Genomic DNA, 222,679 nt, shown 5'->3' on the forward strand with positions numbered 1-222,679 from the left:
TCGACGCGGTGCTAGTGGAGTTCGACGAGGAGACCGGCGTCGGCACGGTCACGATGAATCGGCCGGACGCGCTCAACGCCCTGAACGGACAGCTCCGGGAAGACATCATCGCCGGCCTGCGGCGCCTCGAGGCCGAAAACGAGGACGCCGACGGCGTCGCCCTGCGAGCGGTCGTCCTCGAGGGCGCCGGCGAGAAGGCCTTCTGTGCCGGCGCGGACGTCGGCGGCTTCTCCGAGGAGTCGGCCGGCGCGAGTTCCGAGCGCGGCCACTACGAGTTCATCCGGAACTTCCCGGCGCCGGTGATCGCGAAGATCGACGGCTACTGTCTCGGCGGCGGCCTCGAGACCGCGCTCGCCTGCGACTTCCGGCTGGCCAGCGAGTCCAGTACGCTCGGCTTCCCCGAGGTCAACCTCGGGCTCCTCCCCGGCGCCGGCGGCGTCCAGTACGTGACGAAGCTGGCCGGCCCCGCGGTCGCGAAGGAACTGGCCATGACCGGCGAGTACATCTCGGCCGAACGCGCCGCCGATGAGGGCATCATCAACCACGTCTACGGCGACGAGGAGTTCGAGGACGAGGTCGACGCCTTCGTCACCGACCTCGCCGGCCAGGCGCCGCTGGCCGTCCAGGCGATCAAGGACTCCGCTCACATGGCCGTGCAGTCGGGACTCGAGGAGGGGGTGCGCTACGACAATCGCCTCTTCCGGGAACTGCTCGAGACCGAAGATCACGCGGAGGGCGCGGCCGCGTTCGACGAGGACCGCGAACCCGAGTTCGACGGAACGTAGCTACTCGAGACGCCCGTTTTACTCCGCGCTCAGCGCGGGGAACGGCGTGCAGTGGCGGTGGCGCGCGCTGAGTCCCCGGCCCGGAGCGATACGACTCCACCGTTCCGTCAGTCCCACTCCTCACCGATACCGCGCAGCGAGAACGGTCCGACGGGGAGGTTGTACCCCTCCTCGAGCGCTTTGTCGACCTGCGCTTCGGTCGCGATGCCCTCGTCGACGATCTCCTGGGCCTCCTCGCGCATCGCGGCGTGACAGCGGTTGGCGATGAAGCCGTAGGAGCCGGGGTCGTCGTCGATGGTGACGCTGGTCTTGCCGAGTTCGTCGACGAGCTCCTCCGCTCGCTCGACGACCGCCTCGTCGGTCTCGGGGGCCTGAACGATCTCGACCATCGACATGATCGGTACCGGGTTGAAGAAGTGCGTGACGGCGACGCGGGAGGGGTCCGAGACGGCGTTGGCGATCGACGTCACCGAGAATCCGCTCGTGTTCGAGTACAGCGGCTGGTCGTCGGTGACCTCGTCCAGGTCGCGGAAGACCTGGCCCTTGATCGCGAGGTCCTCGGTGACGGCCTCGATGACGAACTCGGTGCCGACAGTCGCCTCGTCGAGGTCCGTCGTGAACGTCAGCCGCTCTAAGACCGACTCCATTTCGTCCTCGGAGAGATAGCCGCCCTCGACGGCGTCCTCGAGGCCGTAGTTGCCCGATACGACGCGTTCGCGGGCCTCCGTAGCCAGTTCCTCGTCGATCTCGCGAACGCGGACCTCGTAGCCGTTGCGGGCCAGTACCTGTGCGATGCCGGCGCCCATGATACCGCCGCCGACGACGGCCGCCGTTTTGTGTTCCATGATATCATAACCCACACAACCTTCGATAATAGTTTCGATCGGTTCAGTCGGTCGTGGTTAGGTTGTCGCACTGTACCAGACGGCAGAGGCTTGGAGCCACGATTCGGCTGTTGACGGTTTTGCGTGGCTAAAACAATTTGAGAACGAATAGGTTCGTCGAATTATATTACGAAAAACATGTTCAACAGCGTTCCGGTTTCCATGTTTTTCGTCTCGAAATCGGAGCCCAGATCGACGGAGTGCAGTCTGGAGATGGTTTGCTCCACCGGTGAGGAACACGGCAGCAGCAAGATCACGTTTCGCCGTGAGTTCCTGTAGGAATCGCTCTGTCAACGCGGTCGCAGTCGTTGAATACAGCCGTGTATGGAGTGTTTTGTTCGCTTGCGGATCAACCGCAGTGTCCAGCCAAGAGCGGTGTTCGTCACGTTGAATCACCGTCTCGTCGAGCGCGACGTGATTCGGGTTCTCGTCGGCTGCCGGCTGTCGATCGCACTCGTGAACCCGATCGTGGACTGCCTTGCGACTGTGTTTGGTACCGAACCTCTCTAGTTCTCGAACTGTATTCGAAAGTGAGAAAGAAGCGAGAGATGCGAGAGGAGAGCGAGATGGAGTCGAATATCAGGCTCCATCAGCTGACGCGGTGTCCGTTCTCGCTCCACGAAACTCGAATCAATCCAGTCGATACACCCACCGAGTCGGTCGGTTTTTGGCATCGAGCACCGCGAAATCGCACCGCCTCACTTTTCACGCGTACCGAAACAGCGCCGTTCAGTCCGCTTTCACGGTCGACGTCGTGACGTCCGGGTTCCGAAGGAGCGGCAGCGAGACGATCAGCAGGCAGCTACAGACCAGCGCCGCACAGAGGACGTAGGTCAGCTGATAGCCGAACCAGCTGTCGACGGCGGGGAGCGCGATCAGCGGGCCGAGACTGAGGCCGACGTCGCCCAACACCTGATAGACGCCGCCCATCCGTCCGACCTCGTCGCCGGGCGTGAGGTCCCCCAGAATCGCGAGCATCGCGGGGGCGGCCGCGCCCATGCCGGCGCCGATCAACACCAGCGCGCCGAACAGCGACTCGATCGTCGGCACGTACGCGATCAGGAGGAAACCCGCCCCCATCGACAGGAACGCGGGCACCGTCAGCAGCGTCCGGTCGCTGACCATATCGGAGATCCAGCCGGTCACGACCGTCGTCCCGCCCATCGTGAGCACGCCGACGCCCATCACGACGCCGCTGATGCCCGCGGCCTCGAGGACGGCGAGCTCGAGGCCGTGGAAGTCCGCGAAGCGGGCGAGCGTCGAGAGGATGATCCCGCCCCAGAGGAAGCGGACGGTGAAGTTCCCGAACCCGATCAGCAACACGGTCGGCTGTCCGCGCAGCAGGGCCGGCACCTCGCCGAGCTTCGCCGATCTCGTGTCGGCACCGGCGTGGACGTCGGGGAGGACGAACGTCGCGACCGTGCCGGCGATCAGAGCGAGGATCCCGGCCGTGAAGAAGGCGATCTCCATCGAGGCGACGTCGGTCAGCAGGCCGCCGAGGATGAGGCCGGTCGGGAAGCCGAGCGACTGGCCGCCGCGCATGTAGCCGACCCAGCGGCCGCGGTTCTCCGAGGTCGTCACGTACGTGATCGTCGCGAACGCGCCGATGAAGACGAACGCGCTGCCCACCCCCCAGAACGTCCGCGCGAGGACGAAGACGACGCCCGGGAGCGACACCTCGCCGAACCCGGGAACCGTCCCGAGGATCATCGGCGGCGTCCGGAGGCCCGCGATGTAGCCGAACGGCGCGAGCGCCTGCGTGAAGAGCCCGAGGATCATCGGCGTTCGCGCGCCGACGCGGTCGATGATCGTTCCGGCCGGCGTGTTCATGAACAGCCGCGCGATGCGGTTGGCCGAGAGGATCACGCTCAGCATCACCGTGCTGATCACGAGCCGCTCGTCGAGCAGCGGCAGCGTCGGGAAGGCGACGCCGGTGGCCACGCCGCCGAAGAAGATCCCGGCGATGACCGCGAGGGCGACGGTCCTGATCTCGCCGGTCGAGTACGTGTCGTCCGCCGTCGCGTCGTCGGTCATCGAAGTCGGTGTGTGATTTCGGTCATGCCGTGTTCAACGTTGTGATCGGTCGCTGTGCGGGGGTTCGCCCGGGATCAGATCGTCCCGTCCGTCCTCCCGAACTGCCGTTCGGGCGCCGAGTCGCTCGACTCCGGGTCCGTCCGGCTGAGGCTATCGAGTCATCCGCTCGCGTATGCCTCCCGGAACTCCTCGCGGAGGACGGTCTTCCGCACCTTGCCGCTGCCCGTCTTGGGGAGTTCCTCGCGGATCTCGACGTACCGCGGGTGTTTGTACGGCGCGAGTTCCCCGAGGACGTACGCCTCGATCTCGTCCTCGTCGAGGTCCGCGCCGTCGCCCGTGACGACGGCGGCCGCGACCGTCTCGCCCCGTCGGTCGTCGGGAACGCCGAAGACCGCCGCCTCGAGCACGCCCGGGTGATCGTACAGCGTTTTCTCGATCTCTCGGGGATAGACGTTGTATCCCCCCGTCAGGATCATCTCCTTCTCGCGGCCCTTGACGTAGTAGTAGTTGTCCTCGTCGCGGGAGCCGATGTCGCCGGTCCGGAAGAAGCCGTCGTCCGTAAAGACCTCCTCGTTCGCCTCGGGGTTCTTATAGTATCCGTTCATCACCTGCGGGCCGTCGACGAGGATCTCGCCCTCTTCGCCGACGTCGACCGCCTCGCCGTTCCCGTCGACGATCTTCGAGCGCGTGTGGCCGAGCGGTTGCCCGATGCTGCCGGCGCGGATCCCGAGCGTCGACCGGCGGAGCGTGTGCGTCGTCGCGGTCGTCTCCGTGAGGCCGTACCCCTCCGAGAGCGGCGCGTCGAACGTCTCCTCGAACTCCCGTTGCACGGGCTCGGGGAGTTTATCACCGCCCTGTCCCGCTTTCTGGAGCGATTCGAGGTCGTACGCCTCGGGATCGTACGCCTCGAGCAGGTCGTTGAACATCGTCGCGACCCCGACGAACGACGGGACGTCGTATTCGTCGAGCAACTCGAGGACGCGCTCGGGGTCCCACTGATCGGGCCGCACGAGGTGGAGCGTCCGGCCGGCACACAGCGCGGCCATCATCTGGAGCAGCCCCGTGATGTGGTACATCGGGAGGATGATCAGCGCGTCGCCCTGAACGGGGCTGGCGCTGTACCCCGAGACGCTGGTGGCGATCTGGACGCGGAAGTTCCGATGGGTCAGCAGGACGCCCTTCGGTTCGCCGGTCGTCCCCGAGGTGTACGGCTGGAGCAGGACGTCGTCGTCCGACCGATCGACGATCTCGACCGAACGACCGTCGGCGGTCGTCGCGGCACCGCCGTCGCCGGTCGTCGCCCCACTGTCGTCCCCGGCGACGACGCCCACGGGTTCGTCGCCGAGGTCAGCGAGCGAGTCGCACTCGCCGTCGACGTCGCCGGCCGGCGCAGTCGTGAGGATCTCGGCCTCGAGGTCCGCGACGGCGTCGACGACGTGGTCGGCGGGGTCGCCGGCGACGACGATCGCCGCCGCGTCGGCGTGGTCGACCTGATACTCGATCTCGCGGCGCCGATAGGCCGGGTTCAGCGGGCTGGCGACGATCCCGGCCCGACAGCAGGCCCAGATCACCGCACAGAAGTCGATGCCGTTGGGCACGTAGACGCAGGCCCGGTCGCCGGTCTCGAGGCCGGCGGCGCGAAACCCGGCCGCGTAGCGGTCGATCAGCGCCTCCAGTTCGCGGTACGTCACGGTCTCGCCGTCGTGTTCGATCGCCGTCTCGTCGGGGGACTCGGAGAGCGTCCGCTCGAGGAGAGTGGCGACGTTGCCGTCGTACGGCGGCGACAGCAGCGACTCCGCCGGGACGAGCTCGCGGTCCATATGGGGCGTACTTTGACGATCTCCCTGAAAAATATATGGGTACTGGTAACACGGGACGGATTCAGACGGCGCTACTCCAGTGAGGAATACGCTTATAGAACTCGTCGCGAAACTCTCGTGGCAATGACGCGAACCCGGATCGGGCCGACGCCCCGGTCGTGGCCGGCGGATCGACGCGGACGAAACGGACGGCGACGCTCCGACGCACGAGGTGGTCGGCGTGCCGACTAAGTCGATGGACGAACTCGAGGCGATGGTCGGCGACTCGACGGTCACCGCCGAGGAGTTCCGGATCGAACGCGGGAAAGTCGAGGAGTTCGCGCGGGCGATCACGGAGACGGATCCGCTGTTCCGCGACGCGGACGTCGCGCGCGAACGCGGGTACGAGGACGTCCCCGCGCCGCTGACGTACGCCCGCGTCAGTCGGTTCCCGCGGTACCGCCCCGAGGACCTCGAGGGGTACGGCTTCGATCTGGGCTTCCGGCCCGAGTACGTCCTCCACGGCGAGCAGCGCTACGAGTACGAGCGCCCGCTGACGGTCGGCGACGTCCTGACGGGAGAGACAACGCTGGTCGACGTCTACCAGCGCGACGGCGGCCGCGCCGGGACGATGACCTTCGCCGTCTACGAGACCGAGTACCGCGACGAGAGCGGCGACCTCGCGCTCACCGACCGCGCGACCGCCATCGAGACCTCCGGCGCGGTCGACAACGACGCGGACGACGGCGACACGGAAGACGAGAGCGACGCTGCGACCGACGATTCGACAACGGCGGCCGCCAACGGCGGACAGGTCCCCGCCGCCGAGTCGGTCGATACCGTCCGATCGATCGCCGACCTCGAGGTCGGCGACGCGGGTCCGACGGTCGTCGTCGAGGACGTAGAGCGCAAGCACTTCGTGAAGTACGCCGGCGCGAGCGGCGACTTCAACCCGATCCACTACGACGAGCCATACGCCCGCGCGGCGGGCAACGAGAGCGTCTTCGGACAGGGGATGTTCACCGCCGGCGTCGCCTCCCGGGTCGTCACCGACTGGTTCCCGCTCGAGGCGGTCGACTCCTTCGGCGTCCGCTTCCAGTCGCAGGTCTTCCCCGACGACACCATCGTCGCGACCGGCGAGGTCGTCGACCGACAGGCCGACGAGGGCGCCGTCGAGGTCGACCTCGAGGCGACCAACCAGCACGGCGAGACGCTGCTGACGGGGTCGGCGACGGCGACGTTGGACGACGACTGACGGCGTCTCGACTCACTTCGTTTGCTATCGATCACTGCATGGCGAGACGGCCGCTTGCGGTGGCGCGCGCTGGCGACGACCCCGAGTACGACGAGGGGGCGTCGATGACACTGCGCGAGGGATGAGCGAGCGACCAGCGGAAGCGAGCGAATCGGCTGGGGAGGGTGTGGCCCTCACCGTTGCCACGATAGCAGAGAGCTGTCTCTGTCGTCGATCTTATCAAGAGAGAATTACCGTCGATCCGCTTCGAGAACCCTCGGGAACCCTCGAGAAGGGACGAGATGAGCCGACTTACGCCGGGACGAACACGGGTAGCGCGGCCTCGTCCGAGACCTGCCAGAACCGGACCTCGAGCGAGTCCCCGATCTCGATCGCATCCGGCGCACAGTCGACGAGCGCGAGCAGTCGCGGCCCCTCCGCCAGATCGACCGCGGCGACGACGTACGGCGTTCGGTCCCCGAATCCGGGCTCACCCGGCACGTGACACACCGTATACGTATACACTGTCCCACGCCCCTCGCTCGGCTCGAACGGCGGATCCACGGCGTCACAGCCGGTGCAAACGGCCCGCGGATACAACTGCGCGGTCCCGCACTCCTCGCAGTGCTGATACAGCAGGTCGCCCTCGAGCGTTGCCGCCCAGAACTCCGTATTCGCCCCGGAAGGGACCGGAACCGGCCCCGCCCACTCCTCGCGGCGATCTTCCACCGTCGCGCTCGAGGCCGACTCGTCCGCGTTCCCAGTCATGCGTCCTCCCTCCGTAAGACGACGGTGCTACTCGAGGACAGCACGCCGCCGGTTCCGTGCGCCACCGCGACTTCGGCCCCGCCCACCTGTCGATCACCGGTGTAATCGCCGCGCAACTGCCGCGTCGCCTCGATCAACACGAACACGCCGAAGTGGCCGGGGTGGCAGTACGAGAGGCCGCCGCCCTGCGTGTTCATCGGCAGTTCGCCGCCGGGTGCGGTCGTCCCGCCTGTAACGAACTCACCGCCCTCACCTTTCTCGCAGAAGCCCAGATCCTCGAGCGTCACCAGCGCGGTGTAGGTGAAGGAGTCGTAGAGCTGAGCGATGTCGACGTCGTCGTGGGAGATTCCGGCCTCGTCGAACGCCTTCGGGCCGGTCACTGCCGCCCCGGTCGTGGTCATGTCGGGCATCTCGCTGATGTCCTGTCGGTGGGTGCTCGTCGAGGCGACCCCCGCGACTGCGATCTCCGGCACACCTAGCTCCCTTGCCTTCTCCTCCGAAACCAGCACGACCGCGCCGCCGCCGTCCGAGACCAGACAGCAGTCCAGCAGATTAAACGGCTCCGCGATCCGCCGGGACTCGAGGACGTCCGCGACCGTGATCGGATCACGCTGTGCGGCTTTGGGGTTCATCGACGCCCACTCGCGGGTCGAGACGGCGATCTCGGCGAGTTGTTCCTCGGTCGTCCCGTACTCGTGCATGTGCCGACGCGCGGCCATCGCGTAGGCGCCGGGCGGGCGGAAGAGCCCGGTCGGCCGCACGAAGCCGTCCGTGGGATGGGTCACCTCGAGCGACCGGTCCCGTCCCGGGCCGGTCTTGCGCGTCGAGCCGTAGGCGATCACGACGACGTCGGCCCGGCCGCGGGCCATCGCGTCGCCGACGTGGCCGCAGAAGTTCTCGAACGACGAGCCGCCGATCTCGGTCCCCTCGAGCAGCGACGGCTCCTCGAGGTCGAGATACTCCGCGAGTACCAGCGCGGGCATGTAGTCGTCCCCGCCGGCGACCGCGACGCCGTCGACGTCCGCGAGGGTCAACTCGGCGTCCTCGAGGGCGCGGACGGTCGCGATCCCGGCGTTGTCGAGCCAGTTGCGATCGGGCGTCGCTCCGAGGTCGCTCTCGGCGACGCCGGCGACGATCGGCTCAGCCACGGCGCTCCCTCCGTCGGATTCGTCCGTCCATACCCCTCGTTTTTCCGACCCCTTTCAAATAGGTTGCGGCAGTTTACCACGGTGGGTAGTCGCATGCACCACTCAGTCGGTGAGGACCGGGTCGGAGCACGGAATCCGGACGGATCGGAAGCGAAGACTGTCGCGTCCTCGTATGGGAAGGGGTCGAAGTGGAGCGCGGGAAGGGATCGAAGTGGAGCGCGGGAAGGGGTCGAAGTGGACGTCCTCGCCGTCGCCCTCGAGGGTCCCGAGAGGCCGACAACGACGAGGATGAACGGGCGCAGCGACCGGTGACTGGTCCGTGTCACCAACACCCACAGCTATTTACGTTCAGACCGGAATATCGGTGTATATGAGCGGCGATACGACCCGACGGAATTCGCAGAGCGGCGGTCTCGAGAACATCCGCGAGGCGTCGGACGCGGTGGAGAAGTCCACGGCTGCGGTGACCGTAGAGAAGATCTGGGAGCGGTGGCGGACCGCCAGCGCCATCGTCGTGCTGGCGGTCACTAGCGTCCTGCTGTATCAGATCGACGGCTACCTGTCGATCGACTCGCAAGTGTTCGGCGGGATCACCATTTTCATGCTGATCTACTTCCTCGCGACGCTCCGTTCGGACGTCTCGATGGAGTGACCGCGGCCGCCACCCCCGGTGTCGATTGATGGCAGGTATTTTGTGCGCGCTGACGAATGCATCCGCTATGAACAGCGGGGCGATGGAATCGTGATCGACTGGAAGTTAGACGGGTTCCTGCCCACGGAGCGGCAACCGGCACCGGTACTGGAGTCCGCGGACGACCGCGACGTGTTGCTCGCCCGCGGCGCCGCGGCGGCGATCGACCTGTTCGTCTGCTACGTCCTGATCGAGTTCCCGCTGATCTACGTGCTGGGGTTCGCGTTCAGCGAGCCCTACGAGGAACTGGGCGGCTACGCCGTCGTCCTCTCGCTGCTCGCGCTGTTGCCGATTTACGCCACCTACTCCTTTATCCTCGAGTGGCGTTACGGCCGGACGCCGGGGAAGGTCAACCGCGACCTGCTGGTCGTCATGGCGGACGGTCGGCCGTGTACGTACCGCGCCAGCGCCGTGCGGAACCTCCTCCTGTACGTCGATCTCCTCGGCGTACCGCCGCTCGTGATCGGCGCCGTATCGGCCCTCCTGACCGACGGACGTCGCCTCGGCGACCACGCGGCCGAGACGGTCGTCGTTCGCTCGACGGCGCCGACGGATCGCGACGCGGCGGTCTCGGCCGACGCGGACACGAGCGCGGCCGCTCGAGCGAGCGAGAACGGAGAGAACTGACCGCCACGGTCGAGGCGCGGGCTCAGGCGATTCGGACGCCCGAGTCGGCGTCGAACAACTGGATGTATTCGTCCTCGAAGACGAGTCCGTACTCCTTGCCCTCGCCCTCGAAGTCGGGATCGGTGACGACGACGATCTCGCCGAACTCCGTCTCGAAGAAGCTGTGAGTCGCATCGCCCAGCGGCTCGTCCAGCAGGTGCGTCGCCGGGATGCCCATCGCGGGATCCTCGCTGACCGTGATGTGCTGCGGGCGAAGGCCCACGTGGACGTCCTCGCCGGCCCATCCCTCGAGCCCGTCGCGGGCGAGGTCGTACTCGTAGCCGCCGACCGCGAGTTCGGCGGTCCCGTTGACGGCCCTGACGTTCCCGTCGAAGAACTGGGTCGACGGCTGGCCGATGAACTGACTGACGAACTGCGAGGCCGGTTCGTCGTACACCTCCTTCGGCGGGGCGACCTGCGCGAGTTCACCGTCGTTGATGACCGCGACGCGATCGGACATGGTCATCGCCTCCTCCTGGTCGTGGGTGACGTACAGCGTCGGACAGCCGATCTCGTCGGTCACCTTCTCGACGACCGGCCGCAGCTCGGCCTTGAGCTTGGCGTCCAGATCCGACATCGGCTCGTCGAACAGGAAGATCTCCGGGTCGCGCACGAGCGATCGACCCAGCGCGACGCGCTGTTGCTGTCCGCCGGAGAGGTCCGCGGGCATCTTCTTCAGTTGGTCCGTGATCTGGAGCAGCTCCGCGGCCTCCTCGACGCGGGCTATGCGCTCTTCCCGCGAGAAGCCGGCGATCTTGAGGCCGTAGGCCATGTTCTCTGCGACGCTCATGTGCGGGTACAGCGCGATGTCCTGGAAGAGCAACGCGATGTTGCGTTCCTGGACCGGCTTGTTCGTCACGTCGCGGTCGCCGAACTTGATCGTCCCGCTGGTCGGCTTGTTCAGCCCCGCGACACAGCGCAGCGTCGTGGTCTTGCCACAGCCTGACGGCCCCACCAGCGTCACGAACTCGCCGTCCTCGATGGTGAGGTCGACGTCGTCGACCGCGACGATTCTGTTGCCCGATTCCTCGTACACTTTCGTCAGATTCCGGATCTCGATGTCTGGCATATGTTGGTATGACTCGTGGTGTCAATTATAGATTCGGGGCGCTCTCAGAGGGCCCTGACCTGGAATCCCTTCAGCAGGTAGCTCTGCATGAAGTAGGCGAACAGCAGCGGTGGCAGCGTCATGGCCAGCGAGATCGCCATCAGGTAGGCGTCCGGCAGGAACTGCGCCTGTCCCATCGCCCGGAGGATGCCGGGGGCGAACGTCGTGGTATCGGTCTGGGGCAGGAGGATCTGCGCGAACGTGAAGTCGTTCCACGCGAGCGCGAAGGCGAACAGGGCCGCGGCGATGATCGCCGGTCGACACTGGGGGACGACGACGTCGCGAAAGCCCCGCCAGCGCGAGGCGCCGTCGACCCAGGCCGCCTCCTCGTGGGCCTCCGGGATCGTCATGATGTACTTCCACATCAGCCACACCGCGAAGGGCATCGAGACGGCCGACAGCGCGATGATGAGCCCGACTCTGGTGCCGAGCAACCCGATGGACCGCCAGATCTGGTAGAGCGGGATGCCGATGACGATGGGACTGAAGAGGTAGCCGATCAGGAGGATCCGCGCGAAGTTCTCCTTCTGCGGGAACTCGAGTCGCGCGAGGCCGTAGCCGGCGAGCAGCGAGACGATGACGACCGTGACGATGGTCCCGATGGCCACCACGACCGTGTTGAACATGTAGGTGTACATCTCCGGCTCCGTGATGACCGTGAAGTTATCCAGCGTGAATATGTCGGGCGTGGGGAAGACGGTGATGCTGTTCTCGACGGTCTCGTACTCGGTGAAGGCGAGCTGGGTCATCCAGTAGATCGGCCAGGCGCCGACGAGTACGATAATCGCGGTACTGATGAGTTTCAGTGCCTCGAAGAACTCGGTCTCACGGTCGTACGAGAGGCCGAAGATGCCTCCCGGTGGTTCTTTCTGACTCATGTCGTCGTCTCCACCTCCTCGCTGGGATTGAAGAGCTTGAAGTAGACGATCGCCGACGCCAGCAGGAACAGGAACATGACGACGGCGATCGCGTTCGCGAGTCCGTACTCCTGACCCGTGTAGACGGTCTTGTAGGCCAACACGGGGAGCGTGGTCGTGGCGTTACCGGGGCCGCCCTGCGTGAGCTGCCAGATGATGTCGAACTTGTTGAACATGAAGATCGACCGGAGCAGGACGACGACCAGGACGATCCCCATGAGGCGGGGCAGGGTGATGTCGCGGAACATCTGCCACCGGTTCGCGCCGCAGATCTTCGCCGCCTCGTAGAACCGGTCGGGAATCGCACGCAGCTGCGCGAGCGTGAAGATGGTGACGAAGACGGCGAACTTCCAGCTCCCGATGAGGATCAGCAGCCGCATGGCCCAGTCGCGCGAGCCCAGTGGGGCCGTCTGGCTGGCCCACAGGTCGAACCACTCGGCGCCCATCATCTGGAACACGCCGCCGGGCGGATCGAACACTCGCAGCGCCACCAGCGAGACGATGATCGTCGGGATCAGGTAGGCCGTGAAGACCACCGCGGTGAGGAGCTTCTGACCGCGGGTGATGCGGTTGAGCACCAGCGCCATCCAGAGCCCGACGACGAGCTGGATGAGCGTGCTGCCGACCATGTAGACGATCCCCCGCCACAGCGAGCCCCAGAACGTGGCGATGTTCATGACCTCGCGGTAGTTCTCGAGGCCGACCCACTCCCACTCGGGGTTGAGCGTGTGGATGTCGTGTAACGATGCCCAGAACGCGAACGCGATCGGAAACACCGCGATGAGAACGTACAGTACGATGACGGGGAGAACGGTAGCGACTCCGGCAACGGTCTCCCGCTCGACGGGTAAATCGTCCCACGGGATATACGGCCCGCGGGGTCGTATCGATTCTCCGGTTTCACTGGCCATATCTAGGAATCCTCTTCACCCATGCATGTTAATCTCACGGTCGTCCGTAAACGGTTCGTTCCACGCCGAACGCGGGAGATGTGGGATCGATCTCGTCGCGGTCGATCAGCCGAACGTCTCCTGGGCCTCCTGGAACGCCTGCTCGAGTTGCCCGAGACCCCACTCGTAGGCCTCCTGGACGCTCATCGAGTCGGTGACGACGTTGTTGACCATCTCGCCGTAGAACCACTGGCGTTGCATGTACAGCGACTCGGGCGAGGAGATGTTGGCCTCGTCGACGCTGCCGTAGTGGTTGCCCCAGATCTCGTCCTGACAGTACTGGAGCTTCTCGAGCAGATGGGGGTGGGCCTCGAAGATGCCCTGGCTCTGGAACGCGTCGGACTCGATCACGTCGGAGTAGGTCGGCAGGAACCGGCCCGGATCCGCCTCGTAGAACCGCACGGTCCGCTCCATGCTGTCGGCGTAGAGCCACTCGAACCACTGCTTGACGTCCTCCGGTCTGTCGCCGTTCGAGAAGACGTGGTAGCCGTCCGGCGCCGGTGCGGACAGCCAGTTCTCGTCCTCGTCGATCTCTCCCCAGGTCGGGTACGCTCGGATCTGGGTGGCCTCGGCCAGCCCGCGGAGGGCGTCGCTGTCCTGGGCCTCGGCCGTGAGCGCAGTGACGCCGACCGGCCAGGCGTTGAGGTGATAGCACTGCGCGTACTGGCCCTGAATCCACTGGCTGAGCGACTCCGCCCAGCCGATGCTGGTCGGGTCGGGCGAGTACTGGGAGAGCTCCTTCATATACTGCAACACCGTCGTCACCTCTTCCTCGGGGAAGTGTACTTCGAGTTCCTCGCGCGCGTCAGGGTCCGTCCAGCGGAGGCCGATGCCGGAGACGCCCGCGCTCGCCAGGAGTACCAGGAACTCGTCCTGGCTCTTGCCGGTCGGCATCCCGGCCAGTCCGTACCCGCGGGCGTCCACGTCGTCCGCCTCGTCGATGGCTTGGGCGTTGTCGAGGACGTCCTGGAAGGTCTCCGGTTCCTCCAGCCCGAGCTGTTCGTAGATGTCCGCCCGATACTGGAAGTTCGAGACGTACAGGCCGTGGGGAATCTGGTAGAGTTCGTCGCCCTCACCGAGGAACGCGTTCGTGTTGATCTCCCCGTTGACCTCCTCGATCGACGAGACGACGTCGTTGACGGTCTCGAGCTGACCGGTTTCCCAGATGTCGGCTACCTGGTCGAACGTCGATGTGTTGGCGTCCGGCGGATTACCCGACTGGATTAACTGGGCGAGTCGACCCTCCTGAGTGCCGGACATCCCCCCTTCCTCGATGTTCATCGGGATGTCAGTCTCGTCCTCGAACTCCGACTCGAGCTCTCCCCAGAGCTGTTCCCACTGACTGTTGTAGTAGTCCGTGATGAAGTGAACGTCACCGTCGCCGCCACCGCCACCCAGACAGCCCGCCACGGCAGCCGCCATTCCGACACCGGTTCCCGTCAGTACCTGACGTCTATTGAAGTTGCTTTCCGACATCTGTGATCAATCCACACACGTACAGTGTTAACAGGAACCGGCATATAAAACTTCATTATTTATTCTGGAGGTCGCGCTGCTATTTTTGACTGCTGTTACGGGGTGTTATTATATAGCAGGTCGGCTGCCAGCCGAAATCCGCAGCGGGACGCAGCGAAGGGACGGCGTCGTATCGGGCGCTCGGTCCCGTATTCACTGCGGTCCGACGGTCTCGGAGACCCAGCCGGTGGCCCCGTCGGGCTTCGGGCCGTCCTTCTCGGGGATCTGGCGGTTCCCGTCACCGTCGCGTGCCCGGACGATTACCTCGTGCGTTCCCGACGCTCCGTACTCGTGGCGCCACTGTCGCCAGACGTCCTCGCCGGGGAGGGGATCGGACAGTTCGGCGTCGTCCCACGTGTCGCCGCCGTCGGTCGAGACCTCGACGGCCTCGATCCCTCTGGTGCCGGCGTAGGCGTGGCCGGCCACCTCGACGCGGCCGCCGCCCAGGCGGTTGACCTGCCAGAGCTTGGCGACCGTCTCGACCGGACCGGTGCCGTGCCAGCCGCGGTGTTCCCAGTAGCCCATCGTGTCCTCGTCGCGGACCTCGATCTCGGTCAGCCACTTCACGTTGATCTCGCCCCAGTGACCCGGGACGAGCGCGCGCACCGGCGCGCCGTGTGCCCGCGGCAGCGGGCGCCCGTTCATTCGGTAGGCCAACAACCCCGGCCAGAGCGCGTCGATCGGGAACTCGTTGTAATAGCCGTCCGCCCCGTGCAGGACGACGCGGTCGCCGCGAGGGTTCGCCTCCTCGAGGAGTCGCTCGACGGGAACGCCGCCCCAGAGGGCGGTGTCCATCTGCCGGCCGTTCAACTGATCGCCGACGCAGCGCAGCGTGACGAACCGATCCTCCGTCTCCATGGCCTCGATGTCCGAGACGTCGTACTCCGCTTCCTCCTCGACGGCGCCCGTGATCGAGAGCGACCACGCCCCGCGGTCGACGTCGGGGTTCACGTTGGCGATGTCGACCTCGTAGAAGTCCGTGCTGACCAGTGGCTCGAGCCCCTCGACGGCGAGGGACTGCTCTTTCGCCCGCGTGAGCAGCTCGCGGACCTCGGGACGGGCGTCCTCGGGGATTTCGAGAGCCGGCGGAAATGACTCCTCGCCGGTCCCGCGGACGAAGAGTCCGACCGCACTCAGGCCGATCGCCGACCCGACGGCCCCGAGGACGCGCCGCCGCCCCAGCGATCCGAGGGGGCCGTCCGCGCCGGCGCCGAGTAGACCCGTCCCGGCCGTCACCAGCAGGACGAGTCCGGCCCCGGCGGCGGTGCCGGCGCTCGAGACCGGCGACCGCGTCAGCCCGAACGCGAGCGCGCCCGGCAGGACCGTCCCGGCGATCACGCCGCCGACAGCCCTGGTGCTTCGGCGGGCCAGCGCGTCGGGGACGGGCTCGCGTCCCCGGAGGAGCAACACGCCGGGCAGCGCCGACAGCCCGAAGAGGAGACACGTCAGCGCGATGGCCGTCAGGAAGGCCACCTGGTGGCCGAGCGTCCCTAACTGCGTGATCGCGACGGTCACGAGCGCCTCGGGGCTGGCCGCGATGACGACGCGGTCCACCGGCGTCGCGACGAAGGCCGGCCGCCGACCGACTGACAGGTACGACCCGCCTACGGCGGCGAGCCCCGCGGCGAGCGCCACGGCCACCACGGGAAGCCACGTGCGCACCCGAGCGATCGACCCCCAAGTGCGTGACATTATCTATCAATATGGGGCGGGCGGACATGAAAGCTTCGCGGCCGTGGCCGGCTTCCGGAACGCCGTTCGGCCGCGCTGAGCGGACCGTCGACGGTCGACCGCCGCCGTGCCCGGTCTGCGCGCGTTCTCCGTTCCCGTCCGAGGAGCGGAGAGCCGACGGAACCGAGCGACCGGTTCGCCGTCGATCCCTGAGCGGGAGTACCGACACGTACTATTTTGTCCTCGTCGGCGCAATGATCGGGACGAGCATGCTGCCTCGCACACACTGTCGTCCACCGAGAGTCACCGCGCGCGTACGACGCACACCCGATCGCGAGGACCGCAGCCGATGACCGTCGTCGTAACGCCGTATCTCTTCGGGAGCGGCAGTCCGCGACTCGTCGACGAGATCCGCGACCGTCGGCCCGAGATCGACCTCGAACACGTCACCGACGAGGACGCGCTGCTCGAGGCGGTCGTGGACGCCGAGGTCGTCGTGACCGGACGGCTCCCCGACGACGTGTTGAACGCGGCCGACGACCTGCGGTGGGTTCAGGCGCTTAGCGCGGGCACGGACACGTACGATCACGACGCGCTCGCCGCCCGCGACGTCGCGCTGACGACGGTTTCGGGCATCCACGCGCGGCCGATCGGCCAGCAGGTGATGGGATATCTGCTCCATTTCGAACGCCGCTTCGATCGCGCGATCGCTCAGCAGCGCCGGCGGGAGTGGGAGCGCTACACGGGTGGCGAACTCGGCGATCGAACGATCGGCATCGTCGGGGTCGGGGCGATCGGCTCGCAGGTCGCCGACTACTGCACCGCCTTCGACGCGCGGGTCGTCGGCACGAAACGCGATCCGACCGACGCGCCCGCGGCGCTGGACGCCGTCTACGGGCCGAACGAGCTCGAGTCCGTTCTCGCCGACAGCGACTACCTCGTCCTCGCCTGCCCGCTGACCGACGAGACCCGCGGACTGATCGACGCCGAGGCGCTGGCGACGCTTGACGACGACGCGGTGCTCGTCAACGTCGCCCGCGGCGAGGTCGTCGACGAGCCGGCGCTCGTGGACGCGCTCGAGGGCGACGAACTCGGCGGCGCCGCCCTCGACGTCTTCGAGGCGGAACCGCTGCCCGAGGAGTCCCAGCTGTGGGACCGCGACGACGTGCTCGTGACGCCCCACATGGCGGGATCGACGCCCCACTACTGGGAGCGGTGTGCCGATGTCTTCCTGCGGAACTACGACCGGTTCCGAAGCGGGAAGGACCTCGAGAACAGGGTCGTCTGAGCGCTCGCGTGCCGCGTCCCGTCGGTCCGCCGCTCGATCACGGCCCGACCTTCCTGACCGAGTAGTGGCGGACGCCGTCGCGGTCCTCGTACTGGACCCGTTCTCGCCGCTCCAGCGTACCGAGCGCGCCGAGTGTGTCGAGTACCTGCGCCGGATATCGAATCTCGCCGGTGCGGTTTCGCGTGACCTCGATCGGCGTCGCCGGGCCGACCGTCACGACGGCCTCGAGCGTCTCCGCGGTCAGCGACTCGAGCTCGCTGCGCGTGCGCTCGACGACCCGCTCGGCGTCCGTAAAGACGGGGCCGTGGCCCGGGAAGACCCGGTCGAACGATCTGCCCTCGAGCCGGTCCATCGCCTCGTGGAACGCGTCGACGGCATCGTAGGCCCCGTGATCGATCCCCACGTGAATCGCCCCCGGGCGGAACGGCTCGATGAGCGCGTCCCCGCTGAAGAGGACGCGCCGGCCGTCGATCGTCGCCGCGAGGCTCGCGTGGTGGATCTGGTGACCGGGCGTGTGGATGGGCTCGAACTCGAGTCCCGCGACCGTCATCGGGTCGTCGAACGCGAACCCGACGGCCTCGTCCGGATCGAGCAGGCGCCGGTTTCGGTGCAGCGAATCCCGGGCGCGTTCGGCCTCGCGCTCGATCGCTTCGCCCTTGTAGCCCACTGACCGGCCGATCTCGTGAACGCCGGCGGCGAGTTCGTCGGCGTCGCGCTCGAGTCGCTCGAGCGCCGGCGCGGGCGCGTAGACGGTCGCACCGGCGTCGCGGAGCAGCGGCACCTGACCGATGTGATCGCTGTGGGGATGGGTGACGACGACCGCTTCGACGTCCGCGAGTTCGTGGCCCTGCTCGGTCAGCGCCTCGCGGATCGTCTCCGCGGCCCTGTCGTCTGGATCGCCGGTGTCGACGAGTATCGGTGCCGGCGTCTCGACGAGATACGCAGCGGCGTGTTTCGGCGGCCATTCGATGTCGAAATCGAGTCGCGTGATCGGCATCGAGACCGGCCCCGATGCGCGATCCGTCGGCGTACTCATCGCTCAGATGAGTTCGCGGGCGATCGTTCGTTTCTGTATCTCGTCGGTCCCCTCGAAGATGCGGAAGACGCGGGCCGAGCGGTAGTTGCGCTCGATCGGGAGGTCCTTCATGAAGCCGGCGCCGCCGTGGACCTGCATCGCGATGTCGGCGGCCTCGTTGGCGAGTTCGGCACCGCGAAGCTTCGCCATCGACTCCTCCTTGCGGGCACGCTCGCCGTTGTCCATCTTCCAGGCCGCGTAGCGGTAGAGCTGGCGGACCTGTTCGATGTCTGTCGCGAGTTCGGCCAGCTGGAAGGAGACGCCCTGTCGGTGGCCGATCGGCTCGTCGAAGGTCTCTCGGTTCCGGGCGTAGTCGACTGACATGTCCAGCAGGAACTGGGCGGTGCCGACCGACCCCGCGGCGATGTTGATCCGGCCGCCGCCGATCCAGCTCATTGCCGACTGGAACCCCTGATCGACCTCGCCCAGCACCTGATCCTCCGAGACTCGGCAGTCATCGAAGTGGAGTTCGGCGTGCGTGCCGGGGGTCATTCCCATCGCGCGGTGGATCGTGCCGACCTCGAATCCGGGGTTGTCGGCGTCGACGAGGAAGCAGGTGATCCCCTCGAGGTCGCCGTCGTCGCCGCTCGTCCGGGCGAACACCATCGCGAAGTCCGCGTACGGCCCGTTCGTGATGTACACCTTCTGGCCGTTGATGAGCCACTCGTCGCCGTCCTTCTCGGCTCGAGTGTCCATGTAGTGGGCGTCGCTGCCGTGTCCGGGCTCGGTCAGCGCGAAGCAGGTCGTGATCTCACCGTCCATCAGCGGCTCGAGGTACTCCTCGCGTTGGTCCTCGTCGCACTCGAGCAGGATCGGCGTCGGCCCGCCGGCCCCGCCGAAGACGGCGCTGTGGAATCCCGGCGGCCGGTTCGACATGTGCTCGCCGACGATCGCCCGCGTGAGGATGTCGACGTCGCCGCCGCCGACCTCCTCGGGCATCGTCATCCCGTAGAAGCCCGCCTCGGCCGATTTCTTCCGGATCCGTTCGACGACGTTCCGGTATTCGGGGACCTGTCGGTGGTTCTCGTCGACGATGTGCTTCTCGTAGTCGGCGCCGAGGAACTGATCGTACTCGTTCTCGAGCGGGGCGACCTCCCGTTCGATGAAGCCGTCGAGTGCCTTCTTGATCTGCACCGCTTCGGACGGTTCGCTGAAGTCCATAGGGCATATGACAGAACGTGCCCCATAAGTGTTACCGTGACCCACAGTTCGGCCGGCCGACTCGCCGGTCGCCGCGACCGAACCGGCGGAACCGCTGTTCAGTAGGGTGGAACAATTATATGACTCCGTCCGATGAAGATGATGTATGGCAACAACGAACGCGGAAGGTGGGAACAGGGTGCAGGCAGTCGTCAAGACTCTCGACATCCTCGAGGCGCTGTGGCAGGCCGAGGGGGCCGGAGTGACCGAACTGACCGAGCGGACGGGGTTGGCCAAGAGTACGGTTCACGCGCACCTGACGACGCTGCGCTCGAAGGGGTACGTCGTCCAGGACGGGGACGAATACCGGCTGAGCCTCCGGTTTCTCTCCTTCGGCGAGCACGTCAAACACGCCGAGCCGCTGTACCACGCCGCGGAAACGCCCATGGCGGACCTGGCGGATCGGACCGGCGAGCGGGTGCTCTGTTCGACCGAGCAGAACGGGCTCGGAATCATCATCGGTGCCCACGACGGCGAGCGCTCCGTCTCCTCGAACATCGACGTCGGAACCCCCACGTTCCTCCACTGCTCGGCGATCGGCAAGGCGATGCTCGCCCACTTCGACGACGAGAAGGTCGAGCGGATCGTCGACGACTGGGGGCTGCCCGCGTTCTCCGACGAGACCATCACGGAATACGAGACTCTGGTGGCGGAACTCGAGGAGATCCGCGAGGAGGGAGTCGCCTACAACCGAGGCGAGTACCTGTCCGGGATCAGCGCCATCGGCGCGCCGATTCTCGGCGACGACGACACCGTCTACGGCGCTATCTGTGTCGTCGGGCCACAACACCGACTCGAGAGCGAGTGGGACCACGAGGAGCTACGCGATCAACTGCTCTCCGCGGCGAACACGATCGAGGTCAACCTTCTCTTCTCGGACTGACCGGGGTCGATCGCACGGGACGTTCACCAGTCCTGAACGAGCGCATCATCCGGGAGATCGCGTCCTCCCCGACGAATGAGGGGACGAACGAGGATAGCGACGAATTCCGCCGTTCAGTCGAACGGAACGCGACCCGTGATTACAACCATATGTCTGTAATGGCGAGCGGATCGGTTCGCCGGACGGTCGTAGAATCTATCGGAACACGTGTGTCGGTCGCGGCGACACTGTCGTCTTCGATGCGACGACAGTTCCTCGAGCGAGACCTTTCGATCAGCGATCGCTACGGACGGGCGTATAACTATCGGATAATTGGGTAGAGTAGATATACATACGTAAACAGATCATTCAGTTTGTATCCATGTGGCATTTTGGTCGTAATCGAATAGCGCTGGTTGGTCGTCTATTCGGACCACATATGTCCTGATACTGCAGAATATCGATTTCTACCTCACTCATCAATCATTTCGCCCCCTCCCGAAGTATATTCATCAACAATCGGTTAGCTTTTCGAGAAGATATCGAATATAGATACATATATATTTGATTTAGTGCGATATCAGATGGCTAAGCTCGGGAAATCCAATTTAATCCTCAATGTGACTGTCGAGACGTTGCGATAACCTATCTCATTTCTATATTAGTAATCGATCAGTGAGTTATCCGGGTGGACGAACCGGTTTCGGCACTGAGAGTCGCTTCCCGATGAGTCGTACCACTGTGACGGTCATCGGACGTGATAGCCCGCGAACAATGCCGGCACGTCGATTAATGTCGGTCTCTCCCCAACGAATGGGACAGGATGGGGGTTGTAACGACGCTCCGGCGACTCGTGGGCGACGAGGGAGAGCTATACGAGTGCCGGAACTGCGGCGAGAAGTTCGATCGCGAGCTCGAGACGTGCTCGACCTGTGGCTCGACGGAGATCGCTCACTACGAGTTCTGAACGCGGCGTACCGCGGATCGTCGAACCGTCCGGCCGGATCGCGTCGTCGCGTGTCCGGCGACGAACGCATCCGTCTCGAGCCCCTCGGTCCGGTATGACCGATTCGAACGCGACCCGGACGGCGTCGACGATCGAGTCCCTCGAGCGCGACGTCGGAACGGTGCCACCGAGCGAGACGGAGACGGCGACGTTCGGCATGGGTTGTTTCTGGGGTCCCGACGCGCGGTTCGGCGCGCTGGACGGCGTCGTCCGAACGCGCGTCGGCTACGCCGGCGGAACGATGCCGGAGCCCAGCTACTACGCGCTCGGCGACCACACCGAGGTCGTCCAGCTCGAGTACGATCCGAACGAACTGTCGTACGACGACCTGCTCGAGACCTCCTGGTCGAACCACGACTGGGCGTCGACGGCGCCGAAGCGGCAGTATCGGAGCGTCGTCCTCGCGCACGACGAGGAGCAGTACGAGGCCGCCGTCCGCCAACGGACCGCGCTCGAGGACCGAGCCGGACGGTCGGCCGCGACCGAGGTCGAACGGCTCGACGAGTTCACTCGAGCCGAGGCGTCCCACCAGAAGTACGAACTCCGCTCGACGCCGGTCGTCGGCGACGAACTCGAGGCGCTGTACGGCGACGCGTTCGTCGACTCGACGGTCGTCGCCCGACTGAACGGGTTCGCCGCCGGGCACGGCGACCCGGCCCAGCGGGACGAACTGCTGGCGGCGCTGGAGCTCCCGCCGACGGTGCGGACGGAGCTCAGACGCCGGTTCTGATCGGGCGGGAGTCGGCTTCGGGACCGCGGACGGGGTTCTCGAGCCGACGGTCAATCGTCCTTATTTGTAGCTCGGGGACGAACGTCCGGGTATGACCGGCGACGACCGATACAAGGTGTTCGGGGTCTACCTGTCGGCGCCAGTGACCGACGCGCTCGAGGAGTATCTGTACGACGAAGCGGGCGTCCTCGACGTCGAGGGGTACTTCGACGACACCGCGGATTCGGTTCCCGTCGGCGACCCGGGCGCCGACGCGACCGACGAACTCGTCGCGGACGTGGTTGACTCCTTCCCCGCGCTCTACGACCGAGCGGACTTCGCGGCCGCGGAACGGATCGATCCCGACGAGTTCAGACTCGTCCACCTCGCCGCCGAGCCGGCTCGAGTCACCGACGTTCGCGAACGGTTCCGGGCCGCCGCCACCATCCAGGACGCCGACCTGCGGACGGTCCAGACGGCGACGCTCGCCGTCTATCTCGAGTCGAATCCGACCGAGCACGCTGACGGCGACCGAGTCCGTTGATGGCGCTGAGCGCACTGGCGGTGACCGTGTCCGCTGACGACGGCCGACGACGATAGTCCGTCTCGAGCGCGCTGCGTCGGACGGTCGCAGCGGCGGCGCGCTCCGTTGGAGATCCTCCGCGGCGTCGGCTACGCGTCCGGGTTCCGGCGCTCGACCATTCCCAGTCCGATCCAGGAGATGACGACCTCGTCGTTCTGGTTAATCCCCTCGAGGCGGCTGTCGACGTAGCCGCGTTTCGGATCGCTCTCGGAGACGCGTTTGTCGACAATCTCCGTCCGGACCGACAGCGTATCGCCGGGCCTGACGGGTCGGTACCAGCGGAGCTCGTCCACGCCGCGAGCGCCCATGCTGGCCTGGTCCTGGAGCGAGCCCTCAACGAGCAGTCGCATGCAGATCGACGCGGTGTGCCACCCCGAGGCGACGAGTTCGCCGAACGCGGACTCCGCGGCCGCCTCCTCGTCCGTGTGAAACGGTTGCGGGTCGTACTGCTCGGCGAACTCGAGGATCTCCTCCTTCGTGACGGTATACTCGCCGCACTCTCGAGTGTCACCGATCTCGATGTCCTCGTAGTACTGCATATTGCTGTCAGTGCGGTGTGCGAACAAGAGCCTATGGGAAGGGGAACCGCTCCCGGACGCCGGGTGATGCCGTCAGGCCCGTTGTAGCTCGTGAATGGTCACCCAGTGGTCGGAATACTCGGCCTCGTGGTCGCTGGCGTGACGGTTGGCGTCGGGCCAGTCGGTGCACTCGCGCTCGAGATCGCAGCTGTCACACTGGAGCCGGTATGCCATACGGTTACATCCCACGAGAATCGTCTTAAGCGTTCGTCACGATTTCGCATCCCGGATTGATTGGCTCTCTACCGCTAAGAATTCTCATAGATCGATTTCTCTCCAAAGAGTAGCAGGAAGCATCAGCCGAATATTCACTGCGGTCATATTGCAGTCTCCTCGCTCTGGCAAGATCCCGATTCAACTTCTCTTCTATTCAATGACCCGTGCCAAGAAATTGTTTAAAGAGAGAGGTGACGAGTACCGCGAGGATGACAAAGCGATACATTTGGGATATGGAGCGGAACTCGCTCGACAGTCGGAACGTCAAAACGATTTCCAATCCTACGGGTACCTCACCAACTATTTTGAATACAAAATAAGCGAAGACGAACTGAAGCCGACGAATATCTCTGAAATTACTCTCACGGCACTATTGGTTGCTCTCATCTAGTTCTTCATCGAGGTTGGCGGAAGAAGTCAGTCGGTCATTGACAGTGCTCATATTGCAATCTAATCGCACTCACGGGATTCAGTTATTCCTCTGGATAAAGCCAGATGAGAAAATCAAGGATTGCTACTATAGATGCCGCAGTAGTTAGACCCGTTATTACAGAAGTGAACAGCGCAACTATCGTAGTGATAAGAAGAAGTCCAATTCCGGCAGCCAACGCTTTTTTCTTTGATTTTCCTTGGAGAGACTTAAAGAAAGACGAATATTCTACTTCGGATCTATTTTCTGCTTTTTGTCGGTCTCTTATATTCCGTGTTCTTGCGCTATCATAGCCTGCAGCAAAAGCGAGAGTATAATAGAAAAGCAACATTAGCCAAGCCAGCGGCCCTAGCTTTGTTTGAGAAAAATTGAGGATCCAAACAGCTATAACCCCGGCAATTTGGATCAATAGTAGGCAACTAGCGAGAGTGCCGATTACAATACGGCGATTAGTTCTCCAAAACTCTCGTATACTCTCTACTGGAGCTAACATTCGGGTGGCAGAGTACGCTATTGCTGTTACTGAAGCAAAATTGAGGGCTCCAAGGAAAAGCATCGCATAGAGAGGAACCATCCCTAAACTCACTCCTACTACTCCAGCAACTACCAATAGATGAGCCAGTAGAGCGAATAGCATCGCTGCGATAAACCATCCGAGAAACTCTGAACGGTAACGGAGACTCTTAGCCCATTGAACCGGGCTGATTTTGTACATCATCTGAACGTCTAATTCCTGATAGATAAATCCAACTCTGTCATCCACGTTGTGACTCCAGTGATCCTATATTGGCAATACTTATCAGCCATATTCGAGAAACTTGGAGTTATGCTGAACCGACTATCTCGACGATCACTCTTAATGCTCGCTGGTGGGATCAGTCTCGCGGGTTGTCTAACTGGGAACGACGATAATGGGGAGGGGACCGATCCGGATGCAGGTGAGTCCGTAGAGCCCGAGGACGGATCGGATACACAAGATGATGGGGCCAACGACAGTGCCGGTTTTAACGAGTACGATTTCGAGGTCGATGTTCCTGAGGAACGGCATGAAGAGGCACTTGAGAACCTTCTCGAAGGTATCGAGATGCTAAACGATTCTGAGGAGGGTGACGAACTATACATTGATGGTGAGATCATCAGCTATACTGACGATGGGAATGCAGCCGAAATGGTGGTTGAGTACCCCGATGGCTACTCTGACCCGGATGACGATGAGGATCTCAACGAGACAGCGTACGCTGCTGGTGAGTTCATGGGTGAACGAATCGTAATTAGCGTACTTCTCGGCAGATACGCGTACAACGCGGACTCCCGTCCCGAGACATTCGAGGTCCTCTACATGGAGGATGGCGCTGACGAACCATTCGAGACCTCAACCTCTACAGCAGAGGAAGCCGCCGAGTTCTACGAAGAGGACGCCGACAGCGCAGACACTTGATCACGTCTTCGTAGACGAGAGTAACCGACAGGTCTGCGAGCATCTAAACCCGTTCCGCTTAAACAGACTATCTACCTTCATGGCGAGAATCCTGACCCTCAACCGAAAATTTCGTAGAGCAAGTTACCAAATACGCATACTCACGTACCGATCAATGTTCTAACCCGACCGGATTACTGCATTGAGTCGGTTGTTCTTTCCGACCCTCAATGCAGTAGATCACTCTGGTAGTTCCTCATAGAGATCGAGTTGGAGCTTGCATAGGCTCACGCTGCCGATTGTGAGTTCCCCTCGGTTCTTTGATAGACTGGTGAGATAGTTTGTGGTAGTGGTGGCTCCCATTGACGTTATCCCCGCCCTCAATGCCGCAAAATCTTCGGACAGATCTCATGGATTCATTGTGAATTAGTGAGATCTATCTGTGATATCTAATCGAAATATATGTATTCAAAACGCCCTATAATGTATCTATGAGTGAAAATGGGGCGTCTTCCCTACCGCCAGTACCACACGAGGACACCAAGATCTGGCGCTATCTTGACTTCACACAGTTGTTATCTATAGTTGAACGCAGTTCATTATGGTTTAGCAGAGCAGATACTTTTAATGATCCACTGGAGGGTTCATATTCTCGTGTCAATGTCGATAATCGAAGGAATGTTTACGAAAACACTGAAATTCCTGAAGAACGCATCGATGAGTTGGTTGAAGACCAATCGGTATCAGCTAAGCTCCACAGAAACTCGTCATACATAAATTGTTGGCACATCAATGATAGAGAATCGATGGCAATGTGGGAATTGTACTCTTTGGAAGGACAAGGTATCGCAATACAATCGCGAATTGACCGTATGAAGAAGGCACTCAGATCTGAGGGTGGAAAAATCAACCGCGAAGATACTCCTGTCGAAGAAGATCTTCCACGAGAGAAAATATTCACTATTGGAGCAGTTCGATACATCGATTACGATGAACATTGGATTCCAGAAGGTAACATGTATTCTCCACTTTTTCATAAGCGCCTGAGCTACCAACATGAAAAGGAATTTAGAATTGCTACATCACGGTTTTTCGAACTACTGGAACAGGCAGAAGGTGGTGTCAATACTATAGATGAGGTTAATCTTCCTGTAGGAATGTATATGGAGGTTGATGTTGAGGAGCTAATTGAGAATATTCACGTTTCACCTACAGCACCTGATTGGTTCCTTGAATTAATAGAGGATGTTTTATCTAAATATAGTATCGATACAGAATGTGTGACACGATCATCGTTGGTTGAAGACCCTGTATTTTAGATATTTATAAGGTGGTCCTCCCGCTGTTCCATCTATTCCTCTTTAGTCGCATGGTCATAGTGCTTATCCAGCACATCCATAGTCATGTCTACACGATCCGCCGTCACGTCTCGAGGTTGACCAGCATTGAGTGCTTCCGTCACGTACCCACGACGGAGTGCATGTGGACCGACTGAACCCGGGCATTTGCTTGCTGTGTTGGAAGGGGTCGCTTCACACCCCCGATGCTTCGATCCATTGGACAATTTGTGCATCCACCTACCGGTAGATTCGTGCCAAACGGGTGTGGTGAAAACCTGGGTCTCAGTCAGAAATCTCGCTGTGCCAAGTTACCAATAAACGCTCAAGTATGCGCGGTAAATGTTCTATCCGGGCGTTTCACAGCATTGAGTCGGTTGTTCTACCACCTGCCTCAATGCTGTAGATTACTCGAAGTTCCGTGTTGAGTTTGAAACAATGCCTCTGGGAATCCAGCATTAGTCATAGATACGTAGCTAATTCGGAAAGGAGGGAAATTTTGCTTATTCACCGCATTATAGCATTCCCGCAACTACTTGTTAAGTAAGGGAACGCCGTACTGCGATTCCACACAGAATTGGGAAGCGACTCAGTGAATTGCTGGTGGGATGCAAGACGAATACGCCGCTCTCTGGTGGTTTACTACTTCATGCGACGGAAGGAGTGTGATGGGTTGGGGCAGATTTGAACTGCCGACTTCCTCCGTGTGAAGGAGGTATCATAACCGGACTAGATCACCAACCCGCAGAGGGTTGTATCAGTGGGTCCAACTTAAGACTTCCTTTCACTGGCCGCCGTCGGACTCGTCCGCTGCGGGACTCGAGAGCGTCGCTCGAGCGCTCCCGGCCGCCTCACGGGCCTGTGCTTCGGCTTTCCGCTCGAGGTCCAGTAACTCCTCGCGGACCGCCTCGAGGGGCGTCGGTTCCGGCTCCGGCTCGGGATCTCGGCCGACGGCCGCGCGGAGCCGCGTCGCGGAGGGCTCGAGCGTCTCGCCGAGTCCGAGTTTCGCGTGTTCGGCCGCGCGGGAGAGGTAGTACCGGCTGTCGTGGAAGTGCTTGTTCATGTGATTCACTCCCATAGAGATGCCGGCAGTCGATATAGCCCTTTCGCAGGGGACAGAATTCGAACGGTCCCGCACGAGTCCGTCCGCGATCGGTTAGCATACGGCCCCAGACGCCCAGTAGCACTGCATGAACGAGTTACAGCCGGTCGCACTCGAGCGCGAGGGGGCGACCGCCGATCTGGTCGTCGCGAACGGACGGGTGTACGCCTCGAACCGGCGAGCGTTCCTCGAGCGGGACGTCGCCGTCGTCGGCGACCGAATCGCCGCGCTCCCGGCGGACGCCGCGTCCGTCATCGGTCCCGACACGACGGTCGTCGACGCGTCCGACCGCGTCGTCCTCCCGGGGCTGGTCGACGCCCACACCCACGCGGACATCCAGGTGACGCCCGAGCGCGCCGCGCCGTCGATGCTCGCCGGCGGCACCACGTCGATCGTCACCGAGACCTCCGGGCTCGGGCTGCTGTTCGGCGCCCGAGGCGTCGAGACCACCCTCGAGCGAACCGCCGAGTTGCCCGTGACGACCTACCTCACCCTGCCGCCCCAGTGGTTCGTCGACACCTTCGAACCCGCGCGGGGCGACGACGCGGACCTCGAGGCGTTCGTCGACCTGCTCGCGCGCGAGCGCGTGGTCGGCGTCGGCGAGATCGACTGGATCCACGTCGTCGACCGCGAGTCGCCGGTCGAACGGCTCTACGAGCGCGCTCGCGAGACCGGCGCGACGATCGTCGGCCACGGGGCGGGCTGTCGGGGCGAGTCGCTCCGGGCGTTCGCGACCGTCGTAGACAACGACCACGAGGCGATCGACGCCGACGGGATCCGCGAGCGGGCCGAACACGGAATCCACGTCGTCGGGCGCTGCGGGTCGAACCGCGACGATATCGACGCGCTCGCCGAGGCCGTCCCCGACGTCGATCGCGGAAGCGTCTCGCTGTCGACCGACGGCGTCTGGCCCGCCGACCTCGTCGACGGGGTCGGGATGGCCGACGTGGTCCGCCGCGCGATCGAGGCCGGCGTCCCCGAACGGGACGCGATCGACGCCGCGACGCGCAACCCCGCCGAACACTTCGGCCTCGAGGGGCGGGGCGTCGTCGCGCCCGGCGCGTTCGCGGACCTGCTCGTCGTCGACGACCTCGAGTCGATGGCCATCGAGACCGTGGTCGCCGACGGCGAGGTCGTCGTCACCGACGGCTCGCCCGACGTCGAGCCGCGGACCGACCCCTACCCCGACTCCGTCACCGACACGATTTCGATCGACTGCGACGCGGACCGCTTCACCGCGCCGCTCGAGGCCGCACCGGACGGCGTCGTCCGCGCGATGGAAGTCGGCCAGGGGCTCGTTACGACCGAGACGACCGCCGAACCCGCGGTTCTCGAGTCCGACGAGCGCGACGGAACCGCGGCGACCGACGCCCGATTCGGTCCCGATCCGGACGCCGACGTCCTCACGGCGACGCTGATCGACCGCGATCCGGCGACCGACGACCGCGCCTTCACCGGGTTTCTCACCGGGTACGGCCTCGAGACGGGCGCCGTCGCGACGAGCGCGGTCTGGGAGACGCCCGGGCTGGCGACCGTCGCCGCGGACACCGCCGACGCCGTCGTCGCCGCCGAACGCGTCGCGGAACTGGGCGGCGGGTTCGCCGTCGCTCGAGGCGGTGAGGTCGTCGCCGACCTCCCGGCGCCGGTCGGGGCGACGGCGGCCGACGCGCCGGTCGAGGACGTCGTCGCCGACCTCGAGGCGCTCGAAACCGCACTCTCGGCGTGCGGCGTCGATATCGAGGACCCGCTGCTCACCGTCCAGACGCTGACCTTCGTCGGCGTGCCGACGCTGAAACTCACCGCGTCGGGCTACGCCGACGTCCTCGGGCGGTCGCTGATCGGCCTCGAGCCGACGGCGGACTCGAACGCGTAGACGCCGGAATCGAAGCCGTAGCCGGCGGAACCGAACGCCGAGAATCAGTACTGCGGCTCCTCCTCCGGTTCGCCGTCGCGGGCGTTGACGACGCGACCGAAGGTGAACAGGCCGTCCGAGAGCCGATTGAGGTACTGAACGGCCTGTTCGTTGATCTCCTCCTCGTTGGCCAGCGCGACAGCTCGGCGCTCGGCGCGACGACAGACGGTCCGGGCGTGGTGGAGTTGCGCCCCGCGTTCGCTGCCGGTCGGGAGGATGAACGACCGCAGGGGCTCGAGCTCCTCGTCGTACTCGTCGATCCAGTCCTCGACGGTCTCGATGTGGTCGGCGCGGATCGCGGGGTCGTCTTCGTCGGGATCCGGGTTCGCGAAGTCGGCCTGGACGACGTGGAGGTGGTTCTGGATCTCCCGGAGCCGGTCGTCGACGTCGTCGTGGCCCGTCGGGCGGATCGTCCCGACGAGGGCGTTGAGCTCGTCGACGGTACCGTAGGCTTCGATGCGCGGACTGGCCTTCGAGACGCGGCTCATGTCCCGGAGGTCCGTCTGCCCGTCGTCGCCGCGACCTGTGTAGATCGACATGTCCGAGTGAACGGACGAGACGCACTTAATCCCTGCCGGCCGTCGTTCGAGCCCTCGAGCGGACGCTCCGGTGCCGACGCGCCGAACGCGTTCGGACGCCGCGCGTCGCGTTCCGTAACCAGTACGTTTTACACCCGCGACGCCCAATCGCCGCGCATGGCCATGGAACTCGATCACGAGTGCCCGAACTGCGGCACCGAACGGACCTTCTACCGCGCGGCGAGCACGACGCTGCACCTCGGCGAAAAGGTCAAGTGGCACTGTCCGGACTGTGACTACGGCTTCGTGCAGATCGGCGACGACGGCACCGCCGTCGACTCGAGCGCGTAACTAACGGTTCGACGCGACATTTCGATCGCTACGTTTCGTTTTTCGCCCGTCGTCGACTCGAGCGAGCAGCGACCGCCCTCGGAACTCGATCATCTCGACTCAACGACCCGCGAGCTCAACAGCGACCGAACGCACCGCGGCGATCACTCGTCGTCGGACTCGAGGGCCTGCCACGAGAGCCGCGGGGACCGCGCCGCGCTGGTCTGGTCGATCCGGCGCGCGGTGGTCCGTTCCGGCGCGTCCGCGAGCGTCTCGTCGTCCTCTCCGGCGACGGCGTTGAAGGCGGCCGCGAGTCGATCCAGCGTCTCCATGCCCTCGACCTCGGTGGGTTCGGTCATCAGCGCCTCGGGGACGATCTCGGGCCACTTGGTCGTCGGCGGGTGGACGCCGTAGTCGAGCATCCGCTTGGCGACGTCGGCGGCGTCCTGGTCGCCCGCGCTGGCGACGAACTCGTGGTGGAACGGCTCGTAGGGCACGTCGTACTCGATCTGACTCGCGAGGTAGTTCGCGTTCAACACCGCCGTCGCGCTGGCGTCGGCGAGCCCCTCGTCGCCGAGCCGCGCGATGTAGGCGAAGGCCTTGACGAGAACGAGCCAGTTGCCCTGGTAGCCGTGGACCTTGCCGATGGTGTGTTCGGGGTCGAACAGCTCGTAACCCAGTTCGCTCTCACTCTCCCCGTTCTCTCGCACTCGAGGCGCCGGCAGGAACGGCGCTAACTCGTCGACGACGCCGACCGGGCCCGCGCCCGGACCGCCGCCGCCGTGGGGCGTCGCGAACGTCTTGTGGACGTTGTAGTGCATCACGTCGAAGCCCATGTCGCCCGGTCGGGCCCGACCGAGTAGGGCGTTCAGGTTCGCCCCGTCGTAGTAGAGCAGGCCGCCCACGTCGTGGACCATCTCGGCGATCTCCTCGATGTCGCGCTCGAAGAGGCCGAGCGTGTTCGGGTTGGTCAGCATCAGGGCCGCGGTGTTCTCGGAGAGGGCCGCCTCGAGCGCCTCGAGGTCGACCCGACCGCCGTCGTCGCTGGGCAAGGAGACGACGTCGTAGCCGCCCAGCGCCGCGCTGGCGAAGTTGGTCCCGTGGGCGCTCTCGGGGACGATGACCTCGTCGCGGTCCCCCTCGCCGTTGTGCTCGTGGTAGGCCGCGGCGACGCGGATGCCGACGAACTCGCCGGCCGCGCCGGCGGGGGGCTGCAGCGTCACCGCGTCCATGCCCCCGATCCGGCCCAGATAGTCCTGGAGGCGATACATGAGCTCGAGGGTCCCCTGGGTCGATCGTTCCGACCGGTCGGGATGGACGGCCGCCGCCGGGAGCGCGGCCACGTCCTCGGTGAACTTCGGGTTGTACTTCATCGTACACGAGCCCAGCGGGTAGGGGCCGCTGTCGATCCCGTAGATCATCTGGGAGAGGCGCGTGTAGTGGCGCGCCAGTTCGGGTTCGGAGAGCTCCGGGAGTTCGAGCGAGTCCCGGGTCAGGTCGTCGGGCAGGGGCGAGCCGCCGTCCGCGGACCCGTCATCTCCGTCATCGCCGCCGTCCCCGTCGCTCCCGCCGATCTCGACGCGCGTCAGGTCCTTCTCCGAGAGCAGGGGCTCGTACTGCCCGTTCTCGACGTAGCGGGCCTGATCGTAGCGGACCTGTTCGGCTCGCGGATCGATGTCGCTTTCGTCTCGATCGCTCATCGAACCACCTCCTCGAAGGCCGCGACGAACGGATCGATCCGCTCGTCGGGGACGCCGGCGACGCAGACCTGCAGTTCGTGGTCGCCGACGACGTGGACCGCGAAGCCGCGCTTCTCGAGGTCGCCCGCGATCGCCGGCGCGGGCTGGTCGACGCGGACGACGAACTCGCGGAGGTGGTGTCGGTCGTGGACCGGCGCCTTGACGCTGACGATGTCGTCGAGGCGCTCCGCGAGGTCGTCGGCGCGGGTGACGCCCCGCTCCGCGAGGTCGACCATCCCGTTCGGGCCCAGATACGCGGCGTGCATCGCGGTTCGCAGCGCGACCCAGGCCTGATTGGTACAGATGTTGCTCGTGGCCCGTTCTCGGCGGATGTGCTGTTCGCGGGTCTGCAGCGTGAGCGTGTAGGCTCGTCGGTCGGTCGCGTCCTCGCTGGCGCCGACCAGTCGACCCGGAACCTGTCGGAGATAGTCTTCCGTCGTGGCGAACAGCCCGAGGCCCATCCCGTAGCTCGTCGGCAGCCCCAGCACGCTCGCGTCACCGACGACGACGTCGGCGCCGACGTCCGCCGGCCGCTGGAGCACGGAGAGCGCGATCGGGTCCGAGCCGAGGACGAACAGGGCGTCGTTCTCTGCCGCGAGCGCGCCGATCGACTCGAGACCCTCCTCGATCGTCCCGCGAACGGTCGGGTTCTCGGCGTAGACCATGACGGTCTCCTCGTCGACCAGCCCCTCGAGCGCCCCGACGTCGGCGTTGGCGTCGTCGGTCGGGTACGCCTCGACCGCGAGGTCGGTGCCGGCGACGTAGTTCTCGAGCGTCGAGCGCCGTCCCTCGAGCAGGAGGTCGGGGACGAGCACGCGGTGCCCGCTGGTATCGCGGACGCGTTCTGCCAGCGTGGCGGCCTCGCCCAGCGCCGTCGCGGCGTCGTACATCGAGCAGTTGGCGATCTCCAGGCCCGTCAGTTCGACCAGCAGCGACTGGTACTCGAACAGCGCCTGCAGGAACCCCTGGGACACCTCGGGCTGGTACTGCGTGTAGGAGGTGAGAAACTCCGAGCGGTCCGCGAGGTGGTCGACCAGCGACGGCACGTAGTAGCCGTAGTGGCCCCGCCCGAGCAGCTCGGTCAGGTCGTCGTTGCGACCCAATATCGAGCGCACCAGTCGTCGGGTTTCCCGTTCCGTTCGCGCGTCGATGTCGAAACGCCCCTCGAACTGGACGTCCGACGGGATGTCGAAGAGATCCTCGACCGTCTCCGCGCCGACCGCCTCGAGCATCGCCGAGCGGTCCTCCTCCGTGTGGGGAGCGTACGGGCTCCCCGTGGCGTGTGATCCGTGCATGGCTAAGCGTGATCTCGATCGATCGAGTCGATCCGTCTCCCCCCGCGTCGACAGCGGCGTTCGATACGAGGCACGATACTGGCCTCTAACGGGTACGGGGGTAATGAACGCACTCGTTTCGGAGCGACTGGCCATCGAATCGCGGCCGTTCGATCGCGACAGTCACACAGTTGACATACCCTGCAGTCGCCACACGGACCACTATACGGGTACGAAGTGTCGGAGGGTGGCATGGCCGACAGCGACGATATCGACGAGGACGGCCCGCTCAACCGGGAGGATCAGGAGATCGGCGCGACGGCCGCCACCGATTCCGACTCCCTGCTCGGCGTCCTCCCGCACTTCTATCGGGGCGAGGTGAGCCAGGCAAACAGCGCACAGGACCGGATCGACCGGACGACCGACTGGGCGATCACGCTGCTCGCCGCCGTGCTCTCGCTCGTCTTCTCGAGTCGGAACATGCCGGCGTTCCTGCTCCTGGTCGGGATCTTCGTCCTGTCGATCTTCCTGTTCTTCGAGGTGCGTCGGTACCGGTTCTACGACCACTGGCGCGCTCGCGTCCGCTTCGTCCAGGAGAACGTGTTCGCGAACGCCTTAGAGCCGACCGGGGTCGAACACCCGGCCTGGCGCGAGGAGTTGAGCGACGACCTCCGGAATCCGACTTTCAAGGTCTCGACTCGAGAGGCGCTTTCCCGGCGGATACGACGCGTTTACGGGTTGCTCTTCGCAGTGGCCGGCGTCGGCTGGGCGTTCAAGGTCACGCTGTTCACACCGGAACAGCAGTGGACCGAGGCCGCCGAACTGCCGGGGATCCCCGGTACGGCCGTGGCGGTACTGCTCGCCGTCTTCTTCGCGTGCGTAATCGCGGTCGCCCTGTGGCCGGGAGGACGGCAGGCGAAAGGCGAGATCCACGGCGTCGAGCCGGGCGACTGGAAGAACGACTGAGGGGCCGCCGATCAGGCGTCCGAATCGTCACCGGCATCGGAATCGACGCCATCGTCGCGCTCCGCGTCGGCGTTCGACGCCGTTCGGTCGGCTGCCTCCGTGTCGGTAGCGCCGGACTGCTCGAGCGACGCGTCGGTCGCGGTCTCGGCTCCGGTCCCCGTCCCGTCGGCGCGCTCTCGAGCGAAGATATCGAGCACGACCTTCGCACCGCCGAGGACGACGGGGCCGATGAACAGCCCCACGGCGCCGAAGGTGATGAGGCCGCCGAAGATACCGACGACGATGATCGCGGAGTTGATCGCGCCGGTTCGGCCGATGAGGGCGGGTCGGAGATAGGTGTCCGAGACGGTGACGAAGAAGCCGTAGACCGCGAGCGCTGCGGCGGCGACGGGACGACCGACGGCGACCAGGTAGATCGAGACCGGAAGCCAGACGCCGAACGCCCCGACCAGCGGGAGGAGCGTCAGCACGAACGTGAGGACGGTGAGCAACACGACGGCGGGGATACCCAGCACTGCGAGTCCGACCCCGAGCATCACCGCCTGAATGGCCGCGACGAGGACGTTGCTGATGACCGACGCCTGCATGAGTTGATCGAGTTCGGTGAATAGCTCCCGCTGGATCTCGTCGTCGATCGGGACGACGCGATAGAGCCAGTCGATCAGGCGATCCCCGTCCCGCAACAGCGCGAAGCAGACGAACAGCGTAATCGTCAACCCGATCAGGATCCCCGGCAGCCCGCCGACGATATCGAGCGCACTGTTCGCGAGGCCGCGGAGACCGGTCGAAATCGCGTCCTGATAGGATTCGTACAGGCTGGTCAGATCAACCGGATATCCCCGGTCGGCCAGCGCTCCTTCGATCATCGCGAGGTCGATATCTCCCTCGCGAATGGCCTCTACCAGCAGCGTCGACTGCCGGAGCGCGACGCTGATGATGTAGAGGAGCGGGATGACGATGACTAGCAGCGCGACGATGACGCTGACGAACGCGGCGATCATCGGCCGGACGCGCTCCTCGAGGCGTTTCTGGAGCGGAAGCAGGATGTACGCGAGAACGACCCCGAAGAGGACGTACTGCACGTACGGCAGGACGATGACGAGTCCGAGAACGACGGCGATCAGCGCGAGCAGGGCGAGCACGGGTTGCTCGACGACCCACGCCGGCGGCTCTGGGCGCTCTGGCATATTTCCGATTGCAACGTCCCGACAGATTAGTCCACTGAACCGTGTCCCGGTGGACAAAACGGGTCGCTCGAGCGCTCGGGTTCGGACTCGAGGCGAGCGCTCGCTCGCACAACTGCTCGCTCGCAGAAATCTACGCTACAAAGATCGCTACTCGACGTACCGGTACTTCCGCTCGCCCATACGACCCCAGCCGTCGAAGACGAACTCCGACTCGGGGGTCGTGAACTCCTCGACGTCGACGTCCATGTCGTGGTTGTGGACGTCGTGCACCTCCTCGTAGTCGTCCCAACTCATGTCGTACCGATCCTCGAGTTGGTCGTCGACGTTCAGCGCCTCGATCTCCGCCTCCCAGCCGTCCTGAACGACTTCGGAGTGGATTTCGGCCTGCGCGCCGCTGCCGTACGAGCCGACGAGCAGCGCCTCGTCGGTCATGTCGCGACCGTTCTCGAGCGCGTGTTTGAGGGCGCTGACGCGGGCGACGTGGACGGAGCCGGTGTACCAGTTGCCGACCTCGCGGGAGATCGACAGCGTCGGATCGATCGTCTCCGCGTACCACTCCTGGTAGGCCTCGGTCTCCTTGAGCAGGTCCATGTACTCCCGCAGCGCGTCGCGGTAGTCGTCATCGGTATCGAACGCTTCGGGGCGGGGCTGGCGACCGATCTCGTCGGCCAGATCCTCCTCGAGGCTCGTATCGCGGATGACGTGGCGGTAGGCCAGCAGCGCGGCCTTCCGGACCATGCCCGGGAACGGCGTGTGGAACGGCGCGTAGGCGAAGTCCTCGGAGTGGACGTCGCCCGCGACGCTCTCGTAGTCCTCGAGGGCCTCGCGCATGCGAGCGAGATACACCTGCACGGAGCGTTTGCCGTCGACGGAGGGGAACTGCTGGTTCGGCTTGAGGAAGTCGGTCTCGTCGGCCGAGCCGTAGCCCTGCTCCGCCGAGAGCTCGACGAGGCTCGGGTCCTCGCTGATGAGCATCGCGACGGCGCCGGCGCCCTGCGTCGCCTCGCCGGCGTCGCCGCGGGCGTACAGCGCCGTGTCGGTCGCGATGACCAGCGCCGATCGGCCGCGGTTGCGGCCCGCGCGGATCCAGTTGTAGGCGTCGTCCAGACTCTGGGTGCCCGCGATACAGGCGAACTTCCGCTCGCCCTTGTTGGCGTGGTGGAAGTCGCCCTCGAAGACCTGCTCGAGACAGCCGGCGACGTACGTCGAAACCGGCTTCGAGTTGTCGAAGGCGCTCTCGGTGGCGACGTCGATTCGACCGATGTCGTCGGGCTCTAAGCCCTTGCGCTCCATCAGCCGGTGGGCGGCGTTGGCGCCCATCGTGACGATGTCCTCGTAGCTGTCGGGGAAGGAACTGGCGTTCAGCCCGAGCCCTTTCGTGTACTTCTCGGGGTCTTCGCCCTTCTCGGGGGCGAACGTGCCGGGGAGGTCGAGTTTGAGATTCCCGGTCCAGATTTCGATGGCGTCGATACCGACTGCAGTCATGTCTCGTCAATGGGGATGACGATACATGATATTGTCGTTCGACGTTTCGACGTCCGACGAACACCAGTAATCGGCGCGGGAACGGACGGCTGAAACCGATTCGTGGGACGGCCGGACGCGATTCGATCAGCCGGCGACCTGTCTCCGTGTCGCGATTTGGCTGTTCCCCTCGACGTCGGAGACGGTCAGTTCGAGCGTGTATTCCCGGCCGTTTCCGAGGTCGGAGAACTCCTCGTTTTTGGCACTCGCGGTCCCGCCGCCGACGGCGGTCGTGCGCTCGTCGACGGTCGTCCCGTCTCGGGAGAGTGCCACGGTGACCGCGTCCAGTTCCGCAGCGCCCGAAGAGACGCTCCACCCGTATCTGATACCGACGTTGTTGCCGGGCCGCTGCTCGGACGTGAACGAGTCGACGGTCGGTCCGGCGACGCTCTCGACCGTCACCCCCACGGTGGCGTCGCTATCGGCGCTCGCGACGACCGCTGCGTACTCCCCGGCGTCGCCGTCGGTCGTCGCCCACTCGAGGGTCACCCGCGTGGACTCGCCCGCCCCGAGCGAGACGGCGGTCGCGTCCCGCCGCTGGCCGCCGATATCGAGCGCGATATCCCGCGTTCCCGCGTCGCTGCCGGTGTTCTCGACCGTGGCCGTCACCGAGAGCGTCTCGCCTTCGGATACCGGCGAGTTCGTCCACTCGGTCGCGACGGCAAAGAACGGCCCCGAGGCTCCCGCGAACGTGATATCGATCGGGACGCGGTCACCGTTGCCGCCGCTCGAGGCGAACGCGGTCACCTCCCCTTCGGACCGCGCCTCGAGGTTCGTTCGGTGGACGCCGTCCCGGGTCGAACCGCTGCCGGGATCGACCCGGCCGGTGTCGCGGTCGCTGACCGCGTACTCGACGGTCGCGTCGTCGATCGACGGGTCGGTCTCGACGACCATCGTGGCCGTGTCACCCGCCCCCGCCGCGTCGAACGTACAGCGGTCCGCCGTACACGACACGCGGTCGTTTTCGGCGTCGATTCGATTCAGGTCCCACTCGACGTCGTACGCGCCGCTTCCGCCGCCCGTCGTCTCGCTCTCGGTCCGGGTCTTCTCGACGTCGTACGCCGCGGTACGCGCGCCGCCGTCACCGATCCCGACGCGAGCGACCTGCAGGTCGTACTCCGCTTCGGCCAGTTCGATCGTGAGCGAGCCGCGCGCCGCGTCGGTCGCGTTGTATCCGGTCACCCGCGCGCCAGACTCGCCGTCGTCGAACGTCGCTCCGATCGTGTCGTTCCACGCCGTCGGTGCCGCGGTCGGGATCGTGACGGTGACACTGTCACTCCCGTTCTCGGGTTCGATCGGCACCGCGTCCGAGGGACCGCTGAGCGCGGTCGGATCGATCGTCACCGCGCCGCTGCCCGACCGCGAGAGCTCGCCCTCGAGCGCGACGAGCCTGATCGTCCCGTCGGAGAGCAGCGGCTGGGCGGTCAGCGAGACCTGCGCGTCGCCGAAATCGTTGAACGCGAAGCCGTGTTCGATCCGCGTCGTCGGCGCCGACCCGTACTCCCCGTAGTCGGGCGTGTAGGCGAGGGTCGTCGTCTCGTGATCGCCGGTCAGGTTCGCGGGATCACCGTCGTATTCCGATGCGTCCCCGGAGAACCGGGCGTCGATACTGATAGTCGCCGTCCCCGTCGTCTCGAGGCGCCCCGGTGGCGCCGGCGGGTTCGCCGCGACCGCGCGGGACGGGTACTGAGTGCCGAGCGTGACGGCCGTCGACTCCGTCCCGCCGTCGGTTCCGACGTTCCGGATCGCGTTCCGGAGTTCCTGAAGCTCGTCGTGGACCGCCTGGTTGTGGGCGAACTCCACTCGTTCGTTCTCCGCGGGGACCGCGTTGAGCTGGTAGAGCGCCAGCGCGGCGAAGACGATCGCGAGTAGCAACACGGCCCCGATCTGGACGGTGACCGCGCGCTCGTCTCCCCGAAATTCCATAGCCGTGAATGCGCCCAGTAGCGTAAACGTGTACTGGCCGTCGGGCTGCAGGGGTAGTCTCGAGAACTGTCCGGCGCGGTCTCGAGGCCGAAGCCCGCCGTCGGTTTCGGGGCGACAACGGCTTCCCGCGGCGCCGGTTCGCTGCAGCGGGACGACTGAAAGCTGTGGCTTACTATGTGGCGCGTCGGGATACGTCACCGCGCATGCGACGTGTCGAAGAGCGGTTCCGGAGCCATCTGGTCGAAGACGAATCGGTGCGGGCACTCGCGTCGGGACGGCTCCTCGGGGACGCCGTTCGCGGTCGGGCGACGATCGGCGCGACCGACCGTCGACTCCTCTGCGTCTCGGCGACCGGCGAGTTCGTCGACGTCAGGTACGACTACGTCTGCTCGATTCGGAGCCGGGAGCGAACGCGCGTCGAGTACCGAGCCGCGGACGGTTCGAACCGACCGACGGCCCTCCTGGGCGGGCTCGCCGCGCTCGTCCTGCTCGTCGGTGGGATCGTCGTCGCGACCGCGATCAGTGCGGTTCAGGGCCTCGCCGCGGCGGCGCTCGCCGCCGTGACCGTCGCTCTCGCGGCGGCCGTACAGTTCCTGCGAACGCGACCGGGCATCGGTCGCGCGGTCGATCAGCTCGCCGTGGGCGCGGGCGTCCTCGCGCTGCTCGTCCCCCTCGGAATCGCCCTTCTCGCGACCACCGTTTCGCTGCCACTCTACGGGATCGCGACGCTCGGCGGGCTCGCGCTCGTCGGCTACGCCGCCCATCGCGCGGAATTCGACGGACTGGGTATCGACGGCCGCCGCGAGTCGGTGCTCACCGTCACGACGGTCGACGGCGACACCGTCAGTATCGCCATCGACGCCGACTCGACGTTCGGCCGCGACCTCGAGACGTGCGTCCATCGGACCGATTCCGCGCCCGTCGAGCGGCCGTTCGCTCGGCCCCCGGCCGATCGACCGCGAGAGGGCGACGGGTCGGCGACTGTCGGGAGTACGTGACCGTTACGGCGGCGACTCGACCCTCACGAGGGGAGTCTGGCGAGACACTCGCGACAGTACCGCGCCGTCGACGCGTTCGGGTTCCCACACGCCGGACACCGATTGCTCGAGTCCGGTTCCGACTCGAGGCCGATTCCGCTCGCGAGCACGGTCAGTACGTCGTCCTCCATCTCGTGGCCCTGTTCCCGCATCCACCGATCGATGACGGCGTCGTCGCGGAGCTTCTCGAGGCCCCGCAGCAGTCCGAGAAAGAGTAGCGTGGGGGCGATCATGACGAAGGCGGCGACGGCCAACCGGCCGACGAGCTCGAGCGTGCCGGGATCGTTCATACCGGACCGTACCGCGCCAGCGGCAAAACGCCTGCCCCCCTCCCACCATCCGCGGCCCGTCCGGTCGCGTCCGCGTTCCGGCACTCGTCGGCGGTCTCTCCGCGAACGAGCGGACGAGAGCGAACGCCGTCGCTATCGAAGCGGTACGAAACCCGCGAGATCGGGCGCCGATCAGTCCGAGATGAACTTGTTGTCCCGCCAGTTGACGCCGCCCTCGCCCGAGTTGTGGTCTCGAGGCCCTTCGACGACCTCGATGTTGGCCGGTCGCGGCTCGCCCTCGACGATGCGGGTCGCCTCGAGTTCGCCGTCGCGCTCCGAAATCGCCGTCAGCGTCCCCTTCTCGGCGGCTTCGGCGATGCCACAGAGGACCAGGAACATCTGGTACTGCAACAGCGAGTTCTGGAGGACGGTCTCGCGATCGCCCTTGAACGCCGCGAACTCCACGAGTTCGGATTCGATCTCCTCTTCTTCCTCTTCGTCCCAGCGGAAGGCGTTGCGCCGCTCGTCGGGGTCTTCCTCGTAGACCCGGTTCTCCGTGACGCTGGCCTTGAGCTGGGCGGTCGGCGTGTACTTGCTGACCGATTCGTCCTCGGCGACGGCCTTGAGAATGAGCGTGTTGTTGCGCCGCGTTATCTCCACGTCGGTGATACCGTCCGGGTACTCTGCCTCCTCGATGTGTTCCCGAAGGTCTTCGAGGGGTAGTTCAAGCGTCGAATGCAGCCGATAAACGTGTCTGGATTCCTCTGTTGACATGGTGGGATGATCTGCGGCGACAGTCGCTGAGTTCCTAGTACGAGCGCGTGACTTATATGACCTGCTATTAGATACGTGGCCGATGCGTTCGGATTAATTCATCGGCTCGTCGTAGTGATTATTCGGCGTTGAGCGTCTCGGCCAGCTCGTCGCGCTCCTCGAGTTCCTCGAGGACGTCCGAGCCGCCGACGAACTCGCCGTCGACGAACGTCTGCGGGATCGTCTCCCAGCCGCTCTCGCGCTCGAGGGCGGTGCGGAACTCGTCGAGCGAGTCGAGGACGTCGACGGTCTCGAACTCGTCGCGGTGGTGGTCGATGAGCCCGAGGGCCTTCCGGGAGTAGCCACACTGGGGCATCAGTTCGGTTCCCTTCATGAAGAGGACGACTTCGTTGTTTTCGATGGCGTCTTCGACTTGCTCGTCGACCTCCTCCTGATCGAGACCCTGGTTCGGTGGGAATTCCATACGCGTCATAAGGTAACGAAAGGGGATAGGCCTTGCGTCCGCGGTACCGACGGTCCCTCGGGACGGCGCTCCTATCGCGGGTCCAGCCTGACGATCCGATCGTCGTTCGCCCGCGGAAACGGCCCGTCAGCGCGACCGTCGCGGTTCGAGGTGAGCAGGTACAGCGAGCCGTCGGGTCCGGGCTCGACGTGTCGAAGGCGGCCCCACTCGCCCGCGAACAGTCGGTGGACCGTCGCCGTGAACCGGTCGTCGAGCCAGTCGGCGTCGTACCGGACGCCGGAGTCGCCCTCGCGCGTGTCGGCCGCTCCGCCGTCGTCCGCACTCCCGTCCGACTCGTCCGGAGGAGTGAGCCCGACGACGTACAGCGCGCTCGAGGCGAGCCCGCAGACGAGGACGGCGTTCGCCCACGGTCCGATCGCGTCGTCGTCGTAGAACGCCAGTCCGGACGGCGCCCACGTCGTCCCGGGGCCGGTGTTGACGACCGGCGGCGTCGCCGCCTCGTAGTCGTCGTAATTCTCGTACTCGGAGTCGTCGGGTCCGCCGCGGACGATATCCCAGCCGTAGTTGCCGCCCGGCCGGAGGACCGAGAGCTCGTCCCGCGCGCCCGGTCCGTGTTCGGCGAGTATCGGCGTTCCCCGCGGCGTGAAGTCCAGTCCCTGCGGATTGCGGTGGCCGAGCGCGTACGTCCGCCGGTCGCCGTCGTCGCCCCAGTCCGGGTTCTCGGGGTGTGGCTCCCCCTCGGGCGTCACCCGCAGGACGGCGCCCGCGCGGGAGCCGGGGTCCTGCGTCAGCGCCGGTTCCCGTGCGTCACCTGTTAGCACCCAGAGGGCGTCGTCGGGGCCGAACGCGATCCGCCCGCCGTTGTGAATCGACGCCCCCGGTATTCCCTCGAGGACCGTCTCGAGGTCGCCGCTCTCGATGTCGTAGCGGACGACCCTGTTCGAAACGACCCCGTCGTCGGCCGTGTAGTAGACGAACAGGTCGGGAGTGTCGGGGAAGTCGGAATGGACCGCGACGCCGAGGGTCCCGCCCTCGCCGGGCGACGCGCGATCGGGGAGGGATCCGCTCTCGAGAATCGTCTCGCCGTCGGCGGGCCCCAGGCCCGAGTCGTCGGCCAGCGCGCCCGCATCGAACCGGCGGACGCCGCCGTCGCGTTCGGTGACGAAGGCGTCGCCGTCGGCGAACGTGAGGTCCCACGGGATCGCGAGGTCGGAGACGACCGTCGTCGCCTCGACGTCGTCCTCGCTCGGGACGGCGTCGGCCGGCCGCCAGTCGGGTACCGACCAGTCCTCGTCGGGGGCGTCCGCTGGCGTCGCGAGTTCGGGCGCGTCGGAGCCCGATTCCGTGAAACAGCCCGCGAGTACGGCGATCGAGGATCCGGTCGCTGCCAGCAGGCGTCGACGCGTCGGAGCGTCCATACGGGGACCGACGGGCGCGAGCGGTGAGAACCCTCGGGTCGGGAACGGACGGCTACCGATCCTCGACGACCGTCACTCGTCGCCGTTCGGCAGTCGCGCCGTCGAGAACCAGAACTCCGCGTAGGCCTGAATGGCGTCCATGAACGCCTCCGGCTCGACCGCTTTCCGGAGACAGGCGTTCGCGTGCTTTCGATACGAGTCCAGAACGTCGGTGTCGTCCTGCGACCCGGTGAGGACGGTGACGGGAATGTGCTTGCGCTCGGGATCGTCCTTCAGCTCCGTCAGCACCTGTTCGCCGCTCGTTCGCGGGAGGTTCCAGTCGAGAATTATCAGGTCCGGCCTCGGCGCGCTCGCGTGGTCGCCGCGCTGATAGAGGAAGTCGAGCGCCTCTTCGCCGTCGGAAACGGCGTGGAGCTCGCTGTCGGCGGTGGCATCGTGGAACGCCTCTTCGACGAGGCGGACGTCGCCCGGGTTATCCTCGACCAACAAGACGTCTATCGCTCCCCTCGAGCGACCTGATGCATCGCTCATCACTCCCGTTTCGAGATGACTACGCATGAAAGCACTGCCTGAGCCGTCGACGGCGAGTCGGGGCGGTACCCCGCCGTACGCGGCTCGTGACGGTTAGTCCGCGGCCGGCGGCGCCGTCAGGACGTCGAGCTTTTCGGCCGCGTAGCCGAAGACATCCCGGTAGCCGTTCGGCGACATCAGGACGGGATAGAACGGCTCGTCGGCGACCTGGGTGTCCCCGTCGGCGGCCGCGAACGGATCGCCGGCCTCGACTTCCGTGAAGTTCTCGACGAAGACCTCGTAGGTGTCGGCGTCCCGCTTGCGGATGACGTCGGTGAGCCGATAGACCGGCAGATCGCTGCGGATCGTATCGCCGGGTACCGCGTCGACGGCCGTGAGGAACGCGCGGGTCAGTCGGTCCGCGTTCTCGGCGGCCGTCTCCGACCCCTGCAGGCCGCACTCGACTTCGATCGTATCGATCTCGGAGAACAGCCGTCCCTCCGCGAAGTTACTCGTCTCGACCATCGCCGTCACCGGAAGCTGGGGAACGATTTCCGTCGCGGTCTCGCTGACGCCGTTGACGATCGCGAAGGGCTCGCCGTGGCTCTGGGTCGAGTGCATCGAGAACGTCAGACAGCCGTCGAGCTCCTCGACGAGCCGATGGGCGAGTCGTCCTTCGTGCGTCTTCGCGTCCGGATCTCCGGGGAACGCGCGGTTCAAGTCCTCGTCGACGAACCGGACCCGTCGCTCGAGGGCCTCCTCGTTGGCGACGATGAGTTTGACCGGCCGTTCGACGGTCGGGCGTTCGTCGAGCAACCGTTCGACGGCGCGAACGCCACAGGGTTCGTCCCCGTGAACGCCCGCGACGACTGCGATTTCCGGCGTTCCCGACCCGAGCTGTGCAACTCTCATTACCGTATCATTGGGCTCAGTAGCCAAAGGCGATTCGGTCTCTCACGAACGAGACCATTCAGTCCCGCGAATGTGCGGGTGGATACCACGCCCCCGTCCCGCGATACGAGGGACGTCGGGTCGCCCGACCGGGTCGAACTGTCACTCCTCGAGTGACTCGGCGTACTCGAAGTCGGCCGGTCCGGCGGTCGGTCGCTCGCCGTCGACGGGGACTCGCCAGTCGTCGACGCGGCTCGGCTCCTCGAGGGCGTTCGTCAGCACGGTCCGGACCTCGAGGACGTCGACGCCGTAGTAGTCCGAGGGGACGTCCCGCAGGTACTGCAGCGCGGTTCGGAAGAGCGAACGCATCCCGTCGTCGTTGTCGAAGTCGACTCGCTTGTACGCGCCGGCCGCGACCTGTACCATCCCGTGGCAGAACGCGCTCTCGGTGCTCCCGCGGCCGTAATTGTACCACTCGAGCTCGAAGCAATCGTGGCTCTCGTGGTAGGCGCCGGCGTTGAAGAGCCGGACGCCGTGGACCGTCGCCCGCCGCAGCGTCGCGTGCTCCCAGCGCCCCGGCTCGGGGTGCCAGCCCGTCGGCGTCTCGAGCCCCGGTGGCGGCTCGACGGTCGGGTCACTGGTGTGCTCGTCCATGGCCCGAGTTGGACCGCCGGACGGGTAATTCCGTCGCCAGTGCCGATACTGTCACCGGAGAGTCATCCGAGTACTTATTCCGGTCCGGTCCTCCATCGTCGACTAGATGAACCATCCCCTCTGGCGATGCCGGCACTGCGGGGAACGCCTCTACGAGCACATCGAGGGGGACTACCAGTGCCTGAACTGCGACCGGCGATACGATCCCGACGAACTCGAGGCGGACGACGCCTGATCGCTGGTCGCTCCGACCTCGTCGATCGCCCGCCGGCCGTTGACGACTCGGTTCGGCCGTATGGGGTAAGCGGCCTGTAGCTGCGGGCCCAACGGTATAGGTCGCGAGGACCTACCGACGAGATATGGAGACGCGATGGGCGACCGTCGACGGTGTCCACCTGCAACTGCCCGCGGACTGCACCGCCACCGAGCTTCGAGACCAGCTCCGCAAGCCGGACGACGCGGTACTGATCGCGGTCACGGGCGACCTGGTGTCGATCGTTCACGACGAAGAGCAGCCCCTCTCGGCGATGGTCGCCGGCTGTGCCGACACCTACTACTTCAGGCGCTCCGACGAACCGGACCGGAACGACGTTCTGGCGGCTTCGGAGATCGACGACGCCCTCGAGGAACCGACGTCGGACGAGACGACCTTCCAGCGGCCCGGAATCGATCACTGACGCTCGGATTTCGGGGCCGACGTCCGTCGGGGACGTTCGCGAACCCGTCGCTAATCGGCGGAAAACGAGCGAGTTGGCTTTCTCGGCTCTCGTCGCGACCGGGAGCACCGACTCGAGCGCCGGAACCGAACGGTCGTCAGCTATCCTCGGCGGGCTCGAGTTCGAACTGTTCGTTCTCCGAGACGGCGTTGAGGACGATGCTCGTGTTGGACTGATTGATGTCGGGATCGGTGATCAACTGCTTGATCTGGTCGTTCATGTCGTCGGTGTCTTTGAACTTGCCGATGGCGATGACGTCGTAGTTGCCGGTGACCTCGTAAACCGAGATCATCTGCCGGTGGTCTTTGAGGGACTCGGTGATCTTCGGCAGCGCGCTGCCTTCGGCCTTCAGTTGCATCACCGCGGTCACGTCGTAGCCGAGGGCGTCGTAGTCGACGATCGGCGTGTACCCCTGAATGACGTCCTCCTCCTCTAAGTCCGAGAGGTGGTTCGAGACGGTCGTCACGGAGACGTCGAGTTCCTCCGCGAGGCTGCGGAGACTCGCGCGTCCGTCGCCGAGCAGTTCGTTTACCAGATCCGTATCCAGGTGTTCGTAGGTCATTTGTATACTATGAAGGATTCCGTATATATGGTATTTACGAATATCCAGTTATCTCCCTCCCCGTCGTAGCTTCGGATAGTAAACTGCGATCAATCTCTATTTCGGCAGCTGAGTGAGGGGAAATCAATCGATTCGCGTTCGCTCGTTCGCGGTCGGTCGCCGTTCCCTCGAGAAACCTGCCTCCGGGTATCGACGACCGAGAGCCGACCGCCGTTCCACGGCACGGCCGTTCGATTCGTTCCACCGAAACCGAACGCGGGTCCGGAACTCCGCCGTCTCGCCCGATCAGCGGACCGTCATCTCACCCGGCCGATCGCACCGATGCGGTCGTATCGCGAGGGGTCGAGAGAAGACCTTATACCGCGCCCGAGAATATGTGCGTTGAATGACTACCTCTCCTCGAGCGGATTCCGACTCGGACGATCGTCCCTGTATCCGTCAACAGGAGGCCGTCGCGGAGTTCGGACAGCGAGCGCTCGAGACCGACGATCTCGACGAGCTGCTGCACGCCGGCGCCGTCGTCGTCGCCGAGACGCTGGACACCGAGTGCGCGAGCGTCCTCGAGTTGCTTCCGGGCGGCGACGAGCTCCGCGTTCGACACGGCGTCGGGTGGCGCGACGAGCTGGTCGGGACCGCGACGGTCCCGGCCGACTCGAGTTCGTACGCGGGGGCCGCGCTTCGATCCGAGCGACCGGTCGTCGCCGACGATCTCGACGCCGACGAGCGGGTCTCCGGCTCCGACCGACTGCGCGAACGGGGGGTCAAGAGCGGACTCAGCGTCAGCATCGGTCCCGACGAGCGGCCGTGGGGAGTCCTGCGAACGCACGCGACCGAGCGGCGGGACTTTCTCGACTGTGACGCGTCCTTCCTCCGAAGCATCGCCACCGTACTCGCGTCCGCGATCGAGAACGCGCAGACGGAGCGACGGTTCGAAGCGATCTTCGAAGACCCGAACATCCTGGTCGGGCTGCTCGAGCCGGACGGGACGGTCCTCGACATCAACGGGACGGCCATGGAGTACATCGACGCCGACCTCGAGGACGTGACCGGCGAGCCGTTCTGGGAGACGCCGTGGTGGGGGCGGGGAGACGACGCCCGATCGGACGTCGAGGAGTGGACGAACCGGGCAGCGAACGGCGAGTACGTCGAGTTCGAGACCGATCTCACCCGACCGAACGGCGATCGGTACACCTTGAGCGGCGTCTTCAGACCCGTCACGGACGACGACGGCGACGTCGTGTCGATCATCGTCTCCGACCGCGACGTCACCGAACGCAAAGCGCGAGAGCGGTACCTCGAGGACGCGAAAGCGCAACTCGAGGCCGCGACCGACGCCGGGGCGGTCGGGACGTGGGAGTGGCACGTCCCCGAGGACGAGTTCGTCGCCGGCGCCTCCTTCGCCCGAACGTTCGGCATCGATCCGGAAGAGGCGCGAGACGGCGTTCCGCTCGAGTTGCTGCTGTCGTCGATCCACGACGACGACCGCGACCGCGTCGAACGGCAGATCGAGACGGCCGTCGAGACCTGCGGGGAGTACGAGGCGGAGTACCGCGTCCGAAACGCCGACGACGAGCTCCGGTGGGTGGTCGCCCGCGGTCACGTCGAGACCGACGACGACGGGAATCCCGAGACGTTCCCCGGAGCGCTGACGGATATCACGGAGCGAAAGCGAGCGGAACTCGAGGCCGAGAAGCAGCGCAAGCAACTCGAGACGCTGTTCCAGGTCCTGCCCGTCGGTGCCGTCGTCGCGGACGCCGACGGCGCGCTGCTCAAGGCCAACGACACCGCCAGGGAGATCTGGGGCGGCGACGTCTTCGACGCGTCGTGCGTCGACGAGTACGGGAAGTACGACGCGGTCTGGGCGGACTCGGGTGAGCCGGTCGGCCCCGAAGACTGGACGATGGCACAGGTGCTCGACGGCGAGGCGGTGACGGAACCGAACGTCTACGAGATCGACGCGTTCGACGGGGAACGACGGGTCATCATGGAACACGGTATGCCCGTCACGAACGAGTCCGGCGAGGTGAGTCGCGCGGTCGTGACGCTGACCGACATCACGGAACGCCGGGAGTTCCAGCGCAAACTCGAGGAGACGGTCGAGAAACTCGAGGAATCGAACGAGCGACTCGAACAGTTCGCGTACGCGGCCAGCCACGACCTCCAGGAGCCCCTGCGGATGGTCACGAGCTACCTCCGACTGCTCGAGAACCGGTACGGCGACGCCATCGAGGGGGACGGACAGGAGTTCCTCGACTACGCCGTCGACGGGGCCGAGCGGATGAGCGAGATGATCGACGGCCTGCTGGCGTACTCCCGGGTCGAAACGCGGGGCGATCCGCTCGAACCGGTCGATCTCGAGGCCGTCGTCGGCGACGTGATCGACGATCTACAGCTCCAGATCGACGAGACCGACGCGGCGATCGAGCGCGACGACCTCCCCACCGTCGAGGGCGACGCCAGCCAGTTGCGACAGGTGTTCCAGAACCTGTTGGATAACGCGCTCACGTACCACGGTGAGGACCCGCCTCGCGTCTCCATCGACGCGGAACGGCGGGATCGGTGGTGGGAGATCACGGTCAGCGACGAGGGGATCGGCATCGACCCCGACGATCACGAGCGGGTGTTCACCGTCTTCGATCGGCTGCACGGCCAGGAGGAGTACGAGGGGACGGGCATCGGGCTGGCGCTCTGCCAGCGGATCGTCGAACGCCACGGCGGCGAGATCTGGATCGACTCCGAGTCCGGCGCGGGGACGACGTTCTCGTTTACGCTGCCCGCGACCGAGTGACGCCGGCCGGCCCGGATCCGTGACCGACTGGGAGCGGCCGCGCAGTGCGTATATGAATTCTGAACACGTTCACGGACGCGGTGATAGCGAGCGAGACGCAACGGCCCGTATGACCATCCTTCTCGCCGGAACGGTCCTGTTGCTCTGCCTCCTCCCGTCGCTCGTCTTCCTCGGGTTCTGGTACGGGCTGGGTCGCATGCACCGGAGTTCGCTGCTCGCTCGCACGAGCGCTCGCGCGGGAGAGACCGACCCGACGGTCACGTGGAACGATATCGTCGACGCGTACACGGACCCCCGACAGAGCCTCTTTTCGGCGTCAGTCGAGTCGCAGTCGTCGATTCGTGACGGCCGGTGTCAGACGTGTGCGACGGGGAACGACTCGGTCGCCTCGTTCTGCCACGATTGCCTCCGAAAACTCGAGTGAGACGGGTCGCTCGCGGTTCGCGATCCACGCTCGGCGATTCGGGCGGGGAACCCCGCTCTCGCCGGTGACAGCGCCGACCACGGTCCCGTTTCGGACCGACTACGAGCCGATCAGTAGGTCGTCGCCGTCCTCGTCCGGTTCGGCCCGCTCGACCTCGGTCCGCTCGATCGCCTCCCTGACCTCGTCCTGCGTCGCCTCCTCGAGTTCGTTCCCCATTGTACGCGTCACGTTCGCACAGAGAGCCCTAAAATGGTGTGAACGATTTTCTCAACGAGATACTACCGCGAACGGTCGAGCCGATTCGGGAGACGAGAGTGGGTAGGGCGGAGTACTCCGGTTTGAGATTCGAACTCCGCGATGAGCCTACTCGAGAGACCAAAGATCGCCCGCTGGCTGCGACTGCTCTCCGTCAAATCCAGAGCCCAGTTTCGACTCGCGAATTAGTTCGTCGAGACGTGCTCCGTCTAGGATTTGAACCACGCGAAACGCTCGCTACGCTCGCGTTTCTCTAATTCAAATCCCAGAGCGTGTGCTTCCTTCTTCGTCACTTCGTTCCTCAGAAGAGTGCTCCGTCTGGGATTTGAACCCAGGTCATCGGCTCGAAAGGCCGAAATGATTGGCCGGACTACACCAACGGAGCGTTCACTGCGTTCTCGCTCCGAGCCTCGACGGACTTCGTCCATCTCACCAACGGAGCGTGCGTCGAACGCAATAGGTCGTTGCCGAGGCCTAGTAAAAAACGTTCCGTTCCGCGGCCGGAGTGGCACGCCCTCACTCGGTCGGATCCCTGTCATTTGGGGCCTCATTTTCCCTAGCCGATGGATCTCGAGTATCGCCCCCTCAACCTCTCACACCTTCGAATAGCGCATCGATCTGCGAGTGCCGCCGACTTCTCAATCCTTTTGACCCCGCAACACAACCACTCGCATATGAAATACGTTCGATTCCGCGATCCGGCCGGTGCCGTTCGCCGCGGCGAGTACGAGGACGGCTACGTCCACTTCGGGAACGAGAGCTACGCCCTCGAGGACGACGCGATCGACGTCCTCCCGCCCTGCGAGCCGTCGAAGATCGTCTGCATCGGACGCAACTACGCCGACCACGCCGACGAGATGGGCTCCGACGTCCCGGACCGCCCGCTCCTCTTCCTGAAACCGCCGAACGCGGTCGCGGGCCACGGCGACACCGTCACCGCGCCCGCCGGCAAGGAGCGCATCGACTACGAGGCCGAGCTCGGCGTCGTCATCGGCGAGCAGTGTCGCCACGTCCCCGTCTCCGACGCGATGGACGTCGTCGAGGGCTTCACCTGCCTCGACGACGTCTCGAACCGGGAGGACCAGAACCAGGAACAGAACTGGATCCGCGGGAAGGCCTTCGACGGCGCCGCGCCGATGGGACCGGTGCTGGCGACGCCGGACGAGGTACCAGCGGACGCCACCGTCGCGTCCCGCGTCAACGGCGAGCTCAAGCAGGAGGGCTCCCGCGAGCAGCTCATCTTCCCCATCCCGGAACTGATCGCCGAGATCACGTCCTACATGACCCTCGAGCCGGGCGACGTCATCGCGACCGGGACGCCCGAGGGCGTCGGTCCCCTCGAGGACGGCGACGAGGTCGAGATCGAGGTCGAGGGCGTCGGGACGCTCGAACACAGCATTCGGCGACCCTGAGGCCGCGTCGGGCACAGCCGAACCTTTTTCGAGTCGCTCGCGCGTAGCGGCGGCCATGACCGTTCGATTCGGCGCGGTGACCGTCGACTGGCTCGGCCTCGCGACGATCCGCCTCGAGGGCCGGACCGGCGCCGTCGTCTACGTCGATCCGGGCCCGGAGGAGTACGACGCGCTCGAGGGCGAGCCGCGGGACGGCGATCTGATACTGGTCTCTCACGACCACCACTACGATCCCGACTCGATCCGACGGGTGGCCAGGGAGGACGCCCTCGTGCTGGTCCACGAATCGATCGACGCCGCCGAGATCGACCGCGTCGACGAGGGGCCCGCGGACCTGCCCTACGACGTCGAGCGCGTCCGGGACGACGAGTCCTTCGTCCTCGGACCGCTGGACCTGTTCACGACGCCCGCCTACAACGACCCCGCGGGGCCACACGTCGACGAGAGCGGTTCGCCGTACCACCTCGAGGGGCAGGGCTGCGGCTTCGGAATCACGATCGACGGCGTCACCGCCTTCTGGCCCGGCGACACCGACGCGCTCCCCGTCCACGAGGGGCTGGATATCGATCTGTTCCTCCCGCCGATCGGCGGCACGTTCACGATGGACCGCCGCGAGGCCGCGGCGCTGGCCGAGCGGCTCGAGCCGGATCTCGTCCTCCCGGTCCACTACGGCGCGTTCGAGGCGATCGAGACCGACGCGGACGCGTTCGTCGTCGACGTCGCGAACCGCGGCGTGCCGGTCGTCCTCGACGACTCGGAGTCGCAGTAACCCGCTACTGCCACCGCCCTCCCGCAGCCGCTCACTGGTCGACTATCGTGACGTACTGCCGCACTGACCGCTCCAAAGCGTTAGTGTCACCGCCACCAACCGCTCTCGTATGGGCGGCTCTCGTCGGTCAAATCGGGACGGAACCGCGTCGCGGTACTGCTCGCAGTGCGGTACCGGGCTCGAGCGAACGATGAACTACTGTCCGAGCTGCGGCGCCGCGATCGATCGATCGACCGCCGAACCGCGGCGTCGGACCGCCGCGGACGAGGCCCGCGGCGGCCGCGGCGGGCGGCGGACCGAATCGGCGACGGGGACGACCGACCGCGACCTCCTCGAGTATCGAATCGCGCGGGCCTCTCGAGAGGGGTGGGAACTCGAGCACGACTTCGGCGACCACGCCGTCATGGTGCGGCGGACGTTCGGGAGCGTGAACGAGCACCTGGCGGTCGCGCTGGTCACCGTCTGGTTCACGATGGGGATCGGCAACGCCCTCTGGGGCGCCTACCGGTACGTCGGCGACGCCGAGCGGACGATCCTGCGAGCCGATCGCGTCGAGGGGAGCGAGGCCGAGCGGACTCGAGGCGATACCGCGGTCGGCTCGCCGCTCCGCTGGCGGGCGATCGCCGGCGCCTGCTGGCTCGCGGCCGCGGTCGTCGCGCTGATCGCCCTCGAAGTCGCGGCCGCGGCGGCGAGCCTCGTGTTGTTCGCGCTCGCTGCTCTCTTCGCGACGCTGGGTGCGAGCGCCCTGCCGTCGGTTCGTCGCCGCCTCGAAGGGCGGCACTCGGTGACGGCGAACGGTCGGATCCGCTCGGTGGACGAGCGGACGGTCGTGGCCCCCGACCGCCCGTGCGCCGCCTGCGCGGACCCCGTCGGTCGCGGCGTCGAGCGAACCTATCGAAAGGAATTCTGTGCTCTCGGCGTGCCGCTGACGGTCTCGGAGGGGCGCAACTACTACTGTCGGGGGTGTACGAACGCCGAAACGCCCGGTCACGGCGAGCGGAACGCGACCGAGTCGGCCGCTCGCGCGGAGACGGACCGCGATCCGGAACCGGAGCACGCCTGAGAGCGCCGCCATCAGCGTGCAGTCGCCACTGCTTGTGTGAAATCCACTGCTGGGAGCCAGCACGAACGAGATTGACCCGAGTCGGCGGTTCGAGGCGCCTAGAGGACGCCCATATCGCCGAGGCGTTCGGGGAGATAGGTGTCCGTCACGAAGTCGAGCCCGTGGGACGCCAGCGACTGCTGTTCGGACTTCTTCTCGATGTCGAGTTGCAACTCGATCTGTTCCTCCCAGTAGTCGGTCTGGAACCGCGGGTCCTCGAGTTCGCTCTCTAAGGCGTTGATGTCCGAATCCGAGAGCGGGTCGGTCGGCAGTTCGTACTCGACGATGTCGGCGGGCTGGATACCGATGAACTTGGCCTCGGGCGTCGCGAGGTACTCGGAGAGGTGGGCCGACTTGATCGAACCGTAGGCGACGGAGCCGTAGATGCGGTACGACCACGGGTCGCCGTCGGTGAAGACCGTGACCGGCAGGTCGAGTTCGTCGTGGAGCCGCTTGGTGATCCGTCGGGTCGCACGGGCGGGCTGGCCCTTCAGGTGGACGATCAGCGCGTTGTACTCCTCGTCGAAGCCGTTCTCGACGAGGCGGTCGCGCATCCCGCCGGTCTCCACCGCGAGGATGAAGTCGGCGTCGCAATCGAGGAAGTCGATCGTGTCGGGGTTGTTCGGGATCTGGTAGCCACCTTCGCCGACGTCCTCTTGGCAGTGGATCTCGCGTTCGCCGCGGCGGGTCTGCTCGCGGAGGTGCAGCGGCCCCATGATCGTCGCGCCCGATTCCTCGGGGCGCATGTGGAAGTCCTCGCGGGTGACTCCCGAGACGATCTCTAGGTCCTCGACCATGCTGTTGGACTCGTCCTGACTGGTGAACTGGGCCTCCTCGTTGTCCCAGCTCTCCGAGAGGTAGTAGAGTTCACGCAGGGTCGACGAGCGGTCCTCCTCGAGCTGGTCGGCGAGGAACTCGATGGTGTAGACGGCCTTGAGGAGCTTCCGGGCGCCGCTGACGGAGTTGGCCGACCGGGTCGACTCGCGGTCGCCGTAGACCCAGACCTCCTCCTCCTCGTCGTACTCGATGTTGTTCTTCGTCCGCGTCGGCACGGACATGTGGGGGATCTCGCCCAGTTCGAACTGGTCGTAGAACTGCGCGGCGAGATCGATCAACTGCTCTCTGGCCTGCTCCTGATCGTTGTCTGCGCTCATTGTTTCACCGTGAGTTTCTCGGTTTCAACGCCCTTTACGTCCAGATCGTACTCCGCGCCGTCGTCGACCTCGTACTCGAGGGTGGCCTCGTCGTCGCTCGAGACGTCCGGCTCCCACTTGACGAACCACTCGCCGTCCATCTCGACGACGGTCGCGTCGTCGGGGAGGCTCGTCGGCTCGGCGGTGACGATGTCGGTGATCTCCAGCGACTCGTTCGTGTTGGAGTTGTTCTCGACGGTGACCGAGACGGCCTGTCCGTCGCCGTTCGCCTCGACGCTGCGCTCGACGAGCACGTTGTTCATGATGCGCGCGATGGCGTCGTCGATGTCGGGCTCGTCGCGGCCGGCGACCTCGGCGACCTTCTCGGCCATCTCCGGGAGGATCGTCCCGAGGACGTTCTGCTTCTTCCGGCGCTGTTGCATCGAGCGGCGCTTGTTGAGGTAGCTCTTGAGTTCGCGCGCCGCTTCCCGAATAGCGAGTTCGATCTCGTCTTCGATCTCGGGGACGTTCGCGACGGCGTCCTTCGACTCGCTGGTGAAGGGGACGTTCGTCGACGCGACGTGGATCATGATCACGGCCGGCCCCTTCGGCAGGCCGGAGCCGCCGGGCTGGTCGAGCCCGTAGTTGCGCCAGCCGATCGACTTGACGACGTCGGTCGTCGCACACGCGCCGCGCTGGTAGACCAGCGGGACGCGGTTGGCGAATCGCATGACGTTGACGCTCCCCTCGCTCTCGAGATCGCCGCCGTAGGCGATGCCGGCCTCGACGATGAACGGATCGCCGCCGTGGACCTCGGCGTCGCGGGTCGCGGAGGCGTAGAAGTCGGCGTCGAACTCCTTTTCGAGGCCGGCGCTGATCAGGTCCTCGGAGATCGGCGAGAGACACCGCGTCGGCGGCGCCATGATGTCGGTCGCGCGCATCCCGTCGACGAGGTCGCTGGCGGCGTCCCGGTCGCCGGCGAGCTCGCGGACCAGCGGCGGGTCGTCGGGGACGGTCGCCATCACGTCCCAGACGGCGTCCGTGACGTTCTCGCGGGCGGTCTCGCCGAAGGAGACGTCGTCGTATTCCTCGGTGAGGTCCGCCGCGCGGTCGACGTGTGCCCGGAGCCGCTTGCGGGTGAGCCGGTGGCGGACGTTCCCGTCGTCTCCCTCGCCGGCCTTGAGTTCGTCGTCGAACTTCGCCGCGAGCCGTTCGGCGAAGGCGTGGATCACCTCGTCGTCCTTGCGGGTGCTCGTCGCCTCGTCGGCGAGGTCGTAGCAGTCGGCGACGAGCCGCGACTCGACGGGGTCGTCGCTCTCGCTCGCCGCGTCCGCGTCGTCGGCGTCCGCTCGAGCGTCGATCAACGCGAGCCAGACGGCCTCGACGGCGTTCTCCCGGACGGTGTCGCCGAACGTCGTGCCGTGCTCGGCCTCGACCTCGTCGGCGGCCTCGTCGACGACCGCGAGCAGTTCGTGGTGGGCGATCCGGCCCGCGTCGTCGACGCCCGCGGCGATGGCGTCGGCGAAGGCGGCCGTGGCGTCGGCGCCCTTGTTCGCGGTCGCGTCCGAAACCGCCGCGTGGAGATCGACGTCTTCGTGGCTCGCCGGCGGCCGCCAGCGCATCTCGCGGCCGTAGTGGCGGTCGCGGAACTCGTCGATGATCGAGTCGGCGGTCTTCTTCCCGACGCGGGTGAACTCCTCCTGGAGGAAGCCGGAGACGGTCTGGGAGTCCGTCGCCGTCAGCATCTTCATGACGGTCCCGAGTTCGACGCCGTGGGGATGGGGGCGGATCTCCTCGGTCTCCTCTGGCAGTTGGTCGGTCGCGCGCTCGAACTTGAAGTGTTCCTGCGGTTCGCGGAGCTCGAGGCGCGCGTGGGGGTTGACGACCGCCGTGTGCTTGATGTAGTCGTGGAGCTGCTGGCGGGCGCGCATGTTCGCCTCCATCTCGAGTTCGATGCGCGTCCCGTGGGGGCGGTCCCAGGAGGTGGTCTCCTCGACGCTGATCTCGGGCTCGTTGCTGTCGGTGTCGACGATGAGTTCGAAGTACTCGGCCTCCTCCGAGCCCTGGGTGCGGCTGGTGATCTTGGCGGGTTTCCCGCTGGTCAGCTGCGAGTAGAGGACGGCGGCGGAGATCCCGATCCCCTGCTGTCCGCGGGACTGTTCGCGGGCGTGGAACCGAGAGCCGTAGAGCAGTTTCCCGAAGACCTTCGGCAGCGATTCCTTCGTGATCCCGGGCCCGTTGTCCTCGACGATCAGCCGGTAGTAGTCGCCGGCCTCCTCGATTTCGACGTAGATATCCGGGAGAATACCCGACTCTTCGGCGGCGTCTAAGGCGTTGTCGACGGCCTCCTTGACGGCCGTGACGAGGCCTCGAGCACCGCTGTCGAAGCCGAGCATGTGCTTGTTCTTCTCGAAGAACTCGGCGATGGAGATCGCTTGCTGGTTCTCGGCCAGCTCCTCGGCGATCCCCGCCTCGTCACCGAGTGTCGACTGAAACGACGTCATTGTCCCCTCTTACTAACGGCGGGGCTAAAAGGTGTGCGCTACCGGAGCGAAAGTGAACGCGGTCGACAGGTACCTCGCCGGACCGCCGATCTCGGGCGTCCGGAGCGCGGTTGACGGATTGCTATTTCCACAGCCAGCGTGGCGACCGGGACGAGGTTTCGCAGAAAATACTGCTAAATAAGCAGAATTAGGGGATAAGCGTTGCAAAAAGAACAAAGTAGTGGGAATCATCTGCGGACGTGAGAGATGGATCTCGACGCCACGAACAAGGCGGTACTGTATCTCCTGCAACAAGACGCACGTCGGATCACGACCCAGGAAATGGCCGACCGAATCGGCGTTTCGGCCAGCACGGTTCGAAACCGCATCGAACAACTGGAATCGGAGGGAATCATCCGAGGCTACCATCCCGACGTCGATTACGACAAGGCGGGACTCCAGTTACACGTCCTCTTTATCTGTTCGGCACCGAATCCGGAACGCGAACGACTCGCCCGCGAGGCCCGCGAGGTCAGCGGCGTCGTCACGATACAGGAGGTACTCAACGGCACGGACAACGTCCAGATCGAGGCCGTCGGAACCGACACCGACGACATCGCTCGGGTGAGCGACGAACTCAGCGAACTCGGGTTCGACGTCGTCAACTCGAAGATACTGAAGAGCTTCCACAAACAGCCGTTCGACCACTTCGGCCAGCACCTGGTCGACGAGAGCGAGAGCGAGACCGATGAGTGATCGGTTCGGAACGGTCGAGTTCGACGCGGAGACCCGGCGGTATCGAGCGCGATACGACTTCGAGACGACCGCACCGAGCGTCGCCGTCGCCGATGTCCTCGAGACCGTTTTCGACGGTGAGCGCGGTCGAGAGCCGCTCTACGACGTGATCGATCCCGAAGCCATCGACCGCCTCCTCGAGGGCGGTGCCGAACGCGATCGGCACGGTCCGCGATCAGTGTCGTTTCGGTACCGGGGCGCGCTGGTGACCGTCGTCAGCGACGGTTCGATCGCGGTCGGCCTGGACGACGAAATCGATCGGTAAACGCCTCGGGCAGGACGGTTATCGCCTTGCTCGGGCGGGACGGTGGCCGCTACTCCTCGTCCTCGACGGGTGGCCACTCCCACGCGTCGGCTTCGACCACGCCGAGCAGGTGACGCCGGCGGTCGGTCAACTTCGCGAGGGCCTCGGCGAACTCCTGGTCCGAGCCGGTCGGAATGTCGTCCTCGCGGAGGCGATCGAGATCCGGCGAGCGCGGGACCGCCGGTTCCGCATCGATGAACGACGCGTCGAGCGTCTCGAGGTAGCTCGAAACGCTCGAGCGCGCGCTTTCGACGATGGCAGGGTCGGGGCTGTGCTCGTCGTCGACGGTGTACCGAAAGAGGGTGAGCGACTCGTCGAGGATGGCAACGGCCACGGCCGACGCCTGTTCGCTCTGTTCGCTGTGGTAGTAGTGCAGGATCGGGTAGGACTTGTGTTGCTCGGCGAGTTTGCTCAGATCGGAATCCAGCGACTCGAGGGTCAACTCGTGGCCGTCGAAGTTCTCGCCGTTCCAGCCGGCGCGGACGAACGCCTCGCTCCGGTTGCCGAGTCCCGTGACGGTGCTGGCGAAGGAGCGCTTATCGGCGACGGCCCCGAGGACGGAGAGGATGTAGGAGACGCCGAGCGTGACGAAGGCCATTCCGGACGCGGTCGTGAACGAGCTGGCGATCTCCCAGACGTCGCCGCCGTAGGTGGGGGAGTAATCGCCGTTGCCGTCGGTGAACATCGTGTACGCGACGTAATAGAACCGGCCCGCCCAGTCGGCGGTGCCGCCGGTGCGGGTGTTAACCAGTGCGAGGGGGTGGCTGGCGAAGACGAACGTCCAGCCGACCCAGATGAGCCCGATCCACATCGAGAGCGTCAGGGTGAGGATGAGGGGGCCGGCGAGGCTGAGCGCCTTGTTTCGGTCTCCGGTCAGGACTCGGAGGCCGCGCCAGACGCCGGTCGTGAGCCGTCCGGAGAGGGGCCCCGAGCCGCCGTCGACCCAGAGCGTCGTCCAGAGGATGTCGACGAAGCCGGCGAGCAACAGCGCGATGCCGACGACGAGATACAGCGGTTGCATCACCTCCATCTATCGGAAGGACACCCGTCAACGATGGCCCGGTCACTGACGCGGGTTTTTCAGTGACGCGTTCGAACGGTCCCGATTTCCCACCCTGACCGCCCCGCGGTAACGCATTGCCGTCTCGATATCGTCTCGATGCCGTCTCGATGGCATCTCTCTCGAGGGCGGAGTGAACTATTCGTCGTCCTCGAGAGCGCTTCGGACGGACCACGCCGGAGCCCGCTCGACGCGTTCGGTGGCCGGATCGGTCACCCCGTAATACGACGGGCCGAACGGCGAAGGCTTATGGATTGGAGTCTATAGTAGAATATATGGGATCTTCAAATTCGACGGGCGTCTCGGGGGACGACGTCCGGCGAGTTTTTTCGCACTCCGAGCGGTCGTCAGCCCCTCTCACGACCGGCGAGGTCGCCGAGCGATTGGACTGCGCTCCACGCTCCGCGCGACAGGGACTCGAGGACCTCGTCGATCGGGGCGAACTCCGCGTCAAGCGGATCGACGAGTCGACCCGGATCTGGTGGCCGGTCGAGATGACGAACGGAGTGGAACTCGACCGGAAGTCAGAACAGGAGGAGTTCGCGGCCTTCGTTAGCGCCGTTCGGGATTACGCCATCTTCATGCTCGACCCCGAGGGCACCGTCGACAGCTGGAACGAAGGGGCCGAACGGATCAAGGGCTACGCGGAGGACGAAATCGTCGGCCAGCACTTCTCTACCTTCTACACCGACGCTGACATCGCCGACGGCGTGCCCGAGACGAACCTCGAGACCGCGGCGGCGGAGGGACGGGTCGAGGACGAGGGGTGGCGCGTCCGCTCGGACGGCACGGAGTTCTGGGCGAACGTCGTCATCACCGCCATTCGAGACGACGACGGCCAGCTGCAGGGCTTCACGAAGGTCACCCGCGACATGACCGAACGCCGCGAGTACGAACAGCAACTCCGCCGGGAACGGGACCTCACCGAGCGGATCCTCGAGACCGTGCCGATCTCCATCGGCGTGGTGACCGGGGACGAGGATCTCACCCGCGCGAACCGACGGATGTTAGAGCGGTTCGAGATCGAAGACTCGGCCCTCGAGGCGTACGGCCTCGAGTCGTGGGACCTCTACGACGCCGCCGGAGAGCCGATCCCGGCGGACGAGGAGCCGTGGGCCCGCGCTCGCGAGCGCGGCGAGCCGGTGTACGACGCCCAGCGACAGGTCGACGTGCCGGGGATCGGCCGTCGCTGGCTCTCGCTCAACGCCGCCCCGCTCGACGACCGAGACGACGACGACCGGATCGTCGTCGCGATCGACGACATCACCGACCAGAAGGAGCGCGAACGGCTGCTCCGCCGGGAGTACAACCAGACCGAAAAGCTGTTGCGGACGGCCCCGATCGCGATCGCCGTCCAGAACGCCGCGGGCGAGACGATACTGACCAACCGGCGCGCACAGAAATCGCTTGGCCTCTCCGATCAGGAGTTCATCGGCGAATCCGACGACGACGCCGAGTGGGCGATCTACGACTCGGACGGCAACCGGCTTCCCACGGACGAGATGCCGGCCGCGCGGGTCTTAGAGACCGGCACGCCGGTGTTCAACGAGGAACTCGTCGTCGATCCCCCCGACGGCGACCGGCTCCTGTTCCGCGTGAACGCGACGCCGCTGCACGGACCCGACGGGGAGATCGAACGCGTCGTCACGGCCGCCGAGGACATCACCGAGCTGAAACGCCGCGAGCGACAGCTCGAGGATCGAAAGAGCGAGCTCGAGACCGAACTGAGCGAGATTCTCGGTCGGATCTCCGACGCGTTCTACGCGCTCGACGACGAGTGGCGCTTCACCCACCTCAACGAGCAGGCCGCCGAGATCCTCCGCCAGTCCAGGGAGGAGGTGCTCGGGCGAAAGGTCTGGGAGACGTTCTCCGACGAAACCGAGGGGATCTACCGGGACCAGTTCCAGCAGGCGATGGAGACCCAAGAGCCCGTCAACTTCGAAGTGTACGCCGAGGATCTGGACACCTGGCTCGAGTACAACGTCTACCCCTCCGAGTCGGGGCTGTCGATCTACTTCCACGACATCACCGAGCGCAAGGAGTACCAGCGCAAACTCGAGGCCTCGAACGAGCGCTTAGAGCAGTTCGCCTACGCGGCCAGCCACGACCTCCAGGAGCCCCTGCGGATGGTCTCGAGCTACCTGCAACTGCTCGAGAGCCGGTACGGCGACGAACTCGACGACGACGGCGAGGAGTTCATCGAGTTCGCCGTCGACGGCGCCGACCGCATGCGCAAGATGATCGAAGGGCTGCTCGAGTACTCCCGGGTCGACACGCAGGGCGAGCCGCTCGAGCCGGTCGAACTGGACGACGTCGTCGGGGCCGTGCGCGAGGACCTGCAGATGAAGATCGAGGAGACGGACGCGGAGATCGTCGTCGTCGACTCGTTGCCCCGCGTTCGCGGCGACGAGAGCCAGCTCCAGCAGATCTTCCAGAACCTACTGTCGAACGCGCTCGAGTACAGCGGTGACGAGCCGCCGCGGGTGCGGATCGACGCCGAGCGGGCGCACTCCGAGTGGATCGTCTCGGTCGAGGACGAGGGGATCGGCATCGATCCCGACGATCAGGACCGCGTCTTCGAGGTGTTCGAGCGCCTGCACAGCCGCGAGGAGTACGACGGCACCGGGATCGGGCTGGCGCTCTGTCAGCGCATCGTCGAGCGCCACGAGGGGACGATCTGGGTCGACTCCGAGCCCGGCGAGGGGACGACGTTCTCGTTCACGCTGCCCGCGGTCGACGACCGATAGACGACCGCGTCGCAGGTGGCGCTACCCGCTTTCGTTGCCGTCGCTCTCGTTACCAGCGCTCTCGTTACCGCCGCTCTCGTTGCCGCCACTTTCATTTCCGGCACTCTCGTTGCCACCGCCTCCGCCACCGCCGCTCTCGATCTGGATGTCGCCCCGCATCGTGCTCTGATGGGGTTGACAGACGTACTGCGCCATCTCGCTGGTCGCCTCGAACTCGAGGGACTGCGTCGCACCTTCTTCCCCCATGAGTTCGGTCGAGTAATCGTCCACGACTTCGTCGTTCTCGTTACGGATTTCGATGTTGTGCTCCGCACCGTCGAGGTTCTCCCACGTGACGGTGTACTGTTCGCCCTCGAAGAGGATGAGCGTCGGATTGTCTTCCCCCTCGATCGGCGAGGGCGCCTGCCCCTGCCAGCCGCTCGTCTCACCGCCGAGTTCGATCTCGCTGACGCCTTCCCACTGACTTGCGTCGCCACCACCACCACCACCGCCGTTCCCTCCACCACCGTTACCGTCGCCGCCACCACCACCGCCGCATCCCGCGAGGGTCGTTGCGACGGCCGCAGCACCCGCGATCTTCATCGTCCGTCGTCGCGAAATCATCGCCGAATCGGTTGCTCCTTGTTCTCCCATTGCACGTTACGCTCCGGGAATGTCACGAAAGAACGTTTGGGTGCGATTCGTAAACGACCTTCAGGGTTTGAAATCGTTTCGTTCACCGCCGAAACAACGATCAGACGACCGAACGGAGCGGCGCGAGTCCGTCGGAGTCGGTACCGATCGACGGCGCCGTGCGAGCCGCGAGAAGCGGCGGGCTACCGACCGCCTTCGACGACTTCGGTCAACACGTTCGCGATCTCTCGATTGGTCTCGGGGCTGTAGTGGCCGCCTTCGCCGCGCTCGACGTACAGCGACTCGACACCGTCGTCGGGGTCGAGATGGCGGGCCATATCGACCGTCTCGAGGGCGTCGTACTTCTCGCCGAGCCGGTCCACGAGGTCGCCGTAGATCGGACCGTGTTCGGACTCGTACTTCGCGTATCGGAGCTGCTGGACCATCACGAAGACGGGCTGGAAGTCTTGCTCGTCGGCGTAGTCGACGAACTCCTCGATCAGCGCGTCGAAGAGGTACTCGTGGGTCTCGAACAGCCGCTCGTGGTAGCGCACCCGGGGCTGTTCCATCCGGAGAACCGACTCGGTCTGGGCGGCGTCGAAGTCGACGCCCGGAATCGAGCGGCCGGCCCGGCGCTCGAGTTCCTTACAGCCGGTAATCGCGGCGTACCGGAGATACTCCGGCTTGTCGAGGAAGTCGGTCGTGTAGGGGACCGACGCGAAGTGGGGCTTGAACCAGTGATCGTAGTGGAAGTCGTACTCCCGGAGGAAGTCGGCCTTCGACTCCAAGTCGAGCAGGTCCTCCTTCTCGTCGACGGGGCTGTCGATCCGCTCGAGTTCGCCGTTCTCGAGGACGTACCGGGGCTTGACCGCGAGGATGTTCCCGAACTCCTGGTAGTGTTTCCAGACGCTCAGGATCCGGGCGATCGAGGAGGCGGTGACGACCACGAAGACGTAGTCGGTCTCCTCCTCGGGGTACTGGCGCTTCATGCGCATCAGCGCCTGATCGAGCCCGTAGTTGCCGCCGCCGTAGTTGGCGACGTGCGTGTCGAGCTCCTGGGCCATGTAGTGCTGGAAGGTCTCGTCGTTGTTGACCTCCCGGCAGAAACAGTAGGAGTCGCCGTAGGTCGAGACGGTGACGTCGGACGTCGCGTTCCCATCGGAACGCTCTTCATCGGCGGCTGTCGCCGCCCCGTCCTCGTCGCGGTCCTTCGCGGGACAGACGCGGCTCCCGTACTCGTCGGTCGAGTAGGTGACCACCGTCCGGAGCTCCTCCCCGGGGAGGTGGTCGCCGGTGTCCTTCTGTTTCTCCTGGTTCGGCTGGGGCACCCAGCCCAGTTCGGGGTCGAAACTGCTGAACTTGCCGAGGAGTTCCCGGTCGATCTCCGGGAACTCCTCGGTCGCCACCGCGGGGATCCGCTTGAGCGACACGTACGACACTATCTCGAGGGCGATCGCGAGCGCGATGAGTACGAACACGACGAACGGAAGCATTCGACTAGGACTATCAGCACTGGCAGTAAGTCAGTTGCGGTGTAATCGCCCGTTTCGACGGTCGAGGGCGCCGGTAAGCAGCTAATTCGCTCCGAAAAGAAGCAGCTCTCGAGCGCGATCGACGACCCCCGCCGGGGTCGCGGATGCTCGGACCGCAGTCGCCCATGTCTCTCCACCGGTGCTACGGGACCCGACTCGAAGAGGCTGTGCCCCATCAATGCAAGGTATCGACGCGATCGCGACGGATCGCCCCGCAGCCGTCGACTCGAGTCGCGCGGCGCTCGAGTGCCGGCCTAATCGCGACGCGGATCGTCACCGGGACCGCAGTTACCGAACGACCGTCACGGGAACCGGCGAGTGTCGCACGACGACCTCCGCGACGCTCCCGAGCAGGAACCGTTTGACACCCGAGCGGCCGTGACTTCCCATGACGATGTGGTCGACGGCCTCGGTCTCGGCGAACTCGACGATCTCCTGAGTGGGGGTGCCGAGTCGCGTCCGGGTCTCGATCGGGACGTCGCGCTCGGCGGCGAGCCGTTCCGGGGTCTCGAGGCGCTCCTCGACGTCGCCGAAGACGGTCTCGACCGTCTCCGCGACCTCGTCCTCGTCGCCGGACGCGGTGTTGGGAATCGCCGGCACCGACGAGGTGTCGACGACGGTCAGGGCGACGAACTCGCCGTTCGGAAACAGGTCGATGGCGTACTCGAGGGCCTCGCGGGCGCGCTCGGAGTCGTCGAAGGGAACCAGAATGCGCGACATGAGATCGGTAAGTACGGTATCGCGCTCCGACGCCTTGAGTCCTGCACCGTCGCGGTCGATCGGACGTGAACGGTCGTCGATCGTCGTCGGTCTCGTGGCGGCGGCGCCCTCCGCCGGCCAATCGGGCCGCTCACAGCGCGAGGTACGGGCCGACGCCGAGGAGCACGACGCCCAGCGCGACCTTCAGCTTCTCGGGGTCGATCATGTGGGCGACCTTCCAGCCCGTGACGACCCCGAGCAGGAGCGGCGTCCCGATAACGACCGCCAACGGGAGGAGCACGTTCCCCTGGAGGGCGTAGCCCGCGGCCGCGAAGGTCGCGATGAAGATCGACTGGACCTGCGCGACGGCGACGGCCAGCAGCATGGGGACGCCGACCAGTACCAGCGCCGGCACCGCGAGCACCGGGCCGCCGATTCCCAGCAGGCCGCTGCAGATCCCCAGTGCGAACCCGAGCCCGGCCAGCGCGAGTTGGCCCTGCCGCTCGAGCGGCTCGAGATCGTAGAGGGCAGTGAACCCGCGGCGCTCCCTGTAGAGGATGACCCCGCCGACGCTCATCGAGACGCCGCCGAGCAGGACGCCGAACACCGAGCGCGGGACGAAGGCGTTGACGGCGGCGCCGACGAGGGCCCCGAGGATACTCGAGGCGCTCAGAACGACGGCGATGGCGCGACTCTCGCCGGTCTTCATCTCGCCGGAGTGGAGGTAGGCGGCGCTGCCGACGAGGCCGGTGACGACGAACGTCGCGTGGGCGGTGCCGGCGACCTGGCTCGAGGCCAGCGGCGTCAGCGAGTAGAGCGCGATCGTGACGAAGATGCCGCCCGGGCCGATGGTCGTGATGCCGATCCCCGAGAAGAAGGCGATCGACACGAGCAACAAGACCAGCGAGAGGTCGAAGGGGAGTCCGAGCATCGCGGGGCGTTATCGGGCCGATTAGCTCGGGGATTGTGACTCTTCCGATTGACCGTTCAGTGTCGCTACCGGTGAGATATCGGAAATTCGGATGAGAAATCGAGAGCCGAGTTTCGACGCGACGCGACGAACCGAACGCGGGCCGTCGGCGTCCGACCTCGGGGTCTCGAGTCCGTACCCGGATCTCGTAGCGGATCCCGCGGGGCTACTCAGAGGATCCCGATGATCGTCTCGTAGAGCGACTGGATCGTCGTGGCGCTGCCGATCAGCAGGACGAGCCCCGCGGCGACGAACGCGGCGTTTTCGTACCAGTCGACGTCGTAGAACCGGTTGACGGCGCCGATGAGCGCGAAGACGGTCACCGGCAGACCGATCGCGCCGTTGACCGCGGGCATGATGATAGCCATCTCGACGGGCCCGAAGCCGGTGTAGACCAGCAGCGGGAGGGCCGTGGCGGCCGAGACGGTGATCAGACCGATGACCGTGCGTCGGAACCGGAAGTCGCCGAACACCGTGTGGCGGCCGAGCGATTGCGGGATCATGAATCCGGCGCCGAACAGCGTCCCGGTCGCGGAGGTGATGCTCGCGAGGAAGACGGCGATCATGAACACGAGGAGCGCGCCCTGCCCGAGGATGTCCGCCAGCGGCTGTCCGGGCCCGGTCAGCGTCATCTCGCCCTCCGCGAGCGTCACCGCGGAGACGATCATCACGAAGCTCCCGATGAGCAGCGTCGTCGCGATCCCGGCGGCGTTGTCCCGGCGGTACTTCCAGACGTCGGTCCACTCCTTGGTCGGCTGGATGCTCGACTGGATGAAGAAGTTCGGCCAGTAGACGGTCGTCCCGAGCAGGGCGATGACCGTCGTGAGGTAGCCGATATCGCTGTTCAGCGCGGGCTGGAGCCCGGCGGCGACCGACTGCCACGGCACGTCCAGGCCAGCCAGCAGGAGGCCGTACGAGCCGAAGACCGCGAAGACGGCGGCCGCGATCGCCGCCTCGATGCGGTCGTAGACCTTCAGCTGGACGATGGCGATCCCCGCGCCGCCGGCGAGGACGATGCCGACGATGACGTTGTCGAGCCCCGGCAGGAGCCAGGCCAGCGCCGCGCCCGCGACGGCGTAGTTCGAGACGGCCCACAGCGCCGACATCAGCGAGATCGAGATCACGAGCACTCGTCCGCCGATCGGGACCGCGTCGACGATGTAGTCCGCCAGCGGTTCGTCGGCCACGGCGAGGCGGGCGCTCATGTCGTGGAGCGCGATGTCGATGAGGAAGGCCAGCGGGAGCACCCACAGCAGGGAGAACGCGAAGTTGGCCCCGGCGTCAGCGAGGATGTACACCGATCCGGCACCGAAGACGTTCGCGGCGAACAGCACGCCCAGCCCGTACCTGTAGAGGGCGCCGTGGATCGTCTCGCCGCCGGGAACGACGTCGACGATCGTGGACGTCGAGGAGGGCGCCGACTTCTCACTCATTCGCGATCACCTCCGCGGTCCCGGTCACCGTCGCGTCGGGCCGGCGTGACAGGGAACGAGTACTCGTACGCGATGCCGTCGTCGTTCGAACGGATGCACGTTTCATGTGTCAGTGAGCGGGAAACGCATCTATCGGCTCCCGTCAGCAACCGAGCGCGGTCGCATGCGCCAATCCGAGACTCCCCAGTGGCGCGTCGCGTGCCTCGCTTCACTCCGTTCTGGGGATATCCAGCAAGGAGAGTCGCTGCCCGGCAGGTGAAGGCGCCATATGAAACCGATCCGGTACGAATCGATCGGGCGGTCACGGGAGCGATCCCGAACGAGCGTCCGCCGGCATCGCCGGTACGATGATCTCGAGTGCCCGATAAACCACTCACGGCGATACCAATCGTCACCCTCGCGACTCGAGCGGACCAAAAACGTCTTCCCGCCACCGCAGCTACGAACGTGTAACCGAATCAATGTGTAGTGAGTCGACGGACCTCGAGGACGGGCGGGAGACCGGTGGGAGCGACGGCGCCGGAACCGACGTCTCTGGAACGGCCGCCGACCTCGAGAGAGGTGGGGCGAACGACGCCGCGAGGTCCGAGTCGGCGGCGCCGGCGCTCGCGGTCGAGGGGCTCTCGAAGACCTTCGGGAGCGGCGACGAGGTCGTCACGGCCGTCGAGGACGTCTCCTTCACGGTCGAGTCCGGCGAGGTGATCGGGCTGCTCGGTCCCAACGGCGCCGGCAAGACGACCACGATCAAGTCGATTCTGGGACTGCTCCTCCCGGACGAGGGGGCGGTTCGGATCCACGGCATCGACGTCTACGACCGTCCCAAGGCGGCCTACGACCACGTCGACGCTATGCTCGAGGGGGCGCGCAACGACTACTGGCGGCTCACCGTCCGGGAGAACCTGCGGTACTTCGCGGCGATTCGGGGCCGAAACCCGGACGCCCTCGCGGACCGCCACGACGAACTGCTGGAGCGACTCGACCTCGCCGAGAAGGCCGACACCGCCGTCCGCGACCTCTCGCGCGGGATGAAACAGAAGGTGTCGCTCGCGAGCGTCCTCGCGGGGGACGTCTCCGTGGCCTTCCTCGACGAACCGACGCTGGGGCTCGACGTCGAGAGTTCGCTGACGCTCCGGCGCGAACTCGTCCGGCTCGCCGACGAGCGCGGCCTGACGCTGGTGGTCTCGAGCCACGACATGGACGTCATCGAGGCCGTCTGCGACCGCGTGATCATCATGAACGAGGGCCGGGTCGTCGTCGACGACACCGTCGAGAACCTGCTGGCGGCCTTCGAAACCCAGGGCTACCGAGTCACCGTTCGCGGCGCCGACGGGTCGGTCCTCGCCGCTCTCCGCGAGCGGTTCGACGTGAGCGACGTCGAGCGCCTCGAGGACCGCACGCGGTTCGCGGTGGCGGCCGACTCCGAGGCGTTCTACCGGCTGACCGACGCGCTGGAGGACCACGGGCTCGAGGTCGTCGCGGTCGATACCGTCCAGCCCGACCTCGAGGACGCGTTCGTCGAACTGACCGGCGGAGGCGGGACGGAAGCGGGGAGCACCGATCGGGCTTCGAATCACGGAGCCGGGGCAGATCTCGGGGGTGAGACGCGGTGAGCGTCGATGCTCGGTCCGGACGGACGGGTGGCTACTATCACCTGCTGCGGGCCGTGATCGTCCGCGATCTGCTGATCTGGATCCGGTACCCCGTCAACGCCGGCATGCGACTGTTCATCAACCTGCTGTTCTTCGGGATGGTGCTGTACGGCGGCACCCTGCTGGCGGGTCAGGCGATCACGGACTCCCTCGAGGGGCTGATCGTCGGCTACTTCCTGTGGACGCTGTCGACCGGCGCGTACTCGGGAATCGTCGGCGACATCCAGTCCGAAGCCGGCTGGGGGACCCTCGAGCGCCACTTCGTCACGCCCTTCGGCTTCGGGCCGGTGGTGCTCGCCAAGGCGGTGGCGATCGTCTTCCGAACGTTTCTCACGTCCGCGGTCGTCCTCGCGGCGATGCTGCTGGCGACCGGGACGCGACTCGACCTCCACCTGCTGACCGTCGTCCCCGTGGCGACGCTGGCGATCGCCTCCGCGCTCGGACTCGGGCTCGCCATGGGCGGACTGAGCGTCCTGTACAAGCGGATCTCCAGCGTCGTCAACCTCCTCGGGTTCGCGTTCGTCGGGCTGATCACGGCGCCCGTCTTCGACGTCCCGTGGCTGGCGGCGCTGCCGCTGGTCCAAGGGAGCGCGCTGCTCCAGCTGGCGATGCGAGGCGGGGTTCGGCTCTGGGAGTTCGATCCCGCGGCGCTCGCCGTCCTCGTCGCGACGGCCGTCGGCTATCTGGCGATCGGATACGTCGTGTTCGGGTTGGCGACGAGGCGCGCTCGACGGCTGGGCGTGCTCGGGGACTACTGACTGCCGTCCGCGCCCCAGTCTCGCGCCGGTCGGCTTCGGCGAATATCTCCGGTTCGCTCGCCGAATCGGCGACGGAAACGCGACTCTCCGAGTTATTCCCCGTATCGGGCCGCAAGGAACCAGAGACAATTGCCACCTACAAGCCGTGTGTCAAGAATTCTTATATATGGGGGTCCCTTACCCGAGGTGAAGGTCTCCCACGACCAGAGAACCAATGCAAGGGCAATCCCAACAGCAGGCGTACGACCGCGGGATCACGATCTTCTCCCCGGACGGACGCCTCTACCAAGTCGAGTACGCTCGCGAGGCCGTCAAACGCGGCACCGCGAGCGTCGGTATTCGCACGCCGGACGGCGTCGTGCTCGCAGCAGACCGCCAGGTCAGTTCGTCGCTCATGGAGCCCTCGAGCGTCGAAAAGATCCACAAGGCCGACGACCACGTCGGTATCGCGAGCGCCGGTCACGTGGCCGACGCGCGCCAGCTCGTCGACCTCGCTCGCCGACGCGCACAGGGCGAACAGCTCCGGTACGGCCAGACGATCGGCGTCGAGACGCTGACGCGGGCCGTCACCGACCACATTCAGGAGTACACCCAGACCGGCGGCGCGCGCCCGTTCGGCGTCGCCTTGCTCGTCGGCGGTATCGACGACGGCGAGCCGCGCCTGTTCGAGACCGACCCCTCGGGGACGGACTACGAGTGGCAGGCGGCCGCGATCGGTAGCAACCGCAACGAGATCCAGGAGTTCCTCGAGGAGAACTACCGCCCGGACGCCGACCTCGACGCGGGCATCGAGCTCGCGCTCCGCGCGCTCGGGTCGGCCGACGACGACCCGGTCAGCGCCGAGAACGTCGACCTCGCGACGATCGATACGGAAGACGAGACGTTCCAGACGGTCTCCCAGGAGCGACTCGAGTCGATCGTCGCCGAGATCGACCAGCCGGAGGAGGAGAGCGATGAATAACTGGACCCAGGGATCGACCCCGCAGGGGGACGACCCGTCGCCGTACGAGCCCGAGCTCGGGTCGCTCCCCGACGATAGCCGGGGAGACGAGCGCGGCGATACCGTCAACAAGACCGGGACGACGACCATCGGCATCGCGACCGACGAGGGCGTCGTGATCGCGACGGACATGCGCGCCAGCCTCGGCGGGCGGTTCGTCTCGAACAAGAACGTCCAGAAGGTCGAGCAGATTCACCCGACCGCCGCGTTAACGCTCGTCGGCTCGGTCGGCGGCGCCCAGTCGTTCATCCGAACGCTGCGCTCCGAGGTCAACCTCTACGGGTCCCGACGCGGCGAGCCGATGCCCATCGAGGCGCTGGCGACGCTGGCGGGCAACTTCGCCCGCGGCGGCCCGTTCCGAGCGATCAACCCCATCCTCGGCGGCGTCGATAGCGAGGGCAGCCACGTCTACAGCATCGACCCCGCCGGCGGCGTCATGGAGGACGACTACACCGTCACCGGCTCCGGGATGCAACTCGCCTACGGCCTCCTCGAACAGGAGTACGAGGAGGGCCTCTCGCTCGAGGAGGCACAGTCGGTCGCGGCCCGTGCGATCAAGAGCGCCGTCGAGCGCGACACCGGCTCCGGCAACGGCGTCTTCCTCGCCGAAGTCACGGACGAGGGCGTCGACATTCAGGGCCACGACGACTTCGACGCGGTCATCTAGGCGTCCGCGTTCCGTTCTCATCGCGGTTTCCCTCGTCGCCGCGCCGTTCCCCTCACACCGTTTTGGCTCGCGCGCGAGCGCGTACACGTGACTTTTATTAGGAACGGGCGGCTATCCGAAAGCAGGTTTTACATGTCCCAGGAAAGCGAGTACGGCGCAGGCCAAATCCAGGTCCTCGAAGGCCTGGAGGCCGTGCGGAAACGGCCGGCGATGTACATCGGCTCTACTGATTCTCGAGGACTTCACCACCTGGTCTACGAGGTGGTGGACAACTCGATCGACGAGGCACTGGCCGGTCACTGCGACGACATCACCGTCGCCATCAACGACGACGGATCGGTGAGCGTCGCCGACGACGGCCGCGGGATCCCCGTCGACACACACGACGAGTACGATCGCCCCGCTCTCGAGGTGATTCTCACGGTCCTCCACGCCGGCGGCAAGTTCGACAACAAGTCCTACCAGGTCTCCGGCGGACTCCACGGCGTCGGCGTCTCGGTCGTCAACGCCCTCTCCGAGCGCCTCGAGGCCGAGGTGAAACGCGACGGCGGCGTCTTCCGCCACGCCTTCGAGGCGGGCGAACCCGTCGGCGACATGGAGCGCGTCCGCGACATGGAGCCCGACGAGGAGACCGGCACGCAGATCCGGTTCTGGCCCGACACGGGCATCTTCGAGGGCGACGAGTTCTCCTTCTCGACGCTCTCGAACCGCCTCCGGGAACTCGCCTTCCTCAACTCCGGCGTGCGCATCACGCTGAGCGACGAGCGCGAGGAGCTCCACGACGAGGACGCGCCGATCGAGGAGACCTACGAGTACGAGGGCGGCATCCGCGAGTTCGTCGAGTACTTAAACGAGACGCGCTCGGCGATGCACGACGACGTCATCTACTTCGAGGCCGAAGAGCAGAACATCCAGGTCGAGGTCGCGATGCAGGCCACCGAGGAACTGCAGGGCTCGATCCACGCCTTCGCGAACAACATCAACACCCGCGAGGGCGGCACCCACCTCACCGGCTTTAAGACCGCGTTGACCCGGACGGTCAACGACTACGCGAAGGACAACAACATGCTCGGCGACCTCGAGGACAACCTCAAGGGTGAGGACATCCGCGAGGGCCTGACCGCCGTCATCTCGGTCAAACACCCCGACCCGCAGTTCGAGGGGCAGACGAAGACGAAACTCGGTAACTCGGAAGTGCGGGGCATCGTCGAGAGTTCGATGCACGAGGGGCTGGGCACCTACTTCGAGGAACACCCCGACACCGCCCAGGCCATCGTCACGAAGGCCGTCGAGGCCGCGAAGGCCCGCAAGGCCGCCCAGAAGGCCGAAGAGCTGACTCGGCGGAAGTCCGCCCTCGAGTCGACGTCGCTGCCCGGGAAACTGGCAGACTGCCAGACCAAGGACCCCGACGAGGCCGAACTGTTCATCGCGGAGGGCGACTCCGCCGGCGGCAGCGCGAAACAGGCACGGAATCCGGACTTCCAGGCGATCCTCCCCATCAAGGGGAAGATTCTGAACGTCGAGAAACACCGTCTCGACCGCATCCTCGAGAACGACGAGATCCGGAACATGATCACCGCCATCGGCGCGGGGATCGGCGACGAGTTCGACGTCGAGGACGTCCGCTACAAGAAGATCATCATGGCGACCGACGCCGACGTCGACGGCGCCCACATCCGGACGCTGCTATTGACGTTCTTCTACCGCCACATGCGTCCGCTGCTCGAGGGCGGCTACGTCTACGCGACCCAGCCACCACTCTACCGGATTCGCTACCGCGGTGAGACCTACGACGCGATGACCGAGCAGGAACGCGACGAGATCGTCGAGGAGAAATGCGACGGGAACCCGTCGCAGGTCCAGCGGTTCAAGGGACTGGGGGAGATGAACCCACAACAGCTCTGGGACACGACGATGGACCCCGACAACCGCATCCTCAAACAGATCACCATCGAGGACGCCGCGGCGGCGGACAAGATGTTCTCCGTCCTGATGGGCGACGCCGTCGAACCCCGAAAGCAGTTCATCAAGGACAACGCGCCGGAGGCCGAATGGATCGATATCTAACGAAATTTTGCTCTGCGGGCGCGACGTAGCCGCGCCCTCGGCAAAATTTCGATCAAAAGCACTCCTCCCTCCCCTGCGGGTCGGTCGTCGGCCCGCTCGCGAGTTCGCTGCGCGAACTCGCTCACGGATGCAGTGCTTGACACCAACCTCACGCAATCAACGCACCCCACGAAACCCAATGACACATGAGCTCAGACGTACCCGATCCGACTGACGTACAGGCACGAGCGGTAGAGAACGTCCGCATCGAGGACGAGATGGAGCAGTCGTATATCGACTACGCGATGTCCGTCATCGCGGGTCGCGCGCTCCCCCGCGTCGAGGACGGCCTGAAGCCCGTCCACCGGCGCATCCTCTACGCGATGCACGAAATGGGCGTCTCCTCGGGGAGCAGCCACCGCAAGTCCTCCTCGATCGTCGGGGAGACGATGGGTGACTACCACCCCCACGGCGACAGCGCGATCTACGACACCCTGGTCCGGATGGCCCAGGACTTCTCGATGCGTTACCCGCTGGTCGACGGTCAGGGGAACTTCGGTTCGATGGACGGCGACCCGGCCGCCGCCCAGCGATACACCGAGGCGCGCATGTCCTCGATCTCCGAGGAACTCCTCGAGGACATCGACAAGGACACCGTCGACTTCTCCGCGAACTACGACGACCGCCTGCGCGAGCCCGACGTGCTCCCGGCGGCGTTCCCGAACCTGCTGGTCAACGGCTCCTCGGGAATCGCGGTCGGGATGTCGACGAACATCCCGCCGCACAACCTGGGGGAGATCGTCGACGCCACGATCGAACTGATCGACGACCCTGACGCGACGGTCGAGGACCTGATGGAGCACGTCAAGGGCCCCGACTTCCCCACGGGGGCGAACATCGTCGGCCGCGACGCCATCTACTCGGCCTACAAGACCGGCCGCGGGCGCCTCCGCGTGCGCGCCGAGTTCGAGGTCGAGGAGTGGAAGAACGGCCGCGAACGGATCGTCGTCACGGAACTCCCCTTCCAGGCCAACAAGGCCCGCCTCGTCGAGCGCATCGCCGAGGACGTCAACGAGGGCGAGATCGAGGGCATCTCGGACCTGCGCGACGAGTCCGACCGCGACGGCGTCCGCGTCGTCATCGAACTCAAGCGCGGCGCCAACACGGAAGTCGTCAAGAACCGCCTGCTCGAGAACCACTTAGAGCGGACCTTCGGCGTCATCAACCTCGCGCTGGTCGACGGCCAGCCCCGCGTGCTCTCGCTGAAGGAGACCTTAGAAGAGTACGTCGCCCATCGCCGCGAGGTCGTGCGCCGGCGCAGCGAGTACGACCTCGAGGAGGCCGAGGACCGCGCACACATCCTCGAGGGGCGGCTGACCGCCGTCGAGAACGCCGACGACGTCGTCGAACTGATCCGCAACAGCGAGACCCGGTCGGACGCGAAGGAGAACCTGCAGGACGCCTACGACTTCTCCCAGGATCAGGCCGACCACATCGTCCGGATGCAGCTGGGCAGCCTCACCTCGATGGAGACCGCCGAGATCGAGGAGGAGTACGAGGAGGTCCAGGCCGAGATCGAACGGCTGAACGCGATCCTCGAGAGCGAGGAAGAGCTGCTCTCGGTCATCAAGGACGAACTCCGCGAGATCAAGGACGAGTACGGCGACGACCGCCGCACCTCGATCGTCGAGGATCAGGGGACGGTCACCCACGAGGACCTCATCCCCGAGGAGGAGGTCTTCGTCGTCATGACCGAAGACGACTACGTCAAGCGGATGCCCATCGACCAGTTCGACCCCCAGGGTCGGGGCGGCAAGGGCATCATCGGCGCGGACGTCAAGGAGGGCGACCGCGTCTCGACGGTGTTCCGCGCGAACACCCACGACTACCTGCTGTGCTTTACCAACCAGGGGAAGGTCTACCAGCTCAAGACCTACGAGATCCCCGAGATGGGCCGGACGGCCCGCGGCAAGTCGGCGGTCAACATCCTCGATCTCGACGCCGGCGAGGACATCACGGCCATCGTCGACACCGACGCCTTCGGCGACGGCGAGTTCGTGACGATGGCCACCCGACACGGCTACGTCAAGCGAACCGGCGGCGAGGAGTTCGACAACATCCGCTCGACGGGGATCATCGCGGCCGATCTCGAGGAAGGCGACGAGCTCGTCGACGTCGAGGTCACCGACGGCTCGCAGGACCTGGTCATCGCCACCGAGGGCGGCATGACGATCCGCTTCGACGAGGACGAGGTCCGCGCGATGGGCCGCAACGCCCGGGGCGTCAACGGGATCAAACTCCAGGACGACGACGCGGTCGCGGGACTGGTCGCGACCGACGAGGACGACGGCCAGGCGCTGCTGACCGTCACCCGGAACGGGTACGGCAAGCGGACTCGGCTCTCCGAGTACCGCACGCAGTCGCGATACGGAAAGGGACTGATCGACATCAAGACGGGCGACCGAAACGGCCCCGTGACGGCCGTCAAGGCCGTCGACGACGACGATCAACTGGTGATGATGAGCGAGGCCGGACAGATCGTCCGGACGCGCGTCGACGAGATCTCGACGGTCGGGCGCAACACCATGGGCGTGATCGTCATGGACGTCGAGGACGGCGACGCGGTCGCCAGCGTCGACGACATCCCGGCGGCCGCGGCGGCCGATGCCGACGACGACGCTGCTACGGACGCCGACGAGAGCTGATCTCCGCGACGATCGGCCCGGGTGTCGGGCCGGTCGAGCGGGCTAGCGGAGTTCGCTGTTTTTCCCGATCGAGCGGCCATCTGAATCGGATCTCGAGTCGATGAGCCGAGACTCGAGTCAGCGCGTCGGCTCGAGGCGGCTCGAAGCGGCTCGAGACGGCTCGAAGCGAGTGGGTGCGCGACAGAATATCACGCGAGCGAGCGGTCGCTGGGAACCGCAGAGAGCGGAGAAATATCGAGAGCGATCGGCGGCCGCCGTCAGTGGGACGGCTCTTCGGCGGGGGCGACCATGTCTTCGATCCGCAGGATGAGGATGTTGTTCGTGTCGTCCTTGCCGTCGACGCGGCCCTCGATGAGGAGCTTCGACAGCGGGGTCGGGCCGACGGTGACGGCGTCGTCCTCGTGGATCTCGCCCATCGATCCCTGCATGTGGATCTCGGCGCGGCAGAGTTCGGGGTGGTGGACGCTCGAGAGGTCGATCTCCTCGACGATGACGTCCTCGATGGGTTCGCCCTCGTGTTCGATCGGAACCGAGGCGGGATCGTCCATCTGCTGGATCTCGAGGGCCTCGTAGGCTGAGGCGGTCGGTTTGTACCCGCCTTTCGGGCCGGGTACGCCCTCTACGAGCTGGAGGGCTTTGAGACTCTGCATCTGATTGCGGATCGTTCCGGGGTTACGGTCGACCTGTTCGGCGATGTCCTCGCCTTTGATGGCGGCTTCGGACTCCTTGTGCAGATTCGTCAATGCACGGAGGATTTTCTTCTGGCTGGGGGTGAGTTCGATGGATGACATACTGAATCGTTCGTAATTGATTTCCTTAAACCCGACGGGTGAGCCGGGAGTAACGCGGTGATTCCGTCGTTAGAACGCGCCCTAGTAAGGTGTTTTGTTTCGGTGATCGACGGCTGGCACGCAACTGCATACCAGTACCGATTCGGGCCGCGACGAGTCGACCCTCGTTCGGGAGGGCGACGAGACGTCTCGACGAGCAGCCGGGCGAGAGCGCCGACGGCGACGCTCCGGTCACGGATCGCCGTCACCGTCGTCGGACACTCGACGCTTCATCGAGAGCGGATTAGAACGAGTCTAAACGAACCGCGGGGGCGGTTCGGTGGACGAGCAGACACGACAGCGAACTACTGTTCGATTTCCCGCGGTTCGGAGACGCGAACGTGATGGGCGACGGACTCGGGCAGCGAGACGTCGGTATCGTGGTCGCTCGAGCGGGCGGTGATCATCCCGAAGGGGGCGACCTCGACGATCTCGAGTTCGACGCCGGGTCTGACACCGTGCTCGGCGAGATAGGAGAGGACCTCGGCGTCGCGGTCGGCGACCTCCTCGACGACCACGACGTCGCCCGCCGAGAACGACGTGACGGACTCGCCCTCGGGCCGTTCGGGCGGCTCGAGGTCGGCGCCGGGAATCGGCGCGCCGTGGGGGTCGACCGCCGGCTCGCCGAGGACGTCCGCGACGCGGGCCTCGAAGTCCTCGCTGATGTGGTGTTCGAGCCGGTCGGCCTCCTCGTGGACCTCCGCCCAGTCGTAGTCGAGGTGTTCGGTGAGGTAGGCCTCGAGCAGCCGGTGGTGGCGGACGACCTCGAGGGCGACGGTCTCACCTTCGTCGGTCAGCGTGACGCCGCGGTACTTCTCGCGGTCGACGAGCCCGCGCTCCTCGAGCTTGTCGAGCATGCTGGTGACGGTCGGCGACGTGACGTCCAGCTCGTCGGCGATGGCCGACGTCTTGATCCGCTCGTCGGTCTCGCGCTGGAGCTGGTAGATCGTCTTGAGGTAATCCTCCATCACGTCGCTCAGCATCATCGTAGTCGGATTTAGACGGGTCTAACCCTAAACCTGTCGCCGTCTCGATCGCCACCGTCAAACCGCCGCGGATCGAACTCGAACTATGAGTACGACCGTCAGGATCATCGGCGCACCGATGGACTACGGGGCGGACCGTCGCGGCGTCGACATGGGACCGTCGGCTATCAGATACGCCGAAGTGGCCGATCGCCTCGCGGACGCCGACGTCACGGCCGTCGACGACGGCGATCTCTCGATTCCGCGAGCCGAGGAGCGCGATCCGAACACCGACGAGCCGATCGAGGGGACGGCGAAGTTCCTCCGAGAGGTCGAGGATGTCAGTACGCGGCTGGAAGAGCGGGTCGCGGACGCGCTGGCCGACGGCGAGTTTCCGCTCGTGCTGGGCGGAGACCACTCGGTCGCGATCGGCTCGATGCGCGGCTCGGCCCGCGAGGCGGACCTCGGCGCGATCTGGTTCGACGCCCACGCGGACCTCAACACGCCCGCGACGTCGCCCAGCGGCAACGTCCACGGGATGCCGCTTGCCGCGACGCTGGGACGAGGCGCCTTCGGCGACCTCTCGTGGGCCCACGCGCCCCGCGTCCGCGAGGCGTCCATCGCCTACGTCGGCCTGCGGAGCATCGACGAGCGCGAGCGCGAACTCGTTCGAAACAGCGAGATGACGGCGTTCACGATGGCCGACATCGACGAGCGCGGGATGACCGCCGTCGTCGAGGACGCGCTCGACGTCGCGACCGACGGCACCGACGGCGTCCACGTCAGCCTCGACCTCGACTGGGTCGATCCCAAGACGGCCCCCGGCGTCGGGACGCCGGTCCGCGGCGGCGTCACGTATCGGGAGGCCCACGCCGCGCTCGAGACCGTCTCGGAACGCAACGCGGCCGAGGGGATCCTCCGCTCGATGGACGTCGTCGAGGTCAACCCGATTCTCGACGAGGGCAACGAGACGGCGACCATCGCGGCCGAACTCACCGCGAGCGCGTTCGGGAACCGAATCCTCTAGCGGACAGTTGTCGACGCGGAGATAGTATCCGGCGACTACACGTTGCGTGAGAATACCTACCACGTGCGTGAACGTTCCAACACCTTTGTATCGGAGGGTTTCGGAATAGGAGATATGACTGAGAACGTCGTCGTACTCGGAGCCGGTTACGCCGGTGCCGGTGCGATCAACAAGCTCCAGTCGGAGCTCGGGGGCAACGCACGGCTGACCTGGATCGCTGACGTCGACTATCACCTGGTTCTTCACGAGTCCCACCGCGTCATTCGGGACCCGGACGTCCGTTCGGACATCACCTTCCCGGTCACCCAGATCGCCGACCCGTCGACCCGGTTCATCCAGGACGAGGTCGTCGGCCTCGACGTCGACGACCAGGTCGTCGAACTCGCCGACAGCGAGGACGTCGAGTACGACTACGTCCTCGTCGGACTGGGCAGCCAGACCGCCTACTACGGCATCCCCGGCCTCGAGGAGCACTCGCTGACGCTGAAGAGCCTCGACGACGCTCTCGACATTCACGACGCCGTCAAGGCGGCCAGCCAGGAGGCGACCCGCGGCGAGCCCGCACAGGTCGTCATCGGCGGCGCCGGGCTCTCGGGCATCCAGACCGCCGGCGAGATCGCGGAGTTCCGCGACAACCACCGCGCCCCCATCGAGATCCACCTCGTCGAAGCGCTCGAGGAGATCTTCCCCGGCAACGATCCGGAAATCCAGCAGGCGCTGCGCGACCTCCTCGAGGAGGCCGGCGTCCAGATCCACACGGACGACCCGATCACCGAGGCCACCGAGGACCACATCGAGTTCGACGAGGGCGAGCCCTTAGACCACGACGTCCTCGTCTGGACCGGCGGCATCACCGGCCGCGACGCGATGGACGACGCCGACCTCGAGAAGGAGCACAACCGCCTCAACACCGAGGCCAACTTCCAGACCTCCGACGAGCGCGTCTTCGCCATCGGCGACTCGGCGATCATCAACCAGGGCGACCAGCCCGCGCCGCCGACGGCCCAGGCCGCCTGGCAGGCCGCGGAGGTCGCCGGCGAGAACATCTCCCGGGCCATCGAGAACCGCCCGCTGCGGACCTGGGAGCACGAGGACAAGGGGACCGTCATCTCCGTCGGCGACAAGGCCGTCGCCCACGAGGTCAAGCCGGCCCTCGGAATCTCGCTGCCCGTCGACACGTTCGGCGGCGTTCCCGCGAAGAACCTGAAGAAGATGATCGCCGCCCGCTGGATCGCGGACATCACCTCCTGGAACGAGGCCCGCAAGTCCTGGTCGTCGCTGTAAGCGACGCGGTCAGCGTTTCGAGTACGATCTCGACCCCTGCTTTTTCCGCCGGTCGTCGCAGTTTCCTCGCGGCTGCGAGCGACCGGCGTCTCCCGATGTGACTCGCAGCCCGTTCGTCGATCAGCCGTCGGTCCCGTCGGCGGATCCGAGCCCGACGTCACCGGAGTCGGTCTCGTCGTCCCCCGTTTCGCTATCGTCGGCTCCGGAGTCGGCATCCGCAGCCGTCTCGGCGCTCGCGTCGTCCGCGGCACTCGAGCCGACCGGTTCGGCCGGAACGCCGGCCACGGTCGTTCCCGGTGGCACGTCTCGGGTGACGAGCGAGTTGGCGGCCACCCGCGCGTTCGCGCCGATCTCGACGCCCGGGAGGACGATCGCGCCGGCGCCGATCATCGCGCGTTCGCCGATGACGACCTCGCCCGTGCGGTACTCGTCCTGGAGGAACTCGTGGCAGAGGATCGTCGCGTCGTAGCCGACGATCGCCTCGCGCTCGACGGTGATCAACTCCGGCCAGAAGACGTCCGGCGTGGCCTCGAGCCCCCAGGAGACGCCGGGGCCGACGGTGGCGCCGAGCCGGCGCAACAGCCACCGCTTCAGGCGGAGGCTCGGCGAGATCCGGATCAGCCAGACGGCGACGTAGGCGATCGCGACCCGGAGCGGGTCGCGCGCGCGTGTCCAGTCGGCGAGCGAGTTGCCCGGCCCCACGGTCGGATGGTGCCGGATGCGGTCGTGGCGCGAGTCCGTCTCGTCGGTCACTGTCCGCGACTATGCGGCATCACTACATGAAACCGATCGACTCGGGACGGCCGCCCCTCCGAACCTCGACCGTTCCGTGGACGGACGATAACGGAACGTCTCGTTCGTAGTCAAGTCGTGACGAGTCGCGACCGGTACGCTTCCGGGACCGTTCGGTTCGGAAGAACAACTGTCCGTTCCCTAACTGGTGAGGCACAATGATTGTTCTGAGTCGTTTCGTTGGAACACTCGTTATGCCGCCCCAGCCTGAGTCACTCGAGCGGGAGACCGTTCACTCACTGCTCGCCGATCGCGTTCGCGAGTACCTGCTGTATCACCTCTCGACCGTCGACCGCACGACGGTTCCCGACGCCGCCGAACGGCTCGCGGTCTGGAGCCGGGAGGCGTCCGAGTTCACCGCGCGCGGACGGGACGGCGTCGCCCTCCAGCTAGTTCACAATCACCTCCCGCGACTCGCCGAGTACGACGTCGTCGTGTACGACCGCTCGAGCGACGTGGTGGTCACCGGACCGAACTTCGCGGACCTCGAACCGTACGTCGAACCGATCGAACCGCCGCGCGTCTAGGTCGGGCGGCGTCAGTCAGTCGTCTCGGCGGCGGCTTCGTCGGCGGTGAGACGGGCGTGTTCGACCGTCCGGTCGTCCGTCGGCCCGACGCGGCGTCGGAACGCGTCCCCTGAGAGCGCACAGCGGTAGGCGGGCTTGTACATCATGTTCTCGCCACCGGCGCGGACGGCCCAGTCGGTCGCGACCTCCTCGCGGAGGTAGTACTGCGACCGTTCGTTGCCCGGTTTGGTGTAGTAGTCGCTGAGTCGGATCGGGTGCCGATCGAACAGACCGCCGGGCTCGCGGCCGTCGATCAGGACGACCGGTTTCTCGAGGTAGAGCTCGCCGTCTCGGGCGCGTTTCGCGTGGGCGTTGTCCGGGTGCGCTGCCAGGATCGCCTCGCGGTCGGCCCGCGACTGGGCGGGGTCGACGACGTCGACCCGGTCGACGGTGAAATAACCGATCAGGTAGCGGTGGGCGCGGTCGCCGTCGGGGCGTCGCAGGCCAGTGTAAAACCCGACGACGTCGCCTGGCTCGAGGGCCCGGAGGCGGTCGACGTAGCCGCTGGTGCGGTGTTCGCCGTAGGTCAGCGCCGCGAAGTTGGGGTCGCGGTGGAGGGGCCACGACTCGAGGGCGTCGCCGGCGACGGTCCGGTCGGCGTCGCCGATCGGCTGGGGGGCGATCCGGGTCGTGAGGTCCGCGGCGGTGCCGTCGGTCGCGCGCAGGTCCCACGAGCCGAGCGTTTCGGTCTCGTCGGTCTCGGGGGTCTTCTCCGGGATCGGGACGTACTCGAAGCGCCCGTCGTCGTACAGGGGGGCGAGCGCGCCCAGGTTCGTGGTATCGGCACCGACGCCGGCGAGGACGACCGTCATCGTGCGAGGGTGTGCGTCGGACGACCCTAACGGCACCGGTTGCCGCGCCGAACGCGCCGGGAACCCTCGAGGCGGGCCCGTCGTCCCGCCGGTCGATCGCGCGGTCGCTACCGGGTCGACGACCGCGAGGCGTAGAACAGCGGGAGCGACGGGACGAGAAAGAGCGCGCCCGTCACGGCGATGGCGATCCAGACCGTCGACAGCCAGGCGCCGGGGACCAGTCCGGCGACGTCGAGGACCCAGCGGACGCTGTCGCAGCCGACGAGCGGCACCGTCGCGACGTAACAGCGCAGGCCCCAGCCGACGACGCGGTAGAGCGCGGTCTTCGTGACCCGGGGCGGACGGACGTCCTCGAGGTCGACCATCAGCGCACCACCGTCCGATCGAGGACCGCGGCGGCGTCGTCCGCGAGGTGGGTGCGAGCGACGAGTCGGAGTTCGACGTCCCGCGTCGCGTCCGGGTCGACGTCCTCGCGGACCGTGACCGAGTCGCCGGTCGCCTCGCGTCGCTGGGTCAGTTCGGCGGTCGCCCGGGGCGGCGTCGTCCCCTCGAGGTCCCCGACGAGAACGGTGCCGAGCGCGGCCGAGCAGCCGACCGCGGCCCCGACGATCACGAGCACGCCCGGCATCGGACTGCGAGCGCGACCGTCGGGGGAGTCGAGCGGGACGGCCGTGGCAGCCGTCGCTAGTCCCCACTGATCGGGCGGGCTCGAATCTATTCGCCGATCGAACGGCTCGAGCGTCGGGCGACGGGGTCGACGGTCGCGGGGTCGGAGGGGTAGCTCGAGGTCCCAGCGGACGATACTCTCGGAACGTTTCAATTCCTGTTACAGAGTTATCATAACCGGCAGAATTATTATCGAGTCGATCGTTGGATTAATCGATCCCGGAGCCGATATCCTGGACCGCGACCGGGATCGACTCGAGTGGAGCGCCCCTCCATCGAACCCTGGTCAGATCGTGTCGACGGGTGCTTCACCCGTTTTCGACTGCGGCGTCGGGTCACAGGAGTTCGAAAGTGGTCCGTTGAGGTCGTCGGATGACTCGAGTACCGTCCTCTCGAACTGTTCGGAGTCAGCGATACAGTAACACTGCAATGTGGTGGCTCCAATAGCGATGACGGAACAGACGACACACTGACTCCTTCCGCGACCGATAGTGGCACCGTGAGATAGCGGCGACGCCGAGGCGCACACTCTCAGCGAAGCCGCCTCGTCCTGGAGTTCTCTGTCTCAAACGACGCGTCGGTCACCGCACTCGAGTTCAGTAGCCGCGTGCAGTGATCGACCAAAATGGTTAGGGCCGAAGGTGAATACGTGGCCCGGTGTATCGAGAAATTGGGTGAATACAATGGAAGACCCCGAACGGGTCGTCGCCGTTTGCGACCGTTGCGGATCAGTGTACGCCGCCAAGGTCCTGCTCTCGGGCCAAATCCGTCCGATCGGAACGCAAAACTGCTCCTGCGGGAACGAAACCTTCCAAAAACTCCAGTAAGAGGGATCGCCGCGACGCAGCCTGATCGACGTTCGTCTCCGCGACCGATCCAGACTTCGTAGCCTCAGCCACACCGATCTCTACGTAAACACCCACCCAATAGAGGGAGCCCGCTAATCGATGTGGGACGGCTCTCTTCTAGTAGAGCCATGAGAGTACGATGCCCGGAGTGCGAGACGATGCTGGACGAACCGACTGCGACGACCGCCGTGGACACCACAGTCTACGCGGACGTGGCCTGCGTCGAGTGCGAGACGAAGTGGTCCCAGCAACTGTAACGGATCCCAGTTCACCCAGCGGTACCACTTTCAGTGCGACTCGCAGCGCTCGAGGACAGTTGTACCATCGTCTCTATCAGCCAGTGCAAAACTTGGGTGGAGTCAGCCGTCTTGATCGAACCTCCCGAAAACGCGTTCGCGACGAGGATATTCGGTTCTCGAAATGAGTCCTCAGTGAACTCGCACTCGAGCCACCCGTAATCGCGCATATAATCAATTACACGACAGGTTCGGGAGCACGTTCTCGAGCAACCCACGACCAAATCCGGCTACGAGGTATTCCCAGTACAGAGGTGTTTGCTGACGATCCCACATCACGACGGGAGGCGTAGTAACTGCGCGTCGATACCGATCGACGATCGACCACGCGTCATCATGGTTGTCCATCATCGAAGGTGCGCGCGAGATTTGCTTCGGTTACGAGCGGCACATCAGACACAGATGAGCGATAATATCGGATAGCCATAATAGTTATTGCTCATGATTGAATCATCCGAATACAGATGTTTCAGGCGTTTCAAGCACTCACTGGAAGGTTTCTACGGGCCACTGATTATCAGGTTTGAAAGCGTTTCGAGGTTCCTATATGACATTTTGATGTTCACAATCCCCTACCTATATGTAGTGATGACTGTCTGGTGTAATTCAGCATCCGAAAGGCGGCGACGGAAGGAGTGCGTCGGGACGGTGTCTGGTAGCCCAATCCCCGGACGCGCATTTCGGTGGTTTCGTACCACTGGAATAAGCCTTCCTACCGTTTACGGGTGCGGATAAAACATGGACCTCAGCAAATACCGAAATAGGCTGGTCGGAAGTGAAGAGGAACGGGCCGTGAGCCCGGTCATCGGGGTTATCCTGATGGTTGCAATTACCGTCATTCTCGCAGCAGTCATCGCGGCGTTCGTGCTCGACATGGGCGACGATCTCGGAAGTGAGGCACAGGCCGGTGCGCAGATGAGCTTCGACGAGGATGATGGCGTAATGTCGATCGAACTGACCTCCGAAGGGAACGCGGACGAGTATGAACTTCGGGGTGACTACCACTATAATGACAGCAGTTCAGTGCCTAGTACCGATTACATCGAACTAGATGGTGCCGGTGATACAGTGACCCTAGAATGTAGCAGTTCTAGTGGTTATCAGCTCAATGGCTCCAGTACTGACTCTGGCACTGTGACGTTTGTTGCCTCCAACGACGGTGGCGATAGCTGGACCAACGTTGGTAGCCAGGACTGGGACTGCAACCCGTAATCGCGGGTAATTTCGGCTGCGATTGTTTTCAATTCTTTTGACTGTATTAGTAGTGCTTGGAATCACAGCAGTTGATAGAGGAAGTGTATTTTCACAGTCACTAGAGTCGGAACTCGTAGACGGTCAGAAGACCGTTCCGGGTGCGTAAATGTGGCCGGTATGGACTTACTGGCCACTAGGCTCAATCCTCCCAGCGGCCGTATTACCCGACTCGAGATGATCGATAGCTGGTACGGAAAATAATCAATCTACCAGCAGTGATTCTCCACACTCGTCCGATACCGAAGTCCGATCACCGACGTGTTCGCGATTGAACTCGCCACGAGCATCGTCGATATTCTCCTTCGATTCAAGCAGGTGCTGAACCGCCGCGTCGATCACGACCGACATCGGCGGCTCGTCGCGCTGATCACAGCAATCAGTTCACTGGCGCGCTTGAGTTGGTGTTCGCGTTCGTCAGTGAGTTTCAAACTGGTTCGTCGAGTCATGATTTAAACTGGTGTATGCACAGGGGAATTCTAGGTGTCTTGTGTCGAATAGAGCGAGATGTGCGAAATTATAGAAGATTATTTGCGTAGGTAACCGCTCGTCGGTATTAATCGGCGATCGCGCAAGCATCGTCATGGTGCCGCCGTCGTAGGTGCGCGAGAGCGTGCTCGGAAATGAGTGATGTAGCAGGCATACCCAGCCGATAGTATCGAGTGGCCAAAATAGTTATTGCCAAGTTCTGAACCGGTCGATATCGGCCGCAATGGACGATCCAAGAGAGCATTGAAAGTCTTCTATGGTTTGCTGCTTATCAGATGTGAAACCGTCTCAAGACGGTTACCTAACAAATGAACATTCACTATCACATACCTATATATGATGTCGATTCACTGGTTGTGACAGCATCCGAAAGACGGTGACGGAAGGAATGCGCCGGGATGATGGCTGGTAGCCCAATCCCCACTACGCAGGTCGGTGGTTCCATGCCACTGGCAATAAGCCTTCTCACCGTCCACAGGTGCGTGATACACATGGATTTGAGCAAATACCGAAACAAGCTGATTGGAAGCGAAGAGGAACGAGCCGTGAGCCCGGTCATTGGCGTTATTCTGATGGTCGCCATCACAGTCATTCTTGCAGCCGTGATCGCAGCATTCGTGCTGGATATGGGCGACGACCTCGGTAGCGAAGCACAGGCCGGTGCGCAGATGAGCTTCGACGAGGGCGACGGGAAGATGTCGATCGAACTGACCTCCGAAGGCAACGCAGACGAGTACGAGCTTCGTGGTGACTACTACTGGGACGACAGTACTAGCAACGCCTCAGTGAGCAAAAGTGAATATATCTCACTCAACGGTGCAGGTGATACCGTAACGCTAGAGTGCGGAAACTACAACGAGTACAGCAGCAAAAACTACACTCTGACTAATTCCTCAAGTGATTCAGGTACTGTGACCTTCGTCGCTTCGAATGACGGTGGCGACACGTGGACTAACGTTGGTAGCCAGGATTGGGACTGCAACCCGTAACGACGTTTCTCCACACAGCCGGTTTCAATTCTTTTGATGTATTATTGCAAGTGAATCTATGGATGAGTGACTCTTGGGAGGTTACTATTGATAGACAACTACTCAATAAAACCCAGTCCAGTTGCGAGACCGTTCACGGGTGCGTGATGGGGCCGTGATGGATGAGACATCATGTTCTGCCAATACATCTGCGCACAACCCCACAGATTGGCCTCGAGGACCCGATTCCACGGTGCTGGCTCACGGCTCGATCCCCTCGACTAACTCGAGGGTCCATTGGCCGTCGCCGACGTGGCGGACATGGAGGTAGTTCTCGCCGTCGACAACGCCGTGTTCGTCGAGCAGCCCCTCGAGGCGAAGATCGTCTTTCGGGAAGGTGATGCCGGCGGAGTTCTGGTCTCGCTATCAGAGTTTGTTCAGCGCCATGAGACGGGCGGCAATCCGCCTTGGTATGAAGTTTGGTGATCCTTGGTTTTCCTGACCCTTTCGTCGGGGCGGGTTATCCGGATGGCCGTATGGTACTCAGCCTCCCGCAGAACATGGTTCCCAATACGGTCCGTCGGGAGAACGAAATTGACCTCACAGACAGCATCCTCGCGCCGCTGTTCGTCCTGGTGTCGATCTCGGTCGGCGCCGTCGGGACGCTGCAGTTCTCGACGCCGCTGAACGTCTCGCTGGCCGACGCGCTCTAGGCGTCCAACGGGACGGCGGTAACGTATGCGTTCATCCTGAGCATGGGTATCCTGCTCGTCGCGTAGCTCACGAACGAGTCGACGCTCGAGGACTGGACCGACGTCGAGACCGTCGTGGTCTTGCTCGCTGTCACCCTCCACGTCCTGAGCAGTCTCGCGTGAGTTTGCGGACGACCGTCGACAGCATGACGCCGTACCGTTCGAAGCCGGCCCGGCTCATCGTTCACCTCGCTCAGTAGCCGTATCTACTGTGCAGTTCTCGTTATTCATCCAGACTCTATCCGCTTCCAGATACCCTACACAATTCATCATATTATCATAATAGGGACGAAAATCACAAATAGCGTTAATAGGAGAGTTGCCGGGAACACTAATAGGGGGAGAAGATGGGGGAAGATGACCGAAAACGAGAATATTGTCCAGAATGTGGTGAGCGGCGGGAGGTTCACGAAACGGTTCCTTGGCAACCCAATATCTGCGCTGTTTGCGGCGCAGATATATCTGATTGAATACGTTATCGGTCCTTGGACGTCCAAACCCATGGTCAGTCCTGCACTCGGGGTAGCGATGGGCACTATCACGGAGATCACCGTAGACTCGGCAGAACTGATCCGGGACGTGTTCTCCGCAGTGCTCGCACGCTGACTCGCTGCTGACTGCTGGCCACGGAGCGACCGTCACGCCGATCACCTCCGGGCGGTCTATCGGCTACGTGGTACTATACTGAACTCAAGAGTTGGACTTTCGGCCGGCTCGAGGACATGAGCGGCTACGAGTTGAACACTTGGAGAGTTCGAAGTGGGACCACGGTCGCAGCGGAGCTGCTCCCTGCTCCCATTTTCCCTCCTCACGCCACAGCGGTCGCTTCGCTCCCTCGTTCGTTGCGTCGCGAAAAGTGGCACAACCGAGGTACCATAACGTGGCACCTCGTCGTCCCACGTCTTCTCCTCGCTCACAACAGTCGCTCCGCTCCCTTGTTCGCGACGTCGAAGAAGTGGGACCGCCGAGAATTGAACAGATGCAAGACGATCCAGCTCGCTCCCGTTGGTCGCTCGCTGGCTGCGACTTGCGTGCTCAATTCTCGGCTTTTCCAGAGTTCTGCCGCTCACGAATTTGCTCGCGGCAGAATATGGGACCGCCGAGAATTGAACTCGGGTCCTACGGACCCCATCCGCAGAGGATACCACTACCCCACGGTCCCGCATGTAGACCGATGCCCGTCTGCCGTTTAAGGGTGTCGTTTCGATCCGAGTGCGTCACTGAGTTACGTGCTTCCGCGAGTCGCGTCAGACCAGCACGCGCTCGAGGTCGACCGTCACGTCGCGACTCGCGTCGTCGACGAACTCGCCGAGACACACCGCGGCCCCGTTGGGCGTGTAGCAGGCCACCAGCTCGCCGTCGCGCGCGTCGTCGTCGGTCTCGAGCACGCCGGGATCGTACACCGGTGCGCCGTTGGCGACCTCTCGGGCCGCGCTCTCGGCGATCACGACGCCGGGGATCCCCTCGAGGATCCGTTCGGCGGGGTCGACCACGTCGAACAGCGGCTCGGGGTCGTCGTCCTCGCGCCAGTACGCCAGCGCGTCGAGGAAGTCGTGGGCCGAGTAGAGGTCCCGGTCGTCGAACGGCGAGGTCGCCGTCCGGCGCAGGTGGCCCATGTGGCCGCCGGTGCCGAGCGCCAGCCCCAGATCGTGACAGAGCTTCCGGACGTAGGTCCCGCTCTCACACCGGATGCGTACCAGGAGCCGGCGCTCGTCGACCTCGAGGACGTCGAGATCGTAAATTTCGCGCACGCGCAGGCGTCGCGCCACCGCGCTCTTGCGCGGGGGCTTCTGGTAGATCGGCCCCTCGAACTCGGCGACGACCGACTCGGCGTCGGCCGGTACCGGCGCGTGACACTCGAGGACGGCGACGTACTCTTTCGAGCCCTCGAGGAAGACCTGGGCCAGCCGGGTCGCCTCGCCGAGCATCACCGGGAGACAGCCGGTGACCTTGGGATCGAGCGTCCCGGCGTGGGCCGCCTGCTCGATCGTCGCGTCGGGGGCGCGGTCGGCCAGCGTCTCGTCGACCGCGTCGCGCAACCAGCCGCTGACCTGGTGCGAGGAGGGCCCCGGCGGCTTGTCGAGGTTGACGACGCCGAACGTGAGCAGTTCCGCGGGCGTGCGGTCCTCGGGCGGACCGCGGAGGCGAGAGCGATCGGCCATCGATCAGAACTCGTCGTCGATCTCGACGTAGGCCTGTCCCTCGTCGGCGGCGGCCTCGTACACCTCGACGGCGGTGACGAGCATGTCCAGGACGGCGTCGGGCCCCCAGCGGCCCGTGTTCACCGAGAGATCGTAGATCGTCAGATCGCGGATGTCGATCCCGTAGTACTCCTGGTAGCGTTTGGCCTCGCTGGCCTCCCGCGCTTTCGTCTCCTCGGTCGCCCGCGCGGGGTCCTTCTCCTCGCGTTCGGCGATCCGCTCGCCGCGGACTCGAGGCGGGGCGTCCAGCCAGAACCGGAAATCGGCCTGCTCGCCGGCCAGCCAGCCCGCCAGCCGGGACTCGAGGACCAGATCGTCGCGTTCGACGGCGATCTCGTAGAGCCGACGGTCGAGGTCGCGGTCGATCTGGTCGTTCTCCTCGGCGAGCTTGTTGAACTCGAGGGGCGTGTAGCCGCGTTCCTCGGCGAGTTCGCGGAAGATGTCGCCGCCGCTGACGTGTTCGAGGTCGAATCGGTCGGCGAGCAACTCCGCCGTCGTGCTCTTGCCGCTTCCCGGTGGACCGGAGACGGTCAGTAACATATTCCATCTGCGCGGGGCCGGGTAAAATGGGTTTTGACTCGCGCGAGACGGTGTGATCGCGTGACGACGATGGCGGATCTCCACCGTCGCTTTTCGGCGATCGGTCCGACGGTGTGGCCGATCGAGCGGTACGGGGCGACTGACTCGCTCGAGGCGCGCTCCGCGAAGAGCGATTGCGCGAAACGTGGGAACAAATTGAAGTGTAGTGGGCGTATTTTGTACGAACGGAACTGTCAGAAAACAACGGCGCTATCACTGGACCCAACGAGATGCAGGACACGACAATGGCTGAGAGAGCAGATATCGACTCGGTGAGAACAGTGTACGAGACGGTCCACGAGAAGCTCGTCTCGGCGGGCCGGACGCACGATCAGTGGGGCCTCCGCCACGGCTTCTACGAGGCGGACGTCTCCGAGGAAGCGGCCGCGACGAAACGAATGCGCGACGCGATGCTCGACCGCGTCGAACTCGACGCGGAGGACCACGTCCTCGATATCGGCTGTGGCTTCGGAACGAGTTCGATCTGGCTCGCCGACACGGTCGGTGCGACCGTTACCGGGACGAACATCGTCAGGGATCAACTGACGATCGCACGAGAACTCGCCGACCGGCGCGACGTGTCGGACGCGGTCGAGTTCCTCGAGGACGATTTTCACCGGTTGTCGATCGACGAGTCGGCGGTGGACGTCGTCTGGGCCTGCGAAGCGCTCTGTTACGCCCACCGGATCGAACGCGTACTCGCGGAACTCGACCGCGTCCTGACCGACGGCGGCCGACTGGTCGTCGCTGACCTGTTTCGCGTCACCGAGCGCGGACGGACCTGCGAACACGTCGCCGAGTTCGAAAACTGCTGGAAGAGCACGATCGCTCACCGGGACGACATCGTGGAACTGCTCACCGACCGCGGATTCGAGACGACCGTGACCGACGTCACGCCTCACGTTCGGCTGACCATCGAACGCCGATACCGGTACGGGCTCTCGCTGCGGCCGCTGCAACGGTTTCGCTACAATCTTGGACGGTGTGATGAGACGGACGTCGAATACGCTCGCGGCCTGATCGCCGAACACCGCGCCGTCGACCGCGGCACGTTGCGGTACTTCCTGATCACCGCCGAGCGACGGTAGCCCGTCCGAATGCGACCGATACGTTTCGCCTCCCGGAACCGACCGTCCACCATATAGGTGACAAATACGTAATTATTGGTGGGAATGTCGCTTGTATTACGTGTAGGCGATGTCGTAGGCTGGCCGAATTGCTCCGAAGGGAATCGGAACGGAGCCGAGTTCGGATCTCGTCACCCAAAGCAGTCAAAGAACAAGTATATTATACTGTATTTCTTATTTATATTCTTTAGAAAGCTTTAATAATAACTTCGAATATGTGGGTAGATATATGAGTTCGAGAACTCATACCGAACCGACCGCTGAGATCACGAATCGATTGACCGACCGAACGCCGACAGTACTTCGCCTGTACGATCCAGAGGACGACGACTGTCCCGAGCCGGAAACGCTCGGCTGGATGGAGGGAACGATCACCGTCTTCTGGGCGACGGCGGAGTCCGGACTCGTCGACAAATACGAGCGCGCACTGGAAACCGGCGATAAAGCGGCGGCAGCCGACATCAGGGATCGCGTGTTCGAATCCGCGACCGCCGACGCGGACTGCGAGACGGCGGAAACCGTCGAACTGACCTACGACGGCGAGTCGCTCGAGCGGATCGGCGTCTCGAGCGAGGAGGAAACGGGTGGGGCGGTCATTCGGTACGATGGCGGCGACCTCGACGAAGAGCGCTTCCGTATCCGAGACTCGAGCGACACGCTCAGCGAGGAGTACGAGTTCGGCGTGATTCTCGCGCCCCCGCTGCTGAGCGAGGCCGAGAGGGATGCCTCCGAGAACGTTCCCCTCGATGTCGACGCCTCGTCGATGCCCACGGATCCGGGGGCTCACGTGGCGACGCTCGCGCCGGCGGCACTGGTCATCGTCTCCGTCGACGACCGGTGTGAAGCGACGACCGATATCGCCCACCAGGTGTCCGACTGGGAGCCCGAGACGGACGACGGCTGCAAGCCGTCCGTCGACGAACTCGTCGCAGAGTGCGAAGCACAGATCGAGAAGCTGTCGTGACGCAGTGTCGCGGCGGCGAGGCGTACCGCGGGGGGACTCCCCTTTTCGGAAATGACGACCACGAACGAAGACGACTCAGTTAGCAGATGAATGGATATCAACTATCAGTAGTCGCAGTACTCGCGTTGTGGACGGTAGCGACGGTAATAAACGGGTTCGAGGGCGGAAAGAAGTGGCTCAGTCAGTATCTCGGCATCGGTTCCCGTCTCGTCCCACAGTGGAGCTTCTTCGCCCCCGAGCCGGGCCAACACGACTTCCACCTCTTCTACCGGGACCGGTACGTCGACGGGTCCGTCAGCTCCTGGAACGAGATCTCGGATGTGACCACGGCGCGCAGTCCGACTGACTGGATCTGGAATCCCTATTACTACCGGGCGAAGATCGTGTTCGACGTCACTCAGCCGCTGGTCGTGAGTCTCAACGATCGAACGCCCGACAAAATCGTCACCGTCGACGACGAGGAGGTCTCGGCGAAGGAAATCGAACAGGTCGAACTCGGTGAACTACAGCTCAGCCACCGGTATCTGACCCTCCTCGACTACGTCTCCTCGCGGGATCGATCCGACCTCAGCACCGAACGTCAGTTCATGATCATGCGACACTCCCGCACGACGGAGTACGAGACGCTGTTCGTCTCACACTTTCACGAACTCCCATAATGATCGACGCTGCCCCCGACATCGACCTCGTTTTGCAGGTGATGATCTTCATCACCGGCGCTCACACGGTCCTGAACTCGCTCGAACACATCGCCACGAGAGACCGGTTCGAAGAGGACGGGATCCTGAACTGGAACGTCTCGAAGCTGTACGTCCGGACGGCGAACCCGCTGGCACCGCTTTTCGAGCCGATACTTCGATACCCACGGTTTCGACTGCTATTGTTCGCTCGACTGCTGAGCGGGCTGGCACTCGCCTCGGCGGTCGCGCTGGCCGTCGCAGGGCGGGACGCGCTGCTGTGGACGATCGCACCGTGGCTGCTCCTGTTCGTCTTCTTCACCACGGTCTGTAGTTGCTTCCGCCATCAGGCCGGATTGAGTGGTGACGATCACATGTCGCTGGTCGTTACCGCGGGGCTGTTCGTCGCGACGGCGTTTCCCGACGGGAGTTTCGCCCAACTCGCCGCCGTGGTCTTTATCGCCGTTCAGGTGACGCTCTCGTACTTCATCGCGGGCGTCCACAAACTGTTCTCCACGACGTGGCGCGACGGCTCGGCGCTGGAAGGGGTCATGTCGACCAAGACGTGGGGCCACTCCGGGTTACACGCCCTTTTCCAGCGATATCCGCGGGTAAACCTGCTGGCGGCGTGGACCGTCATCGGTTTCGAAGTGCTGTTCCCCCTCTGGATCCTCACGTCGCCGGACGTGACAGTGCTCTTCCTGGCCGCCGCGTTCGCGTTCCACGTCGGGAACGCGGTCTTCATGGGTCTGAACGGCTTCCTCGTGATGTTTCCGGCAGCCTACCCCGCCGTCTACTATATCAGCAACGGGATCGATTCGCTGCTCGTCTAACGACCGATCGAACGATGTGGACCGTTAGGCCCGACTGCAGCGACCCTGTCGAAGTTCGTTTCATATCCACGAGGCCTTTCGAGCGGTTCCGCTGCGGTCCGTTCGGTCTCGGCCTAGAGAGACTCTGCGAGAGGAATTGGTCGAGAGAACGTTGATAGCGTCGCAAGGCGCCTCGAGCCACCGGAGAGAACGCGGCGATCGGCCGCTCAGGCCGACGAGGGGCTCATATCGATGTTCAGCGCCTTCCGCAGCAACTGGGAGAAGCTCATCGAGCAGAGGAAGTACCAGATGATCCAGGCCGACATCGGCCCGACCGCTTGCGAACTCCACTCCGTCATCCCGATCAACGGCATGATGACGGTCGCTTCTGCCTCAGCGAGGCCGACGCCGTGGACTTTCCAGTACATCCAAAGGAACAGCGGGATGGTCAGCAGCATGATCCAGACCATCGGTCGGATCTGCTCTTTGAACATCCCGAGGTTCTCGGCCATGGCCTCCATCTGCTCCTCGCGGACCTCCTCGAGTTCGTCCTCGAGGCGCTCGATCTCGGCCTCGCTGGCGCCGCGCTCCTCGGCCTCCTGCTTTCGCTCGCGGACGTCCTTCTGTTTCTCCTGCATGGCCTGCATGCGTTCCTGGTACTTGCCCATGACTTCGGGGTTCATCAGGTTGGCTTGCAGCAGCGCCGAGTACAGCCCCGTCAGCAGCGCAACCGAAAGGATCACGGCGTAAAACGGCAGCGCCGCGTTCAGGGGCCCGAGCACGATATTGACGACTCCGCCGACCGTCGACTGAATGGAGTCGAACCAGTATCCGGGCATCAACAACAGGGCGGCGATGCCGGCTATCTTGTCCCACTGCGACCAGCTGGACTGTTCGTCGTCGATCTCGACATCGGCGGCGGCGCTTCCGCCGTCGCCGTCACCGTCGAGGGCCTCGTCGTACGCCTCGCGGTCGGCGATCTCGAACCCTTCGTCGCCGTCGACCAGTACTCCTTTCTCGATCAACCGGCCCCATTGACCGCTCGTCAAGTCGTCGTTGACGTCGGCCCAGTGGACCTCGCCCCCGTTCCGGTCGGCTGCCTCGCGGATGGCCTCGAGGGCCGCCGTCATGGAGGAGTCCTCCCGGACGAGGTCGTTGATTTTCTCCGCTGTACGCGTCATCTGCTTTGGACTAGGTCGCGTTCGGTATACAAGTGTTTATCTTCGGTGGGCCGATGGGAACTGTGGTCTGCCGTCGTCTACCCGCAGACCCGCGTTCGGGCGAATACGTTGGATACGACGTGGCCAGCGGCAGGATCCGACATATCCTACATAAAAGTAATACAGAGGTAGATTGCATAAACTGTCGTGAAGTATGTGTTCGATCGATTGTATTATGAGGATGACAGTCAAGTAGACAGATATGAGTGTGCCGCGTGGGGCCGGAACGGGGATATTGTCTGAGCGGGGCCAGTCGACGCTGATGGGGATGGTACTGTTGATCGGAATGGTCGCAGCCGGTAGCCTCGGTCTCTTTCTGATCGCTGGCGACGCGATTACGGGTGCGGAACACCAGTCCGAGCAGGAGCGAATCGAACAGGCGTTCATCGAGTTGAGCAACAGCATCTCGTCGTCGGCAGCGTCCGGCGACGTCTCGCAATCGATGGAACTGCACGCCGGTAAACAGGGAGCGATCGCCCATCACGACTCGGCGACATATAAGGTCTGGACGCAGAACTATAACAAGACAAACAGTACGATGGTCGCAAACGGTTCGATCGGGACCATCGAGTACGAGGACGACGACGGGACGAAAATCGCGTACGAGGGTGGTGCCGTTTTCCGTGAAACGGGGAGACAAACGCGAGTGCTCTCCTCTCCCCCACTCGATTACAATCACGAGACGAGTACGCTATCGTTTCCCGTCTTCGGACTCACCGAAGACAAAACGATCAATTCCGGGGATATCACGATCAAACAGACCAACGTCGATCGCGAACCGACCAATTACATCCAGAACGATCACGTGTTCGTCGAAATCCACAGCGAGTACTGTCGCGGATGGCAGCAGTACTTCGTCGAGCAAGCGGGCGATACGACCCTTCAGGAGCCGTGTTACGGCGGTGAGAACGAAGAGGGAACGGTGAAAGTGAGACTCGGCTACGACGATATTTCGAACGCGTTCACCTCCGGTGTGGCAGTTCCCTCTGAAGACAATATCAATGACAAGAAAAACACGTTCGACGATATCTCGACTGGCAAGCAGTATCAGCCGATGGATGGGACGATACTGCAACTGACGGATGATTTCGAAAACGGGTCGGCTGAGCAAATCGACGGAACCGGGACGTATACCGCCGGAGAGTACTACGCTGACGAACTGATCGACCCCAACCTCAATTTCGATCTCTCCGACGGCGATGCGGTTCTCGCCGTGGATGGAGACGTTCGAATCGATAGCGGTGGTATCTCCGTCTCTAACTGTGGACCGTCCGGAGAGAACCAACTGAAGATCTACGTCGAAGGCGATTTCACTATGAGTAAGGGCGAAGTCCAACCGAACTGTGGCGGAGACGGTGGCGTCGAAACGATACAGGTCTACGGGATGTCCACGACGGGTATCGATTTCCACTCGAATCCGACGTTTAACGGACTGATCTACGCTGCGAGCGACAAAGATCCCGCAGACGATGACTTCAGCGGATGGCCGGTCGAAGGAACGAAAAACCGCGACGATAACTATCAGCTAAACTTCCAGGGCGCGAATGAGTTCAAGGGATCCGTTGTCGTGCATTCGATAAACACGGATAGTAATCTAAAGGGCGTCGACGACGTGACCCCTGAGGACGACGCGGTAATCGAACCGATACCGGATGGGTACGCGCCCGCACCGCAACTCACCTATCTCAACCTCGCCGAATACGAGATCGAGATCAAAAACGACTGACTGTCGACCGACCTACGCCGCGTCTTCGATCGTCGCCTTCACGTCCTCCCAGACCTCGTCGGGCGCTCGCTCGCCGTCGACGCGCTCGAGGTCGCCCTGCTCGTCGTAGTGTTCGATGACGGGTTCGGTGTTCTCTCGGTAGACCTCGAGGCGCTCGCGGACCGTCTCCTCGGTGTCGTCGTCGCGCTGGATCAGTTCGCCGCCGCACTCGTCACAGACGCCCTCCTCTTCGGGCTGGTCGTACTCGACGTGGTAGTTGGTTCCGCACTCGGAACAGACGCGGCGACCGGTGAGCCGGTCGACCAGTTCCTCCTGGCTGACGTCGAGCATGAGGGCGACGTCCAGATCGGTCATACCCTCGAGCTCCTCGGCCTGCTCGAGATTCCGCGGATAGCCGTCGAGGACGAAGCCGTCGGCCTGGGAGAGGGCCTCCTCGACGATGGCGTTGACGACCGCGTCGGGGACGAGTTCGCCGCGGTCCATGTACTCTCGCGGGGTGTCGTACTCCGTGTCCATGTCGGAGATGTCCATGTCCTTGTTCCCGCGGAGGGCGTCGCCAGTGGTGATGTGGTCGACGTCGAACTCCTCCGTGATCTTCGCGCTCTGGGTCCCCTTTCCTGCCCCGGGCGCACCCAGGATCAGAATTCGTGGCTGTGCCATGTCCGCCCGTTCACCGGCGTCACATAAAGGCTTAAAGAAATGGCCACGTCCGTTCCGGTATGACGCGTTTCGACGCAGCCGAGGCGACCGAACGACGGAAACTGTACGTCGATGCCATTACCGCCCACCGCGAGCGCGGACGCGGCTTCCTGACCTTCGAGGCCGACGAGACCGCCCTCGAGAGCGACGATGACGGCGCCGAGCCGTCCGACTCGGCGCTGGGCGCCCCCTGGATTCAGTTCGCGGACGGCACGATCAACGTCGACTGTACCGACGACGAACTCGATACCCTCAAATCCGTCCTCGGGGAGTTTCCGGCGTTCAAGATCGACGAGATCAATCGACCCGAGGACGCAGCGGGCGTCAACGTTCGGGTGAGCGCGAAGGCCGATCCGAACCGAATCGCTCAGTGCCTCGACGCGATCTTTCAGCGGGTATACGAACTCCCCGACGACGTTCGGGTCTGGGTCGTCGAACTCTAGTCGGGAGCTCGTCGCAACCCCGATCCGCTCGCCGATCGGTCGATCGGTATCCGATAGTCCGGTCCGAAAATACGCCGCGCGTGCGCGAAACGCGCCTTCGATTCGGCCCTTCGTCCGACGGTGAAAGGTACCGGCGGGATCCCTCGGGCGCGATGGTCCGAACACGTTCGCTCTCGGGCGGACGAACAGTCGATAAGCTGTCCGTGCGAGAACACGATTTCGACGGACAACGACAGAAAAAAGACCCTCGACTCTAACCGAATGTTGAGGGACTGAGAGGTGATGGCACGATGCAACGAAACCGGGACGGTCAAATTCACCGGACGGATGCCCGGTGAGCGGCGACAACCGGGCCGTTTCCAAATAGATAAGTGCTCCCGGCCATCATCCTCCGACATATAAGCGGTCTTCAAACGAGGTGAACACAATTTACAGCGCACTAACGACCCCGATTCCGTTGCAGGAGACACGCGTCGACGTGTTCGAGGACATCTTCCTGGTGTTTCTCGGACTCGGGACGCTCGTCGGTGTCGTCGTGGTCTCGTATGTCTTGTACAACGCGTACAAGTATCGGGACGACGGCGAGGCGAAAGACGACGAGTCGCTGCCGACAGTCGGGGAACTACCGACAGGTGGAAAGGGTGGAAAGAAGCTGTTCCTATCGTTCGGTATCAGCGCCGTCATCGTCATTTCGCTGGTGATCTGGACGTACGGGATGCTCCTGTACGTCGAGGATCCCCAGGACGAGTTCGACGAGGAACCGGTCGAGATCGAAGTCACCGGCGAGAACTTCGCCTGGTACTTCGAGTACGCGAACGGCATCGAATCGAGCACCACAATGCGCGTTCCGGCCGATCACCCGGTCGCAATCGAGACGACGTCAGGAGACGTCTGGCACACGTTCGGCGTACCCGACTTACGGGTGAAAGCCGACGCAATTCCGGGCGAGTACGACGAGACGTGGTTCATGGCCGACGAAGCCGGCACGGAACACGAAATCAAATGTTTCGAACTCTGCGGTCGAGGACACACGGCCATGACCGGTACGGTTCAGGTCATGGAAGAAGAGGCGTTCAACGAGTGGCTCAATAACCAACTGACGCTCGAGGTCACGATCGAGGATCAGAACGAAACGCCGGTCACCGAGGGCTACGAGATGACCCTCGAGCACACCGAGAACGCCCAGTACGAGGAGGACCTCGTGCACAACTACACCGCCGACGACTTCGACGAGAACGGGACGATCAGTCTCGACCACGAGGACCTCCAGCAGGGCGGTGAGTACAACGTGACGATCACGTTCGAGGACGACCAGTACGAGACGATCGAGGAGACGACCGAGATCACCCGTCCTTCGAGCGAGACCTTCACGGTCGGAAGTGCTAACGAAACGGATAATGGAAACGGAAACAACGAGAGCGCAGACGGAGGTGGCGGCGAATGAGTGATCTACCGCCGATGACGTCGGTCAAGCGATGGCTGGTCACGACCAACCACAAGGACGTCGGGATCCTCTATATCGCCACAGCCTTGTTCTTCCTCCTGCTCGGAGGGGTGCTCGCGCTGCTCTTCCGCGCCCACCTCTGGGTGCCCGGCGGAACGGGACTGCTCGAGAACATGGAGTTCAACCAGGCCGTCACGGCCCACGGGCTGTTGATGGTCTTCTGGTTCCTCTCGCCGATCGCGTCCGGATTCGCGAACTACTTCGTCCCGCTACAGATCGGCGCGAAGGACCTCGCGTTCCCCCGACTGAACGCCCTGAGCTACTGGTTCTACCTGTTCTCGGGGATTCTGATGGGCGTCTCGTTCTTCCAGGGGAAGACGTTCGCCGGCGGCTGGACGATGTACGCGCCGCTGAACGTTCCGTCGTTTAACACGGTGATGGAGGCGACGGCCGGCGGGAACGCGACGGTACTCGCGCTCCTGCTGTTCGTCATCTCGATCACGATCGGGACGGTGAACTTCCTCGTCACCATTCACCGTTCGCGTGCGGAGGGCCTCGGCCTGTGGAACATGCCGATGTTCACGTGGTCGTGGCTGCTGACGATCTGGATGATGCTGTTCGCGTTCGCGGCGCTGCTCGCCGCGCTCCTGTTGCTGTCGATCGACCGCGTCATGCTCACGCAGTACTTCTCGACCGATCAGGGCTCGAGTCTGCTGTGGGCGCACCTGTTCTGGTTCTTCGGGCATCCGGAGGTGTACATCGTCTTCTTCCCCGCGCTGGGGATCATGTTCGAGACGTTCCAGACGTTCACGGGACGCCGCCTGGTCGGCCGCAAGTGGGTCATCATCGCGATGGTCCTCGTCGCGGTCCAGTCGTTCCTCGTCTGGATGCACCACATGTTCCTGACGGCGATCAACCTCGAGATCAAGACGCTGTTCATGGCGACGACCATCGGGATCTCGCTGCCCTTCGACCTGATGGTCTTCGCGCTGATCTACACGATGGTCAAGGGACGCGTACGGTTCACCACGCCGTTCCTGTTCAGCCTCGGGGCACTCGTCCTGTTCATCCTCGGCGGCATCACCGGGGTCTTCCTCGGCGCCGTCGTCCTGGACTACGAGTTCCGGGGCACCTACTGGGTCGTCGCTCACTTCCACTACGTGATGGTTTCGGGAGTCACCGCGCTGGTCGCCGGGATCTACTACTGGTGGCCGAAAATCAGCGGGAAGATGTACTCCGAGACCCTCGGAAAGATCAACTTCGCGGTCTACTTCATCGGGTTCAACCTGCTGTACTTCCCGATGTTCCTCGCCTGGGAGACGCCCCGTCGCGTCTTCGACTACAGCGAGGGCGCACAGATCTACCACCAGGCGTCGACCGTCGGGGCGTTCGTTCTCGGCGCGTCGTTCCTGATCATGTTCTTCACGCTCGGGAAGAGCCTGCTCACAGGGCCCGACGCACCCGATAACCCCTGGGAGTACTCCCGCACCGCCGAGTGGGCGATCCCCTCGCCCCCGCCGCTGGAGAACTGGACCGACCGACCCAGCTACGCCAGCGGCCGCCTCGAGTTCGTCGACGACGCGGCGGCCGCCACCGACGGCGGCGTCGCGACCGGACACGAAGCGACCGCTGCGGACACGGCCCACGAGGAACACGCCGATCACGCCAGCATCTGGCCGCTGGGGATCGGACTCGGAACGTTCGTGTTCTTCCTCGGGCTGTCCGGAATGACCCCGTACGTCTACGAGTTCATTCAGGGAACCGATCACCCGCCGGAGCACCTCGCCGACGCCGCAGTCGATCCGAGTATCACGTATCCGATCCTGACGCTCCTCGGCGTCGGGATCCTCGGCGTCTCGCTGTTCAAGTTCGGCGTCGAGGAGTTCAACGTGCCCGAGACGGCCATCGCCGAACGCTGGCCGTTCGGCGGCGTCGGTAACACGAAGTTCGGCGTCTGGGTCTTCCTCGCGTCGGACGTCGTCGTCTTCGGCGGCGCCATCGGGGCGTACGTCTTCATGCGCCTCCACGGCGGCTGGGATAACTGGCACCTCGACACGATCACGATGGCAGGGCTGTTCAACACCTACGTCCTGCTGACCTCGAGTTTCACCGTGATCCTGGCGCTCGCCTTCGCCGAACGGAAGAACAAGAAGGCCATGCTCGGCTCGATGGTCGCGACGGTCCTGTTGGCGTTCGTCTTCATGGGCGTCAAGGCCTTCGAGTACAGCAGCAAGTTCGCCGACGGTCACTACTGGTTCAGCGGGATCGATTACTCGATCTACTTCGTCACGACCGGGCTGCACGCGCTGCACGTGCTCCTCGGCGTGCTCGTCGCGCTGTTCATGATCTACCGGATCGTCAGCGTCGACGCCTATCTGGAGGACCACCGGCCGGTGGAGTTCTTCGGCCTCTACTGGCACTTCGTCGACATCGTCTGGGTCTTCCTCTTCCCGCTGTTCTACCTGATGTAGCGGCCCCCGCGGCTCGCTACGCGATTCGGTCGATTTTTTCGAGACGCGCTCGCTCGAGTGACGGTATCGTGAGCCGCGTGTCCTGACGGGAATCAGTTACCGGCCCGTCGCCGTTCGCCGATAGCCGAGAGAACGGTCGTGCAAGAGACGGTCGACGGCGACTGTGACTCGAGTAATGGAACGAATACGGTACCCTCGACTCGAAACGCTGTTGGACCACTAACTGAGATCGAGTGCGCCTGCTACGCGTCGTCGCGATCGAACGAGAGCGCCGACCGGAGGACCCAGAGGTCGACCGCGGCGACGACCGCCACACCGCAGCGAAGCGGAGCGAGGCTCGACTGAGACTCCGCGGTGCTCGCGTCCTCCGATTCGCCACCGGTCGTCCCGACGGAGCGCTGGTCGCTTCTCGTGAACCGCCTCGACTGCCGAGAACCGAGCGAACGTCTCGAGGTCGATCCGATCGGTGTCGACGGTGAGCAAGACGGCGTTGGCCACCCAGAACTCGGTCTCGACGCTGACTCCCGACGTTCGATCGGCGTAGTCGAGCAACGGTTCCTGCGTCTCTTCGGCGTAATCGATGAGGTACGCGTCGGCGTCGTCGGTCGGGACCGCGTCGGGAACCGTCGGCTCCTCGAGTCGAACCACGGCCTCGACCGTGTCGTCGGCCGACTCGAGCGAGTCATCGATCCTGATCGACTCGTTTGCCGAGATCTCGTTGTCAGCGTGGCCGTCGACCGGCGTCGCAGTGGCCCCACCCTCGGAGCCGAGAGCGGGAGCGATACCGCCGGCGAGGACGGGTGTCGAGAGCAGCATCGTCGCGTCAGACTGGCGAGTGCGAGGGATCGCAACCGATCGCCCCGACTCGGGTCCGGAAAGAGAGGCGCCAGGCTACCGTCAGTGGCAGTCGCTGAATAACGATGTTCTGGCGGGCAGACAGTCGTCGCGACGAGACGGCCGGTCCAACGCTTCGGTCGAGTTGCCGAATCGGTCAGCCGGCCCAGACGAGCGCGTAGATGAAGGTGAACAGGAAGTACGTGAGGAACACGGAGACGGCGGCCTTGACGTGGAACGTGAAGAGTTCGTGCTGTTCGTCGTCGCGGACGTCCTCGACGGCCGCCCGCTCGTCGTCGCTCAGCTCGTCGGCGTGTGCGACATCGAGGTGGTACGTCGCGTACCGCTGGTCGCGAAACGGTCGGCCGCAGTAGGGACAGGTCGCTTCGGGCGTCTCGTCGGCCGGGACGTCGTACTCGTACTCCGTCACCGGTTCGGGACGCAGGTCGACGTCGGTAAGTTGCCCGGCGGTCATTCGTTGGCCTCGCGTTGGGAGCACGCGAAGAAGTGTCTACCGGTGTTCGCCGAACGCGTGGCCCCTCGAGTCGCGATCGGTGCGGTGGCGCGGACCGACTCCTCGCGGTCAGCTCGGCACGTACGCCGCTTCCGCGCCGGGCACCGAGACGAGGTACAGGCTGACCATCGTAAAGAAGACCATGACGACGATGAAGGGGTACTGGCTCCGGATCGCCTGCAGTTTGCCGGGGAACAGGTCGAACGAGACGGTGTGGGAGAGCCAGACCGCGAGGATGTGACCGATCAGGATCCCGGCGATCTCGACGTAGCCGAACCACGACGTCAGGGCGTACTCCGTCGGGTTCTCGGGCGGGTTCAGCGGCGCGGCGACGGTATCGATCAGCGACGGCCACAGCGAGATCGAGAAGCCGGCGTAGTGGGCGAAGTGATAGCCCGCGGCGATCGCGAGCAGCGGTGCCGCGAATCGGAGTCCGAGGTATCGCCGCGAGAGGTACGTCTCGGCGCGCTCCCGGGTGCGTTCCGCGGCGATCCAGTAGACCGCCCAGAAGAGACCGAACCCGGCCAGCAACAACGCGAGATAGACGAGCCGCGGCGGGAAACCGAGCTCGACCAGCGCCGTGACGGTCCGAGCGCCGGGGGCGGTCACGACGAAGCCGCTGTAGGTCAACTCCCAGACTAACGCGAGCACGAACGCGACCAGCGAGACGTCGGTCACCACGTCGTCCTCGCCCAGCCTCGCGCCCGGATACCGCAGCTCGAGGCCGTCGTCGGTCCGCTGAATCGGCGCGACGGCGCCGTAGAGCCGGAACCAGACCGAGAGCGGGTCGCCCTTCCGGAACCACGTCTCGGGGGTGAAGGCGACCGCACCGGCGATCGTGAACGCCGAGTAGGCGACCACGACGGCCACGAGCGCGCGCGGCGAGCTACTCAGGGGCGCGACGAGCTCGAGCCAGACGAGCGCGAGCAACGCGCCGACGGCGGGCCAGGAGCCGAGTCGGTCGGGATAGGTCGCGTAGCCGTTGGGGAGAACGGTCGCGATTCGCCGCCACGGGTTGAGCGCGGGCCACGGGTTGCCGACGGCGTACGTGAAGAGCGTCAGCAGCGCGCGGCCGCCGACGAACGTCAACAGGACGGCCGCGCTGAAACTGCCGTTCGACGGGCCGATGAGCCCGACGACGACGACGAACGCGAGCGCGCCGACGCCGGCAGTTCCGAGGAGCAACGAGCCGGCCGCCCGGAGCCGCTCGACCGGCAGGGAGAGCGTGTCGTCGTGGAACCGACCGATGGTCCGCCGATCGGTCACGAGCATCGTCAGCACCGCGGAGGCGCCGATGACGCCGCCGCCGGTCGCGAGGTACAGCCACGTCGGCACCGACGTGTCGCCCCGGCTGCCTCCGAGTCCCGCCGCGACGTTACTCGCCGCGACGATGCCGGCGCCAGCGGCGACGGCCAGTACTGCGAGCGCACAGGCGATCCCGACCCGGCGGGCGAACACCGAACGTCCACTCATTAGTGAACGGTTGGACTGGGCTCCCATCTACGTGTCGCTTCCCTCGAGAGAGGGCCGCGAGATCGCATCGAGGCCGGGCCGTAATGCGCCGCCGTCGATCGTTTGAGGAAGGTATAAGTGGCCGTCATCCGCATTGTACACCAATGGCTGACATCCGGACGTACACCCTCATATACATCGCACTGGTGGCGCTGGCGACGGGGAAGTTCGTCTTCTTCCACCTCGAGGCGTTCACCTACCAGATGGCGCTGATCGGAACGATCATCCTGGCGATCATCAAGGTCGGGCTGATCGCCGGCTACTTCCAGCACCTGAAGGAGGAACCGCGGTCGATTAGCTATATGATGGCGACCGCCGTCTTCATGGTCTTCCTGCTGACCATCGCGGCGGGCTACTCCATCCAGTAATCGCGTTCGCCGCCACCGACGACGGCGTACCCACCACCCGCACTGTCCGCCATCGGTCTCCGATTCTCCTCGACTCGGTTTTCGTCCGATCGCACTCCGCTCGAGTCGCGCGTCTCTCGTGACCGCTCGAGAAGCGGCGGTCCTCAGACCGGTTCGAACCACGGTCGGAGCGAAGCTCCTCCCTGATTCGAACCGGCTTCACGTCTGCGTCTGTCGCTCACGGGTGTTCGCGACAGAACAGGGATCAGACCGGTTCGAACCGGTAGCCGTCCCAGTCCTGGCTCTCGGGCTCGCGGATGCCGGCATCGGGCTCGCGGAGTTCCTCGACGTACACGGGTTCGACTTCGTCGCCGGTCTCGATGTCGTCGGTCGTCACTTGACCGATCGCGCGGACCGACCGGCTCTCACCGTCGGACGTCTCTCCGATCTCGAACTCGACGACGGCGAGGGTATTCGGTTGGCGGACGCCGGGGGGCGTCGCCGTGCTCGTCGTCCAGGTGATGACTTCACCGGTGTACTCACTGAGGTCGATCGTCTCCACCGGTTCCGCACCGCCGCGACTGCGCGGGTGGCCGGGGTAACTGATCGAACCGTCCTCGTAGCGGATCGCTTCCATCGTCATCGTGCTGCCTCCATGATGGTCGTGATAACGCAGTTACCGAAGCCGCCGACGTTACAGCAGAGGCCGACGTCCGCGTCGACCTGTCGCGGCCCCGCTTCTCCGATCAACTGTTCGTAGATCTCGACCCCTTGTGCGACCCCGCTGGCGCCCAGCGGGTGACCCTTCGACTTGAGTCCACCGGAGGTGTTGATCGGCAACTCTCCGGTGTCACGCTCGGTGTAGCCCTCCTCGACGAGTTTCCACGCTTCGCCCTGCTCGGCAAAGCCGAGTCCTTCCATCTGGAGGAACTCGAGGATAGTGAACATGTCGTGGAGTTCGGCGACGTCGATATCGTCGGGGCCGTAGCCGCTCATCTCGTAGGCGCCCTTCCCGCTCTCGACGACGCCGCCCATCACGGTCGGATCCTCGCGCTCGTGGACGACGTGGGTGTCCGTCGCGCCGTCGACGCCCGAAATGACGACGTAGTCGTCGGTGTACTCCCGAGCGGTCTCCTCGGAACAGAACAGGAGGGCGGCCGAGCCGTCGGTGACCGGACAGAAGTCGTACAGCCGCAGCGGATCGGCGATGATCGGCGACTCGAGGATCGTCTCGACGTCGACCTCCTTCTGGAACTGCGCGTGGGGGTTGTCGACGCCGTTCCTGTGGTTCTTAGCGGCGACCCACGCGAGGCTCTCTCGGGGCCCGTCGAACCGCTCGAGGTAGTTGCGCGCCGTCAGCCCGGCGAACGAGGGGAGCGTGACGCCGTGTTTGTACTCGACGGGGTGCCCGACGGAGGCGATGATGTCGGTCGATTCGCCGGTCGTCCGATGAGTCATCTTCTCGCCGCCGACGAGCAGCGTCATATCGCTGGCGCCGCTGGCGATCGACTGCCAGGCAGCGTACATGCCTGCGCCGCCGCTCGAGCTGGTCTGGTCGACGCGCTGGGTGTACGCCGGCATCGCGCCGAGGTCGTGAACGAGGGCGTTCATCACGCCCGTCATGCCCTCGAACTCGCCGCTGGCCATATTCGACACGTACAGATGGTCGACGTCGCTGGCGTCGGCACCCGCGTCCGCCAGACACTCGAGGCCGGCCTCCGAAAGGAGGTCGAGGATCCACTCTCCCTCGCGTTGCCCGAACTGGGTCATCGATGCGCCGATGACTGCTACATCTTGTGCTGTTGTCATCCCGTAGACGACGAGTACCACGAAGTTCAGCGTAAAAACACGGCCTTGCGACAGCAGGTGAGACGGCGCAGAAGCTATTTACTTCCGTTCGGTCACCGCTCGAGACGATCATCTGGCGGGCATCGTCTCGAGACGGACGGTGGCGCCTCGACTCTCGGGGAACGCACCGAGCGCCGTCGCTGGTGGGTGTCGAGAACGGCGAGAAGAAATGGAGTCCGTTGGTCGCCGCCGAACATCTCGCGCATCAACCGATAAAAGCCAATAAAATCTAAAAAGAAGGTGAATATTTCCGCATTTAAATCGACGGTTCAACGCCGGGAGAGATTCCTCATGGATGTCATCAATATAGCCGCGTAGCTCGTCATGACCGTCTTGAATGGAGTGAAGATCAACGTCTACATGCCTGTGTTATTGGCTTTGACGCTGCTCTGCAGAATCTACCCATTGACTCTTCTAACCTTCAGAATCGCCGGATTCTTCGGCGAGGTCCCACACTCGTACCCAATCAATTACCATCTCTTCGATCCATTCTTCGTTTAGGTTTGCGTTGCCGAAGCGGTTGACATGGTTCGAGAAGATGAGTCCAAACGGGAGGGCGGCCCCATTGTTTAATGTCGCAAACAGTTCTGATGGACCATCTCGTGTGTTGATGTGGTCTCCGTTAAAGTACCATTCAATGCGGTCTTCGAACCACGCACAACCATACGTGTTGAACGTCTCGGTAAGATCGATCTCTGTTTCCGTTGAGTGCGTGTCGTGGGCATGTGTATCCTGATCGCCGGGCTCAGTGCTCTGCGTCCAGTGGGCGTCCGTTTGGAAGGTTTGTCGCTCGCTTTCAGGAGTATCTCCTTGCTGAAAGAGTTCAACCACGTCAATCTCGGGCGGCCAATTCGTATTCGCAGGCATCGCCCAGAACCCGGGAAGGATGCCGGTTCGGCCGGGCATCTGCATTCGCGCTTCCATATACTGTCCCCCGCCGCCCTTCACTGGATTCACTGGAATTCCTTCTGGGGGGTGCCAGTCCAGTCCGTAGGTGCTGGAATTGAGCACCCCCTGATAGCAGCCATCTGGTCCAATTCCCTGTGATTCGACCTGGAGGCGGCACTGATTACCATCCACGACAACGTGATCTTCGCTCACGGCTGCGTCGTCATCCGGAATCGCATTGCTGTTATCAATAAAGCTGATTGCCCAGCGTGAGCGGTCTAATTCGTTTCCGTCCCATTGTTCGTCGAGACGAAGCGTCCAGTTTTCCTCTTGGCGTTCTGGTGGTGGGGCCAAATCGCTGGTAGCGACATCGTTGTTGAGGCGACGGTTTGCGAACCAGCCGATGCCCGCGAGAGTTGAAACCCCGACAGTGCCTTTCACGAGGACGTTTCGGCGGCTGGAAGTCATTGGAGTAGACGTTGGGGCTGCCTTTGTTTACGCATTATCCAACGGGATTGAGAGGGTATAGCGTAATTGGGTATTACTTGGGAGTCACCTCGAACGTTAGCGTTCGCTTTTGGATCGTGGCCTTGAGCGCGAACAGGATCGGGAACGTCCACAGCGTCGCGTACAGGAGTTGCGTGAGGATGTTGGAGAGCGAGTAGAACTTGATGGCTTGGGTGGTACTCTCGAAGTCTATCGCGCGCCTGCTCTCGCTGTAGGAGCGATAGACGTGGTGGAGCCAGACGAGGAGGTTCGCCGTTACGATTCCCGTCACGACAAGCGGAAGTGCTGGTGCGCTTCCAAGGAGCGTGAGAACGAGGACAGCAATGCCAACCGGAACTCCGATGATATTGGTCATAGAGATAATCTGGCTCGTTACAGTGTAGTTCATGAACTGGAGTTTCTCCCGCCAATTCAGCAGCGACGCGGTGAGTACTTCGTATGGCCCGTGCACCCAGCGCGTTTTCTGGGTGAGCCATGCATCGAGCGTTTTCGGACACAAGTCTTCGATGTACACGTCGATGATTCCGTGCGAGAATCCGTGTTTGTACGCTTCGATGCCGAGGTACATGTCCTCCGTGATGGTGTAGGGATTCCAGCCACCTAGCTCGTAGAGATCCTCCGCGCGGAGGAAATATGCCTTGCCGAGCAGTTGGTACGGTTTCGTTGACGTCCGCTCGTACACTGTCTTACACCACGTTGCAACGCCCATCGATTCGAGCATCGGCAACCACCCGTCGCCAATATTCCGGACTGTTTGTTTCGCCTGCACGATATCGTAATCCTCGAGCCCAACAACACCATGTTTGAACAGCCCCGGATCGAATCGAGTGTCCGCGTCGAGGACGGTGACGATCCCCTCGAAGTCGCGTGTGTACAATGTGTACGTGAGGGCGCGGGCCTTGTTGCGTGGCATTGTCACTGCTTCTTTTCCCCGCTCTTGTTCGATACGCTCCCACACTGGATCATCTTCCTTGACCAGCACTGTCTCAATATCGAGGTCGGACGCGTATTCGCCGATCACGTCGTCGTTTTCCTCGTAGATCAGGTACGCCGTGACACGGTCGGCGGGATAGTCTGCCGCGTGGACGTCTTCGAGGGTGTCCTCGATTATCTCTCGTCGCTCTTTATGTGCGGCGATCAGTACGTTGACGTGGGGGTACTCGTCTGGTTCGCGGGTGGGGACGATCTCTTTCGGTTTGAGATATAATGAAATGACCCCGAGGTTATTGACGAAGTAGATTCCTTGTGTAATTATAAACAATACAACGATTGATTCGTACAGGTTTAAACCGATCATGCTCTAGGATTTTCTGTCATACAATCGAACTTTCGAGATACAGCACGGCCGTCGCAGACGCTACACGCCTGCACTGTGATCAGAGATAGGCCCTCCATTCGCTAGTCGTTCTCAGAAGGGGTGGTGATGTTCTTCTTCCCGGACCACAGTTCCCTACCGCACTCGACACAGAGACAGCCTCCATCGGCTGTCAGGGTTGTCGGCGCGCCACATGGGAGGCATTTGACCAGTGCGTTTCGGGTATTCCGGGGGCGACTCATTGTGCACTCTCCTGCTGACGAAGCTCAGTCCGCGTACTATCAAGCGTCACTATCACCAGCCTGCCGCGCTATGTGTTAAAAACGAGAAGGACGTTACAAGGTGTAGTCTTGCGGTGGGCAGATGAAACTCTTCGTGATTTCGACCGTTTACGAAAACTCTCATCATTGTATATCTCACCAGTTATGATAGGGAATCTTCACATAGACATAATATAAGCTTGGTTGCCGAGCAATATTTTTTGCGAGCATTAAGAGTGGCGTTTTACTGGAGAACAACGATATTGCGCTCAAGACATATCCTCCTTCTCTCAACTAACCAGCGGAGAATTCGACAACATCCACTCAAACAGCAAAAAGAGACGGTCCCTCTGCCCGGTCACTCATTCCCGCCAACAGCAAAAAGCTAAGTTTACTGGGTAATGATCGATTACGGTGTCCGAACCCGCACTTCATCGATATAGACACCACCGGTGTCAATATCGAAGTGCAGAACGCCGCCGTCGTAGCTCGAATCCGCAACGGTGATCGTACCGTCGGTCTCACCATCTACCCGGATGCGGATCTCTTCCTCACTGAATTTGATTTCTGCAGTATATAACTCAAGCGCAGTTCCGTTCGCGTATGTGCCATCGCCACCGAGCCAGCCCCATCCTGCAGTATCGAGCAGTGCGATCTGATCACGATGAATATCCAATCGGTAGCAGTCGCCGACCACCCTGCTCGCGTCACCGAAGCGGCAGTTCAATTGCTGTGTATCCGAGTGATCGAACGCGAAGTCAAACTGCAGCGTTGTCCCGCGTTCGAACGCAGGTTGACCGTCCCATGTCAATACGGACCATGGGATATTGGTGACGGCTGAGTGCGATCCAGACGACGCCACATCACTGCTGACGCCCCATGCGCCCGTTGTGTACCACTCTCCGAACTCTCCTCCGTCGAAATTGTCGAGGATTATCCACTCGTCAGATTCGTCCGTCTCGTTGGTCTCTTCCGAGCTATTTTCATCGCTTTCACCGTCGAAATCCCAGACACGAACCCAATCGATTACCATCTCCTCAGTCCACGGGTCGTAGAGGTCGGCTTCGCCGATACGATTCACGTGATTTGAGAAAATTAATCCAAACGGCCGGGCGTCCTCGTGGTTCAACGTCTCTAGCAGTTCATCGGGCGAATCCCGCGTGATGACGTGTTCGCCATTGAAATACCATTCAATGCGGTCTTCGAACCACGCACAGCCGTACGTGTTAAATGTCTCAGTGAGATCAATCCCCGTCTCAGTCGCGTTACCATTGTGGAGATGAGTATCCATATCTCCCGGTTCGGTGCTTGAGGTCCAGTGGGCGTTCGTATGCAGCGTTTGGCGCTCGCGCGATGGGTTGTCGCCATACTGGAACAGTTCGACAACGTCGATCTCCGGTGGCCAGTTCATGTTCGCCGCGTGGCCCCAAAATCCGGGAAGAATACCCGTTCGACCGGGCATCTTGATTCGGGCTTCCATGTACTGCCCTCCTTCTCCCGCGGCGGGATCGATCGGAACGCCTTCTGATGGATGCCATCCTTCACCTCCCGTACTCGAGTTGATCACTCCTTGGTAACACCCATCTGGCCCCGTTCCTGTAGATTCAATCAAGAGACGGCACTGATTATCCTCGACGACAACGTGCTCGGGGCTGACAGATGCATCGTCGTCTGGAATCCAGTCCTCGTGGTCGATAAACCCGACCCCCCAACGAGAGGTATCGAACTCGTTCCACTGTTCGTCGAGGCGAAGCGACCACTCTCCCGCGGGGCCGTCGGGATTGTCCCCAGTCACGAAATCTGTTTGCTCTTCTTCCACAATATCGGTGTCGGACGACTCATCTGTTGTTCCCTCGTCCTCACTCTTTTTCCAGTCTTTTCCTTGCGATTTTTTATATTGCTTTGCGGCGGCACAACCGATTCCAGTTACGGAAAGCACGCCGACGGCGGATTTTAGAAGTGCACGTCTTCGTGAGTCATTCATTTATCGTCATACACCAGTTATATAGTGAAGAAATTGCATACGTGAATATCTTTCTATTGATATATTCACTTATTATGAGGTGTTCCATACCGCGCTCAGCGTCCATGTGGTCAATATCAAACCCGCCAATGCGATCAAACGCCACCTCCACACCGGACTGAGAGTCCCAATACAGGTGATTTCTGGCATGTGGATACACTGGCGTACTTCGCAGGTGCGTTACCACCACTGAGGTTCATCTGCGAAGAATTCGAAGCCGCTACCGAAGAAAGACCATTACAGCAACGAACGCGACTTCCGTATCACGTACAACCAACGCAGTTCACCTCCGTCCCCTGCTGGTCAGGCGACGATGTCGGACTTCTCCTCACCTCACTTCCTGACGATTATCGCAAACTGGAGTGTGGTCCCTTCCACACTCGTCGACGGCTCTATCTCTTCAGCCGCGCGACCAGCGGCGAATATGGCATGATCTTGACCTCCACTGCACCCCGATGCGCCGATACCAACAATCACTCCCCACACATTCACTGTTACGAAGCAGAAAAACACTCGATTGACAGCGCTCGCGCTCGTTTTCGTCGTGTTGTACGTGATGTTCGCACTCACGGACTGACTCGAGGCGAGAGATTCCTACACGCCCGTGAATTCTACAGCGATCAGAATCAGAATAAGAGGTGTACTGAGGAGTACTGCAAGTATAGAGAAACCCAAATAGAAGGTTTATCGACACGGACGTTCGTTCGAATCTTCCGCATAAACGTAGTTAATATGCTCAAAGGAATACATCCAGTTTCGTAACCCAACAGCAAACAATGCTGCGGACTCGTTCACGAAAATCCTACCAAGGAGCGTATTCCCGGCCAGTTCTCCCATAAAATCATACATTTCCCCAACTCCAGTAGCATACTTAATATTCTAGTTATTATTCCTATAGGACTATCATCTGATACGATCTCTCCCTGGAACTCGGGTAGAACCTCAGTTATCCCGAAGAATTCCTCGAATCCAAGAAATAAGGAGCCAAACACAATGAAAACCCCAGCACTGATCCCAAACCAAATTCGTGCCTTCCTCTCGGCTTCACCGAACACGTCTGCCACTGATTGATCAGCAGTTTTTGTTTCGATTCTCGGTTCCGTATGCACGTGTGGTGGGGTATGGCCATTCCAATACCGTGGCAAGGTTTTCTGGAATCAATATAAGATGCGATGGAAGTACACAGCCAAACTTCCAAGCAGAAGCACGAATGTGGCCATCACATCCATATCGAGAAAAATGGTGACCCACCAGGATTGATCAGATCGAAACGTGGGAATATCGGCGATACTCTCGATGAGACTGACGGTGAATATAGGGAGGATTCAAGGGCAAGAGCAGCTGAGAGTCCTACGTATCGACGCCCCCAGAGACCTAGAACGCCCCGAACGGTTTCACGAGCCGGGAGATACGGCCCGAAAATGCGCGTGAGAATTCCTCTGCCTCTGCCTCTACCTCAACTTAGCGGCAAGGGGTGCCGCGTTGAGTAGGGGTTAATCCCCTCCTCCAAACATCTCGCGCATCATCGGGTGCATCTCCATCATCTGCTCTTCGGCGATCTCCTCGTAGAGCTTGTAGGTGATGGAGACGGCCAGCAGCAGGCCGGTCCCGGTGACGCCGCCGATGGTACCGAGCATGTTCGCCCAGACGGCCAGCAGGCCGACCAGCGCGCCACCGATGACGGTCACTTGCGGGATGTACCGCTCCATGACCTTCTCGATGACGCCGACGTTCTGTCGGAAGCCGGGGATCTGCATCCCGGAGTTCTGGATCTGTTTCGCGGTGGCTTCGGGGCCCATGTTGGTCGTCTCGACCCAGAAGATGGCGAACACCGCGCCGCCGACGACCATGAACGTCACGTCGATGGACATCCGGATCAGCACCTGCCAGGCCTCTTGGCCGACGTCGGCCGTGAACCACATCCAGTCGGCCGGCGAGTAGATCGGCGCGAAGTAGTAGAAGAACCCGCCGTCGGGCTGTCCGTTAGAGTAGGTGCCGAGCCACGCCAGTTCGCGTCCGAACAGTACGATCGGCCCTTCGCCGTTGCCGCCGCCCTGCGTGGCGAGGATCTGGCCGATGAACTGCAGGTTGGCCTGCAGCGCGCGAACGAGGATCATCGGCAGGACGCTCGCGTAGATGAGCTTCACGGGGAAGCGACCGCGGGCGCCCTTGACGCGGGCGTGACTGAGCGGGATCTCGACCCGCACGGACTCCGCGTAGACGACGATCCCGAAGATCAGCAGCGTCGTCAGCAGCGCGATGAGCTGTCCGCCCTGGTCGGTGACCAGGAGGGTCATCAGCCCGTCACTGGAGACGAGCGAACCGACCTGGATTTCGCCGGTGAAGATCATGTACCAGTTGTAGAAGAACCCGCCCTGGGTCGGCTGCAGGAACCCGGTGACGAGGCTCTGGCTCACGCTGGCGATGATGAACAGGCCGATCCCGCTACCGACGCCCCACTTGCTGACGACTTCGTCCATGTACAGCAGGAGGATCCCGCCGGCGAAGATCTGGGCGAAGATCAGCAACTGGACCTGCGTCTGATCGAACTGGAGACCGCCGAGGCTCAACGACTGCATGGCCGGAAGGAAGTCGCCGGCGAACACCATCGGGAGCGCGGTCAGCGCCGTCATGATGACGACGAGCAGCTTCTGCAGTCCCTGGTAGAGCACCTGATCACGCGGGTCGTCCGTGTCGAGACCGAGCAGGTTCGCTCCACCGAGCAACTGCAAGACGATGCTCGCGGTGACGATCGGTCCGATACCGACCTGCAGGATCGAGCCCATCTCGCCGGCCAGTACCGAGCGGAACTGGCCGAAGAGGTCGTTGGCCCCTCCGGTTTGCACCCCGAGCAGCGCGATGTTCGTGAGGAAGAAGTACAACACGAGGATGCCGGCCGTCCACATGAGCTTGCGCTTGAAGGGAACGTGTCCCTCCGGACGGCGCACTGTGGGCATCCGCGTCAAGACCGGTTCGGCGGCTTCCTTCCATCCCATATGTTATTCCTCGTCCTGTTCGGCGTCGGCGTCCGCTTCGGAGTCGTCCTCAGCGTCAGCCTGCGCTCGTTCCGTAAGCACCGCCTCGCCGCCGGCGGCCTCGAGTTTCTCCTCGGCTGCATCCGAGAAGGCGTCCGCCGTTACCTCGAGGGCGTTGCGGACCTGTCCGGAACCGAGGACTTTCACCTTGTCGACCTCGTGGCCGTCCTCGACGACATCGCGGGCGTCGATCGCGTAGCCGTCGTCGGTCTCTTCGGCCTGCCCCTCGGCGACGTAGAGGATCGCGTCCTCGTCTAACTTCTGGACGTCGATCTCCGCGACCTCTTCGCGGATGTCGTGGGGGCGCTTGAAGCCGTGTTTCCCCTTCGGTTCGTAGTTGTGGAATTCGTGTTTGCTGCGTCCGGCACGGCCGCGACCACCGCGGTGGCCCGCACCGCGTCGGTTCTTGTGGGAACCGCCGCTGTGCGTTCGCGATCCGCGCTGGCGTCGTTTTTTACTCGTCATGGTTATCGCATCGATTCTAGCAGGTCGTTAATCTGCCCCGTTGTATGCTTTCCGAGTTGACCGCCCTCGGCCGTCGGTTTCTTGATACCCTCGTGACCGCCACGCGGGGGGTGGAGTCGCAGCGTCGGCGACAGCCCCTGCTCGCGCAGCGTCGTCTCCTCGGCCAGGAGCGCGTCGGCCAGGTCACCGAAGTCGTCGTAGTCGGTGTTGTCGGCCAGCCACTCCGCGTCGACGTCCGACTGGTCGCCCTCGAGGGGCTCGGCGCGCTTTTCGAGCACGGTCTCGAGCACCTCGGCGTCGGGTTCGCCGTGGGCGACGTAGTCGTTGACCTTGTGGATCATCCCCGTGTAGGTGTCGGTCTCGGGGACGAGCGCACAGTGGTTGACGCTGTGGATGTTGAGCATCTGCAGCGTGTCCTCGACGTCTTCCTGTCGGTTCACCTCACCGCGTACCTGCACGACAGCCTTCATTACTCACTCACCTCGGCTTCGTCTCGAGCGGCGCTCCGCCGTCGCGGGTGACGCGACTGGGAGGCGTTCTCGAGCGCGTTGAACGTCGCTTTCGCGAGGTTGACCGTCGTTCGAGTGTTGCCGTGGCTCTTGGTCCAGGCGTTCTCGATGCCGGCCAGCTCGAGGACGTGTCGAACCGTGTCGCTGGCGGCCAGTCCCAGCCCCTCGGGGGCGGGGATGACCTCGACCTCGACGGAGCCGGCCTTGCCGGTCGTCTTTCGGGTCAGCGAGTGGGGTCGGTCCGAGCGGTCCTCCCACGACCCGGAGCCGCGGGGCACCTTGATCATGTTCAGCTTCGCGATACCGATCGCCTTCTGGATGGCGGAACCGACCTGATCGTCTCGGCCCTCCGCGTAGCCGACGTAGCCGTCGCGGTTGCCCACGACGACGACACATCGGAACTTCACGCGGCGTCCGGAGTCGGTCATGCGCTGGACCATGTTGATGTCCAGCACTTCGTCGTCCAGCCCCGGCAGGAGCTGGTCGACGATCTCGGGCTCCTTCAGCGGGAGGCCCGAAGCGAGGGCGTCGTCCATCGTGTCGATGTCGCCCTCCTGGACCATCCGGCCGAGACGGGTGACCGGCTGCCATCCGTCGTCGTTGTAGTCGTTTGCGCTCATTCGAGGATCGCCTCTCGTACCTCGTCGAAGTGTTCTGGTAGATCCGTTGCGTCGAAGTCACCGCTGTAGAGCGGCTCGTCTCGCTGCTCGGCGTACTCGGCGATGTGTTCGCCGCGGGTACGCGACCAGTCCGCGAGCACGCTGTCGTTGTGCGGGATCTCGAGGCCGGCGTCGATCGCCCCCTCCTGTACCGCGAACACCTTGTTGCCGGGCGTCGCGGTGTTGAGACCGATGTCGAGTACCGCTTCCTCGACACCCGCCTCGACGGCTCGCTGGCCGGCCAGCAGGCCGGTCAGGTAGGCCGCGGAAATGTTACTCGTGGGTGCTTCCCAGCCGTACTCCTCGAGATCGCTCGAGTGTGCGCTCGCGAGCGTCTCGTCGCCCTGTGGTCCGGGGGTGATCAGCTGCGCCGTAGTGTGCTTGTTGCTCTTGCGAGCGACGAGGCGCGGTTTGCCCGATTTCAGCAGGCGCAACCTCTGATGGTAGTCCGTCCGGACCTCACGGCGACGCCGCATCGGAACTTTGTATCGTGGTCCTGTCGCCATTATTGGTCACCGTAGTTGTCGTCGATGTAGTTCATCAGGTACCGGACGCTACGGAACTCTCCGCCGCCAGCCTTCTTGTAGAGCTCGCGGTACTGCGTGGGCGTGATTTCGCCCTTGTCGCGGAGGTCACGCAGCTTCCGTCGCTGTGCGCGAATCTTGTCCTGCCACTCTTCCTTCTCGTTCTGGCGGGCGCCCTTCTTGCCGCGGCGCTTGCCCGGGCCCTTGCGGTGGCCGTAGGCGCGCTTCTCGTTGCGTTCGCGAGCGCGGCCGCGGGAATTGCCCTTCGCGTCGTCGGCCTGAATGCGACCCTCGTCGACGAGTTCGCGTATCTCGTCGCGAGTGATCGCCTCGGCGATGTCGCTCTGGGCTTCGGGGTCGAGCCAGACGCGGTTCTCGCCGACGTCGAGGACGTCGGCTGCGAGTCGCTTCTGTGCGGAGAGATCAGTCATTGGATTCCACCTCGACTTCCTCGTAAGTCGGGTTCAGGACGCGAACGCCCTGTTCCTCGGCCTGCTCCTCGATCCGTTCGCGCTTGCGCGCGCCGACCGAGGAGGCGATTCGGACCGCCTCGCTGTCGCCGTCGACGCCCTCGAGGTCGTCCGTGTTCTCGACGTAGACTTCCTCGAAGCCGCTGGGGTGTTTGCCCCGGACGGCCGTGGGCGTGCGGTAGCCGGCCTGGACCTTCGGACCCTTGCCCTTGACGCCGCGGCGCTGCTTCGACAGCTGGCCGCGCGGGCGTCGCCAGGATTCGGGCGTCCGCTTTTTCTTGTGGTAGTCCTGTCGGTTGAACTGCGGCTTGCCCTCGCTCTTGCGGCGGTTGAGCAGCCGTTGTTCGTCCTCGGAGAGATCGGGCGTCTTCTCGGTCAGCCCGCGGGGCTGAAGCTCCGTCTCGACGTCCTCCTCCGGCGCTTCCTCCTCGGCGCCCTCGTCCTCGATCTCGGCCTCGGTCTCCTCGGTGACCTCGAGGTCACCGACGTCGGCCTTGATACGTGCGGCGAGTGCGTTCCCGATACCGTCGGCCTCGGCCAGGTCGTCCTGGTCGGCCTCTTTGACGTCCTCGATGGACTCGAAGCCGGCATCGCGCAGTGCGTCGGCCTTACTCGCGCCGACGCCGCTGATGTCCTCGAGTTCCTGTGGTTCTTCGTCTGCCATCTATCAGGCACCTCCGGTCGCGGGTTTCTCGGTGATGTAGACCCCGTCCTGGAAGATGCGGGTGTCCTTGCCGCTGACGCGCGTCAGCTGCTCGATGTCGGCCGCCGTCTGGCCGACGTCTTCCTTGTTCGGACCCGAGAGGACGACGACTTCGTCGTCGACGTCGACCTCGGTGTCACCGTGGATAGTCGTTCGTCGCGCTGCCTTTTCGCCGAGGAAGTTCTCGATGACGACCTCGTCGCCCTCCACGCGGACCTGCATCGGGAAGTGAGAGTAGAAGACTTCCATCTTGTACTCCCAGCCCTCGGTCACGCCGTGGAAGGCGTTGGTGAGGTGGCTCTCGAAGGTGCCGACGGTCGCGTTGGTCTTCGCGTCCTCGGACTCGCTTTCGATTACCACGCTGTCGCCTTCGACGTCGACGCTCACGTCGGGGTACCAGAGGCGTCGCGTGACGCTCCCCTCCGGTCCCTCGACGGTCACGTCGAGGTGGTCGATCTCGACGGTTACGTTGTCAGGGGTTTCCAGTTCGACTCGCATTGTTAGTAGACGTATGCGATCACCTGGCCGCCGATTCCCTGCTCACGCGCCTCGTAGTGGCTCATGATGCCACTGCTCGTCGTGACGACGAGCGCACCGAAGTCTCGAGCGGGGAGATAGCGCTTCTCCCACTTCTCGAAGTCCTCGGCACCGACGCTGTAGCGGGGCTTAACGGGGCCACACTCGTTGATCGCTCCTTTCAGTTCGACCTCGAACTGACCGGCTTTGCCGTCGTCGACGTACTCGAAGCCGTCGATGTACCCGCGGTCGTAGAAGACCTCGAGCACGCTGCCGATCTCGTTCGAGGCGGGCGTTACCTCGTGGCTGAGATGTCCCACACTCTCGGCGTTGTCGAGTCCCGAGAGCGCGTTGCTGAGTGGATCGTTTCCAGTCATGTTATCGATACTTCTTGAATCCCATGTCACGAGCGATCTCGCGGAAGCACTGTCGACAGAGGTTAATGTCGTACTTGCCGACGAGCCCCTGTTTGCGGCCACAGCGCTGGCAGGCCTCTTCCTGCCCGGTCCGCTTCGCCGCGTGCTCGCCCGTGCGTTCGGTTTCTACGTCGCTTTCGGTTTCGCTTTCACTCATCGTCTGCCTCCTCGACGGTCACGTCGAAGTTCGCCTCGAGGAACGCGATGGCGTCCTCGGGCGTCAGTCGGTGTCGCGACGGGATCGAGCGGGTGGCCTTGTCGCGCTTGGAGACGCGGTAGCCGGGACGCACCATGTTGACGGTGACGTCCAGCCCGTAGATCCCGACGTTCGGGTCGTACTCCTGGCTCGGGAACTCCGTGTGTTCCTCGACGCCGAAGCTGAAGTTGCCCGTGTCGTCGAACTGCTTCGCGGAGATGTCCGCGAGCGGCAGTGACTTCTCGAGGAACTCGTGGGCGTCGTCGTCGCGAAGGGTGACCTTCGCGCCGATCGGGTCGCCCTGGCGAATACCGAAGTCGGGTTCGGTCTTTTTCGCCTGGGTCCGGACGCTCTCCTGACCCGTGATCTCCTCGATGATGTCCTCGGCGCGGCCGAGTTCGCGACCGCCCTGACCGACGCCCATGTGGACGACGACCTTCTCGACGGACGGTTCGCGCATTTCGTGGAACTCGCCGGCGTCAGCCTCGCTCATTCGTCATCACCCGTGAAGTTCTCGTCGATCACGACGATGTACTCCTGGATCGTCTCGAACCCGTCGTCGTCCGTGGAGACGCCGACGGTGTTCGGGCCGCTGCCCGGCGTGATGTCGATCGCGTCGATCTCGCCGATCTTGCCGCCGTGGTTGCCACGGACGGCCGTCACGAGCGCGCCCTCTTCGAACGGGAAGTGGGCGACGATCGACTTGTCGTCGTTGTCGACGACGATCGAGTCCGTCGTGTCGTACTCGCTGCCGTCCTCGACGAGGACGTTCGTGCCGTCGTGGAGGGTCAGCTGCGTGTCCCCGCCGGGGACCTGCTGCTTGCCCTCGATCTTGCCGAGGCGGCTGCCTGCGGCGTCTTCGTCGATTTCGGTCAGCGCGAGCCGGCCGCCCTCGTCGGGGAAGACGCGGAAGTACTCCGATCGACCGGGGAACGCGATGATGTCGAAGATGCCGATCGGTCGCTTCTCGTCGTTGATCGGCTCGCCGTTGACGAGGATCGCGTCCTCGCTCAGGGCGTATCGCGCTTCCTTCTTCGAGTCGACGTAGCCGAGGACGTCCCGCAGCAGGACGACGAGGGGGACTCCCTCTTCGCCATGCGGGCCGGCGCCGGCCTTGACCGTGAACGTCTCGGTCTTGCGTTCGACCGGCCAGGACTTCGGTACCGACAGTCGTTTCTGGTGTTTCGTCATTCGCTATCACCTTCGAGGCGTGCCTCGCGACGCTCGTCCTCGAGGTCGAGCTCCGTGATACGAACGTTCGACGGGTCGAGCGGCCGCGGCACCTCTTCGCCGTCGGCCGTCTCGACGGTCACGTCCTCGACGTGAATCGTTCCGTCTTCGAGGATCGCTCGCAGGACCTCGCCGGTCTCGCCGGCGTGGTCGCCGCGCATGACCTCGACCGTGTCGCCCGCGTTGACGCGGGTTCGACGGGTGTCGTACTCCTCGCGGAGCTCGTCGGACAGCGTCGCGTGGAGCTGCTTCTGTCGCTTGTGCAGCGGTGCACGCTCCGTCTGATTTCGCTGTTTGGATGGTTGTTCGCTCATAGTTCTATACGATCATCGTCGCCGTGGAGGCGATTGCTCCGAATCGTTCTGCGACCTCGCGGGCGATCGGCCCCTTGATCTCCGTGCCGCGGGGCTCCTCGTTCTCGTCGATGATGACGGCCGCGTTGTCCTCGAACTTGAGGCGGGTGCCGTCGGGCCGGCGGATCGACTTCCGCTGGCGCACGATGACTGCCTCGAGGACCTGACGGCGCATCTCGGGGGTACCCTTCGTGACCGAGACGGTCACCTTGTCACCGAGTCCCGCCTTCGGCTGGCGGTTCTTGGTGCCGTGGTAGCCCGAGACGCTGATGACCTTCAGTTCGCGCGCGCCAGTGTTGTCGGCGCACGTGACCAGAGAGCCCTTCTTCAGGCCCTGCGTGACGTCGGCTTTCATTGCCTCCATCACTGATCACCCTCGTCTTCGCCGGCGAAGTCCTCAGCCGACAGCTCCGGCTCAGGCTCGGCCTGACCGGTGAGGTCGGCGACGTCCTCCGGGGTCGCTTCTTCGGTTACTTCGACGACCACGTGCGATTTGGTCTTCGACAGTGGTCGGGTCTCTGCGATCTTGACCGTGTCACCGACCGAGAGCGGCTCGAGCACGCCCGGCACGTGAGCCGGAATGCGCGAGCGTCGTTTCATGTAGCGGTCGTATTTCGGAACCGCTACGTCGTACTCTCGTTCGACGACCACGGTCTTGTCCATGTCCGTCGAGACGACGGTTCCCTCGAGGATCTGGCCTCGAACGGGAAGGTCGCCGTAGAACGGACAGGTCTCGTAGTCGTATTCCTCCGGGTTCTCTGGTTCCGGAGGGGTTTCAACGTCTAGTCCTATTGCCATGGTGAGTCACCATTCGTTTCCGTGCGTCGGGCGGGTCGTGAGAGCAGCCGCGATCCATCGACCGTAACGTAGGCCACGTCCTCGCCAGCAGCGTGGCGGTGGTCCCGCGAGGGATCATCGCCGCGACAGCTGTCGGTATCACCGACAGCTCCGTCCGGAGTGTCCGATTGCTCGGTGTCGCCGGGTTGAGTGTTGGCCAGTTTGGACGCGGTCCCCGACACCTTGGCGGCGTCGGCGGCTTCATCTGTGATCGCGAACTCGAACGTCGAGCCCGATTTCGGTACCATCACCACCCGAGACTCGCCGCTCTCACGGATCTCTATGGAGAGGGTGTTGGTCGTCTCGATGACGACTCGCCCCTCCAGACCCACCCGCGAGGAGTCGTCGCTCTCGACGACTCGCACGGGGAGTCCGTTGAGTTCGTGTCGCGGCAGCGTCTCGGGTGTCAGTGGCATCTGTGTGTTATTCCGCTTCGGCTTCGTCCTCGAGGTCGCCTTCCTCGCGCTGGATCGTCTTGATCCGCGCGATGGTGCGACCGAGCTCGCCGATACGGCCCGGGTTCTCCGGGGCGCCACCGGCGGCGAGGACGGACTTCTGGTTCAGCAGTTCGGTCTCGAGCTCCTCGAGCTCCTCCTGCCGTTCGGCGGGCGTCATGTCGCGGATCTCTTCGACGTGGAGGATCGCCATCAGGCGTCACCTCCCTCGTCTTCGTCCGCGTCGGCGTCAGCTTCGGCCTCTTCCTCGTCCATCTCGGCGACGAGCTCCTCGGCCTCGGCTTCGACGTCCTCCTCGAGTTCGTCGAGGTCCTCCTCGATCGGGGCCTCGTCGGGGACGTCGACTTCGTCCTCGTCCGCACCGGCCGCGACCTCTTCCTCGATGACTTCCTCGACGGCCTCCTCGTCGATCTCGGGTTCGGACTCGGCGGCCTCGTCGGTCGCTTCGGCGCCTTCGGCGGCGGCCTCGGCGTCCTCGGGTTCGCCCTCGAGGAGCTCCTCGACGCCCTCGGCCTCGTTGGCCTCGACGGCATCGGGGACGAGTTCCTCGGGGTCCATCTCCTCGTGGATCTCGAAGTCGTCGGGGAGTTCGGCTCCCGGCGGGATGATCTTGACGTCGACACCGATGGTGCCGAGCTTCATGACCGCGACGCCCTGGCCGTGGTCGACGACCTCTTCGGCGGGCTCGCCGTTGTGCTTGATGTAGCCGCGGTTGAACTTCTCGACGCGCGATCGAGCGCCGGTGACCTTCCCGGAGAGGACGATCTCCGCGCCGAGCGCGCCGGCCTCCATGATCCGGTCGATCGTCGTGTGACCGGCCTTCCGGAAGTACCAACCGCGCTCGAGCGCGTTGGCCAGTCGGTCCGCGACGATCCGCGCGTTGAGGTCGGGTTCGTCGACCTCCTGGACGTCGATCTGGGGGTCCTCGAGGTTGAACTTCTCCTCGAGGGCCGTCGTGACCTTCCGGATGTTCTCGCCGCCCTTGCCGATGACCATCCCGGGCTTCTCGGCCTTGAGGACGATCTGCGTTCCCATCGGCGTCTTGGCGACGTCCATGCCACCGTAGCCCGCGCGGCCGAGCTCTTCCTGGAAGAACTCGTCGATCTGGGACCGCTGCAGGCCGTTTTCGATGAACTGTTGTTCGTCAGCCATTAGCTATCACCGTCTTCGTCCTCTGGTTGCTCGCTGACCACGATCTCGACGTCGACCTCCGGCGTGTTCCACGACGACGCCCGCCCCATCGCGCGGGGCTTGCGGCCGACGGACTCGCCGACCTTGTGGGCGGCGACGTGAACGATCTCCATCGACGCGCCGTCGAATCCCTGGTGGTCGGCGTTGGCCTCGACGTTCTCGAGCAGGTCGAGGAACTCCCCCGAGACCTTCTCGGGGTACTTGCCGGCGTCCCAGCCGTCGATGTCCGATCGGTGACCGGCACCGGCGTTGTGGGACTTGAACGGGACCGACTGCTCTTCGTCGATGACGCTCTGGAGGTACTCCTGGGCCTCCTCGACGGTGCGGCCCTTGATCGCGCGAGCGACCTCCTTGCTGTGCTTGTTGCTCATGTGACGCTCCCGGAGCATCGCTTTCGCGGTCTTGTCCGGGTCGGCGTCGACTGAGTAGTTGATTCCCATACGATGATCACTTCAGTGGGACGAACTTCGAGGATCGAGTCGCGCCGATCCCGGCCTGTCCGTGCTCGACGGACGTGCGGGTCAGCTGGAACTCGCCGAGATAGTGTCCGATCATCTCGGGTTCGACGCGGACGCGCTCGAACGCCTGACCGGTGTAGACCTCGAAGGTCAGGCCGACGAACTCCGGCAGGATCGGCATGTCCCGCAGGTGCGTTCGGATCGGCGCGTTCGCCGTTTCCTCTTCTTCTTTCTCGCGGGCCTCCTCGAGCAGCTTCTGCTTCTCGACGGAGAGACCGCGTTCGATACTTCGCCGCTGGCGAGCGGGGAGCAGCTCCGCAACTTCCTCGAGCTCCATCGCCTGCAGCTCCTCGAGCGTGTGACCGCGGTAGGTGAACTCACCTTCGCGGCCGGTTCGGTACTCCTGACTCATTTGTTGCCACCTCGACCGGTGCGTCGGGACGAGATGTCACCGACCTTCCGTCCCGGCGGGGCGTCCCGCGAGACGGACTTGGGCTTGCCGGGGTGCTGGCGGCCGCCGCCACCGAAGGGGTGGTCGACGGCGTTCATCGCCACACCGCGGACGCGGGGCCACTTGGTCCCGCGGGCTTTCATCTTGTGGTGCTTGTTCCCTGCCTTGACCATCGGCTTCTCCGTGCGGCCGCCACCGGCGACGACGCCGATCGTGGCGCGACACTGCGGATCGAGGCGCTTGACCTCGCCGCTGGGAAGCTGGATGACCGCGGCGTTGCGGTCGTGGGTGATCAGGTCCGCGTTGACGCCCGACGCGCGAGCGAACCGACCGCCGTCGCCGGGGTTGGCTTCGACGTTACAGACCGGGACCCCTTCCGGGATCTCCGCGAGCGGGAGCGTGTTGCCCGGCTTGATCTCGGCCGAGACGCCGACCTGAATCTCTTCGCCGACGCCGATGCCTTCCGGCGCGAGGACGAGACGCTGCTCGCCGTCCTCGAACTCGATGGCGGCGACGGGCGCCGATCGCGCGGGGTCGTGTTCGATGTCCACGACCGTCCCGCGAACGACGTCGTCGTCCTCGGACTTCTTGTGGTCGAGTTTCGCCTTGTAGCGGTGCGAAGGGGCACGGAACGTCGAGGTCCCGCGACCACGTCGCTGTCCTTGAATGCGTCGTCCCATTCTCAGAACACCCCGATTCGCGAAGCGACTTCCTGTGCGTCGTCCTCCTCGTCGAGGCGGACGACCGCTTTCTTTTTGCCGTTCATCGTTACCTGCGTGTTGATGTCCCGTACCGAGATCTCGAAGCGCTCTTCGATCTCGTCACGGATCTCCGGTTTGGACGCGTCCGGGTTGACGACGAACTGGAGCTTGTTCTCGAAGTCCATGTCGTTCATCGCCTTCTCGGTCACGAGGGGGTGTTCGATGATCGAACTCATCGGTCGGCCACCTCCTCGAGCGCGCTCTCGGTCCAGACGGTCAGTCGACCCGGCTGTGCGCCGGGCGCGAGCGCTTCCGCGTTGACCTCCGCGGCCGTCGTCACGTCGGCGCCGGCGAGGTTCCGGGCCGCGCGGGACGGGCCGGTCTCGCTGGAGGTGACGAAGAGGATCGACGTCGGCGTCTTGTACTTTCGGCCACGGGCCTTCCCCTGACCGGAGCGGACGCTTCGACCCTCGTCTGCGCGTTCGATGTCGTCCGCGAGGCCGGTGGCCTCGAGGAACTCGACGACCTCCTTGGTCTTCTGGAGGTCCTCGAACTCGTCGTCGACGACGACGGGCAGCTCGAGGTCCGCGTCGAACTCGTGGCCGCGCTCGGCGACGAGGTCGGCGTCGGTCGTCGCAGCGATGGCGCTGCGGACGGCCAGCTTCTTCGCTTTCGTGTTGATCGATTCGGACTGGTCCTTCTCGGCCTTCGGCGGGTGGGCCTTGCGTCCCTTGACGGTCTGGGGAACGCGGCGACCGCGTCCCTCCTGTCGGGGCACGTGGGCCATCCCGCGGCCGCTACCGAACGACTCGGCCGGCGTTCGAAGGCCGGCGAACTCGTCGGCGCCGTAGTCCTGTTTCCGGTTTGCCTGGGCGACGCGAACGGCGCGGGCGATCAGGTCCGGGCGGTACTGCGTCTCGAAGACCGCCGGGAGCTCGACCGAGTCCGCCTCGGTGCCGTCCAGGTTGCGTACTGTTGCTTCCATGTGTTATCCCTGGTTAGATGCGGTGGAGACGTACCGGACCTCGGGATCGAGGCGCGGCTGGTCTCCGGGTCGGATCGCCGGACGGAAGCGCACGAGGCGCTGTTCCGGTCCGGGGAGCGAGCCCTTGATCAGCGCGTGCGGTCCGTCGACTTCGCCGTAGTTGACGAAGCCGCCGTCGACCGTCGCGTCGGCGCCGTCGCCGATGTCGACGAGGCGCTTGTTCAGTTCCGTCCGCTGGTGGTAGCCGGTCTGCCCCTGCTGGGGGACCGTCGACCGAACGCGGGACGGGTTCCAGGGACCGAGGTTCCCGATGCGGCGGCGCCATCCCTGCCGGGCGTGCTTGCCCTTTCGTTTCTGGACGCCCCATCGCTTGACGGGACCCTGCGTCCCCTTCCCTTTCGTGACGCCGCTGGCGTCGACGTACTCGCCGGCGCGGAAGACGTCGTTCATGACGTGCTCGCCGCCGTCTGCGACGGTCTCGAGGGCGAAGTCGACGCGGTCCTCGACGGAGCCGCCGCCGACGCGCGTCTCCATCACGTCCGGTTTCTTCTTGGGGACCGAGGGGATCTCGGACGGAACCGTGTGCGTGATGACGCGCACGTCGTCGACGCGCCCCTGCTCGAGCAGGCCGCGAAGTTCGTCTTCGGCGGCGTCGGTGTCGTAGTCGTCACCGGGGATGTCGAGGACGCGATCGAGTTCGGGAACGAACTCGTCGGTCCAGACCTCGGTGACCGGCTTCATGCCGTACGGCGTTTCTTCGTACGCTCGCAGAGCGACGGCGCGCATGGGCGGCGTCTCCACGATCGTCACGGGGACGGTCTGTTCCATCCCCTCGGTCGGCGAGTTCGCTTTATCGTCGACCATAACGACGTGGGTCATGCCGGCCTTATAGCCCGCGAAACCCTGGAGCGTCGGCTGTCCTTCGTCGTCCGGCCACGAGTTGAAGCGCGGGACCTCGCTGGTCGCACGCTTTCGTGGGCCGAACCCGAGTGAGCCTTTGCGTGGTGAATTTGCTTGTGGCATTCTATCACTCTCTCAGTGAGAGGGGCGCGAGGGTAGCGAACAGAGCCTCCTCCGTTCGCACGACCTCGCTCCCTTGGTCCGGAACCGTATTTAGCCAGAGGTCGAACCCCGGATCGGCTGTGGGTTCGACTCCGTCATCGGCCGCGTCGTCCCGGTCGGACGACGGTTCGACTGCGTCGCCTTGTCCCGACGACGCTTCGATGGCCGATGCCTCGATTCCGAGGATAGCCGGCAGCCCTCTCTCGGGCGCGCCGAAGGCGACGGTCATCCCGTCGCCCTCGACGCGTCCGGCCAGCGTCTCGAGTCGCCCGACGGTGAGTTCTTCACCGTACCGGGACGACGCGATGCGGACGCCGGCGTCCTCACGGCCGAGAGCTGCCTGCAGGTCCGTCCGCTCGACCGACAGCCCCGGGAGGGGCTCGTCGACGAGTTTCGCCCGGACCGGTCGTCGCGAAGAGATCCTGACGGTCACGCGCTCCCCCTCGTCGACCGCCATTTTCGGCGGTACGTTGAGGGAGATCGGGTGTTGCAGTCCGCAATTGACCCGGACGCGCCCTTCAGGTCCGACCTCGGTCACGATTCCTTGTCTTGACGACCCCGAACCGGTAGATTCGGAGCCGGTCTGTGACATGGCGCGGAGCGGCGGCAAGACGCCCGCGTACTCCAGTTCGTCCCGCATCCCCCAGGCCTCGTTGCGGAGGTAGGGGGGCGTTGCGGCGTATCGCAAGACGGTGCTTACGAACCCGCCGTCGAATCGACCCGTTTCGCCGTCCCGGTCTGGGTAGACGATCAGGCGATCGGCCCGGAAGATCGTCGCCGCGCGGGCGACGTAACCGAGTTTGCGAGTGGCCTCGCGTTTGTCCTCGGCTTCCCGGGTGAGTGACGACGGAACGAGTACGCTGACGGTCATGCCGAAACGCTTCGGCGCCGCGTCACTAGACTGTAGCGATGTCTTGCGGAGGGGATCTTAAAAGGATAGCGGATTCGATTGCGGCTGATAACGGCTCACACCCGTGAATTCGTGCCGTGCGGGCACACATTCGTGCCCAGTGGTAGGTCGCCGGCGGCGCGAGCGGCGATTCCGTACTGTCAGTGGCTCGATCGGACAATACCGAGGGATTTTACCGCTGTGTCACACATAGTCGCGGTAGAATGGAATCGCCCTCGCCGACCGAGGCGGAACTCGAGACCCGAATTCGGCAACAGGAGGTTGTCACGGAACTCGGCCAGCAGGCACTGGAAACGACGGACCTCGACGGGCTGCTGAACGACGCGTCGACGGCCATCGCCGACACGCTGGGGGCCGAGTACTGCGGCGTGCTCGAGGTGCACCCGGACGGAGACGAGGCTTCGTTGCGAGGGGGCGTCGGCTGGCGCACGGGGACCGTCGGGTCGGCGACCGTACCCGCGGACCGAGAGTCGCTGGTCGGCGCCACGCTGCGTGCCGACGAACCGGTGATCGTCGAGGATCACCGGTGCGACGAGAGCGTTTTCGACACCGAGTTGCTCGCCAGTCACGACGTCACCAGCGGAATCAGCGTCGTCATCGGCTCGAACGACGAGCCGTGGGGCGTCCTCGGAGTCTACTCGAGCGACCAACGGGCGTTCTCCGAAGGCGACGCCACCTTCGTCCGGGGCGTCGCGACCGTCCTCGCGGGGGCGATCGACCGCGCGGAGACGGACCGACGCCTGCGCGAGCACGAGACCCGACTCGAGCGGTACAAGGAGTACACCGACGGCATCCTCGACGCGGTCGACGACGTGTTCTACGTCGTCGACGAGACGGGGAACTTCCAGCGGTGGAACGAGACGCTGAACGCGGTCACCGGCTACGCCGACGCGGAGATCGAGTCGATGCGGCCGCTGGAGTTCATCGCCGAGGAGGACCGCGAGCGGACCGCAGACAGTATCGCGGAGGTCTTCGAGACCGGGAGCGCGCGACTCGAAGTGGAACTCCTGACCAAGGACGGCGAGCGGATCCCCTACGAATTCGTCGCCGTCGGACTCGAGAATCCCGAAGGGAAGCGGGTGCTGGCCGGCATCGGTCGCGACGTGACCGACCGGAAGGCACGCGAGCGGGAGCTGGCCAAGTACGAGACGATCGTCGAGACGATGTCCGACGGGATCTACGTGAAAGGCGAGGACGGGCGGTTCACGATGGTCAACGAGGCGTACGCGCGGATGACCGGCTACGATCGCGAGGAGCTGGTCGGCGAACACGCCTCGCTGGTCGTCGACGAGGCCGCGATCCAGGAGTCGAAGGAGCGACTGACGACGGACCGCGAGGCAGGGGCGGACGACGAGAGTCCGGCCATGGAAGCGAAACTGCAGCGGGCAGACGGGGATCGCGTTCCCGTCGAGGGGACGTTTTCGACGCTCCGGACCGACGACGGGCGGCAGGAAGAGGTCGGCGTCGTCCGGGACATCACCGAACGGAAACGCCGGGAGCAGGAGCGTCGACGCGTCGTTCGGGCGCTGGAGGCCGCCCGCGAGGGCATCAGTCTGCTCGACGAGAGCGGCGAGTTCATCTACGTCAACGACGCGTACGCGGAGACGTTTCGATACGAGCCCGAGGAGATGATCGGCGAACACTGGAACGACCTCGGGATCGAAGCCGATTCGTCCCGCTTCGCCGAGGAGATTCTGCCGCGGATCTCGGCGGACGGACAGTGGTCGGGGACGACGACCTGCGTCCGCAGCGACGGGACGACCTTCCTCTCCCAGCACTCGCTGACCGAGACCGACGACGGCGAACTCATCTGCCTCGTTCGGGACATCACCGAGCAACGGGAGCGCGAGCGGGATCTGCGGGAGGTCCGAACGCAACTGGACATCGCGACCGAGGCCGCGTCCGTCGGGATCTGGACCTGGGACATCGAGGAAGACGTCGTCACCGCGGACGACTATCTCGCGGACGCGTACGGGATGGATCCGGAGCGGGCCGCCGACGGCGCACCGATGGAGGCCTTCTACGAATCGATCCACGAGGACGATCGGGCCCGGGCGCGGGACCGACTCGAGCGCGCGGTCGAGGAGACGGGCGAACTCGAGGTCGAGTACCGCGTCCGTAACGCGGACGGCGAGGTGATGTGGGTGGTCGCCCGCGGCGAGGTCGAGTACGACGACGGCGAGCCGGTCCGACTGAACGGCGCGGTCTCCGACATCACCGAACTGAAACGCCGCGAACGGCAGCTCGAGGAGTCCGAACGCCGCTACCGGACCCTGGCCGAGCACTTCCCGAACGGTGCGGTCGGGGTGTACGACGAGGACCTCCGGTACACGCTGATCGAGGGAGCGGCACTGGGCGATACCCTGCCCGATATGACGCGGACGGAAGGGCACCGAATGCCGACGGTCTTCCCGGACGACGTGGTCGCGGAGCTGGAACCGCTGTACCGGGCCGCAATCGAGGACGGCGAGACCGATAACACGACGATCACGTTCGACGGCCAGCACTGGCGAGTCTGGGCCGCGCCGCTGCGGGACGCCGACGGCGAGATCTTCGCCGGGCTGAGCTTCACGCAGGAGATCACCGAGCAGATCGAACGCGAGCGGCGACTCGAGGAACTGATCGATCGGCTCGAGGAGTCCAACGAGCGGTTGGAGCAGTTCGCCTACGCGGCCAGCCACGACTTACAAGAGCCCCTGCGGATGGTCTCGAGCTACCTCCAGTTGATCGAGCGCCGGTACGCGGACGCCCTCGACGAGGACGGGCGGGAGTTCATCGACTTCGCGGTCGACGGCGCCGAGCGGATGCGCGACATGATCGACGGGCTACTCGCGTACTCCCGCGTCGAGACGGGCGGGGATCCGTTCGAACCCGTCGATCTGAACTCGGTTCTCGAGGACGTGCTGGCGGATCTCCAGGTTCGGATCGAGGAGACCGGCGCCGAGATCACCGTCGAGGAGCTGCCGCGAGTGACGGGCGATTGCGATCAGTTGCGTCAGCTGTTCCAGAACCTCGTGGAGAACGCCCTCGAGTACAGCGGCGACGAAACGCCCCGGGTTCACGTCTCCGCCCGGCGACGCGCGGGGAGCGACGACCGCTGGGAGATCTCCGTCCGGGACGAGGGGATCGGGATCGATCCGGACGACGCCGAGGAGATCTTCGAGGTGTTCCAGAGCCTCCACTCGCAGGGCGAGCGCGGCGGCACCGGTATCGGACTCGCGCTGTGCGAGCGGATCGTCGAACGCCACGGCGGCGAGATCCGACTCGAGTCCGAGCCCGGCGAGGGGGCGACGTTCTCGGTGACGCTGCCGGCGGTGGACAAACACGAGCCGTGAGCACCGCCCGCCCGTCGTCCAATTTCGAACCGCAGCGTCGGAGTCGAAAGCGTGTGTTTCCCTATCGATACCGGGTCAATTCGCAACCCTTATACATCCATCCCGGTGTAGATGTAAGTGCAACAGGGCGCTGGTAGTGTAGTGGTATCACGTGACCTTGCCATGGTCACAACCGGGGTTCAAATCCCCGCCAGCGCACTTCTCTGTAATTCAATCCCGCGAGCGACCGCGAAGCGTGTCGCGAGTACGCGATGAATTCAGGAATGGGCCCTGGGATTTGAATGAGACCGAGGCGAGTCGATTCTCGGTCGTTCAAGTCATAGCTACCGCGTCGCTTCGGTCACGCTACTCGCGATCACTCAATAGCGGTGTGAGCAGGCAATATGCCTTCTGTAGCCACTCTCGAGGTAATGCTCCGTATCGAAGCTAAGAGACCTGACACTCTCGCTTTCGACATTTATAAGTGATCGTGGATCATCCGTTCGAGTGTACTCGAGACCGAGTGCACGTGTGCGCGCTGGTAGTGTAGTGGTATCACGTGACCTTGCCATGGTCACAACCGGGGTTCAAATCCCCGCCAGCGCATTTTTGCTGAACAATAACGACGAGCGAAGCAAGTCGTCTGTTCAGCGAAAATCGTTCTGGGTTTGAATCAGGTCAGTCGCAGCGCCGAGCGACGCGAGGCGATCGTCTGACCGTGGTTCAAATCCCCGCCAGCGCACTTCTCTGCATTCAATCCCACGAGCGACCGCGAAGCGTGTCGCGAGTAGGCGGTGAATTGAATCGCCCGTTGCGTATCCGTCTCTGATCAGTCACGGCGCTCACGCTGGTATCAGACGATGGAAAGAGAATCGAGAACGATGGGAACTCGAGCGCGTCAGTCGATCACGACGGTTTCCGGACCGGACGCCTCCTCGCCCGAGTCGGCGAGGTCCTCGAGCGCGAGCTTGACGTTCCACACGTTGGACTTCCAGAAGGCGTCGAAGACGACGCCGAGCACGGGGACCGAGCCGCCGACGGTGTCGACGGCGATGTTCGCGAGCATGCGCAGGAGCGTCGACTGGGAGACGCCCATGCGGGCGGACTCGGCGACGATGTACAGCGAGACGAACGCGGTCGCGGTGTCGCCGGCGCCGGGGAGGATCCCGACGATCGGGTCCAGCCCGAATCGGAAGTCCGTTCCGGGAAGCTTGAGCCCCTCGTCGAGGACGCGGGCGACGGTTCGCATGCGGTCGATCGCGGCCTCGTCGACGCCGGCGGGGAGGTCGTCGCCGAACTCCTCGAGCGCCGATTCGATGTCGTCGGTCGAACCAGTAGCCATACGTCGCTATCGGGCGCGTGGCGGAATACGTTCGTGGACGGCGATGGCAAGCCATCGGTGCCGTCAGCGCCCACCGTCGCCGAAGCCGACTGGACCGCACCGGGAGTGATATTAAGTCGTTAGATTACGTATTCGAACGCGTATGCGAGAAGGCTGGATTCGACTCGAGTGCGCCGACTGTAACGAACAGTGGACCGCCGATCCGGCCGCTCTCCCGGCGCCCGGAAACCGGTTCAGGTGCGATCACTGCGGGTCGGAACGGCCGATCGCGGCGTTCGCGAAGACCCAGCGCGGGCTCGACATCCTCGAGGCGTTCCACCAGCGGCCGGCGTAGGGAACATCGACGGGTATCGGACGGCAGCGACCGGTGTCGGGCGCTGCCGAGCGGCGTCACGCGCTGCCGACCCGTGTCGAGCGGTGACGATGAGTGGTCGGAATCGTTTCTCGCACCGACTCGAGCGATCCCGTGACTCGTATTCGAGTGAATCGTTCGTCTCACCCGGCGCTGATCGGTCGCCCGCCGATCCCCGTCCGGAGAGAATCGGCGCCAATCACCGATTAGTTTCGAGACCGATCGCTCGGCGACGAGTAATCCGCACTTACGTCGGCGTCGTCCCGGTATCGTCTCCGTGACTGGTTCCGATATCCGACGATCGGGACTACCGACTAATACTTATTTCTGAACTATTCGAGGGATGTTTAGTCGGGTTCGTTTACCGATGTCGCCTGCGATTGGCTTTTATACTCCGAGTAACTACGAATCAATAGACGATTGAACTCCGAGAACTCCTATGCAAACTGAACTCTCAACCGCCGACGCGGACGACCTGCAGTACGACCAGACCAACGACCGCTACGTCTTCAACCACGATCCGGACGGCACCGCGACGATCACGACGACGATCGTCCACGCGCTCGCCTCGATCGCGGACACCGACGTCTCGCAGGGCGAGTTCTCCCTCTACGACAGCGTCGATCCCGACGCCCTCGACCGCATCTTCAGCAAGAAGGCCGACGGAACCGAACGCACGGGCGGCCACATCGCCTTCACCGCCCTCGAGCACGAGGTGTACGTCTACGCGAACGGCGACGTGATCATCTACCCGCCGACGGACTCGCCCCACCCGCGGGCGGACTGATTCGACCGGCGGTCCGCAGTCCCAGTCACTGTTTTCTCGGTCGGTTTTCGCGTCCGCTCGAGCCGCGTCGACGCAGGAATGGCACGGATTTAGGTCCCTCCTCGTCGTCACTATCACGTATGACGGTGATCGCACTACTGAGCGTCGCACCGGTGATCGAGGACAGCATGTCGGGCGAGGTCGCGAAGGCGGTCGACGCGCTCGAGGAATACGACGTCGAGTACGAGACGAACCCGATGGGGACGGTGATCGAGGCCGACGAGATCGGGGAACTGTTCGCGGCCGCGCAGGCGGCCCACGAAGCGGTCGACGCCGATCGCGTCAGTACCGTGCTGAAGATCGACGACAGGCGGACGCGCGACGTCTCCGCCGAACACAAGATCGAGGCCGTCGAAGAACAGCTGGGACGCCCGCCGACCAACAAGGACCCTGACTCCGGCGAATAGCGTCGCTGGTAGCGGTCGCGGTGTGAACGGCGGGCGACCGCGAGCGAAGCGAACGAGACCGGTCGCGCGAGACGCGGCCCCGAACTAACAAACTGTTTTACGGCGGAAGGCGAACGCGTCGGTATGGAGAGTCTCAACCGGATGGCGATCGAGTTGGTCGACGAGGCCCTCGACTACGCCGAGGAGTTGAACATCGGCGGCTACGATCTCGACAACGAGGCCACGGTCCTCGACTTCGGCCTCGAGTTCGAGGGCGGGATCGAGGCGGGGCTATTGCTGACGGAGATTCAGACGGCGGGGATGGCGACGCCGAGCCACCACTTAGGCGAGATCGGCGACGCGCCGATTCCGTACGTCCAGCTCGCGACCGACCAGCCGGCGCTCTCGCTGCTGTGCTCGCAGAAGGCGGGCTGGGAGCTGACCACTGAGGACTTCGAGGGGCTGGGCAGCGGTCCCGCCCGGGCGCTGGTCGCCGAGGAGGAGGAGTTCCGCCGCGTCGGCTACACGGACGCGTTCGACCTGACGGCGCTGGCCGTCGAGACCGAACAGGATCCGACTGCGGCCGCCGCCGCACAGGTCGCGGAGCTCGCGGAGGTCGAACCCAGCAGCGTCTTCCTGCTGGCTTACCCGACCGCGAGCCTCGTCGGCTCCATCACGAACGCCGCTCGAGCGGCCGAACTCGCGACGTTCCGCCTCTCGGAGCTGGGCTACGATCCGCTGGACATCGTCTCCGCGACGGGACGGGCGCCGGTCGCCCCCGTCGCCGACGACGAGCAGACGGCGATCGCCCGCACGAACGACGCCATCGCCTACGGCGGCACGGCCCACCTCACGGTCCGCGAGGACGCGGACATCTTCGATTCGGTCCCCTCGACGGCCGCCGAGGACCACGGTCGACCGTTCGGCGAGGTCTTCGACGACCTCGAGTGGAACTTCTCCGAAGTCCCGTCTGACCTCTTCGCGCCCGCGAAGGTCACGATCGACGTGGTCGGCGGCCCGACCTACGTCCACGGCGAGACCGACGAGGACCTGCTCGTCGACTCGTTCGGTCTCTGATCGTGCGGTTCAAACCGGTTCCCGACCCGCCAGCCGACCTCGAGCGCGTCGCGCCGATCCTCGAGGCCGTCCCGGCGACGGCCGGGGCCGTCGACGACTGCTGTGGTCGCCTCGTCGACGAGACTCGACTCGAGTCCCGCGACGCGGCGGAGACGTGGCTGGTATTCCTGCGAGCGCTCGACCTCGCGACCGAAGAGTCGGAGGGGTATCGCCGTGTGGCAGCGACCTCGGAGCCCGGACAACCGATCGACCCGGCCACGCTCCAGCAGCCGTTTCGGGACCGCGTCTACGGAGCCGATGCGGTCCTCGAGGTCCTCGAGCGCGCGGAGACGTCGCTGTCCGTCGCCGACGTCTCCGATGCGGTCCACGACGAGCGTCCGGGGCTCGAGCGCGGCTCTCGATCCGACAGGCGAGAGCGGGGGCGCGGGTACGCTGACGATCCGCACGAGCGCGTCCGGCGGCTCCTCGAGTGGGCGGATTTACTGGGACTCGCCGCACGGACGGCCGACGGCGATCGGTACCGATCCGCAAGCGACCTCGCGTAGTCGGACAGTTCGGCCATCGGTCACGGGTCGCCCTCGAGTTCCGGATCGAAGAGGTCCTCGACGCGGCAGTCGAAGTGCGCTGCCAGTTCGAACGCGAGTTCCAGCGACGGATCGTAGCGGTCGCGTTCGATCGCGTTGATCGTCTGCCGAGAGACGCCGACCGCCTCGGCGAGGTCGCCCTGGCTGAGGTCGGCGGCCGCCCGGTACGTCCGGAGATCGTTTTTCACGTGTATCGTCGCTCGACGTATCCGTAGACGATCAGCCCGACGGCGATCAGGAGCGCGTATCCCCAGATCGCACCGCGGATTGCGAGGGGCACGTCTACCGCACCCGTCGCATCGAGCACCAGATCGGCCGGGAGGCCGAAGATCGCGACGAACGTCACGAGGCTCCACACGATGTGCCCCGTTCGCCGTTCGATCTGCGCTTCGCGCTCGTCGAACAACCGAACTCCCGTCCGCTGCCAGATTACGAGGTACCCGACGATGCCGAGGTAGTAGAGGCCGACGCCCGCGAACGCGAACAGGTCGGCGCTCCCTTCAGAGGCGACCACGGAGAGCGCCGTCGCGCCGAGAAAGCCAGCGACTCCGAGACCCATCGATCGGTTCATTACTTCCCTGTACCGCCGCCGTTGTTCCGTCGATAGTTCACTCGTCATGCGTCGATCAGTGTCGAGTCCGCTTTACAGTAAAGTATACTTTACACCTTCTCTAAAATATGTCGGTCGGGCACCACTTCGGCGTCGATTCGACGAGCAACTCAACGGGGAGATACACGCCACTGATTCGGCGGCGAGACAGGCGACCGGGCAACTCGTCGAAATCAGCGAGACGAACTCGAAACAGCCTCACTCCATCGGGTGGACGTCGGTCACCGTCCCGACGCCCTTGCTGCGGCCCTCGCGGAAGACGAACTTCTGGCCCTCCTCGACGAGGTACGGGCGGAACTTGAACCGGACCGTGGCTTCGCCGGTATCTCCCGGCAGCAGGCGGCCGTTCTTCGGGTAGAAGGCGGCGGCCTCGCCGATCGTCTCGAGGTGGACGACGGGTTCGTACCCCTCGCCGATCCGGGTCGGGTGGTTGAGTACCATGACCTCGGCCTCGAACTCCCGGACGGGGGCGGGATCGGCGTCCCGCGGAAGGAGGACCATCCCGCGCTCGATGGCGCTCTCCTTGACGCCCTTCAGCGCGATGCCGACGATCCGGCCGGCCTGCGCCTTGTCGACGCGGTGGTAGTGCATCTCGATCGAGCGGACCTCGACCTCCTGGAACCGGCCGTCGGGCATCGGCCCCAGCAGGAGTTCGTCGCCGGCCTCGACCTCGCCGGACATGACGGTGCCGGAGGCGACCGCCCCGACGCCGGTCACCGAGTAGCTCCGGTCGACGTACATCCGGAACTCGCCGGTGTCCTGGGCGGTCTTGGGCAGTCGGTCGAATAGCTCGTCCAGCGTCGCCAAGCCGTCCATCGTGATGGCGCTGGTCTCGACGATCGGGACGACGCGCTCGCTGATCTCCTCGATGGCGGCGTCGACGCCGTGACGGGCGACTCTGAGCGGCGACTTGTCGACCTCGCGGAGGAGGCGCTCGACCTCGCGTTCGACCTCCTCGACGCGCTCCTCGTCGACGGCGTCGGTCTTCGTGATCGCGACGATCGTCGGCAGGTCGGTCGCGAGCAGGACACCGAGGTGCTCGCGCGTGGTGCGCGTGGGACCGTCGTCGGCGGCGACGACCAGCAGTCCGTAGTCGAGTTTCTGTCCGACGAGCCCGCGAATCGTCGTCCGGAGCCACGGCTCGTGACCGACGGTGTCGACGAACGAGACCAGCCGATCGGCCTCCTCGACGACCGCGGCGCGGTCCTGCTTTCGGTTCGGGTTCCGCACGCGGACCGGACCCTCGTCGTCGAAGCCGTAGACGGCGTAGGAGAGGTCGGCGGAGAGGCCGCGCTCGACCTCGTGGGGCTGGACGTCGAGGTACGAGCGCGTCGCCCCGTCGCCGTCGTCGGGGTTACCGGTCACGAGCGACCCGACGAGCGTGCTCTTGCCGTGATCGACGTGGCCCGCCGTCCCGACGACGACGTGTTCGTCGTCGGTCTCGAGGACGCCGCCCTCCTGTACCGTGGCGACGCCGACGAGGCCACGCTCGGACGTCTCCGACGTCCGATCTGCTTCGGATTCGGCCGAGTCCGAAACGCCGTTTACCCCCCAGGTCTGGACGTCGTCGATGTGGGCGTCGGCCTCCTCGGCGAGCAGGGAGAGGACGTCCATCGTCTCGGAGAACGTGTCGGGATCGATCCCGGCGAGGCCGCCGTCGTCGGTGACCCCGACCACGTACGTCGCCTCGCCGTCGCCCGAGAGCAGTCGGTGACGCAGTTGCGCGGCCAGGCTCTCCCGGCGTCCACCCTCGAGGTGGACGTCCCGTGACAGTCGTTCCTTGAACTCGACGTTGCCACCGTCCTGTTCGCCACGGTCCAGGGCTCGCTCGAGGAGAGCCCGGTCACGGCTCATACTCCACGGTAGCGGCCCGCATGGCAAAAACCTTCCCGTACAGTGGTAACATAGCACACAATATGTGTCGGGAGCGTGGACTTCCGCTCGGGTGTCATCAGGAGGCGTACGGCTCGCTCTTCGAACCTGAGTCGACGGCGCGGTCGTCGTGACGGCCGTCGACCGGGGTGTTCCGGCCGCGGTTTCAAGGCGCTCGAGACGCTACTTCGGCTATGAGCGTCAGCGGCCTCTGTCAGATCTGTGAGTCCCGGCCCGCACAGGAGCGGTGTGGGAACTGCGGCACGCTCGCCTGTGACGTCCACTACGAGGACGGGAAGAACCTGTGCGTCGAGTGCGCCGCGCAGGCGGATCCGACGCAACCGTCGCCGTCGGAGTCCGAAGACGTCGACATCAACCGGCTCTGAGCCCGTGACCTCCATCCGCGACGTGCTCGGCGACTCGCTGGCCGTCGGCGAGCGATTCGAACTCCGCCTCGAGGAGCGCGACGACCGACTCGTCGCCGACCATCCCAACGAAGCGAGTCCCATGGATATCGCGGTCGTCGACGGACTGAATCGACTCGAGGAACGGCCACCGGCGGATCCCGTCGCGGTCGAGATTCTCGGTCGGACCGTCGACGACCGGATCGCGGGTCGCGTGATCGATCCCGACGGTCCCTAGTCTCGGTACTGATTCAAGCGCTTTTTCAACCGCTTCGCGGCCTGTCCGCTCGCCGAGGCGAACTCCTCGCCGTCGTCTTCCCCGGCGAAGATAATTCCCCGCGAGGAGTTGACCAGCCCGACGCCGTCGGCGAGGCCGTACTCCACGGCCGCCTCGGCGTCGCCGCCCTGTGCCCCCACGCCGGGGACGAGGAAGGGGAGGTCGGGCACCTGCTCGCGGAGGTCCTCGAGTTCCTCGGGTTTGGTCGCGCCGACGACGAGGCCCACGTTGTCGTTCTCGTTCCAGAGGTCCGCCAGCGCGGCGACGCGCTCGTAGACGGCGTCGCCCGTCTCGAGTTCCAGGTCCTGAATATCGGCACCGCCGGGGTTCGAGGTCCGACAGAGAACGAAGACGCCCGCCTCCTCGTTCGAGAGGAACGGCTGCAGCGAGTCCCGACCCATGTAGGGGTTGACGGTGATCGCGTCGGCCGTCTCGAGCAACTGCGCGTACTGGCGGGTCGTGTTCCCGATGTCGGCCCGCTTGGCGTCCAGCAGGACGGGTACGTCCTTCCCGTGGGCGTAGGCGATCGTCTCCGCCAGCGCTCGCCAGCCGTCGGGATCCTCGTAGAAGGCGGCGTTTGGCTTGTAGACGGCGGCGTGCTCGTGAGTGGCGTCGATGATCCGACGGTTGAAGGCCCACCGCGGGAGGTCGTGCTCCGCGAGGTGGTCGGGAATTCGCGACGGGTCGGGATCGAGGCCGACCGAGACGACGCTGTCGACCGTCCGAATGCGGTCGTGCAGGCGATCGAAGAAGTTCATGCCTGCGAGTGGTCCCCCGCCGGTCGAAAAGGTTGCTATCCCGTCGGCCGTTTCGCGATCGGGGCCGTCCCGCGGGCGGATTCGACCGAGCACACGAGGGCTATCGAGACCACCATCCGATCGTGAAAATCATCCGCGTTCACCGTTGACGGTCCGGAATATCCCGAATGCGAACCGTTCCCGTTCCAAATACTTTAGACATCAGCTACTTCGCTATTATAATCCTTGGCTACAGTATGTCGATTCGAACCAACGAGAAATCTAACTCGCATCTCGGCCGACTGCGGGATCGTATCCGCTCGACGCTGTTCGCGGGCGACGACCGGTCCGCGGAGGACGCCGACGCCGACGCCGACGGCGTCGAAACCGACGACACACCGTCGCCGGATGCCCCCGGTAACCTCTTCCAGTGCTCGCGGTGCGGGACCGTCTACATCGACTCCGAAAAGAGCGACTGCGCGGAGTGCGAGGAAGCCGTCGAGGAAGTCCGGTCGGATCTGAAGTCGTCGCTCGCCCGGTAGTCCGACCGTCTCTCGGCGTTATCGAACGGCTGATTCGGCGTTCGTCTCGGCTTCCGTTCTCCTCAGGCCTCGAGTATCTCGATCGGATTGTTCTCCGGATCGCGGAGGAACAGGATCGTCGTCCCGCTCTCGGTCGTTCGCGGTTCGCTGATCGTCGAGACGTCCTCGGGGAGGGCCGCGTAGAACGCGTCGAGGTCGTCGACCGTCAGTCCGACGTGTTTCGCGCCGGGCTGGTTGAGCCCCGCCGCGGGCGAGCCCCGCGCTTCCGGTTCGTACTCGACGAGTTCGATGCGGATCCCGTCGGCCTCGAGGTGAGCGAACTCCCCGCGGGCGCCGTCGACGCCGACGGCGTCCGAGAACTCCTCGCCGCCGACGCTGAATCGCTCGACGACGTCGAGTCCGAGAACGTCCCGGTAGAAGGGCAGCGTCTCCTCGAGGTCTTCGACGGTGATCCCGACGTGGTGTGCGCTGAGCGTTGCCATCGAGTACTCCCTGCGAGCGGGGAGAAAAAACGCTTCCGTTGGGCGTTGATCGCGCGGGCCAAGAGACCCGAGAGACGGGCGACTCGCGTTCGGCGCCCGCGACGCCCTTCGAATTCGATGCGACGGACGACACTCGCGACTCAGTTTCCGTCGAGGAACTCGCGGAGCCGGTCGGTGTAGGCGTCGGGTCGATCGGCCATGACCCAGTGAGACGCCGACTCGAGGCCGACGAGTTCGGCGTCCGAGATGTCCCCTTCCAGCCGCTCGGCGTACTCGACGGGCTGGAACTCGTCCTCGGCGCCCCACAGCAGGAGCGTTCGAGCGGTGATTTCGCTCGGATCGATCTCGGTCGTGTGGCTCGTGTTCGTACCGATCGCGTCGCGAGACAGCGAGACGACCGCCTCATCGGAATCCCACGGCGCGAGCATCCCTTCGACGAACGCCTCGTCGGGGTCGTCGTACCGGGTGTCGCGGAAGATGCCCTCGAGCAGCTCGCGGGCGTCGTCGACGCTCATCTCGGCGATAGTCGACGGCAGCCCGAGGTCGATGATGGCCTCGACCGGCCACGAGTCGTAACAGACCGCGTTCGACAGCGCGAGCCGTTCGACCGTTTCGGGATTGTGCACCGCGTAGCGCAGTCCGACGCCGCCGCCGAGGTCGTGGCCGACGAACGTGATCGACTCGAGGCCCAGTTCGTCGACCAGACCGTCGACCATCGCCTCCTGCGCGCGGATCGAGCGATCGAAGCCGTCGTGCATCGCCGAGTTCCCGTAGCCGACCATATCGGGCGCGATCACCCGGTAGTCGTCCGACAGCGGCGGGGCGACGTCGCGCCAGAGGTACGACGACGTCGGAATGCCGTGGCAGAACAGCACCGGTTCCCCCTCGCCGTCGTCGTAGTAGGCGACCTCGAGGTCGTGTTCGTCGACGGTGACGGTCGTCGTCTCCTGGTCGTCGGCCCACGTCTCGTACTCCATGACACGGAGGGCTGCCACACCGACGGCATTAGTGGTTGGCGTCGGTCGGATCGCGGACGTATTCCTCGGACGAGCCCGGCGCTCGAAGAACGGAGCGACGGTGCCCGGAACCCTCACGAACGCGGGTCTCTGGAGGCGGGCTTCTCGAACCGATCGGAGTTGATGGAGTACACGTGCTGTCTCGCGTCCGCGAACGAGATCTGGGAGTCGACGAGATCGTGCTCCTCGAGTTGCTTCAGGGCGTAGCGGACCGTCCGCGCGGGGAGCATGGTCTCCTCGGCGAGTCGCGACTGCGTGAGAGAGCCCTCGTGTGCGAGGACCGTCAGCACGAGTTTGGCGCTCGGCGGGACGTCATCGACGGCGTCCGGGGCTGTGGTCGACGTGAGAACGACCTGATCGCTCATTGTCCGTCTCTGGCCACGAACCCTCTTTAATGATTCTCTGCAGCGGCGACTGCCGGCCCCGCTCCGAGTCGGTCAGGACGCCTCGAGTTCGTCCGCCAGCTCGTGGAAACTGTCGATCGTCAGGTCGGGTTCGACCTCGTAGGGCCCCCAGAGCGTGTCCGATCGGTTGATCCAGACGCCCTGCATCCCGGCGTTGATCGCACCCGGGACGTCCCACCAGCCCGCGGCGACGAACGCGATCTCCTCGATCGGCGTGCCGATCTCGTCGGCGGCGTGGCGGTACAGTTCGGGCTGGGGTTTGAACTGCTCGATCTCGTCGGCGCTGATCGCGTCCGCGAGTACGTCTCCGAGGTCGGCGTGATCGACCAGCGACTCGAGCATCTCCTCGTTGCCGTTCGAGACGACGTAGCAGTCGTAGCCCAGGTCCCGGAAGCGCTCCATCCCGTCGCGGACGTCGTCGAAGACCGGCAGTTCGTGGTACGTCGAGAGGATCTCCTCGCGCTCGTCCTCGTCGATGTCGACGCCGATCGTGTCGAGGGCGACCCGGAGCGCGTGACGGTTCATCTCGTAGAACGTGTCGTACTCGCCGATCGCGTTGCCGACCATCGCGTTCGCCAGCGATCGCTGGCGCCACAGTTTCGCGACGAGCGAGGGGTCGAACTCGTCGACGTGCTCCGAGAGGGGTTCGGCGACCCCGGACACGTCCACGAGCGTCCCGTAGGAGTCGAACGCGAGCGTCTCGACGGCGTCGGGATCGAACGTCATGACGGTCGCAGTACCTCGCGAACGGCGAAATAGCTTGGCCCGTCGACGAGGCGACGCTCCCGTCGCGCTGCCGGCACGGGACTGATAGTCGTCACCGTCGTGAGACCCCGCATGGATCCGAGCGAACAGCTGTACGAACGGGACGCCGAGGGCTGGCGCCGCGGCCTGTACGAGGACGTCGAGTCGACGTTCCGCGCGCCGATCGTCAACTGGTTCTTCCGGACGCTGACGGCCAACGAACCCGAATTCGCGCGGTACCTGTGGGCGCAGTGCAAACCGCTCTTCCAGACGCGCGCGTTCGGCCGGTACACCGTCTCCTACAGGGACGCCGTGCTCTCGGCGCTCGAGGACGCCGCCGCGGACGTTCCGCGCTACCGGCGGGCCGATCTCGGTCTCCGCCCGCCCGAGTGGCGCGAGCTCCGCGGCCAGATCGCGACGTTCGATATCGTGGCGCCGCGGCTCGCGTTCACCTTCGCGGTCTGCGACCGGGCGATGAACGGCGACCTGCCGGAGACCGATCCGACCGGCGAAGCCTCGACGGCGCCCCTCCCGGCGTGGCTCGATCGGGATCGCGGTCGGTCGGTGACGATGCTCGACGACGACGCGGTCCCCGCCGACCTCGAGCCCACCGTCGACGAGATCCGGGATTTCCACGGGCTCGAGGGCGGGCTGCCGAGCATCTACCGCTGTCTCGCGCAGTGGCCGGACTACCTCGAGCCGGCGTGGTCGGACCTCGAGGCCGTCCTCGAGAGCGACGCGTTCGAACGCGGTCGCGACGACGCCGACGCGGTCGTCGACGACCACATCGAGAAGCTCCCGTACGCGCCGCGGCTCTCGCCGACGGCGCTCTCCGAACGAGGGTTCGACGACGCGACGATCGACGACCTCCGGGAGTTCGTCCGCCAGTTCAATCGCGGCGCGATCGAAACCGTGCTCCCGGCGCTGGTCGTCTACGCGGCGACGCTCGACGTCGACGGCGAGCGGTCGCTCTAGAGCGCCGCGTCGGTATTCGAGGGCCGTCACTCGAGGACGGCCCGCACCTGCAGGTACTCGACGCGGATCGCGTTGTCGCCGAACCACTCCTCTAGGGCCGCGACCGCGTCCCGGCGGAGTGCGGCGCGGGCCTCGTCGTCGTCCATCCGCCGGAGCACCGGCGACAGCGGGCCGGACTCCTCGGCGAACTCCCGCCAGAAGTGATGCGGAGTCGCGTAGCGGAACTCGAGCAGGCGCCGCTGCAACGAGAGGTCGGTGTCGGCGAACTCCTCGCGGACGAACGCGGGGTCGCCCCACCGGAGGTGCGACCGCGGATCGCTCGGCGGCTCGTCGACGTGGTCGGTCAGCACCTCGGTGAGGTCGCCGACGACGCCGTTCGGCGACCACGCCGTGAAGCAGACGCGACCCCCCGATTTCGTCGCGCGACGCAGTTCCGCACCGGCCGCCGTCGAGTCCGGCGCGAACACGTGACCGAAGTTCGAGAGGACGACGTCGAACGCGCCGTCGGGGACCGGCAGGGCCTCGGCGTCGCCGGTGAGCCAGCCGATGTCGTCGTACCCCGCGAGCGCGGCGTTCTCTCGGGCGAGCTCGAGCATGTCGTGGGCGAGGTCGAGACCGACGACGTCGGCCCCCGAGCGGCGGGCCGTCAGCGCGGCGTTGCCCGTTCCGCAGCCCACGTCGAGGACGCGGTTTCCCGGATCGATCCCCGCGGCGTTGACCAGCCGCGCGATGGCGGGCAGCATGTTCGGCGCCATCGCGGGATAGCGGCCCGCCGACCAGACGTGTCTCGCCGATCGGCCGTCGGCCTCGCTCGAGTCGGTCATACCGGTTTTCCGCCGCCCACGGACAAAAATCGACGGTCGGCAGTTCCGTCCGCGAGTCCGCCTCGCTCGAGCGACCCCGCGAATGCTGGCCCCCGAACGGAGGGGGCCGCGACCGTCGGTCGTCCCATGACACGAACGGCCGTGATCGCCGGCGTCGGTCCCGGACTCGGTGCATCGCTCGCCCGCAAATTCGTCGCCGAGGGCTGTCAGGTCGGACTGTTCGCCCGGTCGGCGGAGTACCTCGAGGAGCTGGCCGACGACCTCGGCGACGACGCGGTCGCCGTCCCGACGGACGTCACGGACCCCGAACAGGTCGAGGCGGGCTTTCGGGAGGTTCGCGACGCGTTCGGTCCGGTGGACGTCCTCGTCAACCACGCTAGCGGCGGGGCGTGGCAGGGACTGCGGGAGATCTCGCCGGACGCGTTCGAGCAGGCGTGGCGCGTCTCGGCCTACGGCGCGCTGCTGTGCTCGCAGGCGGCCGTCGACGACATGCTCGCCGAGGACGGCGGCACGATCATCTTCACCGGTGCGACGTCGGCGGTCCGCGGCCGCGAGGGCGCGATCGGCTTCAGCGCGGCCAAGTTCGCCGTCCGCGGGACGGCCGAGTCGATGGCCCGCGAGCTCGGCCCGGAGGGGATCCACGTCGCCCACGTCGTGATCGACGGGGGGATCCGGCCGCCGAACGTCGACGATAGCGACGCGGCGACGTCCCTCGATCCGGACGCCATCGCCGACTCCTACTGGCACCTCGTCACGCAGGATCGGTCGTCGTGGACCCTCGAGTTGGATCTCCGACCTCACGTCGAGGAGTTTTGAACCGCTGGATCGGGTCAGACGCGGCCTAGCGTTATCCCGTCGGGGATCGATCGTTCGCTATGACCCGCGTCGCGCTGATCGCCCACGACGAGACGAAACCCGACCTGATCGAGTTCGCGCAGACCCACGAGGACCAGCTCCAGAAGTACGAACTGATCGCGACCGGAACGACGGGGAAACGGCTACAGGAGGAGACCGCCCTCGAGGTCGAGCGCATGGCGTCGGGGTCGCTCGGCGGCGACCTGATGGTCGGGGCGGAAGTCGCGAAGGGGAACCTCGACGGGGTCGTCTTTCTCCGGGACCCGCTGGAGGCACAGCCCCACGAACCGGACATCACGGCGCTGTTGCGGATCTGTGACGTCCGCGACGTCGCGCTGGCGACGAACCGCTCGTCGGCGGAGTTCCTGATCGACGGGTTGGCCGACTGACGGTCGCCCATCGCCGACCGCAGCGACCGGTCTCGACCGCCGTACACCGACCTTTACTATCCGGACAGCGAACGTGTCCGTATGACCGTATATGAGAGCGACCTCCCCGGCGTCGGGAAGAAGTTCGAGGTCGAACTCGAGGACGACTCGAGACTCGTCATCGTGACCCACAACACGGGGAAGCGGGAGGTGTTCCTGAAGGACGATCCGGACGCGGACGGCGACAAACTGTTCGAGCTCTCGGATCGCCTCGCCCGGAAGGTCGGAACGATTCTGGAGGGGGCGTACTTCCAGCCCGTTCAGGCCGAGGCGGTGGAGACGATGCTCACGGACGATACGTATCTCGAGTGGTACAACGTCAGTGACGCGGCCGATATCGCCGGCCAGACCCTCGAAGAAGCGGACGTTCGAAATCGGACGGGGGTCTCGATCGTCGCGATCCAGCGCGGCGACGACCTGATCTCGCCGCCGACGCCGGAGACGGTCCTCCAGGTCGACGACACGCTCGTCGTCATCGGCGAGCGCGAGGAGTGCGCCGAGTTCGAGACGCTGTTGGGTGACGAGGTATAATCGCTCGATGACGGTTCCGTCGGAGGTGACCGCGAGTGGCTACTGCTGAATCGACCGCGCTGATCGACGTCGGAATCCTCTTCGGGGCCGTCGCGATCGCCGGCCTCGTCGCGAACCGGATCAACCAATCGGTGATCCCGTTCTACATCCTCATCGGCATGCTGTTGAGCGAGTACGTCGTCGGCAGGATCGACTTCCCGGCGCTGCTCGGCACGGACGCGATCCCCCACGGCGCCGAGCTCGCGCTCGCCGATACCGACTTCGTTCACGTCAGCGCCGAGATCGGGATCGTTCTCCTCCTCTTCTTCCTCGGCCTCGAGTTCAACCTCGACCGCCTGATCGCCTCGAAGGAGCGGATCGGGAAGGCGGGGGCGGTGGATCTCGCGATCAACTTCGGCGCCGGACTCCTGCTCGGCTACGCGCTGTTCGGCTCGTTCCTCGCCGCCTTCCTCACCGCCGGGATCGTCTACATCTCCTCGTCGGCGATCATCACGAAGTCGCTGATCGATCTCGGCTGGATCGCCAACGACGAGTCCGACGCGCTGCTCGGGACGCTGGTCTTCGAGGACCTCTTCATCGCCGTCTATCTCGCGGTCGCGACCGCGCTGGTGCTCGGCGGCGGCGCCGTCGGCGAGGCGCTTGGGCAGATCGGCGTCGCGGTCGGCTTCATCCTCGTCTTGCTCCTGCTGGTCTACCTCGGGACGGCGTGGTTCCAGCGCAGCCTCGAGACCGACTCCCACGAGTTCATCGTGCTCCGGGCGCTGGGGATCACGGTGTTGCTCTCCGGGATCGCCCTGTCGATCGGCGTCAGCGAGGCGGTCGCCGCCTTCTTCGTCGGAATGGCCTTCTCCGCGACCGAGCACGTCCACGATCTGGAGAACCTGCTCGAGCCGCTTCGGGACGCCTTCGCGGCGATCTTCTTCTTCTGGATCGGGCTGTCGACCGACCCGTCGCTGTTCCTCGGCGTCGCGGGACTCATCGCGGTCGCGGCGGTGGCGACGACGCCGACGAAACTGATCAGCGGCTATCTCGGCGGTCGACTCTACGACCTGAGCGAGCGCCGCTCGGTCCGGGTCGGCCTCGGGATGACCACCCGCGGCGAGTTCTCGCTGATTATCGCGAGCCTCGCGCTCTCCGGCGCCGGGACCGCGCTCCCCGAACCGATCGCGGAGGACGTCTACGCCTTCGCCGTCGGCTACGTCCTGGTGATGAGCATCGTCGGCACGACGCTGATGCAGTACTCGAGCGAAATCGAGTCCGTCGTCGTGCCCCGTCTCGAGGCGTGAATGATGGCGACATCACGGCCGAGCGTCGACTGAGCGTCGACCGAGCACCGGCCGGTGATAACTGAGCGACGGTCGGACGACGACCGACGTTCTGCGGGTTCAGCTCCCGCCCGTTCGAAAAGGGATAGCTTCAACCTCCTCGAGGTCCCCGTGACGTCTATGTCACGGGCGGTCGTCTTCGACCTCGATTACACGCTCGCCGTACCCACGCGGGACCGAGCGACGCTCCTGTCGGAGGCGACGACCGCCGCCGACGCGCCGTCGCTCTCCCGCGAGGAGTACCTCGCGGCCCACCGCCGGAACCTCACCCGCGAGACGCGCGAACCCATCTTCGCCGACTTGCTCGACGACCGAGAGACCGACGCCGATCCCGGCGCGGTCGCCGACGCCTACCGCGAGACGATCGCCGACGCGCTCGAGCCCCTGCCCGGCGTCGAGTCGATGCTCGCGGACCTCCGCGGGGAGTACCGCGTCGGCCTGCTCACCAACGGCCCCGTCCGCGCCCAGCGGGACAAACTCGCGACGCTGGGCTGGGAGGACGCCTTCGACGCCGCGCTCGTCACCGGCGAACTCGAGGCCGGCAAGCCCGACCCGCGCGCGTTCGAGGCGATCGCCGCCGAACTGAACGTCGATCCCCGCGACGCCGTCTACGTCGGCGACGAAGTCGAGGCCGACGTCTCTGGAGCGACCGAGGCCGGTATGGACGCCGTTCAGGTGCTGCTCGAGGACGGCCCCGATCCGGATCCGCGGGCCGTCGCCCACGTCGAGCAATCGTCGATCGCGGCCGACCTCCCGGCGATTCTCGAGGACCTCGCGTAACGTCGCTACGCGATCGACGCTAGTTCTCCGCGCGACTCACCGCTTTGACGACGTCCGTCGCCCGTTTGACGGCGGCGCCGCTCTCGACGAAGACGAGGGTTCGCGGCGGCTGTGCGGCTTTCGGACGCACGCGCAAGCCGACGTCTTCGGCGGCCTCGACCGCGACGTCCTGGCCCATCTCGAACTCGAGGCGGGCCCGATCCTCGTGGACGAAGACGCGCGCGATCCGCTGGTCGTCCGAGTCCGGGAGCGCGAGCGTCACGTCGTACGCGCGCGCACCGTCGGTCGTCGGCTCGACGTCGCGGTCGGCGTTCGCGACCGCGATCGACGCGAGTTCGTCGTCCTCCCGGCCGTCGAGTTCGGAGGCGAGCAGTTCGGCGATCCGGCGACCGTCGGTGATCCGCTCCTCGACCATGTCCACCGGTCGGGCGGCCGGAAACTAACGCCCTTCGGCTTCCGCGTCGGCGAGGGCCTCGCGCGCGACGGGGACCAGTTCGCTCACGTCGACGCCCTCCCGACGGGCGTAGACGACGGCGGCGGCCTCGATGGTCAGTCCGAGGTCGTCCTGCAGCTGGTTGATGGCGCCGACCGCCTCGTGTTTCTCCATCCCCTCGGCGACGAGCGCGTCGAGGACGCGTTCGAACGCCGAGCGCTCCCGCAGGAGCTCCTCGTCGGGGACGAACTCGTCGGGGACGGTCACCTCGGCGGGATCGAACGTTACCTCGAGGCCGCCGTCGGTGCGCTCTAACAGGCCGTCCTGCGTGGCGACGTCGATGAGGCGTTTCGACTGGTCGGGCGAGAACCAGTCGCGGTCGAGCGAGAGCGCGACGACGAACTCGTTCTCTTGGAGGCGCCGGGTGCCGTTCTGGATGAACGGGGCGGCGACCGCGACGCGAAGGCTCATAGAAAGAGGTCGCCGGAACGGCGAGATAACGGTGGCGGTTCCGCGTCGTCGCGGATCGGGAGAGCGACGTCAGTCCGAGGCGCGTCCGCTCCCGCCGTTGCGGTCGGCTCGAGACGGCGGCGGGAACTCGGCGGCGGCCGGCTCCGAGGCGTCCGGCAGGACGCAGCGCTCGGGTTCCTGATTGACGTGCCGGTAGCGGTCGGGTGCGTTCGCCAGCGGATGGGCCGGGTTCTGTTCGCTGGCGATGCGTGCGGCCCTGACCTCGCCGAACCCGGTGAGACGGGCTTCGATGCCGCGCCAGTGATGGCGCGATGCGGGCGGGATCGAGACCGGACGCGGCGGTTTGCCGTCCGGGTGGTTCGTCGCGAGGATGCGACTGTTGACGTTGCTGGCTAACGAGTCGTGGTCCACGAGGACGCCGACGCAGGCGTCTCGCGGCGCGCGAGCGGCGAGGACGTCGAGACCGAGGTGGAGCGCCCGATACTCGGCGACGTTGTTGTCCGGGGGCGCGTCCGCGGTCGCGACGCGGGCGACGCGGGTGCCGTCGCGCGTTTCGATGACAGCGCCCAGTCCGCCGCCCGACTCCCGGAAGGAGCCGTCGGTAGCGACGTAGAAGTCCCGATGATGGGTGCGCGGGGGGTGGGCGATGTGCGGTGTGGGCGACTCGTCGAACAGGTCCCGCAGGTTGGACCGGCCGTGAGCGGCCATACGATCGAGTAAGCCGTTCGACCACTTAACTATTCTGTCCACGATAACAAATGCCATACATCGGGATACCGTGCGCTACTGTGGCAGACACCGGTACGGTCCATTTACTAATACGCTCTGACGGGTACTAGTAGGGAGATTTACAGCAGCGATGAGGGTCATCTAGGGCCGACTGTCATCGCTCGCTATTTGTGTCACCATACCTATGTATTTTCGAGCGGTACGTGGTAACATGGAACGGGAAGCCAACGGACGGCCGACGCGACGGTCGTTCCTGATAACAACGGGTGCAGCGTCAGTGGTGGCGGTTTCCGGGTGTCTCGGTGGTGAGGGGCCGGGCGACGACGAGTTCGTGATTACGCTCTCGCAGTTTCCGGACACCGTCGACCCCATCGACCACATCACGGGCGACTACTTCGACGTCTTCGATCACGTCTACGAACCGCTGTTCGACATTCAACCGGGCGAGGCGCCCGAGCCGCGGGTCGTCGAAGACTGGGAGCACGCCGACGGCGCCGTCGAACTGAGTCTCCGCGACGACGTGCAGTTCCACGACGGCCAGGACCTGACCGCCGAAGACGTCGCGTTCACCCTCGAGCGCCAGATCGACCCGGAGGTCGGTCCCGCCTCCTCGCAGGTCGCCGGGTTAGGGTCGATCGAGGGAGCCGAGGCGGTCGACGACTCGACCGTTCGCTTCGAGTACTCGGGAGCGGCCGCGCTCGCCGAGTACGAGTTCGGGAACTACGCGCGAGCGATGAGCCGCGAGTGGACGGACGAACAGGAGAGCGCCGAGAGCGGCGAGATCGTCGGCAACTCGGCGGACGTCTTCAACGGGACCGGCCCCTACGAGGTCGTCGACTTCACGCCGGACACCGAAATCGTCCTCGAGCCGTTCGACGACTACTGGGGCGACGAGCCGCCGTTCGATCGACTCGTGTTCAACGCCGACGAGGAGTCGAGCGGCCGCGTCGCCGCGCTCGAGACCGGGGAGAGCGATCTCACGATCAACGTCCTTCCGGAAGACGTCCAGACGGTGCAGAACGCCGAGGACGCCGAGGTCCGGACGGTGACGAGCTTTCGAAACATCTTCTGCCCGATGAAAAACGAGGCGGAGCCCTTCGACAGTCAGGCGTTCCGACAGGCGATGAACTACGCCGTCGACAACGAGGGGATCATTGACGACGTCCTCAGCGGCTTCGGCGAACCGATGAGCCAGCCGGTCCCGCCGGGAGTCAACGGCTACAACCCCGACCTCGATCCGTACCCCCACGATCCCGACGAAGCAGCGAGCCTCGTCGAGGAGAGCGGCTACGGCGGGGCGGAGATCGAACTGGTCGCCCCGCAGGGGCGGTACCTGAACGACGCCGACGTCGCACAGACCGTCGCCGACCAGATCGACCAACTCGAGAACGTCTCCTGTGACGTCGACGTCGTCGACTTCGGAGTCGTCTCCGACGCGAACTCGGCGGGGATGGACGACTACGAGATCCCCTTCTTCATGATCGGCTGGGGGGTTATCACCGGCGACACCGACTACGGCGTCTCCGGGTTCTTCCAGGAGGGCGGCGGCGTCCAGACGTTCCGCGACGAGGAACTCGATCAGGCGATCGAGGAGAGCAAGGGGATCGACGATCCCGAGGAGCGCGAGCGACAGCTGCAGGACGTCAACGAGATGGCTCGGGAGAAGGCGCCGTGGATCTTCCTCCACTTGCAGGAGAGCATCTACGGCGTCCGCCAGGACGTCCAGTGGGAGCCCCGCGAGGACGAGACCATCTGGGCATGGGAGATGAGTCAGTAGATCGACGCTCGGTCGGCACGCGGCGTCCGACCGAACTGCCCCCGTCGGGGGAGAACGACGGTACCATCAGATGGCACTCGGAAAATTCCTGGTGAAACGGCTCCTTCAGGGCGTGTTCGTCGTCTGGGGAGTCGTCACCGTCATGTTCACGCTGCGGGCCGTCTCGCCGGGCGATCCGGCGAACCTGATCGTCGGCGAGGCCGCCGACCCGCACCTCCGCGAACAGGTCAGGGAACAGTACGGGCTGAACGAACCGATACACGTCCAGTACGCCGACTACCTGCAGGGGATCGCCGTCGGCGACTTCGGCTACTCCTTCCAGTCGGGTCGACAGGTCGAGGCGATGGTGATCGAACGGGTCCCGGCGACCCTCGAGCTGGCGGTCGCGGCGACGATCATCGCGATCCTCATCGCCGTGCCGCTGGGCGTGATCAGCGCGTCCCGTCGGAACGAGCCCGCCGACTACGGGGCGACGCTGTTCTCGCTGCTCGGGATCTCGACGCCGAACTTCTGGCTGGGCCTGATGTTGATCCTGCTTCTCGCCGTGCAGATCGGCCTGTTCCCGACCGGTCGACGGCCGGTCGGTCTCGTGGAGGCCCTGACGGCCCTGGTGACGACCGGCTACGCCACTGGGCTCGTCACGTGGCTCAAACACATCATCCTGCCGGCGATCACGCTGGGAACGTACTTCACGGCCCTGATCACGCGACTGACGCGCAGCGGGATGCTCGACGAACTCGGCAAGCCGTACGTCGACGCGACCGAGGCGAAGGGGTTGCCGGCCGCGTTGATCCGATACAAGCACGTCCTGCGGAACACGATGATCCCGATCGTGACCGTCCTCGGCCTCCAGTTGGGGACGCTGATCGGCGGCGCGGTCATCACGGAGACGGTGTTCAGCTGGCCCGGTCTCGGCGATCGACTCATCCAGGCGTTGAACGCCCGCGACTGGCCGCTCATGCAGGGTATCATCGTCTTCATCGGCATCTCCTTCGTCCTGATCAACATCGTCGTCGACGCGCTGTACGCCTCGCTCGATCCCCGGGTGATCGACGAATGATCCCCGAGCGACTGCGATCGAACCTGAAGCGGGAGTTCGACCGGAGCCTGCTGGCGAAGCTGGGGTTGGTGCTCCTCGTCGGCGTCCTGCTCACGGCGGTGTTCGCCCCGATCATCGCGACCCACGATCCGACGCGGACCGGCTACGTCGACGAGAACGGCAACGAGTACCCGCCGCGGGGCGCGGCGTACACCACGCAGATCGGCGAGGACGGCGAGTTCGTCGAGGTCGAGGTCGAACCGAACGAGGAGCACCTCCTCGGGACGAACAACATCGGTCAGGACGTCTTCTCCCGCTTCGTCTACGGCGCGCGGACGTCGCTGCTGGTCGGACTCCTCGGGACCGGACTCGCCGTTCTCATGGGCGTCCCGTTCGGCCTGATCGCGGGCTACTACGGCGGCCGCGTCGACGACGCGATGATGCGGATCGCCGACGTGATGCTGGCGTTCCCCTCGCTGGTCCTCGCGCTCGCGTTAATCGGCGTCTTCGGCACCTCGGGGATCAGCGTTCCCGACCCGATCGTGATGGCGGGGTTGGCCGACGGGATGCCCGAGAGCACCGCCATCCCCGGCACCGTCACGATCGTCGTCGCGCTGGTCACCTGGGTCTGGTTCGCCCGCGTCGCCCGCGGCGAGGCGATGTCCGTCCGCAACGAGGAATACGTCAAGGCGGCCAGGAGCGTCGGCGCGAGCGACCGGACGATCCTCCGCAAACACGTGCTGCCGAACAGCCTGACGCCGGTGATCGTGCTCGCGACGATTCAGGTCGCCGCGGTGGTCCTGCTCGAGAGTTCGCTCTCGTTTCTCGGCTTTTCGGGGACGACGCTCTCGTGGGGCTACGAGATCCAGCGCGGGCAGGACTACCTCCGAACGCGATGGTGGATCGCGACGATTCCGGGGATCGGAATCGTCCTGTCGGTGATCGCCGTCAACCTGTTGGGCGACTGGCTGCGCGACGCGCTCGACCCGAACATCGAAGGTGAACGAGGATGACGACAACCGACGACATACTTCGCGTTCGCGACCTCTCGACGCGGTTCTTCACGCAGGAGGGACAGATTAACGCGGTCTCGGACCTCGACGTGCGGATCGAACGCGGCGAGGTCTTCGGGATCGTCGGCGAGAGCGGCAGCGGCAAGAGCGTCACCGCCCGCTCGATCATGGACCTGGTCGAATCGCCCGGTCGGATCACCGACGGGGAGATCTGGTTCGACGACGCCGAGCTGGCCGATGCGGTCGTCGACGATCACCCCGATGCCGTCGACGGAACGTTCGTGAATCTGCTCGAACTCCCCGAACGCGTCCGTGACTCGCTTCGGGGCACCTCGTTCGGTATGATCTTTCAGGATCCGGAGAGCAGTTTCAATCCGACGCTGACGGTCGGCGAGCAACTCGCCGAAGCCGTCGAAGTCCAGCGCCGGGCCAGCGCGAACCCGCGGTCGACGCGGGCCCGGACCCGAGAGTACTCGCTTGCCTCGTACGCGCTCTCGACGGTGCTCCCCTCGAGGAAGTACGTCACGCCGGAGAGCCGCGAGCGGGCGATCGAACTGCTCGAACTGGTCGGCATTCCCGACCCGGTCGAACGAGCCGACGAGTACCCCCACGAGTACTCCGGCGGAATGCTCCAGCGGGCGATGATCGCGCAGGCGCTGGCCGGCGAACCCGACGTCTTGATCGCCGACGAACCGACGACCGCGCTGGACGTCACCATCCAGGCCCAGATCCTCGATCTGCTCGACGACTTGCAGGCCGAAACCGGCATGACCATCCTGCTGATCACCCACAATCTCGGCGTCATCGCTCGGATGTGCGACCGGATCGGCGTGATGTACGCCGGCGAGATCGTCGAACGGGGGACGCTCGCGGACGTCTTCGACGACCACATCCATCCGTACACCGAGGGGCTGCTCGGGTCGATTCCCGACCTCGAGGGTGCGCGGGGTCGCCTCGAGCCGATCCCCGGCAACGTGCCGAGCCTGCTCGACGAGGAGCTGGGCGACCGGTGTCACTTCGCCGATCGCTGCCCGAAGGCCATGGCGGACTGCCTCGAGCATCCGCCGGAGTACCCGGCCGCGGGAAGCGACCACCACGAGGCGCGGTGCGTCCTCGCCGAGACGGCGTACGACGAGACGCGGGCGTTGCCCGAGGGCTACTTCGGCGAGACGGAGCGACCCGCCGCCGACAAACACGCCGGGCCGGAAGAACCCGACGAGGAACCGCCGGAAGAGCGGTCGCGCCCGCCGACCGAGACGACCGGAGGTGAACACCAGTGAGCGCCGGCGACCCGCTCGTCCGCGTCGACGACCTCCGCAAGTACTTCTGGGAGAACGACTCGCTGCTCGACCGGCTGTTCGGCGACGAACCGGTCCCCGTCCGTGCCGTCGACGGGGTCAGCTTCGAGATCTACGAGGGAGAGACCCTCGGCCTCGTCGGCGAATCCGGCTGCGGCAAGTCGACGGCTGGCGAGACGATGGTGCGCCTTCTGGAGCCGACCGACGGCCGGGTCGAGTTCGACGGTGAACCCGTCTTCGCCCTCGAGGGGGACGCCCTCGACGCGTTCCGGCGCGCGGTGCAGATCGTCTTTCAGGATCCGTTCTCGAGTCTCGATCCGCGGATGACCGTCGGCGATATCGTCAGGGAGCCCCTGGACGTCCACGGCGTCGGCACCGAGGGAGAGCGACGAGACCGCGTCCGCGATCTCTTAGAGCGCGTCGGCCTCTCGGCCGACCAGTTCGACCGCTACCCCCACGAGTTCTCCGGCGGACAGCGCCAGCGGATCGGCATCGCCCGCGCGTTGGCCGTCGAACCCGAGTTCGTCGTGCTCGACGAACCGACCTCGGCGCTGGACGTCTCCGTCCAGGCGCAGGTGCTGAACCTGCTCGACGATCTGCAGGACGAGTTCGACCTCACCTACCTGCTGATCAGTCACGACCTCTCGGTGATCCGGCACGTCTGCGACCGCGTCGCCGTGATGTACCTCGGCGAGATCGTCGAAATCGGTCCCGTCGACGAACTGTTCGAGGCGCCGAAACACCCCTACACGCAGGCCCTGCTCGAGAGCGTTCCCAGGGCGTCGACCGACGAGCGCGAGCGCGACCGAGAGACGCTGGCCGGCGACGTCCCGTCGCCGCGGGACCCGCCCAGCGGCTGCCGGTTCCGGACCCGGTGCCCGATGGTGATTCCGCCCGAAGGCCTCGATATCGAACGGGAGACCTACCGCGAACTCATGACCCTTCGCGAGCGGATCGAGCGGCGGGACGTCTCACTCGAGGCCGTCGGCACCGACGAGCGGTTCGATATCGACGGCGATGGCGCAGCCGACGAGGACGTCCCCGCCGCGACCGCGGCGCTGAAGGAGCGGTTGCTCGAGACCGAGTTGCCGCCGCGTCACGAGGCCGTCGTGGACGAGGCGCTCGCGGAACTCGCCGCGGGCAACTGGACGGCCGCCGCCGACCGGTTACGGGCCGAGTACGAGAGCGTCTGCGAACGGGAGGCGCCGGACCTCGACGACGGCTCGCATCCGGTCGCCTGTCACCTCCACGGAGCGGCCGCCGAGCGAACGGACGACCCGCGTTCGTGGACGTAATCGACCGCGGCCGAACTGCGCGGCTCCGGCCGGTCGCGATCGACCGGTGCTATCAGTCGGTGATAGCGGACAGCGGCCCGCCGTCAGCGGGTTTCGCGACGGCGTGGACCGACTGGTCAGCTGATCGCCCCTATCTGTGTTGGCAGTAGGTGTAATATGGCCGGACGCCTTCATCGAGTATGAACGACGCGAACGCCACCCGGATGGAAGCGGCCTGCTCCCTTCTCGCCGAATCCGAACGTCGGTTCCTGCTCTACCAGCTCGCCGAACACCGGGGCGCGAACCTCGAGGACGTCGTCACCCGGATCGCCGCCTGGGAATTCGACGTCCATCCGGTCGAGATCGACAAGGAGGACCGACAGCGGGTCTACGTCTCGCTGGTACACAACCACCTCCCGCGGCTCGCCGACTACGACATCATCGAGTACGACCTCCGAAACGGCGATATCGTGCTCGCCGAGGGCTTCGACGACATCAAGCCGCTGCTCGAGCAGTTCCGCCAGACCGAGGAGGAACCCGAGATCCGCGAACTGCCGTCGCTCTGAACGTCTGAGCACCGCACCGCCGCTTTTGTCGTATTGAGGTCGTCCGCTCCGTCCGAGCCCGTCGGAGGGCCCCGATTCCCGCTCGTCGAGTCCGATTTCGAATCGAAACGCACAGAATCGTGCCGACGAGACGGCCGATATGAGTCGGATTCGCGATCTCGTTCGGTTTCTCGCTCTGGCGACCGTCTGGGGGTCCGCGTTCGTCGCGATCAGCGCCGGCCTCGACCACTTCCCGCCGGTGTTGTTCGCCGCCTTCCGATACGACGTCGCGGGCGTCCTGATGCTCGCCTACGCCGCGTTCGCGGTCGAGGACTGGCGGCCGCGCGGCCGCGGCGAGTGGTCGCTGGTCGCCGTCGGCGCCGTTCTGCTGATCGCGGCCTACCACGCCTTCCTCTTCGTTGGCCAGCAACACACGACGGCGGCCGCGGCCGCGATCGTCGTGAGCCTCTCGCCGGTGCTGACCACTGGGTTCGCGCGCCTGCTCGTCCCCTCGGACGCGCTCTCGCCGGTCGGCGTCGGCGGCCTCCTGATCGGTCTGCTCGGCGTCGGCGTCGTCGCGCGCCCCGACCCCTCGAACCTGCTGTCGGTCGACGTCGTCGCGACGGGACTCGTCTTCTGTGCGGCGGCCGCGTTCGGACTGGGGAGCGTCCTCACGCGCCGAATCGACGCCGCGCTCCCGATCGAGACCATGGAGGCCTGGTCGATGATCGTCGGCGCCCTCCTGTTACACGCCGTCAGCCTGGCGCTCGGTGAACCGCTCGAGCCGTCGGCGTGGACCCGTCCCGAGGCGCTCGGCGCGCTGGGCTACCTGTCGCTGGTCGCCAGCGCGCTCGGCTTTCTGCTCTACTTCGACCTGCTCGAGCGGCTGGGCGCCGTCGAGATCAACATGGTCTCCTACGTCGCGCCGATCGTCGCCGCGCTGGTCGGCTGGCTCTACCTCGGCGAGGTCGTCGACGCGACGACGACGCTCGGCTTCGGCTTCATCGCGGTCGGGTTCGTCCTCGTCAAGCGGCGGGCGCTGCGCGAGGAGTTCGGCCACGCGCTGGGTCGGCTCTCGAGCGAGTGAAAGGCGGGTGAAAACAGCGAAAACGGCGAAAACGGGGCGTCCAGCCCGACGGCGCGGTTACTGGAAGCCGATGCGACTGTCGCGGCGACCCGTCGGGCCCGGTCCGCCCGATCCGCCGCCCTGGAACTCCTCTTCGATCTGCTCGTAGTAGTCGAGGATGTCGTCGGTGATCGTCGGCCGGACGTTCTCCATGGCCTGCCGGAAGTGGCGCATCTCGACGATATCGGCCTCGTGGTCCTCGCGAAGCGCCTCGATGGCCGCCTCGCGGGCGATCGACTCGAGGTCGCTGCCGACGTAGCCGTCGGTGATCTCGGCGATCTCGCGCAGCGTGACGTCCGCGGCCAGGGGCGTGTCCTGCGTGTGGATCTCGAGGATCCGCTCGCGGCCGTCGACGTCGGGCTCGCCGATCATGACCAGCCGGTCGAACCGACCCGAGCGCAGGAGCGCGGGGTCGATCATGTCCGGCCGGTTGGTCGCGCCGATGACCATGACGTTCTCCATCTCCTCGAGGCCGTCGAGCTCCGTCAGGAGCTGGTTGACGACCCGCTCGGAGACGTTCGAGCCGGTCTCACCGCCTCGGCCCGGCGCGAGCGCGTCGAGCTCGTCGAAGAAGATGACCGTCGGCGAGACCTGTCGCGCCTTGCGGAAGGTCTGCCGGATGGCCTTCTCCGACTCGCCGACCCACTTCGAGAGCAGCTGCGGGCCGCGCACCGAGATGAAGTTGGCGTTGGTCTCGTTGGCGACCGCTTTCGCCATGAGCGTCTTCCCGGTGCCCGGCGGCCCGTACAGCAAGACGCCGGCCGGCGGATCGACCCCCAGTCGGTCGAACCGCTCGGGGTTCGAGAGCGGCCACTCGACGGACTCCTGGACCTGCTCCTTGGCGGTGTGGAGTCCGCCGACGTCGTCCCAGGAGATCTTCGGTAACTCGACGAGCACCTCCCGCATCGCCGAGGGTTCGACCTCGTTCAAGGCGCCGCGGAAGTCCTGGCGCTTGACGATCATCCGGTCGATCAGGCTCGGCGGGATGTCCTCCTCGTCGAGATCGATCTCGGGAAGGTACCGGCGCAGGGCCTTCATCGCGGCTTCCTTCGTCAGGCTCTCGATGTCGGCGCCGACGAAGCCGTGGGTCTCGTCGGCCAGGTGACCGAGGTCGACGTCGTCCGAGAGCGGCATCCCGCGGGTGTGGATCTGCAGGATCTCCTCGCGGCCGACCTCGTCCGGGACGCCGATCTCGATCTCGCGGTCGAATCGGCCCGGACGGCGCAGGGCGGGGTCGACCGAGTCCACGCGGTTGGTCGCCGCGATGACGATGACCTGACCGCGGGACTCGAGGCCGTCCATCATGGTCAGCAGCTGGGCGACGACGCGGCGTTCGACCTCGCCGGTGACGTCCTCGCGTTTGGGTGCGATGGAGTCGAGTTCGTCGATGAAGATGATCGACGGCGACTCCTCGGTCGCGTCCTCGAAGATCTCGCGTAACTGCTGTTCGGACTCGCCGTAGTACTTCGAGATGATCTCCGGGCCCGCGATCGAGAAGAAGCTCGCGGAGGTCTCGTTGGCGACGGCCTTCGCGAGCAGGGTCTTCCCGGTGCCCGGCGGCCCGTGGAGCAGGACGCCCTGCGGGGGCTCGATGCCGAGCTTCTTGAAGATCTGCGGGTGTTTCATCGGGAGTTCGACCATCTCCCTGACCCGCTGTATCTCGCTCTGTAAGCCGCCGATATCCTCGTAGGTAATGCCGCCGCCGGTCTTCTCGAAGCCCGAGATGGGTTCTTCGCGAAGCTCGACGTCGGTGTCCTCGGTGATGAGGACCACGCCCTCGGGTTCCGTCTCGACGGCGATGAGCGGGATCGCCTGGCCGGGCGACCGCATGAATGGATGGTTCGTCGAGGACATGACCGGGACGATGTCGCGACCGACGACCGGCCGCTTGAGGATCTGTCGTTTCACCATGCCGGCGGCGTCGGAGCCGAACTGGACCGACGCCTCTTCGGGGGGCGCGAGGGTGAGCTTATCCGCCTTCGTGGCTTCCGCCTTGCGGATGGTTACTCGTTCGCCGATCCCCACGTCGGCGTTCTGACGGGTGAACCCGTCGATGCGGACCGTATCGGTGTTCCAGTCCTGCCGGTCGGCGCGCCACACCTTCGCGGCCGTGGTGTCGGCGCCTTCGATCTCGATGATGTCGCCCGGACTCAGCTTCAGATGCAACAGCGTGTCCGGGTCGAGTCGGGCGATACCACGACCCGAGTCGTTCGGGTACGCCTTCGCAACCTCCAGTTGAACTTCGTTCATGATTCGGGATGGACGGCGATGTCAGTGATTCCGCTTCGTGAGCGGATAGGTTTTTTGCTAGCCTTCGTCGTTGCCTGTGCCACTTGATACCACATCTAACTGGTACGGCAGCGTACATAGATGTACCGGCATCGGTCGGTTTTGGTGGTACCGACACCGCCTGGCGGACCAGCCTACGACCGGGCACTCCGACGGCGGGTTCGCGGCGAGAAGATGCCTTTTTGATCGCTCCTCCCGGCGACCTAGCCATGCAAGTCCTCGCGTTCGACGGCCGCATGGGCGCAAGCGGTGATATGATCCTCGCCGCCTTGCTCGATGCCGGCGCCGACCCCGACGTCCTCGAGGCCGTGACGGACGGCCTCGCCGTGGAGTACGAGATCGACGAGACGGTCAAGTGCGGGATCTCGTCGACGACGGTCGACGTGTTCCTGACCGACGATTCGGCGACGGATCCCAACGGGCACGATGCGGACGAGGCGTCTCACGGTCAGAACGCCGATGAGGCGGACCACGGTCACGACGACGATCATGCCGGCCGCGATCACGACGGGAGCGACCACCACGCACACGAGCACGGCGACGACGGCCACGACCACGCCCACGAGGACGAACGGTCTGACGGAGACGGCGTCCGCGCCGAGGGCCACGGCCCCCACCGGAGCTACCGCGAGGTCCGCGACATCGTCGCGGGGATGGACCTCGAGCCGGCGGTCGAACGCGACGCGCTCGCGATCTTCGAACTGCTCGGCGAGGCCGAGGCCGACGTCCACGGCGAGTCCATAGAGGAGATCCACTTCCACGAGGTCGGTGCCGACGACGCCATCGCCGACGTGGTCGGTGCCGCCCTGCTCGTCGACGACCTCGAGCCCGACCGGATCGTCACGACGCCGCTCGCGACGGGCGGCGGCAGCGTCTCGATGAGCCACGGCGAGTACCCCGTTCCGACGCCGGCCGTCGTCGGGATCGCCGAACGCGCGGACTGGTCGCTTCGCGGCGGTCCCGTCGACGCCGAACTGCTGACGCCCACCGGCGCGGCGATTCTGGGTCACTTCGCCGACGGCGTCGACGCACTTCCCTCGCTCGACCTCCACGGAGTGGGCTACGGCGCCGGCGGCTACGACCTCGATCCACACCCCAACGTCCTCCGGGTGCTGGTCGGCGACGGCGGCGGCCGCGGCGAACTCGTGAAGGACGATATCGCCGTCCTCGAGACGAACCTCGACGACGCGACCCCGGAGGTGCTCGGCGGCCTCCAGGAGACCCTTGCCAACGCGGGCGCGCGTGACGTGTCGATACTTCCGGCGACGATGAAGAAGTCCCGGCCCGGCCACCTCGTCAAGGTGATCTGCAAGCCCGCGGATCGGAAACGGGTGGCTCGGGCGCTGGCCGAGGAGACGGGCACGCTCGGCGTGCGGGACGCCGGGGCGACCCACCGCTGGATCGCGAATCGGGCGTTCGAGACGGTCGAACTCGAGATCGACGGTGAGCAGTACGTGGTCGCTGTGAAGGTCGCGAGCGACGCGGACGGCGAGGTCTACGACGTCAGTGCGGAGTACGACGACGCGCTCGGAGTGACTCGAGAGACGGGGCTGGCGGTTCGGGAGGTTCTCCGGCGGGCCGAGACGGTGGCCCGCGAATCGATCGAAATCGAGGCGAGCGGTGACGAGGGACGCAGCCGGGAGGAGTGAGACGGTCGCGAACGCGGTTCGGGACCGACGGCGCGGTCGCCCGTCGTCTCGCGACGTGGCCCTCGCGAATCCGCTCGACGATGGCGGCGATGTCCGGACCCGCGAGCGATACCGCGATCGGTGAGGATCACGCGGACATCCGGGACCTCTCGAGGGAGCGAACACATCGGGAGTCGAATTCGACTCGATATCTCGTCGTAAACCACTGGTAACGAGCTATTATGACGCCGTTCGTCGACGAAGCGAGAGAGTCGGTTTCGAAGAGATCCGTACGGAATTCGACGGTCCGGTCGATCAGACGTGTAAGATCGCTCGTTCGGTAACCGCCTGCTACCGGCCGCGAAGCGCGTGAATATCGACACTCATGAGAAGCTATATTTCAACTAGAAAATAAACACATATGCATTTTATAGTGTTCTAATTAGGAAATATATGACTAAAAGAAGATTTATAGCGACAGTCTCGAATCGAATTCAGTGTGGGAGACGAAAATATCACATTAACGGGGAACGTCTCGGATAGCGATATGAACGCGAGTATCGGACTCAAATTATTGCGAATGTCATCTTCTGGAATATAATATGAAGACGAACGTATATACGGCGCTCGGAGTCGCACTACTATTGATACTCTCGTCGGTAGGCGGCGCCGCAGTGTCGTCGACCACTGAAGGCGGTGTTTCGGCCGACTTCGTCGTATACGGTGGGGACATGACCGTGTCCGACGGAACCGTCGACGTCGGCGAGCGCGTCGGATTCATGGCCGACACGCACACGACGAACGCACGAATAACCGACCTCGAGTGGTCGTTCGACGACGGGACGACGAGTAACGGCTGGTGGACCGCTCACCGGTTCAGCGAACCCGGTACCTACAACGTCTCGTTGACCGCAACTGACAACACCGGCGCTACGGATACCGAAACGGTGACGATCACCGTACGCGGCGATCCGAACGAAACGAACGCGTCCGACGGGGACGTCGACGCGAGCGCCGAAACGGCGGCCGACTCCGAGTATCCCGCGTGGAACGAGAGCGACGTGTATCGCAGCGGTGACCGCGTCGTTTGGAACGGTGGTATCTGGGAAGCGCAGTGGTGGACCCAGGGCGACACGCCCGCCGATTCCCGCGTCTGGGAACACGTCGAGGATCTCGGCGGTGACGGAACTGGGGATCAGCAGGAAACTGACGGAACCGAAAGCGCCAACGAGACCGACGGAACTGAAAGCACCAACGAGACCACCGATACGGCGCCGAGCGACGGCGACGACGGCACCAGCGAACCCAACCAGTCCACCGGTGACACCGACACGGTCGAATCCGGAGACGACATGCGAGTCGTCGGGTACTACACGAGCTGGTCGATCTACGACCGCGACTACCAGCCGAGTGACGTGCCGCTCGACAAGGTCACGCACCTGAACTACGCGTTCATGGACGTCCAGCCCAATGGGACGGTCACCTACGGCGACGAGAACGCGGATCGGCAGAACCTGGCCGAGTTCCAGGAGCTGAAGGCTCGGCATCCGGACACGAAGATGCAGCTGTCGATCGGCGGCTGGTCGCTCTCGACGCACTTCTCCGACGCCGCAGCGACGCAGGAGAACCGAGAGCGGTTCGCCGAGTCGTCGGTCGAACTGATGCGCCAGTACGACTTCGACGGTATCGACATCGACTGGGAGTTCCCCGACGGCGGCGGTGCCGAAGGGAACAGCGAGCGTCCGGAGGACCCGCAGAACTACGTCTTGCTCCTCCAGGAGGTCCGCGAGGAGCTCGACGAAGCGGAACGGCAAGACGGAAAGGAGTACGAGCTGAGCGTCGCTGCCGCGTCGAACCCGCAGAAGACGGCACAGCTCGACGTTCCGGGGATCGCCGAGCAGGTCGACTACGTCAGCGTGATGAACTACGACTACACCGGCACGTGGAGCTCTCAGACGAACCACAACAGCAAGCTCTACTCCGCGTCCGACGATCCCAGCCCGGATCACTTCAACGGTGACGCCGGAATGCGAGGCTGGGCCGACGCGGGAATGCCCAAGGAAAAGCTCGTCTACGGTGCGGCGTTCTTCGGCTACGGCTTCGAAGGCGTTCCGGACCGGAACAACGGCCTCTACCAGTCCTTTACCGGACCGGCCGACGTCGGCTGGACCGTCGCCGACGGCGCGACCGACTACCGATCCGTTCAGGAACTGATCGACAACGATTCGTCGTACGTGCGGTACTGGGACGACGAGGCGAAGGTCCCGTACGTCTACTCCGCTCGGGACAACGTCTTCATCACCTACGAGGACCCCGAATCGATGGCCATCAAAGCCGAGTACGTCAAGGAGAACGGCTACGGTGGCATGATGTTCTGGGAATTCTACGGAGATCGCGACGAGACGCTGATCGACGTGATCGACCAGCGGCTCGGCGCGTAACTCGCCGATTACGGGAGTCGACAGCGTCGATTCGTGGCGCGCTTCCGTTCCGATATTTTCGGTATTCGCGCCTCGAGCGGTTGCGTCGACGGTGACGAAGTGATACCCTCGAGTCCCGGCCCGGAACCGCCGCGATGCCGCGCGTTCGACGGCGACAGTTCGATCCGCGGCCGTGGATACCAACCGTCGTCGGTGACAGAACGCTACCGATCGCTTCCCGTCCGGTAGCAACCGCGCCCCGGCCGGCAGCGAGTTAGCAGTTCAGGTACGCGCTCGGATCCTCGGCCTCGTAGATGACGTCGAGCGCACAGACGTTCCCGTCCCTCCAGGTCGGCGACCAGTCCTGGACGACCACCTCCTGATCTCGCTCGTGGAACGGCGTTTCGTCGAGGTAGTTCTCGTACCCGACCTCGCCGGTGAGATACCGATCGCCGCCGAGGTGGTCCGTGAGGCGAGCCAGGTACTCGGACGGATCGCCGGGATGCGCGACCGGGAGCTCGCTCGAGCGGACCACCGACGACTCGATGTCGAACCGATCGAACAGCTCGAGGAGGATCGAGATCGTGAGGTCGACCAGTCTGACGTCGGCCATCAGTTCGCCGGGTGCGACGCCCTCGAGTTCCCACAGCCGAGCCATCGAGAGGCGCTCGAAATCCGCCTCGTCGTCGAGAGACGCGCCGATATCGACCAGCAGCTGATTGCGCTGCGTTCGGAGACGGCGACAAGCGGTCTCCGCAGCGGCGAGCTCTTCCTTGACGGTTTCGGATCGAGCGATGAGAGCGGCGACGTCGGCGTTCGGATCCGTCCGCTTTCGGTCGGCGATCTGCCGTGCGAGGCGGTTCTTCCGCTCTCGAAGGTCTCGTAACCGCAACTCCTGCCGGCGGGTGCACAACTCGTCGTCTAACCGGAGACACTCGTCGACGAGTTCCGTCCCGACGTGACGAGCCACCTCGTCCCGTCGTTCTCTGAGCGTCTCGACGGCGACGGGACTCACACAGAGGCGTTCGTAAGTCGGTCGCCACTCATCGGCCGCGGCACCGTACTTCCCGCGAAGCGTCTCGATGTGTCGGACGGGCCACGGTGAAGACATGTCGATCCGCGCTTCGTCGATACGGACGTCGGTACTGGTGTGGCGAACCGGGACCGTGAGCCAGTTTCGGTCGTCGTAATCGATCAGGGCTCTGTGCTGACGGGAACACCGGGAAAATTCGATATCGTCGTAGATAACGAAGACGTCCGCTTGCTGTACGCGAGCGAGGTAGTGAAGTCGCGGGAAATACCGTGGTTGGTACGCCGCGACGGTCTGGTTCATGGGCACGAATAGTTATATGTCGTGTTAATAAATCCTCGCTCGTTTACAAGAGAAATCGCGCCTATACGTGAACGGAACGGCACGGGATCGAAGTTAAGTCCGTGTTGCGCCGGTTCTACCGGCGACGTTCCATGATCAGCTCGAACGGTTCGGCGGCGTAGAGGCCGACCTTTTCCCCCCACAGCTGGTTGTTGTTCCGGATGCTTCGCCTGCTACGGGGATGGGGACGCTCTCTGAGTTCGTCCTCGTAGATCGAAAGCGCGTCCATCTTCCGGTCGAAATGCTCGTCGATGTCGACGAACACGGTCGGCTGGAACGCGGTATCCGCGGTCGGCATCGCCCACTCGGTCGACGACAGCGACTCGAACGAGAGGATCCGATCGACGGTCGACCCGGCGAGCGGTCGGGCGGCCGTCCGGACGGCGCGCGCGGCGATCTGATGATCGATGTTGAGGTCGCCGTAGTAGTGCGTGTAGATCACGTGCGGTTCGAACGAGTCGAGTTTCGACTCGACGTCGCGGACGACGTCGATGAGCGCCTCGTCGTCGAGCTGATTCCCCCAGTAATCGAGTACGGTGACGTCCTCGAAGCCGAGCGAGTCGGCGACGGCCCGCGCCCGCTCCCGGCGGTCGTCGCGGCGCGCTCGAGCGGCGGACGTCTCCGCCTCGTACCGGGCCATCACACCGTCGTTGAGCATCAGTACCTCGACGTCGTCGCCTTCGGCGACGTGTTTCGCGAGGGTCCCACCGACCCCGATCACTTCGTCGTCCGGATGTGCTGCCACACAGAGTACTCGCATTCCTGAGAGGACGGGGGCGGCATCGGTATTTATCCCATCGATGGTTTCGACCGGCAGTCTCGGGCTTATTCGCGGGTCGCCCGCGTCACCGGTCGCAATTCGGGGCCGGATCCGGAGCCGCGCTCTGTGGGGCGGTAGACGAGGCGCCGTCGCTCCACCGAACGGTACGTAGAACCGGATAACGGACGCGAATCGGGCCGGTGGACCGATGGATGGCGTCGCACGGGCGATCGGACACGCGGCCCGGTGCGGACGGGTGGGAACGGTTCTCGGCCGACGGCTCACGTCGACCGAACCCGGGTCAATCACCCGATCCGCACGGTAACCGTTTCTTCCGCGGTCGGATCGGCGGCCGTCACGTGCGTCGTCTCGCTGGCGTCCCCCGCGCGCACCGTCACGTCGTGGTCGCCGAGAAACACGTCGGTACTGAACAGGCCGTCCGCGTCGGTCCGTCCGGACTCCTCCGTCCACCACTGGTCGAACACGAGGTCCGTGTACGCGTCGTACGCCGGCTTCTTCGACCAGTCCTCGCGAAACAGCGGGGCGTTGCCCTGCCAGTGGATCTCGTCCCAGAAGCCCCACATGACGAAGCCGTCGACGACCGGGTGACTGAACACCGTCTTCAGGAACTTATAGAGGTACTCCGCCTCGAGTTCCTCCGTCCACTCGTCACCCCACGCGTCGTACTCGGTGATCTGAATGGAATCGACGTGCTCGGCGAACCGGTCGAGCGTCGACACCAGTTCCGTCGGCGATCGCCGCTGGTCCGCCTTCCAGTGGTGACTCTGCATGCCGATCCCGTCCAGCGGCACGTCGGTTTCGCCCGCCCACGTCACGAGCTCTTCGAGTGCGTCCCGGTGATCGTCCCTATCGCCGGCGAGAACGTCGTACTCGTTGAGATAGAGGCGCGCGTCGGGATCGGCGTCGGCGGCCAACTGGAACCAGTCCCGGATCTTCGGCGCGCGGGTCGGCGGTTCGTCCGGGTCGATGAGATCGGTCATCTCGTGGAACCCGATCTGTTCGTTCAGGACGTCCCACTCGGTGACGTTCTCCGTCCCGCTGTGGTGCGAGACGATAGCCGAGACGTGCTCGTCGCTGCGGTTGTCGACGTGGTCGGCGTCGCCCTCGTCCATCGCCCTGATCACGTCGTCGGGGATGGCCCCCTGTCCGCGACGCTGCCAGATACAGGCGTGTCCTCGCATCTCGAGCCCGCGATCGAGGAGCCACCACGTCGCCGTTTCCGCGTGTTCGCGGTGTTCCGGGAGTTCCCAGAAGTTCCACTTGTGGCGGTTCTCGAGGACGGCCTTGTTGAACAGATCGGTGATCGCCGTTCGATACTCGTCGTCGGGGACGGACTCCGCGACCAGATACTCCGCGTTGACGGCGGTGCCGAACCCGAACGCGTGCCCGCTCATCTCGACGTCGACCGCCGCGTCCGCGATCGGTGCATCGTCCTCGTCGACGACCTCGACCGCGAGCGACGTCGTTCGGTGGTCCTCGATCCGCTCGTCGGCGTCGGTCTCCCACGAATCCTCGCTCTCGCCTCCCGCTTCCGGTTCGGTGTTCCCCTCGTCCGTTCCGTCGTCGCTCTCGGTGTCTTCGTCCCGCCGGAGGCCGACGCCGAGACCGGTTCCGAGACCGGCCAGTCCCAGTCCACCGAGAACGCCGCGCCGCGAGAGGCGGTCGAACGGACCGCGAGCCGAGTCGTCGCGGTCCGAATCGAGCCGGTCGGGCGGCCCCGACGACCGATCGTCGTTCGTCACCGTCTCTCCCCTCGATTCACGGAATCTCACCGTCCTTCAGTGACGATAACCAGTCGCCGGTCGTGATCACCTCGACGTTCTCGGCGTCGTCGACGTACTGAACCGTCTCGTCGAACTCGCTTCGGGAGATTCCCCGTCCGTCACCGACGCTGACGTCGTGGTACATGATCGGGATCACGCAGCCGTAGCGCTTCGCTCGATCGATCATCGTCCGAACGAAGTCGACGGCTTCGCCGTTGACGCGCCCGCAGAGCAGCGGGGACGTGATCCCCGCGCCGTACCCCGCAGTCGGTACCTTGAACGCGAGGTCGTGATACCGGGAGACGACGCCCACGTTTCCGTCGCTGATCTCGCCGTACGGGTAAATAACGTACTCGCTCTCGTATCCGTGCGCCGAGATCCAGTCCTCGTACCGCTGCAGCGTCGATTCGAGGTCCGCCGGATTCATCTCGGCGAACGTCTGCGAACCGTGCGGGTGGCCACACACCTCCCAGCCGTTGTCGACGAGGACGTCGAGCTGGGCCTGATTCATGTGCTCGTTCGCTCCGAGCTCGTCGATGATGACGCCTGCAGTCGCGCCGTAGCCGTACTCCGCGAGGGTCGGAAACGCGTTCCGGTACGCGCCCTCGTAGATATCGTCGAAGTGGAACAGGACGTAGCTCTCCGACGCCGTTTCCGTCGTGCGGAAGTCGTCGACGTACACCCGCGCCTCGTCGTTTCCCGTCCACACCATCGCGTCGATCGCCTCGATCGACGAGAGGTCGGGGTCGCCGGTGATCGCGTTGAGACCCAGGTCGTACCGGTGCCAGCCCCGAAGCGTTCGCTTCTCGACCATCTGGGCGAACCGGATCCCGTCGCCTGATCCGTCCCACATCGTCAGGGAGAACGGAAGCCTATCGCTGATCTCGGTCCGCGTGTCCCACTTCACCGCGACCGAGAACGCTCGGTCCGTGAGGTCCAGGGGTTCGTCGAACTCCGTTCGAGCGATTCCTTCCTGTTGTTCGTAATCGGTCTCGATGACCAGCGACCGGTCACCTCGCACGCTCTCGTCGCCGGTCGTTCGGACGGTCCCGCTCCACTCGAGCCACGCGTCTGGATCGTCGTTGAGTTCGTCGATCGGCGACCCCGCGTGCAACCGCTCGGTGACGAACGACGACTCGATCTCGTATGCGTTCGGATCGAACGAGAACCCCTCTCCTCCGCCGTCGGTCGGTGGAGTCGCCTCGTCCGACTCCGGGGAGCCCCACGAGAGGCAGCCGCCGATCGCGGCCACCGCCGCGCCGGAGGCGAGTCGCAGGCAGCGTCGTCGTGATGCCTCCATGGTCACTTGTTCCAGTTTCGTTTTCCTCTAAGCAGATCCGTCGCGACCCGCGCGTAGACGTACACGCCGACCGGTAACTGGGTTAGCCGAACGGGTACGGACACGAGCAACGACAGGAGCGTTATCTGGCGATGGGCGAACAGTCCCGCGATGAGCAGGTAGAGGCCGAGTTCGACGGCGACGACCGCCAGCAGTAGCTCGATCGGGAAGAGCCCGAAGACGGAGAGCAGTCCGGCGACGAGGAGCGCGGTCGGGTACAGCCCGTCGACGACCTGCGAACCGACGACCGCACTGAGCGTGCGTCGTCGATCGAACCATCCCGAGTCGTCGTCCTCGTCGCCGCTGTCCCGCTCAGCGGTCGCCTCCCGGTCCGGCGCCGACTCCGCCGAGCGATCGGCGGACGTCGGAACGCCGACCGATGGCGACTCCGCGTTTCGATCGGCCCGGAGGCTCGAGGAAACGGTCGATTCGTCCGGGCTCGCTCCCGGCGGTGGATTCCCGACGCGGCCGGAATCGGTCGGACTCGAAAATCCCCCGTCCGTCCCGACGGTGGTCGTCTCCTCCGCGATCAGGCCCGGTTCGTCGCGGGGGATCTCGTCGGTCACGTCGCCGGTTCGCGATCGGAGCCATCGGGAGAACACCCGGTAATAGAACGTGCTCTGGAGGAACGACGAACTCCACAGGTACGCCTGGTCCGCCATCGCGGCGAGGGTCGGCTCGACCGTCCGCATCGTCACGTCCGAGACCTGCACGTTCGCGAATCCGCGGTCGACGAGCGAGAATCCGATGAAGATGTCCTCGCTGTTGGTCAACTGGTTACCCAGCGAGGGCTCGAAGTCGTCGAACACCGATCGGAGGGCTCGACGATCGTAGAGTACCCCACAGCCCGCCGGAAACAGCGACGTCCTGATCAGCCGCATCTGGGCCTCCTTGAAGAAGCGCTGCTCGAGTGCGTACAGTACGCTCCGGTACTGTTCGACGGGCCATCGGGTGACGAGATACGACGGTCGGTCCCGCCCCAATTGATCGCGCTCGATCCAGTCCGGGACCGCCTCGGCTGGGGCACCGTTCGGGAACAGCGGTTCCAGGCTATCGCGGTGGAACGACCGCTTCGTCGACCGCGTATCGGGCTGTACGATCCCGAACGAACAGGCCACGTCCTCGGCTTCCTGCGCGGCGATCACCCGTTCGAGGTAGGTCTCGCTGACGAGATAGGTGTCCGCGTCGAGGACGAATATCTTGTCCGCGTCGCTGTTCCGGGTGATCTGTTTGAGACGCTTGGTCTTGCTTCCCCGGTCGGTGTGCCGGACGAAATCGATCTCGATGTCGACCTGCTCTCGCACGGATTCGACGACCGCGGCGGTCGCGTCCGTCGAGCCGTCGTCGACGACCGTTACCGCGTCCGGACGCACGGTCTGGCGCGTCAGCGACGCGATCGCGTACCCGATCGTCACCTCTTCGTTCAACGCCGGGATGAACACCTCTACCGTCGGCTCCGTTTCCGTTTCGTCGCTGGTCGGGAGCGGCAGCGGTGACTTGACCAGGTAGCCGTAGAGCCCGAGGATGACCGAGAGACCGGGGATGAACAGCACTGGGGACCGCATCGACTACACCTCGCGTGCGCGGGGGCGGTCCGACCGTTCCATCGCAGCGGCGATCTTCGCGATTCCGTCGGGCAGCGGTGTCCTCGGCGCGTATCTGAGGACGTCCCTGGCTTTCGTGATGTCCGCACAGCGTCGTTCCACTCGGTACGGGCGGGGATCCTCCGTGTGAACGATGTGGCCGCGACCGACGACGTCGACGGCGAACTCCGCGAGTCGACGAATGGAACACTCGTACCCGGTCCCGACGTTGAAGGTCTCGTTTCGACCGGCGGGCCCGAGCGATCGGATCGTCGCGTCCAGCGCGTCGTCGATGTACGTGAAGTCCCGCGTCTGTTCGCCGCTCCCGTAGACGGGGACCGAGTCGTCGGCGAGCGCGCGGCGGACGAACTTGGGAACGACGTAGCCGTCGGTCGATCCGTCCTGATTCGGCCCGTAGACGTTGAAGTAGCGAAGGATCGTGTACGGAATCTCGGCCGCTTCGCAGTACGATTTGACGTACCGTTCGTTCACCGCCTTCGCGACGGCGTAGTTCGTCTTGGGAGCGATCGGACCGTCCTCCCTGTACGGCGGTTCGAACAGGTCGCCGTACATCTCCGACGTCGACGTGAACAGGATCCGATCGACGGATTCTTCGACCGCCGCTTCGAGCACCGTCCTGGTCCCCTCGACGTTGACCTCGAGCGTATCGACCGGGTTGTCGAGCGTCCGCTGGACGCCCGCCATCGCGGCCATGTGAACGACAACGTCCTGATCGCGAACCGCGTCCCCGACGAGTCCGGCGTCGCGGATGTCCCCGTCGATGACCGAAACGTCGTCGATATCGTCGATATTGTCCCGCGAACCGCTCCTGAAATCGTCGAGAATCGTGACGTGCGCGTGCGGAGCGAGCCAGCGCGCGAAGTTCGACCCGATGAACCCCGCACCGCCGGTGACGAGTATCCGTCGACCGGCGAGTCGGTCGATCGATCCGATTCCGCGGGCCCGTCGATCCCGCTGGGCGGGGGCGGTCTTGGTAGCTATGCGATCGTCGTCACTGTGGGACGCGTAGTGCGCTGTCATGTGTTCAGAACCTCTGATAGATTACGTCGGACGTCGATCGGTCGTCGAATACTCTCGAGATGTCGATGACGATTGGACGTCCGGGATACGCTGCCGCGATGTCGTCGAGCGAGAACGGAGGGAATTCGTCGTGATCGGTGAGCATGAGGACGCCGACGGCGGTGCCCTCATCCAGCGAAGACCACATCTCGAGGTCGAACGCGGCCGCCGCGTCCGCCGGGTCGACGTGCGGATCGTATCCGACCGGCTCGATGCCGAGGTCTCGCAGTTCGTCGAACAACCGCCGTTTCGCTTCCGAACGGAGGTCCTCCGCGTTCGGCTTGTACGCGAGCCCGCACGCGAGGAGGCGATTCTCGTTGGTACCGTCGATTCGTTCGTCGCGTTCGGAGAGAGCGTCGGCGATCAGTCCGACGATGAAATCGACGACCGATTCGTTGACGGCTCTGGCCTCCCGCATGAGAGACGCGGACCTGCCGAGTCGCTCGAGGCGTTCGATCAGAAAGTACGGATCGATCGGAATGCAGTGCCCCTCGACCAGTCCGGGCGAGTATCGCACGAAGTTCCACTTCGAATCGGCGACCGAGAGTACGTCCTCGTAGTCCAGCGAATCGACGCCGTGGCAGGCCATCGCGAACTCGTTGATCAACGCGATGTTGAGGTCTCGCTGCGCGTTCTCGAGGCACTTCGCCGCCTCGGCCGACTCGATCGACGGCGCCGGGTAGAGTTCGTCGACGACGCTCTCGTAGAGGTCCATGAGCTCCGATCGAACGGCGTCCGTGTGGCCGCTGACCGGCTTGACGCTGTCGCGGAGACTGCGTTCTTCCCCGGGGACGAGTCGTTCCGGAGAGTAGCCGGCGTCGAAGTCGTCACCGAGCGAGAGTCCCGACGCCCGCTCGATCTCCGGCACGAATTCTTCGCGGGTCGCACCGGGATACACGGTCGACTCGAGGACGACAGTGGTCCCCGGTTGGAGCTGTTCGCCGATCGTCCGTCCCGCCGAGCGGACGTTCGAGAGATCCGGTTCCGAGGTCTCCGTCAGCGGGGTCGGAACCGCCGTGATGATAACGTCGCAATCCCGTAACCGCTCCGGATCCGAGGTGAACTCGGGGCCTCCTTCGTCGCGGTCCGCGGGGCCGACTCCGGTCACCATCGGGGGCTTCGCTCGAAGCCGCTCGATTTTCTGCCGCTCGATGTCGTATCCGACGACGGGGTGTCCGGCGTCCGCAAACGCCGTAGCGAGTGGCAATCCAACGTAGCCCAATCCGATAATGCCTATCTGATCCATATCTCTCTATCTATCGGGGTTTACACTCGCACTTATTGCCCGCCAACCGTTGTCCTGTTAATTCCGACACGAGCTGTAGGAGAACGCAAGTAATAGCCGGTACATAGCATATTCTCCCTCTTTTTAATTCGACAACACCACGATCGTTCTTTTAACCGGAAAGATCCTTATGGTTCGGCGCTACTGAACAGATATAATAGGACAATTACATGTCTCCCGATATTGGTTTTTATTCCTATAGTTCTTCCATATATGGAGGGTTTGATAGCTCTGAGAGTCCGTTCGCGGAAGCGGTGATTCAGTCGAGAAAGGACTGATTTCGGACCCCGCTACCGGCTCGACGGCGGTAATTCGGCGAACCGGTCCCATCTGCGACCGGCGATCCGATTCAACTGTCCGAATCGCCTACTGTCTGGGTCACTGGAATTCGTGGTGGAGAGTAATTACTACCGGTTTCTTCACGGCCGTTGTCGAATTAGTCACGGCGTCGCGATACGAGGAATCATTCGGACATCGATACGCCAATCGAACGGGCGTGAGTCCGGTTTGCGTTCGATTGCTTCGTCCCGGTGATCCTAGCGAACTAAATACTGTATTCTCAGAGTCATCCCTATGCGACGCCGACAAGTCTTAACCGGTAGTGGGGTCGTTCTCGGGGCGGCGCTCGGAGCGACTCCGATCGCCGCCACGCGACAGGACGATACCGGCGACGCCGAAGAACCGGATCCGGTCGAATTCGCCGGCGACGGCGTTACAGTCACCGAAGAGTTCGAAATCGAGGGCGGGCCGACGGTGATCGAGGGTATTCACGAGGGGGCATCGACGTTCGACGTGCGGGCCGTTCCGGACGAAAACGACCGGGAGTATCGGCTTCTCAGTCACGTCGGCCCGTTCGACGGGTCGACCGGCGCCTTTCTCGAAGAAGGCGTGTACGCGCTCTACGTCGATGCCGACGGACAGTGGGAACTGACCCTCCGGCAACCGCGCGTATCCGAGACCGAGGCGGAGGAGCCGCCCGTCTCGATCACCGGTTCCGGAACGGACTGGATCGGTCCGATCCTGTTCGACGGCGACGCGACCGTCGGAGCGGTGTACGAGGCCGAGTCGGCCTTCCGCGTCGACGTCGTCCCGCAAGACGCGGAGAACAACGACTTCGTCTGGAACGGGCGAGAGCTGATGTTCAACGCTATCGGTGCGTTCGGCGGTGTAACCGCCGTTCACACCGACGGAGTCGGGTACGTGACGGTCGACGCTGCCGACGAGTGGACTATCGAAATCGAGTGATCACCCAGCCACGTCACCGACCCTTCGATCGTCAGTGCGATTGATCGGAGTCTCCGTCGAATCGCGTCCGGGGCTGTACCCGTTCGGACGAGTAATTCGAGATAGTTAGCGACTAACCTGTTATTTTCCAACAATGGTCACGGCGTCGTCACAAGCCGTATCAGCGGATAGACGAGTCATCGTCCATTTGCGCAACGAAACATATGAACGCTGCTGAAAGGAATGCTCCCGAGACATACGCCAATAAAAACTACCTTCAGGGAGGTTTGATCGCTGCCTCAACTGAGAGAAATCCGGACACCACACCCGCCTTACCGAAAGGTCTCGACGGTGGGTGTGGTGATGGTTTGTTTACACGAGAGAGGCTATTTCCACGAGCATTGTAATCGCATTCTAAGTGTTCAAACGCTATTGAGGATTGTGCCGATGATACTATCGGCTATTTAAAAGTACAGCTGTACCGACGACCGGTAATATGCCAAACAGTGGGTCAGCGACGCTCGACTCGAGGCCACGATCATCGAAAAATCGTCCCATCGACCACGCTGCGGTCGTGCTAGCAGCGGGGGAGGGAAGCCGCTCGCGGCCGCTCGCTCGGAACCCCCCGAAACCGATGCGTTCGGCGGCCACGAAACCAATTCACGGGCACGTCTTCGACCAGCTCGTCGACGTCGGAATATCCGAAATCGTCGTCGGCTATCGCCGCGATCGCGTCCAGTCGTACTTCGGATCCTCGTATCGAGGCACCGCGCTCACGGACGTCACACAGGAGGAACAGCTCGGTACCGGACGCGCCGTGCTCGAGACCGAACCCGCCGCCGACGGGACGTGCCTCGTCGGCAACGGCGACCGGATCGCCGACAGTCGAATCGGCCGAGACGTCCTCGAGGCCCACGACTCCGACACCGCCGCGGCGGTCGGTTCGAACGCGGAGATTCGGGCCGGTGCGACGGTTCGCGGGACCGTCGCCGAGGGAACGGAGGTGCGATCCTGATGTGTGGCATCATCGGCTACGCTGGAACGGGGGCGAACGAGGGCCCGTCCGACGTGCTGATGAACGCGCTCTCGAGCCTCGAATACCGCGGGTACGACTCCGCCGGCATCGCGATCGCAGACGGTTCGATGGCGGTGTACAAACGGGAGGGCGAACTGTCGGAACTCGAGGACGCGCTCCCGACCGAGGCACTCGGGGGAAAAGCGGGTATCGGCCACACACGGTGGAGTACGCACGGGCCGCCTTCGGACGCGAATGCACACCCGCACACCGACTGCAGCGAGCGCGTCGCCGTCGTTCACAATGGGATCATCGAGAACTACCACGAGCTTCGCGAGGCGCTCGAGGCTACCGGGCACGAGTTCGACAGCGAGACGGACACGGAAGTCATTCCCCACCTGATCGAGGCGGCGCTCGATCAGAACGACGATCCCGAGACCGCGTTCCGTCGAGCGATCGATCGGCTTGAGGGGAGCTACGCCGTCGCGGCCGTGTTCTCCGGCCACGAGACGGTCTACGCGACGCGCTATCGATCGCCGCTCGTACTCGGCATCGGTCGCGGCGACTACTACCTGGCGAGCGACGTCCCGGCGTTTCTCGAGTACACCGACGACGTGATCTATCTCGAAGACGGCCAGTTCGCGTCGATCCGTCCGTCGGGCGTCGAGATCACCGACGAACGAGGGACGAGCGTCGACATGCCGGTCGAAACGGTCTCCTGGAACGCGGAAGACGCGGGAAAGAGCGGCTACGACCACTTCATGCTCAAGGAGATTCACGAACAGCCTCGCTCGCTGCGCGAGTGTCTCCACGGCCGACCGCGAGAACGGGACGGGACCGTCTCGATCGACGAACTCTCGGACGTGACGCGTCCGGATCGCGTCCACTTCGTCGCCTGCGGGACGTCGTACCACGCGTCGCTCTACGGTGCTCGGCTGTTTCGGGAACGAGGCGTTCCGGCGACGGCCTTTCTGGCGAGCGAGTACGACGTCGAGTCGATTCCGGTCGAGGAAGGGACGCTAGTCGTCGGCGTCACGCAGAGCGGGGAGACCGCCGACACGCTCGGCGCGCTCCGCGGCGCGAACCGCGTCGGTGCGGAGACGCTCTCGGTGACGAACGTGGTCGGGAGTTCGGCCGCTCGGGAGACGGACCACGCGATGTACATCCGCGCCGGTCCGGAAATCGGCGTCGCCGCCACCAAGACGTTCGCCTCACAACAGGTCGCGCTGGCCATGCTCTCGAGTGCGCTCACGGGAGAATCCTCCGAGGCGTTCATCGACGCGCTACGCGCCCTTCCGGATCAGGTCCAGTCGATTCTCGATAGCTCACAGGCGAGAGCGATCGCCGACGAGCACGTCGACGCGGACGCGTACTTTTTCATCGGCCGCGGCTACAACGCGCCGGTAGCGCTCGAGGGCGCGCTCAAAATGAAGGAGATCACGTACAAACACGCGGAGGGATTCGCCGCCGGCGAGTTGAAACACGGGCCGCTCGCGCTCGTCACTGAACGGACGCCGGTAGTCTCCCTCCTCACCGCCGAGTCGAACGCCGAGAAGATGCTCGGAAACGTGACGGAGGTCGGATCCCGCGGCGCGCCGATCGTCGCAGTCACGGACGTCCCGGAACTCATCGAACGTCACGCCGACCACATCTTACAGATCCCGGAGACGCACCGACGCCTCACACCGATTCTGGCGAACGTCCAGTTGCAACTGCTCTCCTACTGGGTGGCCAATCGGCTCGGTCGGTCGATCGACAAGCCGCGGAACCTCGCGAAGAGCGTCACCGTCGAATAGCGCGCCGGCGACGCGGGTTCTCTGCACGGCCGACCGACCGCGGCCAGCGGCGTCCGCTCGAGGATACTGCGAACGCACGCGCACCAACGGCCGATTTCGTGACCGAGTCCTCGTCGGTTCGTCGACGCCATTCTCGCCGAGAGACCGGTCCACTGCGATCGACGTGGAGTACGACGTCCGCTCCTAACGGAGGGGACGGTTCGTCGGGCGTGGCGGCTACGACCTCGATTTCGACCCGACCGTTTCGGTCTTCCCGCGACGATAACTGAGTCTCGTCCGGGCCACCTCGCGAAGGTACTCTGCGAGCCCGCGGATCGCCAGCGCGTGGCTCGAGGCCGACCGAGGAGACCGGTACGCCGGGCGTCCGCGACGCGAACGCGATTCCCCGCTGGATCGCCCAGCGGGAGTTCGAGGGCGGGAGCTACGAGGTAGCGATGAAGGTCACCAAGGACGCGGACGGCGAGGTCTACGACGTCAGTGGGGAGTTCGACGACCCGCTGGAGGTCGCACGAAAGACCGACGTTCCGATCCGCGAGGTCGCTCGCCGAGCGGAGCGAGCGGTGGGAGACGAATAGGGAACTAGAAAATCGGAACCAGCGGCGCTCGGAAACCGCACACCGGAGCGGTCTATCCGCACGAGTTAGTCGTCTTCCGTCTCGGTATCGAGATCGATCGAGATCGATTCGGCGTCGGTCTCGTTCGACGATTGCGTGACGACGGTCGAACTGCTGGTGACCGACGAACTGGACGTCGTCGACGACGTCGACTGGGTCGACTGCGAGACGCTGGTGCTGCCGCTCTCATCCGTTTCGCTCGTCGACGTGACCGTCGACGTCGACGTCTGCGTGCCGTCCTCGGAGACCGACGTCACGGAGAGCGAGACGTCGTTGTCGGCGTCGACGATCACGTCGACGTCAGTCGCACCGGTGTCGGAATCAGTCGCGTGGATCACGACCCCCCACGGGAACGTCTCGACGTCCGCGTCGTCCGCAGTCGCCTCGTTCGGATAGTCGTCCGTCGCGTCGGGAACTGTCATCGTCGAGATCGAGACGTCGGACTCGGCTTCGACCGTCACGTCGACAGCGACGGCACCGGTCTCTGAGTCGTTTTCGTAGGTTACCGTGCCCCACGGGAATTCGGTTTCTGTCATGTTTTCTGAAGTGTTCTCGGTCGAATCGGTCGCGGGATCGTCGGGCGCAGCGATCGCCGCTGCACCCACGGCGACGACCGCCGCTGCCGCGAGTCCGATCGTCAGCGCCATCGCGGTTCGTCGGTTCATATCTCAGTTAGCACCCCGAGGATCGTTACCGTCCCCAGTGATTGACTCATCGACAGATTCGGCTATTAATCAACGGAACCGTTTCGCCGGTATCCGTCGGCTAATCGACGGCGAAAGCGATGCCAACGACTCGCGGGACATCCGTAGCGGACGGCTCTGAGACGGGTTACTAGAAGTCTGCGTTTCCACATCGTGCGCGATCGAACGCGGTTCCGGATCGGAGAACGAGTTCTCGCTGTGCTTCCGAGCGCGACTAGACCGTTACCAGTGTCCCCTTCCGACGGACTACCTACGGCCGGCTACTCGGGGGAACAACTGCGAGTACACCGGCGATCCGGACCGATAAAAAATAGCTGACCGAAATCGGGGTTCTCTAGAAGCTGAAGTCGACTTCGAATTCGTTCTCGGCTTCCTGGTCGATTTCGCCTTCGTTCTCGGCTTCGACATCACCAATCTGCGCGTTCTGGTTGGTCTGGTCTAGCGAGTTCGAGGCAGTGGCGCTACCGCCGTCGTCCGCGTACGCGGCGTTACCGCCCTGCACTCCGACGTTCGACTGCGACACGTACTGTTCCTGCTCGAGCTCCGCTTCCGCATACTGGTTGAGGTCCGCGTCTTGGTTAATATCCTGTTCGAGCAGGTCACTGGAGTCAGCTCCATCGTCACCGGAGTTGGTGTCGTCAGCTGCAGCCACACCGCCTGCGAATACGAAGCTACACGCCAGTGCGATCGCCAGCAGCATCGAGATTGCGCGTTTCATTGTTGATTAGTTGTTCCAGCTGAAGTCGACTTCGAATTCGTTCTCGGCTTCCTGGTCGATTTCGCCTTCGTTCTCGGCTTCAACCTCACCGACCTGCTGGTTCTGGTTGGTCTGGTCTAGCGAGTTCGAGGCAGTGGCGTCACCGCCGTCGTCCGCGTACGCGACGTTACCGGCCTGCAGTCCGACGTTCGACTGCGACACGTACTGTTCCTGCTCGAGCTCCGCTTCCGCATACTGGTTGAGGTCCGCGTCTTGGTTAATATCCTGTTCGAGCAGGTCACTGGAGTCAGCTCCATCGTCACCGGAGTTGGTGTCGTCAGCTGCAGCCACACCGCCTGCGAATACGAAGCTACACGCCAGTGCGATCGCCAGCAGCATCGAGATTGCGCGTTTCATGGTTGATCAATGGGCACCCACACACGCATGGACGCTCGAGCACCACTTGAGCCACCGAAACGATTCGCGTCGCTCAGCCTGCGAATCCGGCCGTCTCGAGCGTCCAACGCGCCGTGTTGCCCAGTCGGGACAACAGCCGGGTTCCGTATTAAACCGCCCAACGGTTACGATGTATAGCCGATATTGCGGAAAGTTACAATCGTTAGATCGGGTTGGAAATCTAACTGGAACAGTGCAATATTTACGCGGAACGGGATAGAGATTCGCTACTACTGGAATTTCCCGCTGAACTGATCCCGCGCCGTCTTCGAAATAGGTCGTGTAGATCGGCTGTAACTTTCGTCGCGACGCCGTAATAGTCTCTGGGACGAGAACAGTTCATCGCCGTGAACGAGCGTGCGCTCATCGAGATCGGCGGTCCGACGGCCTCGAGGACCGATCGATCACCGCTTCGATGCAGCGTGATGGCGGTATCGTCACGCACACTCCCGATAGCGATCATCTCGCGAGAGGCGCTGATCCGGCGACGGTAACGGGTCAGCCGACTTCGAGCGCGGTGGCCCCCGTCTCCGGCGCTGATCGTCGCCGTCCTGTTCTCGGGCCGTCCGGGCGAGCGTCGGACTGCATCGCGTCGGGAGGGGCCTCGATCGCACCCACAGCAGCCGGCGAGCCGTTCCGATCGCGGCCGTCGCCCGAATCGGAGTCTCCTCGCGATCGATAGCGGCCCGTCACATTCACTGTCACTTCCTGCGCGCTGGATCTCCTTTCGGTCGTGGAACAGTCATTCGAACAATAATATCGCCAGTAGTCTCGGATTTCGTTGTCGAAAGAGGGTCTCAAAGGGGCGAATTTCGAACGAATCCCGACTGCAGCGGTATTTCGCGCGTCGATCCGGCGACACCGCCGGACGGCGGCGGTACGTAATCGGCCGTATGAGCCGGTCGTCAGGCGGTGGTAGAGGGTAGTTTCCCAGAGTAGAGAGCGAGTTCCAGTTAGTAGGCCGACTGATACGTATTCCAACCTGTCGATAACAAAGTCTATCATCCAGAAAGGACCGTTCGCGTCGAATCGTTCGGCACAAAACAAAATCAAGAGCGAAAATCAGAGTCAACATGATAGACGAAAACGAGAGACGATCACGATATACGACAGTATTGATGGCCTGTATCGTTTCCATATCGATGCTGGCCGCCGGCGCGCCCGCCGCGATGGCCGGTGGAACCGACGACGCGGACGCGGACACGGTCCACGCCCTCGAGGACGGTGAAGACCTCTATCTGGTCTTCGGCGCCGATCTCGACGGGATGAGCCTCGAGGAGTACATCGAGGCGCACGCGTCCGACGAGCTGGAGATCGACCAAGAGAGCAACACCGAGGTCATCCAGCACCAGAACGTCAGTCAGGTAAACATCAACGAGCAGGGCGAGGCGGTGTCGATCTCGATCGACGGCGGCGAGGCGACCGCCATTCAGGAGGCCAACCAGATCAACGCCAACGCCCAGACCGGCGACGCCTCGTCCAAGAACGACGCCGTCAGTAGTCAGACGACGCAGTTCGAGGACGTCGGGAACGTCACCCTGATCATGGGCAACGGCGACGGCCAGCAGTTCGAGGGCTGGGGCGTCACCGACGAGAGCGGTGAGAAGGAGACGATCACGCAGTCGGCCGAGGCCAGCGTGACCCAGACGCAGGCCGTCGCCCAGGGGAACTACAACGAACAGAGCACGGCCATCGCCTTCGCTGCCGAGAACAGCACCGCGACCGCCCTCCAGCAGACCGACCAGTACAACGAGAACCGTCAGGAGGGCGCGGCCAACGCGACGAACGTCTACATCGGAGAGGGCGAGTACGCCGAGCAGAACGCGAACGCCTGGCTCACGCAGGAGCAGGCCGTCGAACAGCGGAACATCAACGAACAGGGCGCCGCCGTCGCCATCGCCGTCGGCGAGAACAGCACCGCGACCGCGATTCAGGTCACCGATCAGACCAACCTCAACGAACAGGTCGGCTCCACGAACGCCGCGAACCTGATCGCGTCGATGGGTGACATGAACATCGCGTCCGCCGGCGACAGCAGCGTCGTCGACACGAAAACGCCCCACGAGGGCAAGAAGGACAAGGGCGACTCGCAGTCCGCGACCACCAGCGTCGATCAGGAGCAGGCCGTCGAGCAGCTCAACGTCAACCTGCAGAACACGGCGGTGGCCGTCGCGATCAACGACAGCGAGGCCGAGGCCGTCCAGATGGCCTCTCAGCAGAACTACAACGCCCAGATCGGCTCCGCCGCTGCGCTCAACGTGTACGCGTCGCCGGGATTCAACTACGACTCGGCATCGCAGACCACGAGTACGACCGTCACCGTCGGCGGTGACGACGTCGAGAACGCGCCGGGCGTGTCCTACGACTACGACACCAGCGCCAACCAGACGAGCGAGGTCACGCAGGACGCGACGGCCGCGCTCGAGCAGACGCAGTTCGTGACCCAGCAGAACGTCAACGAGCAGCACTCGGCGATCGCCGTCGCCGAAGACGACGGAAGCGCCGCCGCGACGCAGGTGAGCATGCAGGAGAACGAGAACGTCCAGATGGCCGCCGTCGCCGCGACGAACGTCTGGATCGCGCCGTAACGGCGATTCCCGATCGATCGCTTTTTCTCTTCGACGTCCGCGTCACCGACCCAGTGCCTCGAGACGGTCGTCTCCGATGAGCGCGCCGAGTCACTGAGTCAGCGACCGAGACGGTATCGACCGCCGAGAAACGGTTTCGTACCTGTTACTCGCGATCGGCGTCCGAATCCGACCGCTGTGCCGTCGCGTCGCCGGTACTGGTGTCGTTGGTACTGGTGTCGCCGGTACTGGTGTCGCCGTCGTCGGTACTGGTGTCACCGTCGTCGGTGCGGTGTTCCGAGAGCGCTTCGTCGATCGTCAGTTCGCCGGCGGCGACACGTCGAGCCAGCACCTCGTCGATCGCTCGGTTCTCCTCGCTCTGCTCGCGCGAGCGGTCCTTGATCACCTGTAGCTCGCCGGCGGTCGGCTCGATGTCCCGCGAGTCGACGACCTCGCCCTCGAGGCGGGCGATATTGACCGCCGCGAGCACGTCGCCCATCCCGCGCGAGCCGGTGCCCAGGTAGGGCGTCGTCCCCGTCTCGTCGACGAGTTCGACCGTCACGTCCTCGAGGTCGTTGACGAGTTTCGCGCTCTCGAGGCGGGAGCCGTCGCCGATCCGGACGACCGGCGCGGTGGCCTCGTCGGCCTCGCGCTGGATCACGTCGACGGCGTCGGACAGGGGCACCTGAAAGGCGGCGACGACCATCTCCCCCGCGAGGACGGCGACGCCGGGTTTCCGACCCGGGTCGACGCCGATGACGGTCCGACCGCCGTTTCCCCGGACCGCGGTCAGGGCTTGGTCGACGGCGCGTCGGGGATGGTCCGGATCGGCGACGACGGTCGTCACGGTCTCGAAGTCGTCGGCGTGGTCGGCGCCGGTGACGACCACTGTCGTCTGTTCCGGGAGTTCCTCGTCGGGCTCGACGGTCGTGAACTGGGTCCCCCGGTCCCGGAGTTCGTTGACGACGCCGTGGTACACCTCGAAGTCTGCTGTGGCGACGACGATCACGGCTCGAGGTTCATCTTCCGGAGGAATAAACGTACAGCAACCGCTCACGCGTCGTTCGACGCGCCCGTCCGCGGCTCATCGCTCGATATCGTCTCAACGTATATATCCCGACTCGGTGATTTTCCACTACAGATGACCGTCAGCGAGATTAGCTACTGTCCTTTCTGCGGATCCGCCGAAATCAAGCGGAGCGAAACGGCACATCGAGGGCCCGAAACGTACTATAACTGTCCTAACTGTGGTCGCGTTGGAACCACTGGCATCGGTCGTTCACCCGGCCGGCTGAACGATTAATCGTCTTCTCGCGAGCGCTCTCGCGTCCGATAGCGAACGGGTATCGGTCCCGCCGAAGCGTCCGTTCGGTCCTCCGTCGCGACTCGGCGATCGGGACCGTCTCACGTTCGCTCGAGGGCGGTCGACCGTCCGCGATCGCTCACCGGCCCGTTCCGGGGGCTTTTTGCGGGTAACCTGCCAACTCGAACCGTGAACGACGAGGCGATTCCGACCGGCTGTGGTCCGGTCGACGAGTTACTCGGCGGGGGGTTCGAACGCGGAACCGTCACGCAGGTGTACGGCCCGCCCGCGGCGGGGAAGACCAACCTCGCGCTGTCGGCGGCCGTGGAAACGGCCGTCGCCGGCGGGACCGCGGTCTACGTCGACACCGAGGGCGTCTCGGTCGACCGCTTCCAGCAACTGCTCTCGGCCCGGGTCGACGACGAGGACGTCGAGGCCGTCGCCTCGCGGATCGTCATCGAGGACGCCCTCGACTTCGAGGAACAGTCCGAGGCCGTCCGGGACACCGAGGAGTTCGCCGAACGCGCGGACCTGATCGTCCTCGACAGCGCGACCGGCTTCTACCGCTTAGAGCGAACCGGCGAGAGCGACGGCGGCGAGGCGCTGCGCAGCGTCGCCCGGCAGGTGACGCATCTCCTCTCGCTTGCGCGCAAACACGACCTCGCGGTCGTCCTGACGAATCAGGTCTTCGCCGATCCCGACGCCGACCGCACGCGCGCGCTCGGTGGAAACACGTTAGAACACTGGACCGGCGTCGTCCTCCGCCTCGAGCGCTTTCGCGGCGGGAACCGGCGGGCGACGCTCGAGAAGCATCGCTCGAAGCCGGCCGGCGAATCGGCCCAGTTCCGGATCACGGACCGGGGACTCGAGGGCGGCGACGAGTCGGTACGTCCCTGAGACCGGTCGGCCGAGACCGAGGCCGAGGTCGAGACCGGAACGACGTGCGAAAACGAAGAGACGGCGTTCGCGCTACAGTTCGTTCAGTTTGCGCAGCAGCTGGCCCCGGTACTCCTCGTCGCTGGTGACGCCCTTGACCTCCAGGACGTTGCGCTCGAGTTTGTCGATGGCGACGCGGAAGGCGTTCTCGGAACCGTACCCCTCGCCGGTGCCGGCGATCTGGCCCTTGTTGGTCCGCAGGCGAATCTGGCAGTGGACCAGCGGCGTTCCGCGGAGCTTCTCCTGGTGTTCCTTGAACCGGACGTGGGCGTGCTGGACCTGCATGTCCTGGTACTTGTCGACGACGTCCTCGATGTTCTCGACGATTCCCTCTCGGGTAATCGTATCGAGCATCGAGATGTTGGTGATCTGGACGTCCATACGCTGCTCCTCGGTGAACGTCAGCGCGCGCAGGACGTCCGTCTTGGTGATGACGCCGATGACGACGCGGTCGTCGTCCTCGGGGGTGACGATCAGTCCCGCGTAGTCCTTCTCGAGCATGGTCTCGACGGCCTCCTGAGCGGTCGTGTCCAGCGTGGTCGTCTCGACGGGACTGTTCATGATGTCGTAGACCGGGACGTCGAGCAGACGCTGGGTGTCGCCGACCCGGTCGCCGGTCGTCGTCGTGTGGTTCTCGCGGATGACGAAGTCGGCGATGTCGTGGGTCGTCACGACCCCCGAGAGGTAGCCGTTCTCGTTGAGCACGGGCAGGCGGGAGATGCCGTGCTCGCGCAGCTGGTTAATCGCGCGCCCGATCCCGTCGTCCTCCACGAGGGTGACCGGATCGGCCGTGTAGATGTCCTCGACGGTGAGCGTATCGAGGTTCTCGAGGACCGCCTCGAGGATGGCGTCGTCGGTGATGACGCCCCAGAGGTCGTCGTTCTCGAAGACCGGAGCGACCTTCGCGTTGCTCTCGACCAGCACGCGGGCCGTCTCCCGGACGTCCTCGTTGCGGTCGACCTGCGGGGCCGGCGCGTTCCGACTGGGTTTCATGAGCGCCGCCACCTTGGCGTCGTCCTCGACGTGGGACTGGAGGACCTCCCGCTCGCTGATGACGCCCTCGTACGCCCCGTCGTCAGTGACGATAATTCCCTTGGGGTTGCCGTCCTCGAACATGGAACGGACTTTCCCCATTCGCGTCCCGACGTCGACTTCGATGAACTCCGTGGTGGCGATATCAGCGATATTCATCCTTCTGGGGGAATATACTGCCGCCGGGCTTTTGAACATACCGCACGTTTTAGCCGGGTGGGCGCAGGGGTGACCGTTTTGGGACCCGTCGTTGTACCGCCCGTATGGTGCCCGATATCAGCGTCTTCGGTCGATACACCTACCTCGCGACGGAACTGTTCTGGGGGGCCGTCGCCGCCGTCCTCCTCCGGCGGGCGAACGCGCTCCGGAAAGCCGGCGTCACGATCCTCGCGCTGTATCCGATCGCCTACCTCTGGGACCGCTACACCCTCGCCGTCGGCGTCTTCGACATCAAACTCCGGACCGGCATCGATATCGCCGGCATCCCGCTCGAGGAACACCTGTTCATGGCGGTCGTCCCCGGTCTCGTGATCGGTATCCACGAGACGATCTTCGGCGAGCGACGGGCCGAGACCGAGGTATCTGGCCAGAGCTAGCGAAATCCGCGCGGCCGAATCTCGGTCAGGGCCCGTTTCGATTCGACGTCGATGAGCGCGTTCCTCGAGGCGTATGATCGCGTTCCTCGAGACGTAGCGACGAAGCGAACAGTACCGTAACAGTTACAGTCACGTGTTAAGGAAGGTATCAACGACTGCAACCGGTCAAGGAGCACTTATCTCGTGATCTGGTTGGTTCGGACGATGTGTCCCCGGTCCCGATCGACTACCGACCTCGATCTCGACGAGTCCGGCGACAGGGCCGTTCTGCGATCGCTGTTCCGCCTGCTCGTCGCCGTCGCCCTGATTGGTGCCCTCGCTCTCGGAACCGCCGTCATGGCCCCGGCGGTCCTCGAGGGCATCGACACGGGCGATTTGGAGGGGCCCGGCGGTATCGGCAGCGACGTCACGCCGAGTTCGGACCCGCCGCCGGCGGGCGAGCGCAACCCCGACGTCACCGATCCGGACGACCCGGGCAACTCGAGCTACGAGACCGACGTCGAGACGGTCGACTCGGTGACCGTCGAGGACTTCGTCCACGCGAAGGTCAACGACCGGCGGGCCGAACACGGCCTCGAGCCCCTCAAGTGGGACGGGACGATCGCCTCCGTCGGCCGCGCGCACAGCTACGACATGGCCCAGCGAGAGTACTTCGCGCACGTCAATCCCGAGGACGAGGCGCCGATGGATCGGTTTCGGGACGTCGACAACTACTGTCGGGGCTACGGCGAGAACATCGCCCTGACGTGGGTCGACCGCCCCGTCGAGAACTCCGCTACCGGTGAGACCGTCCGTTACCGGACCGCGGAGGGCCTCGCGGAGGGGCTCGTCAACCAGTGGATGAACTCCACCGACCACCGGCGGGCGATCCTCGAGCAGGGGACCCCCCACTGGGACCGCGGCGGCGTCGGCGTCTACATCGCCGACGACGGCGCGGTCTACGCGTCGCACAACTTCTGTGTCGAGCGGTGACCCGCCTCGAGCGGTGAACAGGATATGTAATCCGGATAACCGAACAGCAGTGCTGAAACTGCGATATATTGATAGCCATTTACCGGTGGCCGTTCTCGTCCCGGTATGGACGCTCGAGAGACGCTCACCGCAGTTTATCGAACGGCGAGCGATCGCGACATCTCCTTTCTCGCGGCCGCCTTCGCCTACTACGCGTTCGTCTCGCTGATTCCGCTGGTATTGCTCGCGCTCGTCGTCGGATCGCTGCTCGGCGGCGAGGACGCCGCCGAGCGGTTGATCGTGGTCGCCGGCGACTTCCTCCCGGCGGCGGGCGAGGAGCTGGTCACCGACGCGCTGACGACCGAATCCGGCCGCGCGCAGGCGACGATCGTCGCGCTCGCCATCGCCGCCTGGGGCGCGTTGAAGGTCTTTCGCGGGCTCAGCCTCGCCTTCGACAAGGTCTACGACGAGGTCGCCGAGGAGTCGCTGATCGACCAGCTCCGGGACGGCCTCGTCGTAATCGTCGCGGGCGCGGGCGCGATGGCGCTGATGGTCGTGATCGGGACGATCGTCGGCTTCGCCGCCGAGGTCCTCCCCTTCGCCGGCCTCCTGAGCTGGCTGACGCTGCTGATCGGGCTCGTCCTCGTGTTCCTGCCGATCTACTACGTGTTGCCGCCGATTCCCGTCGCGGTCGAGGACGTGCTCCCCGGCGCCGCCGTCGCCGCGGTCGGCTGGACGGTCCTCCAGGCCGGCTTCCAGCTGTACGCGGCAAACGCCGGTCAGTACCAGGCCTACGGCGCCGTCGGCGCCGTCCTGCTGTTCGTCACCTGGCTCTACTTCGCCGGCATGCTCATCCTCTTCGGCGCGGTGTTGAACGTCGTCCTCTCGGAGCCGCCGCTGGCCGAGTGACGACGCGGTCGGGGCGCCGAATCCGGCCGCCGTGTCGACGGCAGGGGGGAAAGATTATGGTCTCGGCACGGCCAGACATTCACAATGAGCGACCAGTCTTCGAACCAACCCTCCGCGGCCGATTCGGCGCCCGACTCGAGCGAGTCGGCCGACGACGCCGGCGCCTCGAGCGGGAGTCTCGAGCCGAGCGGCGGCCCCCAGCGGGTCGTCTCCGACCAGAGCGTCGACGACATCCTCGACTCGCTCGACGCGACGAAATCCGGGTCGGCGGACGCGGACGAGGACGCGACGGACGGGAACGAGCCCGCGGTGGCATCGAACGGAGCCGAAACGGACGACGCCACGTCGACGGCGGACGAACCGGACGGCGGGACGGCCGAAGCGGACGACGCCGCGCCATCGTCGGCGGACGGACCGATCGAGACGGACGGTGACGTCACGACCGCGTTCGACGAGGACGAGATTCCGGCGACCGACGAGCGAGCGGCCGACGGGACCGACGTCGACGCGGCGGAATCGACGGCCGAGAGCGAGGCGACCGGAACGGTCGCCTCTGCCGAAACAACCGAGGCCGCGAACGCGACCGACGCCGCAAGCGCGACCGGTCCCGCGAACGGTGCCGGCGAGTCGTCAATCGGATCCGCCGCGACGTCACTCGAGGACGCCGCGACGTCACTCGACGAGACCGAGAGCGACGATCCCACAGCCGACGATCTCGCGATCGACGACGACGCCTCCCTCGAGGAACTGGCCGCCCGCATCGAAGACGGCGCCGTCACCGGGGCGGACGTCCGGGCCGCCGAAGCGGGCGAGGGCCGCGAGTCCACGCCCGAGGTCGACGAGATCGAACTCTCGATGGACGACCTGGAAGAAACCCAGGCAGCAACGGCGTCTACGGGCGGAAGCGACGGAGCACCCGCCGTTCCCGACGACGCCGGCCCGCTCGCGGGTTCCGTCGGGGCCGACGAGGACTCGAGCGACGATGACGGCGACGACGGGAACGAGTCACCCGGGTTGTTCGGTCGGATCAAACGGTTCTTCGGCGGCTAACGGTCAGCGATCGCAGCGGTCTCTCGAGTCCGTTCTGCAGGTGCTCCCGTTTCGGTTTTGCAGGCGCTCTCGAGTACGGAGGGTGGCTATTCGGTCGCGTCTCGTCGAGGACCGCCCTAGCTGACCAGCGAGATCAGCACGAACAGCGTCAGCATCGAGACCAGCGTCGTCGCGAAGACGTTCAGCGACGCGAACTCCTCGTCGCCGCCGAGTTCGGCCGCGAAGACGAACGTCGAGACGGCCGTCGGCGTCCCCAGCATCACGACCGCCGCGGTGAACGTCGCGGCGTCGACGGCGAGCACCGAGAAGACGGCCCACGCGAGCGCGGGCATACAGACGATTTTCAACCCGATGACAGCCGTGGTGGCGCCGACGTCGATCGACGGGAGGTCCACCTCGAGCGACGCGCCGACACAGAGGAGGGCCAGCGGAAGGGCGACCGAACCGAGGAGGTCGAGGCCGGTCGCGGCCGGACCGGGAAGCGTGATCCCCAGCGAGCCGACGGCGAGTCCGGCGATCAGCGACCCCAGGACGGGGTTTTTCGCCAGCCCGCGCAGTTCGTCGCCGATCGCGGCGTCGGCCCCGTTGAGCGTCGAGAGCAGGAGGACCGAGAGGGGCAACTGCGTCAGCGTGACGACGCCCAGAACGACGCTCGCGGTCGCGGTCACCTCGGCGTCGAACGTCGCCGCGACCAGCGGCAGGCCGAGATAGCCGAGGTTCGAGTGGTACGACTGGACGACCGCCACGCTCCGCCGACCCATCGACGCCCGGTCGCGGTGGACGAGCCACGCCAGCCCGACCGTCGCGAACAGCACGAACAGCAACCCACCCAGCAGCGTCAGCGACAGCAACTCGCCGATCGCCCGATCGTACGTCGAGACGAAGATCAGCGCCGGCAGGGCGACGTAGTAGGCGACCGCGTTCAACCGCGCCGTCCGGCGGGCGTCGAGCAGGCCGGTCGTGCGGAGTCCCGCCCCGAGCAGGAGGACGACCAGCAGACCGGACAACCGGACGAACAGTTCCATACGAGCCTCGAGTCGACTCGGGCTTTTCTACCGTTCGGTTAGTGACGACAGTGGGACGGTCTCGCATTGCTCGAGTCGAGCGATCGGACGACGAGAACGCGAGTGGCGATCCGACCGCTAAACATATAAATACTAATGTGTACTCTGACGTTACTCTCAGAAATAGTTATAGAATATTGGCAGGAACACACCTCCCGGGATGGGAGCAGAACAAACGCCCACTTCTGGATTGGATAGTGGCACGATTACCGAACTCGAGAGCTCACTTCGGGGAGGGCTCGTCACGCCGGACGACGAATCCTACGACGAGACTCGAGCCGTCTGGAACGGTCTCGTCGATCGGTATCCGACGCTGATCGTCCGGTGTAACGGCGCCGCCGACGTCGCCAAGGGACTTGCCTTCGCCGCCGAGCACGACCTGCCGTTTTCGGTTCGCGGCGGCGGTCACCACCAGACCGGCAGTTCGACGGTCGACGAAGGGGTCGTCCTCGATCTGGCCGAGATGGATACCGTCCGCGTCGATCCGCGGCGGAAGATCGCACAGGTCGGCCCCGGCTGTCGCGCCCGCGACGTGCTACAGGAGACCCAGCATCACGGGCTCGCGACGCCGACCGGGAGCGCGGGCGACGTCGGTGTTCCGGGCTCCACGCTCGGCGGCGGAATCGGCTGGATGCGGCGCAAACACGGGCTCGCCATCGACGCGCTCCGCTCGGTCGACCTCGTCACGCCCGAGGGCGAACTCGTTCACGCGAGTCCCGAGCGCAACGAGGACCTCTTCTGGGCCGTCCGCGGCGGCGGCGGGAACTTCGGCGTCGTCACGAACTTCGAGTTCGACCTGTACGAGGTCGGCCCCATCGTCGGCGGCCTCGGCGTGTTCTACCCCGGCGACGAAGCGGCGACCGTCCTCGCAGCGTACGACGAACTCGCGGGCGACGCCCCCGAGGAGGTGACGACGCTCGCCCTGAAGGGGCACGTCCCGGACCTCCCGCCGATGCCGGACGACCTCGTCGGCGAGGACGCCGTGGCGATCCTGGGCTGTTACGCCGGGGACCCCGAGGCGGGGATGGACGCCCTGCAGCCGTTCCGCGAGATCTCCGAGCCGCTGCTCGACATGAGCGAGCCCATGCCCTACCGCCAGCTCCACGAGCTCGGGACGATGATGTTCCCCGAGGGGCGCAACTACTGCCACCGCTCGTGCTACGTCGACGACCTCTCCGAGGAACTGATCGACGCGATCGTCGACCACGCGGACGAGGCGGCGTCGCCGCTGGCCGGCGTCGGCGTCTGGCAGCTGGGCGGCGCGATCGGCGACGTCGAGTCCGACGCGACCGCGTACCCCCACCGCGACGCGGCGTACATGCTCACGGTCGAGGCGAACTGGGACGAGGGCGACGACGACGCGAACCTCGAGTGGGCCCGCGACGGCGACGATCTGTTCCGAAGTCTCGGTGGCTACGGCGCCTACGGCGGCTTTACGGGCGCGGATCCGCGGACCGACGAGGACGTCACCGAGCGCGTCTACGGCGACAACGTCGATCGCCTCGCCGAAATTAAGGCGCGGTACGACGAGTCGAACGCGCTCGATCGGAACGTGAACGTGACGCCGGCGGACGACTGATCGACCGAGTACGTCTTTCGCGTCCGCCGATCGGCCAGACCCGCCCGGCCCGCTCCGCGAGCGACGGGAGCCACACCCGGAGCGTCCCGCTCTCCCCGCCCGGAACTCATTCGTCCCAGTCGATCGCTTCCGTCCGTTCCGCGTGGCGGAGGATGAACGGCCCGAGCGAGCCGGTTCGCTTCGAAATCGTCGCGATTCGGAGGACGTAGGTCGCCAGCAGGAAGAAGGGAACGAGGGTGATCGTCGCGCTGGCACCCACGAGCCACACCATGGCATCGACACCGAGGATCGCGCCGCGAACCAGTTCGGGATCGAGATACAGCACCGTCGCCGTGGCGGCGACGACGCCCGGCAGGCCGGAGTAGATCATCGATCGCGTGAGGTGGACGAGCTCCCACTGGAAGTACAGCGACTTGAAGTGCTCGAGGGCCGGGCCGAACAGCGTCAGACTGTCGATCAACTCGTCGAACGCCGCCAGTTGGTCGTCGTCGAGGCTGTCCCCGTGCTCGTCGCGCAGCCGGCGGACCGCGTAGATCTTCCAGGAGTAGTTGTAGTTCAGTCCCGATCGAAGGACGCCGAACTCCCCGAACTGGGACGTCTCGAGCTGGGACTCGATCTCGTCGGAGTTCCGGCAGACGTTCTCGACCAGTCGATCGGTCCGCTGGCGCAGGGTCTCGTCGTCGGTGTCGGCGACGGCGTCGCGGAGCGCTTCGGCTCGGTCGCTGCTGGTCCGCACGAGCGCCTGCAGGAACTGTGCGGGATCGGGCGGGCCGACCGTTCCGAACAGTTCCTCGACGTCGTGTCGGTAGGCCATCGCCTCGTTCATCCACGTCTGCTGGTCGCCGAGCCGGCCGAGCTCCTGTGAGAGCACGAGCTGATTGATCGAGACGACGAGCGTCACGCCGGTGAGAACCGCAGCGATCAGCGCCTGAAACGTCGTATCGATGGGCGTGCCGCTGTCCATCATCTCCCGGAGCGGGAGCGACAGCGCCCCGAGAACGACGAACGCGGCGAACGCCACGGCGGACAGCAGTCCCGCCAGCGCCCACCGATTCGCATCGAGCAGGAACCAGTGCGCGACGGGGTTTTCGCCGGTTCGCCCGCGGAGCGTGTCCCTCGAGAACGGACCGTCCATACGGGCCCGTTCCGTCGCCGGACGAAAAGCGGTTGAGCCTGAACTCGACCTCGAGCGACACTGCAACTCGAGAGAGTCGTCAATCGTCACGTAGATCGAGAACGAGCGCAAACCGATCGTTCACAACGGTTCGTCTCCAACGTAACCTATGGCGATAGAGGCGTCATTCACCGTCGATCAACCCGAGTTTCCCCTGAACACGGTCTTCGAGCAACTACCCGACGCCACCGTCGAACTGGACCGCGTCGTCCCGACGAGCGATGCCGTTATCCCCTACTTCTGGATTTACGCGGAGCGCATCGACGACCTCACGCTCGATCTGACCGGGGACGAGGGGGTCGACGACGTGACCGTAATCGACGAACTGGACGAACAGCTGTTCGTCCGTATCGACTGGAATCTCGACCACGAGAGCGTTCTCACCGCGATCGTCGAAACCGAGGTCACCCTCCTCTCGGGGATCGGAACGGCCGAGAACTGGACGTTCGAGGTCAGAAGTAGCGACCAGCAGTCGGTCTCCGAATTTCAGTCGTACTGTCTGGAGAACGGCATTCCGATCCAGCTCACCCAGCTGCACGCGCTCTCGCCGATCGACTCGGACCGGCGGTACGATCTGACCGACGGCCAGCAAACGGCGCTGATACTGGCGTACTCCCGAGGCTACTTCGACTCGCCGCGCGCCGCCACGCAGGCCGATCTCGCCGAGGAACTCGATATCAGCCATCAGGCGGTTTCGTCGCGGTTGCAACGCGGTATTCGGCGGCTCGTCGCGAGCACACTGATAACGTCTCAGGAGTGACGGGGTCGTAAACCCTATTTAAGAACGTATTGCGTGGGCAAAATCCAGTGACAACCCGTTCGAGCGCGTTTCTTCACGTGATGACATTCTCTCAAGAGACGCTCGGCCCCGTCGAGATCATCGACTCGATGCCGTTCGTCGAGGTCGATGTCGACTCGGAACGCTTCCGAGCGGCGTTCGACAGCGACCGCGATTCGGCGAGTCTGGCAGTCGTCGCCGTGGTCGCGGCCGCCGCTCACCGGGATCCCTTCGACCTGCCACCGCTTCATTCGGCGATCGATTCGAGCGCGCTCGAGGCCCTGTTTTCGAAGTCGACCACCAGCAGGCAGCGCGTTTCGTTCCGGTACGAGGGGTTCGACGTGACGGTGTTCGACGGGGGCACGATCGAGGTCAGTCCGATGGAGGCGGCCTAGACCGTAGCGATGTGTCGCGAAACGAGTCTCGAGACGAGGAAAACGTATGGAGACGCGTAGTCGGGAGATCGAACGGAACGAGCGCCTCGAGACCGCGCTTCGAGAGCAACCTCGGCGGGTGATCGCTGCCCTCGTCGACGACGAGCCGCTGGACGCGACGCCGATTCTTCGCGACGATGAGGTTCTCTCCTGTGAGGAATACGTCACGCTCGTGTACGAGTTTCATCACGTGGTCCTTCCCGAGTTGGCGGCCGCCGGGCTCGTTCGGTTCGATCGACTCGAGGACGAAGTGCGGAGAGGAGAGCAGTTCGTGGCCGTGCAGTCCGCTTTCTAACGAATTCCAACGACGGTATCCGAAAATTCGAAGCGGGCAGTTAGACCCCGGTATCCGTGCCGGGGTCCGGCGGCCGAGGGTCGGCTCGCAGCCCCCGGAACGCGAGGACGGCGCCCGCCACGAACGCGATCGTCGCGAGGTAGATGGGGCCGAGGTGCGTCAGCCAGTCGTGCGCGAAGAGATCCATGTAGTGCATCGGCAGCGCGATCGCCAGACCGATCACGGCGGCGACGACCGCCGTCGCCCACGCCCACAGCAGGCCGGCGCGAACGCCGTACCACGCCAGTGCCGTGATAGCGATCCCGGTGGCGATGATGAACGCCGCGGTCGCGACGTGCAGGTGGTTGATGTAATGCATGATCGCCGGATCGATCGCGTTCAGGTCCGCCGGGGAGATCCCGTTGAGGCTCGCGACGCCGAGTTCGAAGCCGGTGCCGAAGAACGTCCTGGCGAGGAACGCGACGCCGTAGCCGACGAACGAAACGCCGGCGAGGGCCATCAGGAGCGATCCGGTTCGTACGCCGCGCTCGAGTTCGTAGTCGCTCTCGTAGTGGTCGACAGGTGCTTGGTCTGTGCTCATAGTCGGATCGGTGGGGAGGTCCGTGCCGGTTCAGACCTCGACTTCGGTCACGTGCCGGTCGTCGATCTCCTCGAGGGAGTACTCTTTCTCGTGCTGTTCGCGGACGTGGTCACGCGTGATCTCCAGCAGCCGGTCCCTGTCGTCCTCCTCGGTCCGCATGCGGAAGACACAGCCCGATACTTCGGTATCGCACGCTACTTCTACGGCCGTCATCGGCTCGTCCGTTCGCTGAGTGTCTGTCATGGCTTGGATCGCCTCCTCGAGAGAGGGTACGCCGGACGGAGATATGTAGGCACCTAGTGGTTTCCGTGCGGCGGGCGCCGTCCGTGCAGACGATGCACGGCAGTCGCCGGCTGCAAGCCGGCGATCCGGCCGCCCCGCGGTTCGCCGTCGTGGTCGAGCTCGTCGCCGCGACGTCGACTACCCGACGGCCGTTTCGAGCGCGAGCGGACGCGCATCGCGTCGGTAGGACTCGAACAGTGATTCCGCCCACTCGCGTGCCTCCGGCACGTCGGTATCGATCAACAGCCGAACCATCCCGCTGTCCGGGTCGTAGCAACTGACGGCGATCCGATCGTCGAAGAGACCGACGCCGTAGGGCGGCACGTCGTCGTGCACGCTGACAGAGAGGTTGCCGCTCTCGAGGGGCGCGGAACAGTGCGTCCGGTAGTTCGAGAGGATGTAGCCGGCGACGGTCGGCGGATCGATGATCTCCGTCTCCATGCCGTCGACGATCGACTGCCGAAGCTCGTCTCTGCAGGGCTCGAGCAGGGCGACGTCGGTGCCGACGAACCGGAATCGGCTCGTCCGCCGGAGCAGCGCCGCGAACCGGTTCACCGGGCGGTACGGCGCGTCGGGCTCGGCGACCGTCACGACCGCGCGGCTGGCCATTTCGACGGTGAACCCGTCGGTCTCTTCCGGGAGCAACTGCCAGCTGTCGCGGAGCGTCCGCTCGGTCTCGAGGCGCTCGAGCAGGTCCCGCAGTCCGGCCGCGACGAACGCACCCAACTGCGTCGCTTCGTACCGGTTGCCGTTCCTCCTGATCCAGTTGCGTTCGTCGAACGCGCGCAGCGTCCGTCCGATCGTGGACGACGATGCCCCGGTCGCCGCCAGGAGTTCGGCCCGACTCGTCGGCCGCTCGGCCAGCGCCTCGAGGACGGTCACGCGGTGTTCCGACCGCGCGAGGAACTCGATCTCCTCGAGCGGTTCGCTCGTAGTACTGTTTGGCATGGTAATCCTACGCATGCGGACGTAATAGCTGTTCCAGTGCGGCGTTTCGTACCGTCTCCGGTTCAGCTACCGTCTCGCGTTGTCATCGCGCTTCGGACTTGTACACCGAGAATCGCACCGTGAGGGCCGTCTGCTCGAGGATGTCTGGACGTGCGAGGCGATTAGATAGAGAATCCTCGACAGAAATAGTGGGTTAGGGCGGATTTGAACCACGCCGAGACGGTCGCTCTCCTCCGTTCGGGCGCTGCGACTCGCCTGGTTCAAATCTCCCGAAACAATTTCCGACGGAGCTGAATGACTCGCGTCGCGTGACAGTGTCGTCACGCTCCGCTCGTCGGTTGTTGTTCCGTCAGAAATGGGTTGGGGCAGATTTGAACTGCCGGCCTCCTCCATGTCAAGGAGGTGTCATAACCAGACTAGACCACCAACCCGCCTGGTTTCGCTTGCGTGGCGTCCGTCGCCACCTCGCCTGCACTCAATCGTTGCTGGCCACCGTAATTGAAGGTTTCGAATCGGACGCCGTACGCGACTCCACCGCACGACGGCCTCCGACACGCTTAAGTCGATGTACTCATTTGAGCATTACAAGACAACTACGTACATTGGTGTTCACTATGCAGGAGTACGTCGAACGGGTGACCGAGGGCGAGGATCTCACACAGGAAGACGCTCGAGCGGCCTCGACGGCCGTCTTCGAGGGCGCGACGGAGGCACAGATCGGTGCGCTGCTGGCGGCCCTGCGCGCCAAGGGCGAGACGGAAGCCGAGATCGCCGGCTTCGCGGAAGGGATGCGCGACGCGGCCAGAACGATCACGCCGGACCGCGAGCCGCTGGTCGACACCTGCGGCACCGGCGGGGACGACTACGACACGATCAACGTCTCGACGACCAGCGCGATCGTCGCCGCGGGCGCCGGCGTCCCGGTCGCGAAACACGGCAACTACTCCGTCTCGTCGTCCTCGGGCAGCGCGGACGTCCTCGAGGAGGTCGGCGTCGACGTCGAGGCCGAGCCCCCCGCGGTCGAGGACGCCATCGAGCGCGACGGCATCGGCTTCATGCTCGCGCCCGTCTTCCACCCCGCGATGAAGGCCGTCATCGGCCCGCGCAAGGAGCTGGGCATGCGGACGATCTTCAACGTGCTCGGCCCGCTGACGAACCCCGCCGGCGCCGACGCACAGGTCGTCGGCGTCTACGATCCCGACCTCGTGCCCGTCCTCGCGGACGCCCTCTCGCGGATGGACGTCGAGCGCGCGCTGGTCGTCCACGGCGCGGGGACGGACGAGATCGCCGTCCACGGCGAGACCGTCGCCGCCGAAGTCGACGGCGAGTCGGTCGAGGAGTACACCCTCGAGCCGGCCGATCTCGGCCTCGAGGAACACGACATCGCGGACATCTCGGGCGGCTCGCCCGAGGAGAACGCGGCCGACATGCGCGGCATCGTCGCGGGCGACGTCACGGGCGCGAAACGGGACGTCATCCTCGCGAACGCCGGCGCCGCGATCTACGTCGCGGGCGAGGCCGACTCGCTCGAGGCCGGCGCCGACGCCGCCCGCGAGGCGATCGAGTCCGGCGACGCCGGGACCAAACTCGAGCAGCTCCGGGGCGACGTCGCCGAACCCGCGGGACGATGACGCGGGTGAAGATCTGCGGCCTGACGAACGAGGACGACCTCGAGACGGCCGTCGACGCGGGCGCCGACGCGCTCGGTATCATCTGCGACGTCTCCGTCGACACCCCACGGGAGGTCGCGGTCGAGCGCGCCCGCGAACTCGTCGACGCCGCGCCGCCGTTCGTGACGACCGTCCTCGTGACGATGCCGTCCGGTCCCGAGCGGGCGATCGAACTCGCCGACGAGATCGAACCCGACGCGATTCAGTTCCACGGGAGCATTCGACTCGGCGATCTGGCGTACCTGCGCGCGAACGTCGACGCGAAGCTCCTGCTCGCCGTCGACGCCGACGACGCGGTCCGAGCGGAGACCTACGACGACGTGGTCGACGGCCTCCTCGTCGACACGCCGGCCGCGGACGGCGGCGGCGGTACCGGCGAGACCCACGACTGGGACCAGACGCGGGTGGCGACCGTGGACCTCGAATCGCCGCTGATCCTCGCGGGCGGACTCACGCCCGACAACGTCGCGGACGCGGTCCGAACGGTCGACCCGTTCGCGGTCGACGTCGCCAGCGGCGTCGAGGCCGAGGGCGGCGTCAAGGACCCCGACGCCGTCAGATCGTTCGTCGACCGAGCCAAGAACGCCCGACGGACGGCGGAGCCGTACCCCGAGCCCAACCATGAGTGACTCTGACACCGAACCCGACGTATCGCCGACGCTCGACGTCGACCGGGAGACCTTCCGCGAGCACGCGGGCGAGGACCGTCCGGCCGTCGTCCGCGCCGTCGCGACCCTCGACGTGGAGACGACGCCCCTCGAGGCCTACGCCGCCCTCACCGGCCGTTCGGCCTCGAGCGATCGGGAACGATCGCCGTACGCCTTCCTCCTCGAGAGCGCCGAGAAGACCGCCTCGAGCGACCCCGACGGCGCCTTCCGGCCGAGTTCGGCGGACGCGGATCGCCACGCCCGCTACTCCTACGTCGGCTACGATCCCGACGCCGTCGTCACGGTCGAGCCCGACGAGACGGCGGTCGAGCGGCTCACGGACGACGCGCCGCTGGGCCTGATCGAGACCGATCCCGAGGGCGACGCCGTCGACGCGCTCCGGGCCGCGATGCCGGACGTCCGGTTCGCGAACGCCCCCGAGCACGACCGCCAGCACCTGACCGGCGGGCTGGTCGGTTTCCTCGCCTACGACGCGGTCTACGACCTCTGGCTCGAGGAGGTCGGCTGCGAGCGCCCCGACTCGCGGTTCCCGGACGCGCAGTTCGTCCTGACGACGAAGACGCTCGCGTTCGACGAACGCGACGGGACGGTCTCGCTGGACTGCACGCCGGTCATCGAGGGCGACGACGACCCCGACGCGGTCTACGACGCCTTGCTCGAGGAGGCCGAGGCCGTCGCGGCGACGCTGCGGGCCGCGTCGACGCCGGAGACCGGCGGGTTCGTCCGCGAAGACGAGGTCGTCGGGCCGAAAGCCGAGTACGAAGAGAGCGTCCGCCGGGCCAAGGAACACGTCCTCGACGGCGACATCTACCAGGGCGTCGTCTCGCGGACTCGCGAGCTGTACGGCGACGTCGACCCCCTCGGCTTCTACGAGGCGATGCGCGACGTCAACCCGTCGCCGTACATGTACCTGCTCGAGCACGACGACCTGACCGTCGTCGGCGCCAGTCCCGAGACGCTGGTCTCGGTTCGCGGACGCGAGATCATGTCCAATCCGATCGCCGGCACCTGCGACCGGGGCTCGAGCCCCGTCGAGGATCGCCGGCTGGCCGGCGAGATGCTGGCCGACGAGAAGGAGCGGGCCGAACACACGATGCTGGTCGATCTGGCGCGAAACGACGTGCGCCGCGTCGCCGAGGCCGGCTCGGTCCGCGTCGACGAGTTCATGAACGTGCTCAAGTACAGCCACGTCCAGCACATCGAGTCGACGGTGACGGGCGACCTCGCGAGCGACGCGGACGCGTTCGACGCGACGCGGGCCGCGTTCCCCGCCGGCACCCTCTCCGGCGCGCCGAAGATCCGAGCGATGGAGATCATCGACGACCTCGAGGCCGAGCCGCGGGGACTGTACGGCGGCGGCGTCGGCTACTACTCGTGGTGTGGCGACGCGGACTTCGCGATCGTGATCCGGACCGCCACCGTAGAGGACGAAGGAAACCGGGATCGGATCACCGTCCGCGCCGGCGCCGGCCTGGTCGCCGACAGCGATCCGACCGCCGAGTACGAGGAGACCGAGAAGAAGATGGGCGGCGTCCTCGCCGCCCTCGAGGAGATCGAGGACCCTGGGACGGACGCGGCTCTGGCCGACAGCGCGGACGGGGAGCCGGCCGACGACGAACTCGAGTCCTCGCCGGAGGTAGGCCGATGAGCACCGCGAGCGAGAACCGAGACGTCGGCGACGCGGAGACGGACGCGGAGCCGCTGACGGTGCTGTTCGTCGACAACTACGACTCCTTCACGTACAACTTAGTCGAGTACGTCAGCCAGCACGAGGGCACCGAAACCGAAGTGGTGAAGAACACCGCCTCGCTCGCGGACGTTCGCGCGGTCGACCCCGACGCGATCATCATCAGCCCGGGGCCGGGCCACCCGAAGAACGACCGCGACGTCGGCGTCACGATGGACGTCCTCCGCGAGGTCAGTCCGGAGGTGCCGACGCTCGGCGTCTGTCTCGGTCTCGAGGCGGCCGTCTACGAGTACGGCGGGAGCGTCGGCCGGGCGCCGGCGCCGATCCACGGCAAGGCCTCAGCCGTCGACCACGACGGCGAGGGGGTCTTCGCGGGCCTCGAACAGGGACTCCGCGCCGGCCGGTATCACTCGCTGATCGCGACCGAGGTGCCGGACTGTTTCGCGGTGACCGCGACGGCAGAACACGATGGGGAGACGCTCGTCATGGGAATCCGCCACCGCGAGCGCCCGATCGAGGCCGTCCAGTTTCACCCGGAGAGCGTGCTCACGGCCGTCGGCCACGACGTGATCGAGAACTTCCTCGAGTCGATCGAAGACTGAGAGACGAGTCCGCGAGAGAGGCGACGCGAACCCTCGAGCGGGTCTCCGATACCTTTTCGCGCGCGAGTTCGAATCGGACCGATTCGACGATCAGTGCGAGACCGAACGGCGTCGAGAAGGGAGTCAGAAGAACGGCAGGAACGACAGATCAGTGACGCCGGCCGTGTAGAGCCCGGCGAGGACGATAGCGGAGACGATACCGACGCGAATAGCCAGTTTGATCGCGATCTTGATCGCGACGACGGCGACCGCGAAGGCGGCCAGGCCCGCCAGCACGAGCAGAACAGTCGACGAGGTCAGTGGTCCGAGCATAGGAAGTCCTCCGTATTGCAGTAACGTAATCTTTCTGGATACTCTGAACAAATGACTCGACTGACTCTCCGGGCAGGGGACGGGTCCGTTCGGATCTGGGAAACCACACGACAGCGCGGTGAATATACTCACTGAAGACTACTTTCAGGCCGCTCTGAAAATCGTTAAGACCGTTGGCCGCGTAGGGACTGATAGCCGCGGTTACGGCCGTCTCGAGTGTCGTAATCGAACCCGAAGCGATAGGATACGAAAGGACCCCAGAGACATCTGTACAAGCACAGTTGTTCTAATACAAGAAAAGTAGAGCAACAACACCACGTTTTAAGATGGACCGCTGTCTACCGAACCTTCGTCACGAATGATGCGACCCAGAACCCGGACCCACGATAGAATCGCTGCCCCGCGGCGGGTGACCCACGAGGTGACCCGCGCATGAGCGAATCGGAACTCTCCGCGGAGGATCTGTCCCTCCCGATCAAGCGCACCGACGGCGACACCCTCGAGGAGCGCCTGACTGACAACGCCTATCACAATATTCTGCCCGCGCGGTACCTGCGCAAGGACGCCGACGGCGAACTCATCGAGGAACAGGAGGACCTCTTCGACCGCGTCGGCAAGAACATCGCGCTGGCCGAGGCCGTCTACGAGGCCGAGAAGCGCGACGCCGAGATCACGGTCACGCCCGACCAGCTCAAGCCCGACCACCCGCGGCGCGACGAACTCGCCGAGGAGGTCTTCGGCGCGGGCACCACCGCCGAGGACGACGACGAGACCGCGCTGTCTATCTACAACGTCAACAAGTTCGCCTACGACACCGTCGTCCCCGAACTCCCCGACGAGATCCGCGAGCACGTCGAGGACGTCGCCGACGAGTTCCAGGGCATGATGGAGAATCTCGACTTCATGCCGAACTCGCCGACCCTGATGAACGCGGGCGACGAGCTCCAGCAGCTCTCGGCGTGTTTCGTCGACTCCCCCGAGGACGACATCGACGACATCCACCAGACCGCCAAGGAGGCCGCGCAGGTCTTCCAGAGCGGCGGCGGCATGGGCTACGCCTTCTGGCGCCTGCGCCCCTACGGCGACGCCGTCGGCTCGACCGGCGGCATCGCCAGCGGCCCGATCACGTTCATGCGCACGTACGACCAGATGTGCGAGACGATCGCCCAGGGCGGCGCCCGACGGGGCGCGCAGATGGGCGTCATGCGCGTCTCCCACCCGGACGTCATCCAGTTCATCCACGCCAAGAACAAGGACGTCTCGCTGGCCGAGACCCTGCGCCTGAACGACCCCGACGACTACACGCACAACTCCTTCCAGGAAGCCCTGGACGAAGCCCGCGAACTCATCGACGAGGAGGGACGAGTCCCCAAGCACCTCCGGAACGCCGTCGAGGGCCACCTCTCTAACTTCAACATCTCCGTCGGTATCACCGACGACTTCATGGAGGCCCTGCAGAACGGCGAGGAGTTCACCTTCACGAACCCGCGGACGGGCGAGCCCCACATCGCGACCGAGGAGACGAAGGAACTCTACGACATGTTCGGTCTCGGCGAGCACGTCGAGGTCGGCGAGGAGCTGTCGATCCCGGCCGAGGAACTGTGGGACGACATCGTCGAGGGCGCCCACGAGAACGGCGAACCCGGCGTGATCTACCTCGAGCGGGTCAACAAGCAACACTCCTTCGACGTCGAGAAACACCCCGACCACCGCATCCTCGCGACGAACCCCTGCGGCGAGCAGCCCTTAGAGGAGTACGAGGCCTGTAACCTCGGGCACATCAACCTCTCGACGCTCGCGGACCTCGAGGCGCCCGACTGGCGCGTCTGGTACGACGAGCACGGCGACGAGTACGAGTCGCTCGAGGACGCCGTTGACGCCTTCCTCGAGGACGCGATCGACTTCGAGGAGTTCGACCGCCGCATCGAGATGGGCACGCGGTTCCTCGAGAACGTCGTCACGATGTCTGACTTCCCGGTCGACAGGATCGAGGAGAAGGTCCGGGAGATGCGCAAGATCGGTCTGGGAATCATGGGCCTGGCGCAGCTGTACATCCAGCTCGGGATGGAGTACGGCAGCGAGACCTCCAACGAGGTCGCGCGCCAGCTGATGACCCACATCAACCACACCTCGAAGTGGACGTCCCACGAGCTCGCCGAGGAGCGCGGGAGCTTCGACGAGTGGGACAAGTCCAAGTACGCGAACCCGACCGAGTACCGCGAGTGGTTCGAGCACCAGACCGGCCTCGACGCCGACGAGTGGGAGGACGGCTTCCCGATCCGAAACCACAACACGACGACCATCGCGCCGACCGGCACGACCTCGATGGTCGGCAACACCACCGGCGGCTGCGAACCGATCTACAACGTCGCCTACTACAAGAACGTCTCCGACGACGTCCAGGGCGACGAGATGTTAGTCGAGTTCGACGACTACTTCCTGCGCACCCTCGAGGCCAACGACATCGACGTCGACGCGGTCAAGGAGGAGGCCCAGGAGCAGATGGCGACCAACCAGTTCAACGGCGTCGAGGGGCTCTCGACGGTGCCCGACGCCATCGGCGAACTGTTCGTCACGACCGGCGCGCTCTCGGCGAAAGAGCACGCCGGCGTGCAGGTCGCCTGTCAGCAGGGCGTCGACTCCGCGATCTCGAAGACCGTCAACGCGCCCAACGACTCGACGCTCGAGGACGCAAAGGACGTGTTCGAGTACATCTACGAGCACGGCGGCAAGGGCGTCACCTACTACCGCGATGGCACCCGCAGCAAGCAGGTGCTGACCACCCGCGCCGACAACGCCGACTTCGCCGACGAGACCGAGGCCGCACAGGCGCTGGTCGAACAGATCGACGAGATCTTCGGCGGCCTGACGCAGTTCCTCGAGAGCGACGAGGTCCGAGACGTCCTCGAGGCGGACGTCGACTCGCTGGTCGCCGACGAGGACGAGCGGTCGCCCGTTCAGGTCGACTTCACCGAGAAGCGCGAACGGCCCGACGCTCTACAGGGCGTCAGCCAGCGCATCGACACCGGCTACGGGAAGGTCTACGTGACGATCAACGAGGACCCCGAGACCGGCCAGCCGTTCGAGCTGTTCGCCAACATCGGCCACTCCGGCGGCTTCACCAACTCCTTCACCGAGGCGCTGGCGAAGGTCATCTCGACCTCGCTGCGCTCGGGCGTCGACCCCGAGGAGATCGTCGACGAACTCTGCGGGACCCGCTCGCCGAAGGTGGCCTGGGACAAGGGCGAACAGATCCAGTCGATCCCCGACGCCATCGGCACCGCGATGCGCCGCTACCTGGAGGAAGAGATCGACAAGCCGTACCCGAAACAGCAGACGCTCGAGGAGTCCGCCGACGCGGACGCCGTCGAGTTCGACGGGCCGAAGACCGACGGCGGCGCGGCCGCCGCGCAGGGTCAGAGCGGCGCTGCGGACGCCGAGGACGACACGACCCAGGACCTCATCGACGCCGGCGAGTCGCCGGAGTGTCCCGACTGCGGCTCGATGTCGCTGTACTTCTCCGAAGGCTGCAAAACGTGCGAGAGCTGTGGCTGGAGCGAGTGCTGATCCGGTCTAACGGCTGAAATCGTCCGAATCGTTTCGAACCGTTTCCATCGTCGACGTTTTCTACCGTTTTCGAATGCCGTAGTCCGGTGTACAGACACGGACGATACCGACACGAACAGCAGTGCCGAGGATCGATTTCGCCCGCACTCGCTCTCCGCGGCGCCCCTCGAGGACCGTCAGGACTTAGCGCCGACCGGTCGATAGTGGTGCGTATGGCCGCCGATAGCGACGAGACCGACGTCGAGAGTGATGCCGAGACCGGTACCGAGGAGGATCCCGAAACCGACCTCGAGAGTGACGTCGAAACCGATGCGGGCGGCAGAGAGCCGGCGTCCCGGTCGGGCGGCGGCCCGACCTGTCCCCGCTGCGGCGGCGAACTGTTCAAACGCCACTGCAAGTACGTCTGCCCGCAGCACGGGGTCGTCTTCGACTGTGCGGATACGTTCTGGAACTGAGGAGGCGGCGGAGGCCCGTTCGTAATCGAGCGCTCGTCACTCCAGAGACCGCGGTGCGGGCGATTCAGGGTCCGACTCGAGGCGTGAGTCGCCCGGTACTGCTACAAGACGACGGTCTGTGGTCTCGGACGAACGATCCGTATGTCTACGTCTACGCAACCGACGATCCTCGTCGTCGAGGACGAGCGCGAACTGGCCGATCTCTATGCGACGTGGGTGAGCGAGGACTACGAGGTCTACACCGCCTACGACGGTCGATCGGCGCTCGAGTCGATGAGCGAGGCGGTCGACGTCGTCCTGCTCGACCGACACATGCCCGACGTGCCCGGCGACGAGGTGCTCAATCGGCTTCGGGCGGCGGGCCACGACTGCTGGGTGATCATGGTCACGGCAGTCGATCCCGGACTCGACATCGTCGAACTCGATATCGACGAGTACGTCACCAAACCGGTGACTCGGACGCAGTTGATGCGGATTATCGAAAATCTTCGGGTGCAGTCCCGATACAGCGGCGACGGCCGGCGCGAGCTCGCCGCCCTGTCGAACAAGATGGCGACGCTCGAGGACGAACACGCGCCGGACGAGTTAGCGGAGACCGAGGCCTACCGGCAACTGGAAGCGGATCTGAAGGACTTGAGCGAGACGCCGGTCGGCGACGGCGATCGCTGATCGTCACCTGTCCGTGGGACGGCCTGCGGTTCGGTCGCGTTCCCGTCGCCGCCCGCGAACGAATCGATACGCCGGCGCCGCTAGCAGCGCGATCGCAGCCGCGAAACAGGCGAGCGCGAGCGTCACGCCGAGTTCGCCGAGTCCGCCGGTCCGGACCGTCGCCGCCGACGCGCCGACGACGACCGCGGCGATCGTCCAGGGGAGTTCGCCGATCGCCGTCCCGATCGCGAGGTGGCGGAGTCGAACGTCGCTGACCGCCGCCGCACAGGTCGCCACGTCCGACGGGATCGGCGCCAGCCGCGAGGCGACGACGCCCCGGACCGGGCCCGCCGTCGCGTAGTACCGACCGACGACGGCGCCGGCTCGCTCGAGGATCGATCCGAACGGTCCGGCGGTCGATACGGACGCCGAGGGGGACTGGCCGGCGTCGCCATCGGTCGGACCGGCAGCGATCCAGCGGGCGACGACGAAGACGGGGACGACCGTCACCACGACGCCGAGGAGCGCCACCGGAACGCCGACGGCGACGCCGTAGCCGTAGCCGACGACGGCGGCGAGCGGCGTCGTCGGCAGGGCCAGCAGCGGCCGCCCGAGGTAGAGGGCGATCACGACGAGGCCGAACAGGACCGGATCCGCCGACACCGACTCGACGGTCGCGAGCAGCGCCGACGGAGAAACGAGCGCGCCCGCGGCGAGGATCGCACCGATCGCGATCGCGCCGGCGAGCGCACGGGGCCGCACCGATGGAGACGACATCGGTCGCAGTTTCCCATCGAGTATTGAAACTTTTGTGTCTCTCGAGGGGCGGGGACAGAACGTTTATTCGGTCGGAGAGACCACCACTCACCGATGGATCGGGAGGAACGTCGGGTCGAGACGTCCGCCGACGCCAGCGACGACCGCGTCGAACGCGGACTGGCGTTGCTCGAGCGACTCGAGCACGACTCGCTCGCGCTGGCCGACGTCGTCGACCGGATCGAGACGGTGACCAGCGACCCCACGGTGACGCGGACGATCCTCGACGAGGCGGAACTCCGTGGGATCATCGAGCGCGAAGACGGCATCGTCCGCCCGAAGAGCCGCCAGTACGTCAGCTTCGAGAGCGACGTGATCACGAAGGAGGGGGAGTTCTCCTGCCAGCGCTGCGGATCGGGGCTGTCGACGGGCTACTTCATCGACCTCGACGCCGGCGAACTGGGACCGTTCGGTTCGTCGTGCATTCGGAAGGTGACGGGACGGGAGGATTGAGGCCTCAGCGGCCCTGCCGGAGTTCGGAGATCAGCTGTTCGATCGTCTCCTGTTGTCGTTCGATGAGTTCGGACTGTCGATCGACGGCCGCCTCGAGCGAGTCGATCCGCTCGACCAGCTCGGCCGGATCGTACTCGGCGGCGCCCGTCTCGGCGGTCGCCGCGGACTCGGCCGCCGCGTCGGCGACGAGGCCGCTGTCGTCCCACGTCGAGTCGGCACCCGACTCGCCGTCGCCCGCCGCGTCCGACGCGTCGTACGCCGTCTCGACGTCGTCAGTCGCAGTGTCGGCGCGGCTCGCGTTCGTGTTCGCGTCCGCTGTCGACCGCGGTTCCGCCTGCGTCGCGGCGATCCGTTCGGACTGGCGGGCCGATTGCTGAGACGTCTGGGATTGCTGGGACTGCTGGGATTGCGGCGACTGCTGGGATCGCTGTGGCTCGCTGGTGGCCGCGAGCGGATCGGTCGACCGGGATTCGTCCGCGGCCGTCGCCGTCTCGGTCGCCGCGACCGTCTCCCGGTCGTCCGGCTCGGGCGGGTCGGCGTCGAGCGGATCGACGCCGTCGCCGAAGTCGACCGCGCCGCCGTCCCGGTCGCCGCCGTCGTCGCCGACCCCGACCGTCTCGTTGAGTTCCGCGAGCGACGTCACGTCGTGGTACTCGAAGAGGGCGCGTTTGAGGCGTTCGCGGAGGTCGTTGGCCTCGTCGTTGGGCGCTTTGATTCGCTCCGGACGGCCGGCGACCGTGAGCACGATCTGGGTGGCGACGCTCCCGTCCTCGAACGCGAGCTTCGTCACGTCGTCGAAGTGGTAGCCCTCGTAGTCACCGTCCCAGACCGCCGCGCCGATGTGTTTGACGAGCCGGTCGCTCGTGATGATCAGCGTCAGTTCGCTGAAGCGGTAGGTCTTGACGACCGTCTCGCCGGGGTCGGTGATCCCGTTGCCGTTCAACACGCCGGCCAGCACCGGATGCAGGACCGCGTCGGTCTTGTCGGACGGGACGGTGAACTCCTTGGTTCCCTCGAGGGCGTACTCGAGGGTGAATTTCGTCTTGCGCCGGCCCTCCGAGAGGGTCAGCCGGTCGGCCTCGTGAGGGTATTCCTCGACCGATTCGTCGCTCAAGATGCCGTCGGAGCGGTAGACGAGGGTACTCGAGGACGTGATGAAGAGTTCGTCTTCGCCGCCCAGAGAGACTCGAGCCGCGATTTCGTCGCCGTTGAGAGTAGATTGGACGATTCCCGGAACGCTCATGCGCGGGTAGTTAGGAAGGCCATGTGATAAATCCGTGGGTCGGCGTTACAGGGCGGCCGGGAATGAGAAGGTTAAAGAAACACAGCGCACAACCGAAGAGTGAGCCCGGGTGGCTTAGCTGGACATAGCGCCGCACTCATAGGGTTCAGAGATTCGGTGCGGTACGCCTTGGAAGCCTCCGTGTCCCCCACGAGGACCGCCGAGCCTCGGACCTGGGACATGCGGAGATCGAGGGTTCGGAGCCCTCCCCGGGCATTTTTCAAAGGAGTCACGAACGGAGTGAGTGACGACGCCGTAAAATGCCCGGGGAGGCGGAGAACCCGTAGGTCCTCGAGAGTGAGCGAAGCGAACGATCGAGAGCACGGAAGAGCTCCGCTCTTCCGGAGGTTCGGAGCCCGGAGTCGTTCCGTGGTTCGGAGCCCGCCTCGAGACTCTATTCGTCGCCACTACGAAGCTACTCCCCGAAGCGACGGCTGAGAACGAACTCGAGAGGAACGGACCTTCGTTCCGATGCGCGTCATCATCAGTTTTATACGGCATACCATGGCATGGCGGGGTATGGGGACGGGGGTCTCATCGAAACCGAGTCACAGTATCGTCACGCAGATCGCCGAAATCGAGGGCGTCGATCCGACGGACCTCGAGCCGCCGCTTCACGCCGTCGTCGATCCCGACGCGCTCGAGCGGCTGATCGACTCGAGCCCGACTGACTCGAGCGGGACGTCGCTCTCGATCACCTTCACGTATCGGGGCCATCGCGTCCGCGTCGACGGGTCCGGAGCCGTCGAAATCACGACGGCGAATCAGCTCACCGACGCGAGCGGCGAGTCGTCGGAGGAGTTACACGGCGACTGAGCGCGGTCCGCGCTGCCGGATCGACGGGCGCTCGAGTCGGGACGAGATGTGCGCGAGTCGGCGGCATCGTGTGATCGAGAGAGCGGTGCATTCGTCGCGTAGCGTTGCGACCGTCTCGTCCGAGCACTCGAACGTGTCGGAGACCGATCGCGGCCGACCGCTCGAGACCGGTCGGTAGACGCGACTCTCGAATCCGTGGAAAGAAGAACGCGAGAACGGCTCGGCGGGTGTGTTCTACGCCGATTCGACGCGGATCTCACCGTCGGCGGTGACGGTGACGAGATAGTCGAGATACTCGAACGAGACGGACCCCCCGGATCGAACCCCGTCCGCACGCGGTTCGAACAGTCGCTCGAGCGCGTCGGTGTTGATCGTGTGGTGAAGCGGCTCGAGATCCGTTACCGATTCGTTGCCGAACGCCGCGACCGCGTTGACGACGGCGACGCTCAGTGGTTCGTTATCGAGTCGATCGTACTGCACAACGTACTCCGCTTCCGCTTGCGCGGACGGTGATCGTGTAGTCATCTCAGTCATTGATTTCGCGCACCCCCAGTGCGGTCTGTGGGAAGACACCCGTGCTTCACCGGTCGTCGTAAAGAACCTGATCGTTATCTGTATAACCGATCGAATCGAGGACGGTTATACAGTTAACCATCGAGCGATCGGCCGTCGAACAGCGCGGTGAAGAGTTTCCGCTCGGTGGCTCGAACGTGTTTCTGGAAGGCGGGAGAGGAGATCCCCAGCGAGTCGGCGATCGATTCGCCGGTCGTCCGTCGGGGCCACTCGAAGAAGCCGCCGTGGTAGGCCGTCTGGACGACCTCGCGTTGCCTGTCGGTCAACCGCTCGAGCAACGCGTTGCGGGCCGCGGCGTCGATCGTCGACTGCGTCCGCGTCGAGCCCTCGCGGCGGGCGACGAGCGACACCGCGAACTCCCGTCGGTTGAGTTGCGACAGCACGTTCCTGACTTCGACCGTCTCCGGGACCTCGACGACCGCTCGCGTCCCGGTTTCGTCGGCGACGAGCGTCCGCAGCGTCCCGCCGTTGGCGTCGACCGCGGCGCCGAGAAACGGGCCGGTGTAGTGGAGTTGCAACAGCGTTTCCGCGTCGGTGTCGGCGATCACGGAAACGTCGCCGATCCCCTCGAGGTCGGTGAGGTCGGCCGGATCGACGTCGATGGGTTCGTCGACGACGGCGAACACCGTCGGTGCGCCGTCGTCGCGGATCGTCCCGCCTTCGAACTCGACTCGCGCGTCCAGTCGATCGGCGAGTCGCCCAAGCGGGTTCGATCCCTCGAGTTCGAGCTCGAGTTCCACCACGGGGACGCTCTCGCCGTCCAGCGGCGTCTTCCGCTTGACGGCGTCGATGGAGTAGCCGATGGTTTCGCCGAGTTCGGCGAGCATCGAGCGCAGCGGTTCGTCGAACGCGTCCCGGTCGTCGCTGTACAGCGTCAGGACGCCGTAGAGGAAGTCATCGTAGACGAGCGGCACGGCGTATATCGATTGGAAGTTCCGCGAGAGGGCGTCGCCGCGCCACGTCCCGTCGCGAATCGAGTCGGCGACGTTCTCGACGGCGACCGGCGACCGCGTCCGCGCCGACCGGCCCGCCGGTTCGGCGGCGGAGTCGTCGACGGTCGTTACCGAGACCGCGTCGAGATACCCCCGCTCGCGGCCCGCGCGTTGCCGGGGCAACAGCTGATTGCCGCCCGGGTCCGGCTCGCCGATCCAGGCGAACGAACAGCACTCGAGGTCGGCGAGGCGCTCGCAGATCCCCCGTTCGATCTCGGTGCGTGAGTCGGCCATCAGGAGCAACTGCTCGATGTCCTGTCGGACCCGACTGGCCGCGTTGAGCCGCTCGAGGCGTTCGTTCTGTCGTTTGAGTTCCCACTCGTGGCCGTGGAGCCGGCGCGTCCGGGTGATTCGGTCGAGCGCCGCCTCGGCCGTCCTGGCGAACAGTTTGGCGAGTTCGAACGTTTCCTCGTCGTAGCGTCCCGGTTCGGGATCGAGCGCGACGAGGACGCCGTGTTCGCCGATCGGAACGTAGAGGCCGCTGCGGGCGTTCGCGGGCGGATCGAACGCCTGCGGTGCGTCCCCGACGTCGTCGTACCGAGCCGGCGCGTCGTCGACGAACGCCTGCCAGGCGAGACTCCCGTCCGGCCGGAGCCGCGGCGGCGATCCGATCGCCGACTCGAGGCCCGGCGAGTAGGCCGTCGGCACGAGTTCGTTCTCCCGGTCGTCGAACCGATAGACGACGGTTTCGAGGTCGAGCACGTCGTTCGCGACGTCGACCACGTACTCGCAGGCGGCCTGCTCCGATTCGACGGTCAGCAGGTGGCTCGTCGCCTCGTGAAGGGCGTTCAACGCCGACTGATACCGGGCGCGGTCGGTGACGTCGGCGGCGATGCCGATCACGCGGTCGACCGCGCCGTCCTCGACGATCGGTCGGCACCACTGCTCGAGGACCCGGTCCCCGAGTTCGATCGAGGAGTGCGTCGAGACGCCCTCGAGGGCCGCTCTGACGTCGGCGCGGACGCCGGGGTGATCGTCGAAGACGTCGAACACCGACTCGCCGACGATATCGTCGTCGACCGCCTCGCTGCGCTCGAGCGCGCGTCCGTCCGCCAGCGCGATCGTCCCGTCGGCGTCGCACTCGAAGAGAGCGACGGGGACGTTCTGGACGATCGTTTCCAGTTGCTCCGTCCGCTCCCGGAGCTCCCGTTCGCGCTCGACCCGTTCGGTCACGTCCTGGAAGTACACCGAGAGCCCGGACGGCGACGGGTAGAGGCGGACGTCGTACCAGCGCTCGGTCGGTTCGTAGTGGTGTTCGACGGACGTCGGCTCCTGCGTGTCCATCGCCTCGAGCGCCGCCGTCTCGAAGGGCGTCTCCCGGAGCCCCGGGAACAGCTCGAGGATGGAGCGGCCGACCACCGTCTCGGGATCGACGCCGAGGAGGGTGCCCGCCTGATCGTTAACGTAGGTGAACCGCCACTCCGAATCGAGCGCGTAGAACGCGTCGCTGACCCGTTCGAGCGATTCCTCGAGTTCGCGTTCGACTTGATGGGACGCCGTCACGTCGCGGATCGAGGCGACGATACCGTCGATTCCCTCGTCCGGCCGGTCGCCGCGGGAGTCCCCGTCAGTGAGCCGGTTCGTGAGGACGGTCTCGTGGACGTACCAGGCGTCGTCCGCGTGCCGACAGCGGTACTCGACGGTGGTCGTGGCACCGGGGTCGCTCGATCGGAGATCGTCGAACGCGGCGCGGACCGACGACGCGTCCGATGGGTGGACGCGCTCTAGGTAGTGGCTCCCGAGGAGTTCCTCGTCGGCGTAGCCGCCGATCGATTCGACCGACGGCCCGATGGCGGAGACCGTGCCGTCGTCGTCGATGACGAGCACCACGTCCGAGGTGTGTTCGAGCAGGGTCTCCCGTCGCTCGGCTTCCCGGCGGACGGCGGCGGACTCGACGGCCCGGCGCAGTCGATGAGCGAGCAGCGACGGCCGATCGGCCGCGGCGCTGGCGATCACGTCCGTCGCGCCCGCTGTCCGGAGTCGATCGATCGACTCGTCGGCCGCCGACTCGACCGCGTAGACGACCGGACACGCCCCGTCGACGCGCTCGAGGACCGTTCGGTCGTCGGTGAGCAGGCAGTCCGTCTCGTCGAGGGAGACGCCCTCGAGTTCGGTCGCCGGATCGAGCGGTCCGCGGATCGCGACGCCGTCGTCCGCATCGATCCCCGCCGTCGCCGTTCGCAACCACGTCGACGTTCCGACCGCGAGGGCTCGCACCGGCGTCGACTCGGGAACCTCGAGGCCGCGATTCATACCCGCCGATGCGGGCGGCGCGAATAAAAACCTCGTGGGGAGTGCGGGGAACCGAGCGGAACCAGTGCACGGGTGCGACGAACGCGACTGCGGTCAGTAGCCGATCGCGACGCCGTCCTTCCGGGGCTCGGTCGCGCCGGCGAGGGTTCCGTCGCGGCGGCGAACCAGCTGGGCGCCGCCGAACATGACCGGCGGCAGAACGCTGACGTCGTGGCCTCGCCGCGCGAGGGCGCTCAGGTTCGGCAATCGCTCTTCGACGCCGAGCGACCCGCTCTCGCGGTATCGCCACCGCGGCGCGTCCAGGGCCGCCTGCGGGGACATGCCGTAGTCGACGAGGTTCGAGAGCACCTGGACGTGCCCCTGGGGCTGCATGTAGCCGCCCATGACCCCGAAGGCGAGCCAATCGTCGTCGTCGAGTCTCGCGACGGCGGGAACGAGCGTGTGGAACGGTCGCTTCCCGGGCTCGAGGCCGTTCGGATGGTCGGGATCGAGCGAGAACGAGGCGCCGCGGTTCTGCAGCGCGATCCCGGTGTCGCCCGCGACGAGCCCGCTGCCGAAGCCGGCGAAGCGGGAGTTGATGTAGGAGACGAGGTTGCCGTCCTCGTCGCCGACGGTGAGCAGGACGGTGTCGGCGTCCTCGGCGGCGGCGTTCGGAACGCCGACCGCGGGATTCGAAATCGGACGGTCGCCGATCGCCCGCGCGCGCTCTCGAGCGTACGATTTCGACGCGAGGGGCGGAATCGTCTCGTAGTCGGGATCGGCGATGTGGCGGTGGCCGTCGACGAACGCGAGTTTCGTCGCCTCGGCGAAGGCGTGGACTCGCTCGGGGGAGTCGTAGGCGCGTTCGCCGGCGCCGATCTCCTCGGCGACGTTCAGCGCCTCGAGGGCGATCAGTCCCTGATTGTTCGGCGGCAGTTCGTAGACCTCGGCGCCGTTGTAGGTCGTGCTGACGGGCTCGACGAACTCGGGTTCGAAGGCGGCGAGATCGTCGCGAGTCATGAGCCCGCCCGCGGACCGAACCTCCTCGACGATCGCGTCCGCGATCGAGCCCTCGTAGACCTCGTCGGCGCCGTGTTCGGCGATCCGCCGCAGCGAGTCGCCCAACTCCGGGAGCGTGACGGTCTGGCCGGGATCCGGGCTCTCGCCGTCGAACAGGTACGCCTCCCGGGCGTGATCGTTCGTGAAGAGCTCCTCGGCGTTCGTCCAGTGGTGGGCGATCACCGGCGAGACGGGGTATCCCTCCGTCGCGTAGCGGATCGCCGGCTCGAGGACGTCGGAGAGCGAGCACCGTCCCAGTTCCTCGACCGTGGCCTCCCAGCCCCGGGCCGTCCCCGGGACGGTGACCGCGTGCGGGCCGAGGAAGGGCATTCCGAGGTCGTCGCCCGACTCTCCGCCGTCGACGGCGTAGCCCCGCGACTCGGGGTAGTAGCGCTCGAGCGTCTCGTCGTCGGTCGCCTCGAGTTCGGCTCGCACGGCCTCGATCGTCGCGTCGGCGGGCGCCGGGCCACACGAGCGCAGCGCGCCGACCTCGCCGTCGGCGGTCCGGTAGAGCGCGAAGACGTCGCCGCCGAGCCCGGTCGCGGTGGGCTCGACGACGTTGAGCGCGGCCGCCGTCGCGACGGCGGCGTCGAAGGCGTTCCCGCCGTCCCGGAGGATCGAGAGCCCCGCCTCCGCGGCCAACGGCTGGCTCGTCGCGACCATTCCCCGGTTGCCGTAGACGGTCGACCGCCGCGAGTCGAACCGGTCGAGATCGATAGCGTCGGTCATCTGCTACCGACTGGGAATCACGACGGGAGCGGGCAGAGGCTGGCCGTGAACACGACCCGCTCGTCGGTCTCGTTTCGCGCGCCGTGGACGGCGCCGCGCTCGTGGGCGACGACGCCCGGCGCGTCGACCGTCTCGCTCTCGCCGTCCCGGACGACCGTGACGGTCCCCTCGAGGACGTGGAAGACGTTCGTGCTCTCCGGGTGGTCGTGGGCCTCGAGTTCCGCGTCCGGACCGAGCGCGAACGCCTTGACGAGCACGTCGTCGCTGACGACCAGTTCCGCCGTTTCGACCTCGCCGTCGGCCGGATCGAGGTCGGCGACCGCCGCGCGGTATTCGTCGAGCGTCATACCCGGTAGTTCGACACACTGTCACAAATGCCCACCGGACGCGTCACTCGAGCGACAGCGGTGCGTGTTCGGCCCGGTAGCCGTACTCTTCGTCGGCGTCCGCGAGCGCGTCGACGGCCGTGACCTCCCGGAGCCGGAGGTCCCGTTCCATCTTCGTGACGACCGGCGTCTCGTAGTTCGCGGCCCGGTACTCGAAGGACTTCCCCTCCTCGCGACGGCGAGCGACGAACTCCCGGTGGCGCTCGAGTCGCCGTCTCCCGACCGACCGCGAGAGCGCCGGCACGTCGGCGACGCGGTCGTCGAACACCTCGAGGAACGACGACTCGAGCTCCGAGCCGACGGAGTTGCGACCGGCGCACATCGCCGCGAGCGTGGTCGTCCCGGTCCCCCAGAAGGGGTCGAGGACGGTGTCGCCGTACGCGGAGTACATACAGATCAGCCGGTAGGGGATCTCGAGCGGGTACGCGGCCGATCGGTCGCGGAGGTCGTCGTCGGAGAGCGCCTGCAGTTCGCCCCGGACCTCGGTCCAGACGTCGGAGAACCAGCGGTTGCGCTCCTCCCAGAAGTAGGCGGCCTCGTAGCGTCGGTCGGCCCCCGGCTCGAACGAACGGCTCTCGCCGCCCTTCCGGAAGATCAGCACGTACTCGTGCTCGAGGGTGACGTAGGCGTTGGGCGGAATCATCCCGCTGCCCATGAACTTCGCGGCGCTGTTGGCCGGCTTGCGCCAGAGGACGTCGGGAAGGGGATCGAAGCCTCGCGACTCGAACGCCTCGAGGACCCGCGCGTGGTTGGCGTAGACCCGAAAGCTGTCGTCGACCGATCGGGTCGCGTCGCCGACGTTGATACAGGCGATCCCGCCGTCGACGAGCACGCGCTCGAGTTCGTCCCAGACGCGGTCGAGCTGGGCGTGCATCGCGTCGAAGGCCGCGCGGCCGTCGCCGGCCTCGAGGGCGTCGCCGACGGCCGGATCGAGGCGGGCGAAGAGGTCGTCCCACATCTCGATCATGGGATAGGGCGGAGAGGTGACGGCGAGTTCGACGGAGTCGTCGTCGATCGCCCCGAGTTCTCGGGAGTCACCGACGAAAACGCGGTGGGTCGTCTCCATTATCTTGACGTGTCGGCGTCGACCCCTTAGCTTCTTCGTCGGGGAGGCGCCGATGAGAATCGAGCGCGTCGATCAGGCGACGAGAAAAACCGGCCGCTTACTCCTCTTCTTCCTCGTCCGCGTCTTCGGTCTCCGCCTCGGCTTCGACCGTCTCCTCGTCCGCTTTGTCTTCGGACTCCGACATGTCGTCGCTCGTCGCGGGTTCGAACTCCTCGATCGGCTCCCACTCCTCTTCTTCGTCCCCGGAGCGGCGGCGGCGAAGCACGACGGCGGCGGCGATCGCTCCGACGGCGACCAAGAGCTGCAGCAGCCGGCTCGAGCCGCCTTCCGGCTCCGTTTCGCCCTCGCTCTCGGTCTCGGAAGTCATCTCGGTGATCGTCTCCTCGTCGTCGCCGGTGCCCCCCTCCATGACGTCCTCGATGATCTCCGGTTCCTGGATGTCCTCGAGCGACGTCTCCTCGAGTTCGGGCGATTGCCGGCCCGCGAGGAAGCCCAGCGCCGCGCCGGTGCCGAAGAGGATCCCGGCCAGCGGCAGACCGGAGCCGCCTCCCGACGGCCTGCCTTCGGCTTCGTCGACGGCCTCGACGATCGAGTCCCGCAGCGGGGACTTCATTCCCAGCCCGACTGCTTCCTTGACGATAGTCTCGGACAACATCTTCTCCTGTTGCTCGCTTTCGGCCATAATCGCTCCCGACCACATCCCCGTAAATAGTTCTGTCCAACGTTTCCAGTGAACGAATCGCTTGCTGAACAGTTATGAGTCGGCTACCGATCGGTGATCGACGTCGTAGCCGCTCCCTACGTGTGAGCCCGTCGACTCGAGTGCCGCATCGCCCGTCGGTCGCGGTCGATACCGCGGTCGAGATCGACGGCACAGCGGTCTCGAACCCAGCGGTTCGTCGAATCGGTCCGGCGCCGAGTCGCTCTCGCTCTCGCTTCCGGCTCGCGACCGTTCACCGATCCGTTAGTATTCAACGTAGCGTACAGTTGTTCGATTATTCGTTCGCAGAACCGGTTCGAGAAACGGACTATTAGCGACGTATATATTCTGAGCGGACGAACGCGTCGTTACGAATTGGTTACTATGAGACATAATGACTCCCATAACGAAAGGCCTCGCCTGTGACGGGGACGGGTATGAGCGTCATCCGACAGCCCGGCGTCCTCGGTCGAACGACTCGACGCCGCGTCGTCGGGGTGACCGCGGCGCTCTCGGCGGCCGCCGTCGAAGCGGTCGCCGTCGGTCTCTGGTTCGGTCTCGTGGTCGGGTCACCCAGCACGTCGACCGCGCTCGCCGCGCTCGGAATCCTGTTCTGTGGCTCGCTGCTCCGGGCGAGCGTGTTCGGCGCGACCGTCAGCGATATCGGGGCTCTCCTCTGTCCCCAGCGGCTCGGCGTCGCCCTCCTGCTGACCGGCAGCTGGATCGTCTGGCTGCTCGTGGCGCAACTGATCGGCGGGGTCGGCGGGGTCGCCGTTGCGACCGTCCTTCACACCGGTCTCCTCATCGGGCAGTTCGTCCTCGAGCGACGCGCCTTCCGCCTCCGGTCGTCGTCCCAGACGACGCGCGCACCGATCGTGCCCGGCCTCCTGCTCGCCGTCGGCGCGGCGGCGCTGCTGGCGTCGGCCTGGTTCACCGACTGGGCGGTCGCCACGCCGCCCCTGTCGCTCGAGGTGACGACGATCGTCATCCGGGTCGACGCGTTGCAGGTCGGCGTCGTCGTCTTCGGCCTCCTGGCCTTCCTCGCCCACCAGCGGCGGTTCGAACGCCTCCTCGAGCCCTGTCCCTGATCACTTCCCCTCGGCGCCGACGTTCTGATCGCTCTGGAACGAGTCCGGATCCGGTTCGATCGCCGCGTACTGGACCGCGCGCCGACCGAGCGTCGCGACGCGCTCCTCGAGTTTCTCGTCGACGAACGCGCCGTCCTCGATCGCCGAGCCCGAGTTCGGAACGGCCGCCTCGTGGGGGATCACCCACGCGTTCAGCGCCCGACAGACCGACCGCATGTGCTCGAGGGTCGTCACGGGGAAGGAGCCCCCGGAGACCGCCAGCAGTCCGACGGTCTTGCCCCGAAACTCGTCGAACCCGCAGTAGTCGATGGCGGTCTTCAGCGGCGACGAGAACGACCCGTGGTACATCGGCGAGCCGAGGACGATCGAGTCCGCCTCGCGGAGGCGGGCCGCCAGTTCGTCGGCGTCGCCCGCGTCCTCGCGGTCCCGATCGGCGTCGAACGTCGGCAACTCGAACTCGCGCAGGTCGAGCAGTTCGGTCGTCGCGCCGCCGCGCTCGGCGGCCTCGAGGACGCGCTCGAGGGCGACGCGGGTCGCGCTCGCCTCGCGGAGACTGCCACAGACTGCGGTGACGTGAACGTCGGCCATGTCGGGTCGTCGACCTCGAGGCTCATATAAGCGGGCCAACCGGTGTGAGGGGCGGTGCCCAACGGAGCTTTCGTGAGACAGTTACTCGTCGGCCGCCGGGAGCACCACCGAGAACGTCGACCCCTCGCCGGGCGTCGACTCGACGCGGATCTCGCCGTCGTGGCGCTCGACGATCCGCTGGCAGAGCGCGAGCCCGATTCCGGTCCCGTCGTACTCCTCGCGGCTGTGCAGGCGCTCGAACACCTCGAAAATTCGCTCCTGATCCGCCGACTCGATTCCCATGCCCTCGTCGCTGACCGAGACGACCCACCGGCCGGGGTCTCGAGGGCCGTCCGCGCGGTCGTCGGACTCCCGTTCGGCCGCGACGTGAATTCGCGGCGGGTCGTCGCCGCTGTACTCGATCGCGTTCGACAACAGGTTCTGGAACACCTGCCGCAACTGGCTGGCGTCACCTCGGACGCGGGGCAGCGAGTCGACGGTCACCGCGGCGTCGGACTCGGCGATCGGGAGCCGGAGGTCCTCGCGGACGTCCGCGAGGACCGCTTCGAGGTCGACCGGCTCCAGCGGGTCACCGCGGGTCTCGACGCGGGAGTACGTCAGCAGGGCGTCGATCATCTCGCGCATGCGGTCGGCGCCGTCGATCGCGTACTCGAGGAACTCCTCGCCGTCGGCATCGAGCGCGTCGCCGTAGCGGGATTCGATCAGTTGCAGGTAGCTCGAGACCATCCGCAGGGGCTCCTGGAGGTCGTGACTGGCGGCGTAGGCGAACTGTTCGAGCCGCTCGTTGGACTCCTCGAGTCGGTCGATCGTCTCCTCGAGGCGGCGCTGATACTCCTTGCGCTCGGTGATATCCTGAGCCATCGTCATGCCGGCGAAGACGTCGCCGCGGTCGTCGGTGATCGGCACCGCGTGGAGCACCCACTCCCGGCCCGCGTAGGAGACGTCGACCGACCGTTCCTCCCCCTCTAGCGTCCCGAGAACCGCCGGTTCGAGCGCGTCGCAGAGCGCCGCGGGCCAGACGTCGTAGAAGCTCTCGCCCTCGAGATCGGCGGGCTCGACGGGGATGTCCGCGAACCCTTGGCCGGCCGCCAGCGTGTACTCGAGGTCGTGATCGAACAGCGTCACGAGGCCGTTCGGGAAGTGCTCGGCTAAGGTCCGGTGGCGCTGTTCGGACTCGCGAAGCCGGCGCTCTCGCCGACGGCGATCGGTGACGTCGCGGGCCATCGCGAGGACGTAGCCGCGATCGAGTTCGACGTAGGTCGCGTTGACCTCGACGGGGAACGTCGTCCCGTCGCGGCGCCTGTGGATGCCGTCGAACGTCGTCCGTCCCTCCGCTCGGAGGTCGTCGACGAACGATCGCCACTCGGCCGGGTCAGAGAGATCGTCTTGGAAATCGATCACCGACCGGTCGAGCAGGCCCTCGCGGGAGTAGTCGAGCTTGCGACAGGCCGTATCGTTGACGTCGAGGACGTCGCCCGTCCCCGGATCGAAGACGAAGACGCTGTCCGTCGAGTGGTCGATCAGGGTCTGAAACAACTCGAGGTCGCGCTCGCGCTCCTTGCGCTCGCTGATGTCCCGGACGACGCAGACCAGCCCGCCGTCCTCGGTCTCGGTCAGCGAGTGCTGTTCCGGAAACGTCGTTCCGTCGGCGCGCAGCCCGGTCGTCTGGCCCCGCCAGTGGCCCGCCTCGTGGACCTCGGGGAGGATCTCCTCGTGGACCTGATCGGTCTCGTCGTCCGGATAGATGGTCTCCCAGTGCCGGCCGAGCATCTCCTCGCGCTCGTAGCCGTAGTTGTCGGCGTACACCTGGTTGACGTAGGTGAACTCCCCGTTCTCGTCGAGGAGGCTGATCCCCTCCTGGGCGGTCTCGAGCGCGGTGTAGGTCCGTCTGGCGTCCAGTTCGGACCGATACCGGCTCACGGCCGCCTCGATCCGGTCGGACACGTCGGCCCCGCTCTCTCCGCCGTCGCCGCGCGGAACGTAGTCGGTGATCCCCGCCGAGATCGCACGGCTCGCCAGCTTCTCGCTTCCCGCCTCGGTCAGCATGAACACCGGGAGTTTGGGGTCGCGTTCCCGGATCGATCGCAGGAGATCGAGCCCGGTCGTCTCGCCGAGATCGGACTCGGTGACGACGCAGTCGACCGCCTCGAGCGACTCGAGGACGGCCGCGCTCGACTCGGCCGTTCGAACGGTCAGCTCGGTATCGGCCTCACAATCGCGCAACTCCGCGGGGATTCCCCGCTCGGCGTCGTCGAAGCCGACACAGCAGACGCGGATCGCCGCCGTCTGAGGGCCGCGTATTGGCGACGATTCGGGTCGGTCGGGGACGGTTCCGTCCGGTCCGGAGGGCGGTTGACTGGTCATGTGAAATGCGGAGAGGGGGAGGTCATTCGAGCGATACCGACTGAATGCACGTGATCGCTCGAAGAGACGGAGGCAAATAACGGTTCTGGGACCGAACTCCGCGCGGGACGCTACCGGCGGAGTCGGGCCACGAGATCCCCGTCTTCGCCCCTTTCGAGGTCGACTAGGCCGTCCGACTCGAGGTCGGTGAGCAGGCCCGTGAGCCACTCGCGACCGTACTCGCCGTCGGGCGCGTAGTCGACCCGGATGCGGTGGCCGAGCGTGTCCAACTCGAGTTCGTCGTACTCGCGCAGCGTCCCGATCACGCGACCGCGGAACTGCCGGCGACTCCCCTCGAAGGACGGCTGGGTGGGGACGTCGGGGGCGGTGAAGTCGCCGCTGGCGTAGGCGTCACACCACTCGCGCCACGGACAGCCGACTTCGTCGCACTTCGGGGTCTGCGTACAGGCGACGCCACCGAGTTCCATGATCGCGTTGTTCCAGACGCGGGACTCACCGTCGGGCATGAGTTCGCTCGCCGCGTCCTCGAAGGCCGCGTCGTCGTCCGGCACCGAAAACGCGCGGTAGGCGACCCGCTTGACGTTCGTGTCGACGACCGCGTCGCCGTTGTTGAATGCGAAACTCGCCACGGCGTTGGCGGTGTACGGGCCGACGCCCATGAGTTCCTGCAGTTCGTCGGGCGTTTCGGGGAAGTCACCGTCGTACTCCTTCTCGACCTGTCCCGCGGCCTCGTGGAGGTACTTCGCGCGGTTGTTGTAGCCGAGACTGTGGTCCGTCCAGAACCCGACCACGTCGGCCCGGTCGGCGGCCGCGAGATCCGTTGTCGTCGGCCAGCGCTCGAGGAACGCCTCCCAGGCCTCGACGACGCGATCCAGTTGCGTCTGCTGGCTCATCACCTCGCTGACGAGGATCTCGTAGGGGTCGTCGGTCCGCCGCCACGG

The 222,679-nt window shown here is 65.1% G+C and carries 220 protein-coding genes, 7 tRNA genes and 5 pseudogenes (2 of these 232 running past the window's edge); 100 read left to right on the forward strand and 132 right to left on the reverse strand.

The features are described from left to right. Window positions 1–785 carry the 3' portion of an enoyl-CoA hydratase/isomerase family protein gene (locus WD430_RS14675; RefSeq protein WP_339103174.1) on the forward strand. Its footprint begins 13 nt before the window's first position, so the window shows 785 of its 798 coding nt (coding positions 14–798); its start codon lies beyond the left edge, outside the window; its stop codon occupies window positions 783–785. 107 nt (window positions 786–892) lie between these two features. Here WD430_RS14675 and WD430_RS14680 read toward each other — a convergent pair whose 3' ends face one another. From WD430_RS14680 to WD430_RS14695, 4 genes and pseudogenes are all read right to left on the reverse strand, one after another. Continuing rightward, window positions 893–1,630, reverse strand: a complete 738-nt coding sequence (locus WD430_RS14680) for a 3-hydroxyacyl-CoA dehydrogenase family protein (RefSeq protein WP_339103175.1) — start codon at window positions 1,628–1,630, stop codon at window positions 893–895. Between the two features lie 57 nt (window positions 1,631–1,687). Beyond that, window positions 1,688–2,343 (reverse strand): annotated as a pseudogene (locus tag WD430_RS14685) (IS6 family transposase). Between the two features lie 55 nt (window positions 2,344–2,398). Beyond that, window positions 2,399–3,703, reverse strand: a complete 1,305-nt coding sequence (locus tag WD430_RS14690; protein ID WP_339103176.1) for an MFS transporter — start codon at window positions 3,701–3,703, stop codon at window positions 2,399–2,401. Window positions 3,704–3,861: 158 nt separating this feature from the next. Beyond that, window positions 3,862–5,523, reverse strand: coding sequence for a class I adenylate-forming enzyme family protein (locus WD430_RS14695; RefSeq protein ID WP_339103177.1), 1,662 nt, complete (start codon window positions 5,521–5,523; stop codon window positions 3,862–3,864). Window positions 5,524–5,758: 235 nt separating this feature from the next. Here WD430_RS14695 and WD430_RS14700 point away from each other — a divergent pair, with 235 nt between their 5' ends. Then, complete coding sequence (locus tag WD430_RS14700) at window positions 5,759–6,757, forward strand: MaoC family dehydratase N-terminal domain-containing protein (RefSeq protein WP_339105827.1); 999 nt, start codon at window positions 5,759–5,761, stop codon at window positions 6,755–6,757. 291 nt (window positions 6,758–7,048) lie between these two features. On the opposite strand, the gene WD430_RS14705 is transcribed toward WD430_RS14700, so the two are convergent. Both WD430_RS14705 and WD430_RS14710 read right to left on the reverse strand, forming a co-directional pair. Further along, window positions 7,049–7,504, reverse strand: coding sequence for an OB-fold domain-containing protein (locus tag WD430_RS14705; protein ID WP_339103178.1), 456 nt, complete (start codon window positions 7,502–7,504; stop codon window positions 7,049–7,051). After that, window positions 7,501–8,652, reverse strand: a complete 1,152-nt coding sequence (locus WD430_RS14710) for an acetyl-CoA acetyltransferase (RefSeq protein ID WP_339103179.1) — start codon at window positions 8,650–8,652, stop codon at window positions 7,501–7,503. The genes WD430_RS14705 and WD430_RS14710 overlap by 4 nt, the downstream gene beginning before the upstream one ends. A 370-nt stretch (window positions 8,653–9,022) precedes the next feature. On the opposite strand from WD430_RS14710, the gene WD430_RS14715 reads away from it, so the two are divergent. Together WD430_RS14715 and WD430_RS14720 are read left to right on the forward strand one after the other, a co-directional pair. Beyond that, the gene (locus tag WD430_RS14715; RefSeq protein WP_339103180.1) at window positions 9,023–9,304 is read left to right on the forward strand and encodes a hypothetical protein; all 282 of its coding nucleotides are present in this window, start codon (window positions 9,023–9,025) and stop codon (window positions 9,302–9,304) included. A gap of 90 nt (window positions 9,305–9,394) precedes the next feature. Beyond that, window positions 9,395–9,970: an RDD family protein gene (locus WD430_RS14720; RefSeq protein WP_339103181.1), complete on the forward strand. Its 576-nt coding sequence runs from the start codon at window positions 9,395–9,397 to the stop codon at window positions 9,968–9,970. A gap of 22 nt (window positions 9,971–9,992) precedes the next feature. On the opposite strand, the gene WD430_RS14725 is transcribed toward WD430_RS14720, so the two are convergent. The 5 genes from WD430_RS14725 to WD430_RS14745 all read right to left on the reverse strand — a co-directional run bounded on the left by WD430_RS14725 (window position 9,993) and on the right by WD430_RS14745 (window position 16,191). Beyond that, a complete protein-coding gene (locus WD430_RS14725; protein ID WP_339103182.1) occupies window positions 9,993–11,078 on the reverse strand; it encodes an ABC transporter ATP-binding protein in 1,086 nt (361 codons plus the stop codon). A gap of 44 nt (window positions 11,079–11,122) precedes the next feature. Further along, entirely contained in the window at window positions 11,123–11,995 is an 873-nt protein-coding gene (locus tag WD430_RS14730) for a carbohydrate ABC transporter permease (protein ID WP_339103183.1), read from the reverse strand. Beyond that, window positions 11,992–12,945: a sugar ABC transporter permease gene (locus WD430_RS14735; RefSeq protein ID WP_339103184.1), complete on the reverse strand. Its 954-nt coding sequence runs from the start codon at window positions 12,943–12,945 to the stop codon at window positions 11,992–11,994. The genes WD430_RS14730 and WD430_RS14735 overlap by 4 nt, the downstream gene beginning before the upstream one ends. A 105-nt stretch (window positions 12,946–13,050) precedes the next feature. Further along, complete coding sequence (locus tag WD430_RS14740; protein WP_339103185.1) at window positions 13,051–14,460, reverse strand: ABC transporter substrate-binding protein; 1,410 nt, start codon at window positions 14,458–14,460, stop codon at window positions 13,051–13,053. A gap of 192 nt (window positions 14,461–14,652) precedes the next feature. Continuing rightward, window positions 14,653–16,191 (reverse strand): molybdopterin-dependent oxidoreductase, encoded by a 1,539-nt coding sequence (locus WD430_RS14745; protein ID WP_339103186.1) that lies wholly within the window; start codon window positions 16,189–16,191, stop codon window positions 14,653–14,655. Window positions 16,192–16,519: 328 nt separating this feature from the next. Between WD430_RS14745 and WD430_RS14750 the strand changes: the two genes are divergently transcribed. Then, window positions 16,520–17,458 carry a D-2-hydroxyacid dehydrogenase gene (locus WD430_RS14750; RefSeq protein ID WP_339103187.1) on the forward strand — a complete coding sequence of 313 codons (939 nt, stop codon included), beginning with the start codon at window positions 16,520–16,522 and terminating at the stop codon, window positions 17,456–17,458. Window positions 17,459–17,495: 37 nt separating this feature from the next. Here the strand turns inward: WD430_RS14750 and WD430_RS14755 are convergent, their stop codons facing one another. Both WD430_RS14755 and WD430_RS14760 read right to left on the reverse strand, forming a co-directional pair. Then, window positions 17,496–18,494 (reverse strand): MBL fold metallo-hydrolase, encoded by a 999-nt coding sequence (locus tag WD430_RS14755; protein WP_339103188.1) that lies wholly within the window; start codon window positions 18,492–18,494, stop codon window positions 17,496–17,498. Between the two features lie 3 nt (window positions 18,495–18,497). Next, a complete protein-coding gene (locus WD430_RS14760) occupies window positions 18,498–19,694 on the reverse strand; it encodes an acyl-CoA dehydrogenase family protein (protein WP_339103189.1) in 1,197 nt (398 codons plus the stop codon). Window positions 19,695–19,839: 145 nt separating this feature from the next. Between WD430_RS14760 and WD430_RS14765 the strand changes: the two genes are divergently transcribed. The 4 genes from WD430_RS14765 (at window position 19,840) to WD430_RS14780 (ending at window position 22,854) form a co-directional block, all read left to right on the forward strand. Beyond that, window positions 19,840–20,616, forward strand: coding sequence for an IclR family transcriptional regulator (locus WD430_RS14765; protein ID WP_339103190.1), 777 nt, complete (start codon window positions 19,840–19,842; stop codon window positions 20,614–20,616). 802 nt (window positions 20,617–21,418) lie between these two features. Next, window positions 21,419–21,562, forward strand: a complete 144-nt coding sequence (locus WD430_RS14770) for a hypothetical protein (RefSeq protein WP_339103191.1) — start codon at window positions 21,419–21,421, stop codon at window positions 21,560–21,562. Window positions 21,563–21,656: 94 nt separating this feature from the next. Beyond that, window positions 21,657–22,331: a peptide-methionine (S)-S-oxide reductase gene (locus WD430_RS14775; RefSeq protein ID WP_339103192.1), complete on the forward strand. Its 675-nt coding sequence runs from the start codon at window positions 21,657–21,659 to the stop codon at window positions 22,329–22,331. 91 nt (window positions 22,332–22,422) lie between these two features. Continuing rightward, on the forward strand, window positions 22,423–22,854 hold the full coding sequence (locus WD430_RS14780; RefSeq protein WP_339103193.1) for a hypothetical protein: 432 nt from the start codon (window positions 22,423–22,425) through the stop codon (window positions 22,852–22,854). 128 nt (window positions 22,855–22,982) lie between these two features. Here the strand turns inward: WD430_RS14780 and WD430_RS14785 are convergent, their stop codons facing one another. The 3 genes from WD430_RS14785 to WD430_RS14795 form a co-directional block, all read right to left on the reverse strand. Then, a complete protein-coding gene (locus WD430_RS14785) occupies window positions 22,983–23,432 on the reverse strand; it encodes a MaoC family dehydratase (protein ID WP_339103194.1) in 450 nt (149 codons plus the stop codon). Between the two features lie 72 nt (window positions 23,433–23,504). Continuing rightward, window positions 23,505–23,645: a hypothetical protein gene (locus WD430_RS14790; protein WP_339103195.1), complete on the reverse strand. Its 141-nt coding sequence runs from the start codon at window positions 23,643–23,645 to the stop codon at window positions 23,505–23,507. A 515-nt stretch (window positions 23,646–24,160) separates the two neighbouring features. Further along, window positions 24,161–24,880, reverse strand: a complete 720-nt coding sequence (locus WD430_RS14795; protein WP_339103196.1) for a hypothetical protein — start codon at window positions 24,878–24,880, stop codon at window positions 24,161–24,163. Window positions 24,881–24,976: 96 nt separating this feature from the next. Between WD430_RS14795 and WD430_RS14800 the strand changes: the two genes are divergently transcribed. Continuing rightward, complete coding sequence (locus WD430_RS14800) at window positions 24,977–25,555, forward strand: hypothetical protein (RefSeq protein WP_339103197.1); 579 nt, start codon at window positions 24,977–24,979, stop codon at window positions 25,553–25,555. 470 nt (window positions 25,556–26,025) lie between these two features. Next, window positions 26,026–26,853 carry a DUF2971 domain-containing protein gene (locus WD430_RS14805; protein WP_339103198.1) on the forward strand — a complete coding sequence of 276 codons (828 nt, stop codon included), beginning with the start codon at window positions 26,026–26,028 and terminating at the stop codon, window positions 26,851–26,853. A gap of 687 nt (window positions 26,854–27,540) precedes the next feature. On the opposite strand, the gene WD430_RS14810 is transcribed toward WD430_RS14805, so the two are convergent. Together WD430_RS14810 and WD430_RS14815 are read right to left on the reverse strand one after the other, a co-directional pair. Continuing rightward, window positions 27,541–27,615: transfer RNA gene (locus WD430_RS14810), tRNA-Val, on the reverse strand. 40 nt (window positions 27,616–27,655) lie between these two features. After that, window positions 27,656–27,934 carry a hypothetical protein gene (locus tag WD430_RS14815; protein WP_339103199.1) on the reverse strand — a complete coding sequence of 93 codons (279 nt, stop codon included), beginning with the start codon at window positions 27,932–27,934 and terminating at the stop codon, window positions 27,656–27,658. 127 nt (window positions 27,935–28,061) lie between these two features. Between WD430_RS14815 and WD430_RS14820 the strand changes: the two genes are divergently transcribed. After that, window positions 28,062–29,846 (forward strand): adenine deaminase C-terminal domain-containing protein, encoded by a 1,785-nt coding sequence (locus WD430_RS14820; RefSeq protein ID WP_339103200.1) that lies wholly within the window; start codon window positions 28,062–28,064, stop codon window positions 29,844–29,846. A 44-nt stretch (window positions 29,847–29,890) separates the two neighbouring features. Here the strand turns inward: WD430_RS14820 and WD430_RS14825 are convergent, their stop codons facing one another. Continuing rightward, window positions 29,891–30,424 carry a cob(I)yrinic acid a,c-diamide adenosyltransferase gene (locus WD430_RS14825; protein WP_339103201.1) on the reverse strand — a complete coding sequence of 178 codons (534 nt, stop codon included), beginning with the start codon at window positions 30,422–30,424 and terminating at the stop codon, window positions 29,891–29,893. Between the two features lie 156 nt (window positions 30,425–30,580). Between WD430_RS14825 and WD430_RS14830 the strand changes: the two genes are divergently transcribed. Continuing rightward, complete coding sequence (locus WD430_RS14830) at window positions 30,581–30,754, forward strand: hypothetical protein (protein ID WP_339103202.1); 174 nt, start codon at window positions 30,581–30,583, stop codon at window positions 30,752–30,754. A gap of 143 nt (window positions 30,755–30,897) precedes the next feature. Here the strand turns inward: WD430_RS14830 and gcvPB are convergent, their stop codons facing one another. Then, window positions 30,898–32,433 carry an aminomethyl-transferring glycine dehydrogenase subunit GcvPB gene (gene gcvPB / locus WD430_RS14835; protein WP_339103203.1) on the reverse strand — a complete coding sequence of 512 codons (1,536 nt, stop codon included), beginning with the start codon at window positions 32,431–32,433 and terminating at the stop codon, window positions 30,898–30,900. Beyond that, window positions 32,430–33,767 carry an aminomethyl-transferring glycine dehydrogenase subunit GcvPA gene (gene gcvPA / locus WD430_RS14840; protein ID WP_339103204.1) on the reverse strand — a complete coding sequence of 446 codons (1,338 nt, stop codon included), beginning with the start codon at window positions 33,765–33,767 and terminating at the stop codon, window positions 32,430–32,432. Before gcvPA ends, gcvPB begins: the two co-directional genes overlap by 4 nt. Before the next feature lie 231 nt (window positions 33,768–33,998). On the opposite strand from gcvPA, the gene WD430_RS14845 reads away from it, so the two are divergent. Then, window positions 33,999–34,712 carry a DUF2270 domain-containing protein gene (locus tag WD430_RS14845; protein ID WP_339103205.1) on the forward strand — a complete coding sequence of 238 codons (714 nt, stop codon included), beginning with the start codon at window positions 33,999–34,001 and terminating at the stop codon, window positions 34,710–34,712. 11 nt (window positions 34,713–34,723) lie between these two features. Here WD430_RS14845 and WD430_RS14850 read toward each other — a convergent pair whose 3' ends face one another. The 3 genes from WD430_RS14850 to WD430_RS14860 all read right to left on the reverse strand — a co-directional run bounded on the left by WD430_RS14850 (window position 34,724) and on the right by WD430_RS14860 (window position 39,349). Next, a complete protein-coding gene (locus WD430_RS14850) occupies window positions 34,724–35,899 on the reverse strand; it encodes an AI-2E family transporter (protein WP_339103206.1) in 1,176 nt (391 codons plus the stop codon). Between the two features lie 147 nt (window positions 35,900–36,046). Beyond that, entirely contained in the window at window positions 36,047–37,384 is a 1,338-nt protein-coding gene (hmgB, locus tag WD430_RS14855; protein ID WP_339103207.1) for a hydroxymethylglutaryl-CoA synthase, read from the reverse strand. Window positions 37,385–37,510: 126 nt separating this feature from the next. Next, window positions 37,511–39,349: a CARDB domain-containing protein gene (locus WD430_RS14860; protein ID WP_339103208.1), complete on the reverse strand. Its 1,839-nt coding sequence runs from the start codon at window positions 39,347–39,349 to the stop codon at window positions 37,511–37,513. Between the two features lie 203 nt (window positions 39,350–39,552). Here WD430_RS14860 and WD430_RS14865 point away from each other — a divergent pair, with 203 nt between their 5' ends. Beyond that, window positions 39,553–40,347 carry a hypothetical protein gene (locus WD430_RS14865; RefSeq protein WP_339103209.1) on the forward strand — a complete coding sequence of 265 codons (795 nt, stop codon included), beginning with the start codon at window positions 39,553–39,555 and terminating at the stop codon, window positions 40,345–40,347. Window positions 40,348–40,370: 23 nt separating this feature from the next. Here WD430_RS14865 and WD430_RS14870 read toward each other — a convergent pair whose 3' ends face one another. The 7 genes from WD430_RS14870 to WD430_RS14900 form a co-directional block, all read right to left on the reverse strand. Next, entirely contained in the window at window positions 40,371–40,676 is a 306-nt protein-coding gene (locus tag WD430_RS14870) for a zinc ribbon domain-containing protein (RefSeq protein WP_339103210.1), read from the reverse strand. Window positions 40,677–40,847: 171 nt separating this feature from the next. Next, window positions 40,848–41,429, reverse strand: coding sequence for a hypothetical protein (locus WD430_RS14875; RefSeq protein WP_008894793.1), 582 nt, complete (start codon window positions 41,427–41,429; stop codon window positions 40,848–40,850). 118 nt (window positions 41,430–41,547) lie between these two features. Beyond that, on the reverse strand, window positions 41,548–41,892 hold the full coding sequence (locus tag WD430_RS14880; RefSeq protein ID WP_339103211.1) for a glutaredoxin domain-containing protein: 345 nt from the start codon (window positions 41,890–41,892) through the stop codon (window positions 41,548–41,550). Between the two features lie 71 nt (window positions 41,893–41,963). Continuing rightward, window positions 41,964–43,310, reverse strand: coding sequence for a PQQ-dependent sugar dehydrogenase (locus WD430_RS14885; protein WP_339103212.1), 1,347 nt, complete (start codon window positions 43,308–43,310; stop codon window positions 41,964–41,966). Window positions 43,311–43,382: 72 nt separating this feature from the next. Beyond that, window positions 43,383–43,841 (reverse strand): response regulator, encoded by a 459-nt coding sequence (locus WD430_RS14890; RefSeq protein ID WP_339103213.1) that lies wholly within the window; start codon window positions 43,839–43,841, stop codon window positions 43,383–43,385. A 93-nt stretch (window positions 43,842–43,934) separates the two neighbouring features. Beyond that, window positions 43,935–44,732, reverse strand: coding sequence for a succinylglutamate desuccinylase/aspartoacylase family protein (locus WD430_RS14895; RefSeq protein WP_339103214.1), 798 nt, complete (start codon window positions 44,730–44,732; stop codon window positions 43,935–43,937). Between the two features lie 141 nt (window positions 44,733–44,873). Further along, window positions 44,874–45,365: a DUF309 domain-containing protein gene (locus WD430_RS14900; RefSeq protein ID WP_339103215.1), complete on the reverse strand. Its 492-nt coding sequence runs from the start codon at window positions 45,363–45,365 to the stop codon at window positions 44,874–44,876. Between the two features lie 106 nt (window positions 45,366–45,471). Here WD430_RS14900 and WD430_RS14905 point away from each other — a divergent pair, with 106 nt between their 5' ends. Both WD430_RS14905 and WD430_RS14910 read left to right on the forward strand, forming a co-directional pair. Next, entirely contained in the window at window positions 45,472–45,600 is a 129-nt protein-coding gene (locus WD430_RS14905; protein WP_339103216.1) for a hypothetical protein, read from the forward strand. 124 nt (window positions 45,601–45,724) lie between these two features. Then, entirely contained in the window at window positions 45,725–46,042 is a 318-nt protein-coding gene (locus tag WD430_RS14910) for a hypothetical protein (RefSeq protein ID WP_339103217.1), read from the forward strand. Window positions 46,043–46,178: 136 nt separating this feature from the next. On the opposite strand, the gene lrp is transcribed toward WD430_RS14910, so the two are convergent. Then, window positions 46,179–46,643 carry an HTH-type transcriptional regulator Lrp gene (gene lrp / locus WD430_RS14915; RefSeq protein WP_339103218.1) on the reverse strand — a complete coding sequence of 155 codons (465 nt, stop codon included), beginning with the start codon at window positions 46,641–46,643 and terminating at the stop codon, window positions 46,179–46,181. A 385-nt stretch (window positions 46,644–47,028) separates the two neighbouring features. Between lrp and WD430_RS14920 the strand changes: the two genes are divergently transcribed. Next, window positions 47,029–49,431 carry an ATP-binding protein gene (locus tag WD430_RS14920; RefSeq protein WP_339103219.1) on the forward strand — a complete coding sequence of 801 codons (2,403 nt, stop codon included), beginning with the start codon at window positions 47,029–47,031 and terminating at the stop codon, window positions 49,429–49,431. A 109-nt stretch (window positions 49,432–49,540) separates the two neighbouring features. Continuing rightward, window positions 49,541–49,855 carry a zinc ribbon domain-containing protein gene (locus WD430_RS14925; RefSeq protein WP_339103220.1) on the forward strand — a complete coding sequence of 105 codons (315 nt, stop codon included), beginning with the start codon at window positions 49,541–49,543 and terminating at the stop codon, window positions 49,853–49,855. A gap of 565 nt (window positions 49,856–50,420) precedes the next feature. Here the strand turns inward: WD430_RS14925 and WD430_RS14930 are convergent. Next, window positions 50,421–50,495: transfer RNA gene (locus WD430_RS14930), tRNA-Glu, on the reverse strand. Between the two features lie 289 nt (window positions 50,496–50,784). Between WD430_RS14930 and WD430_RS14935 the strand changes: the two genes are divergently transcribed. The 3 genes from WD430_RS14935 (at window position 50,785) to WD430_RS14945 (ending at window position 53,354) form a co-directional block, all read left to right on the forward strand. Then, window positions 50,785–51,522 (forward strand): fumarylacetoacetate hydrolase family protein, encoded by a 738-nt coding sequence (locus WD430_RS14935; protein ID WP_339103221.1) that lies wholly within the window; start codon window positions 50,785–50,787, stop codon window positions 51,520–51,522. A 55-nt stretch (window positions 51,523–51,577) separates the two neighbouring features. Then, entirely contained in the window at window positions 51,578–52,291 is a 714-nt protein-coding gene (locus WD430_RS14940; RefSeq protein ID WP_339103222.1) for an MBL fold metallo-hydrolase, read from the forward strand. 190 nt (window positions 52,292–52,481) lie between these two features. After that, window positions 52,482–53,354 (forward strand): zinc ribbon domain-containing protein, encoded by an 873-nt coding sequence (locus WD430_RS14945; protein WP_407067123.1) that lies wholly within the window; start codon window positions 52,482–52,484, stop codon window positions 53,352–53,354. 98 nt (window positions 53,355–53,452) lie between these two features. Here the strand turns inward: WD430_RS14945 and WD430_RS14950 are convergent, their stop codons facing one another. Both WD430_RS14950 and WD430_RS14955 read right to left on the reverse strand, forming a co-directional pair. After that, the gene (locus WD430_RS14950) at window positions 53,453–54,547 is read right to left on the reverse strand and encodes a DNA topoisomerase IV subunit A (RefSeq protein ID WP_339103224.1); all 1,095 of its coding nucleotides are present in this window, start codon (window positions 54,545–54,547) and stop codon (window positions 53,453–53,455) included. Then, a complete protein-coding gene (locus tag WD430_RS14955) occupies window positions 54,544–57,030 on the reverse strand; it encodes a DNA topoisomerase VI subunit B (protein WP_339103226.1) in 2,487 nt (828 codons plus the stop codon). The genes WD430_RS14950 and WD430_RS14955 overlap by 4 nt, the downstream gene beginning before the upstream one ends. Window positions 57,031–57,276: 246 nt before the next feature. On the opposite strand from WD430_RS14955, the gene WD430_RS14960 reads away from it, so the two are divergent. Continuing rightward, window positions 57,277–57,765 (forward strand): Lrp/AsnC family transcriptional regulator, encoded by a 489-nt coding sequence (locus WD430_RS14960; protein ID WP_339103227.1) that lies wholly within the window; start codon window positions 57,277–57,279, stop codon window positions 57,763–57,765. Next, entirely contained in the window at window positions 57,758–58,069 is a 312-nt protein-coding gene (locus WD430_RS14965; protein WP_339103228.1) for a HalOD1 output domain-containing protein, read from the forward strand. The genes WD430_RS14960 and WD430_RS14965 overlap by 8 nt, the downstream gene beginning before the upstream one ends. A gap of 49 nt (window positions 58,070–58,118) precedes the next feature. On the opposite strand, the gene WD430_RS14970 is transcribed toward WD430_RS14965, so the two are convergent. After that, window positions 58,119–59,129 carry a two pore domain potassium channel family protein gene (locus tag WD430_RS14970; RefSeq protein WP_339103229.1) on the reverse strand — a complete coding sequence of 337 codons (1,011 nt, stop codon included), beginning with the start codon at window positions 59,127–59,129 and terminating at the stop codon, window positions 58,119–58,121. Window positions 59,130–59,443: 314 nt separating this feature from the next. On the opposite strand from WD430_RS14970, the gene WD430_RS14975 reads away from it, so the two are divergent. Beyond that, on the forward strand, window positions 59,444–61,915 hold the full coding sequence (locus tag WD430_RS14975; protein ID WP_339103230.1) for a PAS domain S-box protein: 2,472 nt from the start codon (window positions 59,444–59,446) through the stop codon (window positions 61,913–61,915). A gap of 21 nt (window positions 61,916–61,936) precedes the next feature. Here the strand turns inward: WD430_RS14975 and WD430_RS14980 are convergent, their stop codons facing one another. The 5 genes from WD430_RS14980 to WD430_RS15000 form a co-directional block, all read right to left on the reverse strand. Continuing rightward, complete coding sequence (locus WD430_RS14980) at window positions 61,937–62,548, reverse strand: plastocyanin/azurin family copper-binding protein (RefSeq protein ID WP_339103231.1); 612 nt, start codon at window positions 62,546–62,548, stop codon at window positions 61,937–61,939. A gap of 182 nt (window positions 62,549–62,730) precedes the next feature. Continuing rightward, the gene (locus tag WD430_RS14985) at window positions 62,731–64,020 is read right to left on the reverse strand and encodes a hypothetical protein (protein WP_339103232.1); all 1,290 of its coding nucleotides are present in this window, start codon (window positions 64,018–64,020) and stop codon (window positions 62,731–62,733) included. 327 nt (window positions 64,021–64,347) lie between these two features. Continuing rightward, the gene (locus WD430_RS14990; protein WP_339103233.1) at window positions 64,348–64,779 is read right to left on the reverse strand and encodes a universal stress protein; all 432 of its coding nucleotides are present in this window, start codon (window positions 64,777–64,779) and stop codon (window positions 64,348–64,350) included. A 130-nt stretch (window positions 64,780–64,909) separates the two neighbouring features. Further along, window positions 64,910–65,689: a sulfite exporter TauE/SafE family protein gene (locus tag WD430_RS14995; protein ID WP_339103234.1), complete on the reverse strand. Its 780-nt coding sequence runs from the start codon at window positions 65,687–65,689 to the stop codon at window positions 64,910–64,912. Window positions 65,690–65,898: 209 nt separating this feature from the next. After that, complete coding sequence (locus WD430_RS15000; RefSeq protein ID WP_339103235.1) at window positions 65,899–67,161, reverse strand: divalent metal cation transporter; 1,263 nt, start codon at window positions 67,159–67,161, stop codon at window positions 65,899–65,901. 461 nt (window positions 67,162–67,622) lie between these two features. On the opposite strand from WD430_RS15000, the gene WD430_RS15005 reads away from it, so the two are divergent. The 6 genes from WD430_RS15005 to gyrA all read left to right on the forward strand — a co-directional run bounded on the left by WD430_RS15005 (window position 67,623) and on the right by gyrA (window position 75,986). Continuing rightward, window positions 67,623–68,771: an ABC transporter ATP-binding protein gene (locus WD430_RS15005; RefSeq protein ID WP_339103236.1), complete on the forward strand. Its 1,149-nt coding sequence runs from the start codon at window positions 67,623–67,625 to the stop codon at window positions 68,769–68,771. Beyond that, window positions 68,768–69,568, forward strand: coding sequence for an ABC transporter permease (locus tag WD430_RS15010; RefSeq protein WP_339103237.1), 801 nt, complete (start codon window positions 68,768–68,770; stop codon window positions 69,566–69,568). Before WD430_RS15005 ends, WD430_RS15010 begins: the two co-directional genes overlap by 4 nt. Before the next feature lie 214 nt (window positions 69,569–69,782). Continuing rightward, window positions 69,783–70,529 carry an archaeal proteasome endopeptidase complex subunit alpha gene (gene psmA / locus WD430_RS15015; protein ID WP_339103238.1) on the forward strand — a complete coding sequence of 249 codons (747 nt, stop codon included), beginning with the start codon at window positions 69,783–69,785 and terminating at the stop codon, window positions 70,527–70,529. After that, window positions 70,522–71,235, forward strand: a complete 714-nt coding sequence (gene psmB, locus WD430_RS15020; protein ID WP_339103239.1) for an archaeal proteasome endopeptidase complex subunit beta — start codon at window positions 70,522–70,524, stop codon at window positions 71,233–71,235. The genes psmA and psmB overlap by 8 nt, the downstream gene beginning before the upstream one ends. A 132-nt stretch (window positions 71,236–71,367) precedes the next feature. After that, complete coding sequence (gyrB, locus tag WD430_RS15025) at window positions 71,368–73,302, forward strand: DNA topoisomerase (ATP-hydrolyzing) subunit B (protein WP_339103240.1); 1,935 nt, start codon at window positions 71,368–71,370, stop codon at window positions 73,300–73,302. A 185-nt stretch (window positions 73,303–73,487) separates the two neighbouring features. Then, entirely contained in the window at window positions 73,488–75,986 is a 2,499-nt protein-coding gene (gyrA, locus tag WD430_RS15030) for a DNA gyrase subunit A (RefSeq protein WP_339103241.1), read from the forward strand. Window positions 75,987–76,243: 257 nt separating this feature from the next. On the opposite strand, the gene WD430_RS15035 is transcribed toward gyrA, so the two are convergent. Both WD430_RS15035 and WD430_RS15040 read right to left on the reverse strand, forming a co-directional pair. After that, the gene (locus WD430_RS15035; protein WP_339103242.1) at window positions 76,244–76,777 is read right to left on the reverse strand and encodes an Rrf2 family transcriptional regulator; all 534 of its coding nucleotides are present in this window, start codon (window positions 76,775–76,777) and stop codon (window positions 76,244–76,246) included. A 344-nt stretch (window positions 76,778–77,121) separates the two neighbouring features. Next, complete coding sequence (locus WD430_RS15040; protein WP_339103243.1) at window positions 77,122–77,802, reverse strand: metal-dependent transcriptional regulator; 681 nt, start codon at window positions 77,800–77,802, stop codon at window positions 77,122–77,124. An 85-nt stretch (window positions 77,803–77,887) separates the two neighbouring features. Here WD430_RS15040 and rocF point away from each other — a divergent pair, with 85 nt between their 5' ends. Next, window positions 77,888–78,808 (forward strand): arginase, encoded by a 921-nt coding sequence (gene rocF / locus WD430_RS15045; protein ID WP_339103244.1) that lies wholly within the window; start codon window positions 77,888–77,890, stop codon window positions 78,806–78,808. A 114-nt stretch (window positions 78,809–78,922) separates the two neighbouring features. Then, window positions 78,923–80,092, forward strand: a complete 1,170-nt coding sequence (locus WD430_RS15050) for an FAD-dependent oxidoreductase (protein ID WP_339103245.1) — start codon at window positions 78,923–78,925, stop codon at window positions 80,090–80,092. A 120-nt stretch (window positions 80,093–80,212) separates the two neighbouring features. Here WD430_RS15050 and WD430_RS15055 read toward each other — a convergent pair whose 3' ends face one another. After that, window positions 80,213–80,845 (reverse strand): acyltransferase, encoded by a 633-nt coding sequence (locus WD430_RS15055; RefSeq protein WP_339103246.1) that lies wholly within the window; start codon window positions 80,843–80,845, stop codon window positions 80,213–80,215. A 233-nt stretch (window positions 80,846–81,078) separates the two neighbouring features. On the opposite strand from WD430_RS15055, the gene WD430_RS15060 reads away from it, so the two are divergent. Then, on the forward strand, window positions 81,079–81,411 hold the full coding sequence (locus WD430_RS15060) for a hypothetical protein (RefSeq protein WP_339103247.1): 333 nt from the start codon (window positions 81,079–81,081) through the stop codon (window positions 81,409–81,411). Window positions 81,412–81,422: 11 nt separating this feature from the next. On the opposite strand, the gene WD430_RS15065 is transcribed toward WD430_RS15060, so the two are convergent. From WD430_RS15065 to WD430_RS15075, 3 genes are all read right to left on the reverse strand, one after another. Next, window positions 81,423–82,262, reverse strand: coding sequence for a hypothetical protein (locus WD430_RS15065; RefSeq protein ID WP_339103248.1), 840 nt, complete (start codon window positions 82,260–82,262; stop codon window positions 81,423–81,425). A gap of 107 nt (window positions 82,263–82,369) precedes the next feature. Beyond that, window positions 82,370–82,627, reverse strand: coding sequence for a hypothetical protein (locus WD430_RS15070; protein ID WP_339103249.1), 258 nt, complete (start codon window positions 82,625–82,627; stop codon window positions 82,370–82,372). After that, window positions 82,627–82,890 (reverse strand): hypothetical protein, encoded by a 264-nt coding sequence (locus tag WD430_RS15075; protein ID WP_339103250.1) that lies wholly within the window; start codon window positions 82,888–82,890, stop codon window positions 82,627–82,629. The genes WD430_RS15070 and WD430_RS15075 overlap by 1 nt, the downstream gene beginning before the upstream one ends. Window positions 82,891–83,904: 1,014 nt before the next feature. On the opposite strand from WD430_RS15075, the gene WD430_RS15080 reads away from it, so the two are divergent. Both WD430_RS15080 and WD430_RS15085 read left to right on the forward strand, forming a co-directional pair. Beyond that, entirely contained in the window at window positions 83,905–84,033 is a 129-nt protein-coding gene (locus tag WD430_RS15080) for a hypothetical protein (RefSeq protein WP_339103251.1), read from the forward strand. Between the two features lie 777 nt (window positions 84,034–84,810). Then, window positions 84,811–85,284, forward strand: a complete 474-nt coding sequence (locus tag WD430_RS15085; protein WP_339103252.1) for a type IV pilin N-terminal domain-containing protein — start codon at window positions 84,811–84,813, stop codon at window positions 85,282–85,284. 248 nt (window positions 85,285–85,532) lie between these two features. Here the strand turns inward: WD430_RS15085 and WD430_RS22590 are convergent. Beyond that, window positions 85,533–85,772 (reverse strand): annotated as a pseudogene (locus WD430_RS22590) (hypothetical protein). Between the two features lie 531 nt (window positions 85,773–86,303). On the opposite strand from WD430_RS22590, the gene WD430_RS15095 reads away from it, so the two are divergent. From WD430_RS15095 to WD430_RS15110, 4 genes and pseudogenes are all read left to right on the forward strand, one after another. Next, window positions 86,304–86,801, forward strand: coding sequence for a type IV pilin N-terminal domain-containing protein (locus WD430_RS15095; protein ID WP_339105828.1), 498 nt, complete (start codon window positions 86,304–86,306; stop codon window positions 86,799–86,801). Between the two features lie 276 nt (window positions 86,802–87,077). Next, on the forward strand, window positions 87,078–87,266 hold the full coding sequence (locus WD430_RS15100) for a hypothetical protein (protein ID WP_339103254.1): 189 nt from the start codon (window positions 87,078–87,080) through the stop codon (window positions 87,264–87,266). Window positions 87,267–87,316: 50 nt separating this feature from the next. Then, window positions 87,317–87,655 (forward strand): annotated as a pseudogene (locus WD430_RS15105) (hypothetical protein). Between the two features lie 234 nt (window positions 87,656–87,889). Further along, a complete protein-coding gene (locus WD430_RS15110) occupies window positions 87,890–88,138 on the forward strand; it encodes a hypothetical protein (protein WP_339103255.1) in 249 nt (82 codons plus the stop codon). Window positions 88,139–88,623: 485 nt separating this feature from the next. Here WD430_RS15110 and WD430_RS15115 read toward each other — a convergent pair. The 3 genes from WD430_RS15115 to cmk all read right to left on the reverse strand — a co-directional run bounded on the left by WD430_RS15115 (window position 88,624) and on the right by cmk (window position 90,273). Continuing rightward, window positions 88,624–88,694, reverse strand: a tRNA-Pro gene (locus tag WD430_RS15115). Window positions 88,695–88,779: 85 nt separating this feature from the next. Beyond that, window positions 88,780–89,694, reverse strand: coding sequence for an RNA-guided pseudouridylation complex pseudouridine synthase subunit Cbf5 (locus WD430_RS15120; RefSeq protein WP_339103256.1), 915 nt, complete (start codon window positions 89,692–89,694; stop codon window positions 88,780–88,782). Between the two features lie 3 nt (window positions 89,695–89,697). Further along, window positions 89,698–90,273 carry a (d)CMP kinase gene (gene cmk, locus WD430_RS15125; RefSeq protein ID WP_339103257.1) on the reverse strand — a complete coding sequence of 192 codons (576 nt, stop codon included), beginning with the start codon at window positions 90,271–90,273 and terminating at the stop codon, window positions 89,698–89,700. A 284-nt stretch (window positions 90,274–90,557) separates the two neighbouring features. On the opposite strand from cmk, the gene WD430_RS15130 reads away from it, so the two are divergent. The 4 genes from WD430_RS15130 (at window position 90,558) to WD430_RS15145 (ending at window position 93,913) form a co-directional block, all read left to right on the forward strand. Further along, window positions 90,558–91,400, forward strand: coding sequence for a class I SAM-dependent methyltransferase (locus WD430_RS15130; protein ID WP_339103258.1), 843 nt, complete (start codon window positions 90,558–90,560; stop codon window positions 91,398–91,400). A 268-nt stretch (window positions 91,401–91,668) separates the two neighbouring features. Next, complete coding sequence (locus WD430_RS15135) at window positions 91,669–92,403, forward strand: hypothetical protein (protein ID WP_339103259.1); 735 nt, start codon at window positions 91,669–91,671, stop codon at window positions 92,401–92,403. Window positions 92,404–92,528: 125 nt separating this feature from the next. After that, the gene (locus tag WD430_RS15140) at window positions 92,529–93,062 is read left to right on the forward strand and encodes a hypothetical protein (RefSeq protein ID WP_339103260.1); all 534 of its coding nucleotides are present in this window, start codon (window positions 92,529–92,531) and stop codon (window positions 93,060–93,062) included. Next, window positions 93,062–93,913: a hypothetical protein gene (locus WD430_RS15145; RefSeq protein ID WP_339103261.1), complete on the forward strand. Its 852-nt coding sequence runs from the start codon at window positions 93,062–93,064 to the stop codon at window positions 93,911–93,913. The genes WD430_RS15140 and WD430_RS15145 overlap by 1 nt, the downstream gene beginning before the upstream one ends. A 206-nt stretch (window positions 93,914–94,119) precedes the next feature. Here WD430_RS15145 and WD430_RS15150 read toward each other — a convergent pair whose 3' ends face one another. Further along, entirely contained in the window at window positions 94,120–95,073 is a 954-nt protein-coding gene (locus tag WD430_RS15150; protein WP_339103262.1) for a DUF106 domain-containing protein, read from the reverse strand. A 301-nt stretch (window positions 95,074–95,374) separates the two neighbouring features. Here WD430_RS15150 and WD430_RS15155 point away from each other — a divergent pair, with 301 nt between their 5' ends. Then, window positions 95,375–96,838 carry a hypothetical protein gene (locus WD430_RS15155; RefSeq protein ID WP_339103263.1) on the forward strand — a complete coding sequence of 488 codons (1,464 nt, stop codon included), beginning with the start codon at window positions 95,375–95,377 and terminating at the stop codon, window positions 96,836–96,838. A 12-nt stretch (window positions 96,839–96,850) separates the two neighbouring features. Here WD430_RS15155 and WD430_RS15160 read toward each other — a convergent pair whose 3' ends face one another. Beyond that, window positions 96,851–97,498, reverse strand: coding sequence for an adenylate kinase (locus tag WD430_RS15160; protein ID WP_339103264.1), 648 nt, complete (start codon window positions 97,496–97,498; stop codon window positions 96,851–96,853). 59 nt (window positions 97,499–97,557) lie between these two features. Between WD430_RS15160 and WD430_RS15165 the strand changes: the two genes are divergently transcribed. The 3 genes from WD430_RS15165 to WD430_RS15175 all read left to right on the forward strand — a co-directional run bounded on the left by WD430_RS15165 (window position 97,558) and on the right by WD430_RS15175 (window position 101,895). After that, window positions 97,558–97,980: a hypothetical protein gene (locus WD430_RS15165; protein ID WP_339103265.1), complete on the forward strand. Its 423-nt coding sequence runs from the start codon at window positions 97,558–97,560 to the stop codon at window positions 97,978–97,980. A 451-nt stretch (window positions 97,981–98,431) separates the two neighbouring features. Further along, window positions 98,432–99,424, forward strand: a complete 993-nt coding sequence (gene coxB / locus WD430_RS15170; RefSeq protein WP_339105829.1) for a cytochrome c oxidase subunit II — start codon at window positions 98,432–98,434, stop codon at window positions 99,422–99,424. Next, on the forward strand, window positions 99,421–101,895 hold the full coding sequence (locus tag WD430_RS15175; RefSeq protein WP_339103266.1) for a cbb3-type cytochrome c oxidase subunit I: 2,475 nt from the start codon (window positions 99,421–99,423) through the stop codon (window positions 101,893–101,895). The genes coxB and WD430_RS15175 overlap by 4 nt, the downstream gene beginning before the upstream one ends. A 219-nt stretch (window positions 101,896–102,114) precedes the next feature. Here WD430_RS15175 and WD430_RS15180 read toward each other — a convergent pair whose 3' ends face one another. The 3 genes from WD430_RS15180 to WD430_RS15190 all read right to left on the reverse strand — a co-directional run bounded on the left by WD430_RS15180 (window position 102,115) and on the right by WD430_RS15190 (window position 104,716). Further along, window positions 102,115–102,711 carry a hypothetical protein gene (locus tag WD430_RS15180; protein WP_339103267.1) on the reverse strand — a complete coding sequence of 199 codons (597 nt, stop codon included), beginning with the start codon at window positions 102,709–102,711 and terminating at the stop codon, window positions 102,115–102,117. 175 nt (window positions 102,712–102,886) lie between these two features. Beyond that, window positions 102,887–103,204, reverse strand: coding sequence for a hypothetical protein (locus WD430_RS15185; RefSeq protein WP_339103268.1), 318 nt, complete (start codon window positions 103,202–103,204; stop codon window positions 102,887–102,889). A gap of 108 nt (window positions 103,205–103,312) precedes the next feature. Continuing rightward, window positions 103,313–104,716: a hypothetical protein gene (locus tag WD430_RS15190; protein ID WP_339103269.1), complete on the reverse strand. Its 1,404-nt coding sequence runs from the start codon at window positions 104,714–104,716 to the stop codon at window positions 103,313–103,315. 143 nt (window positions 104,717–104,859) lie between these two features. Here WD430_RS15190 and WD430_RS15195 point away from each other — a divergent pair, with 143 nt between their 5' ends. Continuing rightward, window positions 104,860–105,123: a cytochrome C oxidase subunit IV family protein gene (locus tag WD430_RS15195; protein ID WP_339103270.1), complete on the forward strand. Its 264-nt coding sequence runs from the start codon at window positions 104,860–104,862 to the stop codon at window positions 105,121–105,123. 244 nt (window positions 105,124–105,367) lie between these two features. Here WD430_RS15195 and WD430_RS15200 read toward each other — a convergent pair whose 3' ends face one another. From WD430_RS15200 to WD430_RS15350, 31 genes are all read right to left on the reverse strand, one after another. Further along, complete coding sequence (locus tag WD430_RS15200) at window positions 105,368–105,745, reverse strand: nucleic acid-binding protein (protein ID WP_339103271.1); 378 nt, start codon at window positions 105,743–105,745, stop codon at window positions 105,368–105,370. Further along, entirely contained in the window at window positions 105,742–106,911 is a 1,170-nt protein-coding gene (locus WD430_RS15205) for a thiolase family protein (RefSeq protein ID WP_339103272.1), read from the reverse strand. The genes WD430_RS15200 and WD430_RS15205 overlap by 4 nt, the downstream gene beginning before the upstream one ends. A 453-nt stretch (window positions 106,912–107,364) precedes the next feature. Further along, window positions 107,365–108,306, reverse strand: coding sequence for a family 16 glycosylhydrolase (locus WD430_RS15210; RefSeq protein ID WP_339103273.1), 942 nt, complete (start codon window positions 108,304–108,306; stop codon window positions 107,365–107,367). 73 nt (window positions 108,307–108,379) lie between these two features. Continuing rightward, a complete protein-coding gene (locus tag WD430_RS15215) occupies window positions 108,380–109,642 on the reverse strand; it encodes a glycosyltransferase family 2 protein (protein WP_339103274.1) in 1,263 nt (420 codons plus the stop codon). Between the two features lie 687 nt (window positions 109,643–110,329). Then, window positions 110,330–111,904, reverse strand: coding sequence for a family 16 glycosylhydrolase (locus WD430_RS15220; protein ID WP_339103275.1), 1,575 nt, complete (start codon window positions 111,902–111,904; stop codon window positions 110,330–110,332). Between the two features lie 830 nt (window positions 111,905–112,734). After that, window positions 112,735–113,007, reverse strand: coding sequence for a hypothetical protein (locus tag WD430_RS15225; RefSeq protein ID WP_339103276.1), 273 nt, complete (start codon window positions 113,005–113,007; stop codon window positions 112,735–112,737). 429 nt (window positions 113,008–113,436) lie between these two features. Continuing rightward, window positions 113,437–114,939 carry a preprotein translocase subunit SecY gene (gene secY / locus WD430_RS15230; RefSeq protein WP_339103277.1) on the reverse strand — a complete coding sequence of 501 codons (1,503 nt, stop codon included), beginning with the start codon at window positions 114,937–114,939 and terminating at the stop codon, window positions 113,437–113,439. A 3-nt stretch (window positions 114,940–114,942) separates the two neighbouring features. Beyond that, on the reverse strand, window positions 114,943–115,443 hold the full coding sequence (locus WD430_RS15235) for an uL15m family ribosomal protein (protein ID WP_339103278.1): 501 nt from the start codon (window positions 115,441–115,443) through the stop codon (window positions 114,943–114,945). Between the two features lie 2 nt (window positions 115,444–115,445). Then, window positions 115,446–115,913, reverse strand: a complete 468-nt coding sequence (locus WD430_RS15240) for a 50S ribosomal protein L30 (protein WP_339103279.1) — start codon at window positions 115,911–115,913, stop codon at window positions 115,446–115,448. Continuing rightward, window positions 115,913–116,572, reverse strand: a complete 660-nt coding sequence (locus WD430_RS15245) for a 30S ribosomal protein S5 (protein WP_339103280.1) — start codon at window positions 116,570–116,572, stop codon at window positions 115,913–115,915. Before WD430_RS15245 ends, WD430_RS15240 begins: the two co-directional genes overlap by 1 nt. Then, entirely contained in the window at window positions 116,569–117,117 is a 549-nt protein-coding gene (locus WD430_RS15250) for a 50S ribosomal protein L18 (protein WP_012943402.1), read from the reverse strand. Before WD430_RS15250 ends, WD430_RS15245 begins: the two co-directional genes overlap by 4 nt. After that, entirely contained in the window at window positions 117,117–117,566 is a 450-nt protein-coding gene (locus tag WD430_RS15255) for a 50S ribosomal protein L19e (RefSeq protein WP_008894877.1), read from the reverse strand. The genes WD430_RS15250 and WD430_RS15255 overlap by 1 nt, the downstream gene beginning before the upstream one ends. Then, entirely contained in the window at window positions 117,559–118,269 is a 711-nt protein-coding gene (locus tag WD430_RS15260) for a 50S ribosomal protein L32e (protein ID WP_339103281.1), read from the reverse strand. The genes WD430_RS15255 and WD430_RS15260 overlap by 8 nt, the downstream gene beginning before the upstream one ends. A 3-nt stretch (window positions 118,270–118,272) precedes the next feature. After that, window positions 118,273–118,806 carry a 50S ribosomal protein L6 gene (locus tag WD430_RS15265; RefSeq protein WP_339103282.1) on the reverse strand — a complete coding sequence of 178 codons (534 nt, stop codon included), beginning with the start codon at window positions 118,804–118,806 and terminating at the stop codon, window positions 118,273–118,275. Between the two features lie 2 nt (window positions 118,807–118,808). Beyond that, complete coding sequence (locus tag WD430_RS15270) at window positions 118,809–119,201, reverse strand: 30S ribosomal protein S8 (protein WP_339103283.1); 393 nt, start codon at window positions 119,199–119,201, stop codon at window positions 118,809–118,811. A 1-nt stretch (window position 119,202) separates the two neighbouring features. After that, entirely contained in the window at window positions 119,203–119,397 is a 195-nt protein-coding gene (locus tag WD430_RS15275; RefSeq protein WP_339103284.1) for a 30S ribosomal protein S14, read from the reverse strand. Continuing rightward, on the reverse strand, window positions 119,390–119,929 hold the full coding sequence (locus WD430_RS15280) for a 50S ribosomal protein L5 (protein ID WP_339103285.1): 540 nt from the start codon (window positions 119,927–119,929) through the stop codon (window positions 119,390–119,392). Before WD430_RS15280 ends, WD430_RS15275 begins: the two co-directional genes overlap by 8 nt. Next, the gene (locus WD430_RS15285) at window positions 119,926–120,627 is read right to left on the reverse strand and encodes a 30S ribosomal protein S4e (RefSeq protein ID WP_339103286.1); all 702 of its coding nucleotides are present in this window, start codon (window positions 120,625–120,627) and stop codon (window positions 119,926–119,928) included. The genes WD430_RS15280 and WD430_RS15285 overlap by 4 nt, the downstream gene beginning before the upstream one ends. After that, window positions 120,624–120,980: a 50S ribosomal protein L24 gene (gene rplX, locus WD430_RS15290; RefSeq protein WP_339103287.1), complete on the reverse strand. Its 357-nt coding sequence runs from the start codon at window positions 120,978–120,980 to the stop codon at window positions 120,624–120,626. The genes WD430_RS15285 and rplX overlap by 4 nt, the downstream gene beginning before the upstream one ends. A 4-nt stretch (window positions 120,981–120,984) precedes the next feature. Next, the gene (locus WD430_RS15295; RefSeq protein ID WP_004213668.1) at window positions 120,985–121,383 is read right to left on the reverse strand and encodes a 50S ribosomal protein L14; all 399 of its coding nucleotides are present in this window, start codon (window positions 121,381–121,383) and stop codon (window positions 120,985–120,987) included. Continuing rightward, on the reverse strand, window positions 121,383–121,817 hold the full coding sequence (locus WD430_RS15300; RefSeq protein ID WP_339103288.1) for a 30S ribosomal protein S17: 435 nt from the start codon (window positions 121,815–121,817) through the stop codon (window positions 121,383–121,385). The genes WD430_RS15295 and WD430_RS15300 overlap by 1 nt, the downstream gene beginning before the upstream one ends. Beyond that, complete coding sequence (locus WD430_RS15305) at window positions 121,808–122,272, reverse strand: ribonuclease P protein component 1 (RefSeq protein WP_339103289.1); 465 nt, start codon at window positions 122,270–122,272, stop codon at window positions 121,808–121,810. Before WD430_RS15305 ends, WD430_RS15300 begins: the two co-directional genes overlap by 10 nt. 7 nt (window positions 122,273–122,279) lie before the next feature. Further along, window positions 122,280–122,504: a 50S ribosomal protein L29 gene (rpmC, locus tag WD430_RS15310; protein ID WP_339103290.1), complete on the reverse strand. Its 225-nt coding sequence runs from the start codon at window positions 122,502–122,504 to the stop codon at window positions 122,280–122,282. Beyond that, on the reverse strand, window positions 122,504–123,463 hold the full coding sequence (locus WD430_RS15315) for a 30S ribosomal protein S3 (protein ID WP_339103291.1): 960 nt from the start codon (window positions 123,461–123,463) through the stop codon (window positions 122,504–122,506). Before WD430_RS15315 ends, rpmC begins: the two co-directional genes overlap by 1 nt. Next, entirely contained in the window at window positions 123,463–123,942 is a 480-nt protein-coding gene (locus WD430_RS15320; RefSeq protein WP_339103292.1) for a 50S ribosomal protein L22, read from the reverse strand. Before WD430_RS15320 ends, WD430_RS15315 begins: the two co-directional genes overlap by 1 nt. A 7-nt stretch (window positions 123,943–123,949) precedes the next feature. Further along, entirely contained in the window at window positions 123,950–124,372 is a 423-nt protein-coding gene (locus tag WD430_RS15325) for a 30S ribosomal protein S19 (protein ID WP_008894891.1), read from the reverse strand. After that, on the reverse strand, window positions 124,369–125,091 hold the full coding sequence (locus WD430_RS15330; protein ID WP_339103293.1) for a 50S ribosomal protein L2: 723 nt from the start codon (window positions 125,089–125,091) through the stop codon (window positions 124,369–124,371). Before WD430_RS15330 ends, WD430_RS15325 begins: the two co-directional genes overlap by 4 nt. Window positions 125,092–125,093: 2 nt before the next feature. Continuing rightward, window positions 125,094–125,348, reverse strand: coding sequence for a 50S ribosomal protein L23 (locus WD430_RS15335; protein WP_339103294.1), 255 nt, complete (start codon window positions 125,346–125,348; stop codon window positions 125,094–125,096). Beyond that, a complete protein-coding gene (gene rpl4p / locus WD430_RS15340; protein ID WP_339103295.1) occupies window positions 125,345–126,097 on the reverse strand; it encodes a 50S ribosomal protein L4 in 753 nt (250 codons plus the stop codon). Before rpl4p ends, WD430_RS15335 begins: the two co-directional genes overlap by 4 nt. A 3-nt stretch (window positions 126,098–126,100) precedes the next feature. After that, on the reverse strand, window positions 126,101–127,120 hold the full coding sequence (locus tag WD430_RS15345; RefSeq protein WP_339103296.1) for a 50S ribosomal protein L3: 1,020 nt from the start codon (window positions 127,118–127,120) through the stop codon (window positions 126,101–126,103). Window positions 127,121–127,124: 4 nt separating this feature from the next. Then, on the reverse strand, window positions 127,125–128,030 hold the full coding sequence (locus WD430_RS15350; protein WP_339103297.1) for an RNA methyltransferase: 906 nt from the start codon (window positions 128,028–128,030) through the stop codon (window positions 127,125–127,127). A 242-nt stretch (window positions 128,031–128,272) separates the two neighbouring features. Here WD430_RS15350 and WD430_RS15355 point away from each other — a divergent pair, with 242 nt between their 5' ends. The 3 genes from WD430_RS15355 to WD430_RS15365 all read left to right on the forward strand — a co-directional run bounded on the left by WD430_RS15355 (window position 128,273) and on the right by WD430_RS15365 (window position 131,989). Beyond that, complete coding sequence (locus WD430_RS15355) at window positions 128,273–131,404, forward strand: PAS domain S-box protein (RefSeq protein ID WP_339103298.1); 3,132 nt, start codon at window positions 128,273–128,275, stop codon at window positions 131,402–131,404. A gap of 127 nt (window positions 131,405–131,531) precedes the next feature. Beyond that, a tRNA-Gly gene (locus WD430_RS15360) sits at window positions 131,532–131,602 on the forward strand. Window positions 131,603–131,918: 316 nt separating this feature from the next. After that, window positions 131,919–131,989: transfer RNA gene (locus WD430_RS15365), tRNA-Gly, on the forward strand. 292 nt (window positions 131,990–132,281) lie between these two features. On the opposite strand, the gene WD430_RS15370 is transcribed toward WD430_RS15365, so the two are convergent. Next, window positions 132,282–132,725 (reverse strand): DUF4112 domain-containing protein, encoded by a 444-nt coding sequence (locus WD430_RS15370; protein ID WP_339103299.1) that lies wholly within the window; start codon window positions 132,723–132,725, stop codon window positions 132,282–132,284. Window positions 132,726–132,867: 142 nt separating this feature from the next. Between WD430_RS15370 and WD430_RS15375 the strand changes: the two genes are divergently transcribed. From WD430_RS15375 to WD430_RS15395, 5 genes are all read left to right on the forward strand, one after another. Continuing rightward, window positions 132,868–133,059, forward strand: coding sequence for a hypothetical protein (locus WD430_RS15375; RefSeq protein WP_339103300.1), 192 nt, complete (start codon window positions 132,868–132,870; stop codon window positions 133,057–133,059). 457 nt (window positions 133,060–133,516) lie between these two features. Beyond that, window positions 133,517–133,864 (forward strand): HalOD1 output domain-containing protein, encoded by a 348-nt coding sequence (locus tag WD430_RS15380; RefSeq protein WP_126661267.1) that lies wholly within the window; start codon window positions 133,517–133,519, stop codon window positions 133,862–133,864. Window positions 133,865–133,983: 119 nt separating this feature from the next. Then, on the forward strand, window positions 133,984–134,310 hold the full coding sequence (locus WD430_RS15385; RefSeq protein WP_339103301.1) for an MTH1187 family thiamine-binding protein: 327 nt from the start codon (window positions 133,984–133,986) through the stop codon (window positions 134,308–134,310). 123 nt (window positions 134,311–134,433) lie between these two features. Then, window positions 134,434–135,366 carry a methenyltetrahydromethanopterin cyclohydrolase gene (mch, locus tag WD430_RS15390; protein WP_339103302.1) on the forward strand — a complete coding sequence of 311 codons (933 nt, stop codon included), beginning with the start codon at window positions 134,434–134,436 and terminating at the stop codon, window positions 135,364–135,366. A 2-nt stretch (window positions 135,367–135,368) separates the two neighbouring features. Then, complete coding sequence (locus tag WD430_RS15395) at window positions 135,369–135,911, forward strand: hypothetical protein (protein ID WP_339103303.1); 543 nt, start codon at window positions 135,369–135,371, stop codon at window positions 135,909–135,911. Window positions 135,912–135,931: 20 nt separating this feature from the next. On the opposite strand, the gene WD430_RS15400 is transcribed toward WD430_RS15395, so the two are convergent. From WD430_RS15400 to WD430_RS15410, 3 genes are all read right to left on the reverse strand, one after another. Then, the gene (locus tag WD430_RS15400; RefSeq protein ID WP_339103304.1) at window positions 135,932–136,138 is read right to left on the reverse strand and encodes a helix-turn-helix transcriptional regulator; all 207 of its coding nucleotides are present in this window, start codon (window positions 136,136–136,138) and stop codon (window positions 135,932–135,934) included. After that, a complete protein-coding gene (locus tag WD430_RS15405) occupies window positions 136,135–136,521 on the reverse strand; it encodes a hypothetical protein (protein ID WP_339103305.1) in 387 nt (128 codons plus the stop codon). Before WD430_RS15405 ends, WD430_RS15400 begins: the two co-directional genes overlap by 4 nt. A gap of 237 nt (window positions 136,522–136,758) precedes the next feature. Then, window positions 136,759–138,414 (reverse strand): GTP-binding protein, encoded by a 1,656-nt coding sequence (locus WD430_RS15410; RefSeq protein WP_339103306.1) that lies wholly within the window; start codon window positions 138,412–138,414, stop codon window positions 136,759–136,761. Between the two features lie 212 nt (window positions 138,415–138,626). Between WD430_RS15410 and WD430_RS15415 the strand changes: the two genes are divergently transcribed. Together WD430_RS15415 and WD430_RS15420 are read left to right on the forward strand one after the other, a co-directional pair. Beyond that, window positions 138,627–138,818 (forward strand): hypothetical protein, encoded by a 192-nt coding sequence (locus WD430_RS15415; RefSeq protein ID WP_339103307.1) that lies wholly within the window; start codon window positions 138,627–138,629, stop codon window positions 138,816–138,818. A gap of 4 nt (window positions 138,819–138,822) precedes the next feature. Continuing rightward, on the forward strand, window positions 138,823–139,074 hold the full coding sequence (locus WD430_RS15420; protein ID WP_339103308.1) for a hypothetical protein: 252 nt from the start codon (window positions 138,823–138,825) through the stop codon (window positions 139,072–139,074). Here the strand turns inward: WD430_RS15420 and pyrF are convergent. Continuing rightward, window positions 139,071–139,871 carry an orotidine-5'-phosphate decarboxylase gene (gene pyrF / locus WD430_RS15425; RefSeq protein WP_339103309.1) on the reverse strand — a complete coding sequence of 267 codons (801 nt, stop codon included), beginning with the start codon at window positions 139,869–139,871 and terminating at the stop codon, window positions 139,071–139,073. The genes WD430_RS15420 and pyrF overlap by 4 nt on opposite strands. A gap of 167 nt (window positions 139,872–140,038) precedes the next feature. Here pyrF and WD430_RS15430 point away from each other — a divergent pair, with 167 nt between their 5' ends. Further along, window positions 140,039–140,392 carry a hypothetical protein gene (locus WD430_RS15430; protein ID WP_407067124.1) on the forward strand — a complete coding sequence of 118 codons (354 nt, stop codon included), beginning with the start codon at window positions 140,039–140,041 and terminating at the stop codon, window positions 140,390–140,392. A gap of 62 nt (window positions 140,393–140,454) precedes the next feature. On the opposite strand, the gene WD430_RS15435 is transcribed toward WD430_RS15430, so the two are convergent. The 4 genes from WD430_RS15435 to WD430_RS15450 all read right to left on the reverse strand — a co-directional run bounded on the left by WD430_RS15435 (window position 140,455) and on the right by WD430_RS15450 (window position 143,020). After that, window positions 140,455–140,874: a VOC family protein gene (locus WD430_RS15435; protein WP_339103310.1), complete on the reverse strand. Its 420-nt coding sequence runs from the start codon at window positions 140,872–140,874 to the stop codon at window positions 140,455–140,457. Window positions 140,875–141,014: 140 nt separating this feature from the next. Further along, window positions 141,015–141,851, reverse strand: a complete 837-nt coding sequence (locus tag WD430_RS15440; protein WP_339103311.1) for an alpha/beta hydrolase — start codon at window positions 141,849–141,851, stop codon at window positions 141,015–141,017. Window positions 141,852–141,964: 113 nt separating this feature from the next. After that, window positions 141,965–142,255: a helix-turn-helix domain-containing protein gene (locus tag WD430_RS15445; RefSeq protein ID WP_339103312.1), complete on the reverse strand. Its 291-nt coding sequence runs from the start codon at window positions 142,253–142,255 to the stop codon at window positions 141,965–141,967. Between the two features lie 72 nt (window positions 142,256–142,327). After that, complete coding sequence (locus WD430_RS15450) at window positions 142,328–143,020, reverse strand: haloacid dehalogenase type II (RefSeq protein ID WP_339103313.1); 693 nt, start codon at window positions 143,018–143,020, stop codon at window positions 142,328–142,330. A gap of 111 nt (window positions 143,021–143,131) precedes the next feature. On the opposite strand from WD430_RS15450, the gene WD430_RS15455 reads away from it, so the two are divergent. After that, on the forward strand, window positions 143,132–144,013 hold the full coding sequence (locus WD430_RS15455) for a halocarboxylic acid dehydrogenase DehI family protein (protein WP_339103314.1): 882 nt from the start codon (window positions 143,132–143,134) through the stop codon (window positions 144,011–144,013). Between the two features lie 26 nt (window positions 144,014–144,039). Here the strand turns inward: WD430_RS15455 and WD430_RS15460 are convergent, their stop codons facing one another. Further along, entirely contained in the window at window positions 144,040–144,837 is a 798-nt protein-coding gene (locus tag WD430_RS15460) for a methyltransferase domain-containing protein (RefSeq protein WP_339103315.1), read from the reverse strand. 126 nt (window positions 144,838–144,963) lie between these two features. Between WD430_RS15460 and WD430_RS15465 the strand changes: the two genes are divergently transcribed. The 5 genes from WD430_RS15465 to WD430_RS15485 all read left to right on the forward strand — a co-directional run bounded on the left by WD430_RS15465 (window position 144,964) and on the right by WD430_RS15485 (window position 148,756). Further along, window positions 144,964–145,653, forward strand: coding sequence for an SDR family NAD(P)-dependent oxidoreductase (locus tag WD430_RS15465; RefSeq protein WP_339103316.1), 690 nt, complete (start codon window positions 144,964–144,966; stop codon window positions 145,651–145,653). Window positions 145,654–145,712: 59 nt separating this feature from the next. Continuing rightward, the gene (locus WD430_RS15470) at window positions 145,713–146,081 is read left to right on the forward strand and encodes a methylglyoxal synthase (RefSeq protein WP_339103317.1); all 369 of its coding nucleotides are present in this window, start codon (window positions 145,713–145,715) and stop codon (window positions 146,079–146,081) included. Between the two features lie 81 nt (window positions 146,082–146,162). Beyond that, a complete protein-coding gene (locus tag WD430_RS15475) occupies window positions 146,163–146,651 on the forward strand; it encodes a TrkA C-terminal domain-containing protein (RefSeq protein WP_339103318.1) in 489 nt (162 codons plus the stop codon). A gap of 35 nt (window positions 146,652–146,686) precedes the next feature. Then, window positions 146,687–147,937 carry a cation:proton antiporter gene (locus WD430_RS15480; protein ID WP_339103319.1) on the forward strand — a complete coding sequence of 417 codons (1,251 nt, stop codon included), beginning with the start codon at window positions 146,687–146,689 and terminating at the stop codon, window positions 147,935–147,937. 159 nt (window positions 147,938–148,096) lie between these two features. Then, a complete protein-coding gene (locus WD430_RS15485) occupies window positions 148,097–148,756 on the forward strand; it encodes an HAD family hydrolase (protein WP_339103320.1) in 660 nt (219 codons plus the stop codon). A gap of 19 nt (window positions 148,757–148,775) precedes the next feature. Here WD430_RS15485 and WD430_RS15490 read toward each other — a convergent pair whose 3' ends face one another. The 3 genes from WD430_RS15490 to WD430_RS15500 form a co-directional block, all read right to left on the reverse strand. Continuing rightward, window positions 148,776–149,171 carry a hypothetical protein gene (locus WD430_RS15490; RefSeq protein ID WP_339103321.1) on the reverse strand — a complete coding sequence of 132 codons (396 nt, stop codon included), beginning with the start codon at window positions 149,169–149,171 and terminating at the stop codon, window positions 148,776–148,778. A gap of 24 nt (window positions 149,172–149,195) precedes the next feature. Further along, window positions 149,196–149,660 carry a DUF2240 family protein gene (locus WD430_RS15495; RefSeq protein WP_339103322.1) on the reverse strand — a complete coding sequence of 155 codons (465 nt, stop codon included), beginning with the start codon at window positions 149,658–149,660 and terminating at the stop codon, window positions 149,196–149,198. Window positions 149,661–149,729: 69 nt separating this feature from the next. After that, window positions 149,730–150,368 (reverse strand): ribonuclease H, encoded by a 639-nt coding sequence (locus tag WD430_RS15500; RefSeq protein WP_339103323.1) that lies wholly within the window; start codon window positions 150,366–150,368, stop codon window positions 149,730–149,732. Window positions 150,369–150,600: 232 nt separating this feature from the next. Here WD430_RS15500 and WD430_RS15505 point away from each other — a divergent pair, with 232 nt between their 5' ends. The 7 genes from WD430_RS15505 (at window position 150,601) to WD430_RS15535 (ending at window position 158,422) form a co-directional block, all read left to right on the forward strand. Further along, window positions 150,601–152,166 carry an ABC transporter substrate-binding protein gene (locus WD430_RS15505; protein WP_339103324.1) on the forward strand — a complete coding sequence of 522 codons (1,566 nt, stop codon included), beginning with the start codon at window positions 150,601–150,603 and terminating at the stop codon, window positions 152,164–152,166. Between the two features lie 70 nt (window positions 152,167–152,236). Continuing rightward, window positions 152,237–153,226: an ABC transporter permease gene (locus WD430_RS15510; protein WP_339103325.1), complete on the forward strand. Its 990-nt coding sequence runs from the start codon at window positions 152,237–152,239 to the stop codon at window positions 153,224–153,226. Further along, complete coding sequence (locus WD430_RS15515) at window positions 153,223–154,218, forward strand: ABC transporter permease (protein WP_339103326.1); 996 nt, start codon at window positions 153,223–153,225, stop codon at window positions 154,216–154,218. The genes WD430_RS15510 and WD430_RS15515 overlap by 4 nt, the downstream gene beginning before the upstream one ends. Beyond that, window positions 154,215–155,498, forward strand: a complete 1,284-nt coding sequence (locus tag WD430_RS15520; protein ID WP_339103327.1) for an ABC transporter ATP-binding protein — start codon at window positions 154,215–154,217, stop codon at window positions 155,496–155,498. Before WD430_RS15515 ends, WD430_RS15520 begins: the two co-directional genes overlap by 4 nt. Continuing rightward, complete coding sequence (locus WD430_RS15525) at window positions 155,495–156,811, forward strand: ABC transporter ATP-binding protein (protein WP_339103328.1); 1,317 nt, start codon at window positions 155,495–155,497, stop codon at window positions 156,809–156,811. Before WD430_RS15520 ends, WD430_RS15525 begins: the two co-directional genes overlap by 4 nt. A gap of 179 nt (window positions 156,812–156,990) precedes the next feature. Further along, window positions 156,991–157,356 (forward strand): hypothetical protein, encoded by a 366-nt coding sequence (locus tag WD430_RS15530; RefSeq protein WP_339103329.1) that lies wholly within the window; start codon window positions 156,991–156,993, stop codon window positions 157,354–157,356. 139 nt (window positions 157,357–157,495) lie between these two features. After that, window positions 157,496–158,422: an EamA family transporter gene (locus WD430_RS15535; protein ID WP_339103330.1), complete on the forward strand. Its 927-nt coding sequence runs from the start codon at window positions 157,496–157,498 to the stop codon at window positions 158,420–158,422. 57 nt (window positions 158,423–158,479) lie between these two features. On the opposite strand, the gene WD430_RS15540 is transcribed toward WD430_RS15535, so the two are convergent. Further along, a complete protein-coding gene (locus WD430_RS15540) occupies window positions 158,480–160,711 on the reverse strand; it encodes a CDC48 family AAA ATPase (RefSeq protein ID WP_339103331.1) in 2,232 nt (743 codons plus the stop codon). A 248-nt stretch (window positions 160,712–160,959) separates the two neighbouring features. Here WD430_RS15540 and larC (WD430_RS15545) point away from each other — a divergent pair, with 248 nt between their 5' ends. Next, window positions 160,960–162,399, forward strand: coding sequence for a nickel pincer cofactor biosynthesis protein LarC (gene larC, locus WD430_RS15545; RefSeq protein ID WP_339103332.1), 1,440 nt, complete (start codon window positions 160,960–160,962; stop codon window positions 162,397–162,399). 710 nt (window positions 162,400–163,109) lie between these two features. Beyond that, window positions 163,110–164,819, forward strand: coding sequence for a glycosyl hydrolase family 18 protein (locus WD430_RS15550; protein WP_339103333.1), 1,710 nt, complete (start codon window positions 163,110–163,112; stop codon window positions 164,817–164,819). 253 nt (window positions 164,820–165,072) lie between these two features. Here the strand turns inward: WD430_RS15550 and WD430_RS15555 are convergent, their stop codons facing one another. The 7 genes from WD430_RS15555 to WD430_RS15585 form a co-directional block, all read right to left on the reverse strand. Then, window positions 165,073–166,131 carry a WbqC family protein gene (locus WD430_RS15555; protein WP_339103334.1) on the reverse strand — a complete coding sequence of 353 codons (1,059 nt, stop codon included), beginning with the start codon at window positions 166,129–166,131 and terminating at the stop codon, window positions 165,073–165,075. A 115-nt stretch (window positions 166,132–166,246) separates the two neighbouring features. Next, window positions 166,247–166,915 (reverse strand): PIG-L family deacetylase, encoded by a 669-nt coding sequence (locus WD430_RS15560; RefSeq protein ID WP_339103335.1) that lies wholly within the window; start codon window positions 166,913–166,915, stop codon window positions 166,247–166,249. 320 nt (window positions 166,916–167,235) lie between these two features. Beyond that, window positions 167,236–168,693 (reverse strand): endo-1,4-beta-xylanase, encoded by a 1,458-nt coding sequence (locus WD430_RS15565; protein ID WP_339103336.1) that lies wholly within the window; start codon window positions 168,691–168,693, stop codon window positions 167,236–167,238. Between the two features lie 16 nt (window positions 168,694–168,709). Continuing rightward, window positions 168,710–170,014 carry a polysaccharide deacetylase family protein gene (locus WD430_RS15570; protein WP_339103337.1) on the reverse strand — a complete coding sequence of 435 codons (1,305 nt, stop codon included), beginning with the start codon at window positions 170,012–170,014 and terminating at the stop codon, window positions 168,710–168,712. Between the two features lie 2 nt (window positions 170,015–170,016). After that, the gene (locus tag WD430_RS15575; RefSeq protein WP_339103338.1) at window positions 170,017–171,618 is read right to left on the reverse strand and encodes a glycosyltransferase family 2 protein; all 1,602 of its coding nucleotides are present in this window, start codon (window positions 171,616–171,618) and stop codon (window positions 170,017–170,019) included. Window positions 171,619–171,621: 3 nt separating this feature from the next. Next, on the reverse strand, window positions 171,622–172,677 hold the full coding sequence (locus tag WD430_RS15580) for an NAD-dependent epimerase/dehydratase family protein (RefSeq protein ID WP_339103339.1): 1,056 nt from the start codon (window positions 172,675–172,677) through the stop codon (window positions 171,622–171,624). 4 nt (window positions 172,678–172,681) lie between these two features. Further along, a complete protein-coding gene (locus WD430_RS15585; protein ID WP_339103340.1) occupies window positions 172,682–173,962 on the reverse strand; it encodes a nucleotide sugar dehydrogenase in 1,281 nt (426 codons plus the stop codon). 612 nt (window positions 173,963–174,574) lie between these two features. On the opposite strand from WD430_RS15585, the gene WD430_RS15590 reads away from it, so the two are divergent. The 4 genes and pseudogenes from WD430_RS15590 to larC (WD430_RS15605) form a co-directional block, all read left to right on the forward strand. After that, window positions 174,575–175,246 (forward strand): hypothetical protein, encoded by a 672-nt coding sequence (locus tag WD430_RS15590; RefSeq protein WP_339103341.1) that lies wholly within the window; start codon window positions 174,575–174,577, stop codon window positions 175,244–175,246. Between the two features lie 475 nt (window positions 175,247–175,721). Next, window positions 175,722–176,240, forward strand: coding sequence for a sugar phosphate nucleotidyltransferase (locus tag WD430_RS15595; RefSeq protein ID WP_339103342.1), 519 nt, complete (start codon window positions 175,722–175,724; stop codon window positions 176,238–176,240). Next, window positions 176,240–178,036 (forward strand): glutamine--fructose-6-phosphate transaminase (isomerizing), encoded by a 1,797-nt coding sequence (gene glmS / locus WD430_RS15600; RefSeq protein WP_339103343.1) that lies wholly within the window; start codon window positions 176,240–176,242, stop codon window positions 178,034–178,036. Before WD430_RS15595 ends, glmS begins: the two co-directional genes overlap by 1 nt. Window positions 178,037–178,285: 249 nt before the next feature. Continuing rightward, window positions 178,286–178,611, forward strand: a pseudogene (larC, locus tag WD430_RS15605) (nickel insertion protein); the annotation flags it as partial. A gap of 65 nt (window positions 178,612–178,676) precedes the next feature. Here larC (WD430_RS15605) and WD430_RS15610 read toward each other — a convergent pair. From WD430_RS15610 to WD430_RS15620, 3 genes are all read right to left on the reverse strand, one after another. Further along, the gene (locus tag WD430_RS15610) at window positions 178,677–179,315 is read right to left on the reverse strand and encodes a hypothetical protein (protein WP_339103344.1); all 639 of its coding nucleotides are present in this window, start codon (window positions 179,313–179,315) and stop codon (window positions 178,677–178,679) included. 373 nt (window positions 179,316–179,688) lie between these two features. Next, complete coding sequence (locus WD430_RS15615) at window positions 179,689–180,054, reverse strand: toxin transporter (RefSeq protein WP_339103345.1); 366 nt, start codon at window positions 180,052–180,054, stop codon at window positions 179,689–179,691. A gap of 24 nt (window positions 180,055–180,078) precedes the next feature. After that, complete coding sequence (locus WD430_RS15620) at window positions 180,079–180,450, reverse strand: toxin transporter (protein ID WP_339103346.1); 372 nt, start codon at window positions 180,448–180,450, stop codon at window positions 180,079–180,081. A 1,199-nt stretch (window positions 180,451–181,649) separates the two neighbouring features. Between WD430_RS15620 and WD430_RS15625 the strand changes: the two genes are divergently transcribed. Beyond that, window positions 181,650–183,095, forward strand: coding sequence for a hypothetical protein (locus tag WD430_RS15625; protein WP_339103347.1), 1,446 nt, complete (start codon window positions 181,650–181,652; stop codon window positions 183,093–183,095). A 145-nt stretch (window positions 183,096–183,240) separates the two neighbouring features. On the opposite strand, the gene WD430_RS15630 is transcribed toward WD430_RS15625, so the two are convergent. Continuing rightward, window positions 183,241–184,083: a hypothetical protein gene (locus WD430_RS15630; RefSeq protein WP_339103348.1), complete on the reverse strand. Its 843-nt coding sequence runs from the start codon at window positions 184,081–184,083 to the stop codon at window positions 183,241–183,243. A gap of 483 nt (window positions 184,084–184,566) precedes the next feature. On the opposite strand from WD430_RS15630, the gene radB reads away from it, so the two are divergent. Continuing rightward, the gene (gene radB, locus WD430_RS15635; RefSeq protein WP_339103349.1) at window positions 184,567–185,274 is read left to right on the forward strand and encodes a DNA repair and recombination protein RadB; all 708 of its coding nucleotides are present in this window, start codon (window positions 184,567–184,569) and stop codon (window positions 185,272–185,274) included. 72 nt (window positions 185,275–185,346) lie between these two features. Here radB and WD430_RS15640 read toward each other — a convergent pair whose 3' ends face one another. Next, window positions 185,347–186,504 carry a CBS domain-containing protein gene (locus WD430_RS15640; RefSeq protein WP_339103350.1) on the reverse strand — a complete coding sequence of 386 codons (1,158 nt, stop codon included), beginning with the start codon at window positions 186,502–186,504 and terminating at the stop codon, window positions 185,347–185,349. Between the two features lie 104 nt (window positions 186,505–186,608). Here WD430_RS15640 and WD430_RS15645 point away from each other — a divergent pair, with 104 nt between their 5' ends. The 4 genes from WD430_RS15645 to WD430_RS15660 all read left to right on the forward strand — a co-directional run bounded on the left by WD430_RS15645 (window position 186,609) and on the right by WD430_RS15660 (window position 189,851). After that, complete coding sequence (locus WD430_RS15645; RefSeq protein WP_339103351.1) at window positions 186,609–186,941, forward strand: lycopene cyclase domain-containing protein; 333 nt, start codon at window positions 186,609–186,611, stop codon at window positions 186,939–186,941. 204 nt (window positions 186,942–187,145) lie between these two features. Continuing rightward, entirely contained in the window at window positions 187,146–187,913 is a 768-nt protein-coding gene (locus WD430_RS15650) for a CAP domain-containing protein (RefSeq protein ID WP_339103352.1), read from the forward strand. 105 nt (window positions 187,914–188,018) lie between these two features. Then, window positions 188,019–188,801, forward strand: coding sequence for a YihY/virulence factor BrkB family protein (locus WD430_RS15655; RefSeq protein ID WP_339103353.1), 783 nt, complete (start codon window positions 188,019–188,021; stop codon window positions 188,799–188,801). Window positions 188,802–188,885: 84 nt separating this feature from the next. Continuing rightward, a complete protein-coding gene (locus tag WD430_RS15660) occupies window positions 188,886–189,851 on the forward strand; it encodes a hypothetical protein (protein ID WP_339103354.1) in 966 nt (321 codons plus the stop codon). Window positions 189,852–189,967: 116 nt separating this feature from the next. Here WD430_RS15660 and WD430_RS15665 read toward each other — a convergent pair whose 3' ends face one another. Continuing rightward, the gene (locus WD430_RS15665) at window positions 189,968–190,876 is read right to left on the reverse strand and encodes an AEC family transporter (RefSeq protein ID WP_339103355.1); all 909 of its coding nucleotides are present in this window, start codon (window positions 190,874–190,876) and stop codon (window positions 189,968–189,970) included. Between the two features lie 199 nt (window positions 190,877–191,075). Here WD430_RS15665 and WD430_RS15670 point away from each other — a divergent pair, with 199 nt between their 5' ends. Next, window positions 191,076–192,494 (forward strand): FAD-binding oxidoreductase, encoded by a 1,419-nt coding sequence (locus WD430_RS15670; RefSeq protein WP_339103356.1) that lies wholly within the window; start codon window positions 191,076–191,078, stop codon window positions 192,492–192,494. A gap of 106 nt (window positions 192,495–192,600) precedes the next feature. On the opposite strand, the gene WD430_RS15675 is transcribed toward WD430_RS15670, so the two are convergent. Next, on the reverse strand, window positions 192,601–193,629 hold the full coding sequence (locus WD430_RS15675; RefSeq protein WP_339103357.1) for a hypothetical protein: 1,029 nt from the start codon (window positions 193,627–193,629) through the stop codon (window positions 192,601–192,603). A 148-nt stretch (window positions 193,630–193,777) separates the two neighbouring features. Here WD430_RS15675 and WD430_RS15680 point away from each other — a divergent pair, with 148 nt between their 5' ends. The 3 genes from WD430_RS15680 (at window position 193,778) to WD430_RS15690 (ending at window position 195,175) form a co-directional block, all read left to right on the forward strand. Then, window positions 193,778–194,428, forward strand: a complete 651-nt coding sequence (locus WD430_RS15680; RefSeq protein ID WP_339103358.1) for a helix-turn-helix domain-containing protein — start codon at window positions 193,778–193,780, stop codon at window positions 194,426–194,428. Window positions 194,429–194,508: 80 nt separating this feature from the next. After that, window positions 194,509–194,841: a HalOD1 output domain-containing protein gene (locus tag WD430_RS15685; RefSeq protein WP_339103359.1), complete on the forward strand. Its 333-nt coding sequence runs from the start codon at window positions 194,509–194,511 to the stop codon at window positions 194,839–194,841. Between the two features lie 46 nt (window positions 194,842–194,887). After that, on the forward strand, window positions 194,888–195,175 hold the full coding sequence (locus WD430_RS15690; RefSeq protein WP_339103360.1) for a hypothetical protein: 288 nt from the start codon (window positions 194,888–194,890) through the stop codon (window positions 195,173–195,175). Between the two features lie 40 nt (window positions 195,176–195,215). Here the strand turns inward: WD430_RS15690 and WD430_RS15695 are convergent, their stop codons facing one another. The 4 genes from WD430_RS15695 to WD430_RS15710 form a co-directional block, all read right to left on the reverse strand. Next, the gene (locus WD430_RS15695) at window positions 195,216–195,755 is read right to left on the reverse strand and encodes a hypothetical protein (protein ID WP_339103361.1); all 540 of its coding nucleotides are present in this window, start codon (window positions 195,753–195,755) and stop codon (window positions 195,216–195,218) included. 30 nt (window positions 195,756–195,785) lie between these two features. After that, window positions 195,786–195,998 carry a hypothetical protein gene (locus WD430_RS15700; protein ID WP_339103362.1) on the reverse strand — a complete coding sequence of 71 codons (213 nt, stop codon included), beginning with the start codon at window positions 195,996–195,998 and terminating at the stop codon, window positions 195,786–195,788. Window positions 195,999–196,175: 177 nt separating this feature from the next. Continuing rightward, window positions 196,176–196,985, reverse strand: coding sequence for a MarR family transcriptional regulator (locus tag WD430_RS15705; RefSeq protein WP_339103363.1), 810 nt, complete (start codon window positions 196,983–196,985; stop codon window positions 196,176–196,178). Between the two features lie 356 nt (window positions 196,986–197,341). Further along, window positions 197,342–197,416: transfer RNA gene (locus tag WD430_RS15710), tRNA-Val, on the reverse strand. Window positions 197,417–197,599: 183 nt separating this feature from the next. Here WD430_RS15710 and trpD point away from each other — a divergent pair. The 4 genes from trpD to trpG are packed head-to-tail and all read left to right on the forward strand — an operon-like array spanning window position 197,600 to window position 201,612. Further along, window positions 197,600–198,616, forward strand: coding sequence for an anthranilate phosphoribosyltransferase (gene trpD / locus WD430_RS15715; protein ID WP_339103364.1), 1,017 nt, complete (start codon window positions 197,600–197,602; stop codon window positions 198,614–198,616). Then, entirely contained in the window at window positions 198,613–199,284 is a 672-nt protein-coding gene (locus WD430_RS15720) for a phosphoribosylanthranilate isomerase (RefSeq protein WP_339103366.1), read from the forward strand. The genes trpD and WD430_RS15720 overlap by 4 nt, the downstream gene beginning before the upstream one ends. Further along, a complete protein-coding gene (gene trpE, locus WD430_RS15725) occupies window positions 199,277–200,971 on the forward strand; it encodes an anthranilate synthase component I (protein ID WP_339103367.1) in 1,695 nt (564 codons plus the stop codon). The genes WD430_RS15720 and trpE overlap by 8 nt, the downstream gene beginning before the upstream one ends. After that, window positions 200,968–201,612, forward strand: a complete 645-nt coding sequence (gene trpG, locus WD430_RS15730) for an anthranilate synthase component II (RefSeq protein ID WP_339103368.1) — start codon at window positions 200,968–200,970, stop codon at window positions 201,610–201,612. The genes trpE and trpG overlap by 4 nt, the downstream gene beginning before the upstream one ends. A 123-nt stretch (window positions 201,613–201,735) precedes the next feature. Here trpG and WD430_RS15735 read toward each other — a convergent pair whose 3' ends face one another. Continuing rightward, entirely contained in the window at window positions 201,736–201,924 is a 189-nt protein-coding gene (locus WD430_RS15735) for a hypothetical protein (protein ID WP_339103369.1), read from the reverse strand. A gap of 432 nt (window positions 201,925–202,356) precedes the next feature. Between WD430_RS15735 and WD430_RS15740 the strand changes: the two genes are divergently transcribed. The 3 genes from WD430_RS15740 (at window position 202,357) to WD430_RS15750 (ending at window position 206,615) form a co-directional block, all read left to right on the forward strand. Beyond that, window positions 202,357–205,491, forward strand: coding sequence for an adenosylcobalamin-dependent ribonucleoside-diphosphate reductase (locus tag WD430_RS15740; RefSeq protein WP_339103370.1), 3,135 nt, complete (start codon window positions 202,357–202,359; stop codon window positions 205,489–205,491). Between the two features lie 212 nt (window positions 205,492–205,703). After that, complete coding sequence (locus tag WD430_RS22625) at window positions 205,704–205,946, forward strand: HVO_2523 family zinc finger protein (RefSeq protein WP_407067125.1); 243 nt, start codon at window positions 205,704–205,706, stop codon at window positions 205,944–205,946. 141 nt (window positions 205,947–206,087) lie between these two features. Beyond that, window positions 206,088–206,615, forward strand: coding sequence for a response regulator (locus WD430_RS15750; protein ID WP_339103371.1), 528 nt, complete (start codon window positions 206,088–206,090; stop codon window positions 206,613–206,615). Window positions 206,616–206,618: 3 nt separating this feature from the next. Here WD430_RS15750 and WD430_RS15755 read toward each other — a convergent pair whose 3' ends face one another. Further along, window positions 206,619–207,371, reverse strand: coding sequence for a VTT domain-containing protein (locus tag WD430_RS15755; RefSeq protein ID WP_339103372.1), 753 nt, complete (start codon window positions 207,369–207,371; stop codon window positions 206,619–206,621). 93 nt (window positions 207,372–207,464) lie between these two features. Here WD430_RS15755 and WD430_RS15760 point away from each other — a divergent pair, with 93 nt between their 5' ends. After that, window positions 207,465–207,863 (forward strand): DUF5830 family protein, encoded by a 399-nt coding sequence (locus WD430_RS15760; protein ID WP_339103373.1) that lies wholly within the window; start codon window positions 207,465–207,467, stop codon window positions 207,861–207,863. Window positions 207,864–207,867: 4 nt separating this feature from the next. On the opposite strand, the gene WD430_RS15765 is transcribed toward WD430_RS15760, so the two are convergent. Beyond that, entirely contained in the window at window positions 207,868–209,106 is a 1,239-nt protein-coding gene (locus WD430_RS15765; RefSeq protein WP_339103374.1) for a hypothetical protein, read from the reverse strand. Window positions 209,107–209,209: 103 nt separating this feature from the next. Between WD430_RS15765 and WD430_RS15770 the strand changes: the two genes are divergently transcribed. Then, window positions 209,210–209,361: transfer RNA gene (locus WD430_RS15770), tRNA-Met, on the forward strand. Between the two features lie 303 nt (window positions 209,362–209,664). Next, on the forward strand, window positions 209,665–209,961 hold the full coding sequence (locus tag WD430_RS15775) for a HalOD1 output domain-containing protein (RefSeq protein ID WP_339103375.1): 297 nt from the start codon (window positions 209,665–209,667) through the stop codon (window positions 209,959–209,961). A 234-nt stretch (window positions 209,962–210,195) separates the two neighbouring features. Here the strand turns inward: WD430_RS15775 and WD430_RS15780 are convergent, their stop codons facing one another. From WD430_RS15780 to WD430_RS15805, 6 genes are all read right to left on the reverse strand, one after another. Beyond that, complete coding sequence (locus WD430_RS15780; RefSeq protein WP_339103376.1) at window positions 210,196–210,495, reverse strand: HalOD1 output domain-containing protein; 300 nt, start codon at window positions 210,493–210,495, stop codon at window positions 210,196–210,198. 113 nt (window positions 210,496–210,608) lie between these two features. After that, window positions 210,609–213,779: a PAS domain-containing protein gene (locus WD430_RS15785; protein WP_339103377.1), complete on the reverse strand. Its 3,171-nt coding sequence runs from the start codon at window positions 213,777–213,779 to the stop codon at window positions 210,609–210,611. A gap of 93 nt (window positions 213,780–213,872) precedes the next feature. Continuing rightward, window positions 213,873–215,546, reverse strand: coding sequence for a gamma-glutamyltransferase family protein (locus WD430_RS15790; protein ID WP_339103378.1), 1,674 nt, complete (start codon window positions 215,544–215,546; stop codon window positions 213,873–213,875). A gap of 17 nt (window positions 215,547–215,563) precedes the next feature. Next, on the reverse strand, window positions 215,564–215,893 hold the full coding sequence (locus WD430_RS15795; protein WP_339103379.1) for a cupin domain-containing protein: 330 nt from the start codon (window positions 215,891–215,893) through the stop codon (window positions 215,564–215,566). Between the two features lie 43 nt (window positions 215,894–215,936). Continuing rightward, window positions 215,937–216,998, reverse strand: coding sequence for a site-specific DNA-methyltransferase (locus WD430_RS15800; protein WP_339103380.1), 1,062 nt, complete (start codon window positions 216,996–216,998; stop codon window positions 215,937–215,939). A gap of 97 nt (window positions 216,999–217,095) precedes the next feature. Continuing rightward, a complete protein-coding gene (locus WD430_RS15805; protein ID WP_339103381.1) occupies window positions 217,096–217,680 on the reverse strand; it encodes a hypothetical protein in 585 nt (194 codons plus the stop codon). Window positions 217,681–218,135: 455 nt separating this feature from the next. Between WD430_RS15805 and WD430_RS15810 the strand changes: the two genes are divergently transcribed. Further along, entirely contained in the window at window positions 218,136–218,786 is a 651-nt protein-coding gene (locus WD430_RS15810; RefSeq protein WP_339103382.1) for a hypothetical protein, read from the forward strand. On the opposite strand, the gene WD430_RS15815 is transcribed toward WD430_RS15810, so the two are convergent. The 4 genes and pseudogenes from WD430_RS15815 to WD430_RS15825 form a co-directional block, all read right to left on the reverse strand. Then, entirely contained in the window at window positions 218,787–219,374 is a 588-nt protein-coding gene (locus tag WD430_RS15815) for an NAD(P)H-dependent oxidoreductase (RefSeq protein WP_339103383.1), read from the reverse strand. 81 nt (window positions 219,375–219,455) lie between these two features. Further along, complete coding sequence (locus tag WD430_RS15820; RefSeq protein ID WP_407067147.1) at window positions 219,456–221,318, reverse strand: PAS domain S-box protein; 1,863 nt, start codon at window positions 221,316–221,318, stop codon at window positions 219,456–219,458. Continuing rightward, a pseudogene (locus WD430_RS22630) lies at window positions 221,295–221,738 on the reverse strand (response regulator); the annotation flags it as partial. The pseudogene WD430_RS22630 and the gene WD430_RS15820, both read right to left, overlap by 24 nt. A 110-nt stretch (window positions 221,739–221,848) precedes the next feature. After that, window positions 221,849–222,679 carry the 3' portion of an A/G-specific adenine glycosylase gene (locus WD430_RS15825; protein ID WP_339103385.1) on the reverse strand. The gene runs 129 nt beyond the window's last position, so only the last 831 of its 960 coding nucleotides appear in the window; its start codon lies off the right edge, out of view; the stop codon is at window positions 221,849–221,851.

The sequence above is a fragment of the Haloterrigena sp. KLK7 genome, from assembly GCF_037914945.1.
Taxonomy (GTDB): domain Archaea; phylum Halobacteriota; class Halobacteria; order Halobacteriales; family Natrialbaceae; genus Haloterrigena; species Haloterrigena salinisoli.

Excerpts from the sequence above, each read along its gene's own strand:
- WD430_RS14905 (WP_339103216.1), top strand. The coding sequence starts at position 45,472 with ATGAACCATCCCCTCTGGCGATGCCGGCACTGCGGGGAACGCCTCTAC.
- WD430_RS15570 (WP_339103337.1), bottom strand. The coding sequence starts at position 170,014 with ATGGAGGCATCACGACGACGCTGCCTGCGACTCGCCTCCGGCGCGGCG.
- WD430_RS15150 (WP_339103262.1), bottom strand. The coding sequence starts at position 95,073 with ATGACGCGTACAGCGGAGAAAATCAACGACCTCGTCCGGGAGGACTCC.
- WD430_RS15060 (WP_339103247.1), top strand. The coding sequence starts at position 81,079 with ATGCCGCCCCAGCCTGAGTCACTCGAGCGGGAGACCGTTCACTCACTG.
- WD430_RS15005 (WP_339103236.1), top strand. The coding sequence starts at position 67,623 with ATGTGTAGTGAGTCGACGGACCTCGAGGACGGGCGGGAGACCGGTGGG.
- WD430_RS14965 (WP_339103228.1), top strand. The coding sequence starts at position 57,758 with ATGAGTGATCGGTTCGGAACGGTCGAGTTCGACGCGGAGACCCGGCGG.
- WD430_RS15505 (WP_339103324.1), top strand. The coding sequence starts at position 150,601 with ATGGAACGGGAAGCCAACGGACGGCCGACGCGACGGTCGTTCCTGATA.
- WD430_RS14945 (WP_407067123.1), top strand. The coding sequence starts at position 52,482 with ATGAACTACTGTCCGAGCTGCGGCGCCGCGATCGATCGATCGACCGCC.
- WD430_RS15080 (WP_339103251.1), top strand. The coding sequence starts at position 83,905 with ATGAGAGTACGATGCCCGGAGTGCGAGACGATGCTGGACGAACCGACT.
- WD430_RS15460 (WP_339103315.1), bottom strand. The coding sequence starts at position 144,837 with ATGACCGACTCGAGCGAGGCCGACGGCCGATCGGCGAGACACGTCTGG.
- WD430_RS14975 (WP_339103230.1), top strand. The coding sequence starts at position 59,444 with ATGGGATCTTCAAATTCGACGGGCGTCTCGGGGGACGACGTCCGGCGA.
- WD430_RS14715 (WP_339103180.1), top strand. The coding sequence starts at position 9,023 with ATGAGCGGCGATACGACCCGACGGAATTCGCAGAGCGGCGGTCTCGAG.
- WD430_RS15795 (WP_339103379.1), bottom strand. The coding sequence starts at position 215,893 with ATGACGCTCGACGAATACCGCGCGGCGGTCGCCGACCTCGATCCGGCC.
- WD430_RS15235 (WP_339103278.1), bottom strand. The coding sequence starts at position 115,443 with ATGACGAGTAAAAAACGACGCCAGCGCGGATCGCGAACGCACAGCGGC.
- WD430_RS14755 (WP_339103188.1), bottom strand. The coding sequence starts at position 18,494 with ATGAGTACGCCGACGGATCGCGCATCGGGGCCGGTCTCGATGCCGATC.
- WD430_RS14895 (WP_339103214.1), bottom strand. The coding sequence starts at position 44,732 with ATGAGAGTTGCACAGCTCGGGTCGGGAACGCCGGAAATCGCAGTCGTC.
- WD430_RS15285 (WP_339103286.1), bottom strand. The coding sequence starts at position 120,627 with ATGACGAAACACCAGAAACGACTGTCGGTACCGAAGTCCTGGCCGGTC.
- rpmC (WP_339103290.1), bottom strand. The coding sequence starts at position 122,504 with ATGGCGATCCTCCACGTCGAAGAGATCCGCGACATGACGCCCGCCGAA.
- WD430_RS15495 (WP_339103322.1), bottom strand. The coding sequence starts at position 149,660 with ATGAGCCTTCGCGTCGCGGTCGCCGCCCCGTTCATCCAGAACGGCACC.
- WD430_RS15755 (WP_339103372.1), bottom strand. The coding sequence starts at position 207,371 with ATGTCGTCTCCATCGGTGCGGCCCCGTGCGCTCGCCGGCGCGATCGCG.
- WD430_RS15335 (WP_339103294.1), bottom strand. The coding sequence starts at position 125,348 with ATGAGTTCGATCATCGAACACCCCCTCGTGACCGAGAAGGCGATGAAC.
- WD430_RS14775 (WP_339103192.1), top strand. The coding sequence starts at position 21,657 with ATGACCGATTCGAACGCGACCCGGACGGCGTCGACGATCGAGTCCCTC.
- WD430_RS15625 (WP_339103347.1), top strand. The coding sequence starts at position 181,650 with ATGCTGGCCGCCGGCGCGCCCGCCGCGATGGCCGGTGGAACCGACGAC.
- WD430_RS15440 (WP_339103311.1), bottom strand. The coding sequence starts at position 141,851 with ATGGAGTACGAGACGTGGGCCGACGACCAGGAGACGACGACCGTCACC.
- WD430_RS15065 (WP_339103248.1), bottom strand. The coding sequence starts at position 82,262 with ATGACGGTCGTCCTCGCCGGCGTCGGTGCCGATACCACGAACCTGGGC.
- WD430_RS15620 (WP_339103346.1), bottom strand. The coding sequence starts at position 180,450 with ATGCTGCTGGCGATCGCACTGGCGTGTAGCTTCGTATTCGCAGGCGGT.
- WD430_RS15790 (WP_339103378.1), bottom strand. The coding sequence starts at position 215,546 with ATGACCGACGCTATCGATCTCGACCGGTTCGACTCGCGGCGGTCGACC.
- WD430_RS15320 (WP_339103292.1), bottom strand. The coding sequence starts at position 123,942 with ATGGGAATCAACTACTCAGTCGACGCCGACCCGGACAAGACCGCGAAA.
- WD430_RS15510 (WP_339103325.1), top strand. The coding sequence starts at position 152,237 with ATGGCACTCGGAAAATTCCTGGTGAAACGGCTCCTTCAGGGCGTGTTC.
- WD430_RS15815 (WP_339103383.1), bottom strand. The coding sequence starts at position 219,374 with ATGGCCGACGTTCACGTCACCGCAGTCTGTGGCAGTCTCCGCGAGGCG.
- WD430_RS15435 (WP_339103310.1), bottom strand. The coding sequence starts at position 140,874 with ATGGCAACGCTCAGCGCACACCACGTCGGGATCACCGTCGAAGACCTC.
- WD430_RS14860 (WP_339103208.1), bottom strand. The coding sequence starts at position 39,349 with ATGGAATTTCGGGGAGACGAGCGCGCGGTCACCGTCCAGATCGGGGCC.
- WD430_RS14875 (WP_008894793.1), bottom strand. The coding sequence starts at position 41,429 with ATGTCAACAGAGGAATCCAGACACGTTTATCGGCTGCATTCGACGCTT.
- WD430_RS15655 (WP_339103353.1), top strand. The coding sequence starts at position 188,019 with ATGGACGCTCGAGAGACGCTCACCGCAGTTTATCGAACGGCGAGCGAT.
- WD430_RS14680 (WP_339103175.1), bottom strand. The coding sequence starts at position 1,630 with ATGGAACACAAAACGGCGGCCGTCGTCGGCGGCGGTATCATGGGCGCC.
- WD430_RS15595 (WP_339103342.1), top strand. The coding sequence starts at position 175,722 with ATGCCAAACAGTGGGTCAGCGACGCTCGACTCGAGGCCACGATCATCG.
- rpl4p (WP_339103295.1), bottom strand. The coding sequence starts at position 126,097 with ATGGAAGCAACAGTACGCAACCTGGACGGCACCGAGGCGGACTCGGTC.
- WD430_RS15805 (WP_339103381.1), bottom strand. The coding sequence starts at position 217,680 with ATGGCCGAAAGCGAGCAACAGGAGAAGATGTTGTCCGAGACTATCGTC.
- WD430_RS15295 (WP_004213668.1), bottom strand. The coding sequence starts at position 121,383 with ATGGAGGCAATGAAAGCCGACGTCACGCAGGGCCTGAAGAAGGGCTCT.
- WD430_RS15475 (WP_339103318.1), top strand. The coding sequence starts at position 146,163 with ATGACCGTATATGAGAGCGACCTCCCCGGCGTCGGGAAGAAGTTCGAG.
- WD430_RS15465 (WP_339103316.1), top strand. The coding sequence starts at position 144,964 with ATGACACGAACGGCCGTGATCGCCGGCGTCGGTCCCGGACTCGGTGCA.
- WD430_RS15685 (WP_339103359.1), top strand. The coding sequence starts at position 194,509 with ATGACATTCTCTCAAGAGACGCTCGGCCCCGTCGAGATCATCGACTCG.
- WD430_RS15765 (WP_339103374.1), bottom strand. The coding sequence starts at position 209,106 with ATGAGCGTTCCGGGAATCGTCCAATCTACTCTCAACGGCGACGAAATC.
- WD430_RS15535 (WP_339103330.1), top strand. The coding sequence starts at position 157,496 with ATGAGTCGGATTCGCGATCTCGTTCGGTTTCTCGCTCTGGCGACCGTC.
- WD430_RS14845 (WP_339103205.1), top strand. The coding sequence starts at position 33,999 with ATGGCCGACAGCGACGATATCGACGAGGACGGCCCGCTCAACCGGGAG.
- WD430_RS15325 (WP_008894891.1), bottom strand. The coding sequence starts at position 124,372 with ATGAGTCAGGAGTACCGAACCGGCCGCGAAGGTGAGTTCACCTACCGC.
- WD430_RS15585 (WP_339103340.1), bottom strand. The coding sequence starts at position 173,962 with ATGGATCAGATAGGCATTATCGGATTGGGCTACGTTGGATTGCCACTC.
- WD430_RS15740 (WP_339103370.1), top strand. The coding sequence starts at position 202,357 with ATGAGCGAATCGGAACTCTCCGCGGAGGATCTGTCCCTCCCGATCAAG.
- WD430_RS15660 (WP_339103354.1), top strand. The coding sequence starts at position 188,886 with ATGAGCGACCAGTCTTCGAACCAACCCTCCGCGGCCGATTCGGCGCCC.
- WD430_RS15485 (WP_339103320.1), top strand. The coding sequence starts at position 148,097 with ATGTCACGGGCGGTCGTCTTCGACCTCGATTACACGCTCGCCGTACCC.
- WD430_RS14705 (WP_339103178.1), bottom strand. The coding sequence starts at position 7,504 with ATGACTGGGAACGCGGACGAGTCGGCCTCGAGCGCGACGGTGGAAGAT.
- rplX (WP_339103287.1), bottom strand. The coding sequence starts at position 120,980 with ATGAGCGAACAACCATCCAAACAGCGAAATCAGACGGAGCGTGCACCG.
- WD430_RS15190 (WP_339103269.1), bottom strand. The coding sequence starts at position 104,716 with ATGAGTGGACGTTCGGTGTTCGCCCGCCGGGTCGGGATCGCCTGTGCG.
- WD430_RS15180 (WP_339103267.1), bottom strand. The coding sequence starts at position 102,711 with ATGCTGCTCTCGACACCCGTCCTCGCCGGCGGTATCGCTCCCGCTCTC.
- WD430_RS14700 (WP_339105827.1), top strand. The coding sequence starts at position 5,759 with ATGGACGAACTCGAGGCGATGGTCGGCGACTCGACGGTCACCGCCGAG.
- WD430_RS14935 (WP_339103221.1), top strand. The coding sequence starts at position 50,785 with ATGAAATACGTTCGATTCCGCGATCCGGCCGGTGCCGTTCGCCGCGGC.
- WD430_RS14910 (WP_339103217.1), top strand. The coding sequence starts at position 45,725 with ATGGAGACGCGATGGGCGACCGTCGACGGTGTCCACCTGCAACTGCCC.
- WD430_RS14815 (WP_339103199.1), bottom strand. The coding sequence starts at position 27,934 with ATGAACAAGCACTTCCACGACAGCCGGTACTACCTCTCCCGCGCGGCC.
- WD430_RS15075 (WP_339103250.1), bottom strand. The coding sequence starts at position 82,890 with ATGCCGGGCGTGCTCGTGATCGTCGGGGCCGCGGTCGGCTGCTCGGCC.
- WD430_RS14695 (WP_339103177.1), bottom strand. The coding sequence starts at position 5,523 with ATGGACCGCGAGCTCGTCCCGGCGGAGTCGCTGCTGTCGCCGCCGTAC.
- WD430_RS14730 (WP_339103183.1), bottom strand. The coding sequence starts at position 11,995 with ATGAGTCAGAAAGAACCACCGGGAGGCATCTTCGGCCTCTCGTACGAC.
- WD430_RS15205 (WP_339103272.1), bottom strand. The coding sequence starts at position 106,911 with ATGACAACAGCACAAGATGTAGCAGTCATCGGCGCATCGATGACCCAG.
- WD430_RS14725 (WP_339103182.1), bottom strand. The coding sequence starts at position 11,078 with ATGCCAGACATCGAGATCCGGAATCTGACGAAAGTGTACGAGGAATCG.
- WD430_RS15240 (WP_339103279.1), bottom strand. The coding sequence starts at position 115,913 with ATGAAGGCTGTCGTGCAGGTACGCGGTGAGGTGAACCGACAGGAAGAC.
- WD430_RS15155 (WP_339103263.1), top strand. The coding sequence starts at position 95,375 with ATGGGGATGGTACTGTTGATCGGAATGGTCGCAGCCGGTAGCCTCGGT.
- WD430_RS15665 (WP_339103355.1), bottom strand. The coding sequence starts at position 190,876 with ATGGAACTGTTCGTCCGGTTGTCCGGTCTGCTGGTCGTCCTCCTGCTC.
- WD430_RS15735 (WP_339103369.1), bottom strand. The coding sequence starts at position 201,924 with ATGCTCGGACCACTGACCTCGTCGACTGTTCTGCTCGTGCTGGCGGGC.
- WD430_RS15530 (WP_339103329.1), top strand. The coding sequence starts at position 156,991 with ATGAACGACGCGAACGCCACCCGGATGGAAGCGGCCTGCTCCCTTCTC.
- WD430_RS15355 (WP_339103298.1), top strand. The coding sequence starts at position 128,273 with ATGGAATCGCCCTCGCCGACCGAGGCGGAACTCGAGACCCGAATTCGG.
- WD430_RS15255 (WP_008894877.1), bottom strand. The coding sequence starts at position 117,566 with ATGACTGATCTCTCCGCACAGAAGCGACTCGCAGCCGACGTCCTCGAC.
- WD430_RS15265 (WP_339103282.1), bottom strand. The coding sequence starts at position 118,806 with ATGCGAGTCGAACTGGAAACCCCTGACAACGTAACCGTCGAGATCGAC.
- WD430_RS14750 (WP_339103187.1), top strand. The coding sequence starts at position 16,520 with ATGACCGTCGTCGTAACGCCGTATCTCTTCGGGAGCGGCAGTCCGCGA.
- larC (WP_339103332.1), top strand. The coding sequence starts at position 160,960 with ATGCAAGTCCTCGCGTTCGACGGCCGCATGGGCGCAAGCGGTGATATG.
- WD430_RS15095 (WP_339105828.1), top strand. The coding sequence starts at position 86,304 with ATGGATTTGAGCAAATACCGAAACAAGCTGATTGGAAGCGAAGAGGAA.
- WD430_RS15540 (WP_339103331.1), bottom strand. The coding sequence starts at position 160,711 with ATGAACGAAGTTCAACTGGAGGTTGCGAAGGCGTACCCGAACGACTCG.
- WD430_RS15690 (WP_339103360.1), top strand. The coding sequence starts at position 194,888 with ATGGAGACGCGTAGTCGGGAGATCGAACGGAACGAGCGCCTCGAGACC.
- WD430_RS15555 (WP_339103334.1), bottom strand. The coding sequence starts at position 166,131 with ATGAACCAGACCGTCGCGGCGTACCAACCACGGTATTTCCCGCGACTT.
- WD430_RS15350 (WP_339103297.1), bottom strand. The coding sequence starts at position 128,030 with ATGACCGTCAGCGTACTCGTTCCGTCGTCACTCACCCGGGAAGCCGAG.
- WD430_RS14955 (WP_339103226.1), bottom strand. The coding sequence starts at position 57,030 with ATGACGTCGTTTCAGTCGACACTCGGTGACGAGGCGGGGATCGCCGAG.
- WD430_RS15720 (WP_339103366.1), top strand. The coding sequence starts at position 198,613 with ATGACGCGGGTGAAGATCTGCGGCCTGACGAACGAGGACGACCTCGAG.
- WD430_RS15675 (WP_339103357.1), bottom strand. The coding sequence starts at position 193,629 with ATGGACGGTCCGTTCTCGAGGGACACGCTCCGCGGGCGAACCGGCGAA.
- WD430_RS15550 (WP_339103333.1), top strand. The coding sequence starts at position 163,110 with ATGACCGTGTCCGACGGAACCGTCGACGTCGGCGAGCGCGTCGGATTC.
- psmB (WP_339103239.1), top strand. The coding sequence starts at position 70,522 with ATGAATAACTGGACCCAGGGATCGACCCCGCAGGGGGACGACCCGTCG.
- WD430_RS14745 (WP_339103186.1), bottom strand. The coding sequence starts at position 16,191 with ATGTCACGCACTTGGGGGTCGATCGCTCGGGTGCGCACGTGGCTTCCC.
- psmA (WP_339103238.1), top strand. The coding sequence starts at position 69,783 with ATGCAAGGGCAATCCCAACAGCAGGCGTACGACCGCGGGATCACGATC.
- WD430_RS15085 (WP_339103252.1), top strand. The coding sequence starts at position 84,811 with ATGGACCTCAGCAAATACCGAAATAGGCTGGTCGGAAGTGAAGAGGAA.
- WD430_RS14805 (WP_339103198.1), top strand. The coding sequence starts at position 26,026 with ATGAGTGAAAATGGGGCGTCTTCCCTACCGCCAGTACCACACGAGGAC.
- WD430_RS15695 (WP_339103361.1), bottom strand. The coding sequence starts at position 195,755 with ATGAGCACAGACCAAGCACCTGTCGACCACTACGAGAGCGACTACGAA.
- WD430_RS15405 (WP_339103305.1), bottom strand. The coding sequence starts at position 136,521 with ATGAACCGATCGATGGGTCTCGGAGTCGCTGGCTTTCTCGGCGCGACG.
- secY (WP_339103277.1), bottom strand. The coding sequence starts at position 114,939 with ATGGGATGGAAGGAAGCCGCCGAACCGGTCTTGACGCGGATGCCCACA.
- WD430_RS14940 (WP_339103222.1), top strand. The coding sequence starts at position 51,578 with ATGACCGTTCGATTCGGCGCGGTGACCGTCGACTGGCTCGGCCTCGCG.
- WD430_RS15000 (WP_339103235.1), bottom strand. The coding sequence starts at position 67,161 with ATGAGTGAGAAGTCGGCGCCCTCCTCGACGTCCACGATCGTCGACGTC.
- WD430_RS14825 (WP_339103201.1), bottom strand. The coding sequence starts at position 30,424 with ATGTCGATCTACACAGGTCGCGGCGACGACGGGCAGACGGACCTCCGG.
- WD430_RS14785 (WP_339103194.1), bottom strand. The coding sequence starts at position 23,432 with ATGCAGTACTACGAGGACATCGAGATCGGTGACACTCGAGAGTGCGGC.
- WD430_RS15330 (WP_339103293.1), bottom strand. The coding sequence starts at position 125,091 with ATGGGACGACGCATTCAAGGACAGCGACGTGGTCGCGGGACCTCGACG.
- trpG (WP_339103368.1), top strand. The coding sequence starts at position 200,968 with ATGAGCACCGCGAGCGAGAACCGAGACGTCGGCGACGCGGAGACGGAC.
- WD430_RS15110 (WP_339103255.1), top strand. The coding sequence starts at position 87,890 with ATGACCGAAAACGAGAATATTGTCCAGAATGTGGTGAGCGGCGGGAGG.
- WD430_RS15700 (WP_339103362.1), bottom strand. The coding sequence starts at position 195,998 with ATGACAGACACTCAGCGAACGGACGAGCCGATGACGGCCGTAGAAGTA.
- WD430_RS15250 (WP_012943402.1), bottom strand. The coding sequence starts at position 117,117 with ATGGCGACAGGACCACGATACAAAGTTCCGATGCGGCGTCGCCGTGAG.
- WD430_RS15520 (WP_339103327.1), top strand. The coding sequence starts at position 154,215 with ATGACGACAACCGACGACATACTTCGCGTTCGCGACCTCTCGACGCGG.
- gcvPA (WP_339103204.1), bottom strand. The coding sequence starts at position 33,767 with ATGCACGGATCACACGCCACGGGGAGCCCGTACGCTCCCCACACGGAG.
- WD430_RS15430 (WP_407067124.1), top strand. The coding sequence starts at position 140,039 with ATGCGAACCGTTCCCGTTCCAAATACTTTAGACATCAGCTACTTCGCT.
- mch (WP_339103302.1), top strand. The coding sequence starts at position 134,434 with ATGGAGAGTCTCAACCGGATGGCGATCGAGTTGGTCGACGAGGCCCTC.
- WD430_RS15175 (WP_339103266.1), top strand. The coding sequence starts at position 99,421 with ATGAGTGATCTACCGCCGATGACGTCGGTCAAGCGATGGCTGGTCACG.
- WD430_RS15775 (WP_339103375.1), top strand. The coding sequence starts at position 209,665 with ATGGGGACGGGGGTCTCATCGAAACCGAGTCACAGTATCGTCACGCAG.
- WD430_RS14985 (WP_339103232.1), bottom strand. The coding sequence starts at position 64,020 with ATGCTTCCGTTCGTCGTGTTCGTACTCATCGCGCTCGCGATCGCCCTC.
- rocF (WP_339103244.1), top strand. The coding sequence starts at position 77,888 with ATGAGTACGACCGTCAGGATCATCGGCGCACCGATGGACTACGGGGCG.
- WD430_RS15040 (WP_339103243.1), bottom strand. The coding sequence starts at position 77,802 with ATGATGCTGAGCGACGTGATGGAGGATTACCTCAAGACGATCTACCAG.
- WD430_RS15750 (WP_339103371.1), top strand. The coding sequence starts at position 206,088 with ATGTCTACGTCTACGCAACCGACGATCCTCGTCGTCGAGGACGAGCGC.
- WD430_RS15050 (WP_339103245.1), top strand. The coding sequence starts at position 78,923 with ATGACTGAGAACGTCGTCGTACTCGGAGCCGGTTACGCCGGTGCCGGT.
- WD430_RS15370 (WP_339103299.1), bottom strand. The coding sequence starts at position 132,725 with ATGGCTACTGGTTCGACCGACGACATCGAATCGGCGCTCGAGGAGTTC.
- WD430_RS15640 (WP_339103350.1), bottom strand. The coding sequence starts at position 186,504 with ATGAATATCGCTGATATCGCCACCACGGAGTTCATCGAAGTCGACGTC.
- WD430_RS15450 (WP_339103313.1), bottom strand. The coding sequence starts at position 143,020 with ATGACGTTCGATCCCGACGCCGTCGAGACGCTCGCGTTCGACTCCTAC.
- WD430_RS15300 (WP_339103288.1), bottom strand. The coding sequence starts at position 121,817 with ATGGCAATAGGACTAGACGTTGAAACCCCTCCGGAACCAGAGAACCCG.
- WD430_RS14920 (WP_339103219.1), top strand. The coding sequence starts at position 47,029 with ATGACTACCTCTCCTCGAGCGGATTCCGACTCGGACGATCGTCCCTGT.
- WD430_RS14880 (WP_339103211.1), bottom strand. The coding sequence starts at position 41,892 with ATGGAATTCCCACCGAACCAGGGTCTCGATCAGGAGGAGGTCGACGAG.
- cmk (WP_339103257.1), bottom strand. The coding sequence starts at position 90,273 with ATGTTACTGACCGTCTCCGGTCCACCGGGAAGCGGCAAGAGCACGACG.
- WD430_RS15500 (WP_339103323.1), bottom strand. The coding sequence starts at position 150,368 with ATGGCCGCTCACGGCCGGTCCAACCTGCGGGACCTGTTCGACGAGTCG.
- WD430_RS14885 (WP_339103212.1), bottom strand. The coding sequence starts at position 43,310 with ATGGACGCTCCGACGCGTCGACGCCTGCTGGCAGCGACCGGATCCTCG.
- WD430_RS15345 (WP_339103296.1), bottom strand. The coding sequence starts at position 127,120 with ATGCCACAAGCAAATTCACCACGCAAAGGCTCACTCGGGTTCGGCCCA.
- WD430_RS15760 (WP_339103373.1), top strand. The coding sequence starts at position 207,465 with ATGGATCGGGAGGAACGTCGGGTCGAGACGTCCGCCGACGCCAGCGAC.
- WD430_RS14865 (WP_339103209.1), top strand. The coding sequence starts at position 39,553 with ATGCGACGTGTCGAAGAGCGGTTCCGGAGCCATCTGGTCGAAGACGAA.
- WD430_RS15580 (WP_339103339.1), bottom strand. The coding sequence starts at position 172,677 with ATGACAGCGCACTACGCGTCCCACAGTGACGACGATCGCATAGCTACC.
- WD430_RS15165 (WP_339103265.1), top strand. The coding sequence starts at position 97,558 with ATGACGCGTTTCGACGCAGCCGAGGCGACCGAACGACGGAAACTGTAC.
- WD430_RS15445 (WP_339103312.1), bottom strand. The coding sequence starts at position 142,255 with ATGAGCGATCAGGTCGTTCTCACGTCGACCACAGCCCCGGACGCCGTC.
- WD430_RS15210 (WP_339103273.1), bottom strand. The coding sequence starts at position 108,306 with ATGACTTCCAGCCGCCGAAACGTCCTCGTGAAAGGCACTGTCGGGGTT.
- WD430_RS15455 (WP_339103314.1), top strand. The coding sequence starts at position 143,132 with ATGGATCCGAGCGAACAGCTGTACGAACGGGACGCCGAGGGCTGGCGC.
- WD430_RS15280 (WP_339103285.1), bottom strand. The coding sequence starts at position 119,929 with ATGAGCGAGGCTGACGCCGGCGAGTTCCACGAAATGCGCGAACCGTCC.
- gcvPB (WP_339103203.1), bottom strand. The coding sequence starts at position 32,433 with ATGAGCGATCGAGACGAAAGCGACATCGATCCGCGAGCCGAACAGGTC.
- WD430_RS15120 (WP_339103256.1), bottom strand. The coding sequence starts at position 89,694 with ATGGCCGATCGCTCTCGCCTCCGCGGTCCGCCCGAGGACCGCACGCCC.
- WD430_RS15195 (WP_339103270.1), top strand. The coding sequence starts at position 104,860 with ATGGCTGACATCCGGACGTACACCCTCATATACATCGCACTGGTGGCG.
- WD430_RS14780 (WP_339103193.1), top strand. The coding sequence starts at position 22,423 with ATGACCGGCGACGACCGATACAAGGTGTTCGGGGTCTACCTGTCGGCG.
- pyrF (WP_339103309.1), bottom strand. The coding sequence starts at position 139,871 with ATGAACTTCTTCGATCGCCTGCACGACCGCATTCGGACGGTCGACAGC.
- WD430_RS14800 (WP_339103197.1), top strand. The coding sequence starts at position 24,977 with ATGCTCGCTGGTGGGATCAGTCTCGCGGGTTGTCTAACTGGGAACGAC.
- WD430_RS15375 (WP_339103300.1), top strand. The coding sequence starts at position 132,868 with ATGCGAGAAGGCTGGATTCGACTCGAGTGCGCCGACTGTAACGAACAG.
- hmgB (WP_339103207.1), bottom strand. The coding sequence starts at position 37,384 with ATGACTGCAGTCGGTATCGACGCCATCGAAATCTGGACCGGGAATCTC.
- trpE (WP_339103367.1), top strand. The coding sequence starts at position 199,277 with ATGAGTGACTCTGACACCGAACCCGACGTATCGCCGACGCTCGACGTC.
- WD430_RS15780 (WP_339103376.1), bottom strand. The coding sequence starts at position 210,495 with ATGACTGAGATGACTACACGATCACCGTCCGCGCAAGCGGAAGCGGAG.
- WD430_RS15245 (WP_339103280.1), bottom strand. The coding sequence starts at position 116,572 with ATGAGCGCAAACGACTACAACGACGACGGATGGCAGCCGGTCACCCGT.
- WD430_RS14760 (WP_339103189.1), bottom strand. The coding sequence starts at position 19,694 with ATGGACTTCAGCGAACCGTCCGAAGCGGTGCAGATCAAGAAGGCACTC.
- WD430_RS15130 (WP_339103258.1), top strand. The coding sequence starts at position 90,558 with ATGGCTGAGAGAGCAGATATCGACTCGGTGAGAACAGTGTACGAGACG.
- WD430_RS15490 (WP_339103321.1), bottom strand. The coding sequence starts at position 149,171 with ATGGTCGAGGAGCGGATCACCGACGGTCGCCGGATCGCCGAACTGCTC.
- WD430_RS14900 (WP_339103215.1), bottom strand. The coding sequence starts at position 45,365 with ATGGACGAGCACACCAGTGACCCGACCGTCGAGCCGCCACCGGGGCTC.
- WD430_RS15185 (WP_339103268.1), bottom strand. The coding sequence starts at position 103,204 with ATGACCGCCGGGCAACTTACCGACGTCGACCTGCGTCCCGAACCGGTG.
- gyrB (WP_339103240.1), top strand. The coding sequence starts at position 71,368 with ATGTCCCAGGAAAGCGAGTACGGCGCAGGCCAAATCCAGGTCCTCGAA.
- lrp (WP_339103218.1), bottom strand. The coding sequence starts at position 46,643 with ATGACCTACGAACACCTGGATACGGATCTGGTAAACGAACTGCTCGGC.
- WD430_RS15315 (WP_339103291.1), bottom strand. The coding sequence starts at position 123,463 with ATGGCTGACGAACAACAGTTCATCGAAAACGGCCTGCAGCGGTCCCAG.
- WD430_RS14690 (WP_339103176.1), bottom strand. The coding sequence starts at position 3,703 with ATGACCGACGACGCGACGGCGGACGACACGTACTCGACCGGCGAGATC.
- WD430_RS15575 (WP_339103338.1), bottom strand. The coding sequence starts at position 171,618 with ATGCGGTCCCCAGTGCTGTTCATCCCCGGTCTCTCGGTCATCCTCGGG.
- WD430_RS14765 (WP_339103190.1), top strand. The coding sequence starts at position 19,840 with ATGGCAACAACGAACGCGGAAGGTGGGAACAGGGTGCAGGCAGTCGTC.
- WD430_RS14925 (WP_339103220.1), top strand. The coding sequence starts at position 49,541 with ATGACCATCCTTCTCGCCGGAACGGTCCTGTTGCTCTGCCTCCTCCCG.
- WD430_RS15650 (WP_339103352.1), top strand. The coding sequence starts at position 187,146 with ATGTGTCCCCGGTCCCGATCGACTACCGACCTCGATCTCGACGAGTCC.
- WD430_RS14995 (WP_339103234.1), bottom strand. The coding sequence starts at position 65,689 with ATGCTCGGACTCCCCTTCGACCTCTCGCTGGTCTTGTTGCTCGTGTCG.
- WD430_RS15615 (WP_339103345.1), bottom strand. The coding sequence starts at position 180,054 with ATGCTGCTGGCGATCGCACTGGCGTGTAGCTTCGTATTCGCAGGCGGT.
- WD430_RS14735 (WP_339103184.1), bottom strand. The coding sequence starts at position 12,945 with ATGGCCAGTGAAACCGGAGAATCGATACGACCCCGCGGGCCGTATATC.
- WD430_RS14830 (WP_339103202.1), top strand. The coding sequence starts at position 30,581 with ATGGCCATGGAACTCGATCACGAGTGCCCGAACTGCGGCACCGAACGG.
- WD430_RS14950 (WP_339103224.1), bottom strand. The coding sequence starts at position 54,547 with ATGAGCGCAGACAACGATCAGGAGCAGGCCAGAGAGCAGTTGATCGAT.
- gyrA (WP_339103241.1), top strand. The coding sequence starts at position 73,488 with ATGAGCTCAGACGTACCCGATCCGACTGACGTACAGGCACGAGCGGTA.
- WD430_RS15270 (WP_339103283.1), bottom strand. The coding sequence starts at position 119,201 with ATGACTGGAAACGATCCACTCAGCAACGCGCTCTCGGGACTCGACAAC.
- WD430_RS14890 (WP_339103213.1), bottom strand. The coding sequence starts at position 43,841 with ATGAGCGATGCATCAGGTCGCTCGAGGGGAGCGATAGACGTCTTGTTG.
- trpD (WP_339103364.1), top strand. The coding sequence starts at position 197,600 with ATGCAGGAGTACGTCGAACGGGTGACCGAGGGCGAGGATCTCACACAG.
- WD430_RS15145 (WP_339103261.1), top strand. The coding sequence starts at position 93,062 with ATGATCGACGCTGCCCCCGACATCGACCTCGTTTTGCAGGTGATGATC.
- WD430_RS15160 (WP_339103264.1), bottom strand. The coding sequence starts at position 97,498 with ATGGCACAGCCACGAATTCTGATCCTGGGTGCGCCCGGGGCAGGAAAG.
- WD430_RS15705 (WP_339103363.1), bottom strand. The coding sequence starts at position 196,985 with ATGCCAAACAGTACTACGAGCGAACCGCTCGAGGAGATCGAGTTCCTC.
- WD430_RS15590 (WP_339103341.1), top strand. The coding sequence starts at position 174,575 with ATGCGACGCCGACAAGTCTTAACCGGTAGTGGGGTCGTTCTCGGGGCG.
- WD430_RS15515 (WP_339103326.1), top strand. The coding sequence starts at position 153,223 with ATGATCCCCGAGCGACTGCGATCGAACCTGAAGCGGGAGTTCGACCGG.
- WD430_RS15680 (WP_339103358.1), top strand. The coding sequence starts at position 193,778 with ATGGCGATAGAGGCGTCATTCACCGTCGATCAACCCGAGTTTCCCCTG.
- WD430_RS15610 (WP_339103344.1), bottom strand. The coding sequence starts at position 179,315 with ATGAACCGACGAACCGCGATGGCGCTGACGATCGGACTCGCGGCAGCG.
- WD430_RS14770 (WP_339103191.1), top strand. The coding sequence starts at position 21,419 with ATGGGGGTTGTAACGACGCTCCGGCGACTCGTGGGCGACGAGGGAGAG.
- glmS (WP_339103343.1), top strand. The coding sequence starts at position 176,240 with ATGTGTGGCATCATCGGCTACGCTGGAACGGGGGCGAACGAGGGCCCG.
- WD430_RS15200 (WP_339103271.1), bottom strand. The coding sequence starts at position 105,745 with ATGACGATGGAAGCGATCCGCTACGAGGACGGTTCGATCAGTTACCCC.
- WD430_RS14870 (WP_339103210.1), bottom strand. The coding sequence starts at position 40,676 with ATGAACGATCCCGGCACGCTCGAGCTCGTCGGCCGGTTGGCCGTCGCC.
- WD430_RS15645 (WP_339103351.1), top strand. The coding sequence starts at position 186,609 with ATGGTGCCCGATATCAGCGTCTTCGGTCGATACACCTACCTCGCGACG.
- WD430_RS15380 (WP_126661267.1), top strand. The coding sequence starts at position 133,517 with ATGCAAACTGAACTCTCAACCGCCGACGCGGACGACCTGCAGTACGAC.
- WD430_RS22625 (WP_407067125.1), top strand. The coding sequence starts at position 205,704 with ATGGCCGCCGATAGCGACGAGACCGACGTCGAGAGTGATGCCGAGACC.
- WD430_RS15305 (WP_339103289.1), bottom strand. The coding sequence starts at position 122,272 with ATGCCACTGACACCCGAGACGCTGCCGCGACACGAACTCAACGGACTC.
- WD430_RS15035 (WP_339103242.1), bottom strand. The coding sequence starts at position 76,777 with ATGTCATCCATCGAACTCACCCCCAGCCAGAAGAAAATCCTCCGTGCA.
- WD430_RS15810 (WP_339103382.1), top strand. The coding sequence starts at position 218,136 with ATGAGCGTCATCCGACAGCCCGGCGTCCTCGGTCGAACGACTCGACGC.
- WD430_RS15135 (WP_339103259.1), top strand. The coding sequence starts at position 91,669 with ATGAGTTCGAGAACTCATACCGAACCGACCGCTGAGATCACGAATCGA.
- WD430_RS15670 (WP_339103356.1), top strand. The coding sequence starts at position 191,076 with ATGGGAGCAGAACAAACGCCCACTTCTGGATTGGATAGTGGCACGATT.
- WD430_RS15470 (WP_339103317.1), top strand. The coding sequence starts at position 145,713 with ATGACCCGCGTCGCGCTGATCGCCCACGACGAGACGAAACCCGACCTG.
- WD430_RS15275 (WP_339103284.1), bottom strand. The coding sequence starts at position 119,397 with ATGAGTGAAAGCGAAACCGAAAGCGACGTAGAAACCGAACGCACGGGC.
- WD430_RS15260 (WP_339103281.1), bottom strand. The coding sequence starts at position 118,269 with ATGGCAGACGAAGAACCACAGGAACTCGAGGACATCAGCGGCGTCGGC.
- WD430_RS15800 (WP_339103380.1), bottom strand. The coding sequence starts at position 216,998 with ATGGAGACGACCCACCGCGTTTTCGTCGGTGACTCCCGAGAACTCGGG.
- WD430_RS14790 (WP_339103195.1), bottom strand. The coding sequence starts at position 23,645 with ATGGCATACCGGCTCCAGTGTGACAGCTGCGATCTCGAGCGCGAGTGC.
- WD430_RS15385 (WP_339103301.1), top strand. The coding sequence starts at position 133,984 with ATGACGGTGATCGCACTACTGAGCGTCGCACCGGTGATCGAGGACAGC.
- WD430_RS14960 (WP_339103227.1), top strand. The coding sequence starts at position 57,277 with ATGGATCTCGACGCCACGAACAAGGCGGTACTGTATCTCCTGCAACAA.
- WD430_RS15215 (WP_339103274.1), bottom strand. The coding sequence starts at position 109,642 with ATGATCGGTTTAAACCTGTACGAATCAATCGTTGTATTGTTTATAATT.
- WD430_RS15070 (WP_339103249.1), bottom strand. The coding sequence starts at position 82,627 with ATGGTCGACCTCGAGGACGTCCGTCCGCCCCGGGTCACGAAGACCGCG.
- WD430_RS14850 (WP_339103206.1), bottom strand. The coding sequence starts at position 35,899 with ATGCCAGAGCGCCCAGAGCCGCCGGCGTGGGTCGTCGAGCAACCCGTG.
- WD430_RS14970 (WP_339103229.1), bottom strand. The coding sequence starts at position 59,129 with ATGCAACCGCTGTATCTCGTCGTCGGCATCGCGCTGTTGCTCGCCGGC.
- WD430_RS15785 (WP_339103377.1), bottom strand. The coding sequence starts at position 213,779 with ATGAATCGCGGCCTCGAGGTTCCCGAGTCGACGCCGGTGCGAGCCCTC.
- WD430_RS14820 (WP_339103200.1), top strand. The coding sequence starts at position 28,062 with ATGAACGAGTTACAGCCGGTCGCACTCGAGCGCGAGGGGGCGACCGCC.
- WD430_RS15410 (WP_339103306.1), bottom strand. The coding sequence starts at position 138,414 with ATGAGCCGTGACCGGGCTCTCCTCGAGCGAGCCCTGGACCGTGGCGAA.
- WD430_RS15415 (WP_339103307.1), top strand. The coding sequence starts at position 138,627 with ATGAGCGTCAGCGGCCTCTGTCAGATCTGTGAGTCCCGGCCCGCACAG.
- WD430_RS14740 (WP_339103185.1), bottom strand. The coding sequence starts at position 14,460 with ATGTCGGAAAGCAACTTCAATAGACGTCAGGTACTGACGGGAACCGGT.
- WD430_RS14990 (WP_339103233.1), bottom strand. The coding sequence starts at position 64,779 with ATGTCGCGCATTCTGGTTCCCTTCGACGACTCCGAGCGCGCCCGCGAG.
- WD430_RS15220 (WP_339103275.1), bottom strand. The coding sequence starts at position 111,904 with ATGAATGACTCACGAAGACGTGCACTTCTAAAATCCGCCGTCGGCGTG.
- WD430_RS14980 (WP_339103231.1), bottom strand. The coding sequence starts at position 62,548 with ATGGGAGAACAAGGAGCAACCGATTCGGCGATGATTTCGCGACGACGG.